This window comes from Devosia oryzisoli (assembly GCF_014837245.1).
Classification (GTDB): domain Bacteria; phylum Pseudomonadota; class Alphaproteobacteria; order Rhizobiales; family Devosiaceae; genus Devosia; species Devosia oryzisoli.
The window spans coordinates 737,468-968,153 of sequence record NZ_JACYFU010000002.1 but is presented as its reverse complement, the minus strand read 5'-3'; the positions used below and the strand labels follow the sequence as shown (position 1 = coordinate 968,153).

189 protein-coding genes, 10 pseudogenes and 2 other annotated features (2 of these 201 cut by a window edge) are annotated in these 230,686 nt (G+C 62.8%); of the genes and pseudogenes, 109 read left to right on the top strand and 90 right to left on the bottom strand.

Features of this window, described 5'->3' with window-relative positions; translation table 11 throughout:
- The 5 genes from IC608_RS11170 to IC608_RS11150 form a co-directional block, all read left to right on the top strand.
- Positions 1 to 216: the final stretch of a carbohydrate ABC transporter permease gene (locus IC608_RS11170; RefSeq protein ID WP_210316297.1), read on the top strand. It extends 705 nt beyond the left edge of the window; the window shows 216 of its 921 coding nt (coding positions 706-921); its start codon lies beyond the left edge, outside the window; it ends in the stop codon at positions 214 to 216.
- Between the two features lie 5 nt (positions 217 to 221).
- Positions 222 to 1,058, top strand: coding sequence for a carbohydrate ABC transporter permease (locus IC608_RS11165; RefSeq protein WP_191775490.1), 837 nt, complete (start codon positions 222 to 224; stop codon positions 1,056 to 1,058).
- Between the two features lie 20 nt (positions 1,059 to 1,078).
- On the top strand, positions 1,079 to 2,533 hold the full coding sequence (locus IC608_RS11160) for a sulfatase family protein (protein WP_191775306.1): 1,455 nt from the start codon (positions 1,079 to 1,081) through the stop codon (positions 2,531 to 2,533).
- 17 nt (positions 2,534 to 2,550) lie between these two features.
- The gene (locus IC608_RS11155; protein ID WP_191775304.1) at positions 2,551 to 4,626 is read left to right on the top strand and encodes a glutaminase domain-containing protein; all 2,076 of its coding nucleotides are present in this window, start codon (positions 2,551 to 2,553) and stop codon (positions 4,624 to 4,626) included.
- Positions 4,627 to 4,889: 263 nt separating this feature from the next.
- Positions 4,890 to 5,957: a substrate-binding domain-containing protein gene (locus IC608_RS11150; protein ID WP_191775302.1), complete on the top strand. Its 1,068-nt coding sequence runs from the start codon at positions 4,890 to 4,892 to the stop codon at positions 5,955 to 5,957.
- Here the strand turns inward: IC608_RS11150 and IC608_RS11145 are convergent.
- From IC608_RS11145 to IC608_RS11125, 5 genes are all read right to left on the bottom strand, one after another.
- Positions 5,912 to 7,003, bottom strand: coding sequence for an ABC transporter ATP-binding protein (locus IC608_RS11145; RefSeq protein ID WP_191775300.1), 1,092 nt, complete (start codon positions 7,001 to 7,003; stop codon positions 5,912 to 5,914). The genes IC608_RS11150 and IC608_RS11145 overlap by 46 nt on opposite strands.
- Positions 7,004 to 7,039: 36 nt before the next feature.
- Positions 7,040 to 8,515 carry a sulfatase family protein gene (locus IC608_RS11140; protein ID WP_210316296.1) on the bottom strand — a complete coding sequence of 492 codons (1,476 nt, stop codon included), beginning with the start codon at positions 8,513 to 8,515 and terminating at the stop codon, positions 7,040 to 7,042.
- A 61-nt stretch (positions 8,516 to 8,576) separates the two neighbouring features.
- A complete protein-coding gene (locus tag IC608_RS11135) occupies positions 8,577 to 9,863 on the bottom strand; it encodes an ABC transporter substrate-binding protein (RefSeq protein WP_191775298.1) in 1,287 nt (428 codons plus the stop codon).
- 39 nt (positions 9,864 to 9,902) lie between these two features.
- Positions 9,903 to 10,754, bottom strand: coding sequence for a carbohydrate ABC transporter permease (locus tag IC608_RS11130; protein ID WP_191775296.1), 852 nt, complete (start codon positions 10,752 to 10,754; stop codon positions 9,903 to 9,905).
- A 9-nt stretch (positions 10,755 to 10,763) separates the two neighbouring features.
- Positions 10,764 to 11,729: a carbohydrate ABC transporter permease gene (locus IC608_RS11125; RefSeq protein WP_191775294.1), complete on the bottom strand. Its 966-nt coding sequence runs from the start codon at positions 11,727 to 11,729 to the stop codon at positions 10,764 to 10,766.
- 1,052 nt (positions 11,730 to 12,781) lie between these two features.
- Here IC608_RS11125 and IC608_RS11120 point away from each other — a divergent pair.
- The 4 genes from IC608_RS11120 to IC608_RS11105 all read left to right on the top strand — a co-directional run bounded on the left by IC608_RS11120 (position 12,782) and on the right by IC608_RS11105 (position 18,511).
- Positions 12,782 to 13,273 carry a primase/helicase family protein gene (locus IC608_RS11120; RefSeq protein ID WP_191775292.1) on the top strand — a complete coding sequence of 164 codons (492 nt, stop codon included), beginning with the start codon at positions 12,782 to 12,784 and terminating at the stop codon, positions 13,271 to 13,273.
- Positions 13,274 to 13,735: 462 nt separating this feature from the next.
- Entirely contained in the window at positions 13,736 to 14,227 is a 492-nt protein-coding gene (locus IC608_RS11115; RefSeq protein WP_191775290.1) for a DUF927 domain-containing protein, read from the top strand.
- 168 nt (positions 14,228 to 14,395) lie between these two features.
- Positions 14,396 to 15,076: a hypothetical protein gene (locus tag IC608_RS11110; protein ID WP_191775288.1), complete on the top strand. Its 681-nt coding sequence runs from the start codon at positions 14,396 to 14,398 to the stop codon at positions 15,074 to 15,076.
- 1,566 nt (positions 15,077 to 16,642) lie between these two features.
- Positions 16,643 to 18,511 (top strand): polysaccharide biosynthesis protein, encoded by a 1,869-nt coding sequence (locus tag IC608_RS11105; RefSeq protein ID WP_191775285.1) that lies wholly within the window; start codon positions 16,643 to 16,645, stop codon positions 18,509 to 18,511.
- Here the strand turns inward: IC608_RS11105 and IC608_RS11100 are convergent.
- The 12 genes from IC608_RS11100 to IC608_RS11045 form a co-directional block, all read right to left on the bottom strand.
- Positions 18,508 to 19,695, bottom strand: a complete 1,188-nt coding sequence (locus IC608_RS11100) for a DegT/DnrJ/EryC1/StrS family aminotransferase (protein ID WP_191775283.1) — start codon at positions 19,693 to 19,695, stop codon at positions 18,508 to 18,510. The two genes, IC608_RS11105 and IC608_RS11100, sit on opposite strands and share 4 nt — an antisense overlap.
- Positions 19,695 to 20,312, bottom strand: a complete 618-nt coding sequence (locus IC608_RS11095) for an acetyltransferase (protein ID WP_191775281.1) — start codon at positions 20,310 to 20,312, stop codon at positions 19,695 to 19,697. The genes IC608_RS11100 and IC608_RS11095 overlap by 1 nt, the downstream gene beginning before the upstream one ends.
- Positions 20,309 to 20,902, bottom strand: coding sequence for a sugar transferase (locus IC608_RS11090; RefSeq protein WP_191775279.1), 594 nt, complete (start codon positions 20,900 to 20,902; stop codon positions 20,309 to 20,311). Before IC608_RS11090 ends, IC608_RS11095 begins: the two co-directional genes overlap by 4 nt.
- Positions 20,899 to 22,062 (bottom strand): glycosyltransferase family 4 protein, encoded by a 1,164-nt coding sequence (locus IC608_RS11085; protein ID WP_191775277.1) that lies wholly within the window; start codon positions 22,060 to 22,062, stop codon positions 20,899 to 20,901. The genes IC608_RS11090 and IC608_RS11085 overlap by 4 nt, the downstream gene beginning before the upstream one ends.
- Positions 22,063 to 22,141: 79 nt before the next feature.
- Positions 22,142 to 23,956, bottom strand: a complete 1,815-nt coding sequence (locus IC608_RS11080) for a glucosamine 6-phosphate synthetase (RefSeq protein WP_191775276.1) — start codon at positions 23,954 to 23,956, stop codon at positions 22,142 to 22,144.
- 80 nt (positions 23,957 to 24,036) lie between these two features.
- Positions 24,037 to 25,194, bottom strand: coding sequence for a glycosyltransferase (locus IC608_RS11075; RefSeq protein WP_191775274.1), 1,158 nt, complete (start codon positions 25,192 to 25,194; stop codon positions 24,037 to 24,039).
- A gap of 99 nt (positions 25,195 to 25,293) precedes the next feature.
- A complete protein-coding gene (locus IC608_RS11070; RefSeq protein ID WP_191775273.1) occupies positions 25,294 to 26,412 on the bottom strand; it encodes a glycosyltransferase family 4 protein in 1,119 nt (372 codons plus the stop codon).
- Between the two features lie 51 nt (positions 26,413 to 26,463).
- On the bottom strand, positions 26,464 to 27,708 hold the full coding sequence (locus IC608_RS11065; RefSeq protein WP_191775272.1) for an oligosaccharide flippase family protein: 1,245 nt from the start codon (positions 27,706 to 27,708) through the stop codon (positions 26,464 to 26,466).
- 89 nt (positions 27,709 to 27,797) lie between these two features.
- On the bottom strand, positions 27,798 to 28,910 hold the full coding sequence (locus IC608_RS11060) for a DegT/DnrJ/EryC1/StrS family aminotransferase (protein ID WP_210316295.1): 1,113 nt from the start codon (positions 28,908 to 28,910) through the stop codon (positions 27,798 to 27,800).
- Positions 28,907 to 29,464, bottom strand: a complete 558-nt coding sequence (locus IC608_RS11055; RefSeq protein ID WP_191775271.1) for an acyltransferase — start codon at positions 29,462 to 29,464, stop codon at positions 28,907 to 28,909. Before IC608_RS11055 ends, IC608_RS11060 begins: the two co-directional genes overlap by 4 nt.
- Entirely contained in the window at positions 29,464 to 30,525 is a 1,062-nt protein-coding gene (locus IC608_RS11050; RefSeq protein WP_191775270.1) for a Gfo/Idh/MocA family protein, read from the bottom strand. Before IC608_RS11050 ends, IC608_RS11055 begins: the two co-directional genes overlap by 1 nt.
- A 2-nt stretch (positions 30,526 to 30,527) precedes the next feature.
- Positions 30,528 to 31,850 (bottom strand): nucleotide sugar dehydrogenase, encoded by a 1,323-nt coding sequence (locus IC608_RS11045; RefSeq protein ID WP_191775269.1) that lies wholly within the window; start codon positions 31,848 to 31,850, stop codon positions 30,528 to 30,530.
- 280 nt (positions 31,851 to 32,130) lie between these two features.
- Here IC608_RS11045 and IC608_RS11040 point away from each other — a divergent pair.
- Positions 32,131 to 32,363 (top strand): annotated as a pseudogene (locus IC608_RS11040) (transposase); the annotation flags it as partial.
- 62 nt (positions 32,364 to 32,425) lie between these two features.
- Here the strand turns inward: IC608_RS11040 and IC608_RS11035 are convergent.
- Positions 32,426 to 34,099 carry a hypothetical protein gene (locus tag IC608_RS11035; RefSeq protein WP_191775268.1) on the bottom strand — a complete coding sequence of 558 codons (1,674 nt, stop codon included), beginning with the start codon at positions 34,097 to 34,099 and terminating at the stop codon, positions 32,426 to 32,428.
- A 131-nt stretch (positions 34,100 to 34,230) separates the two neighbouring features.
- Positions 34,231 to 35,332 (bottom strand): annotated as a pseudogene (locus tag IC608_RS11030) (IS3 family transposase).
- A 288-nt stretch (positions 35,333 to 35,620) separates the two neighbouring features.
- Here IC608_RS11030 and IC608_RS11025 point away from each other — a divergent pair.
- Entirely contained in the window at positions 35,621 to 37,168 is a 1,548-nt protein-coding gene (locus IC608_RS11025) for a hypothetical protein (protein WP_191775267.1), read from the top strand.
- A 69-nt stretch (positions 37,169 to 37,237) separates the two neighbouring features.
- Positions 37,238 to 37,948, top strand: a pseudogene (locus IC608_RS11020) (IS3 family transposase); the annotation flags it as partial.
- Positions 37,512 to 37,627, top strand: a sequence feature (AL1L pseudoknot). It overlaps the preceding pseudogene by 116 nt.
- Before the next feature lie 51 nt (positions 37,949 to 37,999).
- Here IC608_RS11020 and IC608_RS11015 read toward each other — a convergent pair.
- From IC608_RS11015 to IC608_RS10990, 6 genes are all read right to left on the bottom strand, one after another.
- A complete protein-coding gene (locus IC608_RS11015) occupies positions 38,000 to 39,244 on the bottom strand; it encodes an O-antigen ligase family protein (protein WP_191775266.1) in 1,245 nt (414 codons plus the stop codon).
- A 272-nt stretch (positions 39,245 to 39,516) separates the two neighbouring features.
- Positions 39,517 to 40,404, bottom strand: a complete 888-nt coding sequence (locus tag IC608_RS11010) for a tyrosine-type recombinase/integrase (RefSeq protein WP_191775265.1) — start codon at positions 40,402 to 40,404, stop codon at positions 39,517 to 39,519.
- A complete protein-coding gene (locus tag IC608_RS11005; protein WP_191775263.1) occupies positions 40,388 to 42,367 on the bottom strand; it encodes an AAA family ATPase in 1,980 nt (659 codons plus the stop codon). Before IC608_RS11005 ends, IC608_RS11010 begins: the two co-directional genes overlap by 17 nt.
- Positions 42,368 to 42,444: 77 nt before the next feature.
- Complete coding sequence (locus IC608_RS11000) at positions 42,445 to 43,752, bottom strand: hypothetical protein (protein WP_191775262.1); 1,308 nt, start codon at positions 43,750 to 43,752, stop codon at positions 42,445 to 42,447.
- 832 nt (positions 43,753 to 44,584) lie between these two features.
- Positions 44,585 to 45,979, bottom strand: a complete 1,395-nt coding sequence (locus IC608_RS10995) for an MFS transporter (RefSeq protein ID WP_191775261.1) — start codon at positions 45,977 to 45,979, stop codon at positions 44,585 to 44,587.
- 6 nt (positions 45,980 to 45,985) lie between these two features.
- On the bottom strand, positions 45,986 to 46,225 hold the full coding sequence (locus IC608_RS10990; protein ID WP_191775260.1) for a DUF2798 domain-containing protein: 240 nt from the start codon (positions 46,223 to 46,225) through the stop codon (positions 45,986 to 45,988).
- 114 nt (positions 46,226 to 46,339) lie between these two features.
- Between IC608_RS10990 and IC608_RS10985 the strand changes: the two genes are divergently transcribed.
- The 5 genes from IC608_RS10985 (at position 46,340) to IC608_RS10965 (ending at position 52,058) form a co-directional block, all read left to right on the top strand.
- The gene (locus IC608_RS10985; protein ID WP_191775259.1) at positions 46,340 to 47,224 is read left to right on the top strand and encodes a LysR family transcriptional regulator; all 885 of its coding nucleotides are present in this window, start codon (positions 46,340 to 46,342) and stop codon (positions 47,222 to 47,224) included.
- A 130-nt stretch (positions 47,225 to 47,354) separates the two neighbouring features.
- Positions 47,355 to 50,072: a winged helix-turn-helix domain-containing protein gene (locus IC608_RS10980; RefSeq protein ID WP_191775258.1), complete on the top strand. Its 2,718-nt coding sequence runs from the start codon at positions 47,355 to 47,357 to the stop codon at positions 50,070 to 50,072.
- 165 nt (positions 50,073 to 50,237) lie between these two features.
- Positions 50,238 to 50,501 carry a hypothetical protein gene (locus tag IC608_RS10975; protein WP_191775257.1) on the top strand — a complete coding sequence of 88 codons (264 nt, stop codon included), beginning with the start codon at positions 50,238 to 50,240 and terminating at the stop codon, positions 50,499 to 50,501.
- Between the two features lie 24 nt (positions 50,502 to 50,525).
- Positions 50,526 to 51,314 carry a DUF4386 domain-containing protein gene (locus IC608_RS10970; RefSeq protein ID WP_191775255.1) on the top strand — a complete coding sequence of 263 codons (789 nt, stop codon included), beginning with the start codon at positions 50,526 to 50,528 and terminating at the stop codon, positions 51,312 to 51,314.
- A gap of 54 nt (positions 51,315 to 51,368) precedes the next feature.
- Positions 51,369 to 52,058: a hypothetical protein gene (locus IC608_RS10965; RefSeq protein ID WP_191775253.1), complete on the top strand. Its 690-nt coding sequence runs from the start codon at positions 51,369 to 51,371 to the stop codon at positions 52,056 to 52,058.
- A gap of 407 nt (positions 52,059 to 52,465) precedes the next feature.
- On the opposite strand, the gene IC608_RS10960 is transcribed toward IC608_RS10965, so the two are convergent.
- Positions 52,466 to 53,674, bottom strand: coding sequence for an aminotransferase class V-fold PLP-dependent enzyme (locus IC608_RS10960; RefSeq protein ID WP_191775251.1), 1,209 nt, complete (start codon positions 53,672 to 53,674; stop codon positions 52,466 to 52,468).
- A 62-nt stretch (positions 53,675 to 53,736) separates the two neighbouring features.
- Here IC608_RS10960 and IC608_RS10955 point away from each other — a divergent pair, with 62 nt between their 5' ends.
- The gene (locus IC608_RS10955; RefSeq protein ID WP_191775250.1) at positions 53,737 to 54,504 is read left to right on the top strand and encodes an IclR family transcriptional regulator; all 768 of its coding nucleotides are present in this window, start codon (positions 53,737 to 53,739) and stop codon (positions 54,502 to 54,504) included.
- Positions 54,505 to 54,511: 7 nt separating this feature from the next.
- On the opposite strand, the gene IC608_RS10950 is transcribed toward IC608_RS10955, so the two are convergent.
- Together IC608_RS10950 and IC608_RS10945 are read right to left on the bottom strand one after the other, a co-directional pair.
- Positions 54,512 to 55,009, bottom strand: a complete 498-nt coding sequence (locus IC608_RS10950) for a RidA family protein (protein WP_248306289.1) — start codon at positions 55,007 to 55,009, stop codon at positions 54,512 to 54,514.
- Between the two features lie 58 nt (positions 55,010 to 55,067).
- Positions 55,068 to 56,177, bottom strand: coding sequence for an amidohydrolase/deacetylase family metallohydrolase (locus tag IC608_RS10945; RefSeq protein ID WP_191775249.1), 1,110 nt, complete (start codon positions 56,175 to 56,177; stop codon positions 55,068 to 55,070).
- A gap of 253 nt (positions 56,178 to 56,430) precedes the next feature.
- Here IC608_RS10945 and IC608_RS10940 point away from each other — a divergent pair, with 253 nt between their 5' ends.
- From IC608_RS10940 to IC608_RS10915, 6 genes are all read left to right on the top strand, one after another.
- Positions 56,431 to 57,948, top strand: a complete 1,518-nt coding sequence (locus tag IC608_RS10940; RefSeq protein WP_191775248.1) for an ABC transporter substrate-binding protein — start codon at positions 56,431 to 56,433, stop codon at positions 57,946 to 57,948.
- A gap of 124 nt (positions 57,949 to 58,072) precedes the next feature.
- Positions 58,073 to 59,014 carry an ABC transporter permease gene (locus IC608_RS10935; RefSeq protein ID WP_191775247.1) on the top strand — a complete coding sequence of 314 codons (942 nt, stop codon included), beginning with the start codon at positions 58,073 to 58,075 and terminating at the stop codon, positions 59,012 to 59,014.
- A gap of 11 nt (positions 59,015 to 59,025) precedes the next feature.
- On the top strand, positions 59,026 to 59,886 hold the full coding sequence (locus tag IC608_RS10930; RefSeq protein WP_191775246.1) for an ABC transporter permease: 861 nt from the start codon (positions 59,026 to 59,028) through the stop codon (positions 59,884 to 59,886).
- Between the two features lie 9 nt (positions 59,887 to 59,895).
- Positions 59,896 to 60,936, top strand: a complete 1,041-nt coding sequence (locus tag IC608_RS10925; RefSeq protein ID WP_191775245.1) for an ABC transporter ATP-binding protein — start codon at positions 59,896 to 59,898, stop codon at positions 60,934 to 60,936.
- Complete coding sequence (locus IC608_RS10920) at positions 60,918 to 61,913, top strand: ABC transporter ATP-binding protein (RefSeq protein ID WP_210316294.1); 996 nt, start codon at positions 60,918 to 60,920, stop codon at positions 61,911 to 61,913. Before IC608_RS10925 ends, IC608_RS10920 begins: the two co-directional genes overlap by 19 nt.
- Before the next feature lie 36 nt (positions 61,914 to 61,949).
- A complete protein-coding gene (locus IC608_RS10915) occupies positions 61,950 to 63,431 on the top strand; it encodes a sulfatase-like hydrolase/transferase (RefSeq protein WP_191775241.1) in 1,482 nt (493 codons plus the stop codon).
- Positions 63,432 to 63,544: 113 nt separating this feature from the next.
- Here IC608_RS10915 and IC608_RS10910 read toward each other — a convergent pair whose 3' ends face one another.
- The 10 genes from IC608_RS10910 to IC608_RS10865 form a co-directional block, all read right to left on the bottom strand.
- The gene (locus IC608_RS10910; protein ID WP_191775239.1) at positions 63,545 to 65,377 is read right to left on the bottom strand and encodes a sulfatase-like hydrolase/transferase; all 1,833 of its coding nucleotides are present in this window, start codon (positions 65,375 to 65,377) and stop codon (positions 63,545 to 63,547) included.
- 7 nt (positions 65,378 to 65,384) lie between these two features.
- Complete coding sequence (locus IC608_RS10905) at positions 65,385 to 67,439, bottom strand: ABC transporter ATP-binding protein (RefSeq protein ID WP_191775238.1); 2,055 nt, start codon at positions 67,437 to 67,439, stop codon at positions 65,385 to 65,387.
- Positions 67,439 to 68,314 (bottom strand): ABC transporter permease, encoded by an 876-nt coding sequence (locus IC608_RS10900; protein ID WP_191775236.1) that lies wholly within the window; start codon positions 68,312 to 68,314, stop codon positions 67,439 to 67,441. The genes IC608_RS10905 and IC608_RS10900 overlap by 1 nt, the downstream gene beginning before the upstream one ends.
- Positions 68,315 to 68,318: 4 nt before the next feature.
- Positions 68,319 to 69,263: an ABC transporter permease gene (locus IC608_RS10895; RefSeq protein WP_191775234.1), complete on the bottom strand. Its 945-nt coding sequence runs from the start codon at positions 69,261 to 69,263 to the stop codon at positions 68,319 to 68,321.
- 2 nt (positions 69,264 to 69,265) lie between these two features.
- Positions 69,266 to 70,852, bottom strand: a complete 1,587-nt coding sequence (locus IC608_RS10890; RefSeq protein ID WP_191775232.1) for an ABC transporter substrate-binding protein — start codon at positions 70,850 to 70,852, stop codon at positions 69,266 to 69,268.
- A 90-nt stretch (positions 70,853 to 70,942) separates the two neighbouring features.
- A complete protein-coding gene (locus IC608_RS10885; protein WP_210316293.1) occupies positions 70,943 to 72,160 on the bottom strand; it encodes an ROK family protein in 1,218 nt (405 codons plus the stop codon).
- 112 nt (positions 72,161 to 72,272) lie between these two features.
- On the bottom strand, positions 72,273 to 73,892 hold the full coding sequence (locus IC608_RS10880; protein ID WP_191775228.1) for a GMC family oxidoreductase: 1,620 nt from the start codon (positions 73,890 to 73,892) through the stop codon (positions 72,273 to 72,275).
- A complete protein-coding gene (locus tag IC608_RS10875; RefSeq protein WP_191775227.1) occupies positions 73,892 to 75,028 on the bottom strand; it encodes a mandelate racemase/muconate lactonizing enzyme family protein in 1,137 nt (378 codons plus the stop codon). The genes IC608_RS10880 and IC608_RS10875 overlap by 1 nt, the downstream gene beginning before the upstream one ends.
- 10 nt (positions 75,029 to 75,038) lie before the next feature.
- Positions 75,039 to 75,725, bottom strand: a complete 687-nt coding sequence (locus tag IC608_RS18475; protein ID WP_191775226.1) for a winged helix-turn-helix domain-containing protein — start codon at positions 75,723 to 75,725, stop codon at positions 75,039 to 75,041.
- A 76-nt stretch (positions 75,726 to 75,801) separates the two neighbouring features.
- Positions 75,802 to 76,794: a substrate-binding domain-containing protein gene (locus IC608_RS10865; protein WP_191775225.1), complete on the bottom strand. Its 993-nt coding sequence runs from the start codon at positions 76,792 to 76,794 to the stop codon at positions 75,802 to 75,804.
- Between the two features lie 270 nt (positions 76,795 to 77,064).
- On the opposite strand from IC608_RS10865, the gene IC608_RS10860 reads away from it, so the two are divergent.
- The 4 genes from IC608_RS10860 to IC608_RS10845 all read left to right on the top strand — a co-directional run bounded on the left by IC608_RS10860 (position 77,065) and on the right by IC608_RS10845 (position 81,277).
- Positions 77,065 to 77,820: a glycerophosphodiester phosphodiesterase family protein gene (locus IC608_RS10860; protein ID WP_191775224.1), complete on the top strand. Its 756-nt coding sequence runs from the start codon at positions 77,065 to 77,067 to the stop codon at positions 77,818 to 77,820.
- An 88-nt stretch (positions 77,821 to 77,908) separates the two neighbouring features.
- On the top strand, positions 77,909 to 79,468 hold the full coding sequence (locus IC608_RS10855; RefSeq protein ID WP_191775223.1) for an ABC transporter substrate-binding protein: 1,560 nt from the start codon (positions 77,909 to 77,911) through the stop codon (positions 79,466 to 79,468).
- Positions 79,469 to 79,529: 61 nt separating this feature from the next.
- Complete coding sequence (locus IC608_RS10850) at positions 79,530 to 80,453, top strand: ABC transporter permease (RefSeq protein WP_345890881.1); 924 nt, start codon at positions 79,530 to 79,532, stop codon at positions 80,451 to 80,453.
- Entirely contained in the window at positions 80,450 to 81,277 is an 828-nt protein-coding gene (locus tag IC608_RS10845) for an ABC transporter permease (RefSeq protein WP_191775222.1), read from the top strand. The genes IC608_RS10850 and IC608_RS10845 overlap by 4 nt, the downstream gene beginning before the upstream one ends.
- A gap of 23 nt (positions 81,278 to 81,300) precedes the next feature.
- Here IC608_RS10845 and IC608_RS10840 read toward each other — a convergent pair whose 3' ends face one another.
- Entirely contained in the window at positions 81,301 to 82,161 is an 861-nt protein-coding gene (locus IC608_RS10840) for a LysR family transcriptional regulator (protein ID WP_191775221.1), read from the bottom strand.
- Positions 82,162 to 82,264: 103 nt separating this feature from the next.
- On the opposite strand from IC608_RS10840, the gene IC608_RS10835 reads away from it, so the two are divergent.
- The 5 genes from IC608_RS10835 to IC608_RS10815 all read left to right on the top strand — a co-directional run bounded on the left by IC608_RS10835 (position 82,265) and on the right by IC608_RS10815 (position 88,254).
- Positions 82,265 to 83,140, top strand: coding sequence for a metallophosphoesterase (locus tag IC608_RS10835; protein ID WP_191775220.1), 876 nt, complete (start codon positions 82,265 to 82,267; stop codon positions 83,138 to 83,140).
- Positions 83,141 to 83,144: 4 nt separating this feature from the next.
- On the top strand, positions 83,145 to 84,131 hold the full coding sequence (locus IC608_RS10830) for an ABC transporter ATP-binding protein (protein WP_248306287.1): 987 nt from the start codon (positions 83,145 to 83,147) through the stop codon (positions 84,129 to 84,131).
- Entirely contained in the window at positions 84,131 to 85,093 is a 963-nt protein-coding gene (locus tag IC608_RS10825; RefSeq protein ID WP_191775218.1) for an oligopeptide/dipeptide ABC transporter ATP-binding protein, read from the top strand. Before IC608_RS10830 ends, IC608_RS10825 begins: the two co-directional genes overlap by 1 nt.
- A gap of 84 nt (positions 85,094 to 85,177) precedes the next feature.
- Entirely contained in the window at positions 85,178 to 86,626 is a 1,449-nt protein-coding gene (locus IC608_RS10820) for an alkaline phosphatase family protein (protein WP_191775216.1), read from the top strand.
- A gap of 11 nt (positions 86,627 to 86,637) precedes the next feature.
- Positions 86,638 to 88,254: an arylsulfatase gene (locus IC608_RS10815; RefSeq protein ID WP_191775214.1), complete on the top strand. Its 1,617-nt coding sequence runs from the start codon at positions 86,638 to 86,640 to the stop codon at positions 88,252 to 88,254.
- Positions 88,255 to 88,303: 49 nt separating this feature from the next.
- Here the strand turns inward: IC608_RS10815 and IC608_RS10810 are convergent.
- A pseudogene (locus IC608_RS10810) lies at positions 88,304 to 88,501 on the bottom strand (DUF488 family protein); the annotation flags it as partial.
- A gap of 44 nt (positions 88,502 to 88,545) precedes the next feature.
- Here IC608_RS10810 and IC608_RS10805 point away from each other — a divergent pair.
- The 5 genes from IC608_RS10805 to IC608_RS10785 all read left to right on the top strand — a co-directional run bounded on the left by IC608_RS10805 (position 88,546) and on the right by IC608_RS10785 (position 91,826).
- Positions 88,546 to 89,844: a winged helix-turn-helix domain-containing protein gene (locus IC608_RS10805; RefSeq protein ID WP_191775209.1), complete on the top strand. Its 1,299-nt coding sequence runs from the start codon at positions 88,546 to 88,548 to the stop codon at positions 89,842 to 89,844.
- Positions 89,786 to 90,061, top strand: coding sequence for an SUMF1/EgtB/PvdO family nonheme iron enzyme (locus IC608_RS10800; RefSeq protein ID WP_191775207.1), 276 nt, complete (start codon positions 89,786 to 89,788; stop codon positions 90,059 to 90,061). Before IC608_RS10805 ends, IC608_RS10800 begins: the two co-directional genes overlap by 59 nt.
- 179 nt (positions 90,062 to 90,240) lie before the next feature.
- A complete protein-coding gene (locus IC608_RS10795; RefSeq protein WP_191775203.1) occupies positions 90,241 to 90,729 on the top strand; it encodes a hypothetical protein in 489 nt (162 codons plus the stop codon).
- A 1-nt stretch (position 90,730) separates the two neighbouring features.
- Positions 90,731 to 91,558 (top strand): glutathione S-transferase family protein, encoded by an 828-nt coding sequence (locus IC608_RS10790; protein ID WP_191775202.1) that lies wholly within the window; start codon positions 90,731 to 90,733, stop codon positions 91,556 to 91,558.
- A 55-nt stretch (positions 91,559 to 91,613) separates the two neighbouring features.
- The gene (locus IC608_RS10785) at positions 91,614 to 91,826 is read left to right on the top strand and encodes a hypothetical protein (protein WP_191775201.1); all 213 of its coding nucleotides are present in this window, start codon (positions 91,614 to 91,616) and stop codon (positions 91,824 to 91,826) included.
- Positions 91,827 to 91,833: 7 nt separating this feature from the next.
- On the opposite strand, the gene IC608_RS10780 is transcribed toward IC608_RS10785, so the two are convergent.
- A complete protein-coding gene (locus IC608_RS10780; protein WP_191775199.1) occupies positions 91,834 to 93,003 on the bottom strand; it encodes a hypothetical protein in 1,170 nt (389 codons plus the stop codon).
- A 454-nt stretch (positions 93,004 to 93,457) separates the two neighbouring features.
- On the opposite strand from IC608_RS10780, the gene IC608_RS10775 reads away from it, so the two are divergent.
- The gene (locus IC608_RS10775; protein ID WP_191775197.1) at positions 93,458 to 94,618 is read left to right on the top strand and encodes a site-specific integrase; all 1,161 of its coding nucleotides are present in this window, start codon (positions 93,458 to 93,460) and stop codon (positions 94,616 to 94,618) included.
- Positions 94,619 to 94,781: 163 nt separating this feature from the next.
- On the opposite strand, the gene IC608_RS10770 is transcribed toward IC608_RS10775, so the two are convergent.
- Entirely contained in the window at positions 94,782 to 94,979 is a 198-nt protein-coding gene (locus tag IC608_RS10770) for a hypothetical protein (RefSeq protein WP_191775195.1), read from the bottom strand.
- A 1,133-nt stretch (positions 94,980 to 96,112) separates the two neighbouring features.
- Positions 96,113 to 96,388, bottom strand: a pseudogene (locus tag IC608_RS10765) (gfo/Idh/MocA family oxidoreductase); the annotation flags it as partial.
- On the opposite strand from IC608_RS10765, the gene IC608_RS10760 reads away from it, so the two are divergent.
- Positions 96,375 to 96,818 (top strand): TSUP family transporter, encoded by a 444-nt coding sequence (locus tag IC608_RS10760; RefSeq protein WP_191775192.1) that lies wholly within the window; start codon positions 96,375 to 96,377, stop codon positions 96,816 to 96,818. The pseudogene IC608_RS10765 and the gene IC608_RS10760 sit on opposite strands and share 14 nt — an antisense overlap.
- Before the next feature lie 508 nt (positions 96,819 to 97,326).
- Here the strand turns inward: IC608_RS10760 and IC608_RS10755 are convergent.
- Complete coding sequence (locus IC608_RS10755) at positions 97,327 to 97,578, bottom strand: LacI family DNA-binding transcriptional regulator (protein ID WP_191775190.1); 252 nt, start codon at positions 97,576 to 97,578, stop codon at positions 97,327 to 97,329.
- A gap of 896 nt (positions 97,579 to 98,474) precedes the next feature.
- Here IC608_RS10755 and IC608_RS10750 point away from each other — a divergent pair.
- From IC608_RS10750 to IC608_RS10720, 7 genes are read left to right on the top strand one after another with little or no spacing between them, the layout of a single operon-like run.
- Complete coding sequence (locus IC608_RS10750; RefSeq protein WP_191775188.1) at positions 98,475 to 99,506, top strand: LacI family DNA-binding transcriptional regulator; 1,032 nt, start codon at positions 98,475 to 98,477, stop codon at positions 99,504 to 99,506.
- Positions 99,503 to 101,116: an FAD-dependent oxidoreductase gene (locus IC608_RS10745; RefSeq protein WP_191775186.1), complete on the top strand. Its 1,614-nt coding sequence runs from the start codon at positions 99,503 to 99,505 to the stop codon at positions 101,114 to 101,116. Before IC608_RS10750 ends, IC608_RS10745 begins: the two co-directional genes overlap by 4 nt.
- Before the next feature lie 23 nt (positions 101,117 to 101,139).
- Positions 101,140 to 102,411 (top strand): ABC transporter substrate-binding protein, encoded by a 1,272-nt coding sequence (locus IC608_RS10740; protein WP_191775184.1) that lies wholly within the window; start codon positions 101,140 to 101,142, stop codon positions 102,409 to 102,411.
- A gap of 54 nt (positions 102,412 to 102,465) precedes the next feature.
- Entirely contained in the window at positions 102,466 to 103,377 is a 912-nt protein-coding gene (locus IC608_RS10735) for a carbohydrate ABC transporter permease (RefSeq protein ID WP_191775182.1), read from the top strand.
- Positions 103,367 to 104,209, top strand: coding sequence for a carbohydrate ABC transporter permease (locus IC608_RS10730; protein WP_191775180.1), 843 nt, complete (start codon positions 103,367 to 103,369; stop codon positions 104,207 to 104,209). Before IC608_RS10735 ends, IC608_RS10730 begins: the two co-directional genes overlap by 11 nt.
- A 3-nt stretch (positions 104,210 to 104,212) precedes the next feature.
- Positions 104,213 to 105,259 (top strand): ABC transporter ATP-binding protein, encoded by a 1,047-nt coding sequence (locus IC608_RS10725; RefSeq protein WP_191775178.1) that lies wholly within the window; start codon positions 104,213 to 104,215, stop codon positions 105,257 to 105,259.
- Complete coding sequence (locus IC608_RS10720) at positions 105,259 to 105,951, top strand: alpha/beta hydrolase (RefSeq protein WP_191775176.1); 693 nt, start codon at positions 105,259 to 105,261, stop codon at positions 105,949 to 105,951. Before IC608_RS10725 ends, IC608_RS10720 begins: the two co-directional genes overlap by 1 nt.
- 469 nt (positions 105,952 to 106,420) lie before the next feature.
- Here the strand turns inward: IC608_RS10720 and IC608_RS10715 are convergent, their stop codons facing one another.
- Both IC608_RS10715 and IC608_RS10710 read right to left on the bottom strand, forming a co-directional pair.
- Positions 106,421 to 107,080, bottom strand: a complete 660-nt coding sequence (locus IC608_RS10715; protein WP_191775174.1) for a LuxR C-terminal-related transcriptional regulator — start codon at positions 107,078 to 107,080, stop codon at positions 106,421 to 106,423.
- The gene (locus tag IC608_RS10710) at positions 107,073 to 108,458 is read right to left on the bottom strand and encodes a histidine kinase (RefSeq protein ID WP_191775172.1); all 1,386 of its coding nucleotides are present in this window, start codon (positions 108,456 to 108,458) and stop codon (positions 107,073 to 107,075) included. Before IC608_RS10710 ends, IC608_RS10715 begins: the two co-directional genes overlap by 8 nt.
- Positions 108,459 to 108,860: 402 nt before the next feature.
- Here IC608_RS10710 and IC608_RS18465 point away from each other — a divergent pair, with 402 nt between their 5' ends.
- From IC608_RS18465 to IC608_RS10685, 5 genes are all read left to right on the top strand, one after another.
- Positions 108,861 to 109,505: a response regulator gene (locus IC608_RS18465; protein ID WP_345890880.1), complete on the top strand. Its 645-nt coding sequence runs from the start codon at positions 108,861 to 108,863 to the stop codon at positions 109,503 to 109,505.
- Positions 109,506 to 109,756: 251 nt separating this feature from the next.
- Positions 109,757 to 117,691 carry a peroxidase family protein gene (locus IC608_RS10700; RefSeq protein WP_191775169.1) on the top strand — a complete coding sequence of 2,645 codons (7,935 nt, stop codon included), beginning with the start codon at positions 109,757 to 109,759 and terminating at the stop codon, positions 117,689 to 117,691.
- A gap of 57 nt (positions 117,692 to 117,748) precedes the next feature.
- Positions 117,749 to 119,509 (top strand): type I secretion system permease/ATPase, encoded by a 1,761-nt coding sequence (locus tag IC608_RS10695; protein ID WP_191775166.1) that lies wholly within the window; start codon positions 117,749 to 117,751, stop codon positions 119,507 to 119,509.
- A gap of 5 nt (positions 119,510 to 119,514) precedes the next feature.
- Positions 119,515 to 121,539 carry a cadherin-like domain-containing protein gene (locus IC608_RS10690; protein WP_191775165.1) on the top strand — a complete coding sequence of 675 codons (2,025 nt, stop codon included), beginning with the start codon at positions 119,515 to 119,517 and terminating at the stop codon, positions 121,537 to 121,539.
- A gap of 26 nt (positions 121,540 to 121,565) precedes the next feature.
- Positions 121,566 to 122,900: an HlyD family type I secretion periplasmic adaptor subunit gene (locus IC608_RS10685; protein ID WP_191775163.1), complete on the top strand. Its 1,335-nt coding sequence runs from the start codon at positions 121,566 to 121,568 to the stop codon at positions 122,898 to 122,900.
- A gap of 402 nt (positions 122,901 to 123,302) precedes the next feature.
- Here IC608_RS10685 and IC608_RS18115 read toward each other — a convergent pair whose 3' ends face one another.
- From IC608_RS18115 to IC608_RS10670, 3 genes are all read right to left on the bottom strand, one after another.
- Positions 123,303 to 123,923, bottom strand: coding sequence for a TRAP transporter large permease subunit (locus IC608_RS18115; RefSeq protein WP_248306286.1), 621 nt, complete (start codon positions 123,921 to 123,923; stop codon positions 123,303 to 123,305).
- Positions 123,924 to 123,987: 64 nt separating this feature from the next.
- Positions 123,988 to 126,342 carry a sensor histidine kinase N-terminal domain-containing protein gene (locus tag IC608_RS10675; protein ID WP_191775161.1) on the bottom strand — a complete coding sequence of 785 codons (2,355 nt, stop codon included), beginning with the start codon at positions 126,340 to 126,342 and terminating at the stop codon, positions 123,988 to 123,990.
- A gap of 44 nt (positions 126,343 to 126,386) precedes the next feature.
- Positions 126,387 to 127,067, bottom strand: a complete 681-nt coding sequence (locus tag IC608_RS10670) for a response regulator transcription factor (RefSeq protein ID WP_191775159.1) — start codon at positions 127,065 to 127,067, stop codon at positions 126,387 to 126,389.
- A gap of 110 nt (positions 127,068 to 127,177) precedes the next feature.
- Between IC608_RS10670 and phnD the strand changes: the two genes are divergently transcribed.
- From phnD to IC608_RS10630, 8 genes and pseudogenes are all read left to right on the top strand, one after another.
- On the top strand, positions 127,178 to 128,137 hold the full coding sequence (gene phnD, locus IC608_RS10665; protein WP_191775157.1) for a phosphate/phosphite/phosphonate ABC transporter substrate-binding protein: 960 nt from the start codon (positions 127,178 to 127,180) through the stop codon (positions 128,135 to 128,137).
- 62 nt (positions 128,138 to 128,199) lie between these two features.
- Complete coding sequence (locus IC608_RS10660; protein WP_191775155.1) at positions 128,200 to 130,053, top strand: ABC transporter permease; 1,854 nt, start codon at positions 128,200 to 128,202, stop codon at positions 130,051 to 130,053.
- The gene (locus IC608_RS10655) at positions 130,053 to 131,159 is read left to right on the top strand and encodes an ABC transporter ATP-binding protein (protein WP_191775154.1); all 1,107 of its coding nucleotides are present in this window, start codon (positions 130,053 to 130,055) and stop codon (positions 131,157 to 131,159) included. Before IC608_RS10660 ends, IC608_RS10655 begins: the two co-directional genes overlap by 1 nt.
- A gap of 32 nt (positions 131,160 to 131,191) precedes the next feature.
- The gene (locus IC608_RS10650; RefSeq protein ID WP_191775153.1) at positions 131,192 to 132,340 is read left to right on the top strand and encodes an ABC transporter substrate-binding protein; all 1,149 of its coding nucleotides are present in this window, start codon (positions 131,192 to 131,194) and stop codon (positions 132,338 to 132,340) included.
- 204 nt (positions 132,341 to 132,544) lie between these two features.
- Positions 132,545 to 133,683 (top strand): IS3 family transposase gene (locus tag IC608_RS10645; RefSeq protein WP_191775152.1). Its coding sequence is split into 2 segments (ribosomal slippage): positions 132,545 to 132,800 and positions 132,800 to 133,683, totalling 1,140 coding nucleotides; the frame shifts between segments, so codons are not numbered across the junction.
- 58 nt (positions 133,684 to 133,741) lie between these two features.
- A pseudogene (locus tag IC608_RS10640) lies at positions 133,742 to 134,091 on the top strand (transposase domain-containing protein); the annotation flags it as partial.
- The gene (locus IC608_RS10635) at positions 134,088 to 134,693 is read left to right on the top strand and encodes an IS1096 element passenger TnpR family protein (RefSeq protein ID WP_191775151.1); all 606 of its coding nucleotides are present in this window, start codon (positions 134,088 to 134,090) and stop codon (positions 134,691 to 134,693) included. The pseudogene IC608_RS10640 and the gene IC608_RS10635, both read left to right, overlap by 4 nt.
- Before the next feature lie 22 nt (positions 134,694 to 134,715).
- On the top strand, positions 134,716 to 134,940 hold the full coding sequence (locus IC608_RS10630; RefSeq protein WP_191775150.1) for a hypothetical protein: 225 nt from the start codon (positions 134,716 to 134,718) through the stop codon (positions 134,938 to 134,940).
- A 172-nt stretch (positions 134,941 to 135,112) separates the two neighbouring features.
- Here IC608_RS10630 and IC608_RS10625 read toward each other — a convergent pair whose 3' ends face one another.
- Together IC608_RS10625 and IC608_RS10620 are read right to left on the bottom strand one after the other, a co-directional pair.
- Complete coding sequence (locus tag IC608_RS10625; RefSeq protein ID WP_191775149.1) at positions 135,113 to 135,535, bottom strand: type II toxin-antitoxin system VapC family toxin; 423 nt, start codon at positions 135,533 to 135,535, stop codon at positions 135,113 to 135,115.
- Positions 135,532 to 135,786 carry a FitA-like ribbon-helix-helix domain-containing protein gene (locus tag IC608_RS10620; protein ID WP_191775148.1) on the bottom strand — a complete coding sequence of 85 codons (255 nt, stop codon included), beginning with the start codon at positions 135,784 to 135,786 and terminating at the stop codon, positions 135,532 to 135,534. Before IC608_RS10620 ends, IC608_RS10625 begins: the two co-directional genes overlap by 4 nt.
- 302 nt (positions 135,787 to 136,088) lie before the next feature.
- Here IC608_RS10620 and IC608_RS10615 point away from each other — a divergent pair.
- Positions 136,089 to 136,326: pseudogene (locus IC608_RS10615) on the top strand (urease subunit beta).
- Between the two features lie 9 nt (positions 136,327 to 136,335).
- Positions 136,336 to 136,574 (top strand): annotated as a pseudogene (gene ureC, locus IC608_RS10610) (urease subunit alpha); the annotation flags it as partial.
- Positions 136,575 to 137,535: 961 nt separating this feature from the next.
- Here the strand turns inward: ureC and IC608_RS10605 are convergent.
- Positions 137,536 to 138,312 (bottom strand): class I SAM-dependent methyltransferase, encoded by a 777-nt coding sequence (locus tag IC608_RS10605; RefSeq protein ID WP_191775144.1) that lies wholly within the window; start codon positions 138,310 to 138,312, stop codon positions 137,536 to 137,538.
- Positions 138,313 to 139,075: 763 nt separating this feature from the next.
- On the bottom strand, positions 139,076 to 140,749 hold the full coding sequence (ilvD, locus tag IC608_RS10600; RefSeq protein ID WP_191775142.1) for a dihydroxy-acid dehydratase: 1,674 nt from the start codon (positions 140,747 to 140,749) through the stop codon (positions 139,076 to 139,078).
- A gap of 169 nt (positions 140,750 to 140,918) precedes the next feature.
- Here ilvD and IC608_RS10595 point away from each other — a divergent pair.
- A pseudogene (locus IC608_RS10595) lies at positions 140,919 to 141,268 on the top strand (transposase); the annotation flags it as partial.
- Positions 141,200 to 141,295, top strand: a sequence feature (AL1L pseudoknot). Its footprint overlaps the pseudogene before it by 69 nt.
- Positions 141,296 to 141,304: 9 nt before the next feature.
- Here the strand turns inward: IC608_RS10595 and IC608_RS10590 are convergent.
- The 4 genes from IC608_RS10590 to IC608_RS18590 form a co-directional block, all read right to left on the bottom strand.
- Complete coding sequence (locus IC608_RS10590; protein WP_210316292.1) at positions 141,305 to 142,543, bottom strand: MFS transporter; 1,239 nt, start codon at positions 142,541 to 142,543, stop codon at positions 141,305 to 141,307.
- Between the two features lie 214 nt (positions 142,544 to 142,757).
- Positions 142,758 to 143,621, bottom strand: a complete 864-nt coding sequence (locus IC608_RS10585) for a universal stress protein (RefSeq protein WP_191775141.1) — start codon at positions 143,619 to 143,621, stop codon at positions 142,758 to 142,760.
- Positions 143,622 to 143,671: 50 nt separating this feature from the next.
- Positions 143,672 to 144,421: a YjiS-like domain-containing protein gene (locus IC608_RS18460; protein ID WP_191775140.1), complete on the bottom strand. Its 750-nt coding sequence runs from the start codon at positions 144,419 to 144,421 to the stop codon at positions 143,672 to 143,674.
- Between the two features lie 97 nt (positions 144,422 to 144,518).
- Complete coding sequence (locus IC608_RS18590; RefSeq protein WP_191775139.1) at positions 144,519 to 144,794, bottom strand: DUF982 domain-containing protein; 276 nt, start codon at positions 144,792 to 144,794, stop codon at positions 144,519 to 144,521.
- A 178-nt stretch (positions 144,795 to 144,972) separates the two neighbouring features.
- On the opposite strand from IC608_RS18590, the gene IC608_RS10570 reads away from it, so the two are divergent.
- Positions 144,973 to 145,293, top strand: a complete 321-nt coding sequence (locus IC608_RS10570) for an XRE family transcriptional regulator (RefSeq protein ID WP_191775138.1) — start codon at positions 144,973 to 144,975, stop codon at positions 145,291 to 145,293.
- A 634-nt stretch (positions 145,294 to 145,927) separates the two neighbouring features.
- On the opposite strand, the gene rnk is transcribed toward IC608_RS10570, so the two are convergent.
- Complete coding sequence (rnk, locus tag IC608_RS10565) at positions 145,928 to 146,326, bottom strand: nucleoside diphosphate kinase regulator (protein ID WP_191775137.1); 399 nt, start codon at positions 146,324 to 146,326, stop codon at positions 145,928 to 145,930.
- 478 nt (positions 146,327 to 146,804) lie between these two features.
- Here rnk and IC608_RS18585 point away from each other — a divergent pair, with 478 nt between their 5' ends.
- Positions 146,805 to 146,894 carry a L,D-transpeptidase family protein gene (locus tag IC608_RS18585; RefSeq protein ID WP_191775477.1) on the top strand — a complete coding sequence of 30 codons (90 nt, stop codon included), beginning with the start codon at positions 146,805 to 146,807 and terminating at the stop codon, positions 146,892 to 146,894.
- Positions 146,895 to 147,556: 662 nt separating this feature from the next.
- Here IC608_RS18585 and IC608_RS10555 read toward each other — a convergent pair.
- Both IC608_RS10555 and IC608_RS10550 read right to left on the bottom strand, forming a co-directional pair.
- Positions 147,557 to 150,103, bottom strand: a complete 2,547-nt coding sequence (locus IC608_RS10555; RefSeq protein ID WP_191775136.1) for an ABC transporter permease — start codon at positions 150,101 to 150,103, stop codon at positions 147,557 to 147,559.
- Entirely contained in the window at positions 150,103 to 150,801 is a 699-nt protein-coding gene (locus IC608_RS10550) for an ABC transporter ATP-binding protein (RefSeq protein ID WP_191775135.1), read from the bottom strand. Before IC608_RS10550 ends, IC608_RS10555 begins: the two co-directional genes overlap by 1 nt.
- Positions 150,802 to 150,845: 44 nt before the next feature.
- Between IC608_RS10550 and IC608_RS10545 the strand changes: the two genes are divergently transcribed.
- The gene (locus IC608_RS10545; RefSeq protein WP_248306285.1) at positions 150,846 to 151,490 is read left to right on the top strand and encodes an arylesterase; all 645 of its coding nucleotides are present in this window, start codon (positions 150,846 to 150,848) and stop codon (positions 151,488 to 151,490) included.
- A gap of 138 nt (positions 151,491 to 151,628) precedes the next feature.
- On the opposite strand, the gene nadE is transcribed toward IC608_RS10545, so the two are convergent.
- The 10 genes from nadE to murQ form a co-directional block, all read right to left on the bottom strand.
- Positions 151,629 to 152,456, bottom strand: a complete 828-nt coding sequence (gene nadE, locus IC608_RS10540) for an ammonia-dependent NAD(+) synthetase (RefSeq protein WP_428055157.1) — start codon at positions 152,454 to 152,456, stop codon at positions 151,629 to 151,631.
- A gap of 203 nt (positions 152,457 to 152,659) precedes the next feature.
- The gene (locus tag IC608_RS10535) at positions 152,660 to 153,532 is read right to left on the bottom strand and encodes a sugar phosphate isomerase/epimerase family protein (protein WP_191775133.1); all 873 of its coding nucleotides are present in this window, start codon (positions 153,530 to 153,532) and stop codon (positions 152,660 to 152,662) included.
- Between the two features lie 354 nt (positions 153,533 to 153,886).
- Positions 153,887 to 154,798 carry an ABC transporter ATP-binding protein gene (locus IC608_RS10530; protein WP_191775131.1) on the bottom strand — a complete coding sequence of 304 codons (912 nt, stop codon included), beginning with the start codon at positions 154,796 to 154,798 and terminating at the stop codon, positions 153,887 to 153,889.
- A complete protein-coding gene (locus IC608_RS10525; RefSeq protein WP_191775129.1) occupies positions 154,795 to 155,613 on the bottom strand; it encodes an ABC transporter ATP-binding protein in 819 nt (272 codons plus the stop codon). The genes IC608_RS10530 and IC608_RS10525 overlap by 4 nt, the downstream gene beginning before the upstream one ends.
- Complete coding sequence (locus tag IC608_RS10520) at positions 155,610 to 156,497, bottom strand: ABC transporter permease (protein ID WP_191775127.1); 888 nt, start codon at positions 156,495 to 156,497, stop codon at positions 155,610 to 155,612. Before IC608_RS10520 ends, IC608_RS10525 begins: the two co-directional genes overlap by 4 nt.
- 3 nt (positions 156,498 to 156,500) lie before the next feature.
- The gene (locus IC608_RS10515; protein WP_191775125.1) at positions 156,501 to 157,478 is read right to left on the bottom strand and encodes an ABC transporter permease; all 978 of its coding nucleotides are present in this window, start codon (positions 157,476 to 157,478) and stop codon (positions 156,501 to 156,503) included.
- A 306-nt stretch (positions 157,479 to 157,784) separates the two neighbouring features.
- A complete protein-coding gene (locus tag IC608_RS10510) occupies positions 157,785 to 159,395 on the bottom strand; it encodes an ABC transporter substrate-binding protein (RefSeq protein WP_191775473.1) in 1,611 nt (536 codons plus the stop codon).
- A 77-nt stretch (positions 159,396 to 159,472) separates the two neighbouring features.
- On the bottom strand, positions 159,473 to 160,501 hold the full coding sequence (locus tag IC608_RS10505) for a glycoside hydrolase family 3 N-terminal domain-containing protein (protein ID WP_191775123.1): 1,029 nt from the start codon (positions 160,499 to 160,501) through the stop codon (positions 159,473 to 159,475).
- Position 160,502: 1 nt separating this feature from the next.
- Positions 160,503 to 160,994, bottom strand: coding sequence for a GNAT family N-acetyltransferase (locus tag IC608_RS10500; RefSeq protein ID WP_191775121.1), 492 nt, complete (start codon positions 160,992 to 160,994; stop codon positions 160,503 to 160,505).
- A 3-nt stretch (positions 160,995 to 160,997) separates the two neighbouring features.
- The gene (murQ, locus tag IC608_RS10495; protein ID WP_191775120.1) at positions 160,998 to 161,933 is read right to left on the bottom strand and encodes an N-acetylmuramic acid 6-phosphate etherase; all 936 of its coding nucleotides are present in this window, start codon (positions 161,931 to 161,933) and stop codon (positions 160,998 to 161,000) included.
- Between the two features lie 325 nt (positions 161,934 to 162,258).
- Between murQ and IC608_RS10490 the strand changes: the two genes are divergently transcribed.
- From IC608_RS10490 to IC608_RS10475, 4 genes are all read left to right on the top strand, one after another.
- Positions 162,259 to 162,861: a uracil-DNA glycosylase family protein gene (locus IC608_RS10490; RefSeq protein ID WP_345890879.1), complete on the top strand. Its 603-nt coding sequence runs from the start codon at positions 162,259 to 162,261 to the stop codon at positions 162,859 to 162,861.
- Between the two features lie 394 nt (positions 162,862 to 163,255).
- Entirely contained in the window at positions 163,256 to 164,356 is a 1,101-nt protein-coding gene (locus IC608_RS10485) for an efflux RND transporter periplasmic adaptor subunit (RefSeq protein WP_210316291.1), read from the top strand.
- A 3-nt stretch (positions 164,357 to 164,359) separates the two neighbouring features.
- Positions 164,360 to 165,562, top strand: coding sequence for an FtsX-like permease family protein (locus tag IC608_RS10480; protein WP_191775116.1), 1,203 nt, complete (start codon positions 164,360 to 164,362; stop codon positions 165,560 to 165,562).
- Positions 165,559 to 166,251: an ABC transporter ATP-binding protein gene (locus IC608_RS10475; RefSeq protein ID WP_191775114.1), complete on the top strand. Its 693-nt coding sequence runs from the start codon at positions 165,559 to 165,561 to the stop codon at positions 166,249 to 166,251. The genes IC608_RS10480 and IC608_RS10475 overlap by 4 nt, the downstream gene beginning before the upstream one ends.
- A 59-nt stretch (positions 166,252 to 166,310) precedes the next feature.
- Here IC608_RS10475 and IC608_RS10470 read toward each other — a convergent pair whose 3' ends face one another.
- Positions 166,311 to 167,357 carry a LacI family DNA-binding transcriptional regulator gene (locus tag IC608_RS10470; RefSeq protein WP_248306284.1) on the bottom strand — a complete coding sequence of 349 codons (1,047 nt, stop codon included), beginning with the start codon at positions 167,355 to 167,357 and terminating at the stop codon, positions 166,311 to 166,313.
- 212 nt (positions 167,358 to 167,569) lie between these two features.
- Here IC608_RS10470 and IC608_RS10465 point away from each other — a divergent pair, with 212 nt between their 5' ends.
- The 14 genes from IC608_RS10465 to IC608_RS10400 all read left to right on the top strand — a co-directional run bounded on the left by IC608_RS10465 (position 167,570) and on the right by IC608_RS10400 (position 183,952).
- Positions 167,570 to 168,643 (top strand): ABC transporter ATP-binding protein, encoded by a 1,074-nt coding sequence (locus IC608_RS10465; RefSeq protein WP_191775113.1) that lies wholly within the window; start codon positions 167,570 to 167,572, stop codon positions 168,641 to 168,643.
- 42 nt (positions 168,644 to 168,685) lie between these two features.
- Positions 168,686 to 169,924 (top strand): ABC transporter substrate-binding protein, encoded by a 1,239-nt coding sequence (locus tag IC608_RS10460; RefSeq protein WP_191775111.1) that lies wholly within the window; start codon positions 168,686 to 168,688, stop codon positions 169,922 to 169,924.
- A 65-nt stretch (positions 169,925 to 169,989) separates the two neighbouring features.
- Positions 169,990 to 170,922, top strand: a complete 933-nt coding sequence (locus IC608_RS10455) for a carbohydrate ABC transporter permease (RefSeq protein WP_191775468.1) — start codon at positions 169,990 to 169,992, stop codon at positions 170,920 to 170,922.
- A gap of 4 nt (positions 170,923 to 170,926) precedes the next feature.
- The gene (locus IC608_RS10450) at positions 170,927 to 171,787 is read left to right on the top strand and encodes a carbohydrate ABC transporter permease (protein WP_191775109.1); all 861 of its coding nucleotides are present in this window, start codon (positions 170,927 to 170,929) and stop codon (positions 171,785 to 171,787) included.
- A gap of 5 nt (positions 171,788 to 171,792) precedes the next feature.
- Positions 171,793 to 173,529, top strand: coding sequence for an L-arabinonate dehydratase (gene araD, locus IC608_RS10445; RefSeq protein WP_210316290.1), 1,737 nt, complete (start codon positions 171,793 to 171,795; stop codon positions 173,527 to 173,529).
- A gap of 11 nt (positions 173,530 to 173,540) precedes the next feature.
- Positions 173,541 to 174,344, top strand: coding sequence for an HpcH/HpaI aldolase family protein (locus IC608_RS10440; RefSeq protein ID WP_191775106.1), 804 nt, complete (start codon positions 173,541 to 173,543; stop codon positions 174,342 to 174,344).
- A gap of 5 nt (positions 174,345 to 174,349) precedes the next feature.
- The gene (locus IC608_RS10435; RefSeq protein ID WP_191775466.1) at positions 174,350 to 175,237 is read left to right on the top strand and encodes an SMP-30/gluconolactonase/LRE family protein; all 888 of its coding nucleotides are present in this window, start codon (positions 174,350 to 174,352) and stop codon (positions 175,235 to 175,237) included.
- An 8-nt stretch (positions 175,238 to 175,245) separates the two neighbouring features.
- On the top strand, positions 175,246 to 176,010 hold the full coding sequence (locus IC608_RS10430; protein WP_191775104.1) for an SDR family NAD(P)-dependent oxidoreductase: 765 nt from the start codon (positions 175,246 to 175,248) through the stop codon (positions 176,008 to 176,010).
- Between the two features lie 7 nt (positions 176,011 to 176,017).
- Positions 176,018 to 178,009: an alpha-glucosidase gene (locus IC608_RS10425; protein ID WP_191775102.1), complete on the top strand. Its 1,992-nt coding sequence runs from the start codon at positions 176,018 to 176,020 to the stop codon at positions 178,007 to 178,009.
- The gene (locus IC608_RS10420) at positions 177,957 to 178,781 is read left to right on the top strand and encodes a sulfite exporter TauE/SafE family protein (RefSeq protein WP_191775100.1); all 825 of its coding nucleotides are present in this window, start codon (positions 177,957 to 177,959) and stop codon (positions 178,779 to 178,781) included. Before IC608_RS10425 ends, IC608_RS10420 begins: the two co-directional genes overlap by 53 nt.
- Complete coding sequence (locus IC608_RS10415) at positions 178,778 to 180,259, top strand: NAD-dependent succinate-semialdehyde dehydrogenase (RefSeq protein ID WP_191775098.1); 1,482 nt, start codon at positions 178,778 to 178,780, stop codon at positions 180,257 to 180,259. The genes IC608_RS10420 and IC608_RS10415 overlap by 4 nt, the downstream gene beginning before the upstream one ends.
- A 301-nt stretch (positions 180,260 to 180,560) precedes the next feature.
- The gene (locus IC608_RS10410) at positions 180,561 to 180,875 is read left to right on the top strand and encodes a hypothetical protein (RefSeq protein WP_191775096.1); all 315 of its coding nucleotides are present in this window, start codon (positions 180,561 to 180,563) and stop codon (positions 180,873 to 180,875) included.
- 462 nt (positions 180,876 to 181,337) lie between these two features.
- Positions 181,338 to 182,099 (top strand): phosphoribosyltransferase, encoded by a 762-nt coding sequence (locus tag IC608_RS10405; protein ID WP_248306283.1) that lies wholly within the window; start codon positions 181,338 to 181,340, stop codon positions 182,097 to 182,099.
- Positions 182,051 to 183,952, top strand: a complete 1,902-nt coding sequence (locus IC608_RS10400) for an erythromycin esterase family protein (RefSeq protein ID WP_345890878.1) — start codon at positions 182,051 to 182,053, stop codon at positions 183,950 to 183,952. Before IC608_RS10405 ends, IC608_RS10400 begins: the two co-directional genes overlap by 49 nt.
- A 47-nt stretch (positions 183,953 to 183,999) precedes the next feature.
- On the opposite strand, the gene IC608_RS10395 is transcribed toward IC608_RS10400, so the two are convergent.
- Positions 184,000 to 184,458 (bottom strand): PAS domain-containing protein, encoded by a 459-nt coding sequence (locus IC608_RS10395; protein WP_191775092.1) that lies wholly within the window; start codon positions 184,456 to 184,458, stop codon positions 184,000 to 184,002.
- A gap of 79 nt (positions 184,459 to 184,537) precedes the next feature.
- Positions 184,538 to 185,092 carry an HWE histidine kinase domain-containing protein gene (locus tag IC608_RS10390; protein WP_191775090.1) on the bottom strand — a complete coding sequence of 185 codons (555 nt, stop codon included), beginning with the start codon at positions 185,090 to 185,092 and terminating at the stop codon, positions 184,538 to 184,540.
- Between IC608_RS10390 and IC608_RS10385 the strand changes: the two genes are divergently transcribed.
- A complete protein-coding gene (locus IC608_RS10385; protein ID WP_191775499.1) occupies positions 184,988 to 185,215 on the top strand; it encodes a hypothetical protein in 228 nt (75 codons plus the stop codon). The genes IC608_RS10390 and IC608_RS10385 overlap by 105 nt on opposite strands.
- Here the strand turns inward: IC608_RS10385 and IC608_RS10380 are convergent.
- Entirely contained in the window at positions 185,180 to 186,292 is a 1,113-nt protein-coding gene (locus tag IC608_RS10380) for a cache domain-containing protein (RefSeq protein ID WP_191775088.1), read from the bottom strand. The genes IC608_RS10385 and IC608_RS10380 overlap by 36 nt on opposite strands.
- Positions 186,293 to 186,455: 163 nt before the next feature.
- Here IC608_RS10380 and IC608_RS18580 point away from each other — a divergent pair.
- A pseudogene (locus tag IC608_RS18580) lies at positions 186,456 to 186,719 on the top strand (response regulator transcription factor); the annotation flags it as partial.
- Between the two features lie 112 nt (positions 186,720 to 186,831).
- On the opposite strand, the gene IC608_RS18105 reads toward IC608_RS18580, so the two are convergent.
- Positions 186,832 to 187,293, bottom strand: coding sequence for a MarR family winged helix-turn-helix transcriptional regulator (locus IC608_RS18105; protein ID WP_345890877.1), 462 nt, complete (start codon positions 187,291 to 187,293; stop codon positions 186,832 to 186,834).
- A 218-nt stretch (positions 187,294 to 187,511) separates the two neighbouring features.
- On the opposite strand from IC608_RS18105, the gene IC608_RS10370 reads away from it, so the two are divergent.
- Together IC608_RS10370 and IC608_RS10365 are read left to right on the top strand one after the other, a co-directional pair.
- The gene (locus IC608_RS10370) at positions 187,512 to 188,006 is read left to right on the top strand and encodes a c-type cytochrome (protein ID WP_191775084.1); all 495 of its coding nucleotides are present in this window, start codon (positions 187,512 to 187,514) and stop codon (positions 188,004 to 188,006) included.
- Positions 188,007 to 188,046: 40 nt separating this feature from the next.
- Entirely contained in the window at positions 188,047 to 188,658 is a 612-nt protein-coding gene (locus IC608_RS10365) for a zinc metalloprotease (protein WP_191775082.1), read from the top strand.
- Positions 188,659 to 188,711: 53 nt separating this feature from the next.
- Here IC608_RS10365 and IC608_RS10360 read toward each other — a convergent pair whose 3' ends face one another.
- The 8 genes from IC608_RS10360 to IC608_RS10325 form a co-directional block, all read right to left on the bottom strand.
- Positions 188,712 to 189,485 (bottom strand): substrate-binding periplasmic protein, encoded by a 774-nt coding sequence (locus IC608_RS10360; protein ID WP_191775080.1) that lies wholly within the window; start codon positions 189,483 to 189,485, stop codon positions 188,712 to 188,714.
- A gap of 25 nt (positions 189,486 to 189,510) precedes the next feature.
- Complete coding sequence (locus IC608_RS10355) at positions 189,511 to 190,332, bottom strand: ABC transporter permease (RefSeq protein WP_248306282.1); 822 nt, start codon at positions 190,330 to 190,332, stop codon at positions 189,511 to 189,513.
- An 11-nt stretch (positions 190,333 to 190,343) separates the two neighbouring features.
- The gene (locus IC608_RS10350; RefSeq protein WP_191775079.1) at positions 190,344 to 191,345 is read right to left on the bottom strand and encodes an ABC transporter ATP-binding protein; all 1,002 of its coding nucleotides are present in this window, start codon (positions 191,343 to 191,345) and stop codon (positions 190,344 to 190,346) included.
- Entirely contained in the window at positions 191,345 to 192,214 is an 870-nt protein-coding gene (locus tag IC608_RS10345) for a substrate-binding periplasmic protein (RefSeq protein ID WP_191775077.1), read from the bottom strand. The genes IC608_RS10350 and IC608_RS10345 overlap by 1 nt, the downstream gene beginning before the upstream one ends.
- Positions 192,215 to 192,291: 77 nt before the next feature.
- Positions 192,292 to 194,037 carry a pyrroloquinoline quinone-dependent dehydrogenase gene (locus IC608_RS10340; protein WP_191775075.1) on the bottom strand — a complete coding sequence of 582 codons (1,746 nt, stop codon included), beginning with the start codon at positions 194,035 to 194,037 and terminating at the stop codon, positions 192,292 to 192,294.
- Positions 194,038 to 194,310: 273 nt separating this feature from the next.
- Positions 194,311 to 196,470 (bottom strand): AI-2E family transporter, encoded by a 2,160-nt coding sequence (locus tag IC608_RS10335; RefSeq protein WP_191775073.1) that lies wholly within the window; start codon positions 196,468 to 196,470, stop codon positions 194,311 to 194,313.
- 113 nt (positions 196,471 to 196,583) lie between these two features.
- Positions 196,584 to 197,225 (bottom strand): ThuA domain-containing protein, encoded by a 642-nt coding sequence (locus IC608_RS10330; protein WP_191775072.1) that lies wholly within the window; start codon positions 197,223 to 197,225, stop codon positions 196,584 to 196,586.
- A 51-nt stretch (positions 197,226 to 197,276) separates the two neighbouring features.
- Positions 197,277 to 198,512 (bottom strand): ROK family transcriptional regulator, encoded by a 1,236-nt coding sequence (locus tag IC608_RS10325; RefSeq protein ID WP_191775071.1) that lies wholly within the window; start codon positions 198,510 to 198,512, stop codon positions 197,277 to 197,279.
- A 197-nt stretch (positions 198,513 to 198,709) separates the two neighbouring features.
- Between IC608_RS10325 and IC608_RS10320 the strand changes: the two genes are divergently transcribed.
- From IC608_RS10320 to IC608_RS10250, 15 genes are all read left to right on the top strand, one after another.
- A complete protein-coding gene (locus tag IC608_RS10320; RefSeq protein ID WP_248306281.1) occupies positions 198,710 to 200,005 on the top strand; it encodes an extracellular solute-binding protein in 1,296 nt (431 codons plus the stop codon).
- A gap of 66 nt (positions 200,006 to 200,071) precedes the next feature.
- Complete coding sequence (locus IC608_RS10315; protein ID WP_191775069.1) at positions 200,072 to 201,010, top strand: carbohydrate ABC transporter permease; 939 nt, start codon at positions 200,072 to 200,074, stop codon at positions 201,008 to 201,010.
- The gene (locus IC608_RS10310) at positions 201,003 to 201,875 is read left to right on the top strand and encodes a carbohydrate ABC transporter permease (RefSeq protein WP_191775067.1); all 873 of its coding nucleotides are present in this window, start codon (positions 201,003 to 201,005) and stop codon (positions 201,873 to 201,875) included. Before IC608_RS10315 ends, IC608_RS10310 begins: the two co-directional genes overlap by 8 nt.
- Positions 201,876 to 201,886: 11 nt before the next feature.
- A complete protein-coding gene (locus tag IC608_RS10305) occupies positions 201,887 to 202,948 on the top strand; it encodes an ABC transporter ATP-binding protein (protein WP_191775065.1) in 1,062 nt (353 codons plus the stop codon).
- Between the two features lie 295 nt (positions 202,949 to 203,243).
- A complete protein-coding gene (locus IC608_RS10300) occupies positions 203,244 to 204,482 on the top strand; it encodes an ABC transporter substrate-binding protein (protein WP_191775063.1) in 1,239 nt (412 codons plus the stop codon).
- A gap of 144 nt (positions 204,483 to 204,626) precedes the next feature.
- Positions 204,627 to 205,658 (top strand): ABC transporter permease subunit, encoded by a 1,032-nt coding sequence (locus tag IC608_RS10295; RefSeq protein WP_191775061.1) that lies wholly within the window; start codon positions 204,627 to 204,629, stop codon positions 205,656 to 205,658.
- 3 nt (positions 205,659 to 205,661) lie between these two features.
- Positions 205,662 to 206,546, top strand: coding sequence for a carbohydrate ABC transporter permease (locus IC608_RS10290; protein WP_191775059.1), 885 nt, complete (start codon positions 205,662 to 205,664; stop codon positions 206,544 to 206,546).
- A 6-nt stretch (positions 206,547 to 206,552) separates the two neighbouring features.
- Entirely contained in the window at positions 206,553 to 207,605 is a 1,053-nt protein-coding gene (locus IC608_RS10285) for an ABC transporter ATP-binding protein (protein WP_191775057.1), read from the top strand.
- Between the two features lie 4 nt (positions 207,606 to 207,609).
- On the top strand, positions 207,610 to 209,136 hold the full coding sequence (locus IC608_RS10280) for an amidase (RefSeq protein WP_248306280.1): 1,527 nt from the start codon (positions 207,610 to 207,612) through the stop codon (positions 209,134 to 209,136).
- Positions 209,137 to 209,208: 72 nt separating this feature from the next.
- Positions 209,209 to 210,537: a histidinol dehydrogenase gene (gene hisD, locus IC608_RS10275; RefSeq protein WP_191775055.1), complete on the top strand. Its 1,329-nt coding sequence runs from the start codon at positions 209,209 to 209,211 to the stop codon at positions 210,535 to 210,537.
- A 1-nt stretch (position 210,538) separates the two neighbouring features.
- Complete coding sequence (locus IC608_RS10270; RefSeq protein ID WP_191775054.1) at positions 210,539 to 211,303, top strand: SDR family NAD(P)-dependent oxidoreductase; 765 nt, start codon at positions 210,539 to 210,541, stop codon at positions 211,301 to 211,303.
- Between the two features lie 11 nt (positions 211,304 to 211,314).
- Positions 211,315 to 212,355: a LacI family DNA-binding transcriptional regulator gene (locus IC608_RS10265; RefSeq protein WP_345890876.1), complete on the top strand. Its 1,041-nt coding sequence runs from the start codon at positions 211,315 to 211,317 to the stop codon at positions 212,353 to 212,355.
- Between the two features lie 431 nt (positions 212,356 to 212,786).
- Positions 212,787 to 213,833, top strand: coding sequence for a cupin domain-containing protein (locus IC608_RS10260; RefSeq protein WP_191775052.1), 1,047 nt, complete (start codon positions 212,787 to 212,789; stop codon positions 213,831 to 213,833).
- A gap of 4 nt (positions 213,834 to 213,837) precedes the next feature.
- A complete protein-coding gene (locus IC608_RS10255) occupies positions 213,838 to 214,968 on the top strand; it encodes a cobalamin-independent methionine synthase II family protein (protein WP_191775051.1) in 1,131 nt (376 codons plus the stop codon).
- Positions 214,969 to 215,091: 123 nt separating this feature from the next.
- Positions 215,092 to 215,793, top strand: a complete 702-nt coding sequence (locus IC608_RS10250) for an RraA family protein (protein WP_191775050.1) — start codon at positions 215,092 to 215,094, stop codon at positions 215,791 to 215,793.
- Positions 215,794 to 215,934: 141 nt separating this feature from the next.
- Here IC608_RS10250 and hisD (IC608_RS10245) read toward each other — a convergent pair whose 3' ends face one another.
- Complete coding sequence (hisD, locus tag IC608_RS10245) at positions 215,935 to 217,224, bottom strand: histidinol dehydrogenase (RefSeq protein ID WP_191775049.1); 1,290 nt, start codon at positions 217,222 to 217,224, stop codon at positions 215,935 to 215,937.
- Positions 217,225 to 217,382: 158 nt separating this feature from the next.
- Between hisD (IC608_RS10245) and IC608_RS18100 the strand changes: the two genes are divergently transcribed.
- On the top strand, positions 217,383 to 219,317 hold the full coding sequence (locus tag IC608_RS18100) for an alpha/beta fold hydrolase (protein ID WP_248306279.1): 1,935 nt from the start codon (positions 217,383 to 217,385) through the stop codon (positions 219,315 to 219,317).
- Positions 219,318 to 219,556: 239 nt separating this feature from the next.
- On the opposite strand, the gene IC608_RS10230 is transcribed toward IC608_RS18100, so the two are convergent.
- From IC608_RS10230 to IC608_RS10210, 5 genes are all read right to left on the bottom strand, one after another.
- A complete protein-coding gene (locus tag IC608_RS10230) occupies positions 219,557 to 220,048 on the bottom strand; it encodes a GAF domain-containing protein (RefSeq protein WP_191775047.1) in 492 nt (163 codons plus the stop codon).
- 168 nt (positions 220,049 to 220,216) lie between these two features.
- Positions 220,217 to 220,951 (bottom strand): ABC transporter ATP-binding protein, encoded by a 735-nt coding sequence (locus IC608_RS10225; protein ID WP_191775045.1) that lies wholly within the window; start codon positions 220,949 to 220,951, stop codon positions 220,217 to 220,219.
- Complete coding sequence (locus tag IC608_RS10220; RefSeq protein ID WP_191775044.1) at positions 220,948 to 221,781, bottom strand: ATP-binding cassette domain-containing protein; 834 nt, start codon at positions 221,779 to 221,781, stop codon at positions 220,948 to 220,950. The genes IC608_RS10225 and IC608_RS10220 overlap by 4 nt, the downstream gene beginning before the upstream one ends.
- Complete coding sequence (locus IC608_RS10215) at positions 221,778 to 222,680, bottom strand: ABC transporter permease (protein ID WP_191775042.1); 903 nt, start codon at positions 222,678 to 222,680, stop codon at positions 221,778 to 221,780. Before IC608_RS10215 ends, IC608_RS10220 begins: the two co-directional genes overlap by 4 nt.
- Before the next feature lie 274 nt (positions 222,681 to 222,954).
- Complete coding sequence (locus IC608_RS10210) at positions 222,955 to 224,028, bottom strand: ABC transporter permease subunit (RefSeq protein WP_191775040.1); 1,074 nt, start codon at positions 224,026 to 224,028, stop codon at positions 222,955 to 222,957.
- 129 nt (positions 224,029 to 224,157) lie between these two features.
- On the opposite strand from IC608_RS10210, the gene IC608_RS10205 reads away from it, so the two are divergent.
- The 3 genes from IC608_RS10205 to IC608_RS10195 all read left to right on the top strand — a co-directional run bounded on the left by IC608_RS10205 (position 224,158) and on the right by IC608_RS10195 (position 227,788).
- The gene (locus IC608_RS10205) at positions 224,158 to 224,832 is read left to right on the top strand and encodes a helix-turn-helix domain-containing protein (RefSeq protein ID WP_191775039.1); all 675 of its coding nucleotides are present in this window, start codon (positions 224,158 to 224,160) and stop codon (positions 224,830 to 224,832) included.
- A complete protein-coding gene (locus IC608_RS10200) occupies positions 224,829 to 226,415 on the top strand; it encodes an ABC transporter substrate-binding protein (protein WP_191775037.1) in 1,587 nt (528 codons plus the stop codon). The genes IC608_RS10205 and IC608_RS10200 overlap by 4 nt, the downstream gene beginning before the upstream one ends.
- 272 nt (positions 226,416 to 226,687) lie before the next feature.
- Positions 226,688 to 227,788, top strand: coding sequence for a M24 family metallopeptidase (locus IC608_RS10195; protein ID WP_191775035.1), 1,101 nt, complete (start codon positions 226,688 to 226,690; stop codon positions 227,786 to 227,788).
- A 195-nt stretch (positions 227,789 to 227,983) separates the two neighbouring features.
- On the opposite strand, the gene IC608_RS10190 is transcribed toward IC608_RS10195, so the two are convergent.
- On the bottom strand, positions 227,984 to 228,631 hold the full coding sequence (locus IC608_RS10190) for a DUF1028 domain-containing protein (RefSeq protein WP_191775033.1): 648 nt from the start codon (positions 228,629 to 228,631) through the stop codon (positions 227,984 to 227,986).
- Positions 228,632 to 228,766: 135 nt separating this feature from the next.
- On the opposite strand from IC608_RS10190, the gene IC608_RS10185 reads away from it, so the two are divergent.
- Both IC608_RS10185 and IC608_RS10180 read left to right on the top strand, forming a co-directional pair.
- The gene (locus IC608_RS10185; RefSeq protein ID WP_191775032.1) at positions 228,767 to 230,341 is read left to right on the top strand and encodes an ABC transporter substrate-binding protein; all 1,575 of its coding nucleotides are present in this window, start codon (positions 228,767 to 228,769) and stop codon (positions 230,339 to 230,341) included.
- A gap of 235 nt (positions 230,342 to 230,576) precedes the next feature.
- Positions 230,577 to 230,686, top strand: the beginning of a protein-coding gene (locus tag IC608_RS10180) for an ABC transporter permease (protein ID WP_191775031.1). It continues 838 nt past the right edge of the window; only the first 110 of its 948 coding nucleotides appear in the window; it begins with the start codon at positions 230,577 to 230,579; its stop codon lies off the right edge, out of view.

Here is a 230,686-nt window from a genome sequence, read left to right as displayed (position 1 = left end):
GTGTTCGATCTCATGCTGACCCTGACCGGCGGCGGGCCGTTCTACGCCACCGAGGTCATCGATATTTACGTCTATCGCCAGGCCTTCACCTCCAACGTGCCGCGGCTCGGCTATGCCTCCGCGGCGGCGATCTTCTTCGGCATCATGTTCATCGCGGTGGCGGCGGTGCAGATCATTGCGCTGCGCCGCGTCCGGAGCGGGAGGCACGACCAGTGAGCACCATGAGCCTCCGCCGGCCCGCCGGCTGGACCATCCTGCGCTACGTGGCGCTCGTCGCGCTCTGTCTGGTGTGGGTCTATCCCTTTCTCTGGCTGGTCTCGGCCTCGCTGAAATCGCCGCTCGAGGTTTTCTCCAAGGGGCTCAACCTGCTGCCCGACGTTCCGGTGTGGGAGAACTATGCGCGGGCCTGGGGGCAGGCGGGGTTCTCCCGGTACATGCTCAACACCTTCTTCGTCACCATCGGCACGGTGGTGGTGGTGGTGTTTCACACGGCACTCTCGGGCTACGTGCTGGGGCGGCACGACTTCGTCGGGCGCAAGGTGATCATCGGCATTCTGGGCGCCACGCTGGTGGTGCCGGCGGGGCTGACGGTGATCCCCATCGTCGATCTCACCAGCGCGCTGGGGCTGCTCAACGGCCACTGGGGCATCATCCTGGCGCTGGCCGGCAGCGGCCAATCGGCGGCGATCCTGCTTTATGCCGGATATTTCCGCGGCCTGCCGCGCGAACTCGAAGAGGCCGCCTTCATGGATGGGGCCGGGTTCCTGCGCATCTTCTTCTATATCATGCTGCCGCTGGCCGGGCCGGTGACGGCCACCGTGACGGTACTGACATTCCTTGCCGCGTGGAACGCGTTTCTTATCCCCCTCGTCTTCACCTTCGGCACGCCCGAGTTGCGCACACTGCCGGTGGGCATGCTCGCCTTCGTGGGCACCAATGAAACCGACTGGTCCGGCATGGCGGCGGCAGCCACCATCTCGCTGCTGCCGGTGATCGTCTTCTTCTTCTTCGTCCAGCGCTATTTCGTCGAGGGCATCGCCGGGGCCGTCAAGGCCTGAGCCCTGCCCCAGGAACAATCATGGCCCAGCCAAACATCTTGTGGATCTGCACCGACCAGCAACGCTGGGATACCTTGGGCGTCACCGGCAACCGCCATGTGCGAACCCCGGTGCTCGACAAGCTCTTTGCCGATGCGGCGTGGTTCTCCGGCGCTTACTGCCAGTCCCCGGTCTGCACCCCGAGCCGCGCCAGTTTCCTCACGGGGCGCTATCCGCGCACCACCCGAACCCGCCAGAACGGGCAGGACATGCCGCCCGACGAAATGCTGGTCACGCGGCTCCTGGCCGACAACGGCTATACCTGCGGCCTGTCGGGCAAGCTGCACATCTCGGCGGCCAATCCCAGCGTGGCGCCGGTCAGCGAGCCGCGCATCAACGATGGGTACACGGCGTTTCACTGGTCGCATCACCCGGGACACTACGGCAGCGCGCAAAACTGGCCGCTCAACGAATACAACCTCTGGCTGCTCGAGCGCGGCGCTGATTACACCGCCGACCCCTATCGCGGCTCGAAATATGTCAAGGCCGGCCCCGAGGCGCAGAACCACCAGACCACCTGGTGCGCCGACAAGGCCATCAACTTCGTCAAGGCGCATCAGGGCGCCGGCCGGCCCTGGCTGTTCTCGGTCAATTTCTTTGACCCGCATCACCCCTTCGATCCGCCAGCCGAATATCTTGACCGCTATCTGGACCGGCTCGATGAGATCGAACTGCCCAATTACCGGCCGGGTGAACTCGAGGACAAGCCCGCCTTCCAGAAGATCGACCATGAGGGTGCCTATGGCGGCAATGCCGGGATGTCCTATGACGAGATGACTGACCACGACCACCGGCTGGTACGGGCCGCCTATTTCGCCATGTGCGATCTCATCGACGACCAGGTGGGCCGCATGTTCGAGGCGCTGCGCGAGACCGGCCAGCTCGACAACACCATCGTCATCTTCATGTCCGACCACGGCGAACTGCTCGGTGACCACGGGGTCTACCTCAAGGGGCCGTTCTTCTACGAACCCAGCGTCCATGTTCCACTCGCGATCTCCTGGCCGGGGCACATTCCCGCCCGCCGCATCGATGGGCTGGTGGAACTGGTCGACATCGCGCCGACCCTGCTCGAGGCGGCGGGGGTGGAGATCTGGCCGGGCATGCAGGGCCGGTCGCTCTGGCCGCTACTCACCGGCCAGGAGACGCAGACCGGGGTCGAGGACGTCTATTGTGAATACTACAACGCCATGCCCTGGCACCGCGAACCGCACCTGCCGTTTGCCACCATGCTGCGCACCGAGACGATGAAGCTCGTGGTGAGCCATGGCGACCGGCGCGGCGAGCTCTATGACCTCTTGGCGGACCCCGGAGAAACCACCAATCTGTGGGACGACCCGGATCATCTGGCGGAAAAGGCAGAACTCCTGCAGCGCCTCTGTGACCGGATGGCCTTTACCGTCGACCCGCTGCCGCTGCGCCGCGCCCCCTGGTAGTCCCGCGAGAGAGACCCATGACCGATCCCCGTACCGCCCGCGCGCCCGCAACGCCGCTCATCGTCCACGATCCGTTCATGAGCGTCTGGTCGCACACCGATGAATTGACCCAGTCCTGGCCCACGCACTGGACGGGCAAGAACCAGTCCATGGCCGGCATGGCCCATATCGACGGCAAGGCGTACCGGTTCATGGGCCTTGTCACGCGCACCGGCGTCGACGTGCCCGCCATGCGCCAGACGGGGCGCGAAGTGACCCCGCTTCGCACCCTCTACCGCTTTGAGGCAGATGGCGTCGCGCTGACCCTGACGTTCACCACGCCCAGTTTTCCCGAGGACGTGGAGTTGATGGCCCGGCCGGCGAGCTACGTCGATATCGAGGTCGCTGCCATCGACGGTAAGTCGCACACCGTCTCCGCCTATATCGACTGGAGCACCAACTGGGTCACCGGCAACGCGGAAACCGACGTGATCTGGGGTCGCCATCGGGCCGGCACGGTCGAGGCGCTCTTCGTGGGCGCCCGCGAGCAGACGCCATTGCACCAGTCCGGCGACGAAGTGCAGATCGACTGGGGCTACCTCTATACCTCCGCCGAGCCGGGCGTGGCTGTCGACAGCGCCTTCGGCGACGCGCGAACCCTGCGCGACAGCTTTGCCCAGACCGGCACCATTCCGGCCCGCGACGACGTGCGCGACGGCCGGCCGCTACCCCTGCCCAGTCACGGGCACCGGGGACTGAATATCAACGCCAGCGGCATTCACCAGGAGCGCCCGGCCTACAATGTCTCCGCCTGGAGCCGGGACTTCGGGGCTGTCGGTTCGGCCCCGCAAGCGTTCCGGCTGCTCGTGGCCTACGACCAGGTCTATGCGCTCGAATACTTTCACCGCCGCCTGCGCCCGTTCTGGAGCCGCAAGGGGCAGTCGGCCATCGGCCTTGTGGAGCAGGCCTGGGCGGAGCGAGAGGCCCTCTGTGCCCGGGCAGTCGCCTATGACGACGATCTCGTCGGGCAACTGACCCGTGCGGGTGGCGATACCTATGCGCGCATCGGCATCCTGGCCTTCCGCCAGTGCCTTGGCGGACACGCGCTGGTGGCCGATCTCGATGGCAGCCTGCTCTACTTCTCCAAGGAGAACTCTTCCAATGGATGTCTCGGAACGGTGGACCTGACCTACCCGTCCGCGCCCTTCTTTCTGCATTTCAATCCGGCGCTGCTGGAAGCCCAGATGCGCCCGATCTGCGCCTATGCCGCGGGCGGCGCTTGGCCGTTCCCCTACGCGCCGCACGATGTGGGGCAGTTCCCGCTGGCCAACGGGCAGGTCTATGGCGGAGGCGAACTGACCGAACACAATCAGATGCCCTACGAGGAAAGCGGCAACATGCTGATCCTCGCCGCCGCGCTGCTGCAGCGGACCAACGACACCCGCTTCGTCGAGGAGTTCTGGCCGCTGTGGGAAAAGTGGGCGCGCTATCTCGTCGAAAGCGGCATCGATCCGGAAAACCAGCTCTGTACCGACGACTTTGCCGGCCACCTGCCGCACAACACCAATCTGTCGATCAAGGCCATCATCGGCATCGGCGCCTTCGGCAAGATCTGCCAGCGCCTGGGCAAGACGGCAGAGGCGGAGAAGTATTTTGCAGTGGCCCGCGACTGGGCGGCACAATGGCCCAAATTGGCCGATGATGGCGCAGCGTTCCGGTTGGCCTTCGACCAGGCCGGATCATGGAGCCAGAAGTACAACCTCATCTGGGATCGCATCCTGGGCCTCGGGCTGTTCCCGGCCGAGATCGCGCGCAAGGAAGTGGCCGCCTATCGAAGCCGGCAGGACCGCTACGGCCTGCCGCTCGATAATCGCGCGCACTACACCAAGCTCGACTGGCTGGTCTGGACCGCCTGCCTCACCGGCGACCAGGCGGACTTCGAGGAGCTGCTGCAGCCCGTGGCGGCGTGGCTCGACGCGGCGCCACAGCGCGTGCCGTTGTCCGACTGGTTCGACACGCAGACCGGCAAGCAGATCGGCGTCGGTGGTTTCCGCAGCCGGCCTGTCGTGGGCGGCACCTATATCAAGCTGATGCTCGACAGCGCCGGCCCATAAGAACGGTTCGACCCGCCTGTGCGGCAGACGCGGCGAGGCGGTTGACCGTCCCCTGGGGGAAGGCCACCGCGCGGCAACGCCGGGGCCGGTCCACCAGGGATGATCGGGCGCGCACAGCGCTGGTTGCCGAAAGCCGTGTTGCTGGACAAACTGGCGCTCCCCAAACCGCATAAACCTGTTATCAGAAACAGGGTCGTGGGGCCCGCACCGCACCGCGCCGGAAGGGTCATGGGCGAGTGGCGGGTCGGCAAGATGAGACGGGCGTGAAGAAGCGCGTGAAGATGATCGATGTGGCGCGCCGCGCCGGGGTCTCCCAGACCACGGTGTCGCTCGTGCTGAACAATGTCACGGGGGTGCGCATCCCCGACGCCACGCGCCGCCATGTCATCGAGACCGCCCAGCAGCTGGGCTATTCCCCTGGCCCGCTCCTCCACGAACTCGCCAAAGACGGCGTGCCCATCGTGGGTGTGCTGATTAACGAGATTTCCTCCGCCTATCCCATCGACATCATCGATGGCCTGCACGTCACGGCGCGGTCCGCCGCCATGCAACTGGCCGTGTTCGTGACTGATGGCGTCATCGAACGAGAAGAAGAGGCCCTGCAGTCGCTGACGCGCCTGGGCGTGCGGCACGTGGTCTATGCCAACACCTTCACCGCCGCCGTGCATCCGGCTGCGGGACTGGATGGCTTCCGCCATGTCTACGTCAACTGCTTCCGGCGCGATGGCGCGGGTACGGCCATCATTCCCGGCGAACGGGCGGCGGGCTTTGCCGCAGCGCAATATCTGGTGCAGACCGGCTGCCGACGGCTGGCTACGATCACCGGGGATGCCTGGCATTCCAGTGCCCAGCGGCGGCTATCGGGATTTCGCCGCGGCGTGAGGTCGGCCGGGCTGACTCTCGATCCGGCGATGGTGATCCATGGTGACTGGGGACATGAGCTCGGCCACCGGGCGATGACGGAGCTGCTCGCCCGGGAGATTCCACCCGATGGGGTTTTTTGCCAGAACGACATGCTGGCGCGGGGCGCCCTCGTCGCCATAGCTGAAGCCGGGCTGCGGGTGCCGCAGGATGTCGCCATCCTCGGGATGGACGATCGAGAGTTCGCCCGTCATCACGGCCTTTCAACCATGCTCCTGCCGCACGCCAGCATGGCCGAGCGCGCGCTCGACATTCTCCTTGGCGACCGGCCGCCCGACCCGCCCCAGATTATTTCGGTGCGCTGCCCGCTTATCCCGCGCGCCACGACGGCACAACCCGAACGGCCGGCCGGCAGGAAAACCGATCAGCCGAGCCGCGGCAGCGCGTCGCCGCTGGCGTCGAAGGCGTAAAGGTCGGTCGAGGCGGCAGACAGGCTCACCCGGTCGCCCTTGGCAAAGTCCTGCGTCTTGGACAGTTTGGCCAGCACCGGCTGCCCCAATCCGGCGGCGACATAGAGGATGGTAACCTCTCCCAGATGTTCGACGAGTTCCACCATGCCAGTGATCAGCGCCGCGCCTGCCTCGGCAATGTGCAGGCTTTCGGGGCGCACGCCCAGCGTACCCGCTTCGGCGCCGGAGCGGCCGCCGCTGCCGAAGGCGATGGCCGTCTGTTCGGCGCCGTCGATTTGAACCAGCGTCCGCTCACCTTGATGTTCGAGCCGGCAGGGTAGGAAGTTCATTGCCGGTGAGCCGATGAAGCCGGCCACGAACAGGTTCGCCGGAGACTCGTACAACTCGACGGGCCGGCCGACCTGCTCGACATTGCCGCCATTGAGCACCACGATGCGGTCGGCCAGGGTCATCGCCTCGACCTGATCGTGCGTGACATAAATCATGGTCGTGTCCGGCAGCCGCTCCTTGAGCTTGGCGATCTCGATGCGCGTGGCCACGCGCAGGGCGGCATCAAGGTTCGACAGCGGCTCGTCGAAAAGAAACACCTTGGCCTCACGCACGATGGCACGGCCGATGGCGACCCGCTGCCGCTGCCCGCCTGAAAGCGCCCGCGGGCGACGGGAGAGGTATGGCTCTAGCTGCAGCATGGCGGCGGCATTGCGCACCCGCCGGTCGATTTCCGCCTTGTCGACATGGGCGATGCGCAGGCTGAAAGCCAGGTTTTCATAAACGCTCATGTGCGGGTAGAGCGCGTAGGACTGGAACACCATGGCAATGCCGCGCCGGGCTGGCGCAATGTCGTTGGCCACGACGCCATCGATGCTGAGCGTGCCGCCGTCGATGCCCTCGAGCCCGGCGATCATCCGAAGCAGGGTGGATTTGCCACAGCCCGAGGGGCCGACAAAGACCACGAATTCGCCCTGTTCGATGTCGAGGTCGATGGAGGAAATGACTTCCACCGATCCGTACGACTTGCGGACATCTTTCAGACCAATGGCGCTCATGCGAGGCACTCCGATGCGGGTTCTGGATCCGGGCGATCAGGCATGGTACCAGCCGTGCTCCGGCACCTTGGGCAGGTACTTGGCCCGGGGCAGGCTGTCCTCGGTCCTGATGCTCCAGGCGAGCAAGGTTTGCAGCATGTCCATCTGCGTCTGGGCGTGCTGCGGCTGGCCGAAGAGATTGTCCAGCTCCCCGGGGTCGGCCTCGAGGTCGTACAGTTCGCCATGTCCCATGACGTCGAACAGCAGCTTCCAGCGCCCCTTGCGCACCATCTTGAGATTGCCGCTCTGGGTCACCGAATTGAGCTCGTCGATGACTTTTCCCTCATAGGGAAAATGCAGCTCCGGGCGCTCGTCGGTGACATAGGGCAGGCTGCCGATGCCGAGCTCGGCATAGATGCTGGAAAACTCCGCGGCCGGATACCTCTCGCCGGTGAGCATCGGCCAGAGACTGCGGCCCTGCACGCCGAAGGGAATATCCCGGCCCAGCGCCTCGCACAGCGTCGGGAAGAGATCGACCAGCGAGACGAAGTCGGTCTCGTTGAGGTCCTGCTGGACCCCCGGTCCGCGGATGATCAGGGGGACGCGCACGAGGCATTCGGGCAGGCCCGCGCCCTTGCGCTGCAGTCCGTGATCCCCGGCATAATCGCCGTGATCGGAGAGGAAAATGAGGATGGTGTTGTCGAACTGGCCACTGGCCTTGAGATGGTCGACAAAGCGCGCCACCTGGTCGTCGATCATGCGCAGCATGCCGGCATAGACGGCGCGGTATTTGCGCCACTCCGCGTCATAGCCAGGCCGCTTTTCCTCGAACAGGGTCTGCAGCCACTGCCAGTGGCCGCCGCGGGCGATGGTGGATTGCGGCGAGCCGACCCGTTCCGGCATGTCCTCGGGCGAGAACATGGAATAATAGGGTTCGGGCGCCTGGTAGGGATTGTGCGGCTCGGGCAGCGAGAGCCACAGGAAGAAGGGTTTTTCGCGGTTTTTATCGACGCAGGTGATGGCGTCGCTGACGATGCGATAGCACAGCTGGTTTTCCAGCGGGAACGGCGTCGGCGCATCGGCGACGTGATGGTCGAGATCGAACAGCCACTGGTCGAAGGCCTGCTCCTGCGCATTGGCGCGATCGGCCGGGCCGTTTGTGTGGCTATAGGGGCCGCCGTGGAAATCGAAGGCGCCCGCCTCGAGATAGCTGTGGTTCTTGCCCGCCAGATTGACGCTGTAGCCCGCGTCCCGCAGCATGCCAGGCAGGTCCTTGCTGAAGGTGATGCTTTCGGCCGGGCTCCAGTTCTGCTTGACGCGGCTGGCCTTGGGGAAGCGCCCGGTGAGGAGGCTCGAACGCGCCGGCGTGCAGGTGGGCATGGGCGTATAGGCGCGCCGGAAGCGGGTGCCGGTGGCGCCCAGCGCTTCGACGAACGGCATCGTGTCGGCCGGAAAGCCCTCCGAGGCGAAGAAATCGGCGCGCTGCTGGTCGGTCATGATCAGCACGATATTGGGCTTGGCGGTCTGGGCCAATCTGGTGTCTCCGGGCGTGAGGGGGACGGGGCCTGGTCAGCCCCGTCCGGAGGTTCGGGCGTCAGCCGAGGACGAAATCGGCTTCGTCGAAATAGGAATCGGCGGCCGCTTCCGGCGTCGTCCGCTCGAACCCGACTTCGCCGTTGAGGCGGCCGAGCAGGGCTTCCATCTCGCCGTGCCCCTTGATCCAGCGCGGCGTCTCCGGCGAGGCCACGGCGCGTAGGTCGTTGAGATAGTTCAGCACCTTCGTGCTGGGCGCGTCGGACGTTTCCGCCAGGATCGCCGCTGCCTTGTCCGATGCCGGACCGCCCAGCGTCAGCCCGAGGATGGCGATGGCCTCCTCGTCGTTGAGGAGGAAATTGATCAGCTTGGCCGACTGCTCGACATTGGCCGAACGGGCGGGGCAGACCCAGAAGTCCAGCGCGCGGATCAGGTGGCCGTTGTTGGCGCCGTCCGCGAGGCTCGGGCAGGCGTTGATCCCCAACTCCTCGGTCATCAGGGCCTGGAAGAACACGAGCTGCTGGTTCCAGCCGATCTGCATGGCGGCGAGGTCGCGGACCATGGGGGCGTTCTGGAAGCCGGCGCTTTCCGCCGTCACGGCTGGGGGTGGTGCACCGCGCTCGGCGCGCAGGGCCTGCCAATAGGTCAGCCAGTCGATGAGGTCGGCCTTTTCAAAGCCGAGCCCGCCTTCCTGACCGTAGAGCGACTTGCCACGCTGCGTCAGGAACACTTCGAACAGGCCCGCAAAGCCGCCGGCGTCGTTGACGCCGTAGTGGCCCTCGCCGCCGGCCTGGCCGAGCGCGATGGCCATTTCCCGGAAGCTGTCCCAGGTGAGGTTGTCCAGCGATCCGGTGACGCCGGCCGCGTCGAGCTTGGCCTGGTTGTAGAACAGCCCGACCGCGATCTGGTTGTTGCCGATGGCGTTGACCGTATCGCCCATGGTGCCGATCTCGACGACGCCGGGGTAAAGCGCGCTGGTATCGATGACGCTGCCGATAAAGGGCGTCAGATCGGCCAGCTGGCCGCGCTCGATATAGTCGAACAGATAGGTCATGGAGTGGCGGTGCATGTCCGGAGCGCCGCCGCCCGAATACTGCACGGGCAGCCGGTCATAGAAATCGCCGAACGGGGCGAATTCCACCGAGACCGGAATATCGGGGTTCTTCTCGGTGAACAGCGCCAGCGCCTTCTGCATGCGGTCATGCGTGTCCTGCCCGCCATACCAGGCCGCCTTGATGGGCGTCGACTGGGCGAAGGCGGGGATGTTCGACCCCAGCCAGAGCGCGACGGCGCCCCCGATGCTGAGCTTGATCACCTCGCGGCGATCCAGGCGCGGTCCTTTGGTCATGGTGTAGTCCTCCTCAAGGGTTCTTGTTGACGCACGGGCTCACCCTTTCAGCCCGGTCGTGGCGATGCCTTCGGCAATCTGTTTCTGGAAGATGACGAAGAGAATGAAGAGCGGCAGCAGCGTGACGACGGACATGGCGAACAGCATGCCCCACGCCGACTCCCCGCTGGTGGCGTCGATGAAGAGGTTGAGCGCGAGCGGCGCGGTGTAGCGCTCCACCTGGCTGAGATAGATTAGCTGCGAGAAGAAGTCGTTCCACGTCCAGAGGAAGGTGAAGATGGCCACTAGCACCAGCGCCGGCCTGCAGATCGGGAAGATGATGTAGAAAAAGATTTGGTACTTGTTGCACCCGTCCATCTCCGCGGCCTGGTCGAGATCGCGCGGAACGCCGCGGATGAACTGCACCAGGAGGAAGATGAAGAAGGCATCGACCGCGAAGAATTTCGGCAGCACCAGCGGCAGGATGGTATTCACCATCCCCAGGTTCTGGAAGACGATGTATTGCGGCAGCACGGTCACGTGGAACGGCAGCATCAGGGTAACCAGCATCAGCCCGAAGGCGATCTTGGAGAACGGGAACTGCAACCGCGCGAAGGCATAGGCCGCCAGCGAGCAGGAAAAGAGGTTGCCCACGATCGAGAGGATGCAGATCACGGCCGAGTTGAGCATGAAGGCCCCGAATGGGATGCCGACCCGGGTCCATCCGTCCGCATAGTTGGCCCAGGTGAAGCTCGAGGGAATGAGGCCCGGCTCGCTGAAGATGAGCTGTTCGGGCTTGAAGGAACTGGCCACCAGCCAGAGCAGCGGATAGCTCATCAGCAGCGCAACGGCCACGAGGGCAACGAGACGGACGGTGCGGCCGCCGCTGGACCGCTGGGAAATCGACGTCATGGCGGCCTCCTAGCTCTCGTAATGGACCCAGAAGCGCGACGCCCAGAACGCCAGGGCCGTGAACGCGCCGATGATGAAGAGCAGGATCCAGGCCATCGCCATGGCGTAGCCCATGCGGAAATTCCGAAAACCCTCGAGGTAGAGGTAGAGCGTGTAGAACAGCGTCGAATCCACCGGCCCGCCGGTGCCATCGCTGATGACATAGGCCGGCACGAAGGCCTGGAAGGCCGTGATGGTTTGCATGACGAGGTTGAACAGGATCAGCGGGCTGAGGAGCGGCAGCGTGATGCGGAAGAAGCGCTGCACCGGATTGGCGCCATCCATGATGGTGGCTTCCACGACCTCCTTGGGGATTTGTCGCACCCCGGCGAGGAAGATCACCATGGGCGCCCCGAACTGCCACACATGGAGCAGGATGAGCGTGCTGAGCGCGTAACGCGGGTCGCCGATCCAGCTCGTGCCCTCGGCGCCGAACACGCCCAGCACCGCGTTGACCAGCCCGTCCGAACCGAACAGTTGCCGCCAAAGCACGCCGATGGCGACACTGCCGCCCAACAGCGAGGGCAGGTAGAAGACGCCGCGGAAGAAATTGGCGAGCCGCGTGGTCGCCGAAAGGCTCACCGCTATGATGAGGGCAACAGTCACCGAGAGGGGCACCGAAACCAGCACATAGACCGTGGTGACCTCGAGCGAATGCAGGTAGCGCGCGTCCCGTGTGAGCAGCCTCTGGTAGTTCGCCGTGCCGACCCAGCGCGGCACCGAGAGCAGGTCGTAATTGGTGAATGAGAGCACCGCCGAGCCGATCATCGGCAGCGCCGTGAGCAGGACCATGCCCAGGAGCCATGGGGTAAGGAACACTAGCGCCGCGCGCCAGTCACCGACGCTCGAGGCACTCCGTCCCACGCCCCGGCTTCGCAACGGCCACGCCCGTCCCCCTCGGCTCACCGCCATTGCTCCGCCCCCGTCGCGGCGCATGGGAATGCCGCCTGCGGGCAAAGCGAAGTGGCCTCTGCCTCACTGAACCAGCTGAGATCAGCCTTGTTTGCCATCAGTCCCCCCGGCGACGCAGCACGACACATCCCTCCGCACGGCCCGAAGCCGTGGCGGCAGAAGCCTCCGATGCCGCTGAACGCCCACCGCCGGCATCCTCCTGCCGGCGTTGCTAAATTTCTTTAGCAGATTGCGCATGGGGCCTCGCCTTGTCAAGCGGGGCGGCGATCACTTACGCAGGCAAAGACGCTCGGACCCGCCCGTGAGGGGGACAAAAGGCTTGTCGCCGCAAGGGTCGATGACGCGTCGAGCGCACTCGGTGTGGTCGGCCGTTGCTCCCTACGGGTTTATCCCGGATCGGCGGACCAAGATCGTCACCGAGCTTGCTGCCATACGTGGGTCTGCTGTGGCGAGTTGTGCTTCCCTACCAATGTCACAGCGCCGCTTGGTGCGTGAGGCTGGTGGTGGCGTTGAGCAGACGCGCCACCTCGTTACGGCTCAACACCACCGGCAGGTTGCGGGGCGGCTCACCCGCACCAGCTTGCGCGCCGGATCGGGCCGATCGAGGGTATTGGTGAAGAAGAACCGCAGCGCCTAGACCACGCTGTTCATGGGGGGCACCGGCACGCCGGCCTCACTCTGGGCCATCTGGAACTGGCGAACATCTTCGGTGGTCGCGGTATCCGGCGGTCGCCGCAGGAAGCTGGCGAAGCGCTCAAGTCACGGATGTGGTTGCGCTGGGTCGCCACCAAGAAGTCGCGCATGTTCATGTCGTCGATCAGCTTCTGGCTCAGCGGGCTGACGGGGACGTTGGAAAGAATTGTGGTCATTGTTTGGCTCCCGGGTTGAAGGAGCCAAAAGGGAACGCCTGAACCAGGCGATCCTCAATCAAGCCGTGGCGACCGATGCCTTGCCGTTATCTCACCGCGCGCACCCTCCCGCGCGGCTGCTCATTCACCGGCCCCATTTCGGACCAACGAGGTCCACCAGAACGCCTATCTCATCGTTAAGCGTTTGGTACCTGGGGGCAGAAGACTATGGTCGCGATACCGGTGTTTGTGCCTTGCCAGGGATGGCCTCACCTTACGTGCATGAATGCGCATTACAACCATGACCTGACCCTCGAGCCACCTACCGCCGACAGCGCGTCGGACGTCGCCTTTGCATGGGCGCGCTGCCCGGCCGCAGATCCTTCGCATGCCTATCTTGAGCGGCACAGGTTGCCGCCGATGATGCTCCGGCAGATCGGGCGTTATGTTGTGGCGCCGCTGTCCGATCTTTCCGAAACCATCGTCGGCCTCCGCCTTGTCGACCCTTCGGGCGCCAGCGATGCCTGGCCCCCAAAGGCAGTGGACGCCCCGGTCCTACTGGGCAGCCTGCGCCGCGCTGCCGAGGCCATCATTGTTCGAGGCGGGCTCGCGGATGCCATGGCGATACATGTGGCGTTGGGCTTTGTGTCCTGCATCTTCCACCTGAAGCGGATGCAGCAAATCTGCGCCACCGGCTGCTGGCGACGCATCCGGGGATGAAGGTGCTGGTCGCCCAGAATTGCGTCGCCACTTTCGGCCAGATGGCTAGCGCCGGCGATAGGCTGGAGGAGGTCATCGTCCCGCCCCCATATGTCGGCTGGGCTGAGCTCCATGCTATTCGTGGCCCAGGCGCCATCCGCTCCTGGATCGATGACCCCATAGTGGCTTTTCACAAGGTCGCAATGCCGAAAGGCTTGGTCGTGCGCCGTTCCGGTGCCTGGCTGATGTCTCCTGAGAAGCTTGGATCGACTCGGGTCAGCGGTCCGGTCGCTGCTGTTGCCCTTGCTCATGACGAGCGGCAGGTCGGCTGGCGCCGCGTCCTGTGGTTTTGTGATCGTGATGGGCGCGAGCGGCAAATGACCGTGCCCGAGGAGCATATGCTCCTGTATCCACGCAAGGTGATCGGTCGCCTCGTCGACGCAGGGCCTCGATCTGGCTCGCCCGGATCTGGCGCCGGCGCTGGTGGCCGAGCTCGCCCGAACGCAGGTCGAACGCAGGTTCATGGTCGTGGACCGTGGTGGTTGGCATGGCGATCACTATGTCGGATCGCACGGCACTATTGGCTCGGATAAAGGTGCACTGCCGGTACGGCAGGGAGTTTTCAGGCCAGCCATGCGTACAGCGCCCCATGCGCTCGATTCCTGGCGGCGGGACATTGCGGCTTTCGCCGAGGGCAACAGCCGGTTGACGATTGCCGTTGGCGCAGCCTTGGGTGGCCTGGCCATCGGCCTGCTGCAGGGCCAGGCTAGTTTTGGTGTTCACCTGCGCGGTCCTTCCAGCATCGGCAAGTCGACAGGCCTTCGAGTGGCTGGGTCCATATATGGCCCGCCGCGTAAGGAGATCCGCTCCTGGAGTGCCACCGAGGCGGGACTGGAAGCGGTCGCGGCGCGCCACCATCATCGTACCCTCTTCCTCGACGAGCTCGCGCAGATCGCACCCGATGCAGCCGTATAGGCGGGATATCTGCTGGGGAATGGAGCAGGGCGTGAACGATCGGGGAGTACTGGCCGGGGTCTGCCCACCCAGACCTGGCAACTGACCTTCCTGTCATCGGGGGAGATCGGCCTCGAAGACAAGATCGCCGAGCGCGCGGGTGCGCCGGTCATGCGCGAGGGACAGGCGGTGCGGCTGATCGATCTCAACGCGGATGCCGGCAAGAGGCATGGATTGTTCGACACATTGCATGGCCATGCCAGCGGTGCGGAACTGTCCGACTATCTCAACCGCGCCGCGGAGGCCTCGCTGGGCGAAGTCGAGCAGGCCTTTGTTGCGGCTCTCGCCGAGGACGCCGATCGGTCCCGGGCCTTGCTGGCCACCTATCGTGAGCGCTTCATCGCGGACCATCTCCCTGACGATGCGGATGGCATCACCCGCCGGGTCTTTTCCAACCTGGGATTGCTCGCCGCCGCCTGCGAGGTGGCCAGCAGATTTGGGGTGCTGCCGTGGTCGGAAGGCAGCGGCATGGCGGGCGTGGCCGTCTGCGCATGGGACTGGCATAAGGCGCGTGTCCAGCACCGGCCGGTCTCTCCTGTTGAAGTGGCGCGGTTCTGGTTGGAGCTGAATATCGGCATGCTGACGCCTTGGGAGGCCGGAGAGAGGCCGGGGACCGTGTTGGGTTATATCCGCGCCAGGCCGCACGTGGCCTACCTTCTGCCCGAGGGATGGCGCGCCTTGTGTGGCCAGATCCCGGCCCTTTGCATGAAAGGCGAGTTGATCCGCATCGGGATGCTAAGGCATGCGCCGGCACGGCCGCCGGGCGGTAAGCTGCAGAAATTCTACATCATCGATCTGGACCCGAGATAACAGCGGTAACCTGGTAACCCGCCCACGCCACGGCCACGGCAGCTGTTACCTCTGTTACCGTGTTACCGCGGGTCCGGGTTCCATTTCTCAATCCGCTTTCTGTACTCCTTCCCGCTTTCACGGGGACGACGGATACGAGCGGTGGTGGTGTTTTTGCCGAGCCTCGAACAGGACCGGTCCGACCAGCCGGTCGGCGGTCTGGCGCATTGGTCGGGTGCAATCTTCCGTCCGGCATGTTGATGCAGCCGTTAGAGGCTGCTGGCCCCGATGGGGTCGGCAAACAGGGGCCCAATCTGGAATTCAGGCTATTGGTGCCTCAGACATTCGACGGGTTGTCCCTGTATCCCGCCTGACCGGTTTTCGACATCACATGGCGTCGCTCTCACAAGCTCATGGAACTGGTTGATCGGCTCGAACGGCTTGCGAAATTTGCCGAACGAGTTTTCGTCGCGCAAATAGGGGCATTCGACGACCTTTGAAGACGCAAGGCGGCTCGTACGCCAGATACTGAGCGATCATGATCGCAGCCACAGATCTGAAAGGCTTTGAGACCAGGCAATTCAACGGTCAGCATGTGCCTAACAGCTGAAGCTAGGCTATGGACCGGCGTTATCGATCATTTGCGGGAAACCCGGCCTGTCCAAGGGGCTAGAATTGCGCAATCACTGGCCGGTCCCTGGCAAGTCGCCGAACCATCCTCGAGGCGCCTTAGTCCTGAGAACAAAGCACAAGCATTGCCGTTGATAGGACGAAGAACGTTGGCTCTCCTGATCAGCGTCGGTCCAATTCCGGGCCGGCCCCGAGGCCGGGTCTCCCTATGAAGCGCTGGTTCGTTCAGGCGCACCAGAGGCGGCTTGCAAGGTGCGCTAACACCTTGCCAGCCTAGCCAAGGGTACTCACTGCTCACACAGGAGACACCCAATGGCTGATGCCATTTTGGGCGCTGATGCGCCCGCCCGCAAGATCGCTTCGAGCGATATCCTCCACACCCGGTCGGTCATGGCCCTAAGGGCTCGTCGCCGATCCGCGTCTTAGTGTCGACAGTCAGATCGCCATCCTTGCCGCGATCGACGAGACGGGTTCGGCTAGACTCGGTGACCTCATGGCCCGGTCGCCCGATCATCCCAGTCCCGGACGGGCGATCATGGAGATACCTCGATCCTCTCACCATCGGCCGGTGCTCAAGAAGCTCTCCAAACGCGCGGAGTTGCAGACAGGAGGATCAACCAAAGTTTCCGGCCATTCGCTTCGCGTGGGTGCCGGACAGCAATTGGTGCTCAATGGTCGCGGTGTTCTGCAGGTCATGAGGATGGGAGGGTGATGGTCGACGAATGGACGATTGTCGTGGCGCGCTATGTGGAAAATCTCGATCTCGACGTCTGGGCGTAGTCACTGTTCCCTGCTGGGACGTGTCGGAGCGAACCCGCTTCTTACAAATTTTGCGCGCGTCTAGGGGCTCCACTCAGACATGACATGAGAACTCTTCTATGCTAATCGGAGCCGCCGATCATCGGTTGCCTAGCACAGCGATCGTGAGGACGATTGCAAAGACTACGGAAATATAAAATGATAGACCGCGCTCGCGCACAAATTTTGTCGCTGCCGCGCCGCTATAAGCAGGCAATACTTGTAGTCTTCGATTTTTTTGCGCTGTGCCTATCGCTATGGGCTGGTTTTTCTCTCAGATATGACGGATTCTATTTCCCTGGAACCGTAGGGCAAATATGGGTTATTGTATCTGCCCCGTTGATTACAATTCCAGTTTTTATCCGACTTGGGCTCTATCGCGCTATCGTTCGTTACCTGCCTGAGCGCGCGATGTGGACCATTCTACGTGCGATGCTTCTGGCAGTCATGGTATGGGTGGTGTTGATCTTTTTGTCACAGATCGCCTTCCATATAGTGGTCCCTCGTTCTGTTCCCATTATCTACTTGGGAATAGGTACCTTCATTATCGCTGGTAGCCGGTTCGCTGCGAAATGGGCCTTCTTGCCTCACTTTGATAAGAAGCTGGTCGAGCAAAAGGCCGTTGTTATATACGGCGCGGGCGACGCAGGCCTGCAACTGGCCCAGTCGCTCCGTAGCACGCATCGAATTGCCGGATTTCTCGATGACAACCGCCTCCTGCACCGTCGTGAAATTGGTGGCATAAAAGTGTACGCGCCTGAGCGATTAGGCGACTTGGCGAGTGAGTATGGCGTTAGCGATGTCATTCTTTCCATCCCGTCATTGACTGCACAAAGACGCAAAGAGATCGTCGCGTCTGTGGGGACTTATGGTCTCAAGATACGCGCTTTGCCTTCCATCGTTGACCTTGTGACCGGGAAATACCTAGTCAGTCAGATCAAGGAAATCGACGTCGTCGAATTGCTGGGCCGATCGTCCGTGCCTCCCGACCCGACGCTAATTCGGCAGCTTGTGGTTGGACGATCCATAATGGTGACCGGTGCAGGTGGCTCAATTGGTTCAGAATTGTGTCGCAAGATCGCGCTATGGAAGCCCCAGCGACTTGTGCTTCTTGAAGCCAATGAATTCGCTCTCTATCAAATCGAGCAGCAGTTGGCCGAGGTTCCAGATCTCATCGTGGTCCCAGTATTGGGTTCGGTAGCCGATCCAACCCGGATAGACGAGGCTCTTAGACGTAACGACGTTCAGGTTGTTTTCCACGCTGCCGCACACAAGCACGTGCCACTAGTCGAGGCTAATGCCCTTGAGGGCATAAAGAACAATGTTTTCGGCACGGCCACTGTGGCCGAGTCCGCGTTCGCGCAAGGCGTCGAACACTTTGTGCTGATTTCGACTGACAAGGCCGTTCGCCCGACCAACGTGATGGGCGCCACCAAGCGCTGGGCGGAACTGATCGTAGGCGATGTGGCTGCTCGCGCCGGGGAGCGAGGCACGGGACAACAGTTCTGTGCCGTTCGGTTTGGCAACGTCCTAGGCTCCAACGGTTCTGTCGTGCCGCTGTTCAAGAAGCAAATAGCCAATGGTGGCCCGGTGACACTGACGGACGCGGCAATGACGCGCTACTTCATGTCCATCGAGGAGGCCGCAGAACTGATCGTGCAGGCCGGCGCATTGTCGCGCGGCGGCGACGTGTTTCTGCTCGACATGGGGGAGCCCATGCTCATCTCCGAACTCGCGGAGAACATGGTCCGGCTCGCGGGGTTGACGGTGCGCAGTGAGGCCAATCCTGGCGGCGACATTGAAATCGTCGTGACGGGCAAGCGCCCAGGCGAGAAGCTCTATGAAGAACTTTTCTACGATGCGAGTTCCGCACAGGTCACCGAGCACGCCAAGATCATGCGCGCAGCCTCGCGCGAAGTGCCGGTGGATATCTCCACCTCGCTCGCGGCGCTGAGTTCGGCGCTGGAAGCGAATGACGAGGCGCGCGCGCGCCACATCCTTTTCGAACTGGTTGCAGCGACCGGTTAGCAGCCGCGGGGAGCGCTGGCAAGGGACATCACTTCGTCGATCACGTCGCAGGTTTTGGCGATCTCAGCGTCAGTGATTGTGGGATGGGTAAAAAAGGCCATGCCGGTCTCTCCCAGTTCGCGCGCGACCGGAAGTCGCGCAGTGGGGCGCCAGGGCGTCTGCTCAAAGGCACGTTCAAGATAGACCTCCGATTGCGAACCGTGCATGCAGGGCACCCCCCGAGCGACGATCTCATCGATTACGCGGTCCCGGCTCCAGCCCTCCGCAAGGTGCTCGGGGCGGATGAACGCATAGAGCCTGTAGTAAGCATGGCGCGCAAACCTTGGCACTTCGGGGAGCCGGATGAGGCGGTAGCGAAGCAGTCGCTGGCCGATGCTGTCAGCGATCTGTGTCCGTCTCGCCGTCCATTCCGGCATGCGCTCGAGTTGGACCAGACCAATCGCGGCCTGCATCTCGAGCATGCGCCAATTGGTCCCGAAGCTGTCATGCACTAGACGCGGACCTGGCGGGTGGCGACGTTCGTGGACCGCTTCCCAGCTCTTGCCATGGTCCTTGTACGACCACATCGCCGACCAGAGCTTTTCGTCGTCGGTGGTGACCATCCCTCCTTCGCCGCCGGTGGTCATGATCTTGTCCTGGCAGAATGACCACGCGCCGACATGCCCGATCGTGCCGACGCTGCGGCCCTTGTAGGTTGCTCCATGAGCTTGGGCACAGTCTTCGATCACGGCCAAGCCATGCTCACGGGCCAAGCTCATAATCGGGTCCATGTCGCACGGCATGCCGGCCAGGTGCACGGGAATGATCGCCCTGGTGCGAGGCGACAGGACCCGCGCGATGGTTTCTGCCGTGATATTCTGGGTGTCGCGATCCACGTCACAGAATACGGGACTGGCCCCTGCCGTGACGACCGTTGAGGCCGAGGCCATGAAGGTACGCGGCGTGACGACGACTTCATCGCCTGGCCCTATGCCGAGCGCCTTAAGCGCCACATCCAGCGCCAGCGTGCCATTGGCCAGAGCAACGGCATGGCGTGAGCCGACATAGTCGGCGAAAGCCCGTTCGAAACGCCGGCAGACATCGCCGGTCCAGTAGTTGACGCGGTTCGAGGCCAGAACCTCGGAAACTGCGTTAATCTCCTCGGGCGTATAACTCGGCCAAGGAGAGAAGGGGGTACTGAGCACTATAGTCTCCCCATTGGCCGGGCCGGTACACCAACGACCGTCTGGTCATTTGCGACATCGCTCACTATGGCGCTGCCCACGCCTGCCACGACGTCACGGCCTATGACAATGTCATTGCGCACTGAGCAGCCCGTTCCAAGCCAGCTGGCCTCCCCGATTGTGACGTTGCCGGACAGATGCACTCCGGGCGAGAGGTGAACGCCGTCGGCCAGGTCGCAGTCATGATCGACGGTCGCCGCGGTGTTGACAATACAGCCTTCCCCGAGGCGGGCGCCTGTGCCCACCATGCTGCCGCTGGCTAAGTATGTCCCCGCGCCGACAACCGCCGAGGCGCTCACCTTGCTGGAAGGATCGATGACCGTGACAATGGTCGCTCCTGACGAGCGCAAACATTTGATCCAGTTGAGGCGCGTCCGGTTGGTGCCGATCGCCACCAAGATGCCGTCATAGCCGGTCGCGGCGCCCTTGAGGTCGGATGCCGAGCCCGCGACAAGGTGCCCATCGACCCGGCCGGTCCGCGCATCATCGAAGAAACTGATGCGCCAACCTGTGGCCGCGGCGCTCTCCGCCACGACCCGGCCATGGCCGCCCGCCCCGAGAATGGCCAGATGCTTCATGGGTTACCTTCAAATCGCTTGACCGTCGCCAAATTGTCTGCCGTCACCCCGTCGCGCCGGATCACCTTGGCAAGTGTCAGAAAAATGATCTTTGCGTCGAGGGCGAGCGACTGGTTCTCAACATACCAGACGTCGAGCTCGAACTTCTCGCGCCAGCTGATGGCGTTTCGTCCATTAACTTGGGCCCAGCCGGTTATGCCTGGACGAACATTGTGCCGTCGGGCCTGGCGAGCCGAATATAGCGGCAGGTATTCCATCAGCAAGGGCCGAGGGCCGACGAGGCTCATCTCGCCCATGAGGACGTTCCACAATTCCGGAAGCTCATCGAGGCTGGTCGAGCGCAGAACCCTGCCGAACCGAGGCAGCCTGTCCGCATCGGGCAACAGGTTTCCCGCCGGATCGCGCGCATCGGTCATCGTCCGGAACTTGAACATACGGAACGGTTTGCCGTGCAGTCCCGGCCGCGTTTGGGCGAACAGCACCGGTGACCCCAGCTTGATCCTGATCATGATCGCGAGCACCAGCAAGATCGGGGAGAGCAGGACCAGCGACAGGCCCGAAAGCACCATGTCCAGGAAGCGCTTGTTCATGCGTTCCGCCTGCGCGCATGGCCCATCGCAATGGCGAGATAGTCCGCCGCAAGCGTGGCATAGGAGCGATTCTCGACGATCCAGCGTCGCCCGGCCTCGCCCATGGCTGTTCGCTGTTCGTGCGGCAGCGCCGCCATGCGCTCGATCTCCGCCCTCAGTGCGGCGACGTCGCCGGCGGGGACGAACACGCCGCTGCCCGCTTCATCGATCATCGAAGGATAGCCGGAGTAGGACGCGACCACCGGCTTGCCGGCAAGCATGTAGTCCACAACCTTGTTCAATGACTGACCGAACTTCCAAACTGCGGAAGGATGGGTGGAGAAATAGGCGAGATCGCAGCGCTGCAATACGGACTGGACCATGTCCTTGGGTACGGCAGGGGCAAACCCAACATTGGGCAGGTGGCCATAGCGGGCGCGGAAATGCTCCTTGAGGTCTCCGTCGCCAACGACGAGAAAATGGATATCGGGCCTATCCTGCATGGCTGCGGCACACTCGAAAAGCGTATCGAGCGCGTTCGTTATGCCGATCGTCCCTGCATGGCAGACGGTAAACTTGCCCTGCGGGATGTTTTCGGCGACGTAATCGTCTGGCAATGGCCGGGGCTCCGCCAATGCCGCCGGATCGATGCCCATTGGTATGCAAAAGACGGGCTTGCGCGAACCGGACACTTCTTCGACATGTTGACTAAGGTTGGGCATAGTCCCGACAATGGCGTCGCTGGTCCGATAGGCCAGCTTTTCGACCATGCCGAGAGCTATCACGAAGGGGTTGAAGGGGCTGAAGCCGCCCTCTGCCACGATGGTGAGTGGCCAAATGTCGCGCACCTCGAAAATCAGTCGGCATTTGTACCGTCTGCGGAGCAGCAGGCCATTGAAGATTGTCAGCAGCGACAGGCTGGATACGATAACCGCGTCCGGCGTCGCGAGACTCTCCTTGCGCATGCGCCAGAACCGCCACTCGAAATCGAACCAGCTAAGTATGCGTCCCAGCGACTTAGCGCCGAGATAATCGCGGGTCTTGATCCACCTGATATTCACCCCCTCCATCGTCTCGTCCAGAGTGTCCCCCGAAAAAACCGGTGGCTCAATCAGGTGGTTGGAATCCGAAGTGATGGCCAGGCACTCATGGCCTTGCCTCACCATTTCGCGCAGCAGCATGAATCCGCGCAAACCGACCCGACCCTGCCTGGGGAAGGACAAATACTTGGATATGTACCACACGCAGGCCAAAACGGTGTCAGTGCAGACGCGGAATATCGTTTACGACTCGAATGGTTTCCGAGAAGTCCAGCCCGACAGCATCCAGATACCACCTGATGTTCGTATACCGCGGACGGTTCTCGTCCTCCACGAGCAAAATGGCTTCCTCGCGGGTCAGCTGTCCTTCGCGTATCTGGTTGGAGCGAAACGTGTCGTGTTCGGTAAAGCCGGCAACGGTGTAGTAAATATAATTGTAGAAGGCCGCTGTGCCGTCGCCGATCCGCCAAGTCGTGTTCGTATCCGGCGCCAGTTCCCAGTCATATTGCTTCAGGCACTCGTCGACGGTGTGCTCTTCCCAGGTCCAGTAGTCGAATACGTGAAAATAGTCCGACTTCTTGGAGAAGCTCCGGTAGTATTCGCCCGAAAGCGTGTCCCACAGCGAACTGTTGAAATATCCCGGGCTCTGCAGCATCGCGCCAAGCCGCAGGGTCTGATAGCGGATCTGCTTCATTGCGCCGCTCTGATAGACGCGTTCTTCGGCAAAATCCGGCGGAACACCGAGAAAGCCGGCCTTGAAATGCGTCACCTCGAGCGGGTTGATCCCCCAAAGGTTCAGGCTGATGCCGGTCTGTTTCTTGATGGTCTCGACATAGCGGAAGAAGTGCTTGTCACCAGCAGTTAGAATGCTGATCATCCCCAGATGCGGCGACTTCAACCAGGCCTTCAAGTTCTTCTTGATGTTGTCGCGTTTTTTGGTGATGTCGGCCGCTACAATGATGTTTTCTACGCCGAGTTCTGCAGACATGCGGCTGATGTTGCGCCGCCCGAGGTCCGTCACCATGCCCCAGTCATATGTGTAGGTCACCGGACTCATGCCCAGTTCCTTGACGATCAGGTGCAGGCCATAGCAACTGTCGCGCCCTCCCGAGAAGGGAACGATGCAATCATTGCCCGACTTGCGGCGGAAGGGTTCGACAAGCGCGAAGATCTCCTCGCGCGGCTTGGCCTTGTTCCGTGATTTGTAGTTCTTGCAATAGTTGCAGACGCCGTCTTCGTCGAAGGCGATAAAGGGCATCGTCTCCGGGAGAATGCACTTCGTGCAGCGGCGAAGATCGTGCTTGGGATAAACCAGCATGCTTTCTTCGGCAGCCGAATGCGTGAAGGCGGGGATGAGGTCGATCCTGCGCTCGACCTTGTCAGCTACTGCAATCTCAGCGTCCGAGACAGCCACGTCCAGAACGACAATGTCGTCTTTGATCTGTCGGATTTCGCCGGCATCTATCATTTGCAGAGGATAGCTTTCCGAGGAGAAATAGGTCGCGCCATTCTTGGAGGCGACATACAAGCTGCCATTGTTGGAAAAGAGGATGAGCTTGCCCAGATGCGGGATCACCATCGCGCAGGCCACCACGCCCCGGCACAGTTCGAGAACGCGCGCGGGAATGTCCATCACGCTGCCGCCCGATTCCAGCGTCGCCGCGGCAATGGCCGGGATCACCTCGGTGTCGATCTGCAGCGTGGGGGTCTTGCCGATCTTGTCCCAAATTTCCCCGTGGTTCACTATAATGCCGTTATGCAGAACGCAGATCCCTTCGCGAAGAACGGGCTGATTGTCATTGAGGCCATTAGTGATCAGGCGACTGTGTCCAATCACTAGGGACGGGCTGTCTATCTTCGCTTCCGGCAGCAGCTTGACGATCGGATAGTCCGCGCGCCGAATATGGTAGCTACCATTCTGGAAAATCATCAGCCCGCTTGAGTCGCGGCCGCGCTGCTGGGCAAAAGTGGCCAGTGCCAGCAAGTCGGTCTTTGGGAACGCCGACGATGAAATGATGCCAAAAATGCCGCACATGGATAGTTTACTTCTTTGCTTCTATGTCTGTCGCAATGCCGAATTGGCTGAACCTCTGACCAGAAAATTTCAGCGCCCGCTTACGGAGAAATTGCTGCCGATTCCGACGAATTCGACCGTATAGCAACTCCCAGACGCTCCTGATAGAGTTTCAGCAAGGTCTGCGCTTCGCGATCCCAGTTGTACTTTTCGACGACTGCCTTTCGCCCCCGTACGCCCATGGCCTGAGCTTCAGCTGGATCGTCGAGGATCGCCTGCATGGCCCGCACAAGTTCTTCGGACCGCAGCGGGTCGATCAGCAATCCGCACTGGGCTTCGTCGACGATCTCGCGCCACATCGGAAAATCGGAGGAAATCACCGGCATACCCGCCGCCATATACTCGAAGAGCTTGATGGGCAAGGTCAGCATCTCGTGAGGCACTGGCTTGAGCACCACAAGCCCTGCTCGCCCGTCCGCGAGGATATTTGCGACGCCTTCACGAGACACCCATCCCTCGAACCTGACGCTGGACCATTCGGGCATCTGCTCCGCCCGGCGCTGGGTCTCGGCCGAGGCGAAGCCACCAGCTAGTCGTAGCCTGGTCTGACCGCCGGGAACCAGCGCCACCGCTTCCATCATGCGGTAGATGTTTCGGTCTTCCGAGATCGAACCGATATAGGTGAATTCCGGCGCGCGTTCCGCCATCGGCGTAGGCGCCGGCGCGTGCAGTTCGTCGAGCAGTGGAAAGTTGCGTACAAGCACTGTCTTGTGTGCCGGAAACCGGTTCGCAATGGTCGGCGATGTCGCGACTATGCCGTTGATGAGCCGGGCGCCGATCCATTCCACCAGTGTGACGAAAGGCGGCAGCACCGCCTTCGCCCATCCGGGGAGAACTGGATTGCGGGACACCTGCTGGGGCACGTCCTCGTGAACGTCGTAGACGACCTTGATGCCCCACAATCGCAGAAGCAGCGCCCAAGGCAACAGTTCGGGGTCGTGGAAATGGGCGACCGTAGGCTTGGCACGCCTGATCGCCGACATCATACGCCATCCCCCCTTGGTGAGACGCGGTATACGACTGAGCTTAGGCCCGGTGTCGACGATCCGGTAACCTGACTTGCTGTCTATTTCGTCCCCAAGGCCGTCCTGTACATAAAGGGCGACCTCTTCGGACAAAGTCCTGGCCAGGGTGTCGACCTGCTTGGATCGAATGCGCGAGTCGTCGCGCGGATGCACGGTGGTAAAATGAATGATCATGATGGTGCCGCTAGGGTGTGCGTGTCGGTCTGTTGCGATCCTAAGAGAGATTTGTAGGACATGAGTTTACCGGGCGCGCTAGATATTAGTGGTCGCATTTCAGGCGGATCGGGAGGCGGATCCGATGGTGCGGTAGCAATCGATCAGTCTGACTGCCTCGAAATCCCAATTGTACTTGTCTACAACTGCCCTGCGCCCTCGCGCACCCATCGCCTGCGCCTCTGCTGGATCTTCAAGGACCGACTGCATAGCCCGCACCAGGTCATCGACCCGGGTCGGGTCCACCAGCACCCCGCACTGTGCTTCCTCGACAATGTCCCGCCACAGGGGGAAGTCGGACGCGATGACCGGCATGCCCGCGGCCATGTATTCGAAAAGCTTGATGGGCAGGGTAACCATTTCGTGCGGAACCGGCTTGAGCACCACTAGGCCTGCGCGCCCGTCCGCTAGTATCGCTGCCACCTGGGCGCGCGAGGCCCAACCCTCAAAGGTCACGCTGGCCCATTCAGGCATTTTTTGGGCCTGCTCCTTAATTTCGGCAGAGGAGAAATCTCCCGCCAGGCGCAACCTAGCGCGGCGTCCCGGAACGCGGGCCACTGCTTCGATCATGCCAAAAATGTTCCGTTCTTCTGTAATTGAGCCCACATAGGTGAACTCCTCCGGACGCTCCGCCATTGGCGTTGGATCCGGCGCGTGCAGTTCGTCCAGAAGCGGGAAATTTCGCACCAGAATGGTCTTGGCAGGCGGGAACCTGTCGGCGATGGTCGGAGTGACGGCAACGATCTTGCTAAAGGCGAAGCCACCCAGCCATTCGAGCAGCCCATAGACGACGCTCGCCGTGTATCGGATCGGCCAGCCGAACCGCCAAGTCATGACCTGCCGAGGATAATCCTCATGGACGTCGTAGATCACCCGCACCCGCATTATCGCCAGCATGATCGCAAAAGGCAGGAACATCGGGTCGTGGAAATGCACGATGTCCGGGGTTGTTCTGCGCACGTGCCGCATAGCCCGCCACATCGGCACTACCCGGCTTGCTAGCTTCCCGCGCGGAAGGCCCATGTCCAAGATTTTGACGTTGCCAAGCTGCTCTTCGCCGACCCCGTCCCCGACCAAGAGGGTGACGTCATGCCCGGCCCTCGCAAGACTGACGCATTCCTTTGTCAGGATACGTGAATCGTGCCGCGGATGAAGTGTTGCGATATGCAGGCATCTCATGGCCGACACCACGACACGGGGGCGAGTGGCGCGCACCCGGAAGGAATGAAATCACGAACTTGCATTTTGTACCCGCCAGCCGCTGGAGAATTTATAGGTGAGCCAAAGGCTGATGGCCTGCATTATCGTGTATCCAGCACTATAGAGGATCAGTGCTAGCATATAATCGTCCGCCACAAACCCGATTGCGAACGACAGAGACACCGAAGTGAACATTCCGATTTGCCAAAACAGATCCAGGCGTTGCTGTTCAGCGATGATGAACATGTTGCTTAAGGGAGAAGCCACAAACTGAATTGCAAACATTGGCGTCAATATTCTCGCAATCTCTCCCGAGGACCTCCATTCGTCTCCGAATATCGATGAAAACAAGGCCGGGGAGAGCAAAAAGAACAAGCCGAATGTCGGCATGGACAGAGCGAAAAGCCAGACAAAAGTGGAAACATATGTGGCTCTGCATTCGCCAAGTTCCCGCAATTCTCTGCTCGCCCTGCTGCGGAACACTTCGCCAATCGCACTGGCGACGATCTGCAAAGGCAAGCTAATGGCTCTATAGGTAAGCATGAAAAGGCCTGCAACGGTGAGCCCGAATAATGGGCCAAGCAGCAGCAGTGGCAACTGCTGCGAGCCCACGTTCATAAGGTGTGCTCCGACTAGGTACTTCGGGAACCTGGAGTATCTGAGAGCTACTGCCCGCAGCGGCAGTGCTCGAATGTCGGGGAGGCGCTGTACGAGGAACGTCAGACTGACAACGTAGCTAAACAGTAAGCCGACAATGAGACCCCAAGCTTGTTCAGCAAATGCAAAACCAGCTGCTATGCTGACCGCAGCATTAGTGCTGCTTGCCAGCAACCGAAACGTGGCAATATTGCGGAATTCGCCTTGACGATTGCGCCACTGACTGAGCGAGTTGATCGTAGTTGACAAAAAGATCGCGCCGGGGAGCCAAAGATACTCCAGCGGCACACCGGCGAACAAGAGTGCGACCAGCGATAGCGTCGAGAATATGACGCTTAACAGGCAGGAGAGAACCACAAGGGCGTAGCCGTCGCGGTCGTCTTTGGGAACCAGGACGGCCAGTTCGTACCGTCCTGTCGCCATGACTCCCAATATTGAGCATGCCGAAACAAAGATCGCCAACAGCCCGAAATTTTCAGGCGAATACAAGCGTGTCAAGATCGGACTGCATAGCACGACAATAGCTTGGGATATTGTCGTCCCGGCCATGAGAATAGCTGCGCCGTTGGCGAAATCGTCGCGTTTGATCCGGGCCGCAATGGACTTCAGGGCTTGCACAGCAATTGTTCCCTTCGGGCCTGGATGTTTACCGTCTAGAGGTTGCTCTCGCTGGCGCAGCTATAGCTGGTGCCTTCGATCTGCTTAGTTTATCGATCGACTGCGGCAACCAGAGCATCGACGACCTTCTCGACTATCTCGTCGCTGAGATAGGGATGGAAGGGCAGGCTCATGACGGTTTCTGAAGCTTCTTCCGTGTTCTTCAAGGAGCCGTGGACCCGACATAGGCCGGCATAGGCAGGCTGCTTGTGCATCGGCACGGGATAGTGGACGGCAGTCGGCACCCCAGCATTCTTGAGCGATTCGGTGACCGCCGAGCGGTCCGCCACCCGAACTGTGAACTGCGCCCAAACGGATGTGTTCTCCGGTCGAACGACAGGCAGGCCAACCGCGTTGCTTCCACGCAGTCGAGCGAGGTAGGTCTGCCCCAGGGCGATGCGCCGCTCGATCTCCCATTCGAACCGTTCTAGCTTTGCGAGGACGATAGCGCACTGTATAGTATCCATCCGTCCGCCGACGCCGATGCGGCTATGGACGTAGCGGCGCTCCTGGCCATGCACCCTGATTTCCCGCGCAATCTTTGCAAGATTGTCGTCGTCCGTCAAAAGAGCGCCCCCGTCGCCGTAGCAGCCCAGCGGCTTGGATGGAAAGAAACTCACACATCCGAATGCAGACAGGCCGGACGAACGGCGCCCGTGATGGGTTGCCCCCAAGCTCTGGGCAGCGTCTTCCACGATCGGCAGGCCATGCCGGGCGGCGATGGTCTGCAGCGACATCATGTCGGCGGTCTGGCCGTACAGGGATACCGGGATGATTGCCTTCGTCTTCGAGGTGATGGCCTCTTCGACGAGGGCCGGATCGATATTGTAGGTATCCGGCTCGATATCGACGAAAACCGGTATCGCCCCGACAAGGACGATCACCTCCACCGTGGCAGCGAAGGTAAAGGGCGTGGTGATGACTTCGTCTCCGGGACCCACGCCAAGTGCCATCAGCGCAATCAGCAACGCTTCGGTACCCGAGGAGACGCTGATGCAGTGGCGCACGCCGACATAGGTGGCGAGCTTCTGCTCCATTTCTGCAACTTCCGGGCCCAGAATGTACTGGCCATGGTCAAGTACCGCCTGAATGCGCGCGTCGATCGACTGCTTGAGTTCGGCGTACTGGGTCTTGAGGTCGATGAAGGGAATCGTCTCTATCATAGTCGCCTGCAAGTTTCTTCGGTGATTTCGTATGTGCCCCCGGCAGTGTCCGACACACGACCAAGCCCTTTGAGCCGCGTTCCGTTTTCTGACATCCAGCCGATGCGCCTTGCAGGAACACCGACCATGAGGGCATAGTCCGGTACGTCCTTGTTGATGACCGCGCCCGCGCCGACAAAGGCGTGCTCGCCGATGGTAACACCGCAAACGACGGTGCAATTGGCGCCCAGGGTTGCGCCCCGACGAACTAGGGTCGGCCGATATTCGGCCTTCCTGTTCACCGCTGAGCGAGGATTGTAGACATTGGTGAACACCATGCTGGGCCCGCAGAATACATCGTCCTCGAGCCGTACGGCGTCATAAACCGACACATTGTTCTGTATCTTGACGTTGTTTCCAATGACGACATCGTTGCCGACATAGACGTTCTGACCCAGCGAGCAGTCGCGACCGATGCTGGCGCCACCCGACACATGGACCCAATGCCAGATGCGCGAGCCTTCGCCGATCTGGGCGCCGTCATCGACAATGGCGGTGGGATGGATCGTGAACATCAGTAATCCAGCGGCAAGTTGACCCGGCGGCCATCACGGCCAGACATGTAGATTGCGATCAAGGTCTCAAGGCTCTTGAGGCCCTCGCGCCCATCGGTTTCGGGTTCTGCCTCGCCACGGAGCACCTTGATGACGTTGTCGTAGTAGAGCGGATGACCGAAACCATAGACCGACGTGGTCTCGTAGCTGGCATGCTCCACCTTGGCGTCGTCTTCATGGGGTTCGGCGAATTCCCAATGCTGGATTTCGTTCACCGCGACACCACCCACGCGAACTGTGCCCTTTTCACCGATTATGGTGATGCTGCCTTCTAAGTTTTTCGGATAGGTCAGCATGGTCACGTTCATGGATCCCATAGCCCCCGAGCGCCATTTGATGCTGACGACGCCTGTGTCTTCCACTTCGATATTGCGCGCAAGCGTCCCCGTGTAGGCGTGCAGGCTTTCGATTGGCCCCACAAGCCAATCGAGCAGATCGACATAGTGGCTGGCCTGATTCATGAAGGCCCCGCCGTCGAATTCCCAAGTGCCGCGCCAGTCGGCCGCATCGTAGTAGTCCTGCGGGCGTGTCCAGAAGACGTTAATATTAACCATGTAGATGCGGCCAAACCGCCGCTGCGAAACCGCATTCTTGAGCAGTTGCAATGTAGCATTGCGTCGGTTCTGCTTGACAACGAAAAGCCGGACATTGGCGTCGTCGCACGCCTTGACCATTTCGAGCCCATCCCGCCAACGCGTCGACATCGGCTTCTCAGTGATGACACTGAGACCCGCAGCAGCGACCTGCTGGGCTTGTGCGCTGTGCAGGCCGCTGGGAGTCGTCAGCACGACAGCGTCTGCCGTGGTAGTTTTTAGCATGTCGCTGAGGTTGGCATGTCCTCGGGCGCCGGTAGCTTCGATGGCCTTGGCGAGAGCATCGGGGTTGATGTCGCACACGTCGACCAGTTCCGCCCGGTTTCCGTGCTGCGCGATCGCGGCGATGTGATTCTGAGCGATGCGGCCGGCACCGACAAGCGCGATGCGGACGTTGCGATCAACAATTGGGGCAGGGAAGTGGCGCATGGTCAGGACTTTACGACATTGCTTGCAGGCTCTAGGTAGCGGCCGCGTGTGTCTACAATCAGTTGGGCGTTTTTGAGGATGAGAGAATAGTCGTACTCGTCGTGGTCGGTAGCCAGCAAAACGCAATCGTAGCCCTTGAGAGATTCGCCAGAAAGCTCGACGCTCGACAAGTCAAAATGCGCGTGGCCACGAAGCTTGGGGAATACTCGGACATACGGGTCGTTGTAGGAAATATCGGCGCCTAAAGCCTGCAGTTTCTCCATCAGGATAACGGATGGGGACTCCCGCATGTCGTCGACATTCTTCTTGTAGGCGATGCCTAGAATAAGGATCGACGAGCCATTGACCGACTTGCGCTGGCGATTGAGCGCGTCCGTAACCTTCGAGACGACATAGTCTGGCATGCTCGAATTCACTTCGCCGGCCAGCTCTATGAAACGCGTCGCCACCCCATATTCTCGGGCTTTCCATGTAAGATAGAAGGGATCGATCGGGATGCAGTGCCCGCCGAGACCGGGCCCAGGATAGTACGGCACGAAACCGAAAGGCTTGGTTGCGGCAGCCCGGATCACTTCGTGAATGTCGATCCCCATTCGATCGGCCACGATCTTCATCTCGTTTACGAGACCGATGTTCACGGCACGGTGGATATTTTCAAGCAACTTGGTCATTTCAGCTGCCTGAGTGGACGTGACGGGGACCAGCCGGTCTATCACTTGACCATAAAGCGCCAGGCCGACCTCGAGGCAAGCCTGCGTGTGGCCGCCACAAACCTTGGGAATCGTATTGGTCGTAAATTTCACGTTGCCGGGATCCTCACGCTCCGGCGAGTAAACTAGGAAATAGTCCTTTCCGACCTTGAAGCCACGAGACTCGATGCGAGGCAGAAGCTCTTCTTCAGTGGTTCCGGGGTAGGTCGTGCTTTCCAGGGAAATGACCTGATCTGCACGCAGATACGGTACCAGAGAATCCACTGTATCAACCACAAAGCTCAAGTCCGGTTCACGATGGTGGTCAAGAGGGGTCGGAACACACAAGATTAGTGCGTCGACCTCACTCGCTTTGCTGAAGTCGGTTGTGGCCAGGAAGCCGGACCTTTTCGCATCAGCCAGCCGTTCGGAGGAAATGTGTCTTATGTAGCTTTCCCCTGAAGTCAGCGTTCGAACCTTATCGGGGTCAATATCGAAACCAATGACCTTATAACCGACTTCAGCGTAGCGCAGGACGAGTGGTAGGCCAACATAGCCAAGGCCGACGATCCCAATGGTGGCAGACTTATCTTCAAAGCGCCGGATCAATTCGGAGTTTGAGGTGGTGGTTGACATCAATCATCCTGGAATATGGCCGCAGGTGTGCTTCTCTTCCCGTAGCACTTTGGCAGGGTCCATATCACCCTGAACGTATTTTCTCTAGCGGCATTGGAGTTGTCTCGTCGGCCCGGGGAGATTGCAGGGATGAGGCTGTGACGGCCGCAGAGAACTCCTAGCCACGGCAGTGGAAACTGCCGATATTCATTATGTTCTGCCCGGTCGACTAGGTGGTTTGGACTCTTGGTCTTCCCATGGTTGAGCAAATCAGATTCAAGGCTGTTTCTTGGAGACAGCCATGGGTGTTCTCGACCGTCTGATTCGTGGCGACCAGTGGGAGGGGATGTCGGCCCACATCATCGGCGACCAGCGAACGCGGGGTTCGTCGGGCCGCGACAACGTTTGTGGAAGCGTTGCTTTGGATCGTGCGCACGGGGTCGCCCTAGCGGATCTGCCCGATACAGTGTCTTCCGCCGGTTCAGCCGGTGGAGCCACAAGGGTGCCTGGTGGCGCATCTTTGCGGCGATGTCCATCGAGAGCTGAGGATTAGCGCGAAGCTCACCCTACGATCAACAGACAACCGCACAGCTTAATTATTCCGAAACGGCTCTGGCAGCGCCGCCCGCCATGGCGTCGAATGCCCAAACTTGGTTCTGAAACTGCCAGGGTAGCCAGGAACGCGCGTAGTGCCTGGCGACGTGCAATGGGATCGGCGCCGGCGGGGTGATTTGTTCGTTGACGAATGGATACAACAAGCCACGAGACACAAGATTTGCCGCGTAGTCCTGGAATTGGGGCATGGTCTCGATGCCATTCTTTTCTGCTGCAAGCACTGCAAGGGCGTCCATAGACCGATAGGAGATATGGGCCATTATGTTCAGCGCAGCCTGTCCATCATAGGAAGGCGTGTTGGAGGACACATCATCTGTCCAACCAGTGTTGAACGTCCCGCCGGCATAGGACCACTTATCTGGACGAGAATACAGGCGCTCTTCATTGATGAATGTGGTGAGCATCTGCTGAATTGGTTGGCGAAGGGCTCTCGGCGTACCCGTGAGAGCTACAGCCTCTATCCAGCCGTTCTGGTAGTTCCAGGGAACGTTGGACCCGTCTGCCCAAAACGGCATGTAACGGCGATATTGCAGTTCGGCTCTAGGCGATGCGGCAACCATCTCGACCGTCGTACTGGGCGCCCGCAACTCTGCCAGCAGCGGGACTATCGCCCGGTCCACCAATTCATCGCCCACAACATCGCGGGCAGCCTCTAAGGCCTTCACCGTTCGCGCCACATGCAAAAGGAAGGTGATTGGTTCGCGATCCAGTGAATACCGGCGCGACGCGATTCCAGGATAAGCCGTTGCTGCCAGCTCAGCGAGCGCCTGGATTTCTCGTGTCAGCCGATTTTTGACCTCGCTCTTGAAGTCATCAGAAATGGACATGCGATGAAGCGCTGCCATACCTGCCAGATAGTACACGCTGGACCATGCGATACGGGCTTCTAAATTGGACTGACCAAAGTTGGCGATCCCCAGTCGATCATAGTCGTATCGAAGTAGCTCTTCAAAATCTGAGGCGACCGAGTAGCTTCCGTCGTCGTTCAGGTCATAGGGAATTTGATCAGCAGGTACCAGCGAACATTCTTCGATTGCGCGCTCAGCCTTGCACACAGAGAATATAGCATCTTCCGGCTCAGGCATTTCGTCGAATTGGTCATTGTAGACTTTTTGGATGAGTTGGAACTCGCCAGCCATTTCAACCAACTCGTGGCCGGGCGGTACAGAGTAGGGCTCAAAACGAATGTCTCCCAGCCAGTCCTTTTCAAGCTTAAGACAGGCCGTTGTCGCGCAAGCAAGGAGCTTTTCGCCGACCATGCTCGTCTCTAGACGAATGTCTATCCCAACAGGCAGGGATGCTACTTTCTCGAACGAAATGGCACCGTCGAGCACCTTCACAGCGTAGAGATCGTTACCCTCGGCGCCGCGCGACAAACGCCTGCCAGACGGAACGTTCTCCGCGGTGTTGTACACCAATAAGTAAGCGGTGCCCTGAAACTCGAAGGCTCCTTGGGGGTAGAAATTCGTGCGGGTATCGACATCGATGGCAAGTGGGCCGTCACTGTCACGCACGGCGAAATACCCGGTAATCGCCTCTCTGCTGAACGTCAGCCCGGATGCCGAAGCGATATCAATGACCTCCACAGCTTCAGCGATTCCTGTTGCCGAGAATGCGAAGGCGCAAGTAAGCCATACTTTTGCGGTTAGAGGCATTTTGACCTGCCATCGGGCTTAGCAACGCGTGAGCAACGCTCGTTACATTGAGGTGCACATGCCGTCAGAGGGAAGAGTACGATAAGAAAAGATATGATCTTCATGGATGTGAGTGACGTTGCCCCCAATTTCTATCCAGCGTGATGTAGAGTCGGGCTGTTGGCGACGCGCCCCCCGATTTTTGAGATTTTCCGGCCGTTGATGCTCAGGGGTGGCCGTATTGTACCTAAACGTTCAGCGGCGACATTGGGCGTTGGTCCCGATGGCGCTGTGTGGGGGGCCTCGTTGTAGTGCCTGCGCCATTCCTCCATCTTCGCCTTGGCGCCGTCAAGGCTGAGGAACCAGTGGGTGTTCAGGCACTCGGCCCGGAACTTGCCGTAGAACAACTCGATGAAGGCATTGTCCGTAGGCTTTCCCGGTCGGCTGAAGTCGAGCACAACACCCTTCTGGTACGCCCATAGGTCGAGGCCGCGCGAGATGAACTCGGAGCCTTGATCGACACGGATCGATTGGGGATAGCCGACCTGGCGACAGACCCTTTCCAGAGGCAGAACCACGTCCTCCCCACCGTAGCTGAACCGAGGATCAACCGCGGGCGAGAACCGCGAGAAGGTGTCCACGATCGTCAGGATGCGCAGCTTCCGCCCCGTCGCCAACTGGTCGGGCACCAAGTCCATGGCCCAGACCTGATTGGTCATCGCCGCCGTTGTCCGATCGTTGCGGAGCTTCGCTTCGACCCGTCGCTTCGGCACCTTGTCCCGCAGCTGCAGGCCCATCTCCTTGTAGAGGCGATAGATTCTCTTGGGGGTTCACCTCCCAGCCCTCCCGTCGCAGCAGCACATGCACCCGCCGATAGCTATAGCGGACGCGGGTCTCGCAGATCTGCTTGATAAGAAGCTTCAGGTCGGCCTGCTCGCCGCGCTTGCCCTTGTAGTGGTAAAGCGACCTGTCGACCCGCAGCAGGCCTCAGAGCTTTTTTGACAGCAAATCCTGCAGCATGGCCTTGTTCAGCGAAAGGTCCGCGACAATGCGCTTGAGCTTGGCGTCCTCTTCCTCGAGCTGGCGCAGCCGCTTTACCCCAGAGGGCATCAGGTCCGCATAGCGCTGGCGCCAGTTGTAGAACGTGGCTTCGGCAATGCCGACCTTGCGGCACACCTCGGCAACCGGCGTGCCATCCTCTGCCTGCTTGAGCACAAAGGCGATCTGCCCTTCGGTGAACTTCGACGTCTTCATGGAACTCTCCTGCTCCCGGCTGAATGGAAAATTCCAGCTCAGAATGGTCCGATTTGCGGGAGGCAGGTCACGTTGGGCCAGCGTGCGATGCGATTGGCTCACCCCTTGCAAAGTAGTTGCGCAGACCTCTAGAAGGGCCTTGCCGCGACAAAGGCGCCTCACATCGACGATCCATCAGAGAACAGCCGATATGCCACCGACAGCCGCTAGGGGCGACGTAAAGTTGCGGGTCTTGTTTTTACCCGACCTCCCTACTGTAGAAGGGTTGTGTACCGGAGGTTCGCGATTGTGAGCGTGCACCCTCCCATCGTGTATCCGCTAGTCCTTCAGGCGCCGTCGTTCTCCACCTTTACGGCGATGAATTGGTCGGTGGCACTCCTTTGCACCACCCTGCTTGCGATGATGGTCATTCGAAGGCCAGCGCGCCTAGGACGATTCGCAGTGACATCCGCAGGTGCGCTGAACCTAATTATGCAATGGCCACTGGCGCTTTACTCGTCGCAGGTTGAGTCGTCGCTGGTAAATGCGTGGTTCTTCGCCTTTAGCGCGCATGTGCCCACCATGTGTCTGATTGTGTGGGTCATTTTGAATCGCAAGCTGGAGCCAACTCAAACTCAGGATCGCGTGGTGTTGCTCAGCGACCTAACGGCACCCACGGTTGCTATGTTCGGTCTGTTGGGTGCTTTTCTGCTTTTCGTACCTTACTACTGTACCGCCCTGTTCGCCTTGCTGTTCGACCCGTCGAATACACTGCTAGCGCGCGAGGTAACGATTAAGTTGGCTGGCTCGACTGTTGCGACCTCCTCATACGGAGCTGTTGCCAATGCTGCGGCTCCGGCCGTCGCCGGCGTGTCAGTCGTTCTGGCATTGCGCGCGCTTAAGGACCGAAACTTGGTGCTACTTCTCGCCTGCTTGATGCTTGTCGGGGTAAGCTTTGCGGCAGTGATGGTCGCTGGCTCAAAGGGCCTGCTCGTATCGCTCTTTGTGGTGGTAGCCTATTGCGCCGTCGGCGCGAGCCGTACCATTATCGCGAAACTCGCCCTACTGATGCTTTCAGCAATCTTGCTGGTGGTCTTGTTGACCTCTTTCGAACTTCTAAGAGAGCGCGGCGGTCGTCTAATCCCCTACGACTTCAAGTCGTGTGTAATCGAACTTGGCGCTGGGGAAGTCGGTCGGGAAATGTTGCGCTCAATGGCGTCCGGTGGGCTTACTATGACTTCTGATCAGGTCGAGGCGGTACTTGCGCAACTCGACAACGATGGCGCGCCGCTGCCAACGCAGGTGGCGCCTCAAATTCGTGCCGTAACCGTGGAACGAGCTTCTACCTACTTGGAAGCTCTGGCCTACCGGGCATTCGTGATACCCATCCAGGGCGCCGCGTGGCACCATCTCTATGTTCAGGAACACGGATCTCCGGGAATTGGCACGCTGCCCTTGGCGCTTCGGTTGCTCGGATACTCCGTCGATGCGACTACACTGGTCTATCGTGAGTATGGCGCCATTTATTCCGGTGGTGATGTCACCAGCACGAGTACCACCCCGACGAGCTACTTCTTCGCTTATCCCGCGTACTTTGGGTGGTTTGGACTTGCGGTGGCCACTGCGCTGACACTGGCTGTGGACCTGGCTGCCGCGTTGGCGATGCGTCGCACGAACCGCGTGTTCTTCGCAATGGGAGCAGGACTATTGGCCGTCATTGCCTATAATAGTCTCACTTCCGACTTGTGGACGGTAATGGTCTCACATGGGGGCGGTGTTGCACTGGTACTGATCATCATCACTAGTTCTTTGAACCGCCGAGGTCCATCTGTTCCATCACAGCAGCAAGCCTCATAGCGCACTTGCCAAATACTGCTCCGCACCGGGACTTTCGGAGGCTTTAACTCCCAAGTAGAATAGAGCCTGATGAGCAAGACAACGAACAAGTTTTCCCCCGAGGTGCGGACCCGTGCGGTGCGGATGGTGCTGGGGCATGGCGGGAAGTATCCGTCGCGCTGGGCTGCCGTGTTTTCGGTTTCCCAGAAGATCGGCTGTTCGGCCCACACCCTGAACGAGGGGGTGAAGAAGGCCGAGGTCGATGGCGGCCGGCGTGCTGGCGTGCCCAGCAAGGTGAAGCTCAAGGACTGGAGCGAGAGAACCGGGAGCTGCGGCAGGCCAACGAGATCCTGCGCAAAGCCTCCGCATATTTCGCCCAGGCGGAGCTCGACCGCCCACTGAAGCGATGATCTCCTTTATCGACGAGCATCCTGGGCATTATGGGTCGAGCCGATCTGCGAAGACCTGCCAGTCGCCCCATCCACCTATCATGAGCATGTCGCTCAACGCCGTGGTGCCTCGCGGCTGTCGGCCCGTGCCCAGCGCGATAGAAGCCTCAAGCAGGTCATGCGGGTCTTTGCCGAGAACTTCTCGGTCTATGGCGTCCGCAAAGTTTGGCGGCAGATGCAGCGGGAAGGGTTCGATGTTGCGCATTGCGCGGTGCAAGGGCTGATGCGGAACCTCGGCCTGCAGGGTGTCATTCGCAGCAAACCGGTCCGCACAACGACCAGCGACAAAACGGCTCCCTGTCCGCTCGACCAAGTGCACCGCCAGTTCCATACCCCGGCGTCTGATCGGCTCTGCCGCGGAGGTCCGAACACCGAGGACCAGGCAAACACGCGATAACACTTGCTACGGGTTTTGTAGGCGGCCAACCTGATGCTCGTTTGTGATCGAACCAGCCAGCAGGCCCGCGATGACACTCAGGCCAGCGTAGGAGGTTGTCACGTTCAAAATACCGAACATCGCGTTGGTCAGTCCCATGACAACAAAGCCGGTGACAAGGGTAATCACAAGCACAAGAAGTTCATATTTCGCGCGCGATGCAGGGGCCGATGCCACTTCCGCAATGGGCGCCAGCATCAGCAATGCATATACGACAAGGCCGATGATCCCCGCGCTCGCCGCAAAATCCGCAAGGTCATTGTGGAGGTGCGGGACGTTCTGAAAGGGCGTGTCGGCCAGCGCCCCTGCGACGCTCGTGAAATCCATCGGTCCATGACCGTAAATCGGCGACTGCATGAAAGCGCGGAGGCCTCCTAGATACATCTGGAGGCGCAAGGAGGTCGAATGATCGGTGGGTAAACCCGTGCGCACGACATCTCCAAAATCGGCAAGAACTCGCTGTATGCCGGACAATTGGCTTGCACCCAGGAGAGCGCCGACCACGCCTACGACGACGAAGCTCCCGATCAGCAGGAGAACCGCCTTCAGCGAGATCAGCCGGAGCATCGCCGCCACTGCGATCGCCGTCAGTAGCATGACAGCCGCCGCAACGACGGCCCCACGTGTCCCCGACAGGATGACTGCGCCCAAAGCCAGAACCGGCCCCAGCAGGAAGACGTAGCGCGCTCTATTCCCTGACAAAAGACCCGCCGTCGACAGGGCACCAGCCAGCAAGGCCACATCCGCGAAATGAATGGGGTTGGCTACGGTGCCGCCAGCCCTTTCCGTCATTGTCGTCGCGACTTCGTTGATGGCGATCACTGCTGCTCCCGCAACTCCGCACAACCCCAACACGCCGAGAAGGAGAGACCACTGCCCGCTCCCCAAACCAGGGCCCGCAGCAGCAGCGCGTTTCGCCGCCGCCATAAGAGGCCAGATCACGAATAACGGTACAAAGTATACTAGACCGATGAGGCCACCTAGTGAGCGAGATCCTGCCACATAGGCTATCGCCATCAGCGACAGGGCGGCAAGCGACATCCAAACCACTGGCCGACGGAGCAAAGCGACGTCCTTGCGCCTTAGCAGAAAAAGGCCGGTCAAACCCGACGCAAGCCAGATCACGTTCGCCGCCTCTGGCGCGACGGGGGCCATAGCGGAAATGGCGACGATCGAAATCAGGATCACGATCTTGCTAAGACTTGCAGCCATTTTTTTCTGCGCTCTTTCTCGGCAGCCGGGAGGGTACGGCTGGGTATTGGACGGCCGCAAAGACCTCCGTCCTCCCAAGCTGGGAGTGGCCCGGTTCTCTCGAATAGACGGGTTGGAAAGAGCCTGCAATGTCATACCAGCTCGATCAGGCGGATCTTCGTATACTCCGTCCCGCCGGCTCCCATCGGTGGCTTACGTCCCCCATCCTCAAGGTCGTTTGTCGACACAGGCTGCTGCCTGTTGGCTGCCAACGGCAACAAGCCGTCGCCCCTTCAGCTCCAGACATCGAGATCTACGTTTTCGATGTAACGGGCCACCACGTTCACCGACCTCCAGCCGCCCGCCCGCATGATCTGCGGCAGTCCGAAGCCGTTGAGCGTCAACTGCTGCGCCGCCCCCACGCGCAGGGAGTGACCGGAAACCTTCTGCACCACCTCCAGGTCGATGCCGGCCCGGTCGCAGAGCTTCTTGAGCACACGCCCAACGGTGAGCGGTTCGAGATAGAGCGCGAGCACATGATTCCCATAAACGGGCCGCAGCAGGGCGCCGCTTTGAATGCCGGTTTCTTTCAGCCAGGCGCCGAGAATTTCACTGGCCGTCTTGGACAGGCGAGCTGTGCGCCCGGCGCCTTCGGGGTCGTTCTTGGCGCGACGGACCAGAACGGTAAAACGTCCATCCCCCGTCGGCGTGAAATCTTCGACGGAGAGCGCCACAAGCTCGCCGCGGCGGCAGAGTGTGTCGAAGCCGACGCTCACCAGGACCTTGTCACGCAGGCCGATCAAGTCGTCGCTGCAGACCGCAAGCAGGCTGTCGCGCAGGGACGCGGTGATGCCGTGGGCCTGCTGCGGCCGGGACGGCTGCGCCCGGCGAACGCGACGAACCGCGAGCTTGACGTCCTCGTCCTCGGTCGGATCCGCAAATCCGCAAAGCGCATGGATCCGCCGCAGGGCGCACAGACGCCGCTTGATCGTGCTGGGCTTGAGGCGCTGGCCTTCCGCATCCACATACGCAACCACGGTGGCGGGATCGGCGGGCAGTGCCCCCCGTCGCTTCCTGCGGCACCAGCGCAGAAAAGCGCCGAAGTCGCTGCGATAGGATCGTAAGGTGTGGTCGGAGTAGGCACCGTCGAGGCGGTGCAGGAGCTTACGCCAGGACGTCATGGCTTGCCTCCTGCTCCGTGGAGCCATCGACGGGCAAGCTCTCGGCCTGTCTGTGCTCCTGGAGGCCCCGCTGATCCTTGCTGCTCGCGGGCCGCTGCGGCGCAGCATTGCCGACAATGACGGCGGCCAGCTGCGCCCCCGAAAGCACCTTCTCTTCCATCAGCCGGTCCGCGAGCATGATGATGGTATTGCGGTAAGCCCCGACAATGCCGATGGCCTGGTCGAGGCACTGGTCGAGTTCAACACTGATCCGGCGGTGAAGCTCGTCCCGCATGAGGGGTGCTCCCAGCACATGCTGCGACACGAGGTCATCGCGAAGGCCCTGGGTTTCATGAGCGGCCAGGAGAAGGCGCGTCGCTTCGGCCAGGTCGCTTTCTGCTCCGGCATGAGCACCAGCACCCACGACGATGTCGGCGGCGCGACCCCCAAGAGCCACCGTCGCTAGCTTGGTCACCTGCTCCCAGGTCGGCAACAGACTGGGGCGACGCACCAGCACGTGACCCGACGAGGGGCCTTGCGGGATGATCGAGACTGAATCGACCGTCAAGCCGAGGCTATGGGCCACGACGGCGTGGCCAAGCTCATGGAGTGCGACCGAACGGATATCGTCGGCGCTGCGCTCGTCCTGCGGCACGATCTGCTCAAGAAGGTCGGCCTGTTGCAGCGGGCGCTTCTCGGCCCGGGCTGCGCGACGCGCCTGCTTCACCCAGCCCTCGATTTCAGCAGGCGTGGCGCCCTGAACCAGGGGCAGAAGCCGCCCGATATCGGCCTCGTCCATGTCGCTGCCGAGATAGTACCGCAGCAGCGCCAGCAATTCGGCGTCCGTCGCGGGCGGCAGAACGCTGACACGCTGGTGCAGCCGGCCCGGGCGGATCAGGGCGGCATCCAGCCTGCTATAGTAGTTGGTGGCGCCCAGCAGCAGGATCGGCCTGCCCGACTTGCGCAGGCGATCGATCTCCGTCAGAAAAAGGGTGACCACTGGGTTCCACCAGTCGCGGCCCCGATTGTCCATGGTCGCGCGATTCGGGACCGATTCGATTTCGTCGAGCAGCCCGACAGAGGGCGCCTGGCTCAGCATCGTCTCGACGAACAGGCGAAGATTGCGCGCCACGCCGCCAAGCGTGCCGTCCCCGGTGGTGAACCATTCGCCGACGCTACTGAACACGAAGGCGGAGCCCGTGGAACGGGCAAGGCTCTCGCCGATCAGGCTCTTTCCCGTACCGGCGGGGCCCTCGAGAACGGCATAAACCAGCTGGTCCGGGGGAAGCTCTCCGCCAATCGCGGCACGCAGATCGGCAGCGGACTGGTCAGCCCATTCCCGAACATTCTCGGTCAGCGGCAGGGCCTCGAGCAACGGCCCCGGCGGCGCCTTGGCATTGGCACCACCGCCACGCTGCACGGCCCGGCGGAGATTGGCCACGCATTGCTTTGCGCTCAAGCCGGGCCGCAGCAGGCTGACGAGGAGGGCAAGGTCGAGTGCCGCCATCTCCTTGGTCACGCCCCGCGCAATCCCGCCGGTCAACTGGCGGATCACCTGGCGCAGCAGGGCCGGCGTCAGCGCCGGAACGGCCACGGTGACGTCGCACCCGGCGAGCACCGCGTCGTGCAGGAGGCCCCCTGGATCCTGGCTGACGAACAGGACGCTCTTGCCCGACTGCAGCCAGCGCAGTTCATCCTTGCCAACCCGCTGCTTGCTGGTGCCGGCCTTGCCGGCTTCCGAAACGCCACGCACCATGGGCGCATTCTCCATGCGGCGGATGGCCTCGCTCATCATGGGCACCCATTCGGCATTGGGCACGGAGAGAATGATCACGCTCGGATGGCGCTTGAGCTGTGCCCGCAGCTTGCGCGTCAGCGCTGCGCTGAGCGCCGCGCCGGCAAGAAGATCAGTGGCATCTCGCCCGGTGCCTTCGTCGAGGGTCTCATCGTCGTCATTGTCGTTGTTGTAAGTGGCGTTGGTCATGGCAGATGCCTCCGCTGGCGGACCGGCCCGAGCCGGATCCGCGCGAAAAGGAAAAGGTGATGAAGGGGCGTGGGCGGTCAGGCCGCGGCCAGGACCGGCCCCGCGGCGCCGCTCTCGCCGTCGGGGTCGATGGGCCGCCAGCCGCCACGCCCCTGGCCCTTGCTGCCGACCACGAAATGCATGGCGGCACCCGCGGAGCGGAAGGCAAGGTCACGGGTCAGCACATAGCTTTCGCCGCTCTCGGACAGTTCGAGTATGCCAGAATGCAGCCAGGCGGCGCGCAGATAGCTGGCCGAGGCATTGGCGCTGACCACGGTCTCGCGGCGAATGTCGGAGCCCGCGAGCAGCAGCCAGTCGTCATCGGCCCGGCGCGCCGCGAGCGCCATGAATTTCCGGCCGAAGGCGAGTTCCATGACCTCGCCCTCCGGCACGGTGTTGAAGGGGCGCGGCGGGGTCAACTGCCCCTTCTCCGCCCGCGGGCCCGCCAAGGCGAGGCGCGGGCTGAGATTGACGAAGAGGTGGCCGTCGCGGGCCAGGGCGTCGCAGGCCAGCGCCGCCATGACATTGAGCTCCCGGTACCGCTCCGGCGTCACCGGCGCGCCGGCCGGCGTGCCGTTGATCACCCGCACTTCACGGGCTGCCCCGACGCGCATGTGGAGGATACGCTCCAGCACGGCCGCATCGGCGTCGTCCATCCCGTCATGGATGTCGGTGATGGTGATGATGGTGTCGACGTCCTCGATCGGCTGGGTGCCGCTCGCGACCCGCCGCCCCACCACCGACCCCATGCCGACATAGGCGCGTGTGTCGGACATGAGGAGATAGACGCCGGGCCGCGCAAGGTCCTCGCACGAGGCGAAGGCGCGACGCGCCTCGCCCGCGCCGACATGGATGGCGGGAAAGAGCGGGGAACCCGGAACCGATTTGAGGCCCGCGGGCGGCGTGCTGGCGGCGCCGACGACGTCGAGCCGCACCGGCTCGTCATGAGCGATCGGCACGGCCACACCATCGGAAATGGGACCCTTGGGCGGAACCGCGCCGGCGGGCGCGGCGGGATCGGGATCCTGGTCGGGCGGCAGGGGAATGGTGCGCGACAGCCGCGCGTGTTCATCGAAGACCCCCCGGCTGAGGTGCACCGTGATGAGCCCGGCCTCGAGGAGCGTGACGATGGCGCCCACGGGGTCGTCATGCGGCTCGAGCGCGGCCATGACATCGCCGACCGGGGCGGAACCCGTCTCGTCGATGGTGCGCAGGATCAGCACCTGGTCCGTCGGGGACACCAGCGGATGGCGCACGAGGCCCGCCTCGAGGGCAATGGCGCTGATGGAGGAGAAAGAATGGGGCTTGCTCGGCGCGCTGGCGCCGCTAGAAAGACGATAGGTCATGTTGCCTCTGGTTGTGACAGGGGTGGCGTGGCTCAGGCTGGCGGAAGTGTTGGTAGCGCTTCCGTCGGCCGCCTTTGGTGGTGGGCGGCCGTCCCGACATCGGACCGTTCGGGCCGACGCTGTCAAAGATGGACCGCCGATCTCTGGAACACAAGAGGAACGCCGGCGCCGTCTGCGGTTAAGGTTAATTTCCGGTTAACGCGCTGCCTTGCCGCAAGTTCGCGCGCCTCGGGCTGACGCGCTGCACCATGTGTGCGTCCGGCGCCGGGGCAGGGCAGGGGTCATCGAACTGCTGCCGCGCGAAGGGGCCGGCGGCGGGGCCATGATCAGGTCATTCCGTTCCTGATCATTTGTCGCCGGTTGGGTCCTCTCGGTCCCTAGTTTTCAGCCCAGATGGGGCGGTTGAAGTACCGCCGAGCCAAGGTCCGAAGGAGGAGTGGCGCCCCACGCGGGCATGGACGCAAGTTCACCGCGGCAAGCGCCGGTGTGTCGGACAGTGCGGATCACGATCGCCTGGCCGCTGCTGGGCGGGGGCGGTCGGTCTGCAGGTTACGGACGGGCGCTGCGGCACCTTCAAGGGGAAGAAAACGGAATGGGCCACCGCAACCACGCCACGTCTTTAGGCGACGCGGACAGCAGGAGAAACATGGGACGCGCTTCGCTGGCCTGGGGGTCTTGGTCGCGGCATCGATCCAGTCCAGGCCGGGCGCTGGATCGAGCCATTCCAAGCCATCATGTGATCGTAACTGGCGCCGCCGCTGCATCGTGCCTCTGTCATTTCCGAAACTCTGATGCTGCCCGCGTGGCAGCGTCAGTCCGGATGGGCTCTAGGTCAAGAGTGCGGCGTTGGGTCGACGGGCCTACGGGTTCCCCAGAAGGTGACCATTGTCGCTGCGAGAGCGATCAGTGTTGCGACGAGGAAGGTCATGCGCATGCCGACCTCTGCGCCGGCGGGGAGGCCGGCGATTGCGAGTTGGGAAGTGCCTGCAAAGATCGCGCCCATGACCGAAGCCCCACTGATCAATCCGAGGTTCCTCGCAAGTGCCAGAAGCCCTGAGACAGCGCCCCGCCGGTCGCCAGCCGCTCCGCTCATGATCGAAGTGTTGTTGGCAGACTGGAACAGGGCGTAGCCGGCCGTAATGGACGACAAGGCTGCAATGTAGCCGGGCACGCCGGCTGCGGCCGGAAGCAGCACCATCAGCGCGGCGCCGATGATGACGCCGCCAAGCCCGATAAACGAAACGCGCGGGCCACCTATGCGGTCCACCACGCGTCCAGCCGGCACGCCGGTCAGTGCCGCAACCGCGGGCCCCACGGACATGACCAATCCCGTCGCGAACGGATCGAGGTCGAGGACATGCGCAAGATAGAACGGGCTCACCACCAACGTCGACATCATGATGATCGAGATCAGGCCGATCGCCACGAGACCTGCGCTGAGAGGTCTATTGCGAAGCTCCCCTAGTTGGACGAGCGGAGCGGTTGCTGACCGCTCGATCATGACAAAGGCAATCACCGCCACCAGCGCGACGGCGGCAAGCAACAGGGCGCTCTGGAGATCGACCTCGAGAGTCGTGACCAGAGCGAAGGCGCCCAGGGAGATCGCGAGGCTTCCGATGCCGGGGATGTCCAGCTCGATCCTTGCCCCGGCGGGATGCCGATCACGAGGGAAGGCCAGAAGACCCAGAACAAGAGTTGCCGCTGCGAGCAATGCCAAGCAGGAAAAGACGGCCTGCCAGCCTGACACTGCGATCAGCGCACCGCCGAGCGATGGTCCCAATGCGGTGCCGACGGCCGAGACGCTGCCGAGGAGCCCCATGGCGGCGCCCGCCCTGTGCTTGGGAACGAGGTCTCCCACGCCGGCCACGGCAAGCGCCATCATGATCGCGGACCCGAGACCCTGGGCAGCACGAGCGGCGACAAGTGGCCATAAAGACGGTGCCAGGGCGGCTGCGGCGGAGGCGGCCCCGAATAGGGCTATGCCGATGAGCAGGATGCGGCGGCGCCCGAGCATGTCGCCAAGGCGTCCGGCGGCCACGATGATCGTGGTCGTCGCGAGGAGGTAGGCGATCACTACCCACTGCACATCCTGACTGGATGCGCCGAACTCTACCGCCAATGTCGGGAGGGCGACATTGGCGATGCTTGTTCCGGCCGATGGCAGCAACATGGTCATGGCAAGGGCTGTCAGCCGCATATGGTGGCCGGTCATGGACGTCATGGTCATGGTCGATCAGTTCGCGCAGGCGGCCGGCGCCTTGACGAGGAAGGCCACGAGGCGCCGGGCCACTGGAGCGACGACAAGGACGACAGGGAAGGCGATTAGCCAGGACGGCAGCCAGGCGCTGACCCATATCGCAAAGAAGCCGTCGACGAGGCCGGCGTTGCGGAACGTCGCGATTCCCGAAACCAGAAGGGACATGAGGCCAGACAAGATGAAACCGAAGAGTATGGGCGCGAAACGGGCAGGCATTTGAGACTCCTGTTGTTGGAAGCTCCTCACCTACGAGTTCGACCGCCATTGCGGAACGCGCAGCATTCGCATCATATTCATGCGCCAGACGCCGCATGTCGCAGGAGTGGTCAAATGCCCGATTTCAATCTGCTGGTTACCCTCGACGTCCTCCTCGCTGAGGGCAGCGTTGCGGGCGCCGCGAGAAGGCTGAGACTTAGCCCCTCGGCGATGAGCCGCGCTCTGACGCGATTGCGGGAGGTCACGGGCGATCCGCTGCTGGTCAGGGCAGGCCGCGGCCTCGTTCCGACGCCGCGGGCGCTGGAACTTCGCGGCCAGGTGGGCATGATCGTCGATGGGGCACGAGCGATCCTGCGTCCTGCAGAGAAGCTTGACCTGGCGACGCTGGAGCGCCGTTTCGTCCTGCGCACGAGCGAAGGTTTTGTGGAAACATTCGGTCCACGGTTGATCGCGCAGATACGCGAAGAAGCTCCCGGCGTAACCCTGCAGTTCGTCACCAAGCCGGATAAGGAAAGTGCACCGCTACGCGAGGGTGAGGTCGACCTCGAAACAGGGGTGATCGACCGCACGACGGCGCCTGAGTTGCGGGCACTGCCGTTGTTCGACGACCGATGGGTCGGCGTGGCACGCGTGGGACACCCCGTGCTGGACGCAAGGATGACGCTTAAGCGCTATGGCGCTGCGGAGCACGTGCAGATTCTGCGAAGGGGGCTCCACAGTTCCGAAGTGGACGAGGCAGCGGCGGCAAGCGGAGCGCAGCGTCGAATAGGGATCATCGTGAACGGCTTTGCTGCCGCTGTTGCCCTTGCTCGCGACACTGACCTTATCGCCACCGTGCCCGAGCGGCATACCGATGGGCTGCGCTGCGGTGTGGGCACGTTTGTGCTACCGTTTGCAATCGCCCCGTTTACGATTTCTATGCTGTGGCATCCGCGCTTGGATGGCGATCTTGCTCATCGGTGGCTGCGCTCGTGCCTGCGTAGAGCATGTTGCACTTGAGCTGGCCGAGATCCGCGCCTTCGAACGTGCGTCCCCTGTCGACAGGGAACTTCCCAAACAGTTGGAAGAGGTGTGGGGCATCCAACCTATGACTGTGCTGCGGCTGGCCTGACCTGCTATCGTAGGCACCATGTCGGGCTCGTTGATCGCCACAAAACTGTTCGTCCCGAAGCTTAGGGCAGGGGTCATCGACCGCGGCCGGCTGAACGAGCGGCTGCAGCGGGGCGGGACCGCGAGGCTGACGCTCGTCTCCGCGCCGGCCGGATTCGGCAAGACAACCGCTGTCGTGGCGTGGCTGCAGTCGCGGCCGCCGGCCGGGGCGGTCGCCTGGCTGTCGCTCGACGGGACCGACAACCAGCCGACAGTGTTCTGGGCGCACGTGATCGCGGCTTTTCAGGACGCGGTGGCGCGGGTCGGTGCGCCGCCGCTCGACATTCCTGAACCTAGCGAGCAGCCTGACAACGTGGTCCCAGGCGCAATCGTCAATGCACTCGCCGCTCTTCCCGGCAGCCTCGAGCTCGTTCTCGACGACTACCATGTCATCGAGCAGCCGGAGGTGCATTCTGGTGTGACGTTCCTGCTCGAGCACCTGCCGCCCAACATTCATGTCGTTATGACAACGCGGGCCGATCCTCCACTGCCTCTCGCGCGGCTGCGGGCGCAGCGCGAGCTGGTGGAGATCCGGGCCGCGGACCTGCGGTTCACCGCCGACGAGATCACGGCCTATCTCAACGACGTCACGGGGCTCGGGCTGTCGGCGGCCGACGTGGCCGCGTTAGGTGACCGGACGGAGGGCTGGATAGCCGCCCTCCAGCTCGCCGCTCTCTCGATGGAGGGGCGGGAGGATGTCGCGGGTTTCATCGCCGAGTTTGCCGGGACCGATCGCTATGTCTTCGACTACCTGGTCGAGGAGGTGTTGCAGCGCCAGCCAGAGACTGTCCGGGAGTTCCTGCTCGAGACGTGCTTTCTCGACCGGTTGAGTGGACCGCTGTGCGATGCCGTCACCGGGCGGAGTGGAAGCCGCGAGACGCTTGATGTGCTCTATCGCGCAAACCTGTTCCTGGTGCCGCTCGACGAGCGGTGCGAATGGTACAGGTACCATCACCTGTTCGCCGATGTGCTCGAGACCCAGCTCGACGCGGCAGCGCGCGACCGTCTGCGCGCACTGCGCCGGCGTGCCAGCGACTGGTACGAGGTTCGGGGCGAGCGGACAGAGGCCGTCCGCCATGCGCTTGCTGCCGAGGACTTCGAACGTGCGGCGGAGCTGATCGAGCTTGCCATCTTCGGCATGCAGAGGATGCGCCAGGAGCTCACCATCCGCACCTGGATGGGCACGCTTCCGGATGCCGCAGTGCGGAGGCGACCTGTCCTCGGGATCGGGCTTGCTGGCGTCCTTGCCTCGGTCGGCGAGTTCGAGGGGCTGGAGGAGAGATTGCGGGAGGTCGAGCGCGGCTTTGCGGCGATCACCGCGGCGGGGGACACGATGCCGGAGGGCATCGCCGTGGCCGACCTGGCGCAGTTGCCGCGAGTGCCGGGGCTCGTCGAACTCTACCGGGCGGCTCTCTCGCAGGTTCGCGGCGACATGGCGGCGGGTGTCCGCCATGCCGAACGCGTGCTGGAGCTCGCATCGACGGACGACCACCTGGCGCGCGCGGCGGCGGCGTCGCTGCTCGGCATCGCCTACTGGTCGGAGGGCAAGCTCGAGCTGGCGCGCGCCAGGTGGACCGAAGGGCGGGACGGTCTCATGCGCGCGGGGCACGTTGCCGACACGCTCGGGGCCTCCATCGCGCTGGGCGACATCAACCTGGCGCTCGGCCGGCTGCGCGAGGCGGCGCACATCTTCGAGTATGCGCTTGAGGTCTCGGCGGCGCAGCGCAGCCCTGTCCTTCGCGGCACGGCGGACATCCACACCGGCCTCGCCTTGGTGCTGCGCGAACAAAACGATTTGGAGGCGGCACGTCGGCATCTGCTGGCGAGCGCCGAACTTGGCGAGGGCGCCCGCCTGCCGCAGAACCCCTATCGCTGGCGGGTCGCCGATGCGCTGCTGCGGCAGGACGAGGGCGATCTGGATGGCGCCCGCGCCGTCATCGAGACGGCGGTTCGGATGTATGCGGCGGACATGTTCCCCAATGTGCGACCGGTCGCAGCGACGCGGGCTCGTATCCTCGTCGCGCAGGGCCGTCTGGACGAGGCCGCCCGCTGGCGGCGGGATGCAGGGGTTGGCCCCGATGACGCGCCGAGCTTCATGCGCGAATACGAGCACATCACGCTGGCGCGGCTGCTGCTCGCTGAGGACCTCAAGGGCGGGGGCGGGACGGGTGCGCGGGCATTGCCGCTGCTCCGGCGCCTGCTCGAGGCCGCCCAGGTGGGCCGCCGCAACGGCAGCATCATCGAGCTTTCCATCCTCCTCGCGCTCGCGAGCCGGCCGGCAGGGATCGAGGAGGCGCTCAAGCACCTGGCGCGCGCGCTGTCCCTGGCGGCACCCGAGGGCTATGTGCGGACGTTCGTTGACGAGGGTCCGTCGATGGAGGCGCTGCTCAAGGCCGTCGTCAAGCGCCAGATCGACGCGGAGTACGCGAACAGGCTCCTCGCTGCGTTCGGCCCGGCGCAGCCGAAACCGAGGATGCATCCGGAGCTGATCGAAGCGCTGAGCGAGCGTGAGCTCGACGTGCTGCGGCTGCTCGGCAGCGACCTGGGCGGCCCGGAGATCGCGCGCGAGCTCGCCATCTCCGAGAACACGATGCGCACGCACACGAAGAACATCTACGAGAAGCTGGGCGTGAACAGCCGCCGCGCAGCCGTGAGTCGCGCCGAGGAACTGCAGCTGATGACGCGCCGGAAGGCGTAGCCTGGCACCGCTACCGCTGGCTTAACTCGGCGCACCAACCGCTCACCAAAAAGAAAAACGCATCGGCTCACCAAACATGGTGAGGCGCGCTCACCAAGTCCGCTCTCACAAGTGACCCCGCCGGCGAGACCACGCCCCGCCCGGTGCCACGAACCGAGAGACGACATGAACACGCCAACCGCAGGACAGTCGGGCCGGCCCGAAGCCGAGACCTACGAGCTCCGCCTCCGCGGCCATCTCGACTCACGCTGGGCCGCCCGCTTGGCCGTCCCAGACCTCACCCGCGAAAGCGACGGCACGACGACGCTAGTTGCCGTCGGGCTGGACCAGGCCGCTCTTCACGGCCTGCTGCAGCGCATCCGGGATTTGGGCCTCACGCTGATCTCGGTCAGCCGCGCTCCCGCCGCTTCCGACGACGCCTCGAAATAGCCGCAGCTCACAAAGGAATCCAAAATGAACACCATCGCCTCGACCTACTCATACGCGGCCGGCGCCGCCGCCGGACCCGCCGACCCTACCCGTGCGGCCGAAAAGGACACACAAAAGCTCGCGCGGCTGACGGGCCTCTTCTTCCTTCTCACCTACGCCACATCCATTCGGCCGGTCCTGACGCTCTACGTTCCGGCCTTGAGCGATCCAGCCTTCATTCTGGGCGGCGCACGCGATCTGGGGCTGACCTGGGGCGCGATCCTCGAAATCCTCCTCATCCTCTTCAACATCGCTTCAGCGGTGGCGATCTATCCGGTGCTGAAGCGTCGCTTCCCGGTGCTGAGCCTTGCCTTCGTGAGCGCCAGGATCATGGAAAGCGCATTCATCGCGATGGGCATCGTCGCGGTTCTGGCGTTGGGCACCTTGCGGCAGCAAGCCGGCGACGCCGATCCGGCAGCGTTGACGGTGGTCGGCCAGGCCCTTGTGGCGATCCACGACTGGACCTTCAAGATGGGTCCGGGCGTCGTGGTTGGCTTCGGCAACGGCATCATCCTTGGTTACATGATGTGGAAGACCCGCCTCCTGCCGCGCTTCGTCTCGATCCTGGGCCTCAGCGGCGGACCCGCTCTTCTCGCTGGCAGCGCCGGCGTGATGCTCGGCTACTTGGAGTTCGGCTCGACCATTCATGGCCTGACCGTTGCTCCCGAATTCCTGTGGGAACTGACGCTTGGCCTCTGGCTGTTGGTCCGTGGCTTCACGCCCTCGGCCGTGACTGCCCTTGAGCGCAGCAGCGCTGCCTGCACCGCACAGTAGCACCCCCAAAGCCGGGACGCCCCCGCGTCCCGGCCTCAACCAGAGGAGACCGCCATGACCAAGACAGCCATTCGCCTGCTGACCGCCGACAACCTGATCCGTGCCACCGGCCCCTTCGCCATCCTCGCCGGCTTGATTTACGCTGGCATCCAGCCGATCCATCCGCCCGATTTCCTGGCTTCGGTCACCACCCCGAGCTGGACAATCTTCATGTCGCTCAAGCTCGCAATGTCGCTGTTCTTTATCATCGCCATCACCGGCCTCTATGTCCGGCAGGTCAGCCGGTCGGGCTGGGTGGCTCTCGCAGGCTTTGTTCTGTTCGGCCTCGCCTGGTGGCTGGAAACGGGCTTCATCTTCGCCGAGCTCTTCATCCTGCCGCCGCTTGCCGCGGCCGCCCCGCAGTTCGTCGACAGCTTCCTTGGCATCGTGAACCAGCACCCGGGCACCATGGATATCGGCGCCATAGTGCCGGCCTACGGCATCCTCGGCGTGCTCTACCTTCTGGGCGGCATCCTGCTCGGCATCGGTACCCTCCGCGCCAGCGTCCTGCCCAAGGGCCCCTCGGTCCTGCTTGCCGTCGCCGCGCTGGCGACACCCGCCGCGGCCCTCTTGCCGCACGAGTTCCAGCGTTACGCGGCGATCCCGGTCGGCCTCGCCTTCATCTGGCTCGGCTTCGCCCTCTGGTTCCCGCTCAAGGTCCCTGGCGCCGCCGCCGGCGCCCCGAGCCCCGCCGCCGCTCGCTAAATGTGTGGCGGGGAACGGCAGTTGTTGGGAGCCTGCCAAATGCGTCTGTATGACCGGTTGGGGCCCTTGCCGGCAGCCGAAACTCTTCACGTAAGCATACTGGCGGCTTTCGGCGAACCATCGACGAAGGCAGACGTTTCGCGTGCGCGCCTGATTTTGCGGCGCTGGGAGGCGGCATTGCGCTGCTGCTACAGAATTCATCAGCAGTTGCCGTGTTGACAGCCCTCGCTTTGCCGGTAGCGGTCTGATCGGCATCTCGGGCTGCATGGCAATGATTCTGGGCACCGACCTGGCCTCCAGAACTGTTCACGACTTGCCCGACTAATGGGATGCATTTGACCGTAGGTTCGCACTGATGTCAGTGCAGAGGCAGCATATAACACCACCGGGAAGCCCGTCGTTCACCGTCATTCCAGCCACCGTAGATAGCTGTTTACCTTCCCATTCCTATGGTCCGTCTCGCCTTTGTCCGGTAGTGTTGTGGACTTGATTATCGTTTCCTTTATCGCTTCTGCCACCAACTCTGCCTCGTCAGCACTAACGAAGCTTGGGTCCAGTTCGAAATAGCCGTGGCTAATGCCGAAGTCACGGACGAGTATTCGAGGCCGCCTTTGCCCTAAGGCCTGCGCCAGTGCCGCCGCGGAAAAGCCGGTCAGGTACCGATTCACTGTCACCTTGAGTCGGTGCATGTCGGTAGCAATAGGGTCCGGTCGTCGTTCCACGGACAGGCCTTTCAGTGCCGTGAGGGTTTGGCACCAGGCTGCGAGAATTTCTTCCGGTTTGTTTGCCGCGACCGGGTGCGCAAGCGCCTGTTCCATTGCCACAATGGCGCCAGCAATACCCTCCTTGCCGATCTTCATGCCACGGGCGATACCGGCATTCTGAAGGTACGCGGCACGCACCAGTTCCTTTCGCCCAGCAATGATACCAGAAGTAGGGCCGGCAAGAACCTTGTGACCGGAATAGATCACGAGATCCGCTCCCGCCGCGATGAAGCTGCGAAAATCTCGCTCAGCCGCAGCGTCCACAATGACGGGAATGCCTCGCGCGTGCGCCAGTTCGACAAACCGTTCGAGAGGTATCTGGCCGTTTTGCGCGGTCAGGTGCGAAACGACATAGAGTGCCGCCGCTGTCCTTTCCGAAAGCGCCGCCTCTAGCTGATGGTCGAACACACGGGAAACCTGCCCTATTATTCTAGGCTTTCCGCCCGCAAGTTTGATCGCGGAAAGGAGCGGGGCACCGTAGTCCACCACGTGGCCCAGTTGCAGCACCACTTCGTCACGCTCGCCGGCCTCGGCGGGCAGGGATTCCACGAGTGCCAGATCCAGACCGGTCATTGTGGCGGCGACGCAAATGGTCACGGCGGCGCTAGCGCAACTGGTGAGACAGCCTGCAGCTGCTCCGGTGAGCCGCGCAATGGTTTCGCTCGCAGCCGCTTGCATCTCGTTGATGTCGATGAAACACGCCATTGCATCGGCTGTTGCAGCCCGCACAGCGGCAGTGGCCACCGACGAGCCGATCGCCGAAAAGTTTCCGCCCACGTTGATGATCTCGCTGAAACGATGCTCGTAGACCCACAAACGCCTTCCGCGCGCCGTCTCATCACTCTCGTTCATGTTGACCTCCCAGTGTTAGTTCCATTATAAAGGAATGGTTTCCCCACAACGCGCGAGTCGAGATGACGAGAACTCAGCAGTCCCGCACTAGCGGCATCGACCGTTCGCTCCAGGTGCTCGACATCCTCGCCGAAGAGCAGATGCCAATGACGGCATATAAGCTCTCGCAGTGCGCCCAGGCGCCGATCTCTACCATCTACCGCATTGTCGACGAACTTGTTGACCGCTCCATGCTGTCCCGGACAGGGGAGAACAAGATCTGGCTCGGGCCGCGGCTGATGCGCTATGGCCTTGTCTACCGGGCCAACATGGACGTCTACTCGGCCGCGCAGCATGAAATGCGCAGCCTGGCCAAGCGTGTCGAGGAGGTGGTGCAGGTTTGCGTGCGCGACGAGGGGACGATGGTCGTGGTCGCCATGTCCGACCAGAACGACCATTTCCGCGTCACATCCGATGTGGGCACCCGCGTTCCCCTCAACTGGACCGCGTCCGGTCGCCTCCTCGTCGGGCACCTGCCGCTCGAGGAGCGTCGCGAGATGTTTCGCAAGCATGCGCTGCCGTCCAACACCGGCACCGCCGAAACCGATCCGCAGGTCCTCGCGGAACAGTCGGGCCGGGATTTTGAGCAGCGCCTTGCGCTCCAGGTGGGGCAGTCCGAATACGCGGTGGCCTGCCTTGCCGTGCCGATCCGGGATATCTCCGGCGCGTGCGTTGCGACGCTGTCGATCGTGATGTCGGAACAGAAGCTGCGCACCAGGCAGGAGACGCTGACCGAGGAGCTGTGGCGCTCGGCGGACGCAGTCGAGGAAGCAATCGGGCGCTCCGTATAAGACGCCATCATCCCGGCCCGAGCTCAAAGATCGCTTCGATCTCCACCGTGATCTGGTTGGGCAGGGAGGCGACGCCCATCGACGAACGCGCATGGGCCCCATTGTCCCCGAACACATCGCCAATCAGGCTCGATGCTCCGTCGATGACGAAGGGGTGGCGGTCGAACTCGGGGGTCGCATTCACGAAGCCCAGCAGCTTCACCACGCCCGACACCGCATCGAGCGTGCCCAGGTGCTGCTTGACGGCCGCCAGAATGTTGATGGCCACGAGGCGGGCATCCTCTCGCGCATCATCTGCCGACACCGAGGCGCCCACCTTGCCGCGCCGCAGCGACCCGTCGGCAGACACGGGGCCCTGGCCCGAAACATAGAGCAGCGACCCCGACTGGCGCACGTTGCGGAAGCTGCCGATCGGGGTCGGGGGGCTCATCGGCAGATCGATGCCGAGGCGCATCAGGCGATCTTCGTGCGACAGGACCATCGGGGCAGTGTTGCCAGTGCTCATGGGAACAATCCGTTTTCATTTTGCAGCGCCACGGCGCGGTTGAGGCGGACGCGACGCTCTAGTGGGCAACACTTCTGGCGGCGGGCTGCAGGTCAGTGCCGATCAGGGTCATGCGCGGCTCGAAGGTTCGGGAAAGGCCGAGCCGGTTCCCCTGGCTGTCAACGACGTCGAGGTCGCCCTCGACCACGTCGAACACCGTGAAGTCGGCCTTGCTGCCGAGGCCGGGCCCTTGCAGGCCGATCACCTCGCGTGGGTGGGTGGTGATCGCCTTGATGCAGTCTTCCAGAGGCAGGCCCACGGCCAGGAGTTTGGAGGCCGTGGTCGCGAGGTCGAAGACGGGGCCGTCGACGTTGCGGGCGTGGATGTCCGTGGAGATGGAATGGGGAATGAGCCCACCCTCGATGGCCGCGCGAGCGGTCCTGAAATTGAACGAGGCAAAGCCATGTCCCACATCCATCAGCACGCCGTCGCGGGCGACTTGCTTGGCGCGTTCGAAGATCTGCGGCGTGTCGATGATGGACCCGCCGCGCTTGCCGTTGAAGCAGTGCGTGACGATGTCGCCGGGCGTCAAAATGTCGAGCACCTCGTCAATGACCGGCGGAGATTCGCCGATGTGCACCATGAGCGGCAGCCCGGCCATCTGGGCGACGTGCTTGGCAATCCTGAGGGGCCCCGCTCCCCAGGAGCCGACGATCACCCCGCTGGCCCGGACCTTGATGCCGCAGATCACGTCCCTGTGGCGGTCGATGGCCTCGAGGGTCCGGTCGACGTCGATGGAGCGCGCGTCGCTCAGTTCGGACACCCGGTTACAGGCGGTCAGCCCGATCGAGCCGATATTGATGAAGGCCTTGATCGTCTCCCGGTGGGCATCGATCACGTATTCCCGCAGGCCGTGAAACGTTGCTTCGCCGGCAGAGCCGGCGTCAGCCATCGCGGTGACGCCCGTCTGTCGGCCAGCTCTGGCCGCGCGCACGGAGATATCCGTGCCGCCATACCAGACATGCACGTGCAGGTCGCACCACCCGGGGCTGAGGTAGGCGCCGTTGCAGTCAACGACCGTCGCGCCCGGGGCGGCGTGCGCTGCGAGCGCCCCGTCCTCGCCGACATGGAGGGCCCCGCCGATCGGTGTGAAGCCGACCGGTGTGAAATTCGTCAGCGTGACTGCCATCCGAAATTATGTCCTTGCAAACGAATGTATTCTCTTATTTCGTAAGCTTCAGGAATATGTGATGTCAAGCGGGGTTGGGGAGAGCGAGGCCGGTACCTCCGTTCGTCGGTGGCCAGCGCAAGCTTGACAATACCGATTCGGCAGCAATAGCATAGTTAGAGATGATATTCTGCAATAAGAGAATATGGCGGGTAGTCCGCTACGCTATCGAAGGTTAAGGGGCGGCTCGGATCCGCCAATAAGGGAGTAGATCATGCGCAAACTGGTTCTCTTGCTCGCCACCGCCTCTTCGCTCTGCCTCAGCGGCGGCGCGTTTGCGGCAGGCACGATGAATGTCGCCTTGATTGGCGAAGTGGACACGCTCGACCCGATGATTTCGACCAAGGCGGTCGTGAACATGGTCACGCAGCACTTTTACGAAACGCTCTACGCGCTTGATGAAAGCTGGGAGCCGCAGCCGCTGCTGGCCGCCGGCCCGCCCGAGTACTCCAACGGGGACAAGACGATCCGCATTCCGCTCCGGACCGGCATCAAGTTCCACGATGGTTCCGACATGACCTCCGCGGACGTGGTCGACTCCCTCAACCGCTGGCTCGAAGTCTCTCCTCGCGCCAAGGAGTTCAAGCCGCTGGTAAAAACCATCACCGCCGATGGCGACGACGCGATCGTCATCGAACTCACGGATTCCTATGCCCCGCTCCTGTCGTTGCTCTCCTTCCCGAGCGCCCCGCCGGTGGTGGTGCCGCAGGAGATCATCTCGGCAGACCAGTTGACCGCCACGGTCGGCACGGGCCCTTACACCCTCGCCGAGTACAAGCCCGACCAGTACATGCGCGCCACGCGCTTCGATGGCTACCAGTCTCCCGAAGGCGCACCGAGCTTTCTGGCCGGTGAGCGCCAGCAGAACCTTGACGAGATCCGGTTCATTCCGGTTCCGGACGCCAACACCCGCATGGAAGGTCTGGCATCCGGCCAATTCGATTATGCCGACGGCATCCAGATCGAAAACTACGACCGGCTGCTCGAGTCTGACGCGACCGAACCGGTGCTGATGGAAGACGCCTTCGCCCCGAATTTCGCGCTCAATCACAAAGCGGGACTGATGACCAACCCTGACCTGCGCAAGGCCGTGCAATACGCGCTGGCGCCGGAGGACATGCTGCTGGCCGCAGTCGGAAACGACGTGTTCTTCGAGGCCGATGGGGCGCTCTATCCCAAGGGCCATGTCTGGCACAACGAGGCCGGCGTCGAGGAATACAACGTCAACGACCCGGCCCGTGCCAAGCAGCATCTGGACGCCGGCGGCTATGATGGCACCCCGCTTCGCATCCTGACCTCGCACCAGTACGAGTTCCACTTCAAGATGGCCGAGGTCGCCAAGTTCTATCTCGAGAACGCTGGCTTCAAGGTGGAACTTGTCGTGGTGGATTGGGCGACCTTGGGCGAGAAACGCAACGACCCCAAGGAATGGGACATCTACATCACGCACTCGCCTTTCCTTCCCGATCCCGCCATCAACCAGCTGCTGTCGGCAGACAGCAATATCGGTTGGTCCGACCCGGAGAAGGACGCTGCGCTCAAGGAACTGGCGACGGAAACCGACCTCGAGGCCCGAAAGGAAATCTTCGCCCACATCCAGGAGCTCTATTTCCGCGATGTTCCCTACATCAAGGTCGGCAACATCAGCGAGCTGCGGGGCAGCCGCAAGGGCGTGACCGGCGTACCCCTCGGCCCCTGGATGGTGTTCTGGAACGCAAAGCTGCCGGACTAGGCCGCGAGTTTCCAAGCGGCGCCTCCAGCCACGGCACCGCTCCAACCAACAGCTGCGGTCCCGTCGCACGGACCGCAGCCCGTCCCGGCCAATCGTGCCGAGTATCGATCTGAGGGTGACGGTGATGGTATCGTATCTGCGGACACGCCTGCTGGGCATGGTCCTCACAGTGCTGATCGTGCTGGTCTTCGTGTTCTTCATCGCCCGGCTCGCCCCCGGGGATCCGGCGGAGCTGCTGCTCGGCCCCGACGCGTCTGCCGCGGATGCAGAAGCACTCCGCGAGCGCATGGGGCTGAACCTGCCCGTACCCGTGCAGTTTCTGAGCTTTCTGGGCCAGTTGCTGCGGGGCGACCTTGGAACGTCCATTTTCTATCGCCAGCCGGTGCTCGAGGTGATGGCCGCGCGGGCCGAGCCCACCATCCTTCTGACCCTGATGTCGCTCGCTATCGCTGTGACCATCGCGCTCCCCATTGGCATCTATGGGGCTTATCGGCGCGGGGGGGCCTTCGACCAGGGCGCCGTGGCCGTGGCCATGCTGGCGGCGGCACTGCCAAACTTCTGGGTCGGCCTGCTCCTGCAAAAATATCTCGGCACCGATCTCGGATGGTTTCCGGTGTCCGGATACGGCAACCCCGACGCCTCGATCTGGGAGCGGGTGCAACACCTGGTCCTGCCCTCAATCGCACTCGGCTTTGCCCAGTCGGCCATCATCCTGCGGTTCTCGCGGGCCTCCATGCTGGACGTGCTGGGAGACGACTATATCCGCACCGCCCGCTCCAAGGGCATCAGCGAGCGGCGGGTGGTGCTCAGGCATGCGCTGCGCAATGCGCTCATTCCCATCGTCACCGTCATCGGTCTCAGCTTTGCCTTGCTGATTTCTGGCGCTGTGATCACCGAGCGCGTGTTCAACCTGCCCGGCGTTGGCTCGCTGATCGTGGGCGCCGTGTTGCGCCGCGATTATCCCCTGATCCAGGCGGCACTCATCGTCGTCGCCGCGCTCTACATCCTCGTCAATTTCCTGATCGACATGATCTATCTCGCCATCGATCCGCGCGTGAAATACTAGGGAGAGGGAGAATGTCAGCCGTGACCGCATCCGCCACGCACGCCGGACCGCTCCGCGTTCTTCTTCAGAACAGGGTGGTGACGCTCAGCATCGTGGTGTTGGGTATCTTTGCCATCGCTGCGATCTTTGCCCCCTATCTCACCCCATACCAGCCCAATGGGCTTTCGATGCGCGAGCGTCTCTTGCCGCCGAGCTCGGAACACTGGGCCGGCACGGACGAACTCGGGCGCGACATCTTCACACGACTGATCTATGCGGGCCGCGTCTCGCTGGCCGTCGGCCTTGGAGTGGCGGCCCTGGCATCCGTGTTCGGCGTCGTCCTCGGCATCCTCGCGGGTTTCTTCTCGCGGCTCGATCCGGCGATCTCACGCTTGCTGGACGCCATGATGGCCTTCCCGGACGTGCTGCTGGCCATCGCCCTGCTCGCGGCCTTCGGCGGTTCGCTGCTGAACCTCATCATCGCGCTGGCTATCGTCTTCACCCCCCGCATTGCCCGGGTCGTGCGCGCCTCGAGCCTTGTGGTGCGGGAATTGACCTATGTCGAGGCCGCACGGGCGCTGGGCGTCAGCACGCCGCGCATCCTGTTCCACCACGTGTTCCGCAACATCACCTCGCCGATCATCGTGCAGGCCACTTTCATCTTCGCGGCGGCCATGTTGTCGGAGGCGGGTCTCTCCTTCCTCGGCATCGGCATCGATCCTTCCATGCCCACCTGGGGCGTGATGATCAGTGCCGGCCGCCAGTACATCGACACGGCCGGCTGGCTGATCCTGTTTCCCGGCCTCGCCATCACCATCTGCGTCGTCGCCCTCCAGCTGACCGGCGATGGCCTGCGCGACGCCCTCGACCCCCGTATCCGCAAGAGCATCTGAGCCCTGTCCATGCACACCAGTTCGCCACCGCTCGCACCACCCACGCTGGAGGTCACGGCGCTGCAGACCTCGTTCATCTACAAGCGCTTCAGCGTCAAGGCAGTGCGCGACGTGTCGTTGCGGCTCGAGCGCGGCAAGACCCTGGCACTGGTGGGAGAAAGCGGCTCCGGCAAGTCAGTCGCCGCGCTGTCGCTGATGGGCCTGTTGCCGCCGGCCGGGCGGATCGTCGGCGGGCAGGCCGTCTACCGGCAGGCGGACGGCACCACCCACGATCTCGCCCGGTTGCAGCGGCGGCAGATGCGCCGGCTCAGCGGGCCCGACCTTGCGATGATCTTTCAGGAGCCGATGACGTCGCTCAACCCGCTCTTGACGGTGGGCGACCAGATTGTCGAAATGCTGCTGACCCATGAACGGTTGAGCCGTGAGGCGGCCCGCAAGCGCACGCTCGACATCCTGCGGCTCGTCGAAATTCCTGCGGCCGAGCGACGGATCGACGACTACCCCCATCAGATGTCCGGCGGCATGCGGCAGCGCATCGTCATCGCCATGGCGCTGGTCTGCAATCCGGCCCTGCTGATCGCCGACGAGCCGACGACGGCACTCGACGTCACCATCCAGGCGCAGATACTCGATCTGATGCGGCGCCTCCAGGCCGAGCTCGGCATGTCCATCCTGTTCATCACTCACGATCTCGGCGTGGTGGCCGAGATCGCCCATCAAGTGGCGGTCATGTACGCCGGCGAAGTGGTTGAGCAGGCGGAGGTGGGGCAACTGTTCTCGTCGCCCGCGCACCCTTATACGCAAGGGCTGCTCTCATCGATCCCCCACGCCATGCGCAAAAACCCCGAGGAGGGCCGCCGCGCCCGGCTGAACCCGATCCCCGGTTCGGTACCGCCGATCCATGCACTGCCCGAGGGTTGCACCTTCCGGCCGCGCTGCCCCCACAGCGAGCAAAGGTGTACGCTGCCGGTGACGCTGGAAACCGCCGGGCCCGGCCATCGCACCAGATGCTGGAAATGGGAGGCTGTGCAATGGAGCACCCGCCACTGATTTCCGTCGAGGGGCTGAGCAAGCGTTTCCCCACCCGCGCCGGGGATGTCCATGCCCTCGAGGACGTCAATTTCAGCATTCCCCGCGGCTCCATAGTCGGCCTTGTCGGCGAATCCGGCTCCGGCAAGACCACGCTCGGCCGTTGCATCCTTCGGCTCGTCGAGCCGAGCGAAGGGCGCGTCATGTTCGACGGCCAGAACATCCTGGACCTCCCGCCAAAAGAGCTCCGCGCCCTGCGGCGGCGCATGCAGATCATTTTCCAGGATCCGTTTTCGAGCCTCAATCCGCGCATGCGCGTCCGCACCATCATCGAGGAGGGGCTCATCGCCCACAGGCTCGGCGGCACCTCGCGGGAACGCCGTGACCGCGTGGCGACACTGCTGGAGGAGGTTGGCCTGCAGGCCGACCATATGACGCGTTTCGCCCATGAATTCTCCGGCGGGCAACGCCAGCGCGTCGGCATCGCCCGGGCCCTTGCCATCGAGCCCGAGTTCATCGTTGCCGACGAAAGCGTCTCGGCCCTCGACGTTTCCGTCCAGGCACAGATCCTCAATCTGTTGCTCGACCTCTGCGAGGCGCGTAATCTCACCATGCTGTTCATCGCCCACGACCTCAGTGTGGTCGAGTACCTGTGCGACCAGGTGGTCGTCATGTATCTCGGACACGTGGTCGAGAACGGCAGCACTGCCCTCGTCCACAGCCAGCCGGCGCATCCTTATACCACCGCCCTCCTGTCGGCCGCCCCGGTTCCGGACCCTTTTGCCGGGCGCGACCGCAACATCCTCAAGGGAGAAATCCCGAGCCCGCTGTCGCCGCCTTCGGGGTGCGTGTTCCACACCCGCTGCCCGCTTATGGTAGAGCACTGTCGGCAGGCCGTTCCCGAGCTGAGGGCGGTGGGGGGGCGCAGGGTCGCCTGCCATCGGGCCGAAGACGTCCTGGCGATGGGACCGGCGACAGGCGCTGCGGCAACTCTCTGAACTTTCGAAAATTGGTGTGATTCAAGGTGATGAACTATGTCGGGTAAGCCCAATGTCCTCCTGATCTGCGCCGATCAGTGGCCTTCCCAGCTCTTGGGCTGCACCGGCCGCCCCGACATTGAAACTCCGACCATCGATCGCCTGGCCAGCGTCGGAACGCGGTTCTCCCGCGCCTATTCGGAAACCCCGATCTGCGGGCCCGCCCGCCGCGCGTTGATGACCGGTACCGATGCCCGTGTTCATGGCGACCGCACCTTCAAGCCCGACCTGCCGATGCCGCCGATCCCCACCCTGGCCGGCTGCTTCCGTGACGCCGGCTACCAGACCAACGCGGTAGGCAAGATGCACGTCTTTCCCGTCCGGCACCGCATCGGCTTCGACGACGTCAAGCTGTCCGACAATGGCCGCTCGGCGATCGCCCATGACGACTTCGATGCCTATCTGAGCGAGCAGGGCCATGCCGGCGAGGAGTTCCTCCACGGCATGAGTAACAATGAGTATTCCTGGCGGCCCTGGCACCTCGATGAGCGGCATCACAACACCAACTGGGTCACCCGCGAGGCCTGCAAGACGATAAAGCGCCGCGACCCGACCAGCCCTTCCTTGTGGTACGTGTCCTATGTCGCTCCCCACCCGCCGCTGGTTCCCCTATCCATATACCTCGACCTCTACCGCCACCGCGAGGTGCTGCCGCCGCTTGAGGCCAAGTGGGCGGCGGAGGGGCAGGAGCTTCCGTATCCGCTTGCGGTGATGCGCGCCTATTACGACGTGCTGCCCCCCCACCGGTTGGCCGACGCGCGGCGCGCCTTTTATGCACTCTGCACCCATATCGACCATCAAATCCGCCTGCTGATCGGTACGCTGCGCGAGGAGCAGTTGCTGAATGACACCATCATCTGCTTCATCTCCGACCACGGGGAAATGCTCGGCGACTACGGCCTCTACGGCAAGCGCGCCATGTACGACAATTCCGCCGCGGTGCCGCTGATCGTCGTTGACCGCAAGGGCAGCGACCGCGTGCCTCTGGGCGCGGTCGACACACGCCTTGCTGGCCTTCAGGATGTCATGCCGACGCTGCTGGACCTCGCCGGGCTTGACATCCCCGCCTCCTGCACCGGGGAGTCCCTGGTCCGTCCGGCCAGGCGACGCCACCTCTACTGCGAGGCCCTCGAGGGAGCTTCGGCGATGCGGATGGTGACTGACGCCACCCACAAGCTGCTCTGGTACCCCACCGGGAACGCCTTCCAGCTCTTTGACATCGTTAACGATCCGCAGGAGTTGCGCGATCTCGCCCACGATCCGGCGTCCGCCGGAAAGCTCGACGACCTTAAGGCTTTGCTGCTGTCTGAGCTCTATGGCAGCGACCTCGACCTGGTGCAGGATGGGGAACTGGTCGGCTCGCCCCGGCCCAAGCCGCCGGTCGTCGACAATCGTGCGCTGTCCGGGCAGCGCGGTCTGCAGTTCCCCCCGGTCAAAAAAGGCAACCCGAGTGCCGTCGTCGCGCCGACCGCGGAATAGACGGCTCGGGATTGCCCTGACCTGCCATTGCTGGCCCTGCCGTGAAACTCCGCCTTCGCGGGGAGGGGTCGTGGGCTCCCACGCTCAAGTCGGGGAAGAGCTCGTTCCCCTGGTCACAGCCTGGGAAAGGTTCGCCCCGTCAGCCCGGAGTGGCCAGTAGGCTTGAAGAGGTCGAAGCGGAAAATCTGGCTTTCGGGGGTATAGGCCCCGGTCAATCTGGCCGCGAGATAGCCCGCGGCGCCGCGGACGTATTCGTCGTCATCCTCGGCAAGGTCCTGCGCCAGTGGCAGGGAAATTGACGCGGTATGCTCGAGCGCCGTCAACGCGTTGAGGGCCTGCAGTTGAAGCCGCTTCTGCGTGGTCCCGCGCACGAAGGTCACCAGCGCTTCCGCATGTCTGTCGGCGTGGCCATCGTGACCCGCCGCCTCGGCCAGGGCAATCCAGACAGTCGGTCCATTTTCTCCCGCAAGTGCCTCCTCCAGGTCGCCGATGGGGGTTCCCGCGATCGCCAGCATCAACAGCCCCTGCGCGGCCCAGTAGCGGATGATCGGATTGTCGCTCGAGAGCCTGTCGCGAAACAGCGGGACATTTTCCGCCTGGCGCGCGATGGCGCGGCTGGCAAGCTCCATGATGTCGGCAAGCGGATAGGCGTCGTCATTCTCGTGCGCGGCCCAGTGTTCGAGCGGACTGCCTTCGGGGATGAAGCCGCAATCGCGCACCTCAAGCATATGAGCATCGAGGGCCGCCCGATGAGCCGCGATGGCCTGGGCATGGGCCGGATCGCCGATGAGATTGTGCACCGCATCGGGATCGACGGCCATGTCATAGAACTCTTCGGACGGCTTGGCGTGCCAGAACCGATCCTGCGCAGCGTTCAGCGTCCCGGCAAGGTGAGCCGCCTCGTAGTCCTTGTAGTGCTGTCCTTCCCAGGCAAAGGCGTAGTGCTGGCCCCAGATGCGATGCGGCGCATAGTTGCGGATATAGCGATAGCGAGCACTGCGCGCCGTGCGGGTGAAGTCGTAGCGTTCGTCCATGCGGTCGCGCCCGCCGAAGACGTAGGTTCGCGCCGCAGCACCGGCTCCCAGGAACGCTTGGCCGTGCAGTCCGGCAGGAAGCGCGATCCCTGCAATGGTGAGTTGAGTGGGCATCAGATCGACCAGCGACACCGGCGCGTTTTCGACGATGGTGCCCGGATCGTGCGCAAGGAGATGGCGCCAGCGCTCGGGCACTCGCACGATCATCGGCACGCCCAGGCCCTCGTCGTAGCAAAAACGCTTGGAGCGGGGCAGCGGGCTGCCATGGTCGGAATAGTAGAAGACGATGGTGTTCTCGGCGACGCCATCGGCCTCCAGTTCAGCCAGGCGCTCGCCCATGAAGGCATCCATCCGGGCGATCTGGTTGTAGTAGCGCGCCAGGCTCTCCCGCATGCCCGGGGTATCGGGCAGGTAGGACGGAATGCGGACCGCGTCCGGATCGGTGGGACCGTCCTTGGGCGCAAAAGTGCACGATTCGTGGGTCAGCATGGTGTTGAACACCGCCAGGAATGGCGCTTCTGCCGGCCGGTTACGCCAGTGGGCAGTGTCGCTGGTCTCGTCCCAGATCTGCGCCGGGTCGAGATCGGTGTTGTAATGAGTCTTGCTGTTGTTGGTGCAATAGTAGCCGGCGGCCCGGAAGAGGTCCGGATAGGTTGCAATCCCCGGCGGGAACGGACCGAAGGCCGCCATGTGCTGGGCAGGCGGCACGGCCTCGGCATGCCGGCCGGTCAAAATGGCAAAGCGCGACGGCGCACAGACCGGGGCCGTGCAGTTGGCGACGCGCCAGGCGACGCCGTCCCTCGCCAGCCGGTCGAGATTGGGGGTGCGGGCAATCGGATCGCCATAGGTCCCGTTCCAGGGCGGGCAGTCTTCCGAGACGATGCAGAGAATATTTGGGCGAGACTGGGACATGCCGGACCTAGGGGGAGGATGAAGGAACAAGGCCCGCCGCCTCGTCTGGGAAGTGGCAGGCGGCTTTCTGGGCGCCGGCGCCCGATAGCGCCGGTTCGTCGCTGACACAGATCTGCCGATCGGGGTGGTACAGCGGGCCGATTGGACACCGGGTGCGGAAGCGGCAGCCGGATGGCGGATTGCGTGGACTGGGCATGTCCCCACCGAGCACGATCTTGCGGCTCATCGCGTCCGCATCCGGAACCGGGCGCGGCGTCGAGGACAACAGGACCGCCGTATAGGGGTGGCGCGGACGGGCATAGACTTCCGCCGCCGGCCCGGTTTCGACGATGCGGCCCAGATACATCACCGCGACCCGGTCGCTGAGGTGCCGGACGACCGACAGGTCGTGGGCAATGAAGAGGATGCCGAGGCCAAGCCGGTCGCGCAGTTCTGCGAGGATATTGATGACCTGGGCCTGGATCGAGACGTCGAGGGCAGAGACCGGCTCGTCGCAAATGAGAAGGCGAGGCTCCACCGCCAGCGCCCGTGCAATGCCGATGCGCTGGCGCTGTCCGCCCGAAAAGGCCTTGGGATAGCGCTCGAGATAGCTCGGATCGAGGCCGACCATGTCCAGAAGGCGCGCCGCTTCCGCCTCGCGCGCCCCGCGCGCAACGCCGCGTTGCTCGAGCGCTTCGGAGAGGATCTGCCGGATGGTGAGACGCGGGTTGAGCGAGGCATAAGGGTCCTGGAAGACATACTGGACCTGCTCGCGCACCTTGGCCGATTGGGCTGCGTCAAAGCCGGTGACGTCCATGCCGTCGACCTCGACCTTGCCCGCGGAGATGGGGTTCAATCCCACGAGCGCGCGCGACAGCGAGGTCTTGCCGCAACCCGATTCCCCGACCAGGCCCAACGTTTCGCCAGGCCTGAGATCGAGGCTGACATGGTCGACGGCCCTGACCGGCGGCGTGCGGCCGAACAGCCCGCCCCTGGAAAACTCCACCACCAGGTCTTCGACCACGAGGATCGGCGCCTGGTCGTGGAACTGGCGATCGGCAACGGGGGCCTCGATGGCCGCGGTCCGGGGCGGCAACGCGCCCAGCCGCTGTGCCACGTGGCAGGCGGTGAGACGGCCCGGGCGCCCGGGAAGCGCGGCCAGGGGCGGGACGCTGGTGCGGCACACATCTTCGGCCAGGCTGCAGCGGGGGTGAAACGGACAGCCCGGAGGCAGCCGGGACAGGTCGGGGGTGGCGCCCGGGATGGTCGGCAATTCGGCGCGGCGCTCGGAATCGATGCGTGGCATCGAATGGAGGAGGTCCCGGGTGTAGGGGTGCTGGGGATCGGCGAAGACTGCCTCGACCGTGCCTCTTTCCACGACACGCCCGGCATACATGACGACGATATCGTCGCAGATTTCGGCCACCACGCCCATGTCATGGGTGATGAGGATCACGGCGATCCCCAGGCGCTGCTTGAGATCGACCAGCAGCCTCAGCACCTGAGCCTGGATGGTGACGTCCAGCGCCGTGGTGGGCTCGTCGGCGATGATCAGGCGCGCCGAATTGGCGATGGCGATGGCGATGACCACGCGCTGCCGCATGCCGCCGGAGAATTGATGCGGGAACTCGTCGATGCGCCGCTCCGGCTCGGGAATACCGACCATCGACAGCAACTCGATGGCGCGACTGCGGGCACCGGCCTTGGCCGCACCGTGAACGATCAGCGCCTCCTCGATCTGCCAGCCGACCGTCTTGACCGGGTTGAGGGCCGTCTGCGGATCCTGAAACACCATGGCGATTTCGGCGCCCCGGATGGCCCGCATGGCGTTCTCGTCCAGCTCGAGCAGGTTGCGACCATCGAAGCGGGCTTCACCCGCCTCGACAGAGGCGTTTTCGGGCAGCATCCGCATGATGGCGCGGGCGGTCAGGGACTTCCCTGATCCCGATTCCCCAACGATGCCGAGGACGCGGCCCGGAGAGGCCTCGAACGACACGTCGTGCAGGGCCGGCACGGTCCTGCTGCCGAACGCAAAGGCAGTGCGCAGGTTCTGCACTTCGATCAATGGCGTGGATGACCGCATCACTCGCCCCGGGTCTTGAGCGCCTGCGCATTCAGCGCATCGGCGATGAGGTTGAAGGCCAGCGCGAGCAGCAGCAGCATGATGATCGGGCCGGCCGTATACATGGGCTGCACATAGACGTAGCGGATGCCAACGTTGAGCAGCGTACCCAAGGACGGCGTCGGCGGCTGGATGCCGAGCCCGACGATCGACAGCGCTGCCTCGATGAAAATTCCGGCGATCATCGAGAGCGAGACCTGCACGAAGATCGGATCGAGCGCGTTGGGCAGGATGTGCCGGAGCATGATCTTGCCCTTCGAAACGCCGAGGACCCGCGCGGCCAGCACATATTCCCGCCCCTCTTCGCTGAGCAGCGCGCCGCGGGCCAGACGTCCGAACTGGGGCAGCGAGAAAATGACGATGGTGACGACCAGCGACAGCCAGCCGGGCCCGATGATGATGACGATGCAGATGCCCAGGACCAGGCTCGGAAACCCGAGGATGATGTCGAAGAGGCGCTGAAACCCTTCGCCAAGCAGCCGCGAGACGGCGCCCGAAAGCCCCATGAGCGTTCCGGCAACGGCCGCGATGGGCACGGAGACGATGACGAGGCTGACCGACACCTGCAGGGCATAGATGCAGCGCACGAAGATGTCGCGGCCCAGTTCATCGGTGCCGAAGGGATGGGCAGGCGAGGGGGGCAGGAAGCTGTCGCGGCTCTGCTGGTCGACGCCACCGGGAAAGACCACCGGCGCCAGGAGCGCGGCAGCGATCAGCAGGAGCAGCAGGCCGCAGCCGACAAGTCCCTGCGGCTGGGCAAGGGCGCGGAGATAGCGCGCCACGCCCTCGTTGAGGACTGGTCGCCGCGCCGGCACTGGTGTCTGGGACATGGTCATGCCGCTACTCCAGCCGTATGCGCGGATCGAGCGCGGCAAGCAGGATTTCGGAAAAGAGGTGCGTCAGCACGGCGATGACGACGGCGCCGAGCACGACGATCTGCACGACCTGATAGTCGCGCGAGGTGACGGCATCGACAGCCATCAGTCCCAAGCCGTTGCGCGCAAAGATCGCCTCGATCACCACGGCCCCCGCCAGCAGTTCTCCGATGCGGATGCCGGTGGCGACGACGGCCGTGCCCATGCTGTTGCGCAGGATATGGCTCAGCACGATCTGCGAGCGCGGCACGCCCTTGGCGCGGGCAAAATCGACGAACTCTTCCTGCCGGATCTGCATCATGCGGGCCTGGATGAGCCGGGCGATCATCGCCGCCTGCGGCAACGCCAGGGCGAGAGCCGGCATGAGCAGCAGCGAGAACCCGGTCACCGGGTCGCGCAGGATCGAGACTTCGCCGCTGATCGGCAGCATGTTGAAGGTGATCCCGAACACGAGGATGAGGATAAGCCCCGTGACGTGCGGTGGCGTCGCGAGAAGCACGCTGATGGCGCTGTCGAGCCCGAAGCGCCCGGCCCCCTTGCGCACCGACCCGGCGAGAATACCCAGACCGATGCCAAAAGCGATCATCAGCACGCTGGCGGTCAACGCCAGCTCCAGCGTACTGCCGAGGCGGGCCAGGATCAGTTGTCCCACCGGGCGGTTGGTAATCAGAGACGTGCCCAGATCGCCGCGCAGAAGGCCGAACAGCCAGTCCAGATACTGCGCGGGAAGGGGCTGGTCGAGCCCGAGCTGCTGGCGGATGGCTTCCACCTGGTCGACGGTCGCGTCAGCGCCGGCGATGGTCTGAGCCGGATCACCGCCTGCGAGCCTGGGAAGCAGGAAGGCGATGATCGAGGTGGCCAGCAGCATGAAGGCCACCGATGGCAGCCTTCGAGCAAGAAATGCGAGCATGACTATCCGTTCAGGCTTGCCGCATCGAGATGGAGGAAGCCCACATTATCCCACACGACGCCCTGCAACTGCGGCGTCTTGGCGTGCAGCGGCGGCGTCTGGAGGAGGATGTGGCTGAACGCCTCGTCGAGCATGAATTCGCCAAGCTCGGCCAGCGCCGGCGCATAGGCCTCGCCCTGCGCGCTCTGGAGGGCATCCTTGAGCTGGCGATAACGCTCGGGGGCGAACTTGGACGGATTGGTATCCCGGAGGGCGGGCAGGGCATCGACCAGCGTGGCAGCGGAAAAGCCCTGCAGGCCGTGGATCTGCTGGAAGGCCTGGCCGAGATCGCCGGCGGTCTGTCCCTGGTCGAAGGCCGCGGTCTCGAGGACGGTGCCGACGGGGTTGAGGCCAACCTCGCGAAGATTGTTCTGCACGATCTCGTAGATTGCGGGCACGGGTGCCAGGCCGATGACCGAGATGTTGATTTCGGCGCCTTCCGCCCCGGCCCTGGCGATCAGTTCGCGGGCTTTCTCGGGGTCGTAGTGATAGTGGTTGACCATCTCCTCCGTGGTGCCTGGCTCGTTCGAGCGCCACCACAGGCAACTGGGCGTGCCGACACCGTTGAAGACCTGGTCGATGATCCGCTGGCGATCGATCGCGAAGCCGATAGCCTGGCGCAACTCCTTGCTGTCGAGCGGCGCGGCCGTGACGTTGAGACCCAGGGGAAAAATCTGGGCGCCAGGCGCTTCGATGAGTTCTACATTGGGATTGCCGCGGAACATGATGGCGTCGCGCGGGGTCATGGCGAGCACGAGGTCGACGCGACCACGCATTGCGTTGGCCATGGCTGTCGAGTCGGTGATGATCGATATTTCCACCCCGTCCAAGGCTACGGGCGTTTCGCTCCAGTAGGCCTCGTTCCGCTCGAGCCGCAGGCTGGCGCCGGGGATCCATTCCACCCACTTGAAGGGGCCGGTGCCCACGACCTGCGATCCGTCCGCGAGACCCGCAAAAGTATCCTTGTCGAGGATGACGGCGAGCTGCAGCACGTCGAAAATCCGCGGGGCGACGGGCGTCTCGCTGGTGATGGTCACCTCGTTGGGGGCAGAGGCGGTGATCGAGGTATAGGCACGCACCAGCGGCGCCATCTGCGAGGCGTTTTCAGGCACCTTCACCTGCTCGAGGGTGAACACCACGTCGTCGGCAGTCAGGGGGCGGCCGGAGTGAAAGGTGACGCCTTCGCGGATGCGGATCTTGAAGGTCAGCCCATCCTCGCTCGATTCCCAGTCGGTCGCCAGGACCGGAACAGGCTCGCCGGTCTCGCCGTCGAGGACGGTCAGCGCGTCGAACACCTGATGGCGCCAGCTGTTATTGCCGGCTCGGCCTGCCAGAATGTTCTTGGGTTGCGCATCGGCACCCTGGGCGAGACGGAGCGTGCCGCCGCCACCCTGCGCAAAGGCCACCGGCATGCCGAAGGTCGCAAGGCCCGCGAGGGCCGCGGTACCACCCAGGACATGCCGACGGGAAATCTTCGGAGAACCGCTCACTGCTGCATCGCCCATCCCGTTTCCTCCCAGATAGGACATTTGATAAAGTTTCTTGATCATATCTGCTCGGAAGACGCTGTCAATCAGGGAGGGCCAACGAACATCCCTAAAAGCGGGGGAAAATGCTTCGGCTATCTCCGTTCTGGAGAGTCAGCTCCGACGGGCAGCAATCAGCGCAACAAGGTCCGGGTTGGCCCGGTAGCTCAGGACGCCGCAGGCGGCTCCGAAAGGAATGGCCTCGGCGCCGTGTCTTGCCCGATAGAGGCGCGGCATGATCCGGCGCGGATCGTCTGCCGGCAGCACGACCGAGCCCTGCAGCGGCATCGCCGCCTCGATCAGCCGATCGATCAGCGGGGTGGGGATGAACCCGGACACGGCGATGCCATCGGGCCAAAGCGCAGCCTCGAGGAAATTGATCAGGAACCGGAAGATCGGCCCGGCCTCATGCAGCCACGGATCGAAGCGCTCCGGTGTCTCCTCGGCCATGCGGGCCAGGATCGGCTCCATCTCGCCATGGGCCGCATCGATATTGATGGACCGACGCAGTCCGGATGCGGACAGCACCGCACTGAGGGTCTGGCCTCGATAAACCACGTGACCCATTTCGCCCCCATGCTTCCAGACATCGCGGCTGACTGCGCCCGAGGATATGAACGATGTCCCGAGGCCAAGGCCGGCCAGGATGTAGACGAAGCGCGATTCGTGCGGCCTCACCTGGGCCTCCGCCAATGCCGCAGCCTGTGAATTGTTGAACACGAACACCGGCGTGCCGCATTCGCGGGCCAGGCGTTCACCCAGCATCGCCGAGGTATATTCGCCCGCAAACCGGTTGAACCAGCGCTGGTCGGGGAGGCGCTGGGAAAATTCGATGGCGCTATGGGGCATGTTGAGGACCCCGATGGGAAGCGGGCCGGAGACGGCGACGGCCCAGATGTCCTTGCCTGCCTCGTCCTGCAGCGCCTGGGAGACGGCGTTGCACAGCGCCCGCATATAGCCCTCGGTGTCATCCTCGGCGGTGTCGATGGCGATGGTGCGCTGGCTCTGCACGTTGAGGTCGAGGTCGACAAGGGCGAGGATGCACGCGTTCCAGCGGAACTGGACCGCCAGCACGAAGCCGCCGCCGCCGACCACCTGCAGGCCGCGATGGGGGTTGCCGCGACTGCCGCTGGCCGGGCGATCGACCTCCTGCAGCATCCCCATGTCGATCAGTTCCTGCACCACATTGGTCATGGTCTGCAGGCTGAACGGCATCAGCCGGCCCAGTTCCTTGCGCGACGCCGTGGGCCGGTCCCGCACGGCCTGCAGCACCGCCGCAAGGTTGCGGTTGCGCGCCTCGTTGGTGTTCAGGGCGGTGCCGAACAAGCTCATACGCCTTCGATTTGGCGCCGGCGGATGCCGTAGTTTCGGCGCCGCCGGGATGGACGATCCACAGCCTCTTAGCGTGGCCGCGCCATGGCGGCAATGCGATGGCCGGGCCCGCTCAGCCCGCGCCGTCGCGCCCCAGAACCAGCGAGGCGCCTTTCTCGGCTACCATCAAGGTCGCTGCATTGCTGTTGGCCGAGACGATCCTGGGCATCACCGAGGCGTCGATGACGCGCAGACCGTCGACACCGCGGACGCGCAGTTGCGGATCGAGAACCGAGGCACTGTCCGTGCCCATGCGGCAGGTGCCGACGGGATGGAAAACCGTGCCGCCCATGCTGCGCACGGCGTCCCAGATCTGCTCGTCGCTCCGAACGGCCGAGCCGGGCACGACCTCTTCGCTCCACAGGGCCTTGAAGGCTGGCTGCTCATGGATGTCGCGCAGCATCTTGACCCCGGCAACGATGGTCTGTCGATCGATGCGGCGCTCGAAATAGCGCGGCTCGATGCGTGGCGACGCGGCCGGGTCGGCGCTGGTCACGCTGACGCGCCCCCGGCTCTCGGGGTGGCACTGGTAGACCGAGGCGGTGAAGCCCGAATAGCGGTGCAGGGGAGTTCCGGGCTTGTCCACCGAAAGCGGCATGACGTTGAACTGCACGTCGGGCCGGCCGCCATGGGCATAGGGCGTGCACGCCGCCCCGCCGACCTGGCCGGCGCCCACCGTCAACGGCCCGGTGCCTTGCAACACCCATTGCGCCCCCATGCGCGCGAGCTTGAAAACGTTGCGGACGTCGTCATTGAGCGAGAGCTTCCGATTGAGCCGCACGATCAATCGCATCTGGTAGTGATCCTGCAGGTTCTCGCCCACCTCCGGCGCATCGACCAGCACGGGAAGGCCAAGGCTACGCAGGTGATCGGCCGGACCGATGCCCGAAAGTTGCAGAATCTGTGGCGACTGGATCGTGCCTGCCGACAGGATGACCTCCCGGTCGGCCCGCACCACATGGCGCTCCTTGCCGGCCAGATATTCCACGCCCACCGCCTTGCCCGCTTCGATGATCACGCGGCTCACCAGCGCCCCGGTGAGGAGGTCCACATTGCCCCGCTTGAGCGCGGGTCGCAGGAACGAGGCGGCCGCACTGGCCCGGAACCGCCGGCCCAGCGTCAGCTGATAGGACCCGACCCCATAGGTCGTTTCGCCGTTGAAGTCCGGATTGTACGGCAGGCCGTATTGCTGCGCCGCCTCGACCCATGCGGCACAGGCGGGATTGGCGTTGCGGAGGTCCGACACCTGCAGTTCACCCGTTCGGCCGCGATAGCTGTCCGACCCGCCGGAGTAGCGTTCGAGCGCCCGGAAATGCGGCAGCACATCGGCATAGGACCAGCCGATGGCACCTGATTGGGCCCAGCCGTCGAAGTCGTCCGCCTGGCCGCGGATGAAGATGAGGCCGTTGATGGAGCTCGAGCCGCCGACGATGCGCCCGCGCGGCCAGGCGATGGCGCGATTTCCCGAACCTTCGGAGGGCTCGGTGTCGAAGACGCGGGAAAAGCGGGCGTCGTAGATGGTGCGGAAATAGCCCACCGGCAGTTTCAGCCAGTGATTGCGATCCTGGCCCCCGGCCTCGAGCACGAGAACACGCGTTTGGGGGTCTTGCGACAGGCGGTTGGCGAGCAGCGAACCGGCAGAGCCGGAGCCCACAATGACGTAATCGTAGCCCCTGTTTTCTCCGTGCGGCATCAGAGCCTCACTTCCCGCGAGCGGACGAGACAGCTCTTGAAGCCGCCAAAAGCGCTGTCGTCGATGCCGATGCCCGGCTTTTCGGGAAGATGCACCTGGCCACTGTCCAGGGTGCCGAGCACGTCCGCTGCAACCTCGCTTCGTAGCGGATTGTCGTTGTAGTCGACCTCGACGAACCCGCTCGCGACACCGCTCGCTGCCTTGACGTGGCATGAAGTCAAAAGGCCCACGCCACCGCCCAGCCAATGCGGACAGAGAAGCCGGTCCTCGGCTTCGGCCTTTGCCGCAACCTCGAGGAGGCGCGCGACACCGCCCCAACGCCCGAGATCGGGCTGCAGCACATGAAGCCCGCGCCGCGACGGCAACGCGTCGAACTGTTCGGTCCGCGAAAAGTTCTCGCCAGCCGCCAGCGGTGTCCGGAGGTTGCGCTTAAGGGCCTGCCAATCACCGTCAGCGGCGTCGTGCGGCAGCGGCTCTTCGAACCAGAAGAGGCCTGCCGCATCGATAACGGGCGCGACGGCGAGGGCGCCGGCCAGATCGTAGGCCTGGTTGGCATCCGCCATCAGCAGCGCCTCGGGGCCGACCAGCGCGCGCGCCGCCTCGAGGTTCTCCCGGTCGCGCCGCGGGTCAAAGCCGATCTTGATCTTGCTTGCCGCATAGCCGTCGGCCAGGGCCTGCGCCGCGTCATCGGGCGCGTTCTCGGGGTTGATGCCGCTGGCATAGACCGCCACCCGGTCTCGCGCGCCGTCGGTCAGGAACCGCGACAGCGGCAGGCCGGCACGCCGCGCGGCCAGATCCGTCAGCGCACATTCAAGGCCCGCGATACATTGGGCGAACGGGCCGGGCTCCCCCGACTGGATCGCCAGCACGTGCAGCCGCCGGGTCAGCCATGTCCAGAGCGCTGCCGGCTGGTCCAGCAGCCCGCTCTGGGCGGCGAGCGGCAGCACGACGGTTTCAAGGAGGCCTGCCCGATGCTCCGCGCCGCCGGCCGGAAAATTGCACCAGACCTCGCCGAACCCGACCACCCCATCGTCCTCGATGCGCAGCACCAGCGAGGGTCGGCTGGTCATCACCCCGAAGGACGTGCGAACCGGCACCGCCGCGGGCACCTGGTAGAGATCAATCGTTGCCAGCATTACCCACTCCTCAGGGGCTTACGAAGGAATAGCCGAGGCCACGGACCGTCTGGATGGCGTTGCGCGCCGGAGTGTCGCGCAGGCAATTTCGCAGGCGGGCGATGTGCACGTCGACGGTGCGTTCGCTGATGTAGACGTCAGAGCCCCAGACGTGATCGAGCAGAAGCGCGCGGGGCAGGATGCGGCCGCTGTTTTCCATGAGCTTCATCAGGAGGCGGAATTCGACCGAGGAAAGCTTGAGCTCGCGCCCCCTGGAGCTGACTCGGTGCGTCACGCGATTGAGTTCGATGCCCCCGGCGCGCAGCGCATCCACGATCAATTGCGGATTGTGCCGCCGAACGACGGCCTTGATATGCGCCAGGAGTTCGGCTGCTGAAACCGGCATGGTCAGAACGTCGTCGGCGCCCGTCTCGAGGCAGCGCACCCGTGCGGCTTCGTCGGTCCGGTCGGTCAGCATGACGATGGGCAGTTCCATCGACTCGCGCCGTAAGCGCAGTTGGCGACAGAGCTCGATGCCGGGCATGTCCGGCAGGTGCCAGGAAATCACGGCGAGGTCTGGCGGGAGTTCGCGGATCCTGAGCTTTGCATCCTCCGCACTGCTGCTGCCGTCCACCACGTGACCGTCCGCCTCCAGGTCCTTGCAGAGCTTGAGGTTGAAGGCAGTGTCGGCAGTGATGACGAGAATGCGAAGGGTCACGAGCGCTCCTTATGCGTCCGACACGCGACGTCAGCCGCCCGCAAACCTGGGGCAGTGTGGAGGTTGATCTGTCTGGTCAAACCCGGTCACCGCAAGTTCGCCGGGTCGACTCCCGGGCCACCACTTCAAAGTCGAGCGTCAGTTTCGGCTGGATGGTCTCGCCGGCCAGACGGCGCAACAGCATGCGAGCCGCGTTGGCGCCGATGTCATAGCGGGGCACGGCCACAGTGGTGAGGCGGGGCACCATCTCGCTGGCGATCTCGAGATCATCGAAACCGATGATGCCGATCCGATCCGGCACAGCGACGTTCCGGCGGCGGCATTCGAGCAGCGCACCGGCCGCCAGGACATCGTTGGCAAAAAATATCGCGTCGGTCTGCGGTTGCGCTTCGATGACCCGGGCGAGTGCATCCGCCCCATTGCGCAGGCTGAATTCGGCCTCGATGGGCGGCAGGGTCTGGCGGAGGCCGAAGTGCGCTAGGCCTCTGTCGAAACCTCTTTTGCGGCCGAGGGCGCGGTCGTTATGCACCATCGGCGCCACGACGAGGGCAAGGCTGCGATACCCCCCTGCGGCGAGGTGAGCCACTGCGGCAAAGGCCGCATCCTCGTTCGAGAACCCCACCTGCATGTCCACCGGTGCCTCGGCGTTGGTCCAGGTCTCGACCACGGGGATGTCTGCGCGTCCCAACAGGGTGTGCGTCCGTAAGGCGTGGGCGCTGCCGGTGATGACAAGGCCGCTGGGGCTCTGCGCCAGGAGCGCCGACACCAACTCCGCTTCGACCTCGGGAGAATACCCGCTCTGCCCAAGCAGAATTTGATACCCGGCTTCGGAGAGTACGTCGCTCAGTCCCTTGATCTTGTCCGCGAAGATCGAGTTGGTGACGGTCGGCACGATCACGCCGACAGTGCGGCTGCGATTGGACGCGAGGCTGCCGGCGAGACGATTGGGAATGTAGCCGGTGTCTTCGACGGCCTTCAGCACCGCATTGCGCGTTGCTTCGTTGACTTTCTGAGGCGTGTTCAGGGCGCGAGACACGGTTATGGCCGACACGCCCGCGAGCCGAGCCACTTCCTCGATGCGGACTTTGTTCGATCCTGATCGGGACGTGCGTTTCCCGGGAGAAGCCATGTTGACCATTACTCGATGGTAGCGCTAACATCGAGTTATTCATAACGTCGCGAGGGCTGTCTGGCAATGGCAAAGCCTGCATGGGAGCTCTCACTGACGCCACGCGGAAGCCGCGAGGAATGTGGGCTGCGCCGTGTGCTCTCCGCAGCCGATGTCGCTATTCGCCGACCGTTTTCTCAACGACGCAAACTCACATGTGAGGGCTGAACCGTGGTAAAAATCCTTGGCCATCGCGGCGCGCGGGACCTCTGGCCGGAAAATACCCTGCAGGGTTTTCTCAATGCCGTGGACCTAGGTGTCGATATCGTGGAATTCGACGTGCACCTCAGTGCCGATGGGGTGCCCTTTGTCATGCATGACGGGATGCTCGACCGCACCAGCCATGGGACCGGTCCGCTGAGCCGTCATACAGCGGACGAACTGCGCGCCATCAAGCTGCGCGACACGGATGAGACCATCCCCACGCTCGACATGGTTCTCGATAGCTTGGCGCCGACTGCGATCGAGTTAGCCATCGAGATCAAGACCAATTTCGACAGCTCTCCTTATCCCGAAGTCGAAAGGCTGGTGCTGGACGCCCTGGCCCGGCGCAACCTCGTCAATCGCGCAATGATCCTGAGTTTCGTGCCGCAATGCCTGGAGCGGACCCGGCGGCTCTCGTCAGAGATCGGGCTGCAGGCCTGCCTCTGGCGCCCGCAGGCGGATTTCCAGGGCGGGCTGGAAAACGCGCTGCAGAGGCTCTCCGCCATTCCCGGTGCCATTGCCGCCCTCCAGGAGGACATGTTCGCCCTGAACGAGGAAATCGCTTTTCGGCTGATGCCGCCGGATCGTCTCGCCGTCGCGGTGAACAACAAGCCGGCAAGACTGCACTATTGGCTGTCTCGAAATGTCCGGCATGTGTCGACCGATCGGCCGGATATGGCACTTGGACTGCGCGATGGGGGCAAGAGTCCATCTGACTATTAGAGTTTCTAATAAGCCGTCACGCCGAGGTGACCTTCCTCTTTTAGCTTCAGGCACCAAGGGCTGATGTAAAGGCCTGGAAGGAGGAACGATGAACAAGTTTATTACGGCGACGGCAACCGTCGTCGCCCTGGCGACGGCGACTGTCGTCCCGGTCCTTGCGCAGGATGATCGGCCGATCCTGACGATCGGCGTGCAAAGCCTTTCCGACGGTTTCGATCCGTCCCTGAACATTTCCAACGCCGGCCAGCGCATAACCGCATCCATTTTCGACAAGTTGATTTCGCGGGCCTATTGGGGGAACGAGAGCGGCGCCGGAGCCGAACTCGTGCCATCCATCGCCACCGCATGGCGCCAGGTCTCCGACACCCAGTGGGAGGTGGATATCCGCACCGATGTCGTCTTCCAGGATGGCACGCCGATGACGGCAGAAGACGTTGCCTTCTCCTTCGGCGAGCAGATGATGTGGGGGCCGGATCGGATCTACAAGGCCGGCAGCACCTATTACGGCACCTTCACCGACGTCAGCGTGGTGGACGAGGATACCGTCAGCTTCACCACCAAGGCCCCCGACCCGATCTTTCCGGCGCGCTTCACTTCGCCGCTCGGCATGGTGGTGCCCAAGGCCTACTTCCTCGAGCAGGGGATCGAGGGCTTCAACCTCAAGCCCATCGGCACCGGCCCCTACAAGCTGGAAGAGTACAAGCCGGACGAATATGTGCGGCTGGTGTCCAACGACAAATACTGGGGCGGACTGCCGCCGGCGCGCGAGATCATCTTCCGCGAAATCCCCGAGGAAGCGGGCCGCATCACCGGGCTGCTCAACGGCGAGCTCGACATGATCGTCTCGATCACGCCCGATCAGCAGGCCTTCATCGACAGCTCGGGCGTGGCGACGGTCAAGCCGGTGGTGATCGACAATTCCCGCGTGGTTGCCCTCAACACCTTCGAACCGCCGATGGACGACAAATATCTCCGTCAGGCGCTGGTCTGGGCCGTCGATCGCGAAGCCATCGTGGATGCCTTGTGGGGCGGCCAGAACCGCATCCCCCACGACTTCAATTTTGTCAGCCATGGCGAAGATTACCTCGCCGACCGTCCCAACGAACACTACGACCTGGAAGAGGCCAAGGAACTCCTGGCCAAGTCCGACTATAACGGGGAAGAGCTGATCTTCCGCATCCAGGGCGGCTACTACGCCAACTACGAGCAGGTTGCCCAGGTGCTGCAGCAGCAGTGGAAGGAAGCGGGCATCAACGTCAAGATCGAAATCCGCGACACCTTCGACGAAGTCACGGCGCCGGGCAAGCACATGTTCGCCCACTCCAACGGCGTGCAGATCCCCGACATCACCCATCCGCTGGTCAACATCTACGGCCCGGAAGGTATCCGCGTCCGCTCCGATGCCGCGGGCTACAGCTGGGATCCGTCCCCTGAATTCCTCGACCTCATCAGCAAGCTCGAGACCACGGTCGATCATGACGCGCGCATCGGGGTCTACGAGCAGCTCCTCGACATTCTCGACGACGAGCGCCCGCAGATCGAGCTGTTCCAGGCGATGGAGTACTACGGCGTCCGCAACGGCATCGAGTGGAAACCCTATTCGTTCTGGCCGATGGACTTCCGCTCCTACAATCTCAAGTTCGACTGAGTGAACGACGCCTTCGGGTCGGCGCGTTGCCGGCCCGGATATCGTATTGGAAAGGCTCCCCGTGCTCGGTTCCTTCTTGTTGCGTGCGGTCCGCATGCTGGCGACGCTGTTCGTCGTCGCGGTCGCGGTTTTCATCATGATGCGGTTTTCCGGCGACCCGGTCTCTGCCTTGGCAGGGCCGGATGCCACGCCCGAACAGGTTGCCGAAATCGCGGCCCGCTGGGGCTATGATCGCCCGCTCCCGGAGCAGTTCCTGACCTATATCGCCGACACCCTCCGCGGGGATTTCGGCCTTTCCGTCCGCAGTTACGAGCCGGCGTCCGCCGTGTTTCTCGAGCGCGTCCCCGCTACCCTGCTGCTCGGCCTGATGAGCCTCCTCTGCGCCGTCCTCATCGGCATGCCGCTGGGCATCATCGCCGCCGTCAACCAGCACAGCGCCTACGATCGGTTCGTGATGGGCCTTTCGGTGCTCGGCTTCGCCATGCCCAACTTTTTCCTCGGCATCCTGCTCATCCTGATTTTCTCGCTGTACCTGCATCTCCTGCCCAGCTTCGGGTCTGGCACCTGGCAACATCTGGTGATGCCGGTGGCGACGCTGTCGCTCTCGAGCGCCGGGGCCATCGCCCGCTTTGCCCGCTCGTGCATGCTGGACGTGCTGAACCAGCCTTATGTGGCCTCGGCCCGGGCGCGCGGCATTCCCGGGTTCCGGCGCACCATCGTCCACGCCCTGCCCAATGCATCGATCCCCATCGTCACAATTTTGGGGCTCCGCTTCGGCGATCTCATCGCCGGGGCCATCATCGTCGAAACGGTGTTTGCCTGGCCCGGCGTAGGGCGCCTGCTGGCCGCTTCGGTGGCGTCGCGCGATCTCGCCGTCGTGCAGGTCATCGTCCTGTCCACCGCGCTCACAATGATCCTCGCAAACCTCGCGGTGGACCTGCTCTATGGCGTGCTCGACCCGCGCGTGCGCAGGAGTTCGCGATGAAGATGCCCGTTCTTACCCGCATTGCCGTGAGCTTTCTGGTGCTGATCGCCTTCTGCGCGGTGTTCGCCAATTTCCTTGCCCCGCTCGATCCGCTGCACACCAATCTCCTGGCGCGGCTCAAGCCGCCGGTGTTTGCTGGCGGCACCTGGGCGAACTGGCTGGGAACCGACGAGTTGGGCCGCGATACCTTCTCGCGCCTGCTCTATGCACTGCGCACGAGCCTGCTGATCGCCGCCATCGGCACCGCGATCGGCGCCATCATCGGCACCACGCTCGGCTTCACGGCCGCCCATTTCCGCGGCGCAACCGAGCAGATCATCATGGCGGCGGTGGATTTCCAGGCGGCCGTACCCTTTATCATCCTGGTGATGTTCGTGCTGGCCGTGCTCGGCAACAGCATGGTGGTCTTCCTGGTGCTGATCGGGTTTGCCGGCTGGGAAGTCTATACGCGGCTCGCCCGCGGCCTGGTGCTGTCCGCCCGCCAGCGCAACTATGTCATGGCGCTCGAGGGCCTCGAGATGAGCTGGCCAACCATCTATGCCCGCCACGTCCTGCCCAACATTGCCAGCGCCATCATCGTCCAGCTGACGCTCAACTTCCCGGCGACCATCCTGCTCGAAACCGGCCTCAGCTTCCTGGGGCTCGGCGTCCAGCCGCCCGACACCAGCCTTGGCCTCATGCTCGGCGAGGGCCGCAACTACCTGCTGCAGGCGTGGTGGCTGTCCGTGCTCCCGGGTCTGGCGATCTTCTTCACGACGCTCTCCATGAGCATCCTGGGCGACTGGCTGCGCGACCGGCTCGATCCGCTGTCGCAGGCACGATGAGGAGCGGCCCCGTCATGTCCAGGTCAGTCCATGCAATCGAAAAACCCTTTCACCGTCCCGGTGTTGCGGGCGTCGGCGTTGCACGCTGCCACCACCAGATAGGGCTCGGCGAGTTCCTCGAGGATCACGCTCTTGAGGTTCTGGGCCAGCGTCGTCGTGTCCGGCGAGGTCACCGTCACGCCCAGGCCGTGGTACACCGCCTCCACCGCCATCGCCGTCGAGCTCACCACCATGAGCTTTTTCAACGTGACGCCGAGATTGGCCGCTTCCGTCTCCAGCCTCCAGCGGGCAAAGGAGCGCGAACTCGGCAGCACGATATGGTGCTCGGCCAGGTCCCTGAGGGAAATCGACCTGCGCCCCGAGAGCGCGTGATCGTCCGGGATCAGCACCACGTGCTGCCTGTGCTCGATCGGCCAGACATAGAGGTTCTCTGTGTTTTCTGGCTCGGGCATGATCACCACGTCGACCTCCCGCTCCTTGAGGATTTCCTCGCATTTGCGCCAGTTCGCGCTCTCGAAGGTGAGATCCACGCCGGGATGCCGCTCCCGGAAGCGGCGCAGATAGGTAAGGGCTGGGTTGCTTGCCGTGCCGACGACGCGCAGCAGGCCCTGCTCGAGGCCGGTGAACTCATTGACGCGTTCTTCGAGCTGGATCTGCAGCAGGCCCATTTCTTCGGTCACGCGGTGGATGCGGCGTCCCGCAGGGGTCAACACCAGCCCGGACCGGCGCCGCTCCAGGAGATAGGCGCCGACGACGGCTTCGAACTTGGCCACGTTTTGCGTCACGCTCGACTGCGTAACGCCCAACGCCTCGGCGGCCTTGGAAAAGCTGCGGTGCCGGGCGGCAGCATTGAAGGCCAGGATCTGGTGCAGGTTGATCTTCATCAGCGCGATCCCATGATGGCAGAATTAGTGGAGCTAATAGCTCTTAGCACTCTCGCGACATCGAGGCGGTACCTGTCATGACCTTAGCACGGGATGTTCGCCCTTGAATACGTTGAAGTTTATCCACCTGACCGACCTGCATCTGACCGCCGATGGCGAACGCCCGGCGGGCTACGATACTTATGCGAACACGCAGCGCGCGCTGTCCCATTCTCTAGGGCTCTTCCCCGATGCAGACTTCCTGGTGATCACCGGCGATCTGGCCAATTGGGGAGAGCAGGGGGCCTATCGTCGTCTCGAGTCCCTGCTCGAAACCGTCCCGATTCCGGTCTTTCTGATGATCGGCAACCACGACAACAGGGACAATTTCTTTTCCGTGTTTGGCAAGCGGCATCCCTTTGCCTTGCCCTATGTGCAGTACAGTCAGACCCTGGGCGGCTATGATCTGGTTTTTCTCGATACTCAGGGGATCGGCTCCCACGCCGGCAGCCTCAGCCCCGAGCGGCTGGAGTGGATGGAAGAAACGCTCGCCGCCGCTGAGCACGAGGTGCTGCTGTTCATGCACCACCACCCGGTCGAACTCCACGCGCCGGCACTCGATGCAAAAGGGCTGACCAACTGGCCGCAGTTCCACGCGGCGCTGGCCAGGCACCGCCACAAGATCCGGCACATCTTCCACGGCCACTGCCATATCCTGCTGCAGGGCAACGTCGAGGGCATTTCCTTCACGGGGCTGCGCTCCATGACGGACCAGGCCTATACCGATCTCAAGCTGTCGAAGGCCGCGCGCCTGCATGCCGAGCCGCACTACGGTGTGGCACTTGTCACCCCCAACTCGCTGATCGTGCATTTGCAGGAATTCAATTACTCCGGCCCGCTGCTGGTGCGGGAGCGACAGAAGTTCGACGATTTCATCGGCCTTTGCGCGGAGCGTGGCGTGACCGTCCCCAGGGAGGAGCCGGCCGTCTATGCTGAGTGATGAAATGACTGCCGAACCAAATCTGGCGCTGGAAATAAACGGCCTATCCGTAGCCCTGGGCTCGGCCCCCGATGCGCCAAGGATCATCCACGACGTGAACCTCACGCTGGCGCGCGGCGAATGCGTTGGCGTGGTCGGTGAAAGTGGCTGCGGCAAGACGGTGAGCTTTCTGGCCACCATGGGCTTGCTGCCAGGTGTGCTCAAGGTTTCCGGCAGCGCCAGACTGGCGGGCCAGGAGATGATCGGGGTCGGAGAAAGGCAACTCGAGCGCATTCGGGGCCGCAAGGTCGGCATGATCTTCCAGGATCCTCAATCCGCCCTCAACCCGGTGCGGACCATCGGCGCGCAACTGATGGAGCCGCTCCGCCTGCATCTGGGCATGACCAGAGCGGCTGCCGAGGCGAGGGCCATCGAACTTCTGACCCTGGTCGGCATCCCGGCGCCTCGCGACCGCCTCCGGGCCTACCCGCACGAAATTTCCGGCGGCACCTGCCAGCGCGTCATGATCGCGGTTGCCCTGGCGTCCGAGCCGGAGGTTCTGATTGCCGACGAGCCGACGACGGCGCTCGACGCAACGGTGCAGTTGCAGGTCCTCGATCTGCTTCGCTCCATCCAGGCGCAGACCTCGCTCTCGATCATCTTCATCACCCATGATCTGGGCGTGGTGGCCGAAATCTGCGACCGCGTCGTGGTCATGTATGCGGGCCGCACGGTCGAGGTGCAGGATATTCCCGGCGTCTTTTCGACGCCGCACCATCCCTACACCCGGGCGCTGCTCGATTGTCTGCCCGCCCTCGAAATCGGCCAGGCGCCCCCCCGCGCCATCTCGGGCGATGTGCCCATGCCGGGCCGCGCGCCGTCCGGCTGTCCCTTTCATCCGCGCTGCTCGCGCATGACCGAGACGTGCCGCGTCTCCATGCCGGCCATGCAGTCCACCGGGCCCGGCCCACAGGGCGTCGCCTGCTACCATCCGCTGCAGGAGACTGTCTGATGTCGGAAGCCAATTTGCTCGAAATCCAGCAGGTATCGAAGCGCTATGTGCTGTCCGGCGGCCGGCCGTTCGGCAAGCCGCCAACCCTGCAGGCGGTCTCCGACATCGACCTGGCCATCCGGGTCGGCCACTCCGTGGGCCTCGTGGGTGAGAGCGGCTGCGGGAAATCCACCCTGGCCAAGATCGCGGCGGGTTTCGTGCCGCCCTCGATGGGGACGGTGCTCATCAGGGGGACGCCGCAGCGCGACGCGCGCGGCCATGTGCGTCGGGGCCGAAGAAAGATCCAGATGGTGTTCCAGGATCCGCTCGCAGCCCTCGATGCGCGGCTGAGCGTGAGCGCCCAGATCGACGAGGCGCTGGTCCTGGCGTCAGGCAGCCGCGGCGATGTGGCCGAGCGGCGCAATGCGCTTCTGGGACAGGTGGGTCTCAACCCCGAACTGGCAACGCGGTTGCCGCACGAACTGTCCGGCGGGCAGCGCCAGCGCGTCGTCATCGGCCGGGCCCTGGCGGCCGATCCCGAACTGCTCGTCTGCGACGAGCCGCTGGCCGCGCTGGACGTTTCGGTACAGGCGCAGATCCTCGCCCTGCTCAATCAATTGCAGCAGTCGATGGGCCTGACGCTGCTGTTCATTTCCCACCAGTTGTCCACCGTGCGTTATCTTTGCGACGAGGTCGTGGTGATGTACGCCGGCCGGATCGTCGAACGCGGCACGACCGCGCAGGTCTACCAGGCGCCGCGCCACCCCTATACCGAGATGCTGCTCTCCACAGCGCTTGATCCGCGCCAAAAACATGTGCGCACCGGAAGCGTGGTCGGCGAAGCGCCAAACCCCATCGCCTTGCCGTCCGGCTGCCCCTTCCATCCGCGATGCCCGCGGGCTCAACTCGATCTTTGCGCCCGGGTGCGACCCGAATTGCAGGTGGTGGAAGGCGGGCAACTGGCCGCCTGCCACTTTGCCTGACCTGCCGCTGGGCAGCACGACAACAACCATTCGCCGTCCGCTGGTGGGGTGCCGCCGGCCAGTGCGCCAAAAAGGATGACAACCATGGGCGACAGCCGCTTTCTCGTACTTGTTCTGGACGGTTTGCGTCCTGATCTGGTCACCGGTCGGGATATGCCCAACCTCGCCGATTTCCGGGACCGGGGGGCTTCCCTCAAACTATCCAAGGCGCAGTTTCCTACCCATACTCGCGTCAACAAGACCAGCTTCACCAGCGGCTCGACGCCCAAACACCATGGCGTCCACTTCAACAAGATTTTCGACCCGACCCTATTGCCGGACCAGTTCATCGATCTTGGCGACCATGCCGATGTCAGTCGCGCCGATGCCGCGGGCCGCCTGATAACGGCGACCACAATTGGGCAGGCGCTGCGCGACGCCGAACGACAGTTCGCCCTGGTGCACTGCGGCATGTCGGGCGCGCCGTGGCTGCTCAACTACCGGGGCGATCGCATTGGCCAGGAGCATATTTCCATGGCCGGCTATCCCCACAGCACGGCCGAAGCCGCGCGGCTGGTCTCCGCAGGAATGGGTGACATGCCCGATACCAAGGGCATCAGCCACGCCCGCAGTCGTTTCGCCTTCGACGCCTTCCGCACCGTCCTCTATCCCGGACTGAAGCCTCAGGTCGGCCTCATCTGGTCCGACGAGCCTGACAAGTCGCTGCATGTCGACGGCCTGCGCGGGCCGGTGTCCAGGGCTGCCTTCCAGCACATCGACACGCTTGTGGGCGACGTTGTGGCCTGGTGGCGGTCGCTGGCGGACAAGGATGATCTCAATCTCATCATCATGTCTGATCACGGCCACGTGGAAACCGTCGGCGGCTATCCGGTGGGAGAATTGATGAAGTCGGCCGGCCTGCCGGTCACCACGGATGTGGCCGGCGAGGGCGCCGTGCTGCTGCCGTTCGGCAGCGGCGGCCTGTATCTGCGCGACCAGCCGCGCCAGGTGTTGTTCGACGTGGTGGAGTGGATGCAGCGGCAGGACTGGATCGGCAATCTGTTCACCGCCGATCTCGACGGCGTCAATGGCGTCGTCCCCGGCACCTTGTCCACTGCCCTGGCATCGATCGACCACCCACGCGCCCCGGACCTGTTCTTCACCCTGCGCCGGCTAGCCGCCGCGCCTGACGAGTTTCCGTTCGGCCGCGCTCTTGACCCGACCGGCCGGGGATCGACGCATGGCGGGCTGCATAACGAAGAACTGACCAACATCTGCTTTGCCGCCGGCCCTGCCTTCAAGGAGCGCTACCGCTCCGACACGGCAGGCGGCATCGTCGACATCACGCCCACCATCCTCAGCGTCCTCGGGATCGAGAAGCCCCCGACCATGGTCGGCCGTGCCCTTGGCGATCTGCTGGCCGATGGCGTGGCGCCGCCCGATGCCCATGCAGAGGCCCGCGACTTCACCGCCACGGCTGGGGCCTACAGCCAGACACTGCGCCTCCGTCAACTGGCGGGACGAAACCTTGCGCTCGACGCAACCCGTGATTGATGAGGGGGCCTATGAACAAGCCGAACGTGATCGTCATCCTCAACGATGACATGGGATATTCCGACATCGGGTGCTATGGCGGCGAGGTGCAGACACCCAATCTGGACCGGCTTGCCGCCAATGGCCTGCGCTATTCGCAGTTCTACAACACGGCCCGCTGCAGCCCCTCCCGCGCCTCCCTGCTGACCGGCCTTCATCCGCACCAGACGGGCATCGGCGTGCTGACCTACGACATGGGTCCGGAGGGCTATACCGGCAATCTCACTGAGCAGTGCGTGACCATCCCCGAGGTGCTCAAGGCCAATGGCTACCGCACCTATATGAGCGGCAAGTGGCACATCGCGTCCAATCTCACCCAGCCGACTTCCGCCTGGCCCATGCAGCGCGGGTTTGATGAGTTCTTCGGCACCATCATCGGGGCCGGCAGCTTCTACCATCCCAGCACCCTGACCCGCGGTAATTCCAGCGCCGATCGCGAAGCCCTCGATAATCCGAACTTCTTTTACACCGACGCGATCAGCGACGAGGCTGTCGACTATGTCCGGCGGCATGATCAGCAGGGCGGCCAGGATCCCTTCTTCATGTACGTGGCCTATACCGCGCCGCACTGGCCGCTGCATGCCCACGACGAGGACATCGCCCGATACAGGGGCCGCTTCGACGCCGGCTGGGACACGCTGCGCGAGCAGCGGCTCGAACGCCTCGTGCGGGCCGGCATCCTCGACAAATCCTGGCAGCTCTCGCCTCGCGATCCCACCCAGCCCGCATTCGAGGATGCCGAGGAGAAAGCGTGGCTGATCCGGTGCATGGAAGTCTATGCGGCCCAGATCGACCGCATGGACCAGGGCATCGGTCGCATCCTCGCCTCGCTCGAGGAAACCGGGCAGTTGGACGACACGATGATCGTCTTCCTCTCGGACAATGGCGGGTGCGCGGAGGACATTCCGCCAGGCGTCGACCCCCGGCAACTGGTCGAGAAGCTGATGATCGCCCAGTACCGTACGCGCGACGGCCGCCAGGTCCGCATCGGCAATTACCCGGATATGATGCCGGGGGCCGAGGACACCTACCAAAGTTACGGCCAGGCCTGGGCCAACCTCTCCAACACCCCATTCCGCTTCTATAAGCACTGGACGCATGAGGGGGGCATCGCAACCCCGCTCATCATCCACTGGCCGAACGGCATCGCGGAAAAAGGCGGCATCCGCCACACGCCGGGGCAGTTGCCCGATCTCATGGCCACCATTGTCGAGGCCACCGGCAGCCACTACCCGGACGCCCGCAATGGCCAGGCGATCCCGGCCTGCGAAGGGGTGAGCCTCGTGCCGTCCTTCACCGATCCGGATGTGACGCGCAAGCCCCTCTTCTGGGAGCATGAGGGCAACGCCGCCGTCCGCCACGGCCGCTGGAAGCTGGTGCGCAACTATCCTGGCGCGTGGGAGCTTTACGACATGCAGACCGACCGCACCGAACTTCACGACCTCGCAGCGGATCAGCCTGACCGGGTAGCGGAATTAGCGGCGCTCTACGACGAATGGGCCAATCGCTGCGGCGTCATTCCGCGCGCCCAGATTCTTGAAATCATGGCGCGTTCACCGGAGCCGGCCTTCTGGGAAAAGGAGGGCTGAGCCCGGCATCAAGGTGGGCCGACGACTCTCGCAACCAGAGAGGGTCTCGTCACCCGTCCGCTGCGGGATAGGTGACCTTGCCGTCACGGCAGGCGGCGCCCGGCGTGAGGGTGGCCAGTGGAACGTTGTCCTGGCCCATGATGTGGAAGACCGCAAAACCGCGCGCCAGCAGATGGTCCGCGATGATGCGCCGGTGGCATCGCCACCACACGGCCTCGGCGCACATGATCGCCGTACGCCCCCGACTGGACGGAGGGCTGGATCGCCGCCATCCAGCTCGCCGCTCTCTCGATGGAGGGGCGGGAGGATGTCGCGGGTTTCATCGCCGAGTTTGCCGGGACCGATCGCTATGTCTTCGACTACCTGGTCGAGGAGGTGTTGCAGCGCCAGCCAGAGACTGTCCGGGAGTTCCTGCTCGAGACGTGCTTTCTCGACCGGTTGAGTGGACCGCTGTGCGATGCCGTCACCGGGCGGAGTGGAAGCCGCGAGACGCTTGATGTGCTCTATCGCGCAAACCTGTTCCTGGTGCCGCTCGACGAGCGGTGCGAATGGTACAGGTACCATCACCTGTTCGCCGATGTGCTCGAGACCCAGCTCGACGCGGCAGCGCGCGACCGTCTGCGCGCACTGCACCGGCGGGCCAGCGACTGGTACGAGGCTCGGGGCGAGCGGACAGAGGCCGTCCGCCATGCGCTTGCTGCCGAGGACTTCGAACGTGCGGCGGAGCTGATCGAGCTTGCCATCTTCGGCATGCAGAGGATGCGCCAGGAGCTCACCATCCGCACCTGGATGGGCACGCTTCCGGATGCCGCAGTGCGGAGGCGACCTGTCCTCGGGATCGGGCTTGCTGGCGTCCTTGCCTCGGTCGGCGAGTTCGAGGGGCTGGAGGAGAGGTTGCGGGAGGTCGAGCGCGGCTTTGCGGCGATCACCGCGGCGGGGGACACGATGCCGGAGGGCATCGCCGTGGCCGACCTGGCGCAGTTGCCGCGAGTGCCGGGGCTCGTCGAACTCTACCGGGCGGCTCTCTCGCAGGTTCGCGGCGACATGGCGGCGGGTGTTCGCCATGCCGAACGCGTGCTGGAGCTCGCACCGCCGGACGACCACCTGGCGCGCGCGGCGGCGGCGTCGCTGCTCGGCATCGCCTACTGGTCGGAGGGCAAGCTCGAGCTGGCGCGCGCCAGGTGGACCGAAGGGCGGGACGGTCTCATGCGCGCGGGGCACGTTGCCGACACGCTCGGGGCCTCCATCGCGCTGGGCGACATCAACCTGGCGCTCGGCCGGCTGCGCGAGGCGGCGCACATCTTCGAGTATGCGCTTGAGGTCTCGGCGGCGCAGCGCAGCCCTGTCCTTCGCGGCACGGCGGACATCCACACCGGCCTCGCCTTGGTGCTGCGCGAACAAAACGATTTGGAGGCGGCACGTCGGCATCTGCTGGCGAGCGCCGAACTTGGCGAGGGCGCCCGCCTGCCGCAGAACCCCTATCGCTGGTGGGTCGCCGACGCGCTGCTGCGGCAGGACGAGGGCGATCTGGATGGCGCCCGCGCCGTCATCTGTGTTGATACCTGGCGGTCACACAGAAGTAGGAACTAAATCTCCGCTCCTGCCGCTGGATGGAGAAGGCCCGGTGCGGCAGGTAGACCTCAGACCGTTTCGGCTGTGCGAAACTGCGGTGACCAATGCCGAGTTCTCGGACCTCGTTGTCGCGACGGGCTACGTCACGGAGGCAGAGCGCTACCGGGTGCGCTGGGGTAATTCGCGGGGTTGTTCCGGGGCCGGAAACGGGAACTCCCTCGCCTTGTGTATGTGAGGCTTGCTGAACGGCGATTGCGGCCGTCCCGCATCCAACCCTCCCCGGTGGACGGCCGGCCGCAGGTGTTTCCGGGGCGCATCACCGCGCACAGACTGGCGCCGTCACGGAGCATGCTCTGCGCAGCGCCCGATGCAGGTTCGGTCTCCACATGACCCTTTCGCCGCCGGCCGCCATTCATGCCGGACGGAATGGGCATTCTCAATGAAAGGGTAGTGGCGGTTGTCCTCAGCCGCCACAACTCCCTCATGAAGACGGCAACCCAGCTCCGCAATCGCTTCCGAAAAAGGCTCCGGGGTCCGCTCGGGCCCACGCCGACCGCCTTTGCCATCCGGCACTGTCTCGACCTCATTGTCGACCTGCGCCAGTGCGGCGCCTCCTGGAGCCAGATCGCGCACCCGATCAACGTCGCCCTCAAATCCGAGAGCCGGGCGGCCATAAGCGCCGACACGCTGCGCGGGATCGTCGCCCGCGAACGCCGCGCAGCCCGCCCCGAGCAAACCCTCAAACCCCGTGTCAAGGAAGCGTCTCCAGCCGGCGTTCCGCCTGCCGGTCGCGGTCCAGGGCGCGAAAATCCAATGAAAGGGGAGTCCGGGACATCGGGAGACGGCAGTCTGGATCAAGCAGCCGGCATCGCGGCTGTCCTCGAGCAGATGAAAGGAATCTGACATGAGCAAAGACAAGTCTCTGATGTTCTCGACCGCCTACCACAACATCCTGGTGATTATGGAGCGCGGCGGGAACTGTAAAAGCATGTGCGCCGCCCAGATCATCGTGATCGCCCGTGGCCTGGGAGCCATCATCAAGGTGGTCGAGGTGGAGCAGCGCGAGGAACTGGTGCTGTTGTTCCCCGAGATCACCTCGTCCACGCAATTGCCAGGCCTCGATAAGATCCAGCAGAATGATCAGTCCGAGAACATGGCGCTGACGCCGCTGTTCCGGGCTTTGATCGGTCCCCCCGAGCAGCTCACCGTGGCTGACATCGGCGCCAATCTCGATGGCCGCGTCCTCGAAGGCATGGTGCGCATGAACATGGCCAAGCGCATGAGCGCGGCCGGGCGCGAGACCTGCTTCGTCATTCCGTTCTACCCGAACATGGAGTCGGTGAAGGGGGCTTATCGCACCGGTCGTCGCGCCGAACTGGCCGTCCCGGGCGCCAAGATCCTGTTCTGCCGCTGCGACACCGGTGAGTACCTTGCCGCGGGCGAAATCGAGCGTTCCGAGGAGTGGACCAGCTTCATCGGGCCACGCATCGACAAGCACGGCATGATGATCATGCCGCGCCTGCAGCCGAGCGTCATCAGCGCCTATGTCGCCAGCAAGCGCGATCCGCTCGCCTTTACCGAGATGAGCGATGCCGAGCTGGCGCCGTATGCCGGTGGTGATGAATTCATCGCCGACGCGTTGCGCACTGCGATGATGATTTTCATCGACACCATGAAGCAGCAGGTGGTGGAACACTTTCGCCTGGGTCGGCAGCAGCAGCCGGCTGCATAGCGTCCCGAGCGCCGAGCAATTTCGCAGACGGATCATCGAAGGGCTGGTGGACCGCATGCCCGAGGCTCTGCCCAACAGTCTGGGTCGATTGCCCATTGCGCTTTCCGCCGGCGATCTTGCGGAGATCATCGTCCGGCGGGAACGGAAGGCTGAGCTCCGGGCCACCGCGACGGCCAGGGAAAAGGGGGAGGCCGGCCGTTATCAGGAGAACTGGTCCGACCTTCTCCGCCTTGCCCGCGCAATGACATTCGGCCGGAAAGGGGGCTGAGCCTGGCTCAGCCCCCTGCCTTTTCCTGGTCTTGTCTGAACTGCCTCACCCTGAGAATGTCGAGGGGTCTCAGGATGGGTCCGGGCTCCTTGCGCAGCACCCATTGCTGCAAATCTGCCCCAAGCCGAGTGCGCAGAAAGGCGCGAGCCTCGGCGAGTTCGCGCTCCATTCCGCCGTCGTCCGTCTTCTCGATCAGGCCGAGCAGGCCCCAGTGGGCTGACGGATCTTCATCGAACTCGCCCCTGCGTTCATGCTTTCCCACCGCCGCCGCAGCCAGAAAATGAGGACGCAGGTAACCCTGCTCGGGGTAGAGCTGAGAGACATCGAAGTCATACCGATACGCGACCTCGGTCATCTCCTGCAGACCCGGCCGTTCCATCGCATCGCTTTCCCACAATACGGGCTCGGCAAGCTCGAACGGGATCACCTCGGCGTCGTCCCAGGCGGCGTTGATTGCTCTTTCGCCGCTGGCCATTCGCGCGACCCGCATACGCAGGCTCACCATCGTGTCGAGCAAGGTCAGCTCGTCGGCGATCTCAGGCAGCTGATGCTCGACATCTTCATGAAGCGGATGCCGGTTTGCCAGTTCCATCCCCCGCGCGAACCAGCGGGCTCCCACGTCCAGCTCGACTGTTCTCGGTTTCTCCCCATAAAGGGCGCGAATGAAGGGCGGGCCAATATCGTTGCGCAGCTCGTCATAGAGGTTGCTGGCCCAGTCTTGTGCCTTGGTCCGCTTGCCTGAGCGGAGAACCGTCTTGAGGGGGAGGAGCAGGCTGGTGATGACGCTGGCAGCGCCGGGCTCGCCCCGCGCAGGGCCCTCGTTGGCGGCAATGGCGCCGCCAAGCAGGCGGCTGCACTTGTAGAGGTGTGCGGCCAGGACCGACTGCACGACCTTTTCGAGCGTGCTGTACGGATATGTTCCCCGTCTCGCCTGCCTGCGGCTCACGATGTGCTCTCCGTCAGCCACCAGGGTGGCCAAGACCTGTCCGGGCTGCGCCACGAACCCGCGCTCGCCAAATTCCCGCCTGCTCCCCCAGACGACGAGCCAGTCGCGATAGAATTGGCTCGAGCGCAGCGCCGTGTACGTCCGCGCAGCCGGACGGGATTGCTCCCTGACGACCGCAAGGTCGATGCTCGCGGAATACCCTTCCTCTTCCGTAATGACGGCGACCAGCAAGTGATGCGGCCGCACCAGGCGCTCCGGCAGTTCGGAAATATGAACGCAAACGAGCGGAGGGGTATCGATGATCAACAACGGTCAGCTCCGGGTGGTGCTTGTCCTGTCCCGCCCAGAAGGCAGGAGTGGCCCTCTATCACGATCGCGCGCCGGGGACTGAGTCATTTCGAGTGAAGTCGAGTCAAGTCGTGACCGCCCGAGTCAGTATGAGGCCGCTTGAGTCCCGCCCAGCGTGAACGCTCCAAAGTAGAGGAGGGAGGGGGCGCGCCGAATGCCTGCTGACGCCGATAGCCTCTTCGCCCGCGGGCCGGCCTGGCGCAAACGAGAAAAAAACAGCCCGTTCTTCATGCAAAAACCGTGGACTAATGCAAAACCGACGGCTATTCTTGCCCATAACTTCGGCAAGGAGCTGGGGATGGCCAGAATCCCACCGCCCCCGTCAGGGCCCGCACAAATGAGCACCAACGCCTTCTACTATCGAGAGGGCCGCGCCATGCTGAAGAGTGCGCTTGCGGCCTTTCCTGAACACGATCCGGTAGAGGCCCTGGTTGAGCAGCAAAAGGCAGGGGGACCGCTCGATCCGTCTTCGCTTCCTGTCTATCGCGGCGTCCTGCGGCGCATCGTGAAGGTGCTCTTGCGCCGAAACGGCACGCCCCCGGCATTCGAGGATGTGTGGGCTTTGCTCGATGCCGCTCTGACGGCCCGCAAGCGAAAGCCACCAAGGGGCAGCGACAGGACCGGGGGCGGCAAAAAAAGGAAGGTGGAGGATGCGACCGAAGAAGAAGCGGCGGCCCTCTTTGCCGAGCTCAAGCGCCATGGCACCAGATGGGGAAATATGAATGCGGTGCTGGCGGCGTTGTTTACCCTCGTTGCCGGCCATAGCGGCTTCCGTCCCGTCGAACTGATGGGGGCCGAACTTGTGGGAACCACCCTCATCCTGCCCAACGCCAAGCGGCGTGACGGGCAAGCCGACAGCCGCCCGCAATACCTGGGTGATCTTGATGGAGATGTGCTGATCGGGCTTGGCCTTCTGATCAGCCTGATCGATCCCGGCATGTCGCGCCGGCAGTTTCGAGCTTGGGAAAAATGCATCGCCGAGCAGATGCGGCGGGCCTGCGAGCGCATCGAAATCCGCCCGCTCGCGCCGTACTCATTCCGGCACATCGCCATCGCCACCTGGGCCCGGGCCGGCCTTTCGCCGCAGGAGATCGCGCGCCTTTGCGGACACACTTCGATCAGGACGGCGCACACCCACTATGCCCGCGCTGCGGCGGGGCACAAGCGCAAGGCTGTCGCCCGTGCGGAGCTGGTTCCCGAGGTTGAGCGCGACCTCGAAGATGTTCCCGCGCCGGCAGCGACGAAGGAGACGGCGGTGCCCGCGGCACAGCCGTCCAAACCTGCCACTGGCTTCGTTTTCGAGGACATGCCTCCACCGCGGGCGCTGCCAACCGAGGGGTCAGAGCCGCTGTCGCCCGAAGCGGTGGCGGCAGCTTTCTCGCGCTACGACCAAGACATTGACGTCAATGCCCTGGGGCAGCGAATCCGGGAGGCCCAGCAGCGGCGCCACAATCGTGCACCAGATGACCCCGGATCAGAACCGGGGGACAGTGTCTGAACTCTCCGCAAATTCTGGGCACCGAGTGGGCCTAGTGACGTCACCGGCGGTCCTTGAACCGGACGTCGCCTGCCGGCATCGGCCGTGGCACACGTTCACGTGCATCTAAGCCTTCAAGGCCTGGCAATTGAGCCATGGAGGGACGCTTGCCCAATATCGGCCGCTAGTCCTGCGGTTCGATTGTCGCCACAGCTCGCTCGAGGATGCTGATTCTCTTCGTGCTGTTCGAATATCCGGAGGACCGCACCCGCAGTGTCAGAAAGCCCTCCTGGCAGAGCTTCACCGTGAGAGCCTCCAGGGACCGAGGATCCTCGACCAGGTCGCTACGGCCGGACAGGTGCGTGATCTTGTACGTCGTCATGTGCTGCTGCCTCCGAAGCGTGCAGCGCTACCGATCGGGTCTTAATAGGGCCTCACCAGAATCCATCGCATTCAACTTCTCCACATCAATGAGGACCTGCATGGCTAAAGACAATGTGGTGGCGCAGCAGCCTGTCCGGCATTCAGAGTAACAGCGCTTGGTTCAATCGCGGCCATCATTGTCCGATTTAGCTCGATCGGTGTTCGCACGCTCCACGCTTGAAGGCGCGAAGTGCGAGCGAAACTTTTCTTCCCAGGGATCGAAAGGCTTGTCCCTCAGGAGGGGATTCGCTCTTGGCTTCGTCTCGACTTTCGTGGGTGCGTCCATCGCAGACCTCCTCAGACACAAGGCGCTTTAGCACCTGTCGAGGCGGCTATGGTGACACGGCTGCAACGCTTGGTGACTTTCGGTCAGTGGTCAGGACTGCCTGGTGCCGAAGCTAACCGGGTCCGCTGTACTGGCGTTGTCAGCACGTATCCGTCTGTGGCAAGTGCGGACTCCACTCCTCTACGGCCCAAGCCGATGAGGGCATCATCTGCATCTGCGGTGGCGAAGTACCGCCATTTAACTTTGCGGAGATGTTCAGGGATGACCGCTTCAGGTCCAAATGGCAGAACCAGCATCGCCGTGGGCGTGCCGTCCTGCTCCACCTCGGAAACGAACACGTTCACCTGCATCTGAACCTCCCAAACCGAAGCATTCAGCCACGGCGGAAAAGGAGATGCAACCGCTGCGTGCGCTTCACCCCTGCGCATCGAGAGCTCGCCAAAGGTCCGAGTGACAGCGGTTGATTGCCCGCACCCAAGAGCCAACGCTTAAGCGATCATCGGCACGCCCCGACACTTGCTCCAACGCTTCACGCAGCTCCTGCCGGTCAAACGCATTCGCCTGTTCGTGAGCCCATGGCGAAACCGAATATAGCTCGCTCAGATCAACTCGAGGGTCGTGAGACATCTTTGCATCCTCCTGTGAGGAAGCAATGGCCCAGCGGCGGCTACGTTCCTGAGGCCGCCTTGTTCTCGCCAACACAACGTCGTCGCAGAACCAGCCGCGCGGTCTCGGCTGGCGAGCTCCAGCCTCCCATCGCGACTGCCGGACTTGCCCCGGACTTTTGGCCGGCGGGCTCCTGCCAATTATCCCACCATCTGCGGGTCCACAGGCGCGCCATCCGCCGCGGCGGAGGCCTTGATGGCGTCCCACAGCCGGGCGAAGCGGATGCCATTCTCCACCGGTGAAGGATTGTTCATCTGTCCGCTGCGCACGGCGAGGAATGTCTGCAGCGGCGTGGCACGCGTTTCCTGCGTCTCGCGTTCGCCCGCAACCCCGTCGCGCCACACCTGCCGCCAGCCGCCCCAGGCGTCGATCTGCACGATGGCCTCGGTATAAAAGAAGGTGATGGTCGACGCGCAGTCGCGCCTCTATATCAGCGTGCTGCCGGTGCTGATCATCGGCCTCTTCATCGGATTCGTCGGCTCGCTCCTCGGCATCGGCGGCGGCTTCATCATGGTACCGGCGCTGGTCTACTTGCTGCGCGTGCCCGGCAACGTCGTCATCGGCACCTCGCTCGCCCAGGTGGTGGCAATGATGGGCGCCACCACCATCCTGCACGCCGTCCAGAGCCAAAGCGTCGATATCCTGCTCGCCTTCTGCCTAATGGTCGGAGGTACGGTGGGCGCTCAGTTCGGCGCCTCGGCCGGCAAGTACTTGCGCGGCGAGCAACTGCGCGGCCTCCTTGCGCTTCTGGTGCTGGCCGTCGCCATCCGCTTCGGCCTGTTGCTGGTCCTTGTCCCCGCCGATACCTTCAGCATGGCCGTCATGGGGCCGGGAGGGCTGAGGTGAAGCGCCTCCCGCTGCCATGCTGACTGCCCTCGTCCTCCTCGTCACGCAGGTATCGAGCAATAACTCGGAAATCACCTCGAGCTGTGACAGTGAACGGTAGAACCCTCTTCGGTCAGATCCTTCCGGCAGCTGGTGCCGATGCCTCGACCGTGCAGGGACCATATCGGTCGTCATCGTGGTGGTCGGTCCCACTCAGACCCGCGTCGCTCGTCAGAAGTCCAACATCTTCGGCATCTGGCTCAAAGAGGTGGGTCGGTTCGTCTGAACAGCTATCGGGGCATCGCTACCTGGATTTCTGTCTGGCCGCTGCCGGGATTGGCATCAGCGTATCATAGTAGGCGGCGCCGGGCGTGTTTCGGTTACGACTCGAGTGGGGCCTGCGGCCGGCCGTTGTAGAAGGCCCGCTAGGGGCTGATCGAGGCCGCCGCGGGCGTCGGCGACGGTTTCGTATGCGCGCAGGTAAACCTCTTCGTCCTTGATCGATCACCTGAACCGCTCGACGAAGACGTTATCGCGCAACAGGCCGGCGAAGGTCATGCTGGTGAACTGGCTGCCCTGGCCGGTGTTCGGGGCGCGACCGTCGCCTGGTCAGCCTGCCGGTGTAGTCGAGTTCGGCGATGGCGGTCCGGATGCGCTCCTGGGTGTCGGGCGCGATGCGGCTCGAAAGCTCCTCGCGGCCGCTCAGCACATAGGAGACCGTGGCAGCCGAGACACTGGCGCGCTTGGCGACATCGACGATGGTGGGCGGCTTGCGGGCCATGAAACACCCTGCTTAAACGTCTAAGCGGCCTAGGGCGCCGCAGCGCGGCCTGTCAAGCAGATGGGGCGGGAACGCGAGAATGGCGCGGACGAGGAGCGGGGGAGGGACGTTGCCGGCATTTCTGAATACGGCTACGCCTGGTGAATCCAGCGGTTGATGCCAGCCGTATCGCAGGCCGGGCCTGCACGCTGCGCCATGGGATAAGGGGCGGCCCTGCGGAGACCATATTATCGGGCGGAAACGCTTGAGGCCTCTGCCTCGGGGCCAGGCGAAGGATGCCGCGTCGTGGATGACGGGCACCGCTTGTCCATGACAGGCTCGATCGAGCGCGTTTGCGGCTCGGAGAGGGCCGGCCGGCGGGGAAATGCGCGCATCGTTTCCTGATCATTTCCCGGCGGCCGGTCCTGCCCGTCCAGACTTCCGCTCCGCGCCAGGAGAGTTCAGGACCTGACGGTCGGGTCAGCGACCGCTTCGGCCGAGCGGTCCGGTCCTGCTCGGCATACTCGGCTCGTCATCGGTTCGGCGGGGGAGGGCGCCTTGTCGGGCGACGGCACCCAGTTGATCGTGTGGCGGGTGGTGCACTCCCTAGGGGCCAGCGCCGGCGCTGCGCTGGCCGGGGATGATCCGCGACCTCTGCCAGCGCGATCGGGCGGCGAAGGTGCTGTCGACGCTGATGACTGTGGTGGCCATTGCGCCGTGCTCGGGCCCCCACGGCTCCGTTGTTCTCGGCAGTGCGTCGGGGCGGACCATATCCTCGACCCTCATGCAATTGGCATCCCCGCCGCCTCGCCATTGACAGGCTCGCTCGGCACGCAACTTTCCCTTGCACCCCACGCATATCGAAGCTAATACGCATTAGCGCTGATACGAATTAGCAGATCTGGTGGTGGTGCTTTATGGCGAATAAACGCCTTACGCAGAAGGACATTGCGCAGCTGGCAGGTGTGAGCCAGGCGACGGTATCCTTCGTGCTGAACGGCTCGCCGGACAATTCCAAGCGCATCCCCCAAGAGACGCGTGAGCGCGTCCAGAAAGTCATCCGGGAAACTGGCTATGTTGCCGATCCGATCGCGCGGCGCATGGTCAAGGGCCTCAATCGGATATTGGGCGTATTCACCTACGAGCCAGCATTCCCTTCGGCCCAGGCCGATTTCTTCACGCCCTTCCTTTTGGGCATCGAAGAGGCGGCACAGGATCTGGGCTATGACCTGTTGTTGCTGACCGGCGCGGGTACGCCAAGGCGCATCTTTGGCGAGAACGTCCGCCTCCGTCTGGCCGACGGATGTATTATCCTTGGCCGGCAGTTCGAGAGCGAAGAACTGGCACGGCTGGTGGCCGGCGACTTTCCCTTTGTCGCCGTCGGTCGCCGCGATGACGCCGGCGGTCCCGTACCCTATGTCGGCGGCGACTACGTGACCGGCACCCGTGCGCTGGTTGATCGTGCGCGCCAGTTTGGTCATTCCAAGATCGCCTATATCGGCCTCAACCAAGGCGCAGAGTCGACTGTCGATCGCTGGAGCGGATTCGAACCGGCTTTGGGCGATGCAACCTTGGTCCATTCCCGTTTTTCGGTCGGCGGCGTGCCGGCAGAAACGTTGGAAGCCATCCTCGAGTCCGGCGCAACCTGCGCATTTTTCACGGAATTGGCTGATGCCATCGGCGTGGAAGCAGCGGCGCGCGCGGGGGGGCTCTCTGTGCCCGACGATCTCTCGATCGTGGTGCTCGGCAACCATATCCGCGCCGAGGAACACGGCCGGCGCTTCACGTCCTTCTCCATCCCCCGCGAGGCCATGGGCCGCGCCGCCACCGAGATGCTGGTGCGGCGGGTGGAGAACGGCGCTGCGGTCGAGCAGGTGCTGCTCGATTGCCCCATCGTCGAGGGCGACACCCTTGGCCCCGTTTCTTCTCAAAATAGTCGGATTCCATGACCAAAGAGCTTCACGCAGACATCCTCATCGTTGGCGCCGGACTGGGCGGCGTTGCCGCAGCCCTTGGCGCGCTGCGCTCGGGCCGTACCGTCATCATGAGCGAGGAATACGACTGGATCGGCGGACAGCTGACGAGCCAGGCCGTGCCGCCGGACGAGCATTCGTGGGTGGAACAGTTCGGCGTCACACGCTCCTATCGCCAGCTGCGCAACGGCATCCGTCAATATTATCGCGACCATTATCCGCTCACCGCCGAGAGCCGCGGCTGGGGTGACCTCAACCCTGGCGCCGGCTGGGTGAGCCGGCTCTGCGCCGAACCGCGTGTGGGTCTTGCCGTGCTTGAGGCCATGATCGCGCCCTGGCGCGCGGGCGGCAAACTGACGGTGTTGCAGCCCTACCGTCCGGTGGCGGCCGATGTGGATGGCGACACGGTGCGCGCGGTCACGCTGCGGCATCGGGACAGCGGGCGGGAGATTGTCTGCTCGGCGTCCTACATCATTGACGCTACGGAACTGGGCGACCTTCTGCCCATGACCGGCGCGGAATACGCCAAGGGGTTTGAATCCCAGTCCGATACGGGTGAGCCCAGCGCGCCCGCCGAGGCACAACCGGACAACGTGCAGGCCGTCTCGGTGTGTTTCGCCATCGATCACGTCGATGGCGACCAGACCATCGACAAGCCGGAAAATTATGACTTCTGGCGCCGGTACCAGCCCGAGTTCTGGGGCGGGCCACTGCTGGGCTTCAAGGCGCCGCATCCGCGCACGCTGGAGATCACCGAGCGCTCCTTCACGCCCAATCCCGATGACGACCCGCTGCTGGTCGACGCCGACCAGCGTCGCAATCCGGGCGATGGCAATCTCTGGACCTTCCGCCGCATCGCGGCCCGGCGCAATTTTCTGCCCGGCAGCTACCAGTCCGATATCTGCCTCGTGAACTGGCCGATGATAGACTACATGGAAGGCACCATCATCGACGTGTCGGAAGAGGAAAAGGCGCGCCACCTCAAGGCGGCAGCCGATCTTTCCTATTCGGTGTTCTACTGGCTGCAGACCGAGGCACCACGCCTCGATGGCGGTCAGGGCTTCCCCGGCCTGCGGCTGCGCGGCGACGTCACCGGCACCGACCATGGCCTCGCCATGGCGCCCTATATCCGCGAGAGCCGCCGCATCCTGCCCGTGACTCGCATCGTCGAACAGGATGTGTCGATGACCGTGCATGGCAATGCCCTCTCAAAGCATTACCGCGACAGCGTCGGTATCGGCATGTACCGCATCGACCTCCATCCCTCGACGGGTGGCGACAACTATGTCGATGTCGAATCGGCGCCGTTCGAGATCCCTCTGGGCTCGCTCCTTCCGCGCCGCGTCAAGAACCTGCTGGCCGGCGGAAAGAACTTGGGCACTACCCACATCACCAATGGCTGCTATCGCCTGCATCCGGTGGAGTGGAACGTGGGCGAAGTGGCCGGCATGCTGGCCGCCCATTGCCTCAATACCGGCGCCACCCCCCACCAGGTGCAGGCGGACGATGGCAAGCTCGAGACTTTCCAAACCCAGCTCTACCACGCCGGCATCGAAACCCGCTGGCCGGACGTGCGCGGCTATTGATCGGACCATCAACGGAGGAAACGATGTCCAGACTTTCAGCTCTCAAAGCCACGGCGGCTACAGCCGGCATCCTTCTGCCCCTCGCCTGGGGTGGCGTCTCCTGGGCGCAGGACGCAGTCAACCTGCGCATGACCATCTGGAGCGCCAACGAGGCGCATCTGGCCCTGTTCAACGAAATTGCGGACGGGTTCAAGCAGACGCATCCGAACGTCACCGTGACGTTCGAGCCGCTCCCTTATGACAACTACGTCACCACGCTGACCACCCAGATCGCCGGCGGCAATCCACCGGACCTCGCCTGGATTTTCGAAACCAGCGCCGCCGACTTCGTCAACTCCGGAGCCCTGGCGCCGCTGACAGACGCCTTCACCAACACCGAGGGCTACGATCTTGCCGACGTGACCGATGCGGCCAGTGCCCTCTGGACCAAGGACGGCACGCTTTACGCCTATCCGTTCTCCACCTCGCCCTTCGCGGTGTTCGTGAACAACGACCTCGTCAGCGAAGCCGGCGCCAAGACGCCCGCCGAGATGATCGAGGCGGGTGAGTGGACCTGGGACAACGCCCTCGCCACCGCCAAGGCCGTCGCGGACAACGGCAAGGAAGGCCTTGTCATCCGCGACTTCAACTTCCAGACCTGGCAGAACCTGACCGCCTTCTGGCGCGGCTGGGGCGCCAATGCCTGGAGCGAAGACGGCAAGACGTGCACCTTCACCGCACAGCCCATGGTGGACGCGATGACCCGGCTGCACCGGGCCATCTTCGTCGACGGCGCGCTGCCGGGGCCTGGCGAGAACGTCGACTTCTTCGCCGGTGACGCGGCCATGACGATCACGCAGATCTCGCGCGCCTCGCTGCTGCCCAAGGAAGACCCGTTTGACTGGGATCTGGTGCCGCTGCCGGAAGGTCCAGCGGGCAAGTACAGCGTCATCGGTCAGGCCGCCATCGGCGCGTTCGCCAACCGCCCGAACACCGACGTGGCAGTCGAGTTCCTGGGCTACATGACCAACCCGGAGAACAGCCAGAAGCTGGCGCAGTTCTTCCCGCCAGCCCGCGCCAGCCTGCTCAACGCCGAAACGCTGAGCACCACGAACCCGCTGCTCACGCCCGAGCAGATCGAGGCCGTCGTGGTGAACGGCATCACCAATGGCCAGGTGATCTCGGGCCACACCAACTTTGCCCAGATCCAGCAGACCGTGCGGGCCTCGCTCGATGCGCTCTGGGTGCCCGATGCGGACGTGACTGCGGTGCTGCAGTCCGTCTGCGACAGCGTCGGCCCGCTCCTGGCGCGCTGATCGGACGACCACCATTGCTCCCTCCCCGGCGGGGAGGGAGATTCAGGAACCGCGATGTCAGACATTTCACAGCAAAAGCGACCGTTCTGGACCATCGCCCGCAAGGATGCGGCGGCGGGTTACCTGTTCATCGCGCCACAGCTGATCGGGATCATCACCTTCGTGCTGATCCCGCTCGGTCTCGTGTTCTATTATTCGCTGCACGAATGGAACGTCCTCGCCAACACCTTCACCTTCGTGGGCGACGCCAATTACCAGATGCTGCTGCGCGACCCGAACCTGCCGCCGGTGCTCCTGGCGTCGGCGATCTTTTCGGCAGGCCTCGTGGTCGTGAACATGAGCCTGGCGCTGCTGCTTGCGGTGCTGCTCGACCAGAAGCTCAAGGGCATCGTGGTCTTCCGCACCCTGTTCTTTTCGCCGGTGGTCGTGTCCCTCGTTGCCTGGACCATCGTGTGGAGTTTCCTGCTGCAGGCCAATGGCGGCATCAACGGCATCCTGCAGGTTTTCGGCATCGAAGGCCCCAACTGGCTGCGCACCCCCACCACGGCGATGATCTCGGTGGTGGTCGTGCAGGTGTTCAAGAATGTCGGGCTCAACATGATCCTGTTCCTTGCGGCCCTCCAGGGCGTGCCCAAGGAGCTTTACGAGGCCGCGCGGGTGGATGGCGCGAGCCGCTTCAAGCAGTTCAGGCGCATCACCCTGCCGATGATCTCGCCGACTATCCTTCTGACCTCGATCATCACCATCGTGGGGTCGCTGCAGGTGTTCGCGCAGATCGCCATCCTGACCAAGGGCGGACCGGGCGTATCAACGACAGTGCTGGTCTATTACCTCTACCAGCAGGCGTTCCAGTTCAACTTCTTCGGCTATGGCTCGACGCTCTCCATCCTGCTCTTCGTGATCGTCGCGGTGCTCACCTTTATCCAGTGGCAGATGCGCAAGCGGATCGTCTTCTATGAAAACTGATCTTTCTCCCCGGCTGCGCGTCGCCCTTTACGGGTTGATGTGCGTGCTGCTGATTCCCTTTGTGTTTCCCACCTGGTGGATGGTCACTTCATCGGTGAAGCCGATCAGCGACATCTTCGCCTTCCCGCCTGACCTCTGGCCGCGCCGGTTCGACTTTTCGACCTATAGCCGGGTGTTCGAGCTACAGCCCTTCGCGCGGCAGTACTGGAATTCGGCCTATATCGCAGCCCTCGTCACCGCTGGCACCATGGTCGTCTCGTCCATGGCCGGCTACGCCTTTGCCCGCATCCGGTTTCCCTTCAGCAACACCATCTTCATGGTGGTGCTGCTCGGCCTCCTGATCCCTTCCGAAGTCACCATCGTGCCCTTGTTCCAGATGTTTTTGCGCTGGGGCATGATCAACACGCATTGGCCGCTGATCCTCGTGCCGATCTTCGGCGCGCCGTCGGTTTTCGCCACGTTCGTGATGCGCCAGTTCTTTATCGCGCTGCCGGGCGAGCTCGAAGAGGCCGCGCGGGTGGATGGGCTGGGGCGTTTCAAGATCTTCTGGATCATCGCCCTGCCACTGGCCAAGCCAGCTTTGGGCGCGGTGGCGATCTTCACCTTCCTCCACTCCTGGAACCTTTATCTCGAGCCCATCGTGTTCCTGTCTTCCACGCAGATGTTCACCCTGCCCCAGGCGCTGACGCAGTTCACGGACGCCTATGGTGGGGCAATGTGGAACGTGCAGCTCGCAGCCGCGACCATGACAGCGGTGCCGGTGCTGATCGTGTTCATCGTGGCGCAGAAGCAGTTCGTCGAAGGCCTCGCCCATACCGGTCTGAAAGGCTGATCCATGGCCCCCGTTTCTCTCCAAGCCGTCCGCAAGGTCTATGGCGACATCAAGGTGCTGCATGGCATCGACGTCGATATTGCCGACGGTGAATTCATCGTGCTGGTCGGTCCCTCGGGCTGCGGCAAGTCCACCCTTTTGCGCATGATCGCCGGCCTTGAGACCATCAGCGCCGGCGACATCCGCATTGGCGGCCGGGTGGTCAACGAGCTTGAACCCAAGGACCGGGACATTGCCATGGTGTTCCAGAACTACGCGCTTTATCCGCACATGACCGTCGCCACCAACATGGGCTTTTCGCTCGAGCATCGCGGCGCCTCGAAAGCCGAGATTGCCGAGCGGGTGAAGTGGGCCGCCGATATCCTGGACCTCAGCCACCTTCTCGAGCGATACCCGCGCCAGCTGTCGGGCGGGCAGCGCCAGCGCGTCGCCATGGGCCGCGCCATCGTGCGCAATCCGCAGGTATTCCTGTTCGACGAGCCCCTCTCCAACCTTGATGCCAAGCTGCGCGTCGTGATGCGGGGCGAGATCAAGGGACTCCACCAGCGGCTCGGGGTGACGACGGTCTATGTGACCCATGACCAGATCGAAGCCATGACCATGGCGGACCGCATCGTGGTGATGAACGCTGGCAGGGTCGAGCAGATCGGAGCCCCGCTGGAGCTTTACGACCGGCCGGCCAATTTGTTCGTGGCCGGGTTCATCGGTTCGCCGGCCATGAACGTGTTGGGTGGCACGATCGCGGATAGCCGGTTCAACGCTGCTGGTGTCAGCCTGCCCCTGCCTACGGGGATCGGCATCACGGGCGCCGCACGCTATGGCTTCCGGCCCGAGCATCTGCTTCTCACGCCGGACGGCCTGCCGGCCGTGGTGTCGCTGGTGGAACCCATGGGCTCGGAAACGCAGGTCACCATGAGGCTGGGCGAGCACGCCGTGGTGGGCGTGTTCCGCGAACGGGTCGCCGCCCGCCCCGGCGAAACCATCCACATCCTGCCAGACCTCAATGCCGTGCATCTTTTCGATACAAAGAGTGGGGCGAGGATCAACTGATGTACGCCGATACCGCGCTTTATCAGAAGCTGACCGACGGCAGCTTTCCGGTGATCGTGTCTCTGGCACGGCACGATCTCGATTTCGCCAAGGCGGCGCTGGATGGGGGCGCCTACGCCCTCAAGACGCATCTCAACGCCTATCATCGCGCCACCGGCACCACTTTCGGGTCATTTGCGGATGAGCGAGCGTTTTTCGAAGAGCTGGCCAAGCTCGGCGTGCCTCTCCTGGTGATGGCGGGGCAGGAGACCGTCCCGACCGCCGAAGAAATGGAAATGCTGCACGCCCTCGGGTTTGAGGGTTTCAATGTCTATGTCGACCATATGCAGCCCCATCTGCTCGGGTCCAAGCTCCGACCGATGCCGGCGCTTTCGTCCACCAGCATGCCAGAAGATATCGCCCGTATAGCCACCATTCCGGGCTGCATCATCGAAGCCTCGATCATGCCGTTCGAGCGCTATCGCACAGCCGTTCTCGACGCTGATCTGCAGAAGTACCGCGCGATCGTCGAAGCAGTCGACGTCCCGGTGATCGTTCCCAGTCAGCTTCAGGTCTCGCCGGACGACGCGAAGGCGTTAAGGGACATCGGCGTAGCAGCACCGCTGCTGGGTGCCATTGTGACCGGTGACACCGCGACCAGCATGTATCGTGCTGTTTCGGGCATCGTTGAGGCAACACGCAAGCTGCAGTAACCGAGCCAGACATGGCCGCAGCCGAAAATCGGCGGCTAGTATCATGTGATCGTGCGGGAACGCGCGAGGCCTGAATCGAGGCCGCCAGGGGCTGGATGGCGCCTGTCGGGGATGACGGGCTCCGCTTGTCCATGACGGGCCCGATCGAGCGCGTTTGCGGCTCGAAGAGGGGCCGCCGACGGGGAAATGCGCGATAACGCCCACGGTCCCGCTTCACCGCTCCGGATCCGCCAGCGACGGGAACGAACGCGGCAGGGACCGGGCTCTGCGCCGCGCCCGTGGCGGGTTTGGCGGCGGAGGCCTGACATGGGCCGGCATGACCCTGGCAGACGCCCTCCTGCCCGAGCCCAAAACGGACGCAAGCAGAGGGTTGCACGAATCCAGCAGGTGAAAGCCAGGTGGTTCGCCAGCACAAACTCCGGGTGCATGAACAACTCCAGCGCAGTGGGGCAGCAGCGGCCGCCCGTCTTCATTGGCGCGCCGCACCACCTGAGGCGGCAGTGCCGTTGTAGGCGATGACGGCCTCCACACGATTACGAACGCCCAGCTTTGAAAAAATGTTGGTGACATGGAACTTGACGGACTTCTCTCCGATACCGAGCTTGGTCCCGATTTCCCGGTTGCTCAGCCCGGACGCCATCATTTCCAGAACGGTCCGCTCACGCGGCGAGAGGCTGGACAGCCGTGCGTCAGCGCCGGCGGCGCCGTCTCTTGCCGCCAGGATTGCCCGGCTCATGGCGCGCGGTGACACGAAGTTGGTGCCCTTCGAGACCAGGGAGACGGCATCAAGAATTTCGGCACCTGTCGAGCCCTTCAACAGATAGCCCGAGACTCCTCGGTCGAGTGCTGTCTGCACATCAAAGGCGGCATCCGAAGCAGTGAGGATGATGACCTTGGTCTTGGCCGCGACATCATCGATCCGACCAATGGCTTCGAGTCCGCTCTGCTCCATGCTGAGGTCAAGCAGCAGCAGATCCGGCTGAAGATCACGCGCCAGATCAACAGCTTCCTGGACAGAGCCCCCCTCGGCCACGATGTCGAAGCTGGGCTCGATTCGCAGCAACTGGACCAGTCCGGCCCGAAAGACGGGGTGGTCGTCAACAACGACAATCCTCGTAGAGCTACGCATCAACGTCCTCCCGCAGCGGCAGGACCAGCCGCAGTTCCGCGACATGGTGCGAAATGGCCAGCGAAACACTGCCGCCAAGGCTCTCGGCCCTCACTTTGAGCGCCGTCACGCCCAGTCCCCGACGGGCTCGTCTGGCTCTGTCTGCGGCGGCCACGCGGTTGCGTACGGTTGCGAACAGATTGTGCTCCCTCAACTCGACGGTCACGAAGGTCGCCTCCGAGGTGCCGTGGTTCCAGACGTTGTTCAGCCCCTCTTGGAGAAAGCGATACAGGCACATCTTGTGATCACGGGAGCATGAGACCTTCAAATTCTCCATCACCAGCTGGGCCGACACTCCGAACCGCCGCTCGCTGAAGGAAAGAGCCTCCTCAACGACGGTGTCCAGACTCAACTGGTCGATCTCCGGAAGTACAAGGCCAGATGCCATGTCACGAATGTCATCCTGAGCTTCTCTCAGCTTGACCTCGAGGTCTGCAAGCTGTGCGTCCCTGGTTACCTTGTTTCGGGCGCGACGCGCCGACTCCACCTTGAGGCTCGCATAGGCCAGAAGCTGGGCAGGGCCGTCGTGCAGATCGGCGCCAAACGAGCGCAATAAGTTTTCGTGCAGCTGCACTCTCAGCTTGGCCGACTCAACAGCCTTGCCGTGCAATTCCGCATTGCGCTCGGCGAGCCGGTGGGTGGTTTCCAGCTGTCGCGACAGTTCGGCAGTCTGCAAGTCGATGGTGCGTGCGCCTCGTCTGACGATCAGGAACATGCATCCGAATAGCGCAGCCATGGCTGCCAGAACGACCAACCAGGTTTTCATCCGCACCTGATGGGCGGTCGCCGCGAACACCTCTACGTCTTCATGGAGTTCCATGACGGCAAGGATGCGCCCGGTGCCGAGCTCGTGCAGTGGCGCATAAATTTCGAGATATCGGGTCTTGAAGCCCCGCGACTGATGCTCCCCGGCTCCGAGATCGGCGATGGAGACTTCGACCTCGCCTTCAAAAGCGCGCGCAGCGGGCGCGGGCAGGGGGAAGGTCACCCCCACAAGTGGCCTGGACCTGGAATAGAGTATGGTGCCATCGCGCTGCCAGACCTCGAAGTGGGGGATGCGGTCCATCAGGCTTGGCTTGTTGAGCACCACGTCGATCTGTTCGAGTTCGGATGCGCTGTATGCCCCTCCGGCGGGCGACTGGAGATAGGGCGCCACGACGTTGTCCATGAACAGGGCCGTGGCCGCGGCACGATGGTAGAGAGCATTCTTCTCAGCAAGGTCGCCGATGAGCAGCCCGGTGGGGATGGTTGCGGCGATCATGACCACGCATGCCGAGATCACGAACTGGACCGTCAGGTTCTGCTTGCGCCACCACCGGGCTATGGAGTGCAAGTACACGAAAGTCTCCTGGCCGTTCGCTAGCCCCTAAATCTGCCAGATTGGGGGATCACCGCCAGCGCCGTTCGGCAGAAAGGTGAATTGGCAAAGTTAATGCCCAGCCTCCCTGACTAAGATTTGGCATTTACTGGCTCCCGATGAGTTGCGTGGCCTATCCGTTACGACGGGCCACTCCGAGACAGAGGCCTGTGCACATCTGCCGGGGCGCTGGGCGCAGAGGTAGAAATATAATCTTGTCAGTTCGTAGATGAAGAAAGATATGCGGTAACTAGACTTTGGTCCGGCTTCTGAGCCGGGAATTAATCAAATTTCTGCTCCGTCCGATCATCAATGTTTACGTCATGTTAATCAAGCTCTATCGTCGGAAGTTGAGCGGCGTCTCTAGATGTCGGGAGTTAGACTGTGCGGGACAAGATAAGAGTTGCCATAGCAGACGATCACCCCCTGATGCTGCGAGGCATGTCCGAGCTGATCGGCGATTGCGCTCAGCTGCTTCTCGTCGGAGAGGCATCAGATGCGGCGGGCGCCATGCTGACTGTGCAGCAGTCATCGCCTGAAGTGTTGCTGATGGATTTCAGCATGCCCGGCGATGTTGTGGGTACCATTGAGCGTATCGTCCTGACCTATCCGGACACGCGCGTCATCATCATCACCGCTTTTTCCAGCGTGGATTCGGCCGTGAAGGCGCTCGACGCCGGTGCCATGGGTTTCGTTCTCAAGGGAGGCCCGTGCAGCGAGGTCATCGAGGCCATCGACGCCGTGACATCGGGACAGATGTATGTGGCTCGCCAGTACGCGGCAGAGGTGCTTATGGAGTTGCGCCGCCGGGACCGGGCTCGTGAAGTCAGTGCCTCGGTGCGCCTGAACCTGCGTGAACGGCAGATCGTAGGCCAGTTGATGCACGCCCGCACCAACCGGGAAATCGCCGAAAGCCTCAAGCTGAGCGAGAAGACGGTGAAGCACTACATGACCAATTTGATGGTCAAGCTAAATGCCCGCAATCGTGTCGAAGTCGTCCTGGCCGCGCAGCACAGCCTGGACGCCTGACCGAAGCGCGGCCTCCTCCTCCATTTCCGTGCAACATTCGAAACTTCTGGGGACGCCGCCCTGGCGAGGCCCTTCCAGTCGCGCCACGTCGATCCGTCACCGCAAAACACTGGACCAAGGTCAAGGTAACCGCGAGTCTTTGGTCGATAAAATCGTCAGACCTTCCGACATTACGTGCGGTGACCTTTCCTGGCCATTCTTGCTCCAATGCACAATCAGGCCCCCCGTGGGGCAGCAATTGGGGGCTGAAAATGGTCACTCTGATCAAAGGCGATCTGGAACACATCCTGAAGCAGATCAAGCTTGCCGAAGAGCACACGCGCTTGATCAACCAGGGCATGGATCCGGCCGAGGCGCTTTCGCAACTTATCTCGAGCCCCCTCATGCCGACCGGGCTGCGCACGGTGGACGGCGCCTTCAACAACTTCATGCCCGGCTATACCTATTCGGGCGCATCCGATGTGCCGATGACGCGCCTGCTCGACATGAGTTGGGCCCCCGCCGAGGCAAACCCCCGCACCGGTGCGCCAACGAGCTACGAGTCCTACTCGGGCAGCGTCTATGACAGCCAACCGCGCATCATTTCCAATCTTGTCGCCGATCAGACTCTGAGCAATCCCGCGGCCATCGCTGCGGCGCTCGCGTCTGTGGGCATCACAGGGGCCGAGTCTCTGGCCATTGTGCGTGACATCATGGCGCTCCAGGTGGCTGCGCAAACGGCGCAGGCGGCGGTGACAGGCGCGGCGGCCGCTGCCGAGGCAGCGCTGGAGGCCGCCCAACTCGTGGTCGATGGGGCTGAGGTCGATCTTCAGGCCGCCATTGCTGCCGCTGATACGGCCGCTACCGCACAGGCCCAAGCCACGCAGGCGTTCATCGATGCCCAGGCGGCGCTGGACACTGCCAATGCCAACCTGGCGGCTCACGCACCTTTGGTTGGAGCCGCGCAGGTTGCAGCGGATAGCGCGCTCGCTGCATTGCAGGCGGCACAGAACACCGCACAGCAAACGCAGGCGGCGTACGTCCTGGCCTTCGCGACCTTGGCGTCGGCCCAGCAGGTCGAAGCACAGGCACTGAGCGCCTTCCAGGCCGACAATTCTCCTCAGAACGCTGCCGCCTATTTCGCCGCCGTGGATGCGCGCGAAGCGGCTGCGGCGGACTATGCCGTCAAGTTCGAGCAGGATGAGGATGCGGACGAGGCCGTCGTCCTGGCCCAAGCCTCTCATTCAGCCGCCGTAGCAAGCTTGCAGAGCGCTCTTCAAACCCAGTCGGCCCTCGAGAGCGCTGTCGACACCGCCGCGGCCGGGCTTGCCCAGGCCCAAGCGGCGTTGGCCGATGCTGACGTCGGACTATCCGTCGCCAGCGCTGCGCTGGATGCAGCACAGACTGCACTCGATGACGCTGTCGCGGCGCGCGATGGGATATCCACGGGCGAAGCAGCCACGTCCGAGGCCCAGGCTGTTGCTGACGCAGCCGCACAGGCCGTTATTGATGAACTGACTACCCACGGCGTCAGCATGGACGGCGACAATGTGTTCATCAAGAACATCGCTGCCGACCTGGGAGATACTGCCTCGTTCAATGGGTTCATGACCATCTTTGGCCAGTTCTTCGATCACGGCCTCGACCTGACCGCCAAAGGCGGCTCGGGCACCGTCTATGTCCCCCTGATGCCCGACGACCCGCTCTACGTGCAGGGCAGCCCCACCAACTTCATGGTGCTTACCCGCGCCACGAACGATCCGGGGCCTGACGGCATCCTCGGCAACATCGACGACATCCGTGAGCACCGCAACGAGACCACGCCCTGGACCGACCTCAACCAGGTCTATACCTCCAATGCCTCGCACCAGGTCTTCCTGCGCGAATACATAATGGTGGATGGAAAGCCCATCGCCACGGGCCACATGCTGGAGGGCGCGGCTGGTGGCCCGCCCACCTGGGCGGATATCAAGAACCAGGCGCGCGAGAAGCTGGGCATCGAGCTCAGCGACCTCAACGTCCATGCCGTACCCGCCGTGCTGACCGACCTCTATGGCGAATTTGTCCGCGGCGCCAATGGTCTTCCGCAACTCGTCACACCCGATGGCGCCGTAGAAGGGATCCTGGGCAGTGCCATAGACGCCATGCAGGCACTGCCCGCCGGGCGCGCGTTTCTCAACGACATTGCCCACACCGCTGCGCCCGGGCAATACGTCATCGATCGCAACATGCAGACCGGTGCTGTGACCTGTGGGGTCCAGACCGCTGACGCCGATACCGAAACGGGCAACGCTCAGGCGGCGGCCAACGCGTTCGGCGGCGTCTCCACCTATGACAATGAACTGCTCGACCGCCATTTCATCGTCGGGGATGGCCGGGGTAATGAGAATATTGCGCTCACGGCGGTCCATACGATCTTCCACGGCGAACACAATCGGCAGGTCGAAGAGATCAAGCATGGCCTGCTCGAGGGCGGCGACATCGCTTTCCTCAACGAGTGGTTGCTGGTCGACGTCACCGAGGTCCCGGCAGACGTCTCAACCCTGGTGTGGGATGGCGAGCGCCTGTTCCAGGCAGCGCGCTTCTCGACGGAGATGGTGTACCAGCACCTGATTTTTGAAGAGTTCGTCCGGGCCATCGCGCCCCAGATCGACACGTTCGTGTTTTCCAACTCGGTCGAAATAGAGGGGGCGATCTTCGAGGAATTTGCCCAGGTCGTCTACCGCTTCGGGCATTCGATGCTCAACGAGAACGTGGACATCCTGTCGCTGACCGGCGGCGCACCCGATGCCCACGCCGAAAAACTGATGGACGCCTTCCTCAACCCGGTCATGTTCGACCAGCAGGGCGTGACGGCGCAGCAAGCGGCCGGGGCCGTACTGCGCGGCATGACCCGGCAGGCCGGCAACGAAATCGACGAGTTCGTTACTGACGCCCTGCGCAACAACCTCGTGGGGCTGCCGCTCGATCTCGCCACCATCAACCTGACCCGTGCACGCGAAACTGGCGTTCCCTCGCTCAACGAGGCGCGCCGTCAGATTTTCGACCAGACACACGACAGCTACCTCAAGCCCTATTCGAGCTGGACCGATTTCGCCCAGAACATCAAGAACCCCCTCTCCATCGTCAATTTCATCGCCGCCTACGGCACGCATGCAACAATTCTAGCGGCCGACACCGTTGAGGAGAAGCGCGAGGCCGCCTGGAACCTGGTGTTCGGTGCCGAAGGGGAGACAACGGCGCAACGGGACGAGCGGCTCGCCTTCCTCAATGCCACAGGCACATGGGCCGACGATCCGACATTGGGCGGCCTTAACGCCGTCGATTTCTGGATCGGTGGCCTGGCGGAAGCGCTCATGCCTTTCGGGGGCATGCTCGGCTCCACTTTCACCTTCGTCTTCGAGCTGCAGATCGAAAAGCTGCAGAACGGCGACCGGATGTACTATCTGAGCCGCACGCAAGGCATGAACCTGCTCACCGAACTCGAAGGCGACAGCTTTGCCGACGTGATCCGCCGCAACACCGATACCGGTGATACCGGCCTGCACATCAACGGCGCGGCCTTCCAGACGGCGGACTACATCATCGAGATGAACCAGGCGAGGCAGTACAACCCCGGCCTGGGCAGTGACGACCCGAGCCGCCCGGGCGATGTGCTTTCAGCTCTGACGGGGCAGGATTCCCTGGTTGTCCGCATCGACAGCGACAACGATGGAGACATTGACCACATCAGATACCTCGGTGGCGAACATGTCGTCATTGGCGGCACCAATGAAGACGACACCATTATCGCCGGCGCCGGTGACGATACCGTTTGGGGCGAAGGCGGCAATGATCGCATAGAGGGCGGTTTCGGTGTCGACCATATCCATGGCGGTGCCGGCGACGACATCATCACCGATAGCGGCACCGACATCGGCGATGCGGACGTCCTCAAGGGCGAAGCGGGCGATGACGTCATCAATGGCGGCATGGGCCTTGATCTGGTGTTCGGCGGCGCGGGTAAGGATGTGCTGTCCGGTGGTTCGGAAGCCAAGAGTCTGTTCGGTGGCACAGGCGACGACTTCATTCGCGCTGCCTCGGGGGGCGGCGGCACTATCTTCGGCAATGAAGGCGATGACTGGATGGAGGGTCAGGGCAACATGACGACCCTGACCGGAGACAATTCCGAGCTCTTTTTCAATTCCCGGATCATCGGCCATGACATCATGCTTTCTGGGGAGAACGACACCGACTTCGACGCCGAGTCCGGCGACGACGTCATGGTTCAAGGCATCGGCATCAACCGCAATAACGGCATGGCCGGCTTCGATTGGGTGACGTTCAAGGACAATGCTTATGGCGCCGATGCCGACATGAACGTCAGCATCTTCGTCAACCAGCAGAACAATATCCTGCGTGACCGCTACGACCTGGTGGAAGGTCTTTCCGGCTGGAACCAGAACGACAAGCTGACCGGCCGCGAGTTCGTCATCGGCGCCTACGATGCCAACGGGAACGCCACTCAGGTCGATGCCGACGCGCCCATCGAAAGCTTCTCCAATGTTCTGCTCGAAAAGAACCTGGACCTGATCAAGGGCCTGCGCGAACTGGTCGACCACCTCGAGCGCTTCGATGTGTGGAATCCCAACAACCTGCTGGGCGTGCAGGGCGAGGACGGAGGTGCGGTCACCTTCGAGGTTATTGATCCCTCCAAGGAAAAGCTTGTTGGGGTGATGGATACCTCCGACGGGTCCGACATTCTGCTGGGTGGCGGCGGCTCGGACACACTCCGCGGCATGGCCGGCAATGACATCATCGATGGCGACAAATGGCTCGATGTCTATATCGCGATCAGAGACTCGGCGGGCAGCGTCTTCGCTACCGCGCGCTCCTTGACCTCCCAGGTGCTCGACGCTGTAAGCGGTGCCACCCTGTTTGGCGGCAAGACCCTTGAAGCGCTGATGTTCTCCCGCGACATCAAACCGTCGCAGCTCGAAGCGATGCGAGAAATTCGGGACGGTGGCCAGGAAGGCGATGTCGACACCGCCGTCTACTGGGACGTCTTCGAAAACTACCAGATCACCCGCAACGCCGACGGCAGCGTCACGGTGGCGCACATCACCACCGGTGAAGCCCCCTTGGACACATTGTCGGGACGTGCGCTGGGCAATGAAGGCGTTGATCGCCTGTTCAATGTGGAACTGCTGCAGTTCAGGGACCAGACCGTGGACCTCCGCAATTCCGCCCCGGCTGTCGCGCTGGACGGCTTTGATACCGTAACCAAGGTCTTTGCTGACAATTTCAATGCCGCGTCCAACGCCAACGATAATGGCCCGTCCGTCTTCAGTACCGCATGGGCCGAAGCAGGCGACGGGGCGGATTCCGTAACGGCAGGCAATGTCCAGATTGACCAGAACAACAGCAACGAACTGCGCTTTAACCCAGGCGCATCCGATGGCGCGACCCTGACCCGATCCCTGGACCTGACCGGGATGACGTCTGCCGCTGTCACCTTCACCGTGTCCGATCAGAACATTTCGCAGAACTCGGACGTCTTTCTCGGCTTCATTCAACTCGGCAACGACGATGAGCGGCTGCATTTTGAATACGCTGCAGACGGTGCCAACTTCGTCACGTTGGCGACCTTCACGGGGGACAATGGCGGAAACCAGTCCATCAACCTGCCTCGCGGTTCGGGCTTTGGCTCCAATGTGGCCATCCGCTTCCGGCTTGAGGGAACGCCTGATCGGGATGGTCTTTTCGAGCTCAATACCGAACGTTTCAGCGTGGACAATCTCGTCATTTCGGCGAACGGCACCACTGCACTCACCCCACCCAATATCAACCTTGCCTCCACTTTCGAGGAAGGCAAGGCGGCCATCTCCGTGGCATCGGAACCGGTCATCTCCGATAATGGCGCGGTTCTGGCGTCCGCTCGCGTCGTTCTCACCAACGCTGCAGCCGGCGACGCGCTGGCAGTCGGCACGCTGCCGGCTGGCGTGACCGGCTCGGTGACATCTACTGCCGACACCATCACCGTCACCTTGACCGGCGAGGCCAGCCTTGAAGCCTATCAGGCCGCGGTGCAGGCGGTTACCTTCCGCAATACGTCGGATAACCCCTCGACCACGCCTCGCGTGATCCAGGTCACCGTCAGCGATGGCGACCTCGACAGCGCCCCGGCGACCCACACGGTCACCATAACTCCCGTCGAGGATCCGACCAGCGCGTCGGCAGACAGCATTGTCACCAACATTGCCCGCGGCGCTGCGATCACCGTGCCTGAGTGGGCACTGCTGAACAACGATGTCGATCTGGATAGCGCAATCAGTGTCACCGCAACGGACAACGTCAATGGCCTCTCCGGCTTCATGCGGGCCGATGGCCAGGTCAGCTTCACCGATCCCGTCACTGGGTTTGGTGGTGGCGCCGGTGGATCGTTCCGCTACACCGCGACCGGCAGCAACTCCGACTCGGCCACGGCAACGTTGGCATACGACACGAATGGCACGCTGAGCGGCAACGGCAGCAGCAACATCCTGATCGGCAACAATCTCGGCAATGTTATCAATGGTGGCGGCGGCAACGACGTCATTCTCGGCAATGACGGCGATGACGTCATTGAACAGACCAGCACCCAGGGTCGGGACGTCGTCGATGGCGGCGCCGGCACCGACACCTATCGCCTGAGCGGTGTCAACGGAGCGGAACTCTTCCGCATCTACGCGGTCACGAATGGCCAGAATGCCGGCCTGGGAACTGCGTTGGCGACAACCTTCCGCGGCTCCACGGAAATCGTCATCACCCGCACCGTCAACGGCGTTGAGACGGTGATCGCAGAGCTCGATGACATTGAGGAGATCGAAGTCAACACGCTCGCGGTTTCCGCCGACAACGGCAATGGGGCGCCTGACGGTGGGACAAATAGCGGCGACACGATCGAGGTGATCGGCAACTTCGACACCACGAGCCTCAACTACAGCACCATCACCATCGATGGCACGGATGGCAACGACACCATCGACATCTCGGCACTGACCTCTGCGCACCGCATCGTCTTCCGCTCGAATGGTGGCAGCGACACCATCATCGGAACACTGCGACCACAGGATGTGGTCGAGCTGCCGAGCGGCAGCGACCCGGCAGCTTTCGTGCGCACCTTTGACGGAACCACCGGCCTCTCCACTCTGTCCGATGGCACGCATCACGTCTCCTATGCCGGCGACTTCGACCTCACGACGGAAGTCGTCCTGCACCCCGAAGATGATGACCTGTGCGACGATGACGATCACGACGACGACGACGGTCAGCACGGCAATGATGGTGCTGCTGCCCCAGTCGGGGCCGGAGCCGGAAGCATGAGCCAACCCATCGCGGGAACGGCCTCAGGCGACGTCCTCATCGGAACCTCGGGCAACGACCTCATCTTCGGCCTTGCGGGGGTCGACTACGTGATCGCGGGGGCCGGCGCAGACGTGGCGCGCCTCGACGCAGGCGATGACTTCGCCGATGCCGGCGCGGGTCGCGACATTGTCTGGGGCGGCGAGGGCGACGACGATGTCCTGGGGGGCGAGGACGAAGACATGCTCTACGGCGAGGCCGGGGATGACTGGCTCTCGGGCGATGCAGGTCACGATCTGATCGATGGGGGCGATGGCAATGACGACCTGTTCGGTGGCGAAGGCAATGATCACTTCATCGGTCGCATCAACGATGGCAACGACCTGATCGATGGAGGAGCCGGCGCCGACACGCTCGATTTTGGCTCGCTCAGCCAGGCGGTCCACGTCAACCTCGGGACGGGCATCGGTGGCCGCGGCCACGTTACGGGCGCCCAGTCCGGCACCGACACGCTTTACGGCATCGAAAACGTCACGACCGGTTCGGGGAACGACACGATCGTGGCCAGCAATGCGGTCAATGTCATGGATGGGGGGGCCGGCGAGGATGTGTTCGTCTTCGGCAGTGCAGCGGCGGCCAATGGCGACACCATTGTCAACTTCGAGGCAGGCGACAAGCTGGACGTCTCCGGCATGCTGGGGGGAGCAGACAGCTTCACCCTCGTAACTGGCGCGCCGGCGGCCGGCGAGATCGCCGTGACGCACGAGGCGCGGGAGGACGGGGACTATACCGTCGTAACCGGCAACACCGATGGCGGGGATCCGGACTTCAAGATCTCGATCACCGGAACGCACACCCTGACATCCTCGGATTTCAACCTCTAGGTCGCTGCCCGGCCGGTCCAGGCCGGCCGGGCACTCGCCTGCCAAGGGAGGCCGATCATGGCCAAGCCAGCATCTGCCAAGGCACTCGCCGAAGAGCGAAACGACGCCATGCTCAAGCGCGAGTTCAAGGGCATCGGCGTGTTTCTGTTCTGGATTTCCGGCATCATCAACGTTCTCGCCCTCACCGGCTCGTTCTACATGCTGCAGATCTACGACCGGGCCCTGACCAGTGGCTCGATCCCGACGCTGGTGGCGCTGTCAGTGCTCGCCGCCGGGCTATACCTGTTCCAGGGTATCTTCGACATCATCCGTTCGCAGTTGCTGGTTCGCATCGGCGCGCGCATCGACCGCATTCTGTCCCCCGTCGCACATCGCGTCAGCGTGGACATGCCCCGCTTCGGCTTTTCGACGGCGGAGGCACTGGAGCGGGGGCGCGACGTGGATACGCTGCGCACCTTCATGGGCAGCCAAGGTCCGACGGCCCTTTTCGACCTGCCATGGGTGCCGCTCTATGTCCTCTTCGTCTATTTCCTTCATCCGGTCCTCGGCGCCATGACCCTGGGCGGGGCAGTGGTCCTCACCTTACTGACGGTCTGGACCGAGCTCAGGTCGCGCAAATTGGCCAGTGCGGCCCATCAGTCCAATATCGCGCGCAACGCCATCGCGGACTCCAACGCCCGCAACTCCGACATCATCAAGGCCATGGGCATTTCGGGACGCGTCGTCGGCCGCTATGCCGAGGCAAATACCGAACATCTTGTGCTCCAGACCCAGGTCACCGACGTGACCGGTACATTCAGCGCCATCTCCCGGGTGCTGCGCATGCTGTTGCAGTCTGGCCTTCTGGGCATGGGCGCCTATCTCACCATCCAGGGACAGATGTCGGCCGGTGCCATCATTGCGGTGTCGGTGGCCGCCTCGCGGGCCCTGGCCCCGATCGACATGGCTATCGGCAACTGGAAGGGCATGATCGGCGCTCGCCAGGCCTACAAGCGGCTGCGCGAAACCATGGTGGCTCTGGCTGACGCCCCCGAACCGATGGACCTTCCGCCCCCCACCAAGTCGTTGCGGGTGGAGAAGATCACGGTGGCCGCGCCCGCAACCGGCCAGGTGCTGCTCTCCGAAGTGGCGTTCGAGGTCAAGGCCGGCGAGGCGCTGGCCATTATCGGGCCCAGCGGCGGCGGCAAGACGACGCTGGTTCGTGCCATGACGGGGATATGGCCTGTACTGCGCGGCTCCGTTCGACTGGACAACGCCGATCTGCCGCAATGGAAGGAGGAGGTGCTGGGCCAGTATCTGGGCTATTTGCCCCAGGAAGTGGCCCTGATGGACGGGACCATTGCCGAAAACATCTCGCGCTTCGCGCCCCGTCGCGACGGCAAGGGTGTTGTCGCCGCGGCCATGGCCGCAGGCATCCATGACATGATCGTGCGCCTCCCTGATGGCTATGACACGCAGATGGGCCATCAGGGCACGGCGCTCTCTGCCGGGCAGCGCCAGCGGATTGGGTTGGCGCGGGCCCTTTATGGCGATCCCTTCGTCGTCGTGCTCGACGAGCCCAATGCCTTTCTCGACGCCGAGGGCGAACAGGCCCTTAACCGCGCCATCGCTGGCATTCGCGGACGGGGCGGCATTGCGGTGGTGGTGGCGCACCGCCCCAGCGTTCTCGAGCAGGTCGACCTGGTGGCGGTGATCCAGGGCGGCAAACTGACCGCCTTCGGTCCAAAGGCGCAGGTGCTTGGGCAGGGCCCGGCTGCGGGTCGAGCTGCGCCCCAACCGGCACCCCCGGTCCGCAGGCAAAAGCAGGCCGCGGAGTGATCGCCATGCTGATCGAGGTCAAAGCGACGCAAAAGGCCGAAGCCGAACCGCAGGGAGCAAAGCGCTTCGAATTCAACACGGCGGAGCGTCTGTCGCGCCTGCCAGCCTATCTGGCGCTGATGGTTATCGGCATTGCCAGCTACATCCGCTCCATCACCGGCGCAAGCGCCCGCACGCCGGATGAGGTATCCGTGGGCAAGGCCGAAGAGACGGTCACCGCCCCTCCCCGGACCGCCGTTGCACAGGCGGAAGGGCAGGCCGTGCCGGGTGACCAGGCGAAGCAAGAAGCAGATGCCGACGAGAGCCCAAGGCATGGCAGCATCCAGCGGGGCAACCCGTGGCCCGAGCCGTTCCAGGTGCCGGAGTTCCCGCAGTTGCACTTCGTGGCGCCAAAATTCTACCTGCCCAATGTGCGCCCGTTTGTGCCGGTGACCGTCATGGCCGCGCCGTACAACGACAATTTCCATCAAGCCGCGGTTCCGGGCGGGGGGCCTTCCGCGCCCGCAGCCGCGGTGAAGCCCGATCCACATCCTGCCAACCCTTCCCAAAATGATGGCAGCGGCACAGATGCGGTGAGCGACGAAGTGGGTGAGGGGGGCGAGAACGCCGACGACGATGGCGGCGAGCGTGCGGCAAATCACGCGCCGGTGGTTGTGGGGCCGGTCCGTCTCCATGACGTTTTCGCCGGTCAGGCGGTGCTGATCGGACTGGTCCATCTGCTCAGGGGGGCGTCCGATCCCGACGGCGACCCCTTGGGGTTGACCGACCTCGTGGTCGAGGGGGCGGAGTTTGTGGCAACCGATCAAGGATGGCTGTTGCAGACACGTCCTGGCATGGTCGGCCCGATCGCGATCTCCTACCGTGTCACCGATGGCGAGGCCTGGGTGTCCCAGAGCGCCAGCCTCGACATTGTCCGGATGCAGCATCACTTCGGCAACGGCGACGACGTCATCGTGGCTTCCCCTTATGATGATGATGTGTCTGCGGCCGCGGGTGACGATATCGTAGATGCCCTGGCGGGCGACGATCACGTCGATGGCGGCGGCGGCGACGATCACATCAATGGAGGCTCCGGAGACGACGTTCTCGTTGGTGGCGCCGGCAATGACATCATCTTCGGCGGCGGCGGCGACGACGTCATCTCTGGGGGTGAAGGCGAGGACCGCCTGTTTGGCGAGGCGGGACACGACACCATCCTTGGCGAACAGGGCGACGACTATATCGAGGGAGGGGCTGGACGCGATCATCTGGATGGTGGCGAGGGCGATGATACTCTTGTGGGGGGCGATGGGATCGATCGGCTCATCGGCGGCGCTGGCCATGATCGTCTCGATGGCGGCGAGGGCGACGATCTGCTTGAAGGCAGTGAGGGCAATGACAGACTTGCCGGTGGTTCGGGAAACGATGTCGTTGTTGACGGAGCCGGGGACGACGTCGGTCAAGGTGGCGAAGGCGACGATCTCCTGTCCGCCGGGCCCGGCGATGACGTCCTTGATGGCGGGGCAGGCCACGACGTGCTCGACCTCTCGGCGGCACAGGAAAACCTGGTCGTCGACATGATTGGGGGCACCAGCTACGGCGGCGACCTCGGCGTCGACTGCTTCACCGCTGTGGAGGAAGTGGTCGGTGGTGCGGGCGATGACTTGTTCGTGGTGGGTGGCAAGGCCACGATTGTCTCTGGAGGACGGGGACGCGACACCTTCGTTTTCGAGGTCACGGACCATGACCCCGGCCTCAGCGATGAGGTCGTACACAAGATCCTTGATTTCGTGGTCGGGGATCGGGTGCGGGTTCGTGACTACGATCTTTCGCGCGAGGCCCGGAATGCGGAGCGCGACCTGTTCAAGACCATCTACGATGATGACGAAGACGACTGGCTGCGCTCGGACGTTCCTTTGCAGGTGACCCACACGGTGATCGACGACGAAGACTGGACCATCATCATGGCCGATCTCAACGGCGACACCATCAACGACATCGCCATCAGCATTCAGGGCGTGCAGCTTTCGCCGCCGGACCATCTCGCCTGAAATTTTGCGACTAGGGAACCACCACCATGGCCATGATCGACACTGCCAGCCCCTATGCCCAGTCCTCGGTTCGCAAGGGGCGCGACCCCGCGAGGTTCTCCATGCGCGGCAGGGTCATCGGGGGCGTGTTCTTCGCGATCGTCCTACTGGGCGGTATCGGCGGCTGGGCAGCCACCGCCAGGCTTTCGGGCGCTGTCATCGGTCAAGGCGCCGTGCATGTCGATGAAGACCTCAAAGTGGTGCAGCATCCTGACGGTGGCGTCGTGCGCGAAATCGCGGTTCGTGTCGGAGACCGCGTCACCGCCGGACAGGTGCTGCTGCGCCTTGATGAAACTCAGGTGCGCGCCGAGCACGCCATCCTTGAAGGGCAACTGATGGAACTGGAGGCGCGCCGCCTGCGTCTGCTGGCCGAACGGGATGGCCTGACCTCCATTGGCATTCCCGAAAGCTTTTTTGCCCATTATCCGCAGGGGCAAAAGGAGATCGACGAGGAAGCACAGCTTTTCGCGAGCAATCTCGAATATCGTAATGCCCAGAACGAGCAGATCCATTCCCAGATCGGGCAGCTGGAACAGGAAATCATCGGGCTCGAAGCGCAACAGGCGGCAAACCTGCATGAACTCGAACTGACCACTGCCGACCGCAGCCGCCTGCGCACGCTGGCGTCTGACAAATTGGTCGAGGCCAGCCGCGTCACCAGTGTGGAACGCGACACGGTGCGCCTTGAAGGGCAGATCGGGGAGGTCAAGGCTGCCATCGCGCGGGCGGGCGCCAGCATTGGCGAGCTGAAGTTCCGCGTCATGGGCATGGACAGCGACCGTCGCACGGTCGCCCAGCGCGAACTGCGCGCAGTCGATACCCAGCTCGCCGAGCTCCGGGAACGGCACGCGGCCTCCGGGGCGCGCGTGGAGCGCGTCATCATCCGGGCGCCTGTATCGGGTATCGTCAACGACCTCAGCGTCTCCACTCTTGGAGGCGTGATTTCGCCGGCCGAGCGGCTGATCACCATCGTGCCCGATGATGCCGACCTCAGGATCCAATTTCGTGTCGCCATTACCGACATCGATCAGGTCACTGTGGGCAAGGACGCGACGCTTCGCTTCTCTGCCTTCAACCAGCGCGTGACGCCAGAAGCGCAGGGTGTTGTCAGCCGGGTTGCCGCCGCTGCGCAGTTCGACCAGGCCTCTGGCCAAAGCTTCTACGATGCCGAAGTCGAGATAACCGGAGGCGTCGATGGTGGTGCGCAACTCGTTCCGGGGATGCCCGTCGAAGTCTTCATCCAGACCGAGGAACAGTTAGCTCTGGCCTACTTCATGAAGCCCTTCACCGATCAGGTTGCTCGCTCCTTCCGCGAGGAGTAGGTGCCGTTAACCGACCGCCAACGCTGGCCTGAACGGCAGGAACGGGCGCGTTTCTGCCTGGCGCTTACCGACCCCGTTTCCCCCGTGCAACACTGTAAGTGCAAGCTCTGAAAGCTGGCCCTGCAACGGGTTGAACTTGGGCAGGCTCGCGAGCGAGGCTGGGTGAAGTCGCGGCACCACGGCACCCTGACGTTGACTGCACCAAGATGCGTGGTGTTAACCTCCCGAAAATGCCGGATGGCCGCCCAGTCAAGCACTTCGGTCATCTGGCAAGTTATGTGCCTGTATTCATCTATACCCATCATTGCGTCGCCCAGGTGGCAATTGGCGGAAAGAAGAGGATGATCATCAGCACGACGAGCTGGAGCCCGATGAAAGGGCAGCAAGGCCGTGTAGATGTGCTTAAGGGTGATCTGCCTGGGCGCGACGCTCTTGAGGTAGAACGCGGCGGGCCCAAAGGGGGGCGTCAGGTATGAAAACCTGCATGTTCACTGCGAACAAGATCCCGAACCAGATCGGATCGTAGCCAAGTTGGATTACGATAGGCACGAAGATCGGCGGGGTGAGGAGCGCGATGCCGATCCAGTCGAGGAACATGCCAAGCACGAGCAGGATCAGCATCATGACCATGATGATGACCACGGGTGGCGCGTCGAGGCTGAGGATGGCATTGGCCACAAAACGGTTGCCGCCCATCAGGTTGTAAACCCCGACCAGGACCGCTGCTGCGAGGCCGATCCAGATGATCATTCCGCAGGTCTGCAGGGTATGCAACAGGCTTTCCTTGAGTTCAGCTGCCAGGCCACTGGTCGTATCGGCGTCGAGCGGCGTGTTCGCCCTGGCATTGAGCCGGCCGGCGATCATCCGCCCCACAGTGGACTCCGGATCGCAGAAGAGATTGGCAACCAGGTAGCCCGGGGCTAGGAAGGTGTGCTCGAAATTGGCAGGGATGAGTGCACCAGAGTAGTGTACCCAGTCAGCATCCCGTCTTGTTCTGAACTGGCAGGTCCCGGTCAGCGCCAACCGGTGCCGGCCGTTTGGGTACTCTGCATCGAGGAAGGATGAAGTGGGCTTGTCAGCTTTCTATTCAGGGAGACGTCACCAGCTCAAACCACGCATCGAGAAAATTGCTGCGCTTGATGGAGTCCAAATAAACCAGCAGCTCAGGCCCAAGGGCGATTTTTTGTTCCTCTATCTCTAGAACTTGCGGACGATGGACACGCCAAAGGACATTCGATACGACCTCCTTGCCTTTTGGCGATAGTAGATAGCCCGCGACTGCAGAGGCCATACTCGAGTCGGAAGTTGCCGGCACGAAGCAGGTCCACGGCAGACCCAGGACATAGTCTTGTGGGATGATGACTTGAAATGAGGCGGTGAAGCCGCCACCGATGACATCGGACATCGGTACATTGTAAGCAATGTCGATTTCGCCAGCCGCCATGGCCTCGACCAGTTCGGCGCTGGTGTTGTAGATGCGCGCCTGCGAGGAGCCGAAGGCCGCGGCCAAACGCCAATAGAGCGGTGAGCGCAGGCTATCCTGAGAAGCGAGCGCATAAGAGACTGCATCGACGCCCACATTGACGATGCCGGCCCGCTTAAAAAGACCCCGAGCGCTTTCGAGGGCCTGAGCAAGGTCGAGCCGCGTGGTTGGGACCGGGGCGGTGTAACCTTTGGAAACGAGGATAACCGCCGGGTCGAACGCCAGCGCGAAAAGCTCGCCCCGCCAGGCGCTCTCAGACCCTGACTGAATATCGAGTGACGCTATACCAAGAGGGGCCGCCAAGCCCTGATTGGTAATGGAAACCGCGATGTCGGGCGCAGCCATGAGGACGAGATCGACGTCCACAGGGGCTCGGGCTGACAAACGTGCCGCGACTTGTGCGCTGCGAGCCTGATAATACACAAAATCAAGTTCGCCAAAACGGGCGGATAGAGCGTCTATGACAGGTCTGAAGCGCTCTGGGGAGAATGGCGCCGTGATGGAAAATGCACCTCGTGCCTGTGCCCTGGCCGGCTGGACTGCCCATGGTCCGCTTAGCACGAGTGCAGCCAGTATGGTCAGAACCGAGGCGCTGTGGCGGCGCCGGCGGCTGCCCGGCCTCTTGCCTTCGGTACTCACGGGTACGCGAATCACCACGCCCAGGCCGCCATCGGGTGGATCTTCCAAAGTAATCGTTCCGCCCAACGCGATAACCACATCCTTGGCAATCGCAAGCCCGAGTCCCGATCCGCCAGGAAACAGCGAGTTGCGCTCAAACCGCTCGAATACGATATCGCGCTGGTCCTGGGGAATGCCGGGGCCCCGGTCGATGATCTTGAGTACAGCAGACCCGTTTGACACGGTAAGCACAATAGAGGTCGGACCGCCGCCATAGAGGAAAGCGTTGTCGAGAACGTTGCTGATTGCTTCGCTCAGGCTGGTTGCATCGGCATCGATCCACACAGGAGTGGCCGGCCGATCGAATGGAATGGCGTATTGGGACCCATCGGTCTGTGCATCGACCTTGGTGCGCTCAAGAACCGACTCTGCCAATGCGCCGAAATCGAAGCGGCGCGTTTCGCCCGATTTGATGGCGTGGAGCAAGGTCGCGTCGGCAAGAAGCCGGGTGGCCAGCGTGCTGGCGGTGACAGCGTTTGCGTGGATTTTCTGCAAACGCCGGCGAATGGACTCCAGATCAGTTTCCTCAAGCGCCAGTTCTGCCTGCGCCCGCAGCGCCGTCAACGGGGTCCGGAACTGGTGGGCAGCGTCGGCGGTGACACGCCGCAGCCCGTCGAGTGTCGACGCCAGCCGCTCCATGAAGCCGTTCAAGGCTCTAGCAAAGGCTGCGATTTCACGGGGCAGGTTTTCGCTGATGGGATCGAGATCTGATGGCGTTCGCTGCGACAGGTTGCGCTCGATCGAGCGCAGTGGCGAAAAGGCCGCGCGGATGCCGACCCAGATAATGCCGAAAGCACAAATTGCGACGGCCATCGCCGGCAAGACCGCGTTGGCCGTGAGTTGCCCGGTGAGAAGGTCGCGCGCCTCTCGCGTTTCGCCCACCAAGACGGTGATCCAGCCCGAAGCGCCGGTCGTGGCGTCGGACCGATACCGGCCAACGGCTGCCAGCCGAATTGGCTCATCTTGCATGGTGCTGTCGACGAATCGGATTTCGGGCCCGCTGAACGGCCCCAGTTCCAGCCCCAACACGGGTTCGCCAGTCACCACTTCCCCGTTGGGCGCAGCAACGCGATAGAAAATGCGTGTCAATCGCGACGTGCCTAGAATAGCGAAGGCGGAATAGGGAATGTCTACCGTCACTTCGCCGTCCACATAGGCGACCGTATCGGCGATCGACAGGGCCGAAGCCTCAAGCACGCGGTCAAATGCCTCGCTGGCTGCCGTGGAGGCGTTGTGGCGGATCGCGAGGACGAGGAAAAAACCAACAACAAGAAGCACCACGGCTGTGCTTAGGACGATCAGGCTTTCAAGCGAACGTGGACGCCTCACGATGTGCTCACGCCCTTGTCGCGCAGAAGATAGCCGACGCCGCGTTGAGTAACGATCTCGACATTCGAGCCTTCAAGTTTGCGCCGCAGCCGGGAAACGAGAAGCTCGATCGCATTGAGCGAGCCGACATCATCGAATCCGAATAGGGCGGTTATCATGTGTTCCTTGTTCAGGGGCTTGCCCTGACCGGCCGCAAGGGCCTGGATAAGATCGAACTCCCGCCGCCCCAACTCGAGCGGCTTGCCTTCCAGACTTGCTGCTCGGCGCGAGAGGTCGATTGACAGTTGGCCCACCTTGAGCAGCGAGGTCGCTGCTCCGATCCGTCGGCGCATCAGAGCACGAGCCCGGGCCGCCAGTTCGCCAAGATCGAACGGTTTGACGATGTAGTCGTCGGCACCCAGATCGAGCAGGCTGACCTTATCGGCCACCTGGTTCCGGGCGGTGATGATCAGAACGGGTACACTCGCACCACTGCTGCGCAGCGCGCGCAATACGGCGAACCCGTCTTGTCCCGGTAGATTGATGTCGAGGATGACCAGGTCATGACTGCCTGCCAATGCGTAATCTTCGCCCTGGGTGCCGCTCACGACATGGGTGACCGTTTGGCCTTCCCGAGTCAATTTGGTGGCAATAGCGTCGGCGATATCGAGGGTATCTTCTATCAGCAGTACGCGCATGGACAGTGACCGACAGCATTCTGACAGGGAGTGTTGGCTATGGATAGGTCAATACCAGCGGCGGCCGAAATCGCAAAGACGATTGGCCGGCACTGATTGAGGAGAAGGCCTTGGACGCCCGGATTGCCATCTCTACGATCATTCTGTCGTTAGCTGGGCAGGGAACAGTTGCTGCCGGCGAGGCGACGGGCTGTGTGGCAACGGGCGATCTTGATCCGATTTACTGTGACCGGAACGGCGACCTGGTTGCCGATCTTCCCGATGACCAAGAGAGGTGGCGCGATCCGCCGACGTTGGTGTGGGCCTATGCGCCCATCGAGGATCCTGCCGTTTATGCCGAGCTGTTCAAGCCATTCACCGAGCATCTAGCGACCTGTCTCAACCGGCAGATTGTCTACTACCCCGTTGAATCCAGCGCTGCTGAAGTTAAGGCAATGCGCTCGGGGCGCCTTCATTTCGCCGGATTTTCCACCGGCTCCACGATTGCCGCGGTCAATGAGGCCGGTGCGATACCGTTCGCCGCCAAAGCCGTAGCGAGAAAAATGCGCGGCTATTCACTGGTTGCGCTTGTGCGGGCGGATTCGCCCTATCAGCACTTGTCTGACCTGAAGGGAAGGCGAGTGGCGCATGCGACGCCAATGTCCAATTCGGGCAATCTCGCTCCTCGGGCGTTGTTTCCCGAACAGGGATTGGTACCGGAGATCGATTACAATCCCATCATGTCAGGTGGACATGATCGATCGATCTTGGGCGTACTCAATGGAGATTACGACATGGCTGCCGTGGCCTCCGATGTCCTTGAGCGCATGCAAGAGCGCGACCTTATCGAGCGCAGTCAATTGCGTATCCTCTATGAGAGCCAGCCGTTTCCGACCTCCTCGTTCGCCTATGCGCACGATCTCGAGCCGCAATTGGCTGAGGATCTGAAGGCCTGCTTTTTCGATTTTGCCTTTCCCGAGCAGCTGCAAGCCGAATTCAACGGCGACACTAATTTCGTTCCTATTGACTTCAAGACGGACTGGGCGGTGGTCCGTGCTGTGATCGAGCGCGTGGGGGCCATGATCGAATAGTCGTATTGCCATGGCTGGTCACCGAACAGCCCATCCAAACATGAACTGACAGCGAGCAAGACATGGGCGTTCTATCCGGGTCGCCATCAAAGACCACCACCGCCGCTATGGGCAACAAGAGTACCGGTATGCCATGGCGCTATTGGCTCAAGGTACACGCGACCGATCCGTCTGCGCTGCTGGCGCTCGGTTTGCTTGTCGTGTTTATTTACCTCATTGCCGGCCCGGTTTTTCTGCTGCTGGGCGATGCGGTGCAGGTCCAGTTCGCTGAACAGACGAGGACGGGGTTAGCCCAAGGCACCCTTACGACCTATTATTTCGAGCGGGCCCTGTTCTCTCCTGTCGCGCAGGACATCTTCTGGGTTCCCCTGTTCAACACCTTGTCGGTGGCTGTGGGGGCTATCGTGGTGGCTCTACTAGTGGGAGCACCGCTGGGATGGCTGCTATCGCGAACGGACCTACCTGGTAAGCGCTGGCTCTCGACGGCGCTGATCGTCCCGTACATGCTGCCGTCCTGGACCTTCGCACTCGCCTGGAACACGCTGTTCAAGAACCGCACCACAGGTGGGCCGCCCAGTTGGATGGAGTCGCTGGGCTTCACCCCGCCCGATTGGCTGGCTTATGGACAGTTGCCAATCACGCTCATCTTGGCCCTCCACTATTCTCCGTTTGTCATATTGCTGTTCGGCAACGCCTTGCGCCAATTCGACGCCCAACTCGAAGATGCTGCCCGCATCATGGGTGCGGGGCCGATGCATGTGGCACGCCGCATCGTCGTGCCTCTCATGCTGCCGTCGCTGGTTTCGGCCTGCACGCTCATCTTTGCCAAATGCTTGGGCGACTTCGGCGTAGCGTATATTGTTGGCGTCCCCGTGCGCTACGACGTGCTGGCAACCTCCTTGTTCCGGTCCATTTCTTCCAGCCAGGCTGGGATGAGCGCCGTGCTGGCCGGTGCCATAGTTTTGCTAGGCGGGGTCTCGATCCTGATCGACATGCGGCTCCTCAAGGAGGCGTCGCGATTCCAGACCATCGGCAGCAAGGGCAGCATGGCGCGGACCGCTCAGCTGGGCCAGTTCGCACCACTGGCCACTACATGGGCGATCATCGTGCTGCTCGTGAGTGCGATCATTCCTTTGGTTGCGCTTGCCCTGACAACCGTGATGCGAATGCCGGGAATCTTTACCCTCGATAACCTCACACTCGATTTCTGGATTGGCAATAATCTCACTACAACGACGGCGCTGCGTCAGGGCATATTGCTTACGCCCGAATTCTGGCTGGCGACGTTCAATACCATCTGGATTGTCGGCACGGCGGCGCTTGGTGCGGGTTTCTTGGGTCTGCTGGTTGGAATAGCGGTAGTCCGGTCTCCGATCAGGATCGTCGCGACGCTGCTGCGTTACATCACTTTTTTGCCGTACCTGGTACCCGGCATTGCGTTCGCGGCGGCTTATCTTTCCATGTTTGCCGTGCCGCGCGGTCCGGTCCCGGCACTGTATGGCACCTCCATCATCCTGGTGCTCGCCATGCTGGCCGACCAGATGCCGTTTGCTTCAAGAGCCGGCATTTCGGCCATGATGCAATTAGGCGGGGATCCCGAAGACGCGGCCCGTGTCGTTGGTGCGGGCTGGTGGCGGCGACTTGTTTCAATCGTCGTGCCTATACAGAAGGGGGCGCTGGTCTCGGGCGTTCTGCTGCCCTTCATTTCCGGCATCAAGGGGTTGAGCCTTGTGGTGGTACTCGCGGTGCCGGGGACCGATCTGTTGACCACCTATGCTATCCGATTGGTCGACTATGGCTATACCCAAGCTTCCAACGCAGTGGTGCTGATGGTTTGCGTCATCGCCTTCGTGGGCACCCTCGGTGTGCAGCACATCACCAAAAGCAATCTCTCGGATGGGCTGGGAAGCAAATAATGTCCTCAATCACGCTTTCACATGTTTCAAAATCCTACGGCCAGAGAAGCCCGATGGCGGTCGATGATCTTTCGATCGAGATCAAGGAAGGTGAGTTCCTGTGCCTGCTCGGACCTTCCGGGTGCGGTAAAACCACCACATTGCGAATGTTAGCCGGCCTAGAAAATCCAACCAGAGGCGATATCGCCATGGATGGGAGGCTCATGGTTTCGGTGTCGGGCGGGATATTTACGCCTCCCGAAAAACGGGGCCTGGGCCTGGTGTTCCAGAGCTATGCGCTCTGGCCGCATCTGAGCGTAGATGAGAACATTGCCTTTGGTCTCAAGCTCAACAAGGTTGGCAAGACCGAGCGCGAGGCAATCATTGCCCAGGTGACCGAAAAGCTCGGCATTGCGCAATATCGCAACCGCTACCCCAATCAACTGTCGGGTGGACAGCAGCAGCGCGTGGCGTTGGCGCGCATGCTGGCGCTGAACCCGTCTGTCATCCTGCTTGATGAGCCGCTTTCCAATCTCGACGCTAAACTTCGTCTCGAAATGCGGGCCGAGTTGCGGCGCATCCACAAGGATCTGGGGGCAACCATCGTCTTTGTGACGCACGACCAATGGGAAGCTATGACCCTGGCCACCAAGATTGCCGTGATGAGCGAAGGCCGGCTACAGCAACTGGGTACCCCTGACGATATCTATCAGCGCCCGGCCAACCGCTTCGTCGCCGAATTTGTGGGCAGCTTGCCGATCAATATAGTTGCGATCGAAGACGGCGAGCACTCAGCGCTGGCGCAGTGGATGAATGAGGTGCTGGCCGGGCTCGCAATCCCGCAGAGGCCGGCCTCGGTCGGCATGCGGCCCGAAACAATCCGCATCGGCAATTCAAACCCCTCGCCAGCTCAAGCGAGCACGCGCACGGCAATAATCAGGGACATTCTGCCCACTGGTGGCAGCTGGATAATCGAACTCTCGGTAAGTGGCGCGAAAGTGTTCGCCATCGCCGGAAGCGCGCCTTCCCACGCGATCGGGGAGACCGTCAGCATTGCGGTCGATCCGCTCGATCTGCATCTGTTTGATGCGGCGGGCGAGCGCATAACAGTGTCTCAGATCAAATGAGACATTTTCACAATCCCCAAGTGGAGGTCCGCATGCCAAAATTGCTAAAATTGCTCTCCGGAGTCAGCATCATCGCCATGGTGGCGATCGGCTCGTCGAGTGTTGCGCTCGGCCAGGAAGTATCCATCGGCATTGCCGATAGTGACTACTCGCTCCAAGCACTGATCGATGCCGCCAAACAGGAAGGCCCAATCACCGTTATCGATGCCACCGGCAAGATCGTTACCATGGCCGAGAATTTCTCTGAAAAATACGGGATAGAGGCCACCGGCGTCAAAATGTCGGCCCAGGAGCAAGAGCAGGTACTGCTTCGTGAAGCGGCGGCCGGCAATGTGCAGACCGATGTTTTTAACATGAGCAATCTGCCCTCGGTCACGTCCCAGATTCTCCCTCAGGGCATCGGCGTGAGTTGGTTCCCGCCTGATCTGGCTGACGTAATCCCGGAAAATTATCAACATCCCGCGATTACCAGCCTCAATCCTTGGGTCTGGGCCTACAATACTGACGTCCATGCCGACGGATGCCCAATCGACAACATGTGGGCGCTGACCGAGCCAGAATGGAAGGGGCGCGTTGCCATTCCCGATCCCCTGCTGCGCAACGAGACGATGTTCTGGTTCAACCAGCTGGAAACTAATGCTGACGAAGAAATGGCCAAGGCCTATGAGGACTATTTTGGCGAGCCGCTAAAAACCGACGAAGCGAGCGCAACTGCCGAGTGGGTAAAGCGCTTCGCTGCCAACCAGCCTACGGTCACGCGTTCCGATTCCGATGTCGGGCCGATCGTGGGGGCACCGGGCCAGGCCGAGCCATTTATGGGCTTTGTCAGCGCAGCGATCTTCGGTGATGCTGTCGAAGACGGATACGGCATGGGCATCTGCGACGGCATGAAGCCATTCGTTGGTCAGCTGACACCGCGCGTGGCGGTGATCGCCGCCGGCACAAAACACCCCAATGCGTCGAAGCTCTTCGTTCATTATATCATGACCGAAGAAGGAATGGCTCCTCAGCTCGGCGACGGGAAGTTGTCGACAAACACCGAGGCTACAATGCCGGCAGATGAACCCTCCGGTGTTATCGACATTGTTGATCAACTGCACGTCACGGATTCTGCTACCACCGAAAGCGACTTTACGCGCCTTCAAGACTGGCAGGATTTCTGGATCGTCAATTCCCGCTGAGACATAGATACGGGCGGGCCGATCAGGCCCGCCCACGTTTTCTCAAGTGAAAGCGCTAGACCGTTTCACCTTGAAGCCGACTCTGCGGACTCAAGTTCTGGCGATTTGTGATTGAGGATAGAGGTGGTTCGGACAATCTGAACAGCCGGGATAGGTGGATTTTCCGCGTAACGGCAGCATGATGCTGCGAGCGAGGAGAAGACCATGACCAGACGACCGCGCCGGAACCACAGCCCGGCATTCAAGGCGAAAGTGGCTGTAGCTGCGATCAAGGGCGAGAAGACGCTGATTGAGCTGGGGCAGGATTTCGACGTTCACCCGAACCAGATCAAGCAGTGGCGCGATCAGCTGCTTGAGGGCGCGACCGGAGTTTTCGGTGAAGCCCCGAAAGCTGAGCCAGAACCGATCATCGATGTGAAGACCCTACATGCGAAGATCGGAGAGCTGACGCTGGAGAACGATTTTTTGTCGGGCGCGCTCGGCAAAGCGGGTCTGCTGCCGAGCGCAAAAAGATGATCGATCCCTCGGCCAAGCTGAGCGTCAGCCGCCAGGCCATCGTTTTGGGGATCAGCCGGGGCAGCGTCTACTACAAGCCCCGCCCGATGTCGGACGCCGATCTGAAGCTGATGCACCGCATCGACAAGCTGCACATGGAGTTCCCGTTTGCGGGCAGCCGGATGTTGCAGGGATTACTGGTCCAGGAAGGGTTCAAGGTCGGGCGGCTGCATATTGCCACGCTGATGAAGCGGATGGGGATCGAGGCGCTCTATCGCAAACCGAATACCTCGAAACCTGCGCCGGGGCACAAGATCTACCCCTATCTGCTCAGGAAGCTGCTCATCACCCCGCCCAACCAGGTCTGGGCGATGGACATCACCTACATCCCCATGGCGCGTGGGTTCATCTACCTCGCTGCCGTGCTCGCCTGGTTCACCCGACGTGTCCTGGCATGGCGGGTGTCGATCACACTCGAGGCGGATTTTTGTATCGAAGCCCTGGAAGAGGCTCTGACAAAGCACGGCGCACCCGAGATCCTCAATACCGACCAAGGCAGCCAATTCACATCGACCGAGTTTATCAAGGTGCTGGCCGCCCGCGAGATCAAGATCAGCATGGATGGCAAGGGAGCCTGGCGCGACAACGTCTTCGTTGAGCGTCTGTGGCGGACTATCAAATACGAGGAGGTCTACCTGCGGGCCTATGTCGGCGTCTCGGAAGCCCGTGCGTCGATCGGCCGTTATCTCGGCTTTTACAATAGCCGACCTCCACACTCATCGCTTGACGGGAAAACTCCCGATCAGGCCTACTTCAACCAGCCAATGCCCGAAGCGGCAGCGGCATAACCGAGGCGGAAAACCACTTAGAAAGCGCCCGGAACCTGTTCAGACAAACCGAACCACCTCTCGGCACGACGATCTGGCCAAGGCCATGGACTACATGTTCAAGCGCTGGCCCGCATTTACCCAGTTCCTTCAGGATTGCAGGGTCTGTCTGACCAACAATGCCGCAGAGCGGGCTCTGAGAGGTATCGCACTTGGAAGGAAGTCCTGGCTATTCGCCGGCTCCGACCGTGGCGGGCAGCGGGCCGCGTTCATGTACAGCCTCATCGCCACCGCCAAGCTCAACGATGTTGACCCGCAGGCCTGGCTCGCCGATGTTCTTGCCCGTATCGCCGATCATCCAGCCACCAGCTGGACGACTTGATGCCGTGGAACTGGGTGGCCCAACATCAGATCAGGAAGACCGCGTGAACAACGACCGTATTGTCCGGCTCCACATCCAGCTCGACGATGTGGAGCCCGCCATTTGGCGGCGCGTCGAGGTGCCCCTGACCAGCACTCTCAAGGCAGTGCACGATGTTATCCAGGCCGCCATGCTGTTTGAGGACTATCATCTCTTCCAGTTCGAGGTCGGCGACCGCCGCTATGGCTATCCCGATCCCGACTGGGGCGACGATATGCGCGACGCGCGCTACATCCGTCTCGGCGCTATTCTGGCCCGCGGTGAGACCCGCTTCACCTACACCTACGATTTTGGCGACGACTGGCGCCATAGTGTTGTGGTCGAGGAAGTTGTCGCTGCAGACCCGATGGTCGACTACCCGCGCTTTGTCGACGGCGCCCGTCGCGCCCCACCAGAAGATGTAGGCGGCCTGCCGGGCTTCGAAGAGTTCCTCGAAGCCATTGCAGATCCCAAACATCGTGAGCACGACAGCGTCATGACCTGGTATGGACGTCCCTTCGATCCGACCGACATCGGACTGGACGTCATCACTGCGCGCCTCGCCAAACTCGCCCGCAGGCGCGCGGTGGGGAAGGCCGGGTTTGAGAAGTCCAGGAACCGCATCAACTAACCCGGTTCACACACAGAGCCCCATGACCACCCAACTGAACAAGGAAAGCTCCGTAAAAACCATCGACCGTGTTGCGGTCGAAATTGGGGAGGACGTCGACTGGCTTTTGGAAATCGCTATCGAGATGGAACCTGAGGATGGCGTCATCTGGGTCTTCAGCCTGGACGACAAAGACGGCGTCATGGCCTTCACCCCCTACGGCATCGAGTGCTTGCACGACCTCATCCGCGAACACCGGCGGCCCTGATTTCTGCGGCCTTCACCGGATGCTTACCTTGGACCTGGATGCCGGGAGTTGCAGTCGCGTACCCATGCTTTCCGCCACCGGCCCCTGAAGCAGATTCTGCGGGGCGGAGCCGCCTTAAACAGGCAGTCTTTCGTCCCTTGGTTAAGCCCGCAAGAGATGCGCGCGCCCTTGCTCAGTGCCGGGCAGTCCAGGGGTCTATGATCGGAACGCCTGCCGCGCTGAAGGCGCTGGCGTCGCGCGTTGCAACGGTGAAACCATGGGCGGTTGCGATAGCGGCGATATAACCGTCCGGCGTCGGAAAGCCCTTACCTGCCTTGCGGGCCGCAACAGCAAGATCGGCATAATGGCGCGCGGCATCTGTGTCAAAGGCGAGTATTCTGCCCTGGAACAGCGGAAGCATCCCGTCAAGTGTGGCGGTGAGCTTCTGCTTGCGTCGACCATCGGGCAGCGCGCCGATGCCGAACAGGAGTTCCGCAACGGTCACGCTGGAGATGTAGAGCGTTTCCGCGGCCTGTTCGTCCAGCCAGTCGCGCACCACGGGCTCCGGCTCCGGCTTCATCGCCTCGGAGACAACATTCGTATCCAGAACGATCATTCAAAGCTCATCGGTGTCGCGGGCGTTCTGCTGCGGACCTGCTCCAGCGTCTCGAAATCGGCATTGCTTAGCCCGGCCTTGCGGCTCAACGCCGACATGGCGGAGCCGAGGCGTAGGCGTTCTGCCGGGCGAACCGCCGATTCCAGAATGTCACGAATTTCCGCCTCGGTGCTGCGGCCATGCTGGGCCGCGCGCACCTTAAGGGCGCGGTGGGTCTCGTTGGAGATGTTGCGAATGGTCACGGCGGGCATTTGATGTTATGTCCGGTAAAATGATAGCGATGATGGCAATGTACGGATTGTGCTATCATATTGCAAGCTGCGACAGCAATTGGGGGGCTGGTCCCCGTCACCCGCCAGTCGCATCACCCCTACATTAAAAGACGAGCGGAGCACCTGGTCCGATTAATTGCCGACTGCGGCGCTTCGTGCCGGAACGCGGCAGGCCCGATAGAGATCTTAGCGCTCGAGATGTGCTGAACAGGGCGGGCCAGGGGCGAATGCCCGATACCGCTCTGCGGCGTCTGGCTCGTCGTAACCGGTTAGGAATGCTCATGATCCCCGGAGAAATTCTGCCCGCAGCAGGTGATATCGAACTCAATGCCGGTGCCACCCGAAACCAATGCCGGCCTTCGCTTTGACCGGGCGCAGGCCCGCGGGGTGCGCCTCGACATCCCGTCCGGCACCGCGGTGCGCTTCGAACCCGGCCAAACCCGCGAAGTGCGCTTGGTGCCCATTGGCGGCGACCGGCGCATGTTCGGCTTCCGCAAAAAGATCATGGTTAACCTTTAGGGACACGCCATGCCAACTCGCATTTCACGCGCGACCTATGCCGACATTTACGGTCCTACTACGGGCGATCGCGTCCGCCTCGCCGATACCGAACTCTTTATCGAGGTGGAAAAGGACTTCACCTCTATGGCGAGGAGGTCAAGTTCGGCGGCGGCAAGGTTATCCGCGACGACATAGGCCAGTCTCAACGCACTCGAGCCGAGGGCGCCGTAGACACGGTCATCGCCAATGCGCTGGTAGTCGATTATCCGGCCCCGTCGCGCTACGCCAAGGCCCCGGCTCACTCGTCCGGCCCGACTTTCCCGACCACTACCACCGCTATGTCCGCCGCCGTGGTCGTCCGCGCCGGAAGAGCTGCCACTCACGTTGTCGCTTCCGCCATTGCGCCTCGCTACCGGCGCTCTCTGGTCTTCCAAGGCCGTTACCCTGTCGCAGCGTTCCGTCGCCTTGAGGGTCTCGTCGCTCCCCAACACCTCCTCCAGCTTGACCATTCGTGCCCCAGTTTTTGTTGGCCTCGGCCTGACCGGCGCCACTGCCTGCGGACGTTCAACCGACGGTGCCGTTTCTGACGGCGGCTAGCGCTTGGCCGTTTTGAGCCTGCCGCTCAGCACAACCTCGCTCGCCAGCCCAGGAACGATCTCGCCCTTGATCATAAAGATCAGTTTTGCGAACCAGGCCCGGAAACATCGAGGGGGCGGCTTCCGCTTGCATCTGCCGTTTGCCCCGGCTTCCCATCTACCACTATATCGTGGTTACGATCCTGTACCTGTACCTGTACCTGTACCTGTACCTGTACCTGTACCTGTACCACGCCCCGAACTGGACGCCCGGCAGGTGTCATGATCGGTCCAAAAACGAGATCCAGCCCTATGGCACCGTGATGTCGCGCTCCAAATGGTAGCGGGACATCACCGGTCGCACGTCTGGAGGGGGATGCCGCCCGATCTCCCTTCCGCTTCGCAAATCGACTACTTTGGACAATTCAGCTGTACTTCGGAGAGGCTGTGCTCCGGTCCGATACCGGCCGCTGTTCTGGCACGTCCAACGACTGAGCGTCAGAAGCTTACTTCAAACCTGAAGACAGGGGGTGCACCACTGTATCCTTCGCGTTTGGTGGCACGCGTCATGAAAACTCTCAAAAGTGCCTTCTGAAATGGTTTCCTGCGGTCGACGCCACCGGCTCCAGGTTTAATAGTTGCTGTTCAGCAATCAGGCCGCCACTCGTCCCCGGACAGCGTTGGCACGGCCTAGGACTACCAACTCGCCCGAAGCGCGAGAGCCTCGGACAGACTCGCGAACGTGATCGACTTGCTGAGCGCTAAGCTTGGCAAGGACCTGACCAATGCCTGGCGCTGAAACGGCCATCGCCCAATAGTCATCGAAAGTTGGGAAGACGCGTTGGGCTACGATTTCGCGGGTTTCGACGTCAATCAGTCCCGCGTCGGTCCAAAGACGCTGCAGGGCGTCGAGCCTCGCAACTTCGGAGTGCGGGGGCAATATGGGCTCTGTGCCCACGCTGCGCATGGCAAGATGAACATCCTCATACGGAAAGCCGCCTCCCTCCATATCCCAAGCATATGCGGCAACCGTGCCCCCGGGCCGAACAACACGCCGCAGTTCCGCGACCCCTTTGGCCGGATCTGGGACGAAGAAAATAACAAGCGCCATAATTGCCGCGTCGAAGGTGGCAGCCCCAAAAGGGAGCTGTGTCGCTGAAGCTAAGGTGAAGTTAGCCACACCATAGCGGTGGCGGCGTCTAGCGAACTCCAGCTGCGCCGGTGACGGATCAATCGCTTCGACTGAAGTCGGCTTGGTCCACTCAACAATCAACTCGGTGGATGCGCCGTTTCCGCACCCGATGTCCGCCCACTCAGAACCGTCTGGGACAGCTAGCCAATCAAGGAAATCTGCTCCGATCAGGGCGCTCCAGACCCCCATCATGGCCTCGTAGCCTTCGCCGTCGTCAAACCTCATCACCTCAGTCATGAGCTACTCCTGAGATCAGCAGCATACGCGCCTCAGCACGCCGGTGCTTTGGCGGATCGCTTTACATTTTGCTGGCGCGCCCTTGGCCCTGACGCCCGGACGGATTGTGCCGCCCGGGGAGTTGGCCAGATGCGAAGGATACCGTCGCGCCCATTGGAATTACTGGAACTTGTCCGCCTTCGGGTCTGACTTGCCCGGGTTGGCCAAGCTGTGAATTTCAGAGGCGTACCCGGGTCGATCGCTGTCCTTGGCCTGCCCCCTGACATACTCACCCCGAGAGGTGCCGCCTGGATAGCAATCCGTCTGGTTGCAGGCTTTGACTTGCTGTCCCCAATTGCTCTGTTGCGCCTGACTGGCGCCCACTCCGGTTGCCAACATAAAGGGCCGCGAAAATCATCACAGATTTCATCTTGACCTCCTCGCACGTCCAGCTTCCAAGAATTTGAAGGCCCAAGGGGGGGGACGTTATGGACTTGCGCCGCCAACGTCGACATGCCCGAATGGGTTAGACCAGACGGTCGCATGGCCGCGCGCGCAAGCCACAAGGCCTTCGGCGGCTAAGCGGCGGTCGGCGAACTGACTGCCATTAGGGAACCCAAAGTGCATCGGCAATGACCGGAATGGGCGCGTCGCCGACTAGCTGCAACCGACCTCATTTCCGTCATCATAGGCTCGAACAACAGTTTCCAAAAGCTGCCGGGATTCCGGCTGTCTTGGTGACAACAAGGAAGTCGTCGACGGTCGCTACGACGACCTCGGTGATTTACCCGGTGAGCGCACCTTCATTGGCAGGACGTGCGAGGATCGAGAATTTCGCCAGGACGCCGCGCGTGTATCGGGGGGCGGGCTGGCGCCAGGCCGATCTGCGGCGTGCCAGCTCGGCTTCGTCGACTTCGAGCTGCAGGAGCTGCCGATGGGCATCGATGGTGATGATGTCCCCTTCAAGGACAAGCGCGATCGTTCCCCCTTCGTAAGCTTCAGGGGCAACATGACCGACGACCATGCCCCAGGTGCCTCCCGAGAAGCGTCCATCGGTGACGAGGCCGACGCTGTCGCCGAGACCACGGCCGATAATGGCGGAGGTCGGAGCAAGCATCTCGGGCATGCCCGGTCCACCTTTGGGACCCAGATACCGCAGAACGAGCACATCTCCGGACCTGATCTTGTCGCCAAGGATCGCTTCCATTGCTGAATCTTCATCCTCGAAGACGCGCGCCGGGCCGGAGATAACGGGACTTTTGAGGCCCGTGATCTTGGCGACAGCGCCATTTTCGGCAAGGTTGCCTTTCAGGATGGCTAGGTGCCCCTCGGCGTAAAGCGCTTCGGCGATCGGATGAATCACATCCTGATCGGACCGGGGTTCATCAGGAACCTTCCCCAATTCCTCTCCTATGGTGCGTCCAGTCACCGTCATGCAGTCTCCATGGAGGAGGCCTGCGTTGAGCAGGATCTTGAGAACCTGGGGCACGCCGCCGGCCTTATGCAGGTCAACGGCCATGTACTTGCCGGACGGCTTGAGGTCGCAGATGACAGGGACCTTGCGCCGTACCCGCTCGAAATCATCCAGGGTCCACTCGACATCGGCAGCGCTGGCGATCGCGAGATAATGCAGCACGGCGTTGGTGGAGCCACCCGTCGCCATGATCACCGTCACGGCATTTTCGATGGACTGGCGGGTGATGATATCTTTGGGCTTGATGCCCTTCTTGACTGCCTCGACCAACACCCTTCCAGACTCTGCAGCGCTATCCACCTTTTCCTGATCGGGATTGGCCATGTTGGCGGAGTAGAGCAGGGACATGCCGAGCGCTTCAAACGAGGAACTCATGGTGTTGGCCGTGTACATCCCGCCGCACGAGCCGGTCGTGGGGCAGGCATTGCGTTCGATGCCCTGGAAATCTTCCTCGCTGATCTTTCCGGCCATGTATGACCCTACGGCTTCGAACGCGGACACGATGGAGAGGTCCTGTCCTTTCCATCTGCCGGGTTTGATGGTGCCGCCATAGACGTAGATGGCAGGGACATTAGCGCGCACTATGCCGATCATGCCGCCAGGCATATTCTTGTCACAGCCGCCCAGAACCAGAACGCCATCCATCCACTGTCCCTGGACGGAAGTTTCCACGCAATCGGCGATAACCTCGCGCGAGACCAGCGAATACTTCATGCCTTCAGTGCCCATCGACATGCCATCCGATATGGTCGGCGTGCCGAAGATCTGGGGGTTCGCGCCGGCTTCCCGGATTGCTGCGACCGCTGCATCGGCTAGCGGCTGTAGACCTGCATTGCATGGCGTGATGGTGGAATGCCCATTGGCAATGCCGATCATCGGCTTGTCGAAGTTTGCCTTCTCGTAGCCTAGGGCATAATACATCGCGCGGTTGGGTGAGCGGGCGATGCCTTGGGTGATGTGTTTCGACCTGTCGTTGTGGGGCACGTGCCGTTTCCTCTAATGAGCTATTTCTCGCAGAGGATATTGCCTGGTTCAGGCCGTGTGAAACACTGAAATCACTCGACCTCTACGTCGTAGAGAATATGACTTGGATTTGCGCCTGAACCGCGCAGGGACTGTCGGAGGCTTTAACTCCCAAGTAGGATAGAGCCTGATGAGTAAGACAACGAACAAGTTTTCCCCCGAGGTGCGGACCCGGGCGGTGCGGATGGTGCTGGAGCATGGCGTGGAGTATCCATCGCGCTGGGCGGCGGTGGTTTCGGTTTCCCAGAAGATCGGCTGTTCGGCCCACACCCTGAACGATTGGGTGAAGAAGGCCGAGGTCGATGGTGGCCGGCGTGCTGGCGTGCCCAGCGAGGTGGCTGAGAAGCTCAAGGCTTTGGAGCGAGAGAACCGGGAACTGCGGCAGGCCAACGAGATCCTGCGCAAAGCCTCCGCATATTTTGCCCAGGCGGAGCTCGACCGCCCACTGAAGCGATGATCGCCTTTATCGACGAACATCGTGGGCATTGTTGAGCGCTTGAGGCACAACAGCGGGCGTTAAGCGCGGCGTCTGACCGGCAGGGGCTGCAAGGCAAACAGTAAAGCCCCGGCGATGCTTAGAAGTCCGAGGAAGACGATAACGCCTCCGGTTCCGCCAAGTGCCACCACAGGTGCAGAGATTGCCTGGATAATCGCTGCCCCAGCAAAGAAGGCGAGGTTTACCGCGGCCAGCGCCTTTCCGGTATCTGCAGGTGCGACCGACTGACGCCCCAATGTGAAGAGCAGCGGTTGCACCGAAACGGCAACTCCAAACACGATCAGCAGCGTCAGGTCGTAAAGCGCCGAGAACCCTGCTATGACACCGAGCGGCAGCAAAAGCAGCATCACGCCCGCCACTACGTGTCCCGCAACCAGCAGCAGGTTTGTGCTGCCGGCGCGTCGAGCCAGGATCCCGACAAGCATTGGCATGACGATCAGCATGAGCGTGAGGGCCAGCATCACATTTCCCGCATCAAGCCGGTTCAATCCGCGCTCTTCCATTAGCCATGGTCCGGCCCAGACACCTCGAATGCCGATCACCACAGCGAATGACACGAACGCCAGGCTCACCACGCCCCGCAGACTCTGCGAGCGCCCGATGCGAAGGACTTGGACGAACTCAGACCCGATCGATTCCATTGTTGTTGATGCCGACCGCTGCTCTCGCAGCCGGATGGCGGCTGCAACCGCCACGAGGCCGGCCATGACGAGTGGCACGACGAAGGCAGTACGCCAGCTGAACGTCTCGATAAGCCAAGCCGTCGGGCTGGCCGACAGCAGCATTCCGCTGTTGCCCACCGCAAGAATAAAGGCTGACCATAGCGGAAAGCTGGCTCCATCCTGCGAGCGTGCGGCATAGGTCAGTGGACAGAGCAGCATGCCAGAGCATCCGAGGCCAAGTACTGCCTGACCGATAAGGAACATTAGCGTGCTGTGCGCCACGGCGGTGATCGCTGCACCGCAGCCGATGGTGGCAATCAGCACTAGAAACACTGACCGCACACTGAAGCGATCAAGCGCGACGCCGACCGGGATTTGTCCTGCGGCAAAGGCGAGATGATAAATTCCGGTCATCGCAGCGACTTCACCCGCCGACACCGCCAGGCTCTGGGCGATCACATCGGTCGATACGGCGGGCATGGTGCGCACCAAGTTCGAGATGGTGTGCCCCAAGGCCAGGATGGAGAGTGTGCCGGCCCCGGTGAGCAGCGCCGTCCTGCTTCGTGTCACAGCGTAGTTTTTATCGGTGACGCTCACAACTGCACTCCATCATTGGCGAAGCGTTGGTGGGATCTCAGGATACGGACATCACCGGCGCTTCCGTAGCATTTGCGTCGCCTTCCGGAATCTCGCTCCAATAGGCCTCATGCTCTTGGCACGGCCTGTTCTACGGCGCTTGTTGCGGACAAGGACCTGGTTTTCCCTTGATTTTGCGGTGTGCAGGTCTTTTCTGATGCGGCAGCAGGCGATTTTATCGTGGTCGGACCACCAACACGTCCGAAACCACCCGCTCGACTATTCGAGGCCCATAGCCGCCAACCAGATAGTGAAAAAGCCGCCCACGTGGGTAGGCTCCGATCACTGTTAAATCGACCCTGTTGTCAGCGGCGTATCGACCGAGCATTTCCGCCGGGTCCCCATGTTCTACGTAAGTGGCGACCTTGGCCTTCACAGAGTCCGCCAGAGCCGCTCTATCGATGAAGTTGCGGATAGTTTCCTTCTCCAGAGCGCCAAATTCATGCCCCAGTGGACTGTCGGACATGAGCGATCGATACGGGACGTCGAACGAGTGCAGAAGAGCCAGCGAGGCAGCGGGGAACAGGCTGGCGGCGCTTTCCAATGCTACCAAGGCCTCTTCAGTAAAGTCGGTGCCGACGACTATCTTGCGGTAATCGTGCCTGGGTCGATTCTTAATGACGAGGGTCGACGTTGGCGCGGATCTGAATAGCGCATCGAGCGTGGCCCCGCCGCCAATCATCCCACGGCGACTTTCCCCGACGATTATCAGATCAAACTGTTCTTTCCTTGCCAGATCCACGATGGCAGCACCAGGCTCACCATCGAGAATGCGAATCTTCGCCGTTGGAAACGTCGCAAGATCCGCTCGAATATCGCTTTCGATATTCACCTTGCGATCTGATGATCGTCGCCACGACGGGCGTTCGTCATAGTCAGGCCAGGACAACTCGGAGGCTAGTACATGAATCACCGTCAGCTCGGCGCTCCAGGTATTGGCGAGCATGATGGCTCGAGCGAGTGCCCGATCGCTCTGCGCGCTCAGATCCGATGCAACAAGGATGCTTGAGGGAGGCGTCAAAACAGCTTCGTCAGACACTTTCTTTCTCCTGTGTTACCTTCATTGCCCTAGTCGCCTTTGGGCAGACTTTAAGCGAGTTGGCTCCGGCGGTCATGCACGAGCCGCTCCAGTTCTTTTTCCCTTGCAGCCTTGGGTCCTACTTGAGCCGTCGGCTCAGGAGCCAAGCTCTCCTCCCTGATCCCTCCGATGCCATGGCGATGTTCGGCCGGGGTTGGAGTAACCCCTGCGACGATCTTGGCGATGTGCGGAATTTCACCTCGGGTAATGCCTATATCGCGGAGTGCGGCATCGTTGAGCCGCGTGAGAGCTGTTTCCGTACGTCCGACCTGGAGTCGCGCCAATGCCGCTGCCGCGTGTCGTTTGATCGTGGATAGAACGGGAGACAACCGCTTGCTGGTTGCGTGCCGCAATGAATAGTCCGCATGGGATGCATGCTTAGGTGTCGGGTAAACACCGATGACTTCAATAGTTTCGACTTCCTCTCCGGCAGGAAAAGAAATGCTCTGGCCTACGCGCATTCCCAGGAGGGCCAGTCCTCTTTCTTGCTGTAAAGAAATTGAAGACCCCCTTGTTGGCGAGGGAGTGCCCCAGCTTAGAGCATGTTCAGCCTCATGCTTCCCATCGATGACATACCGCACCTTGGATTTACTGGTCACCAAATCCCCACGATTAGCCGCCGGGTGAAGGATCACCGCCGTTTCGAGTTTTCGACGCAGGAGATGTGCGAGCGGTGTGCGGCTACCTGAAAGTGTGCACATCAGCCGCTCGAGCATCCCGTGGTCGTCGGAGGTAAGAGTAGTTGGATGATTTATCTGCACGACGATACTCCGTTCCAATGTCACAGCGCCGACAGGTTTCGTTGGCCCGTAGTTCTGCATGCCCCGAGGCGGGCAGAGGCATCTGCCCAGGCCCACGTCATTGTGCATGCTGAGAATGGCCGCTTCGCCTGTAGAGGAGTCCGGCGCCTTCGGCGGCAGCAACCAGATATCCCCGCGCCGCTTCCGCCGAGGCCAGATTCTCTACGGCGCTTTGGCAAACGGCGTAGGCACGTCGATACTCTCGGGTCCGGGCGCCGCGCCAGAACCTCTCGAGGTAGTCCAAAGCGTCAGCTGCGTTGTTTACGCGGAAGGTCCGCGTGGATTTCACGTTCGATTTGAGTGTTACTGGAGAAGCAAAATTTCTCAATCCCATGCCCCTATCTCCTATTTTTCTTTCTATCAAAAGAAATGGCCACGGAAGAATAATATTCAAGTATATGCGACAAATTGACATCTGTTTAAAAGAAGGGGCGCCTATTCTTCACATGCCTTGTTATTTGATTTGTGATCGGTATATACGTTTTATCAGTGAGATTTGAATGGAGAATTCGATGATCGGAGTCAAAATTACTGGTCGACTGATTGCGGCTGCACGCGCTTTGGTCGGCGTGCCTCAAGACGACTTCGCTGCTGTCGCCGGTCTGACCCCCGTAGAGATGCAACATCTGGAAGCCAGCGGGAGTGCCAGGGTAACGAACGTCGATCAGCTCGTGGCCATTGCCAGGGCTCTCGACTACTACGGCGTCGTCGTCATCGAAGAGGGCGAGGGTATGGGCGCAGGCGTACGCCTGAAGTTTTCCCGCACAGATGTCCTACAGATCACTCGTCTTGAATCGGAGGGTGGCGCAATCGGGGCCGACGACTCTCCGTGAGGCGGACCAAGCGGCATCAAGCTGCGCTCGGTCCCGGATCGTCGTCGTCGCCATGGAACTGACGTACAGTGGCGAGGACAGGCGATGGTTCTCGGCTTGATACAAGAGCAAGCTTTGGTCGAGAGGCAGAAGAAGCGTGCCGAACGCTGAGAATTCGCAGCAACTCTGTCGAGCCATCTGAACAAAGTGCCGCCACCGCTTGGCCCAGACGTGCGCCGATCAGTGCAGCGCCATGACGCGACGTGAGCAGGAGAGTTGAACCGTCTATCGTCTCGTCTGGTCCTGATACGATAGTCCGGTCTTGGGGAAGACTGGAGCCGACGCGGTAGCGAACACGGCTCCTGAGCATAACGACATCGGCCGGAAGATCGGCAAGCGGCACGATTGATGCGCGGGAGAGCTTCTCCGATATGAAGGCTCTGCCTCCTGGGAATGGCTCGGCTGGGCCATGAACTGCATGTTCAAGCAAAGTGTAGTCGTGAATGGTCAGCACGACAGGAAGTTGAGGCTGCATGAGAAGTCTCCGGGACGAGAACGGTATGACTTGATCCCCTGACCCGGAGGCTAACCTCAGTGGATCAGGGGCAAGGTCCTTCCTTGGACGCGCCGGAGAACTGGGTGCACTTGCTGCATTTTAAGCTTCTGCTCTTGCGCCGGTCGTTTGGATCACCGACAGCACTGTCAGGACGTTTTTGCGGCCATCGCGCGCTTCCCAGGTGATGGACTGCCCAGTTCTGAGCCCGATCAGTGCTGCCCCGATCGGCGTAAGGACGGAGACTTTGCCTTCGGAAATGTCGGCATCAGCGGGGCATACCAACGTGACGGTCTTCCGATTGTCATCGTCCGTGCGATACTGCACTCGCGACCCCATGCGAACGATGTCCGGGTTCAGCTGGGTGTCGGGAACCACTCGAGCACGCTCCATTTCATCAAGCAGGCTCTCTGCTGCAGCCGAAGAACCTGCAGCAGCCATGGCCAGAAGCTGGCGGTGTTCGGATTGTGCGAGGACGATCTGCGGACGCAGGTTGCGCATGGGTTTCTCCGCGCTAGGGCGACTGAGCGGTCCAATAGAACCGATAGGGTGACTGAAATGAAAAGCATTACCCTCCCTAAACCGCGCCGATCCGGGCGGTCTAGGGCAGATATCCCTCGACCGGAATAGTCCGGCGCGAAAACGCGGCGAAAATGGATAGGGTGGGGCTCATGGCCGTAAGGTAAATCGCAATAAACTAAAGTCAAGCAGGCAAGGCGAAGCCGGCTCGGCCGTTCGGCCACCACCTGTTGTGCAAGCAAGCTAACCCGCGCATCGACGCAAACCGGAGGTACGGCTATGGCGCTTGCAGCCCCACGGATAGACCATCTGCGCCAAGACCGGCGCCACCATGGCACCATGGGTTCCTATCGCTCGCCGGCATCCTCATTGCTTTGTCGCCACCCCCATGCCCGCGTCGGAGGATTGGATCACCCGGTGAGGACGTGCGTGATCCTCGAAAGGCGATCGATCTGGAGGGATCTCGAGCGGATGCGTGCGCCTTCTGCCTCACGATGTCATCCACCTCTATGACAACGTCCGCAGCGGATCGCCTCTGCTCGTCGTCTGATTTCCCGCAACATCCGCTACGGGCGCTTGTTCGCCCGGCCATCCACGAAAAGCTGTTGCGGCCGGCTGGGCCGCCGGAACGTCATGACCATCGAAGGTGGGGCAGGATCGGCGTCTGGCTTCGATCAACGGCCTGTTTGATGCACGCGAACCACTTCTTGTATCGCTCAGGAAGCGAGTGACCCGTTCATCTTCTCACCAGTTCATGAGGGTTGGTGCCTGTGTCCGGGTGATCTCAGGATTACCGGGGGCCGGTTCATCTTCGCCAAGCTCAGTTGCAAAAAAGGAAGGGCTGTCACGTCAGCCAGGGGAGACACTTGACCGTTAGCCTTTCTGCGGCAATGCGGCCTGTCAACCAGGTCGGGTGGGGTCGCACGACCGGTGGGGCCGAGGAGCGGGGAGGGGCGTTGACAATAGCCGCCAAGGGGTAGGGAGGAAGGCGCGGGCTGGATCGACGGTTGGGAACCCTGGGCCCGGGGCCGCCGATCGCGGCGGATGCGGCGCGTCGTTGATGATGGGCGCCGCCTGTCCATGACAGGCTCGATCGGGCCGTTCGGCTTCGGGAGAGGTCCGGCCGGCGAGGGAAATGATCGATAACGGATGAGATAATACCGCTCGCAGTCGTCGACCCCTCCCGACCCATGGTTGCCCTGCTGCCTCGCTTCAGCCATCCTCTCGGAGCCGCTCTGCAGGTCGTGCAGACATGGCAGACCAAGTCGTGGCGGCCGCTGTCGCCATTGTGACGATGACTATGGCTCCGGCGAGCGAGACGATTTGCAGTGCTTGTACGGCAAAGGGGATGTCGAGCAGGAAGGAGCTCGCGGCCCAGGAGCCAGCAAGGGCAATCGCGGCTGACAGGAGTGCCGCGATGACTCCGAGGAGCGCATACTCCACCAGGAATGCTCTGAGCACGAAGCCACGCCGCGCTCCCATTACTTTCATCACAACGGCATCGGCCTCGCGCTGGTGACGGCCAACGCTAAGGGCACCGGCCAGTACCAACACCCCCGAGATGACGGCGGTAGCGCTGACAGCGGCAATTGCGTCGACCAACCCGTCAAATACGGACTGCACGCGGGCCAGGGCCTCTCCCACGGGGACGAAGGTCAAATTCGGAAGGGCAGCGATCAGGCCAGCTTCAACGCTCGCTGCCGCCCCCGGCGAGGTCGTGATGGTGCCGAAATAGGATTGCGGCGCACTCTCGACCACGCCAGGGGAGACAATGATCCGGAAGTTGAAGGTGGGGCTGCGCCAGTCGATGGTGCGAAAGCTTGCGACGGTCATCGTCAGCGGCCGCCCGGCGATGGTGAGGGTGATGGTGTCGCCCAATGCGAGCTGCAGCCCGTCCCGCATGTCCGTGCTGAGAGAGACCAGTGGGTCTCCGGAATAATCGGCCGGCCACCATTTGCCCTCCTCGAGCACGGTGCCGGGCGGGACCTCTGAAGACCAGGTGAGAGCCGTATCGCCGCGGAACAGGTCTGCAAGACCGCGCGGCACGTCCTCGCTCGAGGGCGCCGGCGCTCCGTTTATCTCCGTGATGACGCCACGCAACATGGGATTTGTTGTCAGCGTCGTGACCTGCCGCGACCCGGCAACGAGGGCCTCCAGAGCGCCTGTCGTGTCGCGGTCCATGTCCAGCACCACGAAGTCGGGAGCCCCGTCGCTGACTTGAGTGGCTATCTGGTCATTGATGTTCGACTGGGTGGTAACGATGAGCAGAAGCAGCGACAACCCCATGCCCATCGACACGAGAACGGTGGTGGTTGGTGCGCTGGGGCGGATAATGGCCGACACCGCCAACCGCAGGAGGCGCAGCCTTGGGACTGGCGCGTTCGACAGACCGTACAGCAGCAGGCCGGCTGAGAGGCGCAACAGGGCAAGGGCCACCAGCGTCGCCGCGAAATAGATCGCCACCAGTCGAGCATCATTGGCGATGAGGAGAGTCAGGCCGAACAGTGCCGCGAGCCCCAAAAGGAGCGGTCCTATGGCGGAAGGGGCGGCCAGTCTGCGCCAGGCCAGCCGCTCCATCGCGCTGCTCGATCCCGCGCGGAAGAGTTGCGCCGGGCGAATGGATCGCGCCTGCAACAGCGGGATCCAGGAGAAGGTCAGCGCGGTGACCAGGCCGATCGCGGCGGCGGCCAGCATGGCTTGGAAGTCCAGTGTCGGCGGCAGGTCGATGCCGATCAGGCTCGAGAGCAAAGGCAGCAGCACCAGGCTCGCCGCGGCCACCAGGGCCAGTCCGATCGCAATCGCAACCAGGGAGAGAAGAGCGATCTGCACAAGAAAGTGGAACAGTATGCGGCTGCCCTTGGCGCCAAGGGACCGCATGGTCGCAATCGCCCCCTGACGCTCGCCGATATAGGCGGCTACGGCATTGGCCGCGCCGAGGCCACCCACGACCATGGATGAAAGGGAGACCAGCAGCAGGAAATTCCCGAAAACCCCGATGAACCGCGAGATCGTCGCCGTCGCCTCTCGAGGCGAGCGAACCTGCCAGTCCTCATTCGGGAAAGCGTTCTCCAATGCCCCGCGCGCAGCCTCGAAATTGCCGTCCGGCAGCAAGACCTTGTACCGGAACTGGCTGAGCACCCCCTCCTCGCGCAGGCCCGCCGGTGCCAGGGCAGCGCTGGAGATGAGGGCGGGGGCGCCGAGCTGAAAGCCCGCCGTCGCCTGATCGGGCAGCGCCTCGATGATTCCGCGCAACTCGACATCGAGAGTGCCGACACGGACAGTCGCGCCCACGTCCGCATCCAGCCGCAGCGCCGCCTGGTGGGAGAGGAGCAAGCCGAAGCGACCGTTCTGGTTGGCCAGAAGGTCGGAAATGTTCCCGCGCGGCGAGCCTGCCGCAAGGCCGACCTGCCCCACCAGCGGATAGGCGCTGGTGACGGCGCGAAGCGACAGGAACGCTGTCTTGCCATTGGCTGCGGCTTGGGCGTTGAGGTTCACCTCGCGGCTGACAGGTCCCAACCTGTCGAGCGCAGTGACCACTTCCTCGCCTATGTCGCTGCGCAGGGAGCGTAGTTCGAGGTCGCCTCCCAGGAGGAGGCGGGCATCCCCTTCGATGGCAGCTTCTACGCTGCTGCGAACCGCACTGACGGTGCCGATGGCGGCCACACCCAAGGCGAGACACGCGACAAGAATGACGAACCGGCGCGCACCGCCGCGCAGGTCAATCAGTGCGACGCGCAACCAGCCCCCGAGGCGTCTCATCAACCGCCCGCTTCCACTTCGCGCAATTCACCACGATCCAATTGCATGCGGCGATCGGCGCGCATGGCGAGGCCATTGTCGTGCGTAATCAGCAGCACCGCCATGGTGTTGCGGCGGGCAAGACCGAATAAAAGGTCAATGGCAGATGCTGCGGTCTGTTGGTCCAGGTTGCCTGTCGGTTCGTCGGCCAGAAGAAGCCTGGGGCGGGTCACGATCGCCCGGGCCAGGCCTACCCGTTGTTGTTCGCCACCCGAAAGGGCGCTGGGAAGGTGAGTCTCCCGCTCGGACAGTCCCACCTCGGCGAGCGCCGACCGTGCGCGTGCCCTGATCTCGGCTAAAGGAAGGTCGTCGAAAGCGATTTCGAGCGCAAGCGCGACGTTTTCAAGTGCAGTCATGGACGGGATGAGGTGGAAGTTCTGGAACAGGATTCCGATATTCTGCCGGCGCACATCGGCAAGTTGGTCTTCGTTGAGCCCGCCAAGGTTCTTTCCGCCGACGGACACCAACCCATCACTGGCTTTTTCGAGGCCACCGAGCACCATGAGCAGGCTGGTCTTGCCGCTGCCCGATGGCCCCACCACCGAAATCACCTCGCCTGGCTTTATCGCAAACGTGATGGACTTGAGGATATGAAGCCCGCTGCCACCGGACATAAGGTGCAGGTTCATGTGCTGTGTGCGGGCGATGGTGTCGATCATAGGGATGGCGGGGAAGTGTCGAAACGATTGAGGGGCAGGATCCGTTGAAGACAAGATGGTGGCAGCGCGCGGTCTGCGCAATGGTGTTGCTCTGCACGGCCTCGGCATTGACCCAGCCAGCGCTGGCCAATGCCCCCAGAATTCTTCTCTACGGCGATTCACTGCTGGCGGGACTGGGCCTTCCCGCCGACCAGAGCTTTATGGGTCAGTTGCAGGCTGCGATGAACGCACGGGGTGTGGATGCCGATCTGGTCAACGCCAGTGTTTCGGGTGACACCACGGCGGGCGGCTTGGCTCGGCTCGACTGGACTTTGGCCGACAGGCCGGATGCCGTTATCCTCGGGCTCGGCGCCAACGATATGCTGCAGGGGCGTCCACCGGCCAAAGCCCGCGCAAACCTCGAGGCGATCATGGCTCGGCTCGATGAGCTCGATGTGCCGGTTTTGCTCTTGGGCATGAAGGCCAATCGCGGTCTCGGTGGCGATTATGTGGAGCAATTCGATGCCATCTATCCCGAGTTGGCGCAGGAGCATGGAGCCTTGCTTTACCCGTTTTTCCTGGAAGGCGTGGCGCTGAACCCCGAGTTGAACCAGCCCGACGGCCTCCATCCAAACGCCGACGGTGTTGCCGTGATCGTCGCCGGTTTGATGCCAGCTGTGAAGGAATTGGTCCAGCAGGTGGAGCCCTGAGTCTTCAGGGCAATCCCCGCGAAGCGTCGTAGGAACTGAGCGCGCCCGCCGCCGGGCGAAGTGTTGGAAGCCTAAGAAGATTCTCAAGCACCAAGTGACGGCAGTACGGTCCCGAACCGGACCGGCAACAAGACCAGGTCAACTGCCGGCTACGGGCAGCTCTCGCTTGTGCGCCGATTTACCGTAGGCCTGCATGATCCGATCGCGCCCCACGGCGCTGACCTGCTTGCCCTCAAGAAAGTCATCGATCTCGTCGTAGGTGACGCCATAGGCGTCCTCGTCGGGCCGGAGCGGCGCGTTGTCTTCAAGGTCGGCTGTCGGCACCTTGCTGACCAGCGCACCGGGAACTCCCAGGTGGTTGGCGATGGCCCTGACCCGGCGCTTGTTGAGGCCGGCAAGGGGGAGGATATCTGCGGCGCCGTCGCCGAACTTGGTGAAGAATCCCATCACTGCTTCCGCTGCGTGGTCGGTGCCGATGACCAGCCCCTTCAATCCACCAGCCAGGGCGAATTGTGCAATCATGCGCTGCCGCGCCTTGACGTTGCCCAGGAGAAAATCTTCCTGCGCCGTATCTGTTGGCACAAAGCCGGCGGCCTTGATCTGTTGCCACATGGCGTCGGCTGCAGGTTTGATGTCGACCGTGAAGACTCGGTCGGGGCCGATCGCCGTCAGGGCGGCCTGTGCGTCATGTTCATCGGCCTGAACACCGTACGGCAGGCGGACGGCCACGAACTGCGTATCCCGCCCTTCCTCGCGCAGCTCGCGCACGGCCTGTTGAGCGAGCATGGCGGCAGTTGTCGAGTCGATGCCGCCGCTGATGCCGAGGACGTATGTCTTCATGCCAGAGTTTGAGAGATAGCCCTTAAGGAAGTCCACGCGGCGCTTCGTTTCCTGCCGGGCGTCGAACTTCGGTGCCACACCAAGGGCGGCGATGATGTCCTGCTGTGTGGTCATAAGGTCCTCCAGTGCCTGCAGTTAATGCCACGACCCTGGAAGCGTTGCCAGTTGGGCGCGCTTCCTGGGAGCGGTTCGAACGCAACCCGGTTAAGTCAGCAACAAATTGCGGATGGCGGGTGGTTGGCTGCGGAGCTCCGACCGTGGGGGTCTGAGCGCAGACAAAGGTGCGGGGATGTTCTTCCGCACGGATGGACCGCCATTTTTTCGGACGTTCACTCGATCCCGAGTTCATGGATGACCGAGCGAATATGCGCGAGCCCCCTGCGATAGCCAGGGACATCGAAGTGCTCGAGCATGAGCGGGACGTCCCGTCCGAGACGGTGGATTTCGCTGACATAGGCGCCATAGTCAAGGTTTCCCTGGCCGGGCGGCACCTCGTCGATGTGGAACGAAACCGTCCCCGGCCCGCCTTGCATGACAATGTCCTTGGCGTGGCAGGAGACGACCCATGGCCCCAAGAGTTCGAAAGCCTCCCGGATCATGCGGCCGGTGTTGAAATAAAGACGCGGCGTGATGACCATGTTGACGGCGTCTATATGGGCACCGAACGCGGGCCGGTCGATCGCCTTGAGGAGCTTGAGATAATTTTGCGCGGTGTCGGTCACCAGCCACGGCACCATTTCAAGAGAGAACTTCGCCCGCTTCGGCTTGACGGCATCGATTATGTAGCGCGCGGTCTCGACCGCTCTATCAAATCCGGCATCGGTCTGATTGTCCGGGTGAGGACCATAGTCGTAATTGTCGCTGAGTTTCCATGCGTCACCAGCATGGCCTGCAGTGCCATGAAAGGCTACGCAGGACCTTGCCCCTAGTTCATCGGCCAGCGCCAGTTGATGGACCGCATAGTCCAGATTGTCCTTACGCGTTGCCTCGTCATGCGCGATCAGATTGCGCCACGCGCCACCTTCGGCGATCACGACGTCGGCGGCCGCCATTGCCCGAACCAGCGCATCTATCTCGTCGCGACTTTCAATGTTGATGTTGGGCACATAGGCAGCGTTATAACCGAAAGCGACATGAGCGTTGGCATAGGCATCAGGATCGCCAGTGTAGTCGATGCCGTAGCCTCCAATCCGGAACGCCATTTTCTGCCTCCATCCCTTGGCTCAGCCGATACTATCTCCGTATCCATCTGGGTCATACTCCAGCGCCACGCCACGCGCCGCAAGACCGCGGTTCGGGCGGCGGTCCAAAGCGACCGACCAACTCTCGCCAGCAGGCGGCTCGAGGGTGGCAGACTGGCTTCCGCCTCTCTTGACCGGAAACGGTCCAACTTGGCCGGAGCCAGCCCGCTGGCGGCGGCCGGACGCTGCAAATCGCTGGCCTGCAGTCTTGCGCCAATAGGTTGAAAGAACGCTGCTCCTCTGCTGTTCCGCCCAAAGCCTTCCTAACAGGATGGAAGGAATTGAAGTGGAGTGGTGGGCGCAGCGTAATGCCAGCTAGTCCGGCATCGGGCGGATGAAATGGTTGTCGCCGACCTGCTGCACGTCCGGCTGAGGCAGGGCGGCCTGGCGGCGGATGTGGTCGATGCGGCTCAACTCGATGTCGAAGCGCGTATCGTCGAAGCGCCGGTCGGGGTCGGGGACGGCGGATAGGAGGAGGCGCGTGTAGGGGTGCTGCGGATCGTCAAGCACGCTGTCCATGGCGCCCCATTCCACGATCTGCCCGGCATACATCACCATAATGTCCTCGGCCACGTAGCGGGCCGTGGCGATGTCGTGGGTGATGTAGAGGAGCGCGACGCCGAGCTCCTTCTTCATCTCGTTGAGAAGATTGAGAATGCCCAGCCGCACCGAGACGTCGAGCATGGAGGTGGGCTCGTCGGCCACGATGACCTGCGGATTGACCGCCAGGGCCCGGGCAATGGAGATGCGCTGGCGCTGGCCGCCGGACAGCTCGTGTGGGAATTTGGCGACGACTTGTTCGGGATCGAGGCGGACGAGGCGGAGCAGTTCCTCGATCTTTGCCTTCCGCTGGGCGCTGTCGAGATCGCGCTGATGGAGGCGCAGCGGGCGCTCGAGGTGGTGGCGTATGGAGCGGGCGGGATTGAGCGAGGAGAACGGGTCCTGGAACACCATCTGCACCGAGGTGCGGTAGGCGCGAAGGCCCTTAGCATCGGCCTTACCCATGGGCTGGCCGCGGAACAGGAGGCGTCCCTCGTCGGGGTGGTATTCACGCATGATGAGGCGGGCGGCGGTGGTCTTGCCCGACCCGGATTCGCCCACCAGCGCCAGGGTGCGCCCGGCATGGAGGCCGAAGGAGATTGAGCGGGCCGCGACGACCTGTTTATCGCCGTGGCCGAACACCTTGGTGACGTTATCGAGCGCGAGAATGGGGGCGGCGTCGATCATGGCGTTGCCTCCGCCGCGATCTGCGCGCCATGCAGGCGCGGCATCGAGGCCCAGAGCTTTCGCGTATAGGGGTGCTGCGGATGGCGGTAGATTTCCTCGGCCGCATTTGCCTCGACCAGTTCGCCCTCGAGCATGATGCCGATGCGATCGCTGACCTGGACCATCAATCCCAGATCGTGGGTGATGAAGAGGACCGAAAAGCCGAGCTCCTTGCGCAGCACGTTGATGCGCTGGAGGATTTCGCGCTGCACCACCACGTCGAGCGCGGTGGTGGGCTCGTCCATGATGAGGAGCTTGGGATTGAGCGCAAGGCAGATGGCGATGACGATGCGCTGCCGCATGCCGCCCGAGCACTGGTGCGGATAGGCGGTGAGTCGGTCGGGTGAGATGTCGACGAGTTTGAGGAGTTCGGCGGCGCGCTCGCGCGACTGCTTGCGATTGAGCCCGGCATGGGTCTTGAGCACGTCGTAGAACTGGCTCTCAATGGTCAGCACCGGGTTGAGCGAATTCATGGCGCTCTGGAACACCATGGCGACTTCGCGCCAGCGGAAATCGCGCAGTTCCTCGTCGCCGAGATCGAGGACGTTGCGCCCCGCGACGAGGATCTGGCTGCCGGAGCGGATCAGGGCCGGCGCGCGGTGGAGGCGGCTGATGGCAAAGGCGATTGTGCTCTTGCCGCAACCGGACTCGCCGGCAAGGCCGAAGAATTCGCCGGGCGCGACGTCGAAGCTGACGTCCTTGACGGCGGTGAAGTCTTTTTCCGCGCCGACATAATCGATGGTGAGATTGCGGACCGAGAGCACGGGCTGGGTCATACCTTGCCCTCCCCCAGACGCACCATGCGTGTCCACCGGCCGAGCATGCCCCCAGTGCGCAGGCGCGGATTGGCGATTTCGTCGATGGCGAAGTTGATGAGCGCAAGGCCAAGGCCGAGTACGGCCAGGGCTACGCAAGGGGCGAGGAGATCCCACCAGGCACCCACCGAAAGAGCCGAGGAGTTCTGGGCGTTGTAGAGCATGATGCCCCAGGAGACGGTGTTGGGATCGCCAAGGCCCAAAAATTCCAGCGTTGCCTCGGTGATGACGGCGAAGATGACGCTGCCTATGAAGTTGATGCCGACGATGGAAATGAGATTGGGGAAAATCTCGAAGGCCATGATGCGCCAGCCCGGTTCGCCCAGCATTTCGGCGGATTTGACGAAATCGCGCTGGCGGATGGACATGGTTTCGGACCGGGTGACGCGCACGCCCCAGGCCCAGGAGGTGAAGCCCAGAATGACCGCGATCACAAGGGGACTGGCCTGCCCGATAAAGGCCGCAAGCACGAGGAGCAGCGGCAGGTTGGGCACCACCAGCACCATATTGGTGAAGAAGTTGATGACCTCGTCGACGACGCCGCCCTTGTAGCCGGCAATGATGCCGAGAATGGTGCCGATGACGGTGATGAGGAGGCCCGCGCCGAAGCCCACCGCGAGCGAGACGCGTGCGCCGTAGACGAGCCGCGAAAAGACGTCGTGGCCAAGCCGCGTCGTGCCCATCCAGTACTCCCACGAGGGCGCCTGGTGCGGGCGCCCGACGCGCTTGACGGGGCTGTATTCGGTCAGGAGGGGCGCGAAGACGGCGATGAGGATGACCAGCACCAGGATGGCGAGGCCAAAGAGGGCCTTCTTGTTGTTCAGCAGTTGCTTGGAGAGCGACATGGATTAGGCCTTCTTCAAGCGGGGATCGAGCAGGACATAGCTGAGGTCGACGCCGAAATTGGCGACCAGCATAGCCCCGGTCATGATGAGGAGCTGCCCCTGGATGACGGGGTAATCGCGCGCCAGGATCGCCTGGTAGAGTGTGTTGCCGAGGCCGGGATAGTTGAACACCACTTCGGTGACGAGCGAGCCGCCGAGCACGGTGCCGAGCGCGATGGCAAAGCTTGAGACGGTGGGGAGGAGCGCGTTGCGAGCGGCGTACCACAGCATGACGCGGCTGTCCGACAGGCCCTTGGCGCGCCCCATGACGATATAGTCCTCGCCCAGGAGGTTGATCATGTTGTTGCGCATGGTGACGGCAAAGCCGCCGGTCAGGACGATTACCAGCGTCAGCATGGGCAGGGTGCCATGGTAGATGACGCCCGAGATGTAGGGCCAGGAAAAGCTCGGATCGAGCATCGGGTCAGCGGCATAGCCATTGGGGAACCAGCCCAGCTGGTAGCCGAAGACGAAGAGCACCAGAAGGGAGACGACGACGGCGGGCACCGAGCTCGAAAAGATGGCCGAGAGCGAGACGATGGAATCGAATTTGGTGCCGCGGCGCCAGGCGGCCATGACGCCCATGAACGTGCCGAGGGCGAAGCTGACGAGCGTGGCGATGCCGACAAGGCCGACGGTCCAGATCAGGGCGCGGCCCAGGAGATCGGTGACGGGTAGGGGGAAATACTTGATCGAGCGCCCGAGATCGCCGGTAAAGACGCTCTGGAGATAGGTGAGGTACTGCTGGCCCAAGGGCGCGTCGACGAAGCCGAAGGTGAGCTTGAGCGCATTGAGATTTTCAAGGCTGAGCTCGGATCCGGCGCTGGCGAACATCATCTCGATAGGGTCGCCGGGCATGAGGCGCGGCAGGAAGAAATTGATGGTAGCGGCAGCGAGGAAGGCCGCGAGGTAGAAGGCGAGGCGCCGCAGCAGAAAAGCCATCTGTGTTGTTTCCTTTCCGTGCGGGCGGGTATTCGCACCCCTGTGCGGTGGGTGCGAGATCGCGTGAATGGCCCAGAAATCCGGGCTCTCGTCCCCCCACCCTTGATCCCTCCTCGCGAGGGGGAGGGAGACGATGGAGCCGAGGCGTTTGGGCAGGGGCATCCCCCCCTTGAGGGGGAGGGACAGAGGGTGGCGTGCGGGTGACAGCCTTTCCGCTTGAGATACGGAGCTGAACCCCTCAGCCGGCGCTGTCGCGCCGACCTCTCCCCCTCAGGGAAGAGGTGAGGTCGGATCAACGTCGGCCGGTTACTCCGCGACCGGGTCGAGGTCGAGCAGTTGCAGGAGGCGGGCCGGGTTGGCGTTGGAGACGACGGGGGAATATTTCGGGTTTTCCGCGTCGGCCCAACCGGTGAAGCGCTTGGTGCTGTACTCGTAGAAGGACGGGCTGTTGTAGACCGGGATGATCGGCATGGCCTCGGCCACGATCATCTGGACCTTGTCCATGATGGCCTTCTGCTCGGCGGGGTCCTTGACCTGGGTGTACTGGTTGAGCAGGTCCACCACTTCCTGGTTTTCCCAATGCGGCGCGGTGAAGCGGCTCTTGCCGAAATCGTCCGGATTGAAGGAGCGGATATAGGGGAAGTAGGGATTGGCCGCGGACGCCAGGGCGTTGAGGGTCATCGAGTACTTGCCCTCGATCAGGTCCTGCGTCCAGACGGTGGCTTCGGGAGTACTCATCTTCACGTTGAGTCCCGCCTCGGTCATGCTCTCCATGGCGATCTGAACCGCATCGATCCAGTCGGTCCAGCCATTGGGGACCTCGATGTCGATGGCGATGGGGGTGCCATCGGGATTGTCGCGGAAGCCGTCGCCATCGGCGTCGACATAGCCGGCTTCATCGAGCAGGGCCTGGCCCGCTTCCAGATCGAACTTGCCATACTTGCCGAACTCGGTCTCGACTTCGGGATTGGCAAAGCTCTTGTAGAGTTCGCCGAGGCTTGCCGGGTCTTCGTTGACCAGCGGATAGCCGTAGCCGGCGATGTCAACGATGGTCTGGCGATCGATGAGCATCGAGAGGGCACGACGGAAGTCGACGTCGGTGAAGGCCTTGCGGTTGTTCTCGTCCGGCGTCACCTGGCTGAGCTGGAACGATACGAGGCTCGAGGGGGTGAACCAGTATTTGTTGTGCTCGGGATCCTTGGCGACGAAGGTGTTGTCGATGTCGGGGACGAAGCTCGTGGCCCAGTCGAGCGTGCCATCTGCCAGCGCGGCGAGCACCTGCGGGTTGTCGGCCAGCTGCGGCAGGCGCATGCAGTCGACCTTGAGATTGTCCGCGTCCCAATAGTTGGGGTTGCGGCACTGCTCGTAGACCTGCGGCGTAAAGCGGGTGATCTCGGTGAGCGGACCGGAGCCGACCGGCGTTTCGTTAGCGAAGGTCACCGGGTCTTCGATCTCGGCCCAGATGTGTTCGGGCACGATCGGCATGGCGACGATGGTGTTGGCGATCAGCGAATTGGGCTCGTTGAGCGTGAACTTGACGGTGCGGTCATCGACCTTTTCTACCGAGGCGAGCTCTGCCGAAACCGAGATGAAGTCGAGCGCCGGGAATTTCTTGATGTAGTCGTACGTGAAGACGACGTCGTCGGCGGTCAGCGGCTCGCCGTCGGACCACTTGAGGCCATCGCGCAGGGTGAAGGTGATGGACTTGAGATCGTCGGCCAGTTCGTAGCTCTCGGCCAGGCGATAGGTGGGCTCGTTGCCCTTGAGGCGATTGAAGACGACCAGCGGCTCGTAGATGAAATCGAGCGTGGTGAAGCGCGCCGTGGTTTGTCCGAAGGGGTTGAAATTGCGCACCCAGGTGGTGCCCTGCTCGGAACTGACGGTGAGGACGTTCTGTGCCGCGGCAGGCGCCGCCATGGCCAGAACTGCGGCCGATACGGCCAGGATCAGTGTGCTCTTCACTTGCGGGTTTCTCCTTTTGCTGCCGGCGCCGCTCAGGCGATGCCGGTCTCCCTGAAAATGTCTTCGACTTCGGCATGCGCGGCCATGACGTCGACGCGCATGTTGCCGCGGCGGGCCTCGGCACGGGCAAGGCGCTCGAGCGAAGCGGCGGTGAGGGGCCGCGCCGCCCTGGCGGCCGCTTCGCTCGCCTTGAGATCGCCCTGGCTGTGGAGCGCGATATCGTAACCGGCATCGAGCGCAGCCGTCACCCGCTCGGCCCAGGTGCCCGAAAGGGCTTCCATGGTGAGGCAATCAGTGATGAGGACGCCGTCATAGCCGAGGCGATTGCGGATCAGATCACACACAAGCGGCGAGACCGAGGCGGGCAGATCCTTGTCGATCTGCGTGAAGACGAGATGGGCCACCATGGCCCAGGGCGCCTCGTCCCTGAGGGCCACGAAGGGCTTGAAATCGGTGTCCCACATGTCTTCGACCGAAGCGTCGACCACGGGCAGGTCGAAGTGCGGGTCGACGGCGACGCGGCCATAGCCGGGGATGTGCTTGATGATGGGCATTTCGCCCACTTCGAGCATGCCCTCGACCACTTCGCGGCCGAGCGTGATGACGAGATCCGGATCATCGCCGAACGCGCGCTGGCCGATAACGTCGTGCGTGTTGCCGCGCGCCAGGTCGACCACCGGCGTCGCGCCGCTGTCTATGCCAAGCTCGGCCATCAGGCTGCCCATGGCGCGGGTGGATAGGCGCAAGGCGCGTTTGCCCAGCTCCAGGTCCTTGCGGGCGAGGGCGCCGAACGCTCCGAGGCTGCGGAAAGAGGGCCAGTTGCCGTTGTTGAGCCGCTGCACGCGGCCCCCCTCCTGATCGATATAGACCGGCGCGTCCGGACGGCCAACAGCCTCGCGGAACTGCGCGCAGAGGCGTTTGACCTGCTCGGTGGTGTCGAGATTGCGCGCGAAAAGGAAGAGGCCAAGCGGGTTGGTCTCGTGGAAAAAGGCGATCTCGTCGGCCGACAGCGAATGCCCGGGCATGCCGACGAACAGCGCGAGGGGAGTGGATGCAGGCATGTCAGCTCTCGCCTTCGGACTTGGGGGCGACGCGCAGGAGACCCTGGTAGATGTCTTCCTTGTCGGACGGGATGGGCTGGGCGCCCACGGCGTTGGCGTAGAAATCCACCGGTCCTGCCGAGCCGATGATGGCGTAGGCGTAGCCATGCGCCTTCATGGCGATCAGCGCGTGGTAGAAAAGGGCAAGCCCGATCCGCTTGCCGCGCTGATCTTCGCTGACGCCCGTAGGCCCGAAAAAGCCGCGGGCCGTGGCGTCCCAGCAGGCAAAGCCGACGAGCTGCTTGTCGAGGGTCGCGATGAGGCATCCGGGGGGCTGGTGTGCCATGGCGGCGCTGACTTCGCTGACCCAGTATTGGGAGAAGTGGGTGCGCACCCAATCCTTGATGATGTGCTGCTCGGGTGGCAGCGCAACGCGGATGGTGGCCGGGACATCGCGCACGCGGGCGCCCAGGTCATCGAGCTTGCGGCTATAGAGGTTGACGAGAAGGTCCATGGATCAGCTGGCGAGCGTTGGGCGGGCCTCCGCCGCGGCGCGGCGGAGGAAGCCGTCGGCGCGGCCGAGCGCGGCTTCGGCGCTTTTCCGGTCCAGCCCGGTCAGGGCCATCAACAGCGCCAGCTTCACGTTGTTGCGGCTTTCTGACAGGTAGCGCTCGGCATCGTCCATGGAACAGCCTGTGACCTCCACGAGGATACGGGTCGCCCTCGCCGCCAGCTTTTCGTTGCTGACCGACAGGTCGACCATGAGATTTTCGTAGCTCTTGCCCATGCGGATCATGCTGGCGGTGGTCAGCATGTTAAGGATGAGCTTTTGCGCGGTACCGGATTTGAGGCGGGTGGAGCCGGTCAGCACTTCGGGGCCGACCACCGGGGAGATGGCGATGTCGGCCATGGCCGCGATGGCCGAGCCGGGATTGCACGAGAGCGCGACCGTCGTGGCGCCGACGCTGCGGGCATAGTCGAGGCCGCCGATGACATAGGGCGTACGGCCGCTGACGGCGATGCCGACAACCACGTCGCGGGCTTCCAGATTGACCCGCTCCAGGTCCTTGCGGCCTTCGCTCCTGTCGTCTTCGGCGCCTTCGATGGGATGGCGCAGGGCACGATCGCCGCCGGCGATCAGGCCCACCACCATGCCTTCGGGCACGCCGAAGGTGGGCGGGCACTCGGAGGCGTCGAGGACCCCGAGGCGTCCACTTGTGCCGGCGCCCATGTAGATGAGCCGCCCACCGGCCTTGAAAGCCTCGACTGTCTTGTCGACCGCTTCGGCGATCTGCGGCAGGACCTGTTCCACGGCCTCGGGCACGCGCCGGTCTTCCGTGTTCATCGCCATGAGGATCTGCTGGGTCGACATGAGGTCGATCTGTAGCGTGTCGGGATTGCGGGCTTCCGAAACGAGGCCCTCGAGTTCCGCAATCAGGGCACTTTTCGCCATCGTCCATTCCCTTGTTCGCCGCGGAGGATGCTAGAAGCGATTATTCCAAGTGTCAACGAAGAGGGGAATAATGTATTCCGTCACGTGAGCCGCGGGTAACCTCGGTGGCCTCGGCCCCCGCTTATCCGGGCGCTGGTTGAAGTTGCGGTCTGCCGGCTTGGTCGTTTACCTATCGAGTTGCGGCTCACAGACACGTGAAAATTCCGCTGTCACGGAGCAGGTAAAGGGTGAGTCTGCGGAAGGTCCGCTCCTGGCGTCTGCCCAGAGGCAGGCTCGCCGCTGGGACGACTGTCCTTCAAGGCAGCAGGAGAAAGGCGGGGGCGCGGTGATCGAAGATCGGTTGGAAACGGTCCTTGCTGCCGCCCGGCAGTGCACCCTTTGCCAGGCGCATCTTCCCCTGGGTCCGCGGCCTATTGTGCAGGCATCGCCATCGGCCTCGCTGCTGATTATAGGGCAGGCTCCCGGTTCGAAGGTGCATCGCACCGGGGTCCCCTGGAACGACAACAGTGGTGAGCGGCTCCGGAACTGGCTCGCCATCGACGCCGACCGGTTCTATGACCCGGCCCAGGTCGCCATCGTTCCGGTCGGCCTGTGCTATCCTGGCGTGGCGGCTTCCGGCGGGGACAATCCGCCTCGGCCGGAGTGCGCGCCGCTCTGGCATCCGCGCATCCTGCCGCTTCTGGGCAAGGTGCGGCTGACCATTCTGGTTGGTGCTCATGCGCAAAAGCGTGTCCTTGGCCGACGCTGGGCGGGGTCGCTGTCGGCGACCGTTGCGAATTACCGTCATTATCTGCCGGATTACCTGCCGCTCCCGCATCCAAGCTGGCGCTCGGTCGTCTGGGAACGAAACAACCCACAGTTCTCACAAGAGATACTGCCCGTCGTCCGGCGGCTGGTTCGAGACGCCTTGCAGCTTGGCGAGTCCTGACGCGAGATTCTGTTTCGAAGGTCAGGGAGCAATCGCCTGTCGGTTCGCATAGCGGCATGCCGGGTCTACTTCGATGCCGGAGCTAAACATCCCAGATCGCGCATGGGGAGCGTGACCGTTCCCTCAGGTTCCCGTTCCCTCGGAGGGTCCTCGGGTGCATTAGGACTTTAGGGACTACAATTGACGAGAGGCCCAAAGAGAAGTCCTTGAAGAGCCATGATGCGACATCGAGCCGCCACTGGCGCGGTTACGCCATGCGGGATCGCCAGTCCGGCCCGTGCAATTGCGAATTCCGGCAGGAGGTTGCCTGGACATCGGGGTGAGGACCAAAATGCGTATGGTGATCCGCCCGGCGGCCAGGACCATACCTGTGATCTGATCCGAGCTCTGGAGTATGCCGGTGAGTGACATTGAAAGCCGTTCCGCCAATCGCCGGCGCCGTCGGAGAATATGGTACCTCGTTCTTCTGGCGCTCTTCATCGGTGGCGCGAGCTGGCTTGCCATAAACCGGCCTTGGGAGCTCAAGCCAGCCAGCGTCGAGATCGAAGTCGTCGCCAAGGGGCCTGCGAGCCGAATCCTTGCCATAAATGGCCGCGTGAAGCCGACCGAGCAGGTGGAAGTCAGTTCCACGGTCTCGGGTCGAATATTGAGCGTTTCGGTAGCCGAGGGCCAACAAGTCAGTCAGGGAACCCCACTGCTCGTCGTCGACGATACGCAGCAACGTGCAACGGTGGCGCAGGTACGGTCTCAGCTCAATGGGGCCCAGGCACAGCTGGATAAGGCGCAGGTGGACCTCGAGCGCGCCGAGGCATTGACGGCCACCGTGTCGCAGCGCGCGCTGGGCGACTCCCGCCTTGCCGTCCGCACTGCACACGAGGAGGTCGATCGGCTGACCGCATTGCTCGCCCAGGCCGAGGATTTGCTTGCCCAGTACGTCGTGAAGGCTCCGTTGGATGGGACGATCCTGAGCCGCGGCGCCGATGCCGGCCAGGTCGTGAGCAGCACGACTCCGCTGTTCCTGATTGCTGACATGGCGAGCCTGCACGCCGAAGCCAGCGTTGACGAGCTTTATGCGTCCGAGATGCGGCGGGGACTTTCCGTCGTGTCGCGACCGACCGGCCACTCCGGCGTGATCGAAGGGGAGGTTATCTACGTGTCGCCAAGCGTCGATGCGACCACCGGGGGTCGCCTGGTGCGGGTCTCGCTCCCCGGAGCCGGTGAGGCCAATCTGCCCGTGGGGCTCACCGTGATGCTCAACATCGTGGTCGAGGCGCGCGATGACGCCATCACCATACCGCGACAGGCCCTGGTCGCCGCCGACCAGCCAGCAGTCTTCCTGATTGAGGATGGCAGGGCTGTGCTGACACCGGTGCAATATATCGACTGGCCATCCGATCGGTTGATCGTCACCCGGGGATTGGAAGGCGGGGAGAGGCTGATCGTGGACAGTAAAAAGGTCAGGGCCGACGGTGCCCTCGTCGCGGTCAGGGAGTAGCTCGTGCTGTACAGCATCAAGATCGCCACTCGCTATCTCACCGCAACGCGCGGACAGTCGCTGCTGCTCGTTGTCGGGGTGGCCGTAGGTGTCTATGTCTTTGTCTTCATGAGTGCCCTGATCGGGGGCTTGGCTGTGCTGCTGATCGACCGCACGGTCGGCAGCATCGCACATGTCATCGTGGAACCCCCGGATCGGAACCCGGTTTTGTTGCAGGAGGTGCCAGGGGCGCTGCTTGCGGTGCTCAAGTCGAGCCAGCAACGGCCGACCCTGCAATCGGCCGCAGCCTATCTTCCTGTCATCGAAGCAACCCCGCATGTTTCCGTCGTCGTCGGAAAGCTGCTCGGTAACGGCTTCATGGTGAAAGGCGAAGCGGTCGCCCCGGTGCAGATCACCGGCATCGAGGACAAAGACATTTCCGCCATTGCCGACATCGATTCCAGCCTTGTCGCAGGGTCGAGCGAATTGATGCTGGGCACCGCGGTCATCGGCAGCGGGCTGGCCGAAAGCCTCGGGGTCGGCGTTGGGCAGTCCCTGGTGATACGCTCCGAACGCAACGTCGAGCAGTCCATCACCATCGGCGGGATCTTCGAACTTGGGCTGGCGGCGATTGACGAAGCGGCGGTTTACCTCAACATTCGCGCTGCCCGGGTATTGCTCGCCTTGCCCGAGGGGCTGTCGCGCTACGAGGTCAAGCTCGATGACCTGCAGCAGGCGCGCAGCGTGGCCGAAGACCTGCGTGCACGTACCGGGCTCAAGGCGACGGCCTGGCAGGACCAGAATGCGCAACTGCTTGAGGGTCTGACAGCGCAGGCGCGCTCGGGTGACCTCATCAAGGGCTTTGCCCTTGTCACCATCATCATCGGCATTGCCAGCGCACTCCTGCTCTCGACCTATCGTCGGCAGAGCGAAATCGGCATCATGCGGGCCATGGGGGCCAGCCGGGGATTTGTAGTGACTGTCTTCGTGATCCAGGGCGCAATCGTGGGGCTGGCCGGTGGGGTGCTCGGGGCAGGACTGGGCTTTCTTTCGCTGTTGCCGTTCCCGCCACCGGAGATGACCAGCGGTGGCGGCCTTCCGGTCGATTACCGGCAGGGTGCCTATGGTGCCGCGATCGCCCTGACGCTGGCGGGAGCGATAGCGGCGTCCATATGGCCGGCCTATACGGCTTCGCGCATCGATCCCGTAAAGGCAATTGGGCCATGAACGAGGTGCCGCTCGTCGAGGTACGCGACCTGACCAAGGACTATGCAGAAGGGGAAAACGTTGCCCGGGTGCTCAAGGGCGTCCAGCTGACAGTGGCGCAGGGTGAACTCGTGGCTCTGCTCGGCCCCTCAGGCTCGGGCAAGTCCACCCTGCTCAATATCCTGGGCACTCTCATGCGCCCGACCAGCGGCTCGGTGAGGGTTCTGGGGCAGAGTCTGGTTGGTGCCGAAGACCTTGTCCTGACCGAGTTCCGTAACCGCCATATCGGCTTTGTGTTCCAGGCGCACCTGCTGCTGCCCGATTTCACCGCGCTCGAAAATGTCATGTTCCCGGCGGCCGCGCGCCATGGCCGGGAGCGGCATACGGACCGGGCGCGAGCAAGCGAGCTTCTTGATCGCGTCGGCCTCTCGGACCGGCGGGACTACCTGGCGAGCCAGCTTTCGGGCGGGCAGAAACAGCGCGTGGCCGTTGCGCGCTCGCTGATGAACGCGCCTGAACTGGTGCTCGCGGACGAACCCACCGGCAATCTCGACCGCGAGAGCGCAGACCGCGTCATGCAGTTGCTGATAGACATCAACTCGTCGGACGGCACGGGCTTCCTCATCTCCACCCATGACGAAAACATTGCTGCACGCTGCCAGCGGCAAATTTACATGGCTGACGGCAGGATCGCCGACGATCGCCGCTAGGGCTACCGCTTTCGACCAGATGGCCGTCCAGCAAAATCCAGGGTCAGTGTGCCCTTCTTCTAGGCGCTTTGGCGTTCCACCAATCGGAAGCCGGTGTCGATTACGCAATGACTGTCGGAGCGGTCTCCGCGCACATGGTTGATGATCACGCGTGCTGCCTCGGTGCCGATGAGATCGCCCGGAGGCCGGATGGTGGTGAGCGTGGGGATGCAGGACCCCGCAAAATCGAGATCGCCAAAGCCCACTACGGCAATATCACCGGGCACGGAGATGCCACGGCGCTGGCATTCGAAAAGCACGCCCAGGGCGATGTGGTCGTTCGAGCAGGCGATGCCGTCGATGTCGGGAACCCGTTCAAGCGCCTGGCCTAGAAGCAGCGCCCCCAGTTCCACCCCGGCCCTTGCCGGGTTACCTATAATCTCGGCATGCAGGCCCGCCAACCTGAGAGCTTCCTGTACAAAGCCTTGGGCGCGGGTATTGGCGCGGCGGTCCTCCTGCATGCGGGCGCCGAGAAATGCCAGTTGCCGCCGGCCGCGCCCCACGAGGTACTCGGCCGCAGTCCGCCCTACCTTGTCGTGGGAAAAGCCGATGGTCATGTCTATCGACTGGCCGCCCAACTCCCAGATCTCCACGACCGGGGTATTCCCTGCTGCCAGGATCTTGCGCGTTCCGGCGCTGTGGGACTGCCCCGTCAGGACGATTGCGGAGGGAGCCCAGGAAAGCGCTGTGCGGACCAGGCTCTCCTCCTCGCGATCGCTGTACTCACTGTGTCCCAGCATGACCTGCAGGCGCTCTTTGCCCAGTTCGGCCTGCATGGCGGCGACGGTCTCGGCAAAGAAGGCATTGCGCACGGAGGGAACGATGATGCTGACGGCACGGGAGGCGGCCGCGGCCAACCCACCCGCCACCAGGTTTGGCACATAACCGAGTTCATCGATGGCGCCCGTGATGGCCTGCCCGGTCGCGGCGGCCACTGCTTCGGGCCGGCGAAGGTACAGCGATACGGTCGACGGCGAGACGTTTGCCCGCTCGGCGACCGCCTGCATCGTGACCCGCTGCATGCGGCGACGTTTGCGGCCAGTGCGCCTGTCAGGACTTTCGTTCATGGTGCCATCCATTGCAGCGCTGCGAATACGGAGCCCACTCTAATTCAGTTGCCGCGCTCTGCAAAGCCTCTGAAATCATTGGGCAAAAACGGAGATTTCGACATCGGTCCAGGATTTTTGGGCACGCTATTGCAATTCTCAATCGTAGCGCTATTATTTTTGCAGCTAACTGCGAAAGCGGCGCCGGTTACGCCGGCCCTTTGGAGGATCAAATGGCATCGGTAAGCTTCCGCAAGCTCGGCAAGAGTTACGGCGCCCTGCAGATCGTCAAAAACATCGATCTCCAGATTGCCGATAAGGAGTTCGTGGTCCTGGTCGGACCGTCGGGCTGCGGCAAGTCCACCACGCTGCGCATGCTGGCGGGACTGGAGCCCATCTCCTCGGGCGAGGTGGTCATTGGCGACAGGGTGGTCAACGACCTGGCGCCGCGCGAGCGCGACATTGCCATGGTCTTCCAGGACTACGCGCTCTATCCCCATAAGACCGTCTACGAGAACATGGCGTTTAGCCTGAAGGTTCGTGGCGTCAGCGTGGAAGAAACCCGGTCGCGCATCGCAGAGGCGGCGCAGATGCTTGGGATTACTCAACTTCTTGATCGTCGCCCCAGCCAGCTCTCGGGTGGTCAGCGGCAGCGCGTCGCAATGGGGCGGGCGATTGTGCGCCGGCCCAAAGTCTTCCTGTTCGATGAGCCGCTGTCCAATCTCGATGCCAAGCTTCGTGGAGAAGTTCGCACCGAAATCAAGAAGCTGCACCAGCAGATCGGCACGACGATTATCTACGTCACCCATGATCAGGTCGAGGCGATGACGCTGGCCGATCGCATCGTCATCCTGCGCGGCGGCGATATCGAGCAGGTGGGTACGCCGGACGAGGTCTACAACCAGCCGGCCAGCGTGTTCGTTGGAGGCTTTGTCGGCTCCCCGGCCATGAACTTCACCAAAGGGCGTGTGGAGGGCCAGCGCGTGGTGCTGACGCCTACTGACAGCCTTCCTCTGGAGGGGGCGAGACATTCGGGGGCGTTGGCCGATGGGCGGGAACTGGTCGTTGGCATTCGTCCGGAGCATTTCGTGCCCGCGGTGGCTGACGTTCCGCGCCTCGATGGTCAGGTTCTCGTCGTCGAACCGCTGGGGTCTGATACGCTTGTCCACTTCCGGCTTGGCGATGCGACGCTGACGGCGCGGATGCCGCCGGACGTGCGGCCGACGCCTGGGCAGCAGATGTCCTTCGGCGTCGATCCTTCGAAAATTCACCTATTCGATGCCGCCACGGAGCGCGCCATCGTCTAAGCCGCGCCCTCGGCGCGTTTCCGTATGACTTGGGAGGATACCATGAATTTCAAGACGTCCGCTGCCCTGCTCGTCGCAGCCAGCATCCTGTCGATATCGGCCGGGGCCGCCTACGCCCAGACCGAACTAAAGGTCTACATATCAAGCCAGCACCAGCCGGACCTGTGGCGCCAGGCGCTGGACAAGTACGAAGCCTCCAACCCCGACGTTAAGGTCGTTATCGAGACCGGCGGAAACACCTCCGAAGCGCAGGCGCAGTATCTCAACACGGTCATGACCGCCAAGGATTCTTCGCTCGACGTGCTCATTCTCGACATCGTGCGGCCGGCTCAGTTCGCCGCAGCCGGCTGGACCAGCCCCTTCACCGAAGTGGACATGAGCGCCTACCTGCCGGCCTATGCCGATGCCAACACCGTGGATGGCAAGGTCATCGCGCTGCCCGCCTTTGCGGACGCGCAGTTTCTCTACTATCGCACCGACCTGCTGGAAAAATACAACATCAGCCCCCCCTCCACCTGGGAAGACCTGCGTCAGGCCGCCTCGGTGATCAAGGAGCAGGAGAACAATCCTGACCTTCAGGGCGTGTCCTTCGTCGGGAAGGCAATCGAAGGCGCCAACTGCACCTTCCTCGTCCCGTACTGGAGCCAGGGCCAGGAACTGGTGACGGACGGCAAGTTGACCTTCGACCACGATGCGGCCGTCAACGCGCTGTCGCTCTGGAAGGGCATGATCGACGATGGCACCGCCAAGGCCAATATCGCCGAAGTCGCGACCGACGACGTCCGCAAGGACTTCCAGGCCGGCAACGCGATCTTTGCGGTGAATTGGTCCTATGCCTGGGCGCAGGCACAGGGACCGGAGTCCGCCGTGGCCGGCAAGGTGGGCGTTGTGCCGGTGCCGCGCATGGAAGGCGGCGAACCGACGACCTGCCTTGGTGGCTGGGAGTGGAGCGTCTCTGCCTACTCGACGCACCAAGAGGAGGCCCACGATCTCGTCAAGTATCTTGCGAGCCCTGAGGTCTCCAAGTTCATGGCAATCAACGGGGCTCTCTTGCCTACCTACGGCGATCTCTACACCGACCCCGAGGTGACTGCGGCAGCGCCATGGTTCGCCAATGCGAAGGCTGTCGTCGAGACAGCAAAGCCGCGCCCGGTGACGCCTCGCTACAATGAGGTCTCAGAGGTGATCCGCACCACCGTCAACGCGGTGATGGCGGGCGTGTCCACGCCTGAAGAAGGCGCTGATCTCATCGAGTCCAGGCTCTCCCGCATCCTGCGCTGATCCATAACAGGGGCGCGGCGGGAGCCTGCCGCGCCTCCCCGGAAATCAGGACCCACGACATGACCATGACCGGCAGCACCAAAAGCAGTCGCACGATAGACGGGAATGTCACGCCTTGGTGGGTTCGATATTTCGATCCCAGCGACCGCGCTCTGGCGGTGCTGCTTCTGGCGCCGGCCGCCGTCCTCCTGGCGATGATCATCGTCTATCCGGTCTGCCGGCTGATCTACACCAGCTTCTTCAACCTGTCTCTGACCTCCGGCCTTCCCGCGGAATTCGTTGGTTTCGAGAACTTTCAGTTCATGCTGGAAGATCCGGTTTTCTGGCAGACTACGGGCAACACCGTCCTGATCACATTCGTGACGGTCCCGGGTGCCCTGGTGGTCGGCCTGGCCCTGGCCTTGATGGCAAACCTGCCGTTTCGCCGGCAGTGGCCCGTGCGCCTGTCCCTGCTCATTCCGTGGGCCCTGCCGCTCTCCTTTGCGGGCCTGATCTTTGCCTGGTTCTTCCACTCCGAATATGGCGTGGTCAACGACGTCCTCGGGCGTTTTGGCGTCGAGCCCATTATCTGGTTCAACTCCCCGCAATGGGCGATGGCAGCCATCTGTCTCACCATCATCTGGAAGACCTCCTCCTTCATGGCTCTGATCATCCTTGCGGGGCTGCAGACCATCCCCCGCTCGCTTTACGAGGCCGCCGACGTCGATGGCGCAGGGCGGATCCGCCAGTTCTTCGAGATCACCCTGCCGCTGCTCAAGCCATCGATCGTGGTGGCGCTGATCTTCCGCACGATCACCGCTCTGCAGACGTTCGACATTCCCTACATGATGACCAATGGTGGCCCCGGTACATCCACGGCGACGCTGGCGATGTACATCCACCAGAACACCGTTTCCTTTCTCGACCTGGGCTACGGCTCGGCGCTGGCGGTGGTGATGTTCGCCCTCTCGATGTGCGTAACAGCGGTCTATCTCCGCATGATCCGGACCAAGGGGTAAAGCCATGCGCTCGTCCGCCATCTCCGCCTCCCCCGTCGATTCCCTTCTTTCGGGAACGCCTCTGCGTCTGATTGTTGGCCTTATCCTGTTGACCAATGGATTTTTCCCGGCGCTCTGGATCCTGTTCACCTCGCTCAAGCTTGAACCGGAACTGACGCAGCAACCGATAACCTGGCTGCCCTCCGACCCGACGATCCAGAACTACGTCCAGGCCTTTTCGGACCAGCCCCTGGGATTGTTCCTGTTCAACAGCTTCGCCGTAGCCCTTCTCTCCACTGCCCTCACCCTGTTGGTGTCGGTGCTGGCGGCCTATGCCCTGGCAAGACTGAATCTGCGGTATCGCGGCCTCATTCTGTCATTGATCATCGCCGTTTCCACGTTCCCCCTGGTGACCCTGCTGGTGCCGCTGTTCGAGATCATGCGGGCGCTGAACCTGCTCAACAGCTGGACGGCGCTGGTGCTGCCCTACACTGTGCTCAGCCTGCCGATCTGCACCCTGATGCTGGTCTCGTTCTTCGAGGGCATTCCGCGCGATCTTGAGAATGCCGCCATGATCGATGGTTGCACCCGTATCGGCGCGCTTTTCAAGGTGGTCGTGCCGCTGGCCGCCCCAGGCGTGTTCACGGCCGGTATTCTGGCTTTCGTCAATGCCTGGGACGAGTTTCTGCTCGCATTGTCGTTCAATTCCAGCCCCAATCTGCGCACGCTGCCGGTGGGAATCCAGCTCTACCAGGGCGAGTTCACCTTCCCCTGGCCAGTGATCTCGGCCGCGCTCGTGGTCGGCATCGTGCCGGTTGCGATCCTGATCGTGATCTTCCAGGAGCGTGTCGTATCCGGACTGACCTCGGGCGGCATTAAGGGATGACTACCATGACCGGACGCCGAGACATTTCGGAGCTGCGCAGCCAGCGCTGGTTCGCCTCCGATGACATGCGCGGCTTCGCGCACCGCCAGCGGACTCAGCAGATGGGCATGCGGCGCGACGAGTTCATGAATCGGCCGGTGATCGCGATCATCAATACCTGGAGCGAAATGAGCCCTTGCCACGCGCACCTGCGCGACCGGGCAGAGGCGGTCAAGCGCGGCATCTGGCAGGCTGGTGGCTACCCTGTGGAACTGCCCGCGCTTTCCGTCGGCGAGGTGATGGTCAAGCCATCCACCATGCTCTACCGCAACTTCCTGGCGATGGAATGCGAGGAGTTGCTGCGATCCCATCCCGTCGATGGGGCGGTGCTTTTGGGGGGCTGCGACAAGTCTACACCCGGACTGCTGATGGGCGCGATTTCCATGGATCTCCCCATCATCTTCTGCCCGGCCGGACCGATGGCCAACGGCCAATGGCGCGGTCAAAAGACCGGAGCCGGCACCCATACCAAGAAGTACTGGGACGAACTGCGGGCAGGCAACATCACGCAGGACGACTGGGTAGACCTCGAGAGCCGCATGACGCGCTCCATCGGCACCTGCAATACCATGGGAACGGCTTCCACGATGACATCCATCGTGGATGCGATGGGGCTGACCTTGCCTGGTGCTTCCTCGATCCCTGCGGTGGACTCCGGCCATACCCGCATGGCCTCGGCCTGCGGGGTGCGGATCGTCGAGATGGTCTGGGCAGATCTCAAGCCCTCGGACCTGCTCGACAGGGCCAGCTTCAACAATGGCCTGGTCGCCTATATGGCCCTGGGTGGCTCGACCAATGCCGCGGTCCATCTGGTGGCCATGGCGCGCCGTGCCGGCGTGAACCTGACGCTCGACGACATGGCAGAGGTTGCGGAGCGAGTGCCCGTCTGTGCGAACCTGTTCCCCTCCGGCCAATATCTGATGGAAGATTTCTATTTCGCCGGCGGCATTCTGGCCCAGCTCAACAAGCTCTCGCGCCACCTCGACCTGACGCGCCCGACGGTGAACGGCAGGACGCTGGGCGAGAACCTGGCCGGAGCGGAGTGCTGGAATGACGATGTTATCCGGGGCGAGGATGACCCGATTGTGCCGCTCTCGAAAGGCAAGACGCTTGCTGTCCTGCGGGGCAATCTCTCGCCCAGTGGCGCGGTGATGAAATCTTCGGCTGCCAATCCGAAGTTCCTGCGGCATGTCGGGCCAGCGATCGTGTTCGACAATCCCGGTGACATGAACAGGACTTTGGACGATCCGGACCTCGATATCACCGAGAACACCGTGATCATCCTGCGTAATGCCGGGCCGGTCGGTGCGCCCGGCATGCCTGAATGGGGCAACCTGCCGATCCCGAAAAAACTGCTGATGCAGGGCGTGCGGGACATGGTCCGCATCTGCGACGGACGGATGAGCGGCACGCATTACGGCACCTGCATCCTGCATGTGACACCTGAGGCGGCCGTTGGTGGCCCTCTAGCCCTGGTCCAGACGGGCGACCTGATCGAGCTCGATGTGCGCGCCGGCACGCTGAACATGCTCGTTGAAGAGACAGAGCTCTCTCGCCGGCGGGCGGCATGGGTCCCCACCGCTGTCAGGTATGGACGCTCTTTTGCGGCGCTCTATCAGCAGCATGTCAGCCAGGCCGACGAGGGTTGCGACTTCGACTTCCTGTCCAGGGGCGATCCGGTTGCCGAGCCCGTGATCTATTGAGGAAACTTGAGATGGACATCACCAACCGCTTCAAAAGCTGGATGGAAAGCGGCACCACGACGCCGCTCGGCACCTGGCTGATGTCGGGTGCACCTGCGACTGCGGAGGCCATGGGCTATTGCGGGTTCGATTTTCTGGTGGTGGACATGGAGCATGTCCCCATCGAGATCGCTGACCTGGCGCAGCTCTTGCGGGCAATCGGCTGCACCCCGGCAGAGCCTGTTGTGCGGCTTGCCTGGAACGATCGGGTGCTCATCAAGCGCGCCATGGATGCAGGTGCACAGACGCTGATGCTGCCTTTCGTCCAGACCGCCGAGGAGGCTCGCGAAGCTTCGGCCTCCATGCGTTATCCGCCCGATGGGGCGCGAGGTGTGGCGGCGGTCCACAGAGCCTCCCGCTTCGGCCGGGCCAGTGACTATTTTCGACGCGCCAACGGTCAGGCCTACACGATCGTTCAGCTCGAGACGCCGGAGGCGATCGAGCGTATGCCCGAGATCGCCGCAGTTGATGGGGTAAACGCCCTTTTCGTGGGGCCCGGAGACCTGTCCGCCGCTATGGGGCATATCGGCGATATCGGTCATGCCGAGGTGCAGGCCCTGATCGCCAAGGCCGCCAAGGACTGCGCGGCGGCCGGAAAGCCGATCGGTATCGTCGGGCCCAATCCCGAGATGGTCCGACGGTTCCTCGGCTACGGCTATTCCTTCGCCGCCATGGCATCGGACATGGCCATGATGATCGGTCGCGGCAGTGAGTGGTTGTCGCAGGTAAAGGGGGCTCCCGAAGACGCCCCTGTTGCCCCAGCGGCGGCCTATTGACGGCCATGCACGGGTTCTCGCTGGTTCTCGACGTCAAGGCCGCACTGGGGGAGTGTCCCCTATGGTGCACGGAAGATAAGGTGCTCTACTTCGTCGACATCAAGCAATGCCGGATCCATCGCTATGATCCAATATCACGCGACCATTCGAGTGTCCTGCTGCCCGAGGAAGTGAGTTGTATCGGGCTGGCCAAGGGAGGCGGCTTTGTTGCCGGGCTGCGTTCCGGAATCTGGCTCGTCGGCACCGATGGACAGGTCCGGCGCAAGCTGGCGGACAATCCTGAGAACCTCGCTACCAGCCGCTTTAACGACGGCACGGTGGACCCGGCGGGGCGCTTTGTGGCCGGCACCGTCGATGAGACACGGGCAGAAGGAACAGCTGCCCTCTATTGTCTTTCCAGCAGCGGGCTCCGCTTGCTCAGGGACGGCCTTCTCACATCCAACGGCACCGCCTTTTCTCCCGACGGGACGACGCTTTATCACTCCGACACGCTGCGCTACGTCGTTTACGCGCATGATTATGATCTGGCGACAGGGACGATCAGTGGTACGCGGGATTTCATCCGATTTCACCCGAAGGGGAATGAAAAGGGGCGCCCTGACGGTGCCGCAGTGGATGTCGAAGGTTGCTACTGGACGGCCCTTTTCGAAGGCAGCAGGGTGCAGCGTTATGCCCCGGACGGGCGGCTTCTCGCCGAGTTCCCTGTGCCCGCTTTCTGCCCGACCATGGTGGCATTCGGCGGGGACGACCGCAGAACGCTCTTTGTGACATCCGCTCGATCCGATCGTTCGACCGAAGAGCTCGAAGCGTACCCGCAGTCAGGCGGCCTGTTTGCCATGACCGTGGACGTGCCAGGACTGGAAAAGCCACTCTTTGACGTTACTGCAAGATAGGCAACCCAATGACCTCGCCCTACGCTACCGTCCAATACGGTTCGCTCCAGGATCGCGCAGTCCTGATCACCGGCGGAGCTTCCGGGCTGGGCCAGGAGATGGTCAAAGCCTATGCCGCCCAAGGCGCCCGCGTCGCTTTCATCGATATTGACACCGAGGCGGGGGAGCGCACAGCGCGGGACACCGGTACGGCGTTCCATCGCTGCGACCTCACCGATATTGCCGCCCTCCGCAGCACCATCGCGACCATCGAGGGTAAGCTGGGCGGCATCGACGTCCTCATCAACAACGCCGGCAAGGATGACCGGCATGCGGTCGGCGATGTCGACCCCGACAGCTGGCGCCGGACGCTGGCCCTCAACCTCGATCACCAGTTTTTCGCCACTCAGGCTGTGGTGCCGGGCATGAGCGCCCGGGGTGGGGGGAGCATCATCATGCTTGGATCCGTGTCATGGATGCGCGGGCGGCCCAACATGATCGGCTATACCACCGCCAAGGCCGCCATCAACGGGATGACCCGATCGTTGGCCAGGGAACTCGGCGAGCACAACGTCCGTGTCAACTGTATCGTCCCGGGCGCCATCCTGACCGAGCGGCAGGAGAGATTGTGGCTGACCCCCGAATTGAACCAGAGCTTCATTGACCTGCAGGCGCTCAAGTTCCGCCTCGACGCCACTCACGTGGCTCGCATGGCCCTGTTCCTGGGCTCCGACGAAAGCAGCGGTTGCACGGGCGCCAATTTCATCGTCGATGCCGGCTTGACGCAGAACTGAGAACGACATGCAGATCACCCAGACTCCGTCCGGCTTCACCCTTTCCCTCAAGGGCCGTGTGCTCATTGACCATTCCGGCGACGCACCTTGCCTCTTTGTGGGGCAAGGCGATGCCCGGATGGACATGTATCGGGGCAATTTCGATATCGAGGACTATGTGACCGAACGCAGTCCGCTGCGTTATGCCCGGATTTCTGGCAAGACCATCTCTTTTTCGGCGGCGGAGGGTCAGCCGGTCCGTCTGGTGCTTAGCGTCGGGGAAAGCACCCTTGACTTTGAGGCTCCGGACCGCTCGATCAACCGCGTGTGGCTGCGCATTGCGGCCGAGAGGGACGAGCATGTCTGGGGCGGCGGAGAGCAGATGTCGTATTTCGACATGCGAGGCCGACGCTTCCCCCTTTGGACGTCCGAGCCCGGCGTAGGGCGGGACAAGACGACGGAAATCACCTTCAAGGCGGACGTGACGGGCAAGTCCGGTGGCGACTACTACAACACCAACTACCCCCAGCCCACCTATCTCTCGTCGCGCCGTTATGCGCTGCATCTGGAAACGACCGCCTATTCAGCGTTTGATTTCCGCCAGGAGCAAGTGCACGAAATCGAGGTCTGGGCGGTACCGGAGCGGATCGAGTTCTTCGCTGCGCCAAGCTTTATCGAGCTGGTCGAACGACTTTCGCTTCGGTTCGGACGTCAACCGCCACTGCCCGACTGGATTTATAACGGTGCCATCGTCGGCCTCAAGGACGGCGTCAACTCGTTTGAACGGCTGGAAAATTTCCTGGCGGCCGGTGTGAAAGTGTCCGGACTTTGGTGCGAAGACTGGGTGGGCCTGCGCCACACGACATTCGGAGCGCGCCTGTTCTGGGATTGGCAGGCCAATGACGAACGCTACCCGAACCTGCGCCAACGCATCGCTGAACTGGCGGACCGCGATATCCGTTTCCTCGGCTATGTGAACCCTTACCTTTGCGCTGATGGCCCCCTGTTCGTCGAAGCCGAAGAGGCAGGCTATTTCGCCAAGAATGCCGATAACCAGACGGCCCTGGTCGATTTCGGTGAGTTCGACTGCGGCGTCGTCGACTTCACCAACCCCAAGGCCAGCGACTGGTTTGCCGAGCGGGTCATCGGGCAGAGTATGCTCGACTTCGGCCTTTCCGGCTGGATGGCAGACTTCGGTGAATACCTGCCAATCGACGTGACGCTTGCCAATGGCGTTGATGCCCGCCTGATGCACAACGCCTGGCCGACGCTTTGGGCTGAAGTGAACGCGCGGGCCGTCGCCAGTCGCGGCAAGACCGGGGAGGCCCTGTTCTTCATGCGCGCCGGCTTTACCGGTGTCGGTGCTCACTGTCCGCTCCTCTGGGGCGGTGATCAGTCAGTCGATTTTTCGCGCCATGACGGGCTGGTGACCGTTATCTGCGCGGCACTTTCTTCCGGCCTCCTCGGGAACGCCTATCACCACTCCGATATTGGTGGCTACACCAGTCTTTTCGGCAATGTTCGGACACCCGAACTGCTGATGCGGTGGGCGGAAATGGCGGCCTTTACTCCTGTGATGCGCAGCCATGAGGGCAATCGGCCGGCGGAAAACCTTCAGATCGATCAGGACCCCGAGGTCCTGAGCCATTTCGCCCGGATGACCGCGATCTACGTGCACCTTGCGCCCTATCTGCGCACTCTGTCTGCGGAGGCTGTTGCGCGCGGCCTGCCGGTGCAGCGGCCTCTGTTCCTCCATCACGAGGACGATCCGGCGACCTACACGATCCAGGACGCGTATCTCTATGGCGCCGACATGCTCGTCGCTCCGGTTTGGCGCCCCGGAGAGAAGGATCGAACCGTCCATCTTCCCTCCGGCCGGCAGTGGGTTCATGCCTGGACCGGGCAGGCGTATCGGGGAGGTGCCGCGGTCACGGTCGCCGCACCCCTGTGCCAACCGGCCGTCTTCTATGCTGAAGACGCCGCCATGGCCGATCTGTTTGCTCGGCTGCGGAATCTCTGAGGTGGACTGGACCAATCTGGTTTGGCTGTTCCTGCTCGCTGGCCTGGCGGCCTACATCCAGACCATGACCGGCTTCGCCTTCGGCTTGCTGATGATGGCCGGCATCGCGATGCTGAACCTCATTCCTCTTCCGGATGCCGCAGTTGTCGTCGGCCTTTTGACGCTGATCAATGCTATCCAGATGCTGGCCCGGGGCTGGCGGGATGTTGCATGGGATCAGTTCCGCCTCATCATCGGACCCAGCCTCATGATGCTTGTGGGCGGCTATTGGCTGCTTGAGTATCTGGCTGATACAAATCTGGATGGCCTGCGCCTGCTGCTGGGTGTCGTGATCATTGGAGCAAGCATACAGCTCTCTCTTCGGCCGCATCCACGCCAGCACCTGTCCCGCCCTCCCTCTTTTGTGGTCGCCGGAGCGCTGGCAGGGATCTTGGGTGGGATGTTCTCGACGGCGGGCCCGCCCCTCATCTACCACATGTATCGCCAACCGTTACCACATGCGGTCGTCCGCCAGACCCTGGTTCTGGTGTTTGCCATCAACGCGGTCCTACGGCTCGTTCTGGTAGGGGTATCGGGGAACTGGCCCGGACGCGCCGCTGCCTGGGCCCTTGTGGCGGCACCTGCCGTCATGGTTCTCACCTTCGCCGCCAAGCGCTGGCCGCCGCCGCTCTCCCCGCTGGCCATACGACGCGTCGCCTTTTTCCTGCTTTTGTTGACCGGTGTCTTCCTGGCGCTGCCTGCCCTCCTCAAACTATCTGGAGTATCTCCATGACTGAACTTCGCGAACTGCCCCTGACTGACCCGTCGCTTCTGGTGTCGCAGGCTTACGTGGGGGGCGAGTGGATAGATGCGCCTGACGGCAAGACGTTCGACGTTACCGATCCCTACGATGGATCCTGCCTCGCGCGCCTGCCCGATCTGGGGCCTGAGACCGTCCGACACGCCATCGATGTGGCGCATGAGGTTCAGCGGGCCTGGGCCGGCAAGACAGCCAAGGAACGATCCCTCGTGCTGCGTCGCTGGTATGACCTCATCATGTCCAACGTTGATGACCTCGCCCTGATCCTGACGTCCGAGCAGGGAAAGCCGCTGGCCGAAGCCAGGGGCGAGATCATCTCCAACGCGGCCTACATCGAATGGTTTGCAGAAGAAGCCAAGCGCATTAACGGCGACATCATTCCGGGGGCAACCCCGCAGCAGCGTATCCTGGTGCTCAAACAGCCCGTGGGGGTCTGCGCCGCCATTACGCCCTGGAACTTCCCCAATGGCATGATCACCCGCAAGGCGGGCCCCGCCCTGGCAGTGGGGTGCACCATGATCCTTAAGCCTGCCTCGCAAACTCCGTTGTCGGCGTTGGCTCTGGCGGTACTGGCGGAGCGGGCGGGCGTACCCAAGGGGGCCTTTTCCGTCGTCACCGGCGCCGCAAGACCTATTGGGGAAGAATTCTGCCGCAATCCCAAGATCGCCAAGATCACCTTCACTGGATCGACCGGAGTTGGCCGCTGGCTGATGCGTGAAGCCGCCGACGGCATCAAGCGCCTGTCCCTCGAACTTGGGGGTAACGCGCCCTTCATCGTCTTCGATGATGCCGATCTCGATGCCGCCGTCGATGGTGCCATGATTTCTAAGTTCCGCAACGCCGGCCAGACTTGCGTCTGTGCCAACCGCATCTATGTCCAGGAAGGCGTGGTGGACGCGTTCTCCGAGAGGTTGGTTGCCAAAGTTGCCGAAATCCGCCTGGGGCGGGGGACGGATCCAGCAACGCAGCAAGGCCCGCTCATCGATGAGAAGGCACTGGCCAAGATGGAGGAGCATGTCGCCGATGCCCTCGCCAAGGGCGGCAAAATCCTGGCCGGTGGTACACGCTCCGCGCTGGGCGGCAACTTTTATGAGCCGACCGTCATGACGGGGATAACGCAGGCCATGAAGGTCGCCCAGGAGGAGACGTTCGCGCCCCTGGCCCCGATTATCTCCTTCAAGGACGAGGCCGACGTCATCGCCATGGCCAACGACAGTGAGTTCGGACTGGCCTCTTACTTTTTTGCCAAGGACATGGCGCGGGTGTTCCGCGTAGCAGAAGCGCTCGAGGCGGGCATGGTCGGTGTCAACACGGGTATGCTTGCCAACGAGATGGCGCCGTTCGGCGGTGTCAAGCAATCCGGGCTCGGCAGGGAGGGGTCGAAATACGGCATCGAAGGCTTCGTTGAAACGAAATATGTCTGCCTGTCAGGTCTTTGGCCTACGGTTTAGCGACCTGACGCTGCGGTGAGGGCTCGGCACGCTGCCGGGTCGCTCCGTTGCCTCGTTGCCGACGGAACTAACGCGTTTTGGAGCTTCCGGAAAACGCCAACCGTAGCCTGGCGTGCACTGCCGCGCACTGGTGAGGCTTCAGTGCCGAATTGGGTGCGCGGCAGCCTCTGCCGATGCGCCGACAGGCACATTAACCTTTCCTCTTAAGATAAACGCGCGGAAATGCTTTGTATTTCTTGGACTTAGGTCATTATCCACCGAGAACTTCATCGCCCCTGTTTACCTTTTCAAGGAGGAACCAATGGCTGTGCGCGCCAAAGCCGATCTCAAGATCGTCGACAACGTCAATCACGAAGCGGAACATGCGATTGTAGAAGCGGCAAAGCAGGCCGCGCCCATGGTGCAGCGTCTTTCCACGCACCGGGACCGCTTCGACCTGGCAATCAAGGAGCTGGAAAGCGAGCGCTTCGAACTGCTGTCGCGCCGCGATCACCTGCGCCGTCAGGCCGAGGCAGTCGAGCAAGGCTTTGCCATTCATCTCGAAGACATCGAGAACACGCTCAAGATGTACGAAGGTGGCATCAACTCCCTCGGACTGCCGAGCAGCGAAAACTGAACCATGGGCGCCTCACTGCTTTGACAAAGTCCGCAAGGCGTGTCGAAGCGCCGCGGGTTCGATTGTCAGGGCGGACGGCCTGGCATCTGTTCACCCAACCGCCTCGGCAGATCGGCCGTGGCGTCCTGCAAGTCCCGGACGTCCTGTTCGCCAATGAATTCGGCTCGCAGTCGCGCAGAAGTCGACCAAGTGGACCTCACCGAGATGCACGCTTGACGATGGTCAATGCGGCGTCGTCGCGAGACGTGTTCAATCCGAGCAGGGCAGGCGGCTCCCATAGGCATCCTTCGCGTTAGCATCCGGGTTACTCTGGCACCCCCGAACTGTCCGTAGAATTGAGCCTGCGCCACCGAGGAGCATACGTCCTTGACGGGCTGCTGCGCTGGCGACACGCGGGAGGACGATCGGAGCATGGACAGTCCCGTCAGCAGGTTTGTTGATCGCGCGGATGCCGGGAGACAGTTGGCAACGCACCTGACGGCGTTGGGCCTCGACAATCCAATCGTTTACGCGCTGCCGCGAGGCGGTGTTCCCGTTGCCAGTGAAATCGCGCGGGCACTCATGGCACCACTCGACCTGATCATGGTGCGTAAGATCGGGGCGCCCGGTGCGCCGGAACTGGCCCTTGGGGCCGTTGTGGATGGCGCGGCACCGCAGACCGTGATCAACGAGGGTGTGCGAGAGGCCACAGGAGCAGGCCAGGACTATTTGGAGCGGGCCAGGGCGCAGGAAGTCATCGAACTCGAGCGGCGCCGTTCGGTCTATCTGGGGGATCGCGAGCCTCGCGATCCCGCAGGGCACACCGCAATCCTGGTGGATGACGGGCTTGCCACCGGGGCAACGATGAAGGCTGCCATCCTGGCGATGAGGCAGCGAAACGCGAAAAGCATCTGTGTCGCCGTTCCCGTCGCGCCACGGCAAACGATCGTCACGATGGAGGGCCTCGCGGATCATGTGGTCTGCCTGCATCCCACAGACCGTTTTGCCGGCGTGGGTGCCCATTACGATGATTTCCACCAGCTGACGGACGAGGAGACCGTGGGCCTGCTGCGCGAAATCTGGTCCGAAACAACGGATGTCTCCGCGGCCACTTCCCCTGTTCGGCGACAGGTCATAATCCCTCCAATGGGTCTCATCGGGGATCTCTGCGTTCCGCCGAATCCCCGGGGATTGTCGTGTTCGCCCATGGCAGCGGCTCCAGCCGGCTCAGTCCGCGCAACGTGAAGGTCGCCGACCAGCTGAACCGCGCCGGGTTCGCCACTCTTCTCTTCGACCTCCTGACACCGGCTGAGGCCGCGGATCGAAGCAACGTCTTCGACGTCTCACTTCTGGCCGAGCGAATGCCGGAAACCGTGCTCTACATCAGCGGTGAGCCTGATATCGCGGACCTGCCGCTCGGACTTTTCGGCGCGAGCACCGGAGCGGCCGCGGCCATTCTTGCGGCAGCCGAGCTCGGCAACCGCGTCGCCGCGGTGGTCTCCCGTGGCGGACGGCCCGACCTTGCGGGACCTCATCTCTCGGAGGTCGTTTCGCCCACGCTGCTCATCGTGGGTGGCAAGGACCATCAGGTGCTTGAGTTGAACCGGAAGGCGCTCGCGTCGCTGACATGCGAGAAACTCCTTAAAACCATCCCAGGAGCCACTCATGTCTTCGAGGAGCCGGGTGCGCTTGAACAGGTGACTGAACTGGCGAGCGCCTGGTTCCAGCACTATGTGGGCGCTCCGGACATCAAACCCGTTGTCGGCGTCCCATCCCCCGCGCCCGCAAAACCATCGTCAGCCGACGCGGAGCTTCAGGCGCTCCGCAGGGTTATTGAGCCACTACCACCAATCGAGGACCCGGCGTTTGCCCAATCTTTCGATCGCTTCGCCGCCTCCCGGGTTGTGCTGCTGGGGGAGGCTTCGCATGGAACGTCAGAGTTTTATCGGGCGCGAGCGGCGATTACCCAGGGGCTGATCGAGCGCCATGGCTTTACCATAGTCGCAGCGGAGGCAGACTGGCCGGACGCGGCCACTATCGACCGCGATATCCGAGGCCTCGGCGCGCGAGCCAGCGTGGCCCCCTTCGGTCGGTTTCCGACCTGGATGTGGCGCAACAAGGATGTAGACGCTTTCGTGCGCCTCCTGCGTCGCCACAACGAAGGCAAGGTGCCCGGTGAACAGGTGCGGTTTTACGGACTGGACCTTTACAGCATGACCGCATCGATCGCCGCCGTGCTGGAGTACCTGGAGCGGGTGGACCCCGTCTCAGCAGCCGAGGCCCGCAGCCGCTATGCGTGCTTTGCACCCTGGTCCCGCGAGCCGGCCGCGTATGGGCGGGCGTCCCTGAGCCGGGGGTATGCGCTCTGCGAGCCGTCGGTGACGCGCAATTTGCTCGATCTCCTCCACAAGCGCGTGCAGTACGCGTCCAAGGATGGCGAGGATTTCTTCGACGCCGAACAGAATGCCCGCGTCGTCGCGAGCGCCGAACGCTATTATCGCGTCATGTACTACGGCGCCCACGAATCCTGGAATCTGCGCGATCGGCACATGTTCGAAACGCTGCAGCGAATTCTGGCTTCGGCCGGGCCCAGGGCGAAGGCGGTGGTCTGGGCGCACAACTCGCATATCGGTGACGCCCGCTTCACCGATATGGGATCGGAGCGCGACGAGTTGAACTTGGGGCAACTCTGCCGCGAGGCCTATGGGGCCGATGCTGCCCTCATCGGGTTCGGCACCGACAGCGGCACGGTTGCGGCTGCATCCGAATGGGACGCTCCAATGGAAATCAAACTGGTACGCCCCTCTCGACCTGATAGCTATGAGGGGCTTTGCCACCGCGTGGGACAGGAGCGCTTCCTGCTCGATCTGCGGAACCGGCTCGACAAGGAACTGCGCTCTTCACTCTCGCAGCGCCGGCTCGAGCGCTACATCGGGGTCATCTACAGGCCGGAAACCGAGCGCTGGAGCCACTATGCCCACGCCTCGTTGCCTGACCAATACGATGCCTTCGTGTGGTTCGATCAAACGCGCGCCGGGGTGCCCACTCCTGCACCCGTGACGGTCGGCGAGGACGAAACCTACCCCTCAGGTTTGTGATTGGCAGGAAGCAGGCACAGGGCGCGGCCGGAGTTTCCAGCTCTCCGTCAATCCAACAGGTACCGCGTGGTCTGGGCGAGCTCGAGGGCTACCTCATGGAGACGCTCCTGGAGCGAGAGAAGGACCGTAATGTCGCTCTGTATGCCGATATAGTGCGTCGTCTCGCCGGCTGCGTCCAACACCGGCGTGAGCGATAGACGATTCCAAAAAGGCGTGCCGTCTTTTTTATAGTTGAGGATGTCAGCGAGAAAGACCCTGCTGTCGCGGATGGCATCGCGCATCTCGGCGATGGTCTCTCTCGAAGTGTCCGGACCCTGCAGGAAGCGGCAGTTGCGGCCCACCGCGTAGTCGCGCGGATAGCCCGTCATCTGCTCGAAGCCCTGGTTCACATAGACAAGCGGGGCGTCAGGCCGGCGAACATCCGCAAGCGTGAGGGCTTGGGTCGCGGGGTCGAGTTTTCGGTCTGCCACCACTGGTTCGAGAAGCGAGTGCTTAGTAAGGGTCATCGAGGTTATCGTCTCCAGAGGCGGTTCCGGCAGCAGCTTGAGCCTTCATCCGCCGCGGGTGGTACGTGGCCGGGTGCATTCACTCCGGGCCTGCTGCAATAGCAACGAGCGCGTCGAGCCGGGCGGTAAGGTGAAGTCGATATCCATGGGCATCGAAATCGGACGTAATGTCCCCGCGCGTCTCGGCCTGCAGGACCCTTGATATCAGCAAAGAGCCAAACCCTTTGGTGGTAGGGGCGACGACAGGCGGGCCGCCACGCTCGGTCCACCAGAAATCAAACGTCTCGTCGGTCACCTCCCAATGGATATCAACGAGCCCGAACTGGTTGCTGAGGGCGCCATACTTGACGGCATTGGTTGCCAACTCATGCAGTGCCATGGCCAGGGCGGTGACGACCTTAGGCCGCAGACGAAGGGGCGGACCTTGGATCGTTACCCGATCCTGCTCAGGTCCGAGGAACGGGGCGATCGTCTGGCGAACAATCTCCTCGAGTTCACCCGCCCGCTCGTTCTCGCTCAGGAGCCGAGTGTGGGTCCGCACGATTGCATCGATGCGACTCTCAAACGCCAGGACTTCCGGAGCCGCATTGGGGCTCCTGAGAGAATGGCGCGCGATGACCTGGACGATGGCCAACAGGTTTTTTACCCGGTGCTGCACCTCCCGGGCGAAAAGATCTCGCTGTTCTTCGGCCTGTCGCTTCTCGAGTTCGCGACGATCCAGTTAATCGAAAAGGTCGTCTACGGACCGCCCGATTAGCCCCAATTCCGAATTGTCGCCGTTGAGGCCGGTTCTTGCTGCTTCGTCACCGGCCTGCCGCGCGAGCAGTGTCCGGTGAACGATGCGAACGGGCCGCTGGATGAAGCTGGCACCTATGAACCAGGCGAGAAGAAAGGCCAGGATTGCACCGGTCATGGCGATGACCGAGTTGGTGACGGCAGCCCGATCGATAGGCGCCATAGTCGGCGCTTCGGGCATGGCGAAGATTGCCGCAATGGGAAGATTGTCCAGCGCCGGGCGGTATCCCACGATCTCGGGGACGCCCTCAGGCGAGACCAGGCGGGCAGCCCCTGGCTCGGGACGCTTCAACAATCCGGCATACGGCTCGGGAACCTGGCTTCCCGCATCGAGATTTCCCTCGGGCAGGCTAAGCAGGATCGTGCCATTCCGGTCGGTGACCACCGTACGGCTCTGTGGCAGGGATTTGGTGGCTTCCGTAACCAGCCGGACAAGCTCGGCCATGTTGACGTGGAGCTGGATGTAGCCCTGCACCTCCTCGGCCGGTCCGCGCAGGGCCATTCCGATCGGCAGTGTGGGCCCGCCGGGTGTTGCGGTGTAATTTCCGACCACAAGCCCAGGCCGATCTGCTGCCGCCAACTCCGTGATCGAGGTCTGCATGGCAGACCGGTCCGACACCCCGGAATGGCAATAGACCGCGCCTGCCTGGTCCGCGACGGCTATGTCGATCACGGTTGGCAGGTCTCGGCGCAGCCCACCGACATAGTCTTCGCAGGCAATCGTATCCTGGCCCTGCACCACCTCCGCGCGTCCCATGGCCAGCATCAAAGTCGCCGCAGCTGAGAGCCCTCGGACGACTTCGTTGCGCACGGAGTCCGTCATTTCGGTTGCGTAGGTGTCGACCTCGCCGGACCGTAGGTTCCGCGCGCTGATGTGGTTCGCGACGACAATGACGAAGGCTGGCAGAACGGCTACGGCGGCTAGAGCGAGCAGCCTGTGCCGCAATTTGAAACGGATTGCTTTCCCGTGCGACAACGCTTCATGATGATCGGCGAGCGCCTCATCGACCGCGATGGAACCTGCACTTGCTGAACTCATTGCTGACTCCGCCATCCCTTAGCTTCCGCTCTGGCAGGCTCGAATTAAAGAGAACCCAGATTTTGTCGATGATGTCGCATCTATGCACCCTTAAGGCCGCACCTGCGCGCTTGCATCGCAGCATCTGCGAGCCGGACACTCCTTGGGCAGCGGGCCCCTGTCAATGACCCGGGTGCTTTACGTTGAAGATGAAGCGCTCCTGGCCATTTCCATGGAAGGTGTCCTGGTGGATGAGGGGTTCTCGGTGGAACTGGCCTTTGATGGCAGCGAAGGGCTGGAGAAGGCAAGCCAATTCGTCCCGGACATCATTGTCACAGATTACATGATGCCGAAACTGGACGGTTTGGGCATGGTTGGCATCCTGCGCGAGCAGGGGATCGACACGCCGGTGATCGTCACCACGGCAGTGCCCGAAGAAAAGCTGGCCCCCGAGCTACTGTCCAATGTCTACCTTTACCCGAACTCGTCGATGCACTCACGCGGGTCGCGGCCTCGCGAAAGGGCTAGGCAAGCGCAGCGACGGACATCCACAGAGGGCTTTATCTCTCTTGGCCCCGGACGGCATTGCTGCGGATTTTACGAAGTCCCGCGAGCAGGCGCTTCTCTTCGTCAGACGAGATGCCCGCGAGGAAGTCCTGGAACAGAAGCTTGCCTTCTTCGGTCATGTGCCTGAAAAGCGGTATGGCGGCATGAAGGAGGAATATCCTGCGCACCCGGCTGTCTGAAGCGTCCGCACGGCGCTCGATCCAGGATTTGCTCTCGAGCCGCTCCACAAGCTTTCCGAGGGAAGCGCGACCCATTTGCATGAGGTCGGCCAACTGGGTCTGTGTCAGCCCTTCGTTCTCGTAAATGTGCATCATGGCCCACCACTGCACATGCGTAAGACCGGCCTTGGCCAAATGCTGGTCGGCGTGCGTGGACACCAGACGCGAGAGCTCGTGCATCAGGTAGATGAGGTCAGAATGATCCCGGTAGGATGTGTCGGTCGTCGCTCGTATCACGTCCCTTGCAGAAGCTCCCCCAAACTCTTCCTTATAGTTTCGTTTCACCTTCGGCAGCCCGACCTCCGTTTCTCGATTTTGCCTATAAGACAAAAAGAATAGGTCTTAAAGCGCCTCCTGGAAATCGCAACTCTGGTTGTCAGTTCAAAACTGTATGCTAACCTACAAAAGGTGCGCTACCGCAGCATGGGTCGGCGTTGTCCGATCGGGAGGAAATCATGAACAACAAGAGTGTAGGCTGGATGCTTGGCAGCGCGGCAGCCATGGTCTTAACGAGCGCAGGCCTTCTAGCGGCACACGCGCTGGAGACGGGCGCGCTGGAGACAAAAGCCGGAGCTCCGGCAGAGGCGCGCCTCCTGGTCGCGCAAGCCGAAGGCGCGAAGGCCACCTTCAGCCTCGAACAGGCCGAGAGGGGAAAGAAAGAATTCTCGCAGGAATGCGTCGAGTGCCATGGGAAGGATCTGCGTGGCGGCCTGCTCGGTGGACCGCCGCTGCGCGGCCAGAGCTTCGAGGCAAAGTATGGCAAAGGCAGCCCGGCGGGTGTGCTGTTTGAAGTGATGAGCTCCACCATGCCGCCGAATGCCCCCGGAAGCTATTCGGATGCTGTTTACGCCGACCTGATGGCCCATATTCTGAAGACCAACGGCTACAAATCCGGGGCTGAGCTGCCCTCGGATGTCGACGCCCTCTATAATCTCGTCATCGAGAAGTGATGCCAGGGGCGGGCGGGCGTCTCTTTGCTGAGGGACGCCCGTGATCGGCCCGGAGCTGACCCTGCAACTGATCGTGGTGCGATTCCTTGCGGGAGTGATCATCGCGACAGTGCAGGGCGCGGCTATCGCTGCCGTCACGGTCCTGCTTGGCGACAAGGGGCCGCGCTATGACGGGCGGCTGACGCTGTCCCCCGCCGCCCATGTCGATCTCCTGGGGCTGGGCTCGCTCATGTTGACGGGTTTTGGCTGGAGCAAGCCTGTCACGGTGGACCCCGGGCAAATGCGCGTCGGCCCCTGGGTCCTGCCACTCGCCGGCAGCGCAGCTCTGCTGCTGTTGGGCTGGCTGGTCCTGTTCCTGGTCATCCCCGCGCTGACCATCCTGCCGCACACCCAGGCCCTGCTGGTTGGCGCCTTCCTGCGCAGCTTGGCGCAACTCTGCGTCTGGATGGCCCTGTTTACGCTCCTGCCGGCGCCGCCTCTTGTCGGCGCACACTTCCTCGCCGCCCTCAACATCCGCTTGCCGGCCCGGGCAAGTCTGATCATCGGCTTGCTCCTTGTGGTGCTCTCCATCGTCGGCGTGACGCGGGCTATCCTGGCGCCCGCCTACCAACTGGTCGCACCGCTGGTGGTCGGTGCGGAACTCGGCCGCTGAAGCTAGTGGGTAAATGGCTCACGTTCTAAGCGCCGTTGTCTCGTTCGAGAGTCCTAGTCGATCGGGGTAACGCCGTAGCGATCCATGATGGTGCCGATTGTGCCATCCGCTGCAAGTTCGGCGAACGTTTGGTCCACGACGCGCTTGAGGGTGATGTCGCCCTTCCAGAGCCCGAACACCATGTTGTAGCGCGCCAGCTCCAGCGGCGCCCACGCAACGGTCCAACCGTTCTCTTCAGCAAGCCGGCTGGCCAGCATCGCTTCGGTTACCCCGGCATCCAGCGTTCCGTCGGCGAAGCCGGCGGCCAGCGCATCAGGATTGGTCAGGATGCGGGCCGTGGCCCCTTCATTGCGCAGGAAACTCGCCAGACCAATACGGTCGAGGCCAGAGATCAGGGTCAGGACGCCGATCCGCTTGCCTTCGAGGCTGTCGACTGGGGCAGGGGAGACCACGGCCCATCCCGTCTGGGCATAGGCGGGTCCGGTCTCGAGGAAGGAGCGGGTCTGATCGGAGTCAACCACGCCCCCCGCGATCACTTGACACTGTGCCCGGTTGAGGCCCCAATTTTTCGGGTTGAAGTCGCGGCCCATCGCCTGGTTTTCGTTCAAGACCAGTGACACGCCAATTTTCTGCGACAGGATGCGCAAGAGCTCGATGTCTACGCCGGGTTGCTCTGAATCCCCCGTGACCAGCGGTGGATAGGACGGCGGCACGCAGGCCCTTAGGACGCCGGCCCGTTCGATTTCCCGGAGGGAAGTGTCGGGCGGCAGGAGGCTCACCCCCACGAGCAGCGCAAGGATCACCGCAAACCCGATAAGACCGCGCATGCCCTCCCCGCCGGCCACGTCTGCCTCAGGTCCGGTAGAAGTCGATGAGCGCAACGCTGAACAGCACGACGCAGGCAGTGACAATGATCCCGATGCCCAGCAGCGGGTCGAATTGGTTGTAGTGGATGAGGGCGCCGCGTAGCGCGTCGACCGCGTAGGTTAGTGGGTTCCATTCGACGAGCGTCACAAGCCAGTCGGGGTAGACCACCCGCGTTTGCGCCCGGCTCAATGCCGGATCGAGGGGAAAGATCGAGCTGGAGGTAAAATAAAGCGGCAAGATGACCGCGTTGGAAAAGATGCCGAAACCCTGGAAGCTGCGGATGCGATTGGCGATCACCACACCCAATGAGGTCAGCGCAAAAGCGAGCAGCGCCATCAGTCCCAGGGCCTTGGGGAGGTCGGCCCACGTGATCGGGATATCGGCGAACCGGGCCAGGACCAGAACGAGACACCCGTGCAGGAGAGCGACCGTGGTGCCGCCCAACACCTTCGCCAGCAGCACCGTCGTGCGCGACAGCGGCGACACCAGCACCTCACGCAGGAAGCCGAATTCCCGATCCCAGATCACCGACACGGCGGACTGCACGGAGGTGAACATGATGTTGAGCGCGATGACCGCCGGAAAGATAAACTGCAGATAGGTGAACGGCACGACGAAGGTGACTGCGCCGTAAACTTCGCCGCGGAAATAGGGGTTGAGGCCGATCCCGAGGATCAGGACCCACAGGATCGGCCGGCTCACTCCTCCGATCAACTGTCCGGTGTCGCGGAAGGCGCGCATCACTTCGCGGAGCCACAGACCGTAGAGGCCTCCCAACTGGACCATCAGCCTACGACGCCAGTGCATTGCCCCCCCATTCATCTCGTGTGCTCGCCCCCACGCTTGCCGAAGGCCAGCGTTTGCTCCCGCGCGCCGGCCGCCCGGTCCCGCAGCTCGCGACCAGTCAAGGTGAGAAACACCGTTTCAAGGCTCGGCACCTCCACCTTGAGGGCCGTAATGCGCGTTCCGAATTCAGCTAGGAACGCGGTGATGAAGGCATCGTCGCTGACCAACGTCAACTCGTTGCCCTTTCGCGCCGTCAGCCGATCTTGATACCGTGCCGTAATTGCCTCGAGATCGGCTTCCGCGGTCGGCGTCAAACGCACCAGGGATTGCCCATGCGCCCGCTTCAGCGCCTCCGGCGTGTCGAGCGCCAGAACCTTACCACTATCGATGATGCAGACCCGGTCGCAGTCCTCCACTTCCTCGATATAGTGGGTGGTGACCAGTACCGTGATGTCGCGCTCGGCCCTCAGCCGGCGCAGATAGGCCCAAATCCGGTCTCGCGTCTGCGCATCGAGGCCCACAGTGGGCTCGTCGAGCAGCAATATCCGGGAATCGTGGATCAGGGCCCTGGCGATTTCGAGCCGCCGCTTCATGCCCGAGGACAACGCGCGCACCGGTTTTGACGCCCAATCGGACAGCTCCACCAGCGCCAGCATCTCCTCAATTCGTTGCCGTCTCAGTTTGCGCGGCACTCCATAGACAAGGCCGTGCAGTTCAAGGTTTTCGCGCACCGTCAGGCGGTCATCGAGGCTGGGCTCCTGAAAGACGATACCAAGGCGCTGGCGCGCTTCCAGCGGGTTTTTGGCGACATCGATACCGTCGATGAGGGCTGTACCGCTATCTGGCCGCAGGATGGTGCACAGGATATGCAGCAGCGTCGTCTTGCCCGCGCCATTGGGGCCCAGCAGGGCAAACAATTCCTGGTCGCGCACGTTGAAGCTGACGGCATCGAGTGCGAGAGTCCGACCATATCGCTTGGAGATGGCATTGAGATGGATGGCGTCGGCAGACGGGGCGGGGTCGGGTTGCGCCATCACGGAGCCGCGGCTGTCGCTGGAAAGTCGAACCCCTTCAGGATGCCATCGAGGGTGCCATCTGCTGTAAGGGCGGAGATGGCCTCGTCCACGGCGCTGCGCAGGAATTTCTGGTCGGCCAGAACGACGGCGCCAACGCCAATGGTTGAGGGTGGTAAGGGACTGGGCTCGAGAACGTGCAACTCCCCGTAAGCTGCGTCCTCGCGTTGCTTGGCCCAAAGATTAGGGGCCCAGACAAGGGCAACGTCCACAGAGCCTTTGAGTAGGGCGTCGAGCGCCTGCTCATTGCTTCCCATGGGAAAAACCGGCCACCGTTTTTCGGCCGGCAGTGCCGACTGGTAAGATACCAGCCTGATGTGGGCCATCGTACCCACCGTGGCGCCGATCGAGTGCCCGGGCGGCAGGTCGGCGAGCTTTTGCAGCGCGGGATCAGACGCCACGAACACGTATTGGGTCTCGTAGTAGGCGCGAGTCAGGGTAATCCACCGGGCGTAACCCTCGGGGATCAGCTTGAAGCCCATGTGAACATCGCAGTGTTCAAGCATGATGGCGTAGATTTTGGTGATGTCCTCAACGGCGATCTCCCGCTCCACCACATAGCGCTGCGGCTCGAGCAGCAGGGCAGCGGCAATTGCATCGCCGATGGCGGCCGCCACTTCCCAATCTGGGTCGCGCTTGTCGACGCAGTAGCGAAACTGGGATTCATCGAGCCGCCGGCCGATGTTCCACTGGCCGTTGGCAAAGGGCACGTCGTCGAACTCCGGCTCCTGGGCGGCGGCATTTCCGACGGTGGAGACGGCGATCGGGATGGCCAGTGCGAGGGCGAGGAACATGCTCGCAAGGCGCGAAATATCAAAAGCAACGCGCAAGATGGGAACCTCGCAAGAAGGGGCCGGGCGGACTGGAAGCTCCAGATCCGTCCGGCCTGTCAGAACGCGTTCAGACTTTACTCTTCGTCATCCGGCAGAGCGAAGACATAGAGCGTCACCGGGTTATTCGGCGGCAGCTTGATGTCCGGGGTCAGCGACTGCAGGCGGCCAAGGCCGTTACCGAAGTTTGCCACGACGGCGATATACTGCTTGCCGTCGGCTTCGTAGCTGATCGGGAAGGACTCGAGCGAGTTGCTGAGCTTCGGGCTCGTCCAGAGGACGTCGCCGGTTTCATCGTCGAAGGCGATCAGCTTGCGGTCGAGGGTGCCCACGAACACGACGCCACCAGCGGTCGGCAGGGTCGAAGTCGTGACCGGAGCATACTGCCGATACTGCCACATCTCGCTCTGGTCATCGAGCTTATAGGCACGAACCTGCCCGATATTGCCGTCGCCATCCGGCCGCGGCACACGGGAGTAGGTCTGCAGACCGCCACCCGTATAAATCTGGCCCGGATCGAGCGGATTGACCGTGGTGTTGGAGCAGAACTCCACCGTCGGCAGATAGACGGCACCGGTTTTCGGGCTATAGGAGGTGGCCTGCCAAGCCTTGCTGCCCGGGTCGGCAGGGCAGTTGAAGGTGGTTTCGCCGATCACCGGAATGACGTCCGGATTGATCTCCTTGGCACCCGTTTCCTTGTCGATCGACAGCACCACGTTCTGTGGCGCCGTTTCCTTGGCCCACAGCCACTTTCCGGTGGTCCGGTCGATGGCTTCCATGATGCCGATCTTGCCGGTCGTCACCACTTCGTCGTCCACGATGAGGCGTTCATACACGTAGTCAAGATCGAGAGAGTCGGTCGGCAGGTACTGATGGTACCACTTGAGCTCGCCGGTTGTCGCGTCGATCGCCAGCGTCGAGTTGGTGTAGAGCGCCTCGTTGGTGACGTTCGGGTCAGAGCTCTTGGGCGTGAGGCCCGCGATCTCGACGTTCCACGGATAGGGCTGGCCAACGCCGGCGAAGATCAGGTTCTGCTCTGGGTCGTAAGAGCCGGTGATCCAGGCCGAAGCGCCGTAACGGTTTTCGACGGGGATCCCGTTCCAGCTGTTCCCTTCCGGCGTATCGCCGCGGGCGATGGTGTTGACGCGCCAGATTTCTTCGCCGGTCTCGGCGTCATGTCCGGTAAAGAAGCAACCACCCGGCTGGGCGTTGCTGCAGCTGGTCATGCCCTGGACGATAACGCCGTTTGCGACGAGCGGTCCGGATGAATAGGCGAAACCCTTTTTGTAGTCGGCAACCTGCTGATCCCAGACCAGTTCGCCGGTCTTGATATCGAGCGCGATGATGTGCGCGTCCCGGGTGGCGATGATCAGGTTGTTGCCATAGATGGCCTTCGAGCGCTCGCCACCGGGGCTGACACCATCGGGAAGTTCGTGCTGGTATTCCCAGATCAGGTCGCCAGTGGCTGCGTCTAGGGCCTGGATCCGATGGTCGGCGTTCTGGACGAACATCACGCCGTCATGGACAAGCGGGGTCTCCTGCGTACGGCCGCCCGGGCTCATGCCCCAGGACCATGCCAGCTTGAGCTTACCGACGTTCTCCTTGTTGATCTGGTCGAGCGGGCTGTAGCCCCAGCCATTGTACGTGCGGCGCCACATCAACCAGTCGGCATCGGGCGGATCGAGCAGCATTTCGTCCGTGACGGGCGTGATCTTGTCGATCACGGATTCCTGGGTGGCCGCGTCCTGGGCGATTGCGGCATGGACGGCCATCAGCGAGACCGTGCCCGCTACGAGCACAGTTAGTTTCGAACGGCTCTTCATGAGCGTTCCCCTCCTCCAAAAAATCACCGGCGTCTCGCCTGGTCGCTTCCGCGAATTGGGTCGGCGAGAAATTGTACGCTAGCGTACGATCAGCTAATCCGATGCTGCGAGGCACGTCAATATGACGCACCCTCCGAGAATAGTTTTTTGCGGGTGTCAGAAATTTCACAAAGCGCAACTAATTTTGGTGGGACACCGGGAAAATCAGGGTTTTGGCCACCCAAAGTGCATCTTTGAGAAAACCTCTCCGGTGGCATTAGACGAAAGTCTCGGTCACCCAAACCGCCGAACCAGATCGTCAGCGGCGCTTTGCAGGTTTTTCACTTCTTCGTCGCCGAACGCGTGCGGCTCGTAATCAAGAAGGACGAGAGCTCCAGGACAGGTGCCGTCGGGCAGGATAAGGGGGGCGGCCGCGTAAAGGTCGATGCCGTTGGTCTGGATATAGGTGCTTTCGCCCACCTCTTCGTTTGCCCTTTCGGAGTCTACGATTAGCGGCATCTTGGAATTGGCGACGAGTAGCGTGAGGCGAGCCGCGTCCTCGTCTTCGAGGTGCCGCTGGTCATCCACCAGATTGATGATCGCAGCAGGGACCGAAAAGCGTTCGGCGATGGCTTCCAGCGCCTTGCCCAGGGCATCATCGCCGCGTCCCGCGCCTGCAAACGCCCTTCGGCCCTTACGCCGACCAATTGGAGCGGCCATGGGAGCGAGCGCCTGGATGGCTTCGCGTGCGGCTTCAAAGCTGTGAGCGACGGCATCGACATGCAATGTCTCTGATGTCTCGGCGGAGGCGAATTCATTCACCGCGCAGACGATCACGCGGACATCTGGCGCCATGCGCCGCAGGCGACGCGAGACATACCGGCATTGCGCGCGCACATCGCTGCCCATGAACACAAGCACGAGGGTTCGGACGCCTTCGAGATCCAGCCGCCCTATGGCTTCCTGGCGAATTGCGCCTGGGGGCAAGACGTCCACGGCTATGTCGTCTGTCAGAAGTTGCGTGCCAAGCAACTGCGCCGCCGCCTCATCGATCTCGTTGCGGCCCCCGATGAGGAGAACCTGCGGGGGCCGCACCCACTCGGGTTCGAAAGTCGCATCCAGTACGGTCTCGAACGAGCGCATGAGCTCGCGCCGTTGCGGTACCGCCTCGGGCCCCTCCTCCAGTTCGGCGGTTGCGAGCCGCAGCGCGGGGAGCATGAGGTTGTCGATGAACGCGGCTTGCCCGTGCTGATCGATATGATCTTCGGTGAGCTCGATTGCGTCTTCGATGTTGCCCTTGAGCATGCGTTGGTAGAGCCGCTCGGCCGGGGCGAGAACAGGCTCACTGCCGAGCAGCGTTTCAAGGAACTGGAACTGAGGCAGATGCCGCCCGATGACGACGAGACACACGGTCATCGGCGTTGAAAGGATCAAGCCTACCGGCCCCCAGAGGGTCGCCCAGAACATGGCGGAGAGCAGGATGGCGATGGGCGACACGCCTGTGCTCGAACCATAGAGACGCGGTTCGATGACATTTGCGGTCGTCAGGTCGAGGACGAGAAAAAGGCCGATGGTCAGGGCGAGCATGTTCCAGCCCGGGTCGACCGCGAAGGCGAGGGTGAACGGCACGATAGCAATGATCAAGGCGCCCACGAAGGGGATATAGCGGAAAAGGATGATGAGCATGCCCCAAAGCAGCGCGCTGGGTACGCCGATCAGCCAGAGCCCGATGCCGAAGATCGTGCCATATACGGTGTTCACCATGAGCTGGATGATCAGGTAGCGACCGACCCGGTGGCTGGCGTCCGAGATGGCGATATTGGTGAGCGAATAGCGGCCTGCGCTCACGAGACGAATGAACCGGTCCTGCAAGTCGGCCCGGCCCATGAGCAGAAAGATCAGAAATACGGTGACGATCGCTACGGTGGCGATAGGTCCTATGATGGACCCCATCACCGACGAGAGAATGCTGAGCGGACCGATCTCATTCGAAATGCTGACGGGAACGGGCACGCCGGCTCCAGTCTTGGCCTCAGGTGCAGCCAGCCGGTCCCCAAGATTTGCCACCGTGGCATTGAGCTGCTCAAGCCACGCAAAACTGCCGAATTGCGCCTGCAGGGCCTCAAGCTTGGTCATTATGGTCTGCTGGTAGCCCGGAAGTTGCGCGGCCAGGCGCGCCACTTGGGTCACCGCCAGAACGGCAAACGCACCGAGCAGCAGCGCGGCGATCAGGACGGCCAGGATGACGGCGGCTGCATCGGGCAGTCGCAGGTGTCGCCCCATCCATCCAACGAGCGGATTGAGGGCGAAGGCCAGCAGAACTGACAACGTTATAGGCACGAGAAGACTCGCGCCGAGATAAAGAAGAGCAGCGATGATCGCGAACGTTGCTACGCTTTCGAATGCCGAAAGGCGACGTCGGCGGAAGGACGATGCGATCACCGGATCGGACATGGGCGGCCCCAATTTGCCCCACCACAACATTTCCCCGACGGTGTTGGTTCCGGCAGGGATGGCGGAAGGCTTCCGATGCTTTCAGGCGATCGCATTCATTCGAAGAGCAGCGGTCAGCGGGCCGCCCAATTGAGGCCACGCCGCAGGATCGTCTTCATTTCCGGAACGTTGAATTCGCTGCTGACATGGCCGAGGGATGAGTAGAACACCCGGCCTTGTCCGTAGCGGTGCTTCCAGACGACCGGCATGACTACGCCGTCGATCCACGGCGCGTGATCACCGTTGAATCTGGTGGTCGCCAGCACCTCGATAGAGGGATCGACATGCATGTAGTACTGCTCGGAGTGGTATGGGAATGCGCTTATTCCCTCCATGATGGGATCGTCCGGTTTAGCGATGTCCACGCGGTAGTCGATGATTCCGCCCGGGTGTGCCACCCATTGGCCGCCCACCATGAACTGGTAGTCTACCGCCTCCCGGAAGGCGTCTGCCATGCCGCCATGGAAGCCTCCCAGACCAACCCCGCCACGCACCGCCGCCGTCAGGTTTGAGACTTCTTCCTTCTCGATCTTGCTCATCGTGAAAATGGGCACAATGAGGCTGAGGTCGTGGATAGACGGATCAGCAAAGGCCTCCGTCGTGTTCTCGACATAGACCTTGAAGCCGTCTTGCTCGAGAAAGTCGCGGATAATGGTGGCGCATTGCTCTGGCTCATGGCCGCTCCAGCCTCCCCAGACGATCAGTGCCTCGCGCATTGCGTTCTCCTTCTTTTTGCTTCAGGCCCGGGACCGGGCAGTACGGAAGCCTCACTCGCCTGCGCGGGCAAGGCCGGTCATGGTGCGAAGGGCCGGACCGGTCGATCCCCACGGAGATCCGTAGAGCTCGCCCAGCGCTACGGCCGCTGCGCCGCGGGCCCAGAGTTCGTCGCCGGCTTCGTCAATGATGATCTCGCTGATCTCGCGTAGAGAGGGCGTAACCGACCGGTCGAACGAAGTACGAAGCGGGTCAAGCAGATGTGGTCCCAGCGCCAGGTTGGCGCCGGCCAGGATGACACGAGGCGGAGCGAACAGGCCTACAAGGTTCGCAATGGCAATGCCCAGTGCTTCTCCCGCCCGGTGCACGGCCTGCGCCAAGTCCGGGTTGCCCTGTTCGATCAACCGGCGCACATGCGTCATGGGACGCCCAAGGTGCACCGCCTCCCGTAGCCGGATGTCGCCCTGTCCGCCACACAGGATGGCATCGTCTCCTGCCAGGTCCAGCAGGCGATGGTAGGACCCGTCCTGGCCGCCGAGCATCATCTGCCCCAGATCAAGGCTGAGTTCGCGTGCACCACGGAACAACTGCCCCCCATGCATCACGGCAAGGCCAAGGCCGTTTTCTACCGCTACGACGAGGAAGTCGTCGCAGTCGCGGGCGCGCCCGAACCAATGCTCGCCAAGTGCAACCGCATTGGCATCGCTTTCCGCGATGGTGGGAACACCCAGGCGTTGTCCGATCGTCTCAGTGAGCTGCACGTCGGTGTCCCGGAAGATCGGGCTGGACCGGACGCGGCCCGAACCGTGCTCGATGACGCCGGGCAGAGCCAGCGCCACGGAGTTGATTTCTCCTAGCGTCAGCCCGGCGTCGTGGACACATCGACGAACTCCGTCCTCCACGAGATCGGCTAGCACAGCAAGCGCCAGCCGGTCCGCTCGGAGGGGCAGTTTCAGTTCCGCCAGAGGCTGGCCCTCGAAGTCACTCACCACGAAGGCGAGGCCGTTTGTTGCGATCTTGGCCCCCACGACACGTGCTGCGCCGGCGTTCAGCGTCAGCTTGACGCGCGGCCGACCGCGTCCGGTACCACTGCTGCGCAGATCTCCCTCGTGGTGGGGCGTGATCAACTCGTCTTCGATAAGGGCACCGGTGATGGCAGAAATCGTCGTGGCAGAAAGCTGCGTGTACTCACCAATCTCCACGCGCGAGATCGCCCCAGCGCGCCGAATGGTATCCAGCACGTGGAAGCGATTGATCGCCCGCATCAATTCCGGGTCTGCCGTCTTCATCGGCCGCCCTGCTCCTCCTCGGCTATTATTTCTTATGCCGGATTAATTACCTTGCCACTTCGCACAAATGTGGCACCAAGGACAAGGCGCCGTCTCAACTTTCTGCGCATTCGACGAGATGGAGCTTGACAGACGTACATCATCCGGACGTACTTAATACGCAATCAGGACAAATATGTCCGGTGTGGGAGGAAATCATGAATATGCACCTGGGCCGCCTGGCGCGGCATCGGTTTCTCATTGCCTTGAGCACGGCAGCCCTGTTCGCAGGCGCCTCTGCGGCTTCGGCGGAATCGGTGATCAAGTGGCTTCACCTTGAGACCAATCCGGATCGCCTCGGGACTTGGCAGGAGATCGCGTCGGCCTACGAGGCCGAACATCCGGACGTCAAGATCGAGTTCCAGTTCCTCGAGAACGAAGCGTTCAAGGCCAAGTTGCCGACCCTCCTGCAGTCCAGTGAGGCTCCCTCCATGTTCTACACATGGGGCGGCGGGGTCCTGAAGGCGCAATCGGAAACCGGCGCCATTCGCGACATCACCGAAGCCATGGATGCCGATAATGGTGCCTGGCGCAATTCGATCGCCAAGGCCGCCGTGGATGGTCTGAGCATCGACGGGAAGGTCTGGGCTGCCCCCGTGCAGTCGGGCGTTGTCTCCTTCTTCTACAACAAGGAACTGTTCGATCAGGCTGGCGTCGACGCCTCGACGATCACCACCTGGGACGATTTCCTGGCCGCCGTGCAGAAGCTCAAGGATGCCGGTATCACCCCGATCGCCGGTGGCGGTGGTGACAAGTGGCCGATCCACTTCTACTGGTCCTACCTCGCAATGCGTGAACTCGGTCAAGATGCCTTCAACGCGGCCAAGAACGGTGACGGCTTCACGGGCGAAGGCTTCGTCAAGGCCAGCCAGGAGTTGATCAAGCTCGGCGAATTGGAGCCATTCCAGGAAGGTTGGCTCGGTGCCACCTGGCCCGACACGATGGCCACCTTCGCCGATGGCCGCGCTGCCATCATCCTCGGCTTCGAAAACACCGCAACCCCCACGATCCAGAAGGGCGCGGCCACTGATGGCGTCGGCCTTGCTCAGGAAAACATCGGCCGGTTCCCGTTCCCCGTCATCGAAGGCGCCCCGGGTCTTGTGACGGACGACTTCGGCGGCCTCAATGGGTGGGTCGTCACGACCAACGCGCCGCCCGAAACGATCGACTTCCTCAAGTACTTCACCAACCAGGAGAACATGGCCAAGGTCGCCGAGCGCAATGCGGTGTTGCCGACGACCATTGGATCAGACTCCGGTGTCAAGGATCCGACAATGAAGGCCGCGGCCGAGCAGATGGCCAAGGCCACCTGGCACCAGAACTATCTCGACCAGGATCTGGGGCCGAACGTGGGTCGCGTCGTCAACGACATGTCGGTGGAACTCGCGGCCGGGCAGATTGCGCCCGAGGATGCGCTGCAGCAGATCGAGGACGCCTTCTCCCTCGAGATGTAAGACTTGCAACGCCGCGCCCTTCAAGGGGCGCGGCGTCCTTGGCTGGCCCCTATTCAGAGGTTCATCATGAGCCAGACCAGTACCATTGATGATGTCCCCGTCCGGGCAACGTCGGCGCGGCACGTGCGCCGCAAGAGCAACCGGGTGCGCGGCACGTTGCCGGTCCTGGTTCTTTTCCTGCCGCCGGCATTGCTCGTCTTCACAGTCTTTGTCATCCTGCCCATGGGCGAGGCGGCCTGGTATTCCTTCTACAACTGGAACGGCTATGGCCTGCCGACCGAATGGATCGGCACCAAGAACTACGAGATCATTTTCCGCAACGGAGCCTTCCGTCAGGCACTGATCAATAACGGCCTCATCATTGCCGTGTCCATTCTCATCCAGATCCCGCTGGCCCTCTGGATCGCCACCATGGTGACCCACCGGATCAAGGGCGCGGTCGCCTTCCGGCTCCTCTTCTTCCTGCCCTATGTGTTGGCGGACGTGGCAGCCGGGATGATCTGGCGCTTCGTCTATGACGGACAGTTCGGCCTGGTCGCCGGGATCTTCAATGCCTTCGGCATGAACGCGCCGTTCTGGTTGGCCGACAAGCAGGTGGCGTTCTATGCTGTCCTGGGCGTGATCGTTTGGAAGTACTTCGGCTTCCACATGATGCTGTTCGTGGCGGGTCTGCAGGGCGTCGACAAGAGCGTGCTCGAGGCCGCCGACATCGACGGCGCGACCGGTTGGCAGAAATTCTACCGCGTGACGCTGCCCATGCTCGGCTCCACCGTGCGCTTATCGGTCTTCTTTGCTGTCATCGGCTCGCTTCAACTGTTCGATATGATCATGCCACTGACCGGTGGCGGTCCTTCCAACTCCACCCAGACGCTCGTCACCTTCCTCTACAGCTTCGGCGTTATGCGCATGCAGGTTGGCTTCGGCTCTGCTGTCGGCGTGGTCTTGTTCGTGATCTGCGTCGTCCTGGCCTTCAGCTACAAGCGGATATTCATGAAAAATGACTGACAGCGCCGCTCCCATTGATGCTGCAACCGCGCCGTCGGGTCGCGCCGAACGCCTGCCGACCCGCGTCTACCTCTACGTCAGCCTCACGATCCTGGCAGCCATCATCGTCATTCCCCTGCTGACAACAGCGCTGGGCGGCTTCAAGACGCTGGGTGAATTGCGCGGCAATCCGTTCGGCCTGCCCTCGCAGTGGCAATGGTCCAACTACGGCGATATCCTCTTCAGCCAACGCTATTGGCTGCAGATGGGCAATTCGCTCCTTATCGCGGGGCTCACGGTCTTCCTGACACTCGCCTTTTCGGCGATGGCGGCCTTCACCTTCGCGCACGTCAAGTTCTTCGGCTCGGGCTTCCTGCTCAACTACTTCCTGATCGGACTGATGTTTCCCGCGGCCACCGCCATCCTGCCGCTCTTCATCCGCATCCGCGACCTGGGCCTCCTCGACACCTATTGGGGGGTGGTGCTCCCGCAGGTCGCCTTCGGGCTCGGCATGAGCATCCTCCTGTTCCGCAATTTCTTCCGCAACCTGCCCAGCGAATTGTTCGATGCTGCCTTCGTCGATGGCGCGGGCTATATCCGCTTCTTCTGGCGCATCACCCTGCCATTGAGCCGTCCGATCATCGCCACGGTCGGCATCATTTCCTTCGTGGGCAGCTGGAACAGCTACATCCTGCCGTTGATCATGCTCAACTCGGAGAGCAAGTACCCCTGGCCCTTGGGCATCATGGTCTATCGAGGCGAATTTTCGACCGACTGGCAGCTGATCCTCGCCTTCATCACTCTCACCATCCTGCCCACGGTCATCGTCTTCTTTGCCGCGCAGAAACACATAATCGCCGGTCTCACCGCCGGCGCCGTCAAGTAGGAGGACCTGCCATGTCTGGTCTCGAATTGCGCAACATCGCCAAGAACTACGGTGCTGTCTCGGTGATCAAAGGCATCAACCTGACGGTGGCTGACGGAGAGTTCGTGGCGCTGGTTGGTCCCTCCGGCTGTGGCAAGTCCACTATTTTGCGCATGGTCGCGGGGCTTGAAGACATCACCGACGGCGACATCCTCATCGGCGAAAAGGTGGTCAACGAGCTGACCCCGCGTGAACGCAATATCGCCATGGTGTTCCAGTCCTACGCGCTCTACCCGCACATGACCGTCTACCAGAACATGGCGTTCAACCTCGAGCTGTCCGGAAAGTCCAAGGCGGAAATCGAAACGCGCGTCCAGGAAGCGGCGCGCATGCTTGAGCTCGAGCCCCTGCTGGACCGCAAACCGAGCCAGCTGTCAGGAGGACAGCGGCAGCGCGTGGCGATGGGGCGTGCCGTGGTGCGGGCGCCGGCAGTTTTCCTGTTCGACGAGCCACTTTCCAACCTTGATGCCAAGCTACGCGTGCAGATGCGCGGCGAGATCAAGGCGTTGCATAAGAAGGTCGGCGTCACCTCCATCTACGTCACGCACGACCAGGTCGAAGCGATGACTCTGGCCGATCGCGTCGTGGTTCTCAATCGAGGTGTCATCCAGCAGGAAGGCTCACCGATGGAGCTATATCGAAGGCCCGCAAACCTCTTTGTCGCTGGTTTCATCGGCTCTCCCGCCATGAATTTTTTTGAGGCAACCATTGCCGGTGGCGCGGCTCAGGCCACCAACGGCTTGCGCTTCCCGTTCGTCGCCGAGCGGCAACTAGTCGACGGGCATAAAGTGGTCGTGGGCGTGCGGCCCGAACATTTCGCCTCCGGCGATGGCGCCATGGAAGGGGAAGTGACCTTCGTCGAACCGACTGGAGGGCAGACCTTCGTAACGCTCGACCTGGCCGGTCACCAGACGATGGTGCTCGTCTCGAGCGACGAAGACATTTTTGCTGGCAATCGGCTTTCGGTATCGGCGCCGTTGGAGCGCACGTATGTCTTCGATGCCGAAACAGGGGTGCGTCTGAGCGCCAACTGACCCCTGTAGTGCCGAGTGTCGGTGTTGCTGAACCACTGATCCGCTAGCAGCCCGATGAGCGCAAACCCATTTCCAGGTGGCCGTGGAATTTCTTACGCCACCAGCTATGGGACCCTTTGACTCCTAATCTCGAAGTCTACCGAGGTGCGCCGAAACACGAACCACGGGGCGTTGCATTCGTATGCAAAACGTGATTGCATACGAATGCAGAAGGCGGGGACGCCTCGGGGAGTATGCGGCGCCGGCAGGGTCGCTCGACAAAAGGCGGATGCTTAGCGTCCGGTCAGGAGAAACAATGAAGCACGTTCTAATGCTGGCGGTCTCTGCCGCCGCTCTGGGCTTGGGTGCAGGCGCCGCTTATGCCGAGTGCGGCATTTCGGCCGGCTCGGTCCGCATCCTGAGCAACGATTTCGAAGCGCTTCGGACGATCAACACCACCGCCGAGGAGTGCGCCAGCGACACCGTCAAGGTGACCGCCAATGCGACGGCAGAACACAAGAACATTCAGGTGCCGGCGCTGACCATCAATCCGGCCGAATATACCGTTGCCATGGTGGCCAACAACTCGATCGTGCCGTTGATGAATGACGACCTGATCCGTCCGCTCGATGATCTCGTCGCCAAGTATGGCCAGGACCTGCAGCCTAGCCAGTTGGTCAAGATCGACGGCAAGGTCATGGCCATCGCCTTCATGGGCAACGGACAGCACCTCTTCTATCGCAAGGACGTTCTCGAAAAGGCTGGCGTCCAACCGCCGAAATCCTATGACGATGTGCTGGCTGCTGCCAAGGCGATCAAGGATGCCGGCATCATGGAGTATCCGCTGGCTGCTTCCGTGAAGCCCGGCTGGGACCTCGCCGCAGAATTCGTCAATGACTATCTCGGTACCGGCGCCGAATTCTTCGCGCCTGGGAGTGCCGAACTGGCCATCGACAACGAGAACGGCTTGAAGGTGCTCGAGGTCATGCGTGCCATGACGCAGTACATGGATCCCGACTACCTCACCTTCGACGCCAACGAAATCCAGAAGGAATACGAAGCCGGCAACGTCGCCATCATGAACGAGTGGGGCTCTCTGGCGGGCGCCATTCTCGATGACGAGGGCGCTGCCGATGGCGTCGTGGAAAACACGGTCCTGGCCGCGGCCCCGACCATCGGCGGCGGCACGGTACCGGCTGCGGCCCTCTGGTGGGATGGCTTTACTATCGCCAAGAACATCTCGGATGAAGACGCCGAGGCCTCGTTCCAGGCGATGATGCATGGCATCAGCCCGGACATGATGATGGCACACAAGGACGTAGCCACCTGGCTGATCAAGGGCTATGAGCCCGGCCCGGCCGCTGTCGGCGTCATCGACAACGCCAACGCCGGCGCTCGTCCCTATCCGATGCAGCCCTATATGGGCCTTCTGCACACGGCGCTGTCGACAGAACTGGCCGAATTCATGGCCGGGTCGGAAGATGCCGAACAGGCCCTGGCCGACGTCAAGGCGGCCTACGATGTGGCGGCCAAGCAGGCTGGCTTCCTGCAGTAAGGCGCCTCTCTGGCGTAGATGCCCCTCCCCGTCAGCGGGGAGGGGCGCCCGGCTCGCATTTGCGGAGCGGGTTCATCGGGCCGACTTGCGCAAAATGCGTTGGCCTGCAAGCTTCACTCATTCCGGTGGGTTCGGGAGGCAGGCGTGCCGCACAAGACATTCTTTGCTTTCGTGATGCCCTCGCTGATCGCCATGGTGCTGTTCATCGCCCTGCCGATCGTGTCCGTGGTCGTCCAGTCTCTCTACGTTGCGCATGACCGGGTCATGGTGCAGGTCGAAAATTGCCAGCCCTTCGGTGGCTGCAGCACCGAGTTGCGGGTCGACGCTGCCGCTACGGCAGAGTTGCAGGCCGAGCAGCCGCTCGGCAAGTTCAATGGGCTGGGCACCTACTTCAATCGTGCGCACCTGGCGTTCGACGAACTCGGCGTGATCTTGCAGACCAATCGCGGCTTGGGCGACATCTGGAACCGCGTGCTCAACCTGCCCTTCTACAAGGGGCTGATCTTCACCCTTGTCTACTGCTTCGTGGTGACGCCGCTGGCCATGGCGCTGGGCTTTGGCATTGCCCTTGCGGTCAATGCCTTGCCCAAGGTGACAAAGGGCCCCATCATCTTCTTCTCGCTGCTCCCGATGATTATCACGCCGCTCGTCGGGTCGCTGATCCTCTATTGGATGCTGAGCCCCAATGGAATTCTCGGGGCCACCATCCAGCACCTCTTCAATGATCCCACCCTGTCGCTCCGCGCCTCGCCGGGCCTGACCTGGATCGCTCTTCTGCTCTATGGCGTCTGGACCAACGGACCATTCTCCTTTGTCGTTTTCTACGCCGGCCTGCAGACGGTGCCTGCCGACACGCTGGAGTCCGCGATGATCGATGGCGCCAGTCGATGGGAGCGCATCCGCTACGTCATCGTCCCCCACCTGATGCCGCTCGCCACCTTCGTCGCGCTGGTGCAATTGATGGACAATTTCCGCGTCTTCGAACCGATCGTCGGCTTCTCGGCGGAGGCCAATGCAACGTCCTTGAGTTGGCTGATCTTCAACGACCTATCGGGCGATACCCAGCAGTTCGGCTCGGCCGGAGCGACTTCGGTTCTCACCATCATCGGTGTCGTCATTCTCCTCTCTCCGGTCCTCGTGCGCACCTGGCGCGAATTCAAGCTCAAGGTGGTATGACCCATGTCCGAAACGCTTGCGCACAAGCGCCCAGCCGGTCTCAACGTTCTGATCTACGGCTTCATCGTATTCTGGGTGATCCTGGCGGCTTTTCCCTTTCTCTGGACCGTCTGGGGCTCGTTCAAGGTCGAAGCCGATTTTTTCTCCCGCGAAAGCTGGTGGAACGCGCTGTTCGGCACCAACACCATCCGCCAGACCGGCGCGGCCTTTACCGGTGACGGCTATTATGGCGCCTGGGTGACCCGTGACTTCTGGCGCGCCGCGGGCAACACCATCGTCGTGACGCTGTTCGTCACGATCATCTCGCTAACTTTCGGTACGCTTGGCGGCTATGCACTGGCGCGATCCGGCCGCAACTATGCTTTCTGGATCCTGATTGCGGCGCTGATCTTCCGCGCCATGCCGCACATTACGCTGGTCTCGGGCTACCTTCTGCCGTTCTTCCAGCTCAATATCTGGGGGGTGTTGCCGACCTCGATCATCGTGCTCGTTGCCATCAATCAGCCGTTCACGCTCTGGATGCTGCATTCCTTTTTCCTCTCGATCCCCAAGGATCTCGATGAAAGTGCCATGGTCGATGGCTGCACACGCTTCCAAGCCTTTCGGCTGGTCATCATGCCTGTGATGTGGCCGGGCGTCGTTACCACAGGACTGTTCAGTTTCCTTCTCGGCTATAACGATTTTGCCGTGACCGCCATGCTGCTGAGCGCCGACAACCAGACCATGGTGCCCAAGATTTCGAGCTTCCTCGGCTCGGTCCAGGAAGCCGGCAATGTCATGTACGCGGTTGCGGCCGTGGTCTCGGCTACGGTGCCGCTCTTCATTCTCGTGCTCTTCTTCCAACGCCAGATCGTCAGCGGGCTCACCGCCGGCGCAGTGAAAGGCTGATCGCTCATGGCCCAGATCCGTCTCAAGAACATCTCGAAGCGCTGGAACAATTTCGTCGGCGTCGACAACTTCAACCTCGACATCGCGGATCGGGAATTCCTCGTGCTGCTGGGGCCCTCGGGCTGTGGCAAGACCACGACCATGCGCATGATCGCAGGGCTCGAGGACATCACCGAGGGGGAAATCTGGATTGGCGACCGCATGGTCAACAAGCTCGAGCCCAAGGATCGCGACATTTCCATGGTGTTCCAGAGCTATGGGCTCTACCCGAACATGACGGTCTACGAGAACATCCGTTTTCCCCTCAAGGTGCGGAAAGTTCCGCAAGATCAGCACCATGAGCGGGTGATGAAGGCAGCGGCGATGGTGGAGTTGGAGCCGTTCCTCGAACGGCGTCCGGCCGCGCTCTCGGGCGGCCAGCGGCAGCGCGTGGCGCTGGCGCGGGCCATCGTGCGCGAACCCAACGCCTTTCTGATGGACGAGCCGTTGTCCAACCTCGACGCCAAGTTGCGCGTGTCGACCCGAGCCCAGATCAAGAACCTGCACCATACTCTCAAGACCACCACCATCTACGTGACCCATGACCAGATCGAGGCCATGACGCTGGCCGACCGCGTGGTGGTGATGAACAAGGGCCTGGTGCAGCAGGTTGGGACGCCGATGGAAATCTACGACCGTCCGGCCAACACTTTCGTCGCCGGTTTCATCGGCTCGCCCGCCATGAATCTGGTGCCAGGCAGCGTCGAGAATGGGGTCTTTACTGCCCAGGGGATCCGCATCGAAGGCCTCCCTTCGACGACGAAAGGCCCGGTAACGCTGGGCTTCCGCGCCGAGGATGCGACGCTCGCGCAAGGGCAGGGCCAGATCGAGGCGCCGATCTATTCGGTAGAACTGCTCGGCGAAGCGACCATGCTCTCCATGCGCGTGGCGGGTGAATTGGTGTCGATCAAGGTCGCGAAGGACTACCGCGCCGAGATCGGCGAGACAGCGGCGATCGCCATCCCCGCGGCCGCCTGCCACCTCTTCGACCAGTCCACCGGCACACGGATCGGAGCCTGATCCAATGCCGGACGCCGACGCCAAGTCTTTGTTCGAGCAGCAGTTTCGCACGGCGATGGACCGGAGTGGACTGATACTCGATGCGTCGGAAATCGAAGGCCTGCACAAGCTGGCCGCCTGGATGCACGACGGCATCGGCGCACTGGCGTCGCCCCCGGACGTTCTCGCCGACCGGGTACTCGACTTGTCGATCCCCGAGCTGGGGCAGCGGCTGCGCGACGGGCGGTTGACGGTCGTGGCGCTGGTCAAGGCGACATTGGCGCGAATACGGGCGCGGGATGGCAAATACCGCAGCTTTTACAAGGTGTTGGAGGACGAGGCTTTGGAGGCGGCGGCGCGGGCCGATGCCGAGCTGGCGGCTGGGGAAGATCGGGGGCCGCTGCACGGAATTCCGATCGGGATCAAGGACTTGATCGATGTAGCAGGGGTGTCGACCACGGCCAATGCCCCCGGCCGCCGCGACGCCATCGCCGAGCGGGACGCCGAAAGTGTCCGGCGGTTGCGCGATGCTGGCGCGATCATCATCGGCAAGCTGGCGACTTACGAGTGGGCGACGGTGGGGCCGGACAGCAAGGGGCTGTTCCCGCCGGCCCGAAACCCTTGGAATCTCGAGCGTATTACCGGCGGTTCCTCCTCAGGATGTGCCGCGGCGGTGGCCGGGGGCTTGCTGCGCGCCACGGTCGGCACCGACACCGGTGGATCGGTGCGCGGACCCTCGTTTTATTGTGGAACGGTAGGGCTTAAGCCCACCTTTGGCGCCGTGCCGACCGATGGGGTGCTGGAGCTCTCGCCCAGCCTTGACCATGTGGGGCCAATTGGGGCCTCGGTGTTGGACGTCGCGCTGACATTTGACGTCCTTGCGGGGCGCATTGGTGAACGGAGTGTCATCCCTGGGCATCACCAACGGGCCGAGAAAGTGAAAATCGGCTACGCGCGGGACTGGTTCGCCCGCGACAGCCAAGCGATGCCCGAAGTGATCGCGGCGGTCGACGCTGCCGTATCCACCCTGTCGCAACTGGGCATGGTGGTGGAGGAAGTCGACCTGCCCGACTATGCGGCCGTCGAGGTTGCGGTGGCGGCGATCCTCCATGCGGAAAGTTTCAGGGGGCATGCCGACGCCCTACGCGAGCATCCCGAGGGCTATGGCCGACGCGCCTTCCTCAGCCTTGCCGCGGGTCTCGCGGTGAGCGAGGACGAGCTCGCACGGGCGCGGGCAGAGGGGCAGCGCTTCACAGGGACGGTTGACGATCTGCTCGAGCGATTCGACGTCATCGTGACCGCCGGCGCGCTGACGACGGCCCTGCCGGCCGCGCCGTTCGAGAAGGAAGCGGTGTGGACGCCCATGCGAACCATCGGTTTCAACCTGTCCGGGCACCCGGTCCTGGCGCTGCCGGTGGGATTCCACGATGGACTGCCGATCGGTATGCAGATCGTCGGCCGGCACCATGACGAGGCGGGTGTGCTGCGGGTCGGGCATGCGTTCGAGCAGCAGAGCGACGTGAGCCTGCAGCGCCCGCCGAGACCCAGCTGATCGGGATCACGGCCCAACCATCTGTGACTATATCTGCATACGTATGCAATTCAGTAATCGAGGGGAGCTCCCATGCCAGTCTGGCTCAAGCGCGGTAAGGATGTCGAGGAACGGGCCGAGGCGGATCGCCAGGTGCGGGCGACGGTCGAAACCATCCTGGCCGATATCGAAAAGCGCGGCGACGACGCGGTGCGCGAGCTGTCGCTGAAATTCGACAACTGGGACCGCAAGGATTTTCGCCTGTCGCAGGCGGAAATCGAGGCCTGCAAAGCCGAGTTGACCGACCAGGACCTCAGCGACATTGAGTTCGCCCAGACCCAGGTGCGCAACTTCGCCCAGAAGCAGAAGGACACCATGCTGCCCCTCGAGGTCGAGACGCTGCCGGGGGTGACGCTGGGTCACCGGCACGTACCGATCAACGCGGTGGGATGCTACGTGCCCGGTGGCAAATATCCGCTGCTGGCGTCGGCGCACATGTCGGTGCTGACGGCCAAGGTCGCCGGCTGCCCGCGCGTCATAACCTGCGCGCCACCGTTTCACGGCAAGCCCGCCCCGGCCATCGTCGCGGCGCAGGCCATGGCGGGGGCAGACGAAATCTACGTGCTGGGCGGCATCCAGGCGATCGGCGCCATGGCGATCGGCACCGAGAGCATCGACCCCGTCGACATGCTTGTGGGGCCCGGCAACGCCTTCGTGGCAGAAGCGAAGCGGCAGCTCTATGGCCGCGTCGGTATCGACCTTTTCGCCGGTCCCACCGAAACTCTGGTGATCGCCGACGAGACGGTCGATGGCGAAATCTGCGCCACCGATCTTCTGGGCCAGGCCGAACACGGGCCGACGAGCCCGGCCATCCTGCTCACCAATTCGGAAAAGCTCGCCCGGGACACCATGGCAGAGATCGACCGTCTGCTGGCCATTCTCCCGACGGCCGATGTCGCGCGCAAGAGCTGGGCCGATTATGGCGAGGTGATCGTGTGCGAGAGCCATGAGGAATTGCGCGTCGAGGCCGATCGTATCGCCTCCGAGCACGTGCAGGTGATGACCGACCGCGACCTGTGGTTCCGGGACAATCTCACCAATTTCGGCGCCCTGTTCCTGGGGCCGCGCACCAATGTTGCCTACGGCGACAAGGTGATCGGCACCAACCACACGCTGCCCACGATGAAGGCGGCGCGCTATACCGGCGGCCTCTGGGTCGGAAAATTCCTCAAGACCTGCACCTGGCAGACCGTCACCACGGACGAGGCGTCGGCGACCATCGGCGAATATGGCTCGCGCCTTTCGATGCTGGAAGGCTTTGTCGGCCATGCCGAGCAGGCCAATATTCGCGTTCGCCGCTATGGCGGTCGCAACGTGCCCTATGGTACGGCGGCACGTCCCCGCAACGAGGCCGTCGACTGACATGACTCTGCCCAGCACCCCTTCCTTCCGGCTCGATGGCAAGACCGCCCTGGTGACCGGCGGTACGCGGGGCATCGGGCTGGGCGCGTCGGTGGCGCTGGCCGAGGCCGGCGCCCGCGTGACGGTGGCGGCGAGAACCGCCGCCGACATCGAGCGCGTGGTCAACGAGATGGCGACGGCCGGGCTTGCCGCCGGTGGCGTTGCCATCGACATCACCGACTTCGACGCCGTGCGGGAGTTCGTCGGTGACAGCGAACCCTTCGACATCCTGGTCAATTCGGCCGGCACGGCCCGGCACAGCGATCTCGCCGGTATCACGGAGCCCGACTACCAGGCCGTGATGCAGCTCAACCTCGGCGCGACGCTGTTCGTGTCGCAAGCCGTCGCGGACAAGCTGCAGGCGGCGGGGCGGGGCGGCGCCATCATCAACATATCGTCCCAGATGGGTCATGTCGGCGGCCCGGCCCGCGCCGTCTATGCCGCCAGCAAACATGCTGTTGAAGGCCTTACCAAGGCGATGGCCATCGAGCTCGGGGCCAGCAATATTCGGGTCAATACGGTCTGCCCTACCTTCATCGAGACGGAATTGACCGTAGGAACCCTGAGCGACCCGGCGTTCCGCGATTGGGTGCTGTCCAAGATCAAGCTGGGCAGGCTGGGCCGGATCGAGGATATCATGGGGCCGATTGTCTTCCTGGCCTCTGACGCGGCAGCTTTGGTGACCGGCACGGCGCTCTTGGTGGATGGCGGATGGACAGCGGAATAAAGCGACCGGGAGTGACCTCGTCCGAAGTGGCACGGCGCGCTGGCGTCTCGCAATCGGCCGTGTCGCGCACCTTTACGCCCGGCGCCTCCATTGCCCCGAAAACCCGCGCCAAGGTGCTGGCGGCGGCCAAGGAACTGGGCTATCGCCCCAACGCCATCGCCCGCTCGCTGATCACCAACAAATCGCGCATCATCGCCGTGGTGATGGCGTATCTGGAAAACCTCTTCTATCCTGATGTGCTGGAAGAGTTGGGGCGCCAGCTGGCGGCGCAGAACTACCGGCTGCTGCTGTTCACTGGGTCGATGGCGCGCGATAGCGATCCCGTGTTCGACCAGATCATGCAGTACCGGGTGGACGGGATCATCCTCGCCTCGACCTCGCTCTCGTCCGAACTCTCCGAAGAGTGCGCCGCAGCCGGCATCCCGGTGGTGCTGTTCAACCGCACCACCGAGCGCGATGCCGTCTCGAGCGTCACCACGCGCAACCGTGAGGGTGGGCGGCGGATCGGCGAATTCCTGCTGGCCGGGGGTCACCGGCGCTTCGGCTACATCGCCGGCCTTGAAACCTCGTCGACCAACCGCGACCGCTATGCCGGATTTGCCGAGGCTCTTGCCGAGGGCGGCCATACCGACATCGCCATCGGCACCGGCAACTACAGCCGGGCCGACGCGGAAGCAGCAGCGCGGGAGATGCTGGCGCTGCCCGACCGCCCCGACGCCCTGTTCGTCGCCAACGACCACATGGCCGTCGCCGTGATGGACGTGGCGCGATACGAGTTCGGTCTCTCGATCCCGCAGGACCTCTCCATCGTGGGCTATGACGATGTGGGCCCGGCGCGGTGGACATCCTATGGCATCACCACGATGAGCCAGCCGCTCAAGCGCATGGTGGACGCCACCGTGGACATCCTCATGGAGCAGATTTCGAGCGGCGAGATCGAAGCCGAACATCGTATCCTGAGCGGCGAACTCGTGGTGCGAACTTCGGCGCGGGTGCCAGAAAGCGGCGTGGTCGAGATCGACGGTCGGCGCGTATTCAAGCCGAAGGGGTAGCGCCGCTTGCAGAGATAAGCTTCGCCGGTGTGCTTGGCAGGTGGTCGGCGGCCAAGATGGATTGCCGGAACAAGCCCGGTAATGACGGCTGTCCTGAACTGGGCGCTCCGATATAGCGCCGGCCCGCGATCGTTGCTCCGTGGACTGAGAGTCCTGCAGTTATCCTCTGCTTCACCACCGGGCTGGGCCCGGTGGTCCACGGCGCCCCGGATGGGTGACGGGATCGAGCCGGTGATGATGGCATGCGTAGTCGTGCGGGAGCGCGACCACCATTGAACTGCGGTTCCCGCCTTCGCGGGTATGACGCAGTTGGTCGACTGGTAGCCGTCCATGCCCCGCTTTAAGGCCCAGGAAAGACGGCCACCTGCCTAGCCAAACCGTATTGCATACGAATGCAAAAATGTTATCGTGTAGTGGAAAGGGGATTTTTCATGACCCAGCAGAAGACTTGGACCCAGGCGGAGATGGAAAAGCGCCTGGTGCGCTATGCCGACCTCAAGGGCCTGCGCAACGCCTTCATTGATGCCCGCACTCCTGGCTCGGACCGCAAGGAAAACTTCACGATCATCGGGCCGGGCGTGTCGGAAAACCCGGCGCAGGTGGTTCATATCCCCGAGGCCCACGGCTTCAACTTCGGCGCGGCGCGCCAGCCCTTCGGCTGCACAAACTCCCAGCACTCGCACCTGACAGCCGAGACGTTCCTGGTACACACCGGCAAGTGGCGCTTCGTGTTCGGGGCCAACAAGGACGAAGGCTACCTCGACGTCGAGCCCGGCGACGTGGCGACGGTGCCGACCCATATGTTCCGCGGCTTTGAAAAGCGCGACGAGGGAACCGGTTTCCTCGCCGTGGTGCTCGGCCACGACGATCCGGGCAAGGTCGTCTGGGCGCCGAGCGTCTTCAAGATGGCCGAGGATTTCGGGCTCAAGCTTCTGAAGGGCGGCAAGCTGATCGACACGACGCTGGGCGAAAAGGTGCCCGAAGGCGCCGAACTCGAGCAGCCGCCAAGTGCGGAAAAGATGGCCGAGCTGGCCACCCCGCCGATGGACGAGCTCAGGAAATACGCCATCAAGGCGGCCGACATGAAGGGCGATCCCAACTCGCCGCTGGCTGGCGAGGGCGTCGAGGAGGCGCCGGTGATCGGTGACGTCGATGCGGGCGATGGCCTCAAGGCCGGGCCGATTTCCGGACACTGGCAACACGGCTTTGCCGTGCGCCGCCTCAAGCTCGAGACCGGCGCCGTGGTGCCTCAGCATGCGCGCGCCGAGCAGGAAGTGATCTTTGTGCAGTCCGGCACGCTGGAATTCACCTGGGACAACGGCTCGCTTGTGATGGGTGCCGGCGATACGCTGACGGTGCCGATCGGGATGATGCACGGCTTCCGCAATCCGGCATCCGCCGACGCGATCGCCTTTGTCATCCGCGGGGCAGCGGCGCCGGCCGCCCCGCAGTTCGCAACGGCCCAGGCGGCGGAGTAACCCCATGGCGCACAAGATCCTCACCACCCATGTCGGCTCGCTGCCGCGGTCGAAGCAAGTGACGGACCTTGTGTTCGCGCGCGAAGCCGGTGTTCCCATCGAGGAGGCCGGCTTCAACGCCATCATTGCGCAGGCCGTGGGTGACATCGTCGCCCGGCAACAGGCGGCGGGGGTCGACCTGCCCTCCGACGGCGAGATGAGCAAGATTTCCTACGCCACCTATATCAAGGACCGACTGACGGGTTTTGATGGCGACAGCTCGCGCCAGCCGCCGGCCGACCTCGAAATGTTTCCCAATTTCCTCAAGCGTCAGGCCTCGAGCGGCGGCACGCCGGCCTATCGGCGGCCCAAATGCGTGGGCGAGATCGCGGTCAAGAGCCTCGAGCCACTGCGCGAGGACGTCGAGAATTTCGGCGCGGCGCTGAAGGCCAACGGCTATGCCAAGGGGTTCATGAACTCGGCGACGCCCGGCGTCATCGCACTGTTTCAGCCCAACGAATTCTATGCCACCCAGGACGACTATCTCGAGGCCGTTGCCGAGGGCATGCGGGTCGAATACGAGGGCATCGTCGAGGCCGGGTTCATCCTGCAGCTCGATGCGCCCGATCTCGGTCTCGGGCGGCACATGATGTACAAGGACCTCGATGACGACGGTTTCCTGCGCGAAGCGGGGCGCCACATCGAGGTGATGAACCACGCGCTGCGCAATATCGATGGCGCCAAGGTGCGCATGCATGTGTGCTGGGGCAATTACGAAGGCCCGCATATCTGCGACATCGCGCTCAAGAAGATTTTGCCGGGGCTCTTGAAGGCCAAGCCGCGGGCATTGCTGTTCGAAGGCGCCAATCCGCGCCACGCGCATGAATGGATCGACTGGAAAAGCGTCGATCTGCCGGACGATTACGTGCTCATTCCGGGGGTGATCGATTCCACCTCTAACTTTGTCGAGCATCCGGAGTTGATCGCGCAGCGGCTCAGGAATTACGTCGAAATCGTCGGCGCCGAGCGCGTCATTGCCGGGACCGATTGCGGGTTTTCGACCTTTGCCGGATTCGGTGCGGTGGATGCCGATATCGTCTGGGCCAAGCTCGAAGCGCTGAGCCAGGGCGCGGAGATGGCGAGCCGGGCGGCTTAGGCGACGGGACCAGAAGTAAACGGAGGTTCCCGCTTTCGCGGGATGACCCGGTGCCCTGGAAAGGTCCTGTCCACTGCGTCACCCCCGCAAGAGCGGGGACCTCTGTTGTTGTAAGGAGGAAACATGCCCACGATTTCACCCGAAACGCTGGCCGCTCTGCGCAAGGCCGATACGCCGACCGTATGCAATGCGCTTGAGCACGTCATGGGCGGGCGGACGGCCGAGGGGTTTACCAAGACGCCGGTGGTCTGCGCCGATCCGGGACTGCCGCCGGTGGTGGGGTTTGCGCGGACCGCAAAGATCCGCGCGTCGTCGCCGGCGCAGAAGCCGGCCGCCGAGGTGCGGGCGCTGCGCATGAAGTATTACGAGTATGTCGCGGCGGGTGAGGGGCCGAACGTGGTGGTCATCGAGGACACCGATTGGCCCCATGTCATCGGCGGCTTCTGGGGCGAGATGCAGGTGGCCCAGCACAAGGGGCTGGGCATTGCCGGGACGCTCACCAACGGGGTGTTGCGCGATCTAGGCATGCTCGACGAGGGCTACCAGGTGATCGCCGGGGCGGTGGGCCCGAGCCATGCCTTCGTGCATGTCACGGAGCTCGACTGCCCGGTGACGGTGTTCGGCATGAGCGTGCGACCCGACGATTTGATCCATGCCGACCGGCACGGAGCGGTGGTAATCCCGGCCGATCATATCCAGCGCATGGCCTGGGCCATCGACGTGGTGATGCGCAAGGAAGTGCCGATCTTGTCGGCGGCCCGGGCTCCGGGGTTTACGATCGAGAAACTAAAACAGGCGTGGCTTGAGGCAGATGAGATCAAGTAATGGCGATCTCTCCGCCCCGTCACCACCCGGCTTGTCCGGGTGGTCCATGCGCCCGCAAGATGGATTGCCCGGACAAGCCGGGCAATGACGGAGAACAAAAAGTAGGATGCAAGAAGGCCCGCTTGCGCGGGCCTTTTGCGTTCAGTTGGCCTTGGACTGCATGCGGTCCAGACGCAGCTGCGCGGCGCGGCGGTGGCCTTCGAGACCTTCGCTGGCCGATTGGCGGGCGGCGGGCGAGGCGACCTGCTTGACGCCCTCTTCGTCGAGCCACTGGTGGGTGGCGATCTTGACATAGGCGCCGACCCAGAGGCCGCCGGTGTAGCGGCCCGCGCCCATGGTGGGCAGGGTATGGTTCGTGCCCGAATTCTTGTCGGAATAGACCACCGAGGCCAGTTCGCCGATGAACAGCGAGCCGTAATTGCGCAAGCGCTTGGCAAAGGCTTTCGCGTCGACGGTATGCACCTGCAGATGCTCGGCGGCGATGAGATCGGAGTAGGCCATCATCGCTTCTTCGCTGTCGCAGACGGTGATTTCGCCATAGTTGATCCAGGCTTCGCCGGCGGTATTGGCGGTGGAGAGTGTTTCGAGCTGCGCTTCGACCTGTGTGAGCGTTGCTTCGGCCAGCGCCCGGTCGGTCGTGATCAGCCCCACGCGGGTGCGGATATCGTGCTCGGCCTGGGCCAGGAGATCGGTGGCGATCATCTCGGCATCGCCCGAGGAGTCGGCGACGACAAAGATTTCCGAGGGGCCGGCGAGTTGGTCGATGCCGACCGGTCCGAACACCTGGCGCTTGGCTTCGTTGACGAACGCGTTGCCCGGGCCGACGATCTTGTTGACGGCCGGAACGGTCTCGGTGCCATAGGCCATAGCGGCGATGGCCTGGGCGCCGCCGATGCGGAAGATGCGGTCGGCGCCGGACAGCGCGCAGCCGGCAATCATCGCCTTGTGCGCATTGGGCGGAAGGCAGGCGATGACCTCGTCGACGCCGGCGACCTTGGCGGGAACGATGGTCATGATCGGCGCCGAGAGCAGGGGATAGCGGCCACCGGGAACGTAGCAGCCGACACGCTCGATGGGGATGACGCGGTGGCCCATATGGACGCCGGGCAGCGGCTCGACCTCGAGGGGGAGAATGGTGGCAAGCTGCGCTTCGGCGAAGCGCCGCACATTGGCAATCGCGAATTCGGTGTCCTTGCGCGTCTGCGGGTCCAGCTCTGCCAGCGCCGCTTCCCGCTCCTCGGCCGTAACCTCGAAAGCATCGAGCTCCGCCTTGTCGAACCTGGCGGAATACTTCCGCACGGCCGCGTCGCCGTTCTTGCGGACATTGGCGATGATTTCGCTCACCAGAGCCTCGACCGGCGCGTTGTCGCTCACCGAGGACCGCTCGGGGGCCTTCACATAGGTGACGCCGGGGAAGGGGGACTGGTTCATGACTGGGCTCCGGATAAGCGTGCGAAGACGGTGCGTGAGACCGCGGGCATGCCGGGATCACTGCGACTGAAATCGATCTTGCATACGTATTCAAGATTTGCCAGTGTTTTTTCCGAGTTCCCGTCCCGGCTGATTTCGGGGCCAAGCCACCCGGTGAGATGAACACCCATATCGACCCGCATCAGGAGCGAGAGCATCGCGGTACGCCGCGCGTGCCGCTGCTGCTGCTTCCGGGCACGGCCTGCGACGAGCGGCTGTTCGGCCCGCTGCTCGACGCGCTCGACTGGCCGGATGCGATGGTGGTGCCGCTGGCCGGCGCGCGCTCCACACCCCAGATGGCGCAGCGGCTCCTGGCACAGGCGCCGGACCGGTTCGCGCTGCTCGGATTTTCCCTGGGCGGCATCGTCGCCCTCGAGATGATTGCGCAGGCGCCCCAGCGCATCGAGCGGCTGGCGCTGGTGGATACGACGGCGCGGCCCGATCCGCGCGAGAACGCGAAGCTGCGGCGCGCCGCAGTTCGCAAGGCAGAGGCCGGGGACATAGACAGTTTCGTCCTCGACAGCTGGCCCACCCTTGTCGCGCCGGTTCACGCTGCCGACGAGAGATTGCGCCGAACCATCTTGGCGATGGCCCGCGACTGCGGGCCGCAGCGCCTGGCCGAACAGGCCGAAATTGCCATCCACCGGTCGGACAGCCGCCCGCGTCTCGACGCAATAGCCGTGCCGACGTTTGTGGTCGCCGGAGCGGAAGAGCAGGTCTGTCCCCTCGATGCCCATCGCGAGATGGCTGACGCCATCCCCGGCGCCCGCTTTTTCACCATTCCGCAAGCGGGCCACTTCGCCCCGCTTGAAAATCCGGCCGAGCTGGCGCGTCATGTGCGCGACTGGCTGGCCTGGGAACCGCAACCCACGAAACCGCCGTCCACGGCGCAAGGAGACACCATGAGCGACCCCACGAGCAACCCCAAGACCAAGGGCGCCTCGCCCGTCGCCCTGGAAGAATCCGTGCTGCAGGTGGAACGCCGCGACTATCCCGACCTGGCCCCGACAAATCGGCCTCGCTCACAGGCGATGGAGGGGTTCGACGACATCTACACCGACATCGTCGACTACATCATCCGCTGCACCCACAAGATCTGGGACGAGCGCGATATCGGGCTGATCTACACCCACTACACCCATAACTGTGTGCTCTACGGCACCACCGGCACCATCTACAACCGCGAGGACGTGGTGCGCGACACCATCCAGCGGCTGGTCTCGTTCCCAGAACGGCGCGGCATGGGCACGCAGGTAATCTGGAACGGCAACGACCAGGACGGCTTCTACACAAGCCATCTGGTGACTGGCTCGGGCCGCCACACGCAATACGGACACCTGGGCCAGCCGACCGGGCGCCCGTTCGTGTCGCGGACCATTGCCGACTGCATGGTGCACCGCAACAAGATCTATCGCGAATGGGTCGTCGCCGACACCATGGCCATCATCCAGCAATTGGGGCTCGACCCGCACCACTTCGCCATGCGCACCGCAAAAGCCAAGTTCGATGCGGGCCTCCTTTCGCTCGATATCGGCGAAAATCGCAGGTTCCTCGGCCAGACGCCGCCAGCGGAGGGCGCCGATACCTCGCTCGCGCACAACGACGTCGAAGCCCAGACCATCGAGATGCTGCACGAGGTGTTCACCAAGCGCATGTTCGGCCGCATCGCTCGCGACTATGCCCCCAATGCGCAGTACCACGGGCCGTTGATGAAGGAGCTCTATGGCCACGCCGCCATCATCCACCAGCATCTGGGGCTGATCGGGTCGTTGCCCGACGCGTCCTTCGAAATCCAGCACGTGGCGTCCAACCCCTGCGAAGAGGGCGGCACCAAGGTTGCGGTGCGCTGGATCATGGAAGGCCACCACCTCGGCTATGGCATTCTCGCCACGCTGGGCGACCCGACCGGCAAGCGCGTCCAGGTCATGGGCATGAGCCATTACCATTGGAAGGATGGCAAGATCGTCGACGAGTGGAACGTCTATGACGAATTGAGCCTGCTCACCCAGGTCAAGCTGGGGCAGCTGGCGGACGAAGCCAACGCCGGGGCGTGAGGCGGATGGCGGCCACAGGGGAGGGCAGCCGGCCTTCCCGCAGCCGGACCGGGCAAAGACACAGCGTCCGATCACGCGGGTTTGATCGATCGGTAAAATGCAATGTTAACTTGGCTGCAACCTGTTGCCTTCGGGCCCGTTGGATGAGTGTAGGATTTGCCTCCTGCACCTCCAAAACTCCCATGCAGAGTTATGACCCCGGCCCATGCACACAGGCCGGGGTCCTTTTTTGCCGTCAACTATTCGCGGGCAGCCAGGACTGCCAGCTTTGCCGGGATGACCAGAACATCACGGATCAACTGCAGGCGCTCGGGCGTATAATGATGCGCCACGTCGAGCAGGTTCATGCAGCCCACAAGTTCGTCCTTGAGGATGAGCGGGACATTGACCACCGACTGGCAGCCGAGCTCGTTGATGAGCTCGTGGTCGAACAGCACCTTGGCGATGTCTTCGATGGTGTTGGCGACGAAGAACTCGCGCTTGCCATGCACGATGTCGAACCAGGGACCGTAATTGAGCGGCTTGGTACCGGAAGTGGGGTAGCTCACCGGATCACTGGTATAAGCGCGGCGCGACAGCTCGGCCTCCATGTCCACCAGCATGACGGTGAAGAGCTTGGCCCCGACGACGGCGCGCGCCAGATCCTGCAAGGCGGTGAACGCGGCTTCGGCGGTCTTGGCCTTGGAGATGGCGGCGTCGAACGCGGCGAGGGCAGGGGTATGATCGGTCATGGGGTGTCCTTTGTGGTGTTTTTAGAGAGAGTGAAGATCGACACCGGCACGGCACCTCCCCCTTGACGGGGGAGGATGGGAGGGGGTGCGCCACGCGGGAGATCGTGGTTGCGGGCCCCCCCCCGGCCCTCCCCGCAAGGGGGAGGGAGGAGATCGAGGGCGTCGGAGCTATGTTCCTTCCGTCGCGGCGAGCAGTTCGCGCGAATAGGGCTCGACCAGCTGCCCCGCCTTGAGCTGGGCGACATCGGCGATTTCAACGATGCGGCCGTGGCGCATGACGGCAAGGCGATCGCAGAGGAAACTGACGATCGGCAGATTGTGGGTGACGAGCAGAAAGGTCAGTCCCTGCTCACGCCGCAGGCGCTTGAGCAGGTTGAGGATTTCGGCCTGCACCGACACGTCGAGCGCCGAGGTGGGTTCGTCGAGCAGCATCACCTTGGGCTCGAGCATCAGCGCCCGCGCAATGGCGACGCGCTGCCGCTGGCCGCCCGAAAGCTGGTGCGGATAGCGGAAACGGAACCGCCGGTCGAGTCCGACGGCGGTCAGCATCGCCTCTACCCTCTCGCCGCGATTGGCGATGCCGTGGATGGCCAGGGGTTCGGAGAGCGCCGCGTCGATGGTCTTGCGCGGATGCAGCGAGCCATAGGGATCCTGAAACACCATCTGCACCTGGCGCGACACCGAGCGCTCGACGCGATGGCTGCGCTTTTCGCCCATCACCGTGATCTCGCCCTCCCAATCGGGCGCAAGACCGGCAATGGCGCGCAAGATCGTGGATTTGCCCGAGCCACTTTCGCCCACCAGCGCGAAGCTTTCGCCTTCCGCAATGGAGAGGTTCACGCCGTGCACCACCTGGGTGTCGCCATAGGAGATGTCGAGGTTTTCAAGGGTCAGCGCATTCATGTGCCGGCCCACTGCGTTCGGTCGAGCACGGGCAGTTCCTCGCGGGCTTCGTCGATGGTGGGCATGGCGGCAAGAAGCCCGCGCGTATAGGGGTGCTGCGCGTTTGCGAGCTCGCCCGCCGCGCATTCCTCGACGATAGTGCCGGCGTTCATGACGAGGATGCGGTCGCAATACCGGCTCACCAGCGCCAAATCGTGGCTGATGAGAATGAGGCCCATGCCCTTGTTGCGCACCAGCTCGTCGATGATGTCGAGCACCTGCGCCTGCACCGAGACGTCGAGGGCCGAAGTGGGTTCGTCGGCGATCAGCAGTTCCGGTTCCGGGATAAGCATCATGGCGATCATGACGCGTTGGCCCATGCCGCCCGAGACCTCGTGCGGATAGAGTTTGGCGACGCGTTCGGGATCGTTGATGCGCACGGCCTCGAGCATGGCAATGACGCGCTGGTGCACATCCTTGCGCGCCAGTTTCTGGTGCGTCAGCAGCGCCTCGGCGATCTGCTCACCCACGGTCATCACCGGATTGAGCGAGAATTTGGGGTCCTGCATCACCATGGAAATGCGGGCGCCGCGAATGGCGCGCATCTGGTGCTCGGACAGGGCGGTGAGGTCGATGCCGTCGAACTCCATACGGTCGGCGGTGACGAGGCCCGGCTTGCGGATCAGCTTCAGGATCGAGCGCCCGGTCATGGATTTGCCCGAGCCCGATTCGCCGACGATGCCCAGACGCTCCCGCCCGAGAGTGAAGGAAATGCCCTTGACCACCTCGACCCGGCCCGAGTGGGTGGGGAAGGAGACGCGAAGGTCTTCGACGGCGAGAAGCGGGGTCACGACTTTCCCTCGCTCTTGGGGTCGAGCACGTCGCGCAAGCCATCGCCGAGGAAGCAGAAGCCGAGCGAGACGATGATGATGGCAAAGCCGGGCATGGTGGCGACCCACCACTGGTCGAGGATGAAGGTGCGGCCGCGCGAAATCATTGCCCCCCATTCGGGCAGCGGCGGCTGCGCGCCAAGGCCGATGAATCCCAAGCCCGCCGCGGTCAGGATGACGCCGGCCATGTCGAGCGTGACGCGGATGATCATGGACGAGGTGCAGAGCGGCAGGATGTGGCGCACGATGAGGCGGATCGGGCCGCCGCCGGCCAGCTGCACGGCTTGGATGTATTCGGCGTTGCGGATGGTCAGTGTTTCGGCGCGGGCGATGCGGGCATAGGCCGGCCACGAGGTGATGGCGATGGCGATGACGGCGTTGTTGATGCCGGGGCCGAGGGCAGCGACGAAGGCCAGCGCCAGGATTAGCTTGGGCAGCGAGAGGAAGATGTCGGTGATGCCCATCAGGATCTTGTCGACCCAGCCGCCGAAATAGCCGGCCACCGCGCCGATGATGAGCCCCAGCGGTGCCGAGATCAGCGCCACCAGCAGCACGATGGTCAGGGTGATCTGCGAGCCCCAGATGACGCGGCTGAAGATGTCGCGCCCAAGCTCGTCCGTCCCCATCCAATGGGCGGCCGACGGCGGCATCAGCCGGTTGGCGAGATCCTGCCCCGTGGCCGAATAGGGCGCGATCCAGGGAGCTAGGGCCGCCGTCAGCAGCAGGACGAGGATAATGACGCCGCCCAGCACCGAGAGCGGATTGCGCAGGAGTTGGGTGAACACGCGATAGGTCCGGCCGGCACTGGCCTGCCAGCGCGAGGTGGGACTATCGGCCAGGAGCCAGGCGCGGGTTGTCATGAGGAGGCACCTGCGATTTCCGGTCGTGAAGAACCCCTCACCCTGGCCTTCTCCCCTAAGGGGCGAGGGGACGATGAGGTCACCGACTGCGCTCGAACCGACGCGCATGTATCGGCTCTTGCGCCCCCTCGCCCCTTCAGGGGAGAGGGTGGGGTGAGCGGTGAACAGCCAGCAGCTTTAGCCGAGATGCTGAACTCCTTATCCGGCCTTGCAGGCCACCTTGTCCCCTCAGAGGAGAAGGAAAGGGGTGACCATGTCGCTGTCTTGGGGTTCATCACTTCGCCCTCGGGTCAAGGACGCGGTAGAGAACGTCGGAAATCTTGTTGATGAAGATGAACACTGCGCCGATGACCAGCGTCGAGCCGAGCACCGCGTTCATGTCGGCGTTGAGGAGGGCGGTCGTGAGATAATTGCCGATGCCGGGCCAGGAAAAGACGGTCTCGATCATCACCGACCCCTCGAGCAGCCCGGCATAGGAGAGGCCGATGACGGTGATGAGCGGCACGCGGATGGGATTGAAGGCGTGGCGCCAGATGACGACGCGCTCGGGCACGCCCTTGACGCGGGCGGTGGTGACGAATTCCTGGCCCAACTGGTCGAGCATGAAAGAACGCGTCATGCGCGCGATATAGGCGAGCGAGAAAAAGCCAAGCACCGATGCCGGCAGGATGAGATGGGTGACGGCGTTCCAGAAGATGTCGATCTCGCCTGCAAGTAGGCTATCGATCAGGATCATTCCGGTCACGGGAGAAACGAGACCGTCGTAGAAGATGTCGAGCCGCCCCGGTCCCCCCACCCAGCGCAGCCGGGCGTAGAAGATCGCCAGACCCACCAGCCCAAGCCAGAATGCCGGGACGGAATAGCCCATCAACCCGACGACGCGAATGATCTGGTCCACCCAGGACCCCTGACGCGCGGCGGCCGTGACCCCGAGCGGCACGCCCAGCAGCACGCCGATCAGGATGCCGAGCGTCGCCATTTCAAGAGTGGCGGGGAAGAACCGGCTCAGATCCTCGATGACGGGACGGCCGGTGGAAACGGACTGCCCTAGGTCACCCGTGAGCACATTGCCCACATAGGTGACGAACTGCATGATCAGGGGTTGGTCGAGCCCCATGGCGACCTTGGCGGCGTCGTACTGCGCCTGCGTCGCGCGATCGCCAACGACGGACAGAACCGGATCGATGGGCACGACGCGGCCGATGAAGAAGGTGATGGCGAGAAGGCCGAGGAAAGTGAGCGCGAGGGTGATGAGGAAGCCCAGGACGGTTCCGGCGCGCCGCCGCGCCTTGCGCCCGGCAAGGCCGGGTGAGGGGGCAGGAGCAACCGTGGAGGGCTCGAAGCTCACAAGCAATCCTTTTTTGCAAACAGCGGCTTAGCCGCCCCGCCGGGAATTTTCGGGTGGCAAGAAACCTTCACATTTCGCTTCCACCATACAAGAAACTTTGCTTATATCAAAAAAATTTTGGTGGGGCGGATGGTGGCCGGAGCGCTGGCGAAGGAGGAGCAGGGGCACCCCAAGGTGGGGTCGCTGATCCGTGCGCGCCGCCGCCAGCAGCACATGACGCTGATGGCCCTGGGCGAAGCCGCCGCGGTCTCGGTGGGGTATCTGAGCCAGGTCGAGCGCGACCACGCCACCCCATCGCTCGGCACGCTGGCGCAGATTGCCAGGGCGCTCGGGGTTTCGATCGAGTATTTCGTGTCCGCCCCGGCGCCGCACACCGCGCTCAGCCGGGCCGAGGGGCGCAATCGCTTTTCCATCGACGGCTCGTCCATCGTCTATGAGCGGCTGGGCACGGACTTTCCCGGCAGCCAGCTCTCGAGCTTCCTGATGATCGTGCCGCCGGGCTATCGCTCGGAAGTGGTGGCGCACGAGGGCGAGGAAATCCTCTACGTGCTGGACGGCTCGATCACCCAGCGCCTCGATGGCGAGGAGATGGTGATGGAGGCCGGCGACAGCCTTCATTTTCGGGGTAACCGGCCCCATTCCTGGTCCAATCCGACGGACAGGCCGGCGCGCCTGCTCTGGACCGGTACGCTCGCTCTTTTCCGCTCCAATGCGCGGCCCCGGCCCGCGGTGGCTGCAAAACTCAAAACCGGCGCAGACAAGCCGGTCCGCAAGAAACCGACACTCAAGGAGAAACGCACATGAAGCTCTTTCGCTCTGCCCTTCTGGCAACGGCACTGACCTTGCCACTGGCCGCCGGCGCCACCTATGCGGCGACCCCGGCCGATGCGCTGGTGATCGCCCAGAACATCGACGACATCGTCGCGCTCGATCCGGCCCAGGCCTATGAATTCTCGGCCGGCGAGATCAACGCCAATCTCTACGATCACCTCGTGCAGTACGACGCCGAGGACACCACCGCGCTCTCGCCGGGCCTGGCCGCCGAGTGGACCGTGGACGATGCCAACAAGTCCATCACCTTCACCATGCGCGATGGCGTCAACTTCGCCTCGGGCAATCCGGTGCGGGCCGAGGACGTGCTTTACACCTTCAAGCGCGTCGTGACCCTCAACCTGACGCCGGCCTTCATCCTCACCCAGCTCGGCTGGACCCCGGAAAACATCGACCAGATGGTGACCGTGGACGGCAACACCGTAACGGTGAAGTGGGACGGCGACTTCGCTTCGGCCTTCGTGCTCAACGTGCTCGCGTCCCGCCCCGCCTCCATCGTCGACGAAGTGCTGGTTAGCCAGCACGTCGAAGGCGAGGACTGGGGCAATGCCTGGCTCAACACCAATTCTGCCGGATCCGGCCCCTATGTCCTGACCGACTATCGCCCGGCCGAAATGGTCCGCATGCAGGCCAACGAAAACTACTTCGGCGGCGCTCCGGCGATGAAGCAGATCATCATCCGGCACGTGGCGGAGGCGGCGACCCAGCAGCTGCTGCTGACCTCAGGCGACGTCGACATGGCCAAGAACCTGACCCCCGACCAGATTTCGGGCCTGCCCGACACGGTCAAGGTCGAAACCTACCCGCAGGCGGCGGTCCACTTCCTCTCGTTCAACCAGAAGACCGAGAGCCTCACCAATCCCGCGATCTGGGAAGCGGCGCGCTATCTCGTCAACTACGACGGCATGACCGAGAGCTTCCTCAAGGGGCAGATGGAAAAGCACCAGGCCTTCTGGCCCAAGGGCTTCCCCGGCTCCTATGACGAAACGCCGTTCACCTATGACGTCGAGAAGGCCAAGCAGATCCTGGCCGATGCGGGTGTCGAAACGCCGATCAACGTGACGCTGGACGTCATCAACTCGGCGCCGTTCACTGACATGGCGCAGTCGCTGCAGGCCAGCTTTGCCGAAGCCGGCATCACCTTCGACATCATGCCCGGCACCGGCGCCCAGGTCATCACCAAGTACCGCGACCGCACGCACGAAGCCATGCTGCTCTATTGGGGTCCGGACTTCATGGATCCGCACTCCAACGCCAAGGCCTTTGCCTATAACGCCGACAATTCGGACGGCAACTACCAGGCCACGACGACATGGCGCAACGCCTGGGCCGTGCCGGACGAGATGAACAAGGAAGTGCTTGCCGCGCTGGCTGAACCCGACCAGGACAAGCGCAACGAGATGTATGTCGACTTGCAGAAAAAGGTGCAGGCCGAGAGCCCGATTGTCATCATGTTCCAGGCGACGCTGCAGATCGCCATGGCACAGAATGTCGAGGGTTACGTCAACGGCTCGAACTCCGACTTCGTCTATTATCGCCTCGTCACCAAGAACTGAGGCCGACGACCTGCGGGGGCCGGTTTCTCCGGCCGCCGCATCGCGAAGCCGGGCTTTCCTCCTCCCGCCCGGCTTCGCTCTTAGCGCCGCTGCTTTCCCTTCGCCCCTCAGGTGACAAGGTGGCGCGCAGCGCCGGATGAGGGGTGTGGCCTTCGGTGGTTCGCTCGAGGCGGCCACTCCCACCCCACCCCTAACCCTCTCCCCCCGAGGGGTGAGTTGACGCCATCGCGCCCGGCTGCGCGAAAACGCCTGCAAACAATCGAGATCTCAACATGACCGCCACACTCACCACCCGCATGAAAAACCTGCGCGCCCGCATGGCCGAGACCGGCACCGACCTCGTGGTCATCGGTCCGTCGAGCCATATGCGCTGGCTGGCGGAGCTGTCGCCGCACGGCGATGAGCGGCCAGTGCTGTTGATGGTCTCGAAGGATTATGCCGGGTTCCTGATGCCGGCGCTCAATGTTGACAGCTCGCGCCAGCACACCGACCTGCCGTTTTTTCCCTGGGGTGATGCCGATGGCCCGGATGCTGCCCTCGATCAACTGATCAATGCGACCGGCGTGAGCCGGATCAGTCCCTCCATCGTGCTCGACGAAACCATGCGCGCCGACTTTGCGCTGCTGGTTCTCGACGCGCTGCCGGGCGCCAAGCGGCGCTTTACTGGCGACACGGTGGGCTACCTGCGCGCCCGCAAGGATGATGACGAATATCGCCGGCTCAAGGCCTCGGCGCTGCTCAATGACCGTGCCATGGCGGCCGGCTTCGACGCGCTGCGGCCCGGCATAACCGAACTCGAAGTGGCGCAGGTGATCCGGGACTTCTACAAGGCCAACGGGGCCACCACCGAGTTCTGCTCGGTCTGCTTCGGCCCCAACGGCGCCTTTCCGCATCACCATACCGGCAGCACCACCCTCAAGGCAGGCGACGCGGTGTTGATCGATACCGGCGGCCGGATCGACGGCTACCCCTCGGACATGACGCGCGTGGGCTATTTCGGCGCCGCACCCGAAGGATATGGGCAGATCCACTCCATCCTCGATCGCGCGGTGGACGCTGCCATCGCGGCGGCCAAACCCGGAGTGCCCGCCAGTGCCGTGGACAAGGCCGCCCGTGACGTCATCGCGGCCGCCGGCTATGGCGACAATTTTCTCCACCGCACCGGGCACGGGCTCGGCATCGACATCCACGAGACCCCCTACATCACCGCCACGAGCGACACGGTGCTTGACGACGGCATGGTGTTCTCCATCGAACCGGGGATTTATCTCCAGGGCCGGTTCGGCCTCCGGCTCGAGGAAATCGTGATCATCCGCAATGGCGAGGCGGAAGTGCTGTCGGACATGCCGCGTGAGGCGGTAGCTCGGGGGTAAATTCGGGGCCGCCTCGGAGACAGGTTCATCCGCCCCATCACGATGTCATTCCCGCGAAAGCGTGAACCTCCGTTACACCCCTTAGCCAACAGAGGTCCCCGCTTTCGCGGGGATGACGCTGGCGCGGTAAACGTCAATGGGGTAGGGGACGGTGCGATTACCCGGCGCATCAGGCTCATCCGGATGGTCGTGCTCCTACTGCCCCTCGCGCCGCACCACTTGCGAAAAAAACTCTTCATAGCCGCCCTTGGTCGTGGCCTCGAACAACTCCGCCAGATCGCGCATGGTCCGGTCCGAGCGGTCGATGCGGATGTCGATGCTGGGATAGGCTTCCCGCTCTACAACCTTGAGCGCTGCCGAGCCGACGCCACGCGCATCGCCTCCGACGGCGGCTCCCGCCGTGAGCGCATGGAGAAGGCGCACGCCGAGCGGCAGGTCGGGCGCCGCGGCAAAGGCGTTCATCATCGCGTCGAGCACGGCCTCTCCGGTGAGGATATTGCCCGCCACCGCCACGTCCTGTCCCAGGAGATGCCCCGCATAGGACTGGCACGCTGAGCCGGTCCATCCGGCGGTGTTTCCCTGCCGGTCGAGCATCACCACCTGCCGACGTTGCGGTTCGGGATCGGTGTCGAGGGCCGCCGCGAGGGCGTCTTCGGCACTCATGGTCGCAAGATGGGTGACGCCATCGATACCGAGATAAGGATTGGTCATCGCCTGTGTCGCCACGGCACCGACGCCGGCCTGTGCATAGGGTACGAGCGCGCCGACGGCGACGCCGGCGGTGGCCGTCGCCACGCCGATACTGCCGGTGCGCGCATCGCGGCCCACGATGGAAAAGGTCATGACAGGCTCCTCATGCCGCTGAATTTATCATCATAAATGGATTGCACCACAAATTTATGCTGATAAATTGACATGAAGACCCAGCCTCGTGAAGCCCACGGCGGCAAAACGAGTCGGGAACGCAAGGAGGTATCTATGACCCGAAACTTCAAGGGCCTGGCCCCGCTGCTGATGGCCACCGCCCTGGCGCTTGTGGCGCCAATGGCCCCCGCCCAGGCGCAGACGCCGCCCAATGTGCTGGTTGTCGGCCAAATCGCCGAACCCGCTTCGCTCGACCCGGCTGTCTCGACCGCCGCCAACGATTTCCGCATCGCGGTCAACATGTATGACGGCCTCGTGCGCAACAAGCCCGGCACGCTCGAGATCGAGCCGGCGCTGGCCACCGACTGGGCCATTTCCGACGACGGCCTCGAATACACCTTCAACCTGCGCGAGGGCGTCAAATTCCAGGACGGCACGCCGTTCAATGCCGATGCGGTCAAGTTCAATTTCGACCGCATGCTCAAGGAAGACAGCCCCTACGCCGACACCGGCCCGTTCCCGCTGGCCTTCTTCTTCTCTTCGGTTGAGAACGTGGACGTGGTGGACGACCTGACGGTCAAGTTCACGCTCAACGAGCCCTTCGCGCCCTTCATGTCGAACCTGGCCTCGCCCACCGGCCTCATCGTCTCGCCGGCGGCCGTCGAAAAGTTTGGCAAGGATTTCGGCCGCAACCCGGTCGGCACGGGTCCGTTCAAGTTCGAGGAATGGCAATCCAATTCCCGCGTCGTCGTTTCGCGCAACGAGGATTACTGGGATGGCCCGGCTCCGCTCGAAGCGGTGATCTTCCGGCCCATCACCGACGCCAATACCCGTGTCGCCGAAATGCTGTCGGGCGGCATCGACGTGCTGCTCGAAACGCCGCCCGACAATCTGGCACAGTTCCGCGATGACGCTAACTACCAGGTCATGGAAGCCGTGGGTCCGCACGTCTGGTACGTCATGCTCAACGCCAAGGACGGCCCCTTCGCCGACAAGAAGGTGCGCCAGGCGGTCAACTATGCGCTCAACAAGGAAAGCCTCGTCAACGACGTACTGCAGGGCACGGCCGATGTGTCCGCCGGTCCGATCCCGCCGGCGTTCAACTGGGCCTACAACGAAGACGTCCAGCCCTATCCCTATGATCCGGAAAAGGCCAAGGAACTGCTCGCCGAAGCTGGGGCCGAGGGGGCGAAGCTCACTTTCCTCGTGACCGAAGGCGGCTCGGGCATGCTCGATCCTGTGCCGATGGGCACGGCCATCCAGGCCGATCTGGCGGCCGTCGGGCTCGATGTCGAGATCAAGACCTATGAGTGGAACACCTTCCTTTCGGAAGTGAACCCGGGGCTAGAGGGCAAAGGCGACATGGCCGAAATGGCCTGGATGACCTCCGACCCCGACACCTTGCCGTTCCTGACGCTGCGCACCGCGGCCTTCCCCGACGAGGGTGGCTTCAACTCGAGCTATTATTCCAACCCGGAAGTCGATGAGCTGCTCGACAAGGCCCGGGTCTCCACCGACCACGATGAACGTGCAGACCTCTATAAGCAGGTGCAAAAGATCGTCCACGACGACGCGCCCTGGCTCTTCGTTGCCAACTGGAAGCAGAATGCTGTCGTCACTGCCCAGGTCGGCGCGTTCGAACTGCAGCCTGACTTCTCGCTCAACCTGAGGGACGTGACGAAGCAGTAGAGGGAATTTCGGGGTGGTGCGCTTGCAGCTCCACCCCACCCTCGGTCCCTCTCCATCGAGGGGAGGGATGCACAAGCACAGTCGCCTCGGCTCAATCGTCTTCCTCCAGTATGGGAGGTGTACGAAAGCACAGTTGCCGCAGCTCCATCGTTTCCTTCCCCCTTGTGGGGGGGGATCAAGGGCGGCGGTGCGATTTACCTTAAGGCGCGACGGCTGATCGACGGAGGCCCATCTCATGACCGCCTATATCGGCAAGCGCTTGCTCGCCGCCATCCCGGTGATCATCGGGCTCTCCATCATCGTCTTCCTCGTCATGAAGCTGATCCCCGGCGATCCGGCGCAGGC

What these genes read in the sequence shown, in the direction of transcription:
- IC608_RS10325 (WP_191775071.1), bottom strand. Translation starts at nt 198,512, where the DNA reads ATGAAGACGGCAGACCCGGAATTGATGCGGGCGATCAATCGCTTCCAC.
- IC608_RS10415 (WP_191775098.1), top strand. Translation starts at nt 178,778, where the DNA reads ATGACTGAACTTCGCGAACTGCCCCTGACTGACCCGTCGCTTCTGGTG.
- IC608_RS10830 (WP_248306287.1), top strand. Translation starts at nt 83,145, where the DNA reads ATGACTGCCGAACCAAATCTGGCGCTGGAAATAAACGGCCTATCCGTA.
- IC608_RS10885 (WP_210316293.1), bottom strand. Translation starts at nt 72,160, where the DNA reads ATGAGCTTGTTCGGCACCGCCCTGAACACCAACGAGGCGCGCAACCGC.
- IC608_RS10335 (WP_191775073.1), bottom strand. Translation starts at nt 196,470, where the DNA reads ATGTCCGATCCGGTGATCGCATCGTCCTTCCGCCGACGTCGCCTTTCG.
- IC608_RS11160 (WP_191775306.1), top strand. Translation starts at nt 1,079, where the DNA reads ATGGCCCAGCCAAACATCTTGTGGATCTGCACCGACCAGCAACGCTGG.
- IC608_RS10435 (WP_191775466.1), top strand. Translation starts at nt 174,350, where the DNA reads ATGCACGGGTTCTCGCTGGTTCTCGACGTCAAGGCCGCACTGGGGGAG.
- IC608_RS10840 (WP_191775221.1), bottom strand. Translation starts at nt 82,161, where the DNA reads ATGAAGATCAACCTGCACCAGATCCTGGCCTTCAATGCTGCCGCCCGG.
- IC608_RS10685 (WP_191775163.1), top strand. Translation starts at nt 121,566, where the DNA reads ATGGCCATGATCGACACTGCCAGCCCCTATGCCCAGTCCTCGGTTCGC.
- IC608_RS10655 (WP_191775154.1), top strand. Translation starts at nt 130,053, where the DNA reads ATGTCCTCAATCACGCTTTCACATGTTTCAAAATCCTACGGCCAGAGA.
- IC608_RS10225 (WP_191775045.1), bottom strand. Translation starts at nt 220,951, where the DNA reads ATGAATGCGCTGACCCTTGAAAACCTCGACATCTCCTATGGCGACACC.
- IC608_RS11005 (WP_191775263.1), bottom strand. Translation starts at nt 42,367, where the DNA reads ATGACCAACGCCACTTACAACAACGACAATGACGACGATGAGACCCTC.
- IC608_RS10995 (WP_191775261.1), bottom strand. Translation starts at nt 45,979, where the DNA reads ATGACCATGACGTCCATGACCGGCCACCATATGCGGCTGACAGCCCTT.
- IC608_RS10455 (WP_191775468.1), top strand. Translation starts at nt 169,990, where the DNA reads ATGACCGGCAGCACCAAAAGCAGTCGCACGATAGACGGGAATGTCACG.
- hisD (WP_191775055.1), top strand. Translation starts at nt 209,209, where the DNA reads ATGCCAGTCTGGCTCAAGCGCGGTAAGGATGTCGAGGAACGGGCCGAG.
- IC608_RS10775 (WP_191775197.1), top strand. Translation starts at nt 93,458, where the DNA reads ATGAGCACCAACGCCTTCTACTATCGAGAGGGCCGCGCCATGCTGAAG.
- IC608_RS10920 (WP_210316294.1), top strand. Translation starts at nt 60,918, where the DNA reads ATGGAGCACCCGCCACTGATTTCCGTCGAGGGGCTGAGCAAGCGTTTC.
- IC608_RS10440 (WP_191775106.1), top strand. Translation starts at nt 173,541, where the DNA reads ATGGACATCACCAACCGCTTCAAAAGCTGGATGGAAAGCGGCACCACG.
- IC608_RS10875 (WP_191775227.1), bottom strand. Translation starts at nt 75,028, where the DNA reads ATGCTGGCAACGATTGATCTCTACCAGGTGCCCGCGGCGGTGCCGGTT.
- IC608_RS11080 (WP_191775276.1), bottom strand. Translation starts at nt 23,956, where the DNA reads ATGTGCGGCATTTTTGGCATCATTTCATCGTCGGCGTTCCCAAAGACC.
- IC608_RS11045 (WP_191775269.1), bottom strand. Translation starts at nt 31,850, where the DNA reads ATGTCAACCACCACCTCAAACTCCGAATTGATCCGGCGCTTTGAAGAT.
- IC608_RS10460 (WP_191775111.1), top strand. Translation starts at nt 168,686, where the DNA reads ATGAATTTCAAGACGTCCGCTGCCCTGCTCGTCGCAGCCAGCATCCTG.
- IC608_RS10910 (WP_191775239.1), bottom strand. Translation starts at nt 65,377, where the DNA reads ATGTCCCAGTCTCGCCCAAATATTCTCTGCATCGTCTCGGAAGACTGC.
- IC608_RS10195 (WP_191775035.1), top strand. Translation starts at nt 226,688, where the DNA reads ATGACCGCCACACTCACCACCCGCATGAAAAACCTGCGCGCCCGCATG.
- IC608_RS10815 (WP_191775214.1), top strand. Translation starts at nt 86,638, where the DNA reads ATGAACAAGCCGAACGTGATCGTCATCCTCAACGATGACATGGGATAT.
- IC608_RS10955 (WP_191775250.1), top strand. Translation starts at nt 53,737, where the DNA reads ATGACGAGAACTCAGCAGTCCCGCACTAGCGGCATCGACCGTTCGCTC.
- IC608_RS10965 (WP_191775253.1), top strand. Translation starts at nt 51,369, where the DNA reads ATGACCAAGACAGCCATTCGCCTGCTGACCGCCGACAACCTGATCCGT.
- IC608_RS10355 (WP_248306282.1), bottom strand. Translation starts at nt 190,332, where the DNA reads ATGCACTGGCGTCGTAGGCTGATGGTCCAGTTGGGAGGCCTCTACGGT.
- IC608_RS10760 (WP_191775192.1), top strand. Translation starts at nt 96,375, where the DNA reads ATGGTCGACGCGCAGTCGCGCCTCTATATCAGCGTGCTGCCGGTGCTG.
- IC608_RS10370 (WP_191775084.1), top strand. Translation starts at nt 187,512, where the DNA reads ATGAACAACAAGAGTGTAGGCTGGATGCTTGGCAGCGCGGCAGCCATG.
- IC608_RS11090 (WP_191775279.1), bottom strand. Translation starts at nt 20,902, where the DNA reads ATGAACAAGCGCTTCCTGGACATGGTGCTTTCGGGCCTGTCGCTGGTC.
- IC608_RS10940 (WP_191775248.1), top strand. Translation starts at nt 56,431, where the DNA reads ATGCGCAAACTGGTTCTCTTGCTCGCCACCGCCTCTTCGCTCTGCCTC.
- IC608_RS10725 (WP_191775178.1), top strand. Translation starts at nt 104,213, where the DNA reads ATGGCCCCCGTTTCTCTCCAAGCCGTCCGCAAGGTCTATGGCGACATC.
- IC608_RS11060 (WP_210316295.1), bottom strand. Translation starts at nt 28,910, where the DNA reads ATGATAGAGACGATTCCCTTCATCGACCTCAAGACCCAGTACGCCGAA.
- IC608_RS11070 (WP_191775273.1), bottom strand. Translation starts at nt 26,412, where the DNA reads ATGAGATGCCTGCATATCGCAACACTTCATCCGCGGCACGATTCACGT.
- IC608_RS11095 (WP_191775281.1), bottom strand. Translation starts at nt 20,312, where the DNA reads ATGAAGCATCTGGCCATTCTCGGGGCGGGCGGCCATGGCCGGGTCGTG.
- IC608_RS10350 (WP_191775079.1), bottom strand. Translation starts at nt 191,345, where the DNA reads ATGGCGCAACCCGACCCCGCCCCGTCTGCCGACGCCATCCATCTCAAT.
- murQ (WP_191775120.1), bottom strand. Translation starts at nt 161,933, where the DNA reads ATGGCGAAAAGTGCCCTGATTGCGGAACTCGAGGGCCTCGTTTCGGAA.
- IC608_RS10230 (WP_191775047.1), bottom strand. Translation starts at nt 220,048, where the DNA reads ATGACCGATCATACCCCTGCCCTCGCCGCGTTCGACGCCGCCATCTCC.
- IC608_RS10450 (WP_191775109.1), top strand. Translation starts at nt 170,927, where the DNA reads ATGCGCTCGTCCGCCATCTCCGCCTCCCCCGTCGATTCCCTTCTTTCG.
- IC608_RS10720 (WP_191775176.1), top strand. Translation starts at nt 105,259, where the DNA reads ATGTACGCCGATACCGCGCTTTATCAGAAGCTGACCGACGGCAGCTTT.
- IC608_RS10960 (WP_191775251.1), bottom strand. Translation starts at nt 53,674, where the DNA reads ATGAACGAGAGTGATGAGACGGCGCGCGGAAGGCGTTTGTGGGTCTAC.
- IC608_RS10735 (WP_191775182.1), top strand. Translation starts at nt 102,466, where the DNA reads ATGTCAGACATTTCACAGCAAAAGCGACCGTTCTGGACCATCGCCCGC.
- IC608_RS10510 (WP_191775473.1), bottom strand. Translation starts at nt 159,395, where the DNA reads ATGGCGGCGCCTGCCGCGGCACAGAACGTCCTCACCGTCAGTTCCGAG.
- IC608_RS10190 (WP_191775033.1), bottom strand. Translation starts at nt 228,631, where the DNA reads ATGACCTTTTCCATCGTGGGCCGCGATGCGCGCACCGGCAGTATCGGC.
- IC608_RS11145 (WP_191775300.1), bottom strand. Translation starts at nt 7,003, where the DNA reads ATGAGCGCCATTGGTCTGAAAGATGTCCGCAAGTCGTACGGATCGGTG.
- IC608_RS10330 (WP_191775072.1), bottom strand. Translation starts at nt 197,225, where the DNA reads ATGCGCGAGGCACTGATCGTCTGGGGAGGCTGGAGCGGCCATGAGCCA.
- IC608_RS11155 (WP_191775304.1), top strand. Translation starts at nt 2,551, where the DNA reads ATGACCGATCCCCGTACCGCCCGCGCGCCCGCAACGCCGCTCATCGTC.
- IC608_RS11050 (WP_191775270.1), bottom strand. Translation starts at nt 30,525, where the DNA reads ATGCGCCACTTCCCTGCCCCAATTGTTGATCGCAACGTCCGCATCGCG.
- IC608_RS10950 (WP_248306289.1), bottom strand. Translation starts at nt 55,009, where the DNA reads ATGAGCACTGGCAACACTGCCCCGATGGTCCTGTCGCACGAAGATCGC.
- IC608_RS10745 (WP_191775186.1), top strand. Translation starts at nt 99,503, where the DNA reads ATGACCAAAGAGCTTCACGCAGACATCCTCATCGTTGGCGCCGGACTG.
- IC608_RS10820 (WP_191775216.1), top strand. Translation starts at nt 85,178, where the DNA reads ATGGGCGACAGCCGCTTTCTCGTACTTGTTCTGGACGGTTTGCGTCCT.
- IC608_RS10270 (WP_191775054.1), top strand. Translation starts at nt 210,539, where the DNA reads ATGACTCTGCCCAGCACCCCTTCCTTCCGGCTCGATGGCAAGACCGCC.
- IC608_RS10900 (WP_191775236.1), bottom strand. Translation starts at nt 68,314, where the DNA reads ATGACCATGTCCCAGACACCAGTGCCGGCGCGGCGACCAGTCCTCAAC.
- IC608_RS10700 (WP_191775169.1), top strand. Translation starts at nt 109,757, where the DNA reads ATGGTCACTCTGATCAAAGGCGATCTGGAACACATCCTGAAGCAGATC.
- IC608_RS10280 (WP_248306280.1), top strand. Translation starts at nt 207,610, where the DNA reads ATGCCGGACGCCGACGCCAAGTCTTTGTTCGAGCAGCAGTTTCGCACG.
- IC608_RS10555 (WP_191775136.1), bottom strand. Translation starts at nt 150,103, where the DNA reads ATGAGACGCCTCGGGGGCTGGTTGCGCGTCGCACTGATTGACCTGCGC.
- IC608_RS10470 (WP_248306284.1), bottom strand. Translation starts at nt 167,357, where the DNA reads ATGAACGAAAGTCCTGACAGGCGCACTGGCCGCAAACGTCGCCGCATG.
- IC608_RS10395 (WP_191775092.1), bottom strand. Translation starts at nt 184,458, where the DNA reads ATGACCCTTACTAAGCACTCGCTTCTCGAACCAGTGGTGGCAGACCGA.
- IC608_RS10520 (WP_191775127.1), bottom strand. Translation starts at nt 156,497, where the DNA reads ATGTCGCTCTCCAAGCAACTGCTGAACAACAAGAAGGCCCTCTTTGGC.
- IC608_RS10770 (WP_191775195.1), bottom strand. Translation starts at nt 94,979, where the DNA reads ATGACGACGTACAAGATCACGCACCTGTCCGGCCGTAGCGACCTGGTC.
- IC608_RS10260 (WP_191775052.1), top strand. Translation starts at nt 212,787, where the DNA reads ATGACCCAGCAGAAGACTTGGACCCAGGCGGAGATGGAAAAGCGCCTG.
- IC608_RS11055 (WP_191775271.1), bottom strand. Translation starts at nt 29,464, where the DNA reads ATGTTCACGATCCATCCCACCGCCATTGTCGATGACGGCGCCCAGATC.
- IC608_RS10795 (WP_191775203.1), top strand. Translation starts at nt 90,241, where the DNA reads ATGCCGGACGGAATGGGCATTCTCAATGAAAGGGTAGTGGCGGTTGTC.
- araD (WP_210316290.1), top strand. Translation starts at nt 171,793, where the DNA reads ATGACCGGACGCCGAGACATTTCGGAGCTGCGCAGCCAGCGCTGGTTC.
- IC608_RS10895 (WP_191775234.1), bottom strand. Translation starts at nt 69,263, where the DNA reads ATGCTCGCATTTCTTGCTCGAAGGCTGCCATCGGTGGCCTTCATGCTG.
- IC608_RS10975 (WP_191775257.1), top strand. Translation starts at nt 50,238, where the DNA reads ATGAACACGCCAACCGCAGGACAGTCGGGCCGGCCCGAAGCCGAGACC.
- IC608_RS10825 (WP_191775218.1), top strand. Translation starts at nt 84,131, where the DNA reads ATGTCGGAAGCCAATTTGCTCGAAATCCAGCAGGTATCGAAGCGCTAT.
- IC608_RS11000 (WP_191775262.1), bottom strand. Translation starts at nt 43,752, where the DNA reads ATGACCTATCGTCTTTCTAGCGGCGCCAGCGCGCCGAGCAAGCCCCAT.
- IC608_RS11010 (WP_191775265.1), bottom strand. Translation starts at nt 40,404, where the DNA reads ATGACGTCCTGGCGTAAGCTCCTGCACCGCCTCGACGGTGCCTACTCC.
- IC608_RS10660 (WP_191775155.1), top strand. Translation starts at nt 128,200, where the DNA reads ATGGGCGTTCTATCCGGGTCGCCATCAAAGACCACCACCGCCGCTATG.
- IC608_RS10185 (WP_191775032.1), top strand. Translation starts at nt 228,767, where the DNA reads ATGACCCGAAACTTCAAGGGCCTGGCCCCGCTGCTGATGGCCACCGCC.
- IC608_RS11075 (WP_191775274.1), bottom strand. Translation starts at nt 25,194, where the DNA reads ATGATCATTCATTTTACCACCGTGCATCCGCGCGACGACTCGCGCATT.
- IC608_RS10990 (WP_191775260.1), bottom strand. Translation starts at nt 46,225, where the DNA reads ATGCCTGCCCGTTTCGCGCCCATACTCTTCGGTTTCATCTTGTCTGGC.
- IC608_RS10200 (WP_191775037.1), top strand. Translation starts at nt 224,829, where the DNA reads ATGAAGCTCTTTCGCTCTGCCCTTCTGGCAACGGCACTGACCTTGCCA.
- IC608_RS10570 (WP_191775138.1), top strand. Translation starts at nt 144,973, where the DNA reads ATGATCGGAGTCAAAATTACTGGTCGACTGATTGCGGCTGCACGCGCT.
- IC608_RS10800 (WP_191775207.1), top strand. Translation starts at nt 89,786, where the DNA reads ATGGCGCCCGCGCCGTCATCTGTGTTGATACCTGGCGGTCACACAGAA.
- IC608_RS10535 (WP_191775133.1), bottom strand. Translation starts at nt 153,532, where the DNA reads ATGGCGTTCCGGATTGGAGGCTACGGCATCGACTACACTGGCGATCCT.
- IC608_RS10945 (WP_191775249.1), bottom strand. Translation starts at nt 56,177, where the DNA reads ATGGCAGTCACGCTGACGAATTTCACACCGGTCGGCTTCACACCGATC.
- IC608_RS10515 (WP_191775125.1), bottom strand. Translation starts at nt 157,478, where the DNA reads ATGGCTTTTCTGCTGCGGCGCCTCGCCTTCTACCTCGCGGCCTTCCTC.
- IC608_RS10690 (WP_191775165.1), top strand. Translation starts at nt 119,515, where the DNA reads ATGCTGATCGAGGTCAAAGCGACGCAAAAGGCCGAAGCCGAACCGCAG.
- IC608_RS11120 (WP_191775292.1), top strand. Translation starts at nt 12,782, where the DNA reads ATGGTCGCGATACCGGTGTTTGTGCCTTGCCAGGGATGGCCTCACCTT.
- IC608_RS10475 (WP_191775114.1), top strand. Translation starts at nt 165,559, where the DNA reads ATGAACGAGGTGCCGCTCGTCGAGGTACGCGACCTGACCAAGGACTAT.
- IC608_RS10890 (WP_191775232.1), bottom strand. Translation starts at nt 70,852, where the DNA reads ATGATCAAGAAACTTTATCAAATGTCCTATCTGGGAGGAAACGGGATG.
- IC608_RS10360 (WP_191775080.1), bottom strand. Translation starts at nt 189,485, where the DNA reads ATGCGCGGTCTTATCGGGTTTGCGGTGATCCTTGCGCTGCTCGTGGGG.
- IC608_RS10730 (WP_191775180.1), top strand. Translation starts at nt 103,367, where the DNA reads ATGAAAACTGATCTTTCTCCCCGGCTGCGCGTCGCCCTTTACGGGTTG.
- IC608_RS10740 (WP_191775184.1), top strand. Translation starts at nt 101,140, where the DNA reads ATGTCCAGACTTTCAGCTCTCAAAGCCACGGCGGCTACAGCCGGCATC.
- IC608_RS10905 (WP_191775238.1), bottom strand. Translation starts at nt 67,439, where the DNA reads ATGCGGTCATCCACGCCATTGATCGAAGTGCAGAACCTGCGCACTGCC.
- IC608_RS10215 (WP_191775042.1), bottom strand. Translation starts at nt 222,680, where the DNA reads ATGACAACCCGCGCCTGGCTCCTGGCCGATAGTCCCACCTCGCGCTGG.
- IC608_RS10485 (WP_210316291.1), top strand. Translation starts at nt 163,256, where the DNA reads ATGCCGGTGAGTGACATTGAAAGCCGTTCCGCCAATCGCCGGCGCCGT.
- IC608_RS10430 (WP_191775104.1), top strand. Translation starts at nt 175,246, where the DNA reads ATGACCTCGCCCTACGCTACCGTCCAATACGGTTCGCTCCAGGATCGC.
- IC608_RS10855 (WP_191775223.1), top strand. Translation starts at nt 77,909, where the DNA reads ATGAACAAGTTTATTACGGCGACGGCAACCGTCGTCGCCCTGGCGACG.
- IC608_RS10380 (WP_191775088.1), bottom strand. Translation starts at nt 186,292, where the DNA reads ATGAGTTCAGCAAGTGCAGGTTCCATCGCGGTCGATGAGGCGCTCGCC.
- IC608_RS10980 (WP_191775258.1), top strand. Translation starts at nt 47,355, where the DNA reads ATGTCGGGCTCGTTGATCGCCACAAAACTGTTCGTCCCGAAGCTTAGG.
- IC608_RS10310 (WP_191775067.1), top strand. Translation starts at nt 201,003, where the DNA reads ATGACTGACAGCGCCGCTCCCATTGATGCTGCAACCGCGCCGTCGGGT.
- IC608_RS10255 (WP_191775051.1), top strand. Translation starts at nt 213,838, where the DNA reads ATGGCGCACAAGATCCTCACCACCCATGTCGGCTCGCTGCCGCGGTCG.
- IC608_RS10915 (WP_191775241.1), top strand. Translation starts at nt 61,950, where the DNA reads ATGTCGGGTAAGCCCAATGTCCTCCTGATCTGCGCCGATCAGTGGCCT.
- IC608_RS10930 (WP_191775246.1), top strand. Translation starts at nt 59,026, where the DNA reads ATGTCAGCCGTGACCGCATCCGCCACGCACGCCGGACCGCTCCGCGTT.
- IC608_RS11035 (WP_191775268.1), bottom strand. Translation starts at nt 34,099, where the DNA reads ATGCCTCTAACCGCAAAAGTATGGCTTACTTGCGCCTTCGCATTCTCG.
- hisD (WP_191775049.1), bottom strand. Translation starts at nt 217,224, where the DNA reads ATGAACCAGTCCCCCTTCCCCGGCGTCACCTATGTGAAGGCCCCCGAG.
- IC608_RS10410 (WP_191775096.1), top strand. Translation starts at nt 180,561, where the DNA reads ATGGCTGTGCGCGCCAAAGCCGATCTCAAGATCGTCGACAACGTCAAT.
- IC608_RS10695 (WP_191775166.1), top strand. Translation starts at nt 117,749, where the DNA reads ATGGCCAAGCCAGCATCTGCCAAGGCACTCGCCGAAGAGCGAAACGAC.
- IC608_RS10670 (WP_191775159.1), bottom strand. Translation starts at nt 127,067, where the DNA reads ATGCGCGTACTGCTGATAGAAGATACCCTCGATATCGCCGACGCTATT.
- rnk (WP_191775137.1), bottom strand. Translation starts at nt 146,326, where the DNA reads ATGCGCAACCTGCGTCCGCAGATCGTCCTCGCACAATCCGAACACCGC.
- IC608_RS10315 (WP_191775069.1), top strand. Translation starts at nt 200,072, where the DNA reads ATGAGCCAGACCAGTACCATTGATGATGTCCCCGTCCGGGCAACGTCG.
- IC608_RS10620 (WP_191775148.1), bottom strand. Translation starts at nt 135,786, where the DNA reads ATGCCCGCCGTGACCATTCGCAACATCTCCAACGAGACCCACCGCGCC.
- IC608_RS10505 (WP_191775123.1), bottom strand. Translation starts at nt 160,501, where the DNA reads ATGCCTGCATCCACTCCCCTCGCGCTGTTCGTCGGCATGCCCGGGCAT.
- IC608_RS10715 (WP_191775174.1), bottom strand. Translation starts at nt 107,080, where the DNA reads ATGCGTAGCTCTACGAGGATTGTCGTTGTTGACGACCACCCCGTCTTT.
- IC608_RS10785 (WP_191775201.1), top strand. Translation starts at nt 91,614, where the DNA reads ATGCCCGAGGCTCTGCCCAACAGTCTGGGTCGATTGCCCATTGCGCTT.
- IC608_RS10605 (WP_191775144.1), bottom strand. Translation starts at nt 138,312, where the DNA reads ATGACTGAGGTGATGAGGTTTGACGACGGCGAAGGCTACGAGGCCATG.
- IC608_RS18590 (WP_191775139.1), bottom strand. Translation starts at nt 144,794, where the DNA reads ATGGGATTGAGAAATTTTGCTTCTCCAGTAACACTCAAATCGAACGTG.
- IC608_RS10750 (WP_191775188.1), top strand. Translation starts at nt 98,475, where the DNA reads ATGGCGAATAAACGCCTTACGCAGAAGGACATTGCGCAGCTGGCAGGT.
- IC608_RS10500 (WP_191775121.1), bottom strand. Translation starts at nt 160,994, where the DNA reads ATGGACCTTCTCGTCAACCTCTATAGCCGCAAGCTCGATGACCTGGGC.
- IC608_RS11105 (WP_191775285.1), top strand. Translation starts at nt 16,643, where the DNA reads ATGATAGACCGCGCTCGCGCACAAATTTTGTCGCTGCCGCGCCGCTAT.
- IC608_RS10320 (WP_248306281.1), top strand. Translation starts at nt 198,710, where the DNA reads ATGAATATGCACCTGGGCCGCCTGGCGCGGCATCGGTTTCTCATTGCC.
- IC608_RS10985 (WP_191775259.1), top strand. Translation starts at nt 46,340, where the DNA reads ATGCCCGATTTCAATCTGCTGGTTACCCTCGACGTCCTCCTCGCTGAG.
- IC608_RS10880 (WP_191775228.1), bottom strand. Translation starts at nt 73,892, where the DNA reads ATGCCGCACGGAGAAAACAGGGGCTACGATTACGTCATTGTGGGCTCC.
- IC608_RS10650 (WP_191775153.1), top strand. Translation starts at nt 131,192, where the DNA reads ATGCCAAAATTGCTAAAATTGCTCTCCGGAGTCAGCATCATCGCCATG.
- IC608_RS11125 (WP_191775294.1), bottom strand. Translation starts at nt 11,729, where the DNA reads ATGCGCCGCGACGGGGGCGGAGCAATGGCGGTGAGCCGAGGGGGACGG.
- IC608_RS10205 (WP_191775039.1), top strand. Translation starts at nt 224,158, where the DNA reads ATGGTGGCCGGAGCGCTGGCGAAGGAGGAGCAGGGGCACCCCAAGGTG.
- IC608_RS11015 (WP_191775266.1), bottom strand. Translation starts at nt 39,244, where the DNA reads ATGGCTGCAAGTCTTAGCAAGATCGTGATCCTGATTTCGATCGTCGCC.
- IC608_RS10305 (WP_191775065.1), top strand. Translation starts at nt 201,887, where the DNA reads ATGTCTGGTCTCGAATTGCGCAACATCGCCAAGAACTACGGTGCTGTC.
- IC608_RS10790 (WP_191775202.1), top strand. Translation starts at nt 90,731, where the DNA reads ATGAGCAAAGACAAGTCTCTGATGTTCTCGACCGCCTACCACAACATC.
- IC608_RS10805 (WP_191775209.1), top strand. Translation starts at nt 88,546, where the DNA reads ATGGAGGGGCGGGAGGATGTCGCGGGTTTCATCGCCGAGTTTGCCGGG.
- IC608_RS10935 (WP_191775247.1), top strand. Translation starts at nt 58,073, where the DNA reads ATGGTATCGTATCTGCGGACACGCCTGCTGGGCATGGTCCTCACAGTG.
- IC608_RS10755 (WP_191775190.1), bottom strand. Translation starts at nt 97,578, where the DNA reads ATGGCCCGCAAGCCGCCCACCATCGTCGATGTCGCCAAGCGCGCCAGT.
- IC608_RS10530 (WP_191775131.1), bottom strand. Translation starts at nt 154,798, where the DNA reads ATGATCGACGCCGCCCCCATTCTCGCGCTCGATAACGTCACCAAGGTG.
- IC608_RS10300 (WP_191775063.1), top strand. Translation starts at nt 203,244, where the DNA reads ATGAAGCACGTTCTAATGCTGGCGGTCTCTGCCGCCGCTCTGGGCTTG.
- IC608_RS10845 (WP_191775222.1), top strand. Translation starts at nt 80,450, where the DNA reads ATGAAGATGCCCGTTCTTACCCGCATTGCCGTGAGCTTTCTGGTGCTG.
- IC608_RS11130 (WP_191775296.1), bottom strand. Translation starts at nt 10,754, where the DNA reads ATGACGTCGATTTCCCAGCGGTCCAGCGGCGGCCGCACCGTCCGTCTC.
- IC608_RS10550 (WP_191775135.1), bottom strand. Translation starts at nt 150,801, where the DNA reads ATGATCGACACCATCGCCCGCACACAGCACATGAACCTGCACCTTATG.
- IC608_RS10625 (WP_191775149.1), bottom strand. Translation starts at nt 135,535, where the DNA reads ATGATCGTTCTGGATACGAATGTTGTCTCCGAGGCGATGAAGCCGGAG.
- IC608_RS10425 (WP_191775102.1), top strand. Translation starts at nt 176,018, where the DNA reads ATGCAGATCACCCAGACTCCGTCCGGCTTCACCCTTTCCCTCAAGGGC.
- IC608_RS11135 (WP_191775298.1), bottom strand. Translation starts at nt 9,863, where the DNA reads ATGACCAAAGGACCGCGCCTGGATCGCCGCGAGGTGATCAAGCTCAGC.
- IC608_RS10340 (WP_191775075.1), bottom strand. Translation starts at nt 194,037, where the DNA reads ATGAAGAGCCGTTCGAAACTAACTGTGCTCGTAGCGGGCACGGTCTCG.
- IC608_RS11165 (WP_191775490.1), top strand. Translation starts at nt 222, where the DNA reads ATGAGCCTCCGCCGGCCCGCCGGCTGGACCATCCTGCGCTACGTGGCG.
- IC608_RS10290 (WP_191775059.1), top strand. Translation starts at nt 205,662, where the DNA reads ATGTCCGAAACGCTTGCGCACAAGCGCCCAGCCGGTCTCAACGTTCTG.
- IC608_RS18100 (WP_248306279.1), top strand. Translation starts at nt 217,383, where the DNA reads ATGAACACCCATATCGACCCGCATCAGGAGCGAGAGCATCGCGGTACG.
- IC608_RS10970 (WP_191775255.1), top strand. Translation starts at nt 50,526, where the DNA reads ATGAACACCATCGCCTCGACCTACTCATACGCGGCCGGCGCCGCCGCC.
- IC608_RS10925 (WP_191775245.1), top strand. Translation starts at nt 59,896, where the DNA reads ATGCACACCAGTTCGCCACCGCTCGCACCACCCACGCTGGAGGTCACG.
- IC608_RS10630 (WP_191775150.1), top strand. Translation starts at nt 134,716, where the DNA reads ATGACCACCCAACTGAACAAGGAAAGCTCCGTAAAAACCATCGACCGT.
- IC608_RS10525 (WP_191775129.1), bottom strand. Translation starts at nt 155,613, where the DNA reads ATGACCCAGCCCGTGCTCTCGGTCCGCAATCTCACCATCGATTATGTC.
- IC608_RS10420 (WP_191775100.1), top strand. Translation starts at nt 177,957, where the DNA reads ATGCTGAAGACGCCGCCATGGCCGATCTGTTTGCTCGGCTGCGGAATC.
- IC608_RS10465 (WP_191775113.1), top strand. Translation starts at nt 167,570, where the DNA reads ATGGCATCGGTAAGCTTCCGCAAGCTCGGCAAGAGTTACGGCGCCCTG.
- IC608_RS10285 (WP_191775057.1), top strand. Translation starts at nt 206,553, where the DNA reads ATGGCCCAGATCCGTCTCAAGAACATCTCGAAGCGCTGGAACAATTTC.
- IC608_RS11085 (WP_191775277.1), bottom strand. Translation starts at nt 22,062, where the DNA reads ATGCTGCTGCGCGAAATGGTGAGGCAAGGCCATGAGTGCCTGGCCATC.
- IC608_RS10250 (WP_191775050.1), top strand. Translation starts at nt 215,092, where the DNA reads ATGCCCACGATTTCACCCGAAACGCTGGCCGCTCTGCGCAAGGCCGAT.